The organism is Burkholderia pseudomultivorans (genome assembly GCF_001718415.1).
GTDB lineage: Bacteria > Pseudomonadota > Gammaproteobacteria > Burkholderiales > Burkholderiaceae > Burkholderia > Burkholderia pseudomultivorans_A.
In genome coordinates this window covers 574,336-805,021 of the sequence record NZ_CP013378.1, presented here as the reverse complement: position 1 = coordinate 805,021, position 230,686 = coordinate 574,336, and the positions used below count along the sequence as shown (strand labels likewise).

183 protein-coding genes and 3 pseudogenes (2 of these 186 running past the window's edge) are annotated in these 230,686 nt (G+C 68.5%); 49 read left to right on the top strand and 137 right to left on the bottom strand.

Annotated features, from left to right (window positions below; translation table 11 throughout):
* The 7 genes from WS57_RS16300 to WS57_RS16270 form a co-directional block, all read right to left on the bottom strand.
* Positions 1-502, bottom strand: partial view of a polysaccharide biosynthesis tyrosine autokinase gene (locus tag WS57_RS16300; RefSeq protein WP_059519318.1) — the beginning only. It extends 1,712 nt beyond the left edge of the window; the window shows 502 of its 2,214 coding nt (coding positions 1-502); its start codon is at positions 500-502; its stop codon lies off the left edge, out of view.
* Between the two features lie 4 nt (positions 503-506).
* Complete coding sequence (locus WS57_RS16295; protein ID WP_009689733.1) at positions 507-947, bottom strand: low molecular weight protein-tyrosine-phosphatase; 441 nt, start codon at positions 945-947, stop codon at positions 507-509.
* A complete protein-coding gene (locus tag WS57_RS16290) occupies positions 944-2,047 on the bottom strand; it encodes a polysaccharide biosynthesis/export family protein (RefSeq protein ID WP_009689734.1) in 1,104 nt (367 codons plus the stop codon). Before WS57_RS16290 ends, WS57_RS16295 begins: the two co-directional genes overlap by 4 nt.
* Positions 2,048-2,173: 126 nt before the next feature.
* Positions 2,174-3,553 carry an undecaprenyl-phosphate glucose phosphotransferase gene (locus tag WS57_RS16285; RefSeq protein ID WP_009689735.1) on the bottom strand — a complete coding sequence of 460 codons (1,380 nt, stop codon included), beginning with the start codon at positions 3,551-3,553 and terminating at the stop codon, positions 2,174-2,176.
* Positions 3,554-3,598: 45 nt separating this feature from the next.
* Entirely contained in the window at positions 3,599-5,119 is a 1,521-nt protein-coding gene (locus WS57_RS16280; protein ID WP_009689736.1) for a mannose-1-phosphate guanylyltransferase/mannose-6-phosphate isomerase, read from the bottom strand.
* 58 nt (positions 5,120-5,177) lie between these two features.
* Positions 5,178-6,188 carry a GlxA family transcriptional regulator gene (locus WS57_RS16275; protein ID WP_230945454.1) on the bottom strand — a complete coding sequence of 337 codons (1,011 nt, stop codon included), beginning with the start codon at positions 6,186-6,188 and terminating at the stop codon, positions 5,178-5,180.
* A 495-nt stretch (positions 6,189-6,683) separates the two neighbouring features.
* Positions 6,684-6,941, bottom strand: coding sequence for a hypothetical protein (locus WS57_RS16270; protein ID WP_009689738.1), 258 nt, complete (start codon positions 6,939-6,941; stop codon positions 6,684-6,686).
* 832 nt (positions 6,942-7,773) lie between these two features.
* Here WS57_RS16270 and WS57_RS16265 point away from each other — a divergent pair.
* Positions 7,774-8,241, top strand: coding sequence for a GDP-mannose mannosyl hydrolase (locus WS57_RS16265; RefSeq protein ID WP_059519322.1), 468 nt, complete (start codon positions 7,774-7,776; stop codon positions 8,239-8,241).
* A gap of 129 nt (positions 8,242-8,370) precedes the next feature.
* On the opposite strand, the gene WS57_RS16260 is transcribed toward WS57_RS16265, so the two are convergent.
* From WS57_RS16260 to WS57_RS16180, 17 genes are all read right to left on the bottom strand, one after another.
* On the bottom strand, positions 8,371-9,318 hold the full coding sequence (locus WS57_RS16260; RefSeq protein WP_069244542.1) for a helix-turn-helix domain-containing protein: 948 nt from the start codon (positions 9,316-9,318) through the stop codon (positions 8,371-8,373).
* A gap of 1,074 nt (positions 9,319-10,392) precedes the next feature.
* The gene (locus tag WS57_RS16255; RefSeq protein WP_009689742.1) at positions 10,393-10,665 is read right to left on the bottom strand and encodes a hypothetical protein; all 273 of its coding nucleotides are present in this window, start codon (positions 10,663-10,665) and stop codon (positions 10,393-10,395) included.
* 34 nt (positions 10,666-10,699) lie between these two features.
* Entirely contained in the window at positions 10,700-11,170 is a 471-nt protein-coding gene (locus tag WS57_RS16250) for a hypothetical protein (protein ID WP_009689743.1), read from the bottom strand.
* Between the two features lie 97 nt (positions 11,171-11,267).
* Positions 11,268-12,608, bottom strand: coding sequence for a Do family serine endopeptidase (locus WS57_RS16245; RefSeq protein ID WP_155741287.1), 1,341 nt, complete (start codon positions 12,606-12,608; stop codon positions 11,268-11,270).
* A 145-nt stretch (positions 12,609-12,753) separates the two neighbouring features.
* Positions 12,754-13,101: a hypothetical protein gene (locus WS57_RS16240; RefSeq protein WP_009689745.1), complete on the bottom strand. Its 348-nt coding sequence runs from the start codon at positions 13,099-13,101 to the stop codon at positions 12,754-12,756.
* A 61-nt stretch (positions 13,102-13,162) separates the two neighbouring features.
* Entirely contained in the window at positions 13,163-13,978 is an 816-nt protein-coding gene (locus WS57_RS16235; protein WP_009689746.1) for a hypothetical protein, read from the bottom strand.
* An 8-nt stretch (positions 13,979-13,986) separates the two neighbouring features.
* Complete coding sequence (locus tag WS57_RS16230) at positions 13,987-14,850, bottom strand: peptidylprolyl isomerase (protein WP_009689747.1); 864 nt, start codon at positions 14,848-14,850, stop codon at positions 13,987-13,989.
* Positions 14,851-14,937: 87 nt separating this feature from the next.
* On the bottom strand, positions 14,938-15,369 hold the full coding sequence (locus WS57_RS16225; RefSeq protein WP_069244541.1) for a hypothetical protein: 432 nt from the start codon (positions 15,367-15,369) through the stop codon (positions 14,938-14,940).
* Positions 15,366-15,950: a YbjN domain-containing protein gene (locus WS57_RS16220; protein ID WP_009687056.1), complete on the bottom strand. Its 585-nt coding sequence runs from the start codon at positions 15,948-15,950 to the stop codon at positions 15,366-15,368. Before WS57_RS16220 ends, WS57_RS16225 begins: the two co-directional genes overlap by 4 nt.
* 55 nt (positions 15,951-16,005) lie before the next feature.
* Positions 16,006-16,698, bottom strand: a complete 693-nt coding sequence (locus tag WS57_RS16215) for a hypothetical protein (protein ID WP_059519327.1) — start codon at positions 16,696-16,698, stop codon at positions 16,006-16,008.
* An 11-nt stretch (positions 16,699-16,709) separates the two neighbouring features.
* On the bottom strand, positions 16,710-18,518 hold the full coding sequence (locus tag WS57_RS16210; protein ID WP_081056905.1) for a putative porin: 1,809 nt from the start codon (positions 18,516-18,518) through the stop codon (positions 16,710-16,712).
* Positions 18,519-18,603: 85 nt separating this feature from the next.
* Complete coding sequence (locus tag WS57_RS16205; protein WP_009687059.1) at positions 18,604-19,302, bottom strand: energy transducer TonB family protein; 699 nt, start codon at positions 19,300-19,302, stop codon at positions 18,604-18,606.
* Positions 19,303-19,310: 8 nt separating this feature from the next.
* The gene (locus WS57_RS16200; RefSeq protein ID WP_009687060.1) at positions 19,311-19,721 is read right to left on the bottom strand and encodes an ExbD/TolR family protein; all 411 of its coding nucleotides are present in this window, start codon (positions 19,719-19,721) and stop codon (positions 19,311-19,313) included.
* A gap of 19 nt (positions 19,722-19,740) precedes the next feature.
* On the bottom strand, positions 19,741-21,513 hold the full coding sequence (locus tag WS57_RS16195; RefSeq protein ID WP_230945456.1) for a DUF2341 domain-containing protein: 1,773 nt from the start codon (positions 21,511-21,513) through the stop codon (positions 19,741-19,743).
* 91 nt (positions 21,514-21,604) lie between these two features.
* Entirely contained in the window at positions 21,605-23,248 is a 1,644-nt protein-coding gene (locus WS57_RS16190; RefSeq protein ID WP_069244540.1) for a ShlB/FhaC/HecB family hemolysin secretion/activation protein, read from the bottom strand.
* A 150-nt stretch (positions 23,249-23,398) separates the two neighbouring features.
* Positions 23,399-24,085: an adenylyl-sulfate kinase gene (cysC, locus tag WS57_RS16185; protein WP_059519331.1), complete on the bottom strand. Its 687-nt coding sequence runs from the start codon at positions 24,083-24,085 to the stop codon at positions 23,399-23,401.
* Between the two features lie 5 nt (positions 24,086-24,090).
* Positions 24,091-25,263: a TIGR03032 family protein gene (locus WS57_RS16180; protein WP_081056906.1), complete on the bottom strand. Its 1,173-nt coding sequence runs from the start codon at positions 25,261-25,263 to the stop codon at positions 24,091-24,093.
* 755 nt (positions 25,264-26,018) lie between these two features.
* Between WS57_RS16180 and WS57_RS16175 the strand changes: the two genes are divergently transcribed.
* Entirely contained in the window at positions 26,019-26,600 is a 582-nt protein-coding gene (locus WS57_RS16175; RefSeq protein WP_059519333.1) for a hypothetical protein, read from the top strand.
* A 139-nt stretch (positions 26,601-26,739) separates the two neighbouring features.
* Here WS57_RS16175 and WS57_RS16170 read toward each other — a convergent pair whose 3' ends face one another.
* From WS57_RS16170 to WS57_RS16100, 14 genes are all read right to left on the bottom strand, one after another.
* A complete protein-coding gene (locus WS57_RS16170; RefSeq protein WP_009693418.1) occupies positions 26,740-27,009 on the bottom strand; it encodes a FecR/PupR family sigma factor regulator in 270 nt (89 codons plus the stop codon).
* A gap of 565 nt (positions 27,010-27,574) precedes the next feature.
* The gene (locus WS57_RS16160; RefSeq protein ID WP_059600723.1) at positions 27,575-28,330 is read right to left on the bottom strand and encodes a S1 family peptidase; all 756 of its coding nucleotides are present in this window, start codon (positions 28,328-28,330) and stop codon (positions 27,575-27,577) included.
* Positions 28,331-28,525: 195 nt separating this feature from the next.
* On the bottom strand, positions 28,526-41,320 hold the full coding sequence (locus WS57_RS16155; RefSeq protein WP_069245431.1) for a filamentous haemagglutinin family protein: 12,795 nt from the start codon (positions 41,318-41,320) through the stop codon (positions 28,526-28,528).
* A gap of 517 nt (positions 41,321-41,837) precedes the next feature.
* Complete coding sequence (locus WS57_RS16150) at positions 41,838-42,827, bottom strand: FecR family protein (RefSeq protein ID WP_069244538.1); 990 nt, start codon at positions 42,825-42,827, stop codon at positions 41,838-41,840.
* 8 nt (positions 42,828-42,835) lie between these two features.
* Positions 42,836-43,384 (bottom strand): RNA polymerase sigma factor, encoded by a 549-nt coding sequence (locus WS57_RS16145; RefSeq protein WP_009689499.1) that lies wholly within the window; start codon positions 43,382-43,384, stop codon positions 42,836-42,838.
* Between the two features lie 6 nt (positions 43,385-43,390).
* Positions 43,391-44,104, bottom strand: coding sequence for an STN domain-containing protein (locus tag WS57_RS16140; RefSeq protein ID WP_009689500.1), 714 nt, complete (start codon positions 44,102-44,104; stop codon positions 43,391-43,393).
* Positions 44,105-44,401: 297 nt separating this feature from the next.
* A complete protein-coding gene (locus WS57_RS16135; protein ID WP_069245430.1) occupies positions 44,402-56,848 on the bottom strand; it encodes a filamentous haemagglutinin family protein in 12,447 nt (4,148 codons plus the stop codon).
* A 410-nt stretch (positions 56,849-57,258) separates the two neighbouring features.
* Positions 57,259-58,263 carry a FecR family protein gene (locus tag WS57_RS16130; protein WP_059514720.1) on the bottom strand — a complete coding sequence of 335 codons (1,005 nt, stop codon included), beginning with the start codon at positions 58,261-58,263 and terminating at the stop codon, positions 57,259-57,261.
* Between the two features lie 11 nt (positions 58,264-58,274).
* Positions 58,275-58,823, bottom strand: a complete 549-nt coding sequence (locus WS57_RS16125; protein WP_059514712.1) for an RNA polymerase sigma factor — start codon at positions 58,821-58,823, stop codon at positions 58,275-58,277.
* A 3-nt stretch (positions 58,824-58,826) separates the two neighbouring features.
* Positions 58,827-59,543 carry an STN domain-containing protein gene (locus tag WS57_RS16120; RefSeq protein ID WP_059514709.1) on the bottom strand — a complete coding sequence of 239 codons (717 nt, stop codon included), beginning with the start codon at positions 59,541-59,543 and terminating at the stop codon, positions 58,827-58,829.
* A gap of 214 nt (positions 59,544-59,757) precedes the next feature.
* Positions 59,758-60,060 carry a hypothetical protein gene (locus WS57_RS16115; protein WP_155741131.1) on the bottom strand — a complete coding sequence of 101 codons (303 nt, stop codon included), beginning with the start codon at positions 60,058-60,060 and terminating at the stop codon, positions 59,758-59,760.
* 195 nt (positions 60,061-60,255) lie between these two features.
* Positions 60,256-60,699 (bottom strand): hypothetical protein, encoded by a 444-nt coding sequence (locus tag WS57_RS16110; RefSeq protein ID WP_009690179.1) that lies wholly within the window; start codon positions 60,697-60,699, stop codon positions 60,256-60,258.
* Positions 60,700-60,899: 200 nt separating this feature from the next.
* Positions 60,900-61,361 (bottom strand): type II secretion system minor pseudopilin GspI, encoded by a 462-nt coding sequence (gspI, locus tag WS57_RS16105; RefSeq protein ID WP_230945512.1) that lies wholly within the window; start codon positions 61,359-61,361, stop codon positions 60,900-60,902.
* Positions 61,362-61,668: 307 nt separating this feature from the next.
* Entirely contained in the window at positions 61,669-62,535 is an 867-nt protein-coding gene (locus WS57_RS16100) for a LysR family transcriptional regulator (RefSeq protein WP_009690177.1), read from the bottom strand.
* 238 nt (positions 62,536-62,773) lie between these two features.
* On the opposite strand from WS57_RS16100, the gene WS57_RS16095 reads away from it, so the two are divergent.
* The gene (locus tag WS57_RS16095; protein WP_009690176.1) at positions 62,774-64,411 is read left to right on the top strand and encodes a gamma-glutamyltransferase family protein; all 1,638 of its coding nucleotides are present in this window, start codon (positions 62,774-62,776) and stop codon (positions 64,409-64,411) included.
* 250 nt (positions 64,412-64,661) lie between these two features.
* On the top strand, positions 64,662-65,441 hold the full coding sequence (locus WS57_RS16090; protein ID WP_009690175.1) for an ABC transporter substrate-binding protein: 780 nt from the start codon (positions 64,662-64,664) through the stop codon (positions 65,439-65,441).
* Between the two features lie 98 nt (positions 65,442-65,539).
* Here the strand turns inward: WS57_RS16090 and WS57_RS16085 are convergent, their stop codons facing one another.
* The 4 genes from WS57_RS16085 to WS57_RS37110 form a co-directional block, all read right to left on the bottom strand.
* Complete coding sequence (locus WS57_RS16085) at positions 65,540-66,676, bottom strand: hypothetical protein (protein ID WP_155774314.1); 1,137 nt, start codon at positions 66,674-66,676, stop codon at positions 65,540-65,542.
* A 118-nt stretch (positions 66,677-66,794) separates the two neighbouring features.
* On the bottom strand, positions 66,795-72,686 hold the full coding sequence (uvrA, locus tag WS57_RS16080; RefSeq protein ID WP_069244537.1) for an excinuclease ABC subunit UvrA: 5,892 nt from the start codon (positions 72,684-72,686) through the stop codon (positions 66,795-66,797).
* A gap of 393 nt (positions 72,687-73,079) precedes the next feature.
* Complete coding sequence (locus tag WS57_RS16075; RefSeq protein ID WP_009689456.1) at positions 73,080-73,862, bottom strand: ABC transporter substrate-binding protein; 783 nt, start codon at positions 73,860-73,862, stop codon at positions 73,080-73,082.
* A gap of 76 nt (positions 73,863-73,938) precedes the next feature.
* Positions 73,939-74,928, bottom strand: coding sequence for a carboxypeptidase-like regulatory domain-containing protein (locus tag WS57_RS37110; protein ID WP_155741129.1), 990 nt, complete (start codon positions 74,926-74,928; stop codon positions 73,939-73,941).
* Between the two features lie 170 nt (positions 74,929-75,098).
* Here WS57_RS37110 and WS57_RS16070 point away from each other — a divergent pair, with 170 nt between their 5' ends.
* A complete protein-coding gene (locus tag WS57_RS16070) occupies positions 75,099-76,226 on the top strand; it encodes a helix-turn-helix transcriptional regulator (RefSeq protein ID WP_069244536.1) in 1,128 nt (375 codons plus the stop codon).
* A 111-nt stretch (positions 76,227-76,337) separates the two neighbouring features.
* On the opposite strand, the gene WS57_RS16065 is transcribed toward WS57_RS16070, so the two are convergent.
* Positions 76,338-78,113: a putative bifunctional diguanylate cyclase/phosphodiesterase gene (locus WS57_RS16065; RefSeq protein ID WP_009689458.1), complete on the bottom strand. Its 1,776-nt coding sequence runs from the start codon at positions 78,111-78,113 to the stop codon at positions 76,338-76,340.
* Between the two features lie 117 nt (positions 78,114-78,230).
* Complete coding sequence (locus WS57_RS16060) at positions 78,231-79,706, bottom strand: coniferyl aldehyde dehydrogenase (protein WP_009689459.1); 1,476 nt, start codon at positions 79,704-79,706, stop codon at positions 78,231-78,233.
* 75 nt (positions 79,707-79,781) lie between these two features.
* Between WS57_RS16060 and WS57_RS16055 the strand changes: the two genes are divergently transcribed.
* A complete protein-coding gene (locus WS57_RS16055) occupies positions 79,782-80,462 on the top strand; it encodes a TetR/AcrR family transcriptional regulator (RefSeq protein WP_230945511.1) in 681 nt (226 codons plus the stop codon).
* A 131-nt stretch (positions 80,463-80,593) separates the two neighbouring features.
* Positions 80,594-81,277, top strand: coding sequence for a type 1 glutamine amidotransferase domain-containing protein (locus WS57_RS16050; protein ID WP_009689461.1), 684 nt, complete (start codon positions 80,594-80,596; stop codon positions 81,275-81,277).
* A gap of 151 nt (positions 81,278-81,428) precedes the next feature.
* Here WS57_RS16050 and WS57_RS16045 read toward each other — a convergent pair whose 3' ends face one another.
* The 5 genes and pseudogenes from WS57_RS16045 to WS57_RS35880 form a co-directional block, all read right to left on the bottom strand.
* Positions 81,429-82,679: a saccharopine dehydrogenase family protein gene (locus WS57_RS16045; protein WP_059514699.1), complete on the bottom strand. Its 1,251-nt coding sequence runs from the start codon at positions 82,677-82,679 to the stop codon at positions 81,429-81,431.
* Between the two features lie 24 nt (positions 82,680-82,703).
* Positions 82,704-83,618 (bottom strand): hypothetical protein, encoded by a 915-nt coding sequence (locus WS57_RS16040; RefSeq protein WP_059514697.1) that lies wholly within the window; start codon positions 83,616-83,618, stop codon positions 82,704-82,706.
* A 159-nt stretch (positions 83,619-83,777) separates the two neighbouring features.
* Positions 83,778-84,086: a MerR family DNA-binding protein gene (locus tag WS57_RS16035; RefSeq protein WP_081337629.1), complete on the bottom strand. Its 309-nt coding sequence runs from the start codon at positions 84,084-84,086 to the stop codon at positions 83,778-83,780.
* A gap of 37 nt (positions 84,087-84,123) precedes the next feature.
* Positions 84,124-85,334, bottom strand: a protein-coding gene (locus WS57_RS16030; protein ID WP_155774291.1) for an IS3 family transposase whose coding sequence is annotated in 2 segments (ribosomal slippage) — positions 84,124-85,019 and positions 85,019-85,334 — 1,212 coding nt in all. Because the reading frame shifts where the segments join, the coding sequence is not laid out codon by codon here.
* A gap of 96 nt (positions 85,335-85,430) precedes the next feature.
* Positions 85,431-85,562, bottom strand: a pseudogene (locus tag WS57_RS35880) (MerR family DNA-binding transcriptional regulator); the annotation flags it as partial.
* Between the two features lie 180 nt (positions 85,563-85,742).
* Between WS57_RS35880 and WS57_RS16020 the strand changes: the two are divergent.
* Positions 85,743-86,573, top strand: coding sequence for an alpha/beta fold hydrolase (locus WS57_RS16020; RefSeq protein ID WP_059514694.1), 831 nt, complete (start codon positions 85,743-85,745; stop codon positions 86,571-86,573).
* A gap of 300 nt (positions 86,574-86,873) precedes the next feature.
* Here WS57_RS16020 and WS57_RS37640 read toward each other — a convergent pair whose 3' ends face one another.
* From WS57_RS37640 to WS57_RS16000, 4 genes and pseudogenes are all read right to left on the bottom strand, one after another.
* Positions 86,874-87,914, bottom strand: a complete 1,041-nt coding sequence (locus tag WS57_RS37640; protein WP_230945510.1) for a T6SS immunity protein Tli4 family protein — start codon at positions 87,912-87,914, stop codon at positions 86,874-86,876.
* A 334-nt stretch (positions 87,915-88,248) separates the two neighbouring features.
* Complete coding sequence (locus tag WS57_RS16010) at positions 88,249-88,536, bottom strand: PAAR domain-containing protein (RefSeq protein WP_009688388.1); 288 nt, start codon at positions 88,534-88,536, stop codon at positions 88,249-88,251.
* 11 nt (positions 88,537-88,547) lie between these two features.
* A complete protein-coding gene (locus WS57_RS37635) occupies positions 88,548-89,507 on the bottom strand; it encodes a T6SS immunity protein Tli4 family protein (RefSeq protein ID WP_167361731.1) in 960 nt (319 codons plus the stop codon).
* 74 nt (positions 89,508-89,581) lie between these two features.
* Positions 89,582-90,496 (bottom strand): annotated as a pseudogene (locus WS57_RS16000) (alpha/beta hydrolase); the annotation flags it as partial.
* A 49-nt stretch (positions 90,497-90,545) separates the two neighbouring features.
* Between WS57_RS16000 and WS57_RS15990 the strand changes: the two are divergent.
* Positions 90,546-91,672, top strand: a protein-coding gene (locus tag WS57_RS15990; protein WP_419468979.1) for an IS3 family transposase whose coding sequence is annotated in 2 segments (ribosomal slippage) — positions 90,546-90,804 and positions 90,804-91,672 — 1,128 coding nt in all. Because the reading frame shifts where the segments join, the coding sequence is not laid out codon by codon here.
* Between the two features lie 39 nt (positions 91,673-91,711).
* A complete protein-coding gene (locus WS57_RS37105; RefSeq protein ID WP_155774313.1) occupies positions 91,712-92,698 on the top strand; it encodes a hypothetical protein in 987 nt (328 codons plus the stop codon).
* A 362-nt stretch (positions 92,699-93,060) separates the two neighbouring features.
* On the opposite strand, the gene WS57_RS15985 is transcribed toward WS57_RS37105, so the two are convergent.
* Together WS57_RS15985 and WS57_RS15980 are read right to left on the bottom strand one after the other, a co-directional pair.
* Positions 93,061-93,273 carry a twin transmembrane helix small protein gene (locus WS57_RS15985; RefSeq protein WP_009687166.1) on the bottom strand — a complete coding sequence of 71 codons (213 nt, stop codon included), beginning with the start codon at positions 93,271-93,273 and terminating at the stop codon, positions 93,061-93,063.
* Positions 93,270-93,620: a hypothetical protein gene (locus WS57_RS15980; RefSeq protein WP_009687167.1), complete on the bottom strand. Its 351-nt coding sequence runs from the start codon at positions 93,618-93,620 to the stop codon at positions 93,270-93,272. The genes WS57_RS15985 and WS57_RS15980 overlap by 4 nt, the downstream gene beginning before the upstream one ends.
* Positions 93,621-94,086: 466 nt before the next feature.
* Between WS57_RS15980 and WS57_RS15975 the strand changes: the two genes are divergently transcribed.
* The gene (locus tag WS57_RS15975) at positions 94,087-94,845 is read left to right on the top strand and encodes a YoaK family protein (protein ID WP_009687168.1); all 759 of its coding nucleotides are present in this window, start codon (positions 94,087-94,089) and stop codon (positions 94,843-94,845) included.
* 147 nt (positions 94,846-94,992) lie between these two features.
* Entirely contained in the window at positions 94,993-95,178 is a 186-nt protein-coding gene (locus tag WS57_RS15970) for a ribbon-helix-helix protein, CopG family (RefSeq protein ID WP_009687169.1), read from the top strand.
* Positions 95,179-95,193: 15 nt separating this feature from the next.
* Here the strand turns inward: WS57_RS15970 and WS57_RS15965 are convergent, their stop codons facing one another.
* Together WS57_RS15965 and WS57_RS15960 are read right to left on the bottom strand one after the other, a co-directional pair.
* Complete coding sequence (locus WS57_RS15965; protein ID WP_060249068.1) at positions 95,194-96,030, bottom strand: hypothetical protein; 837 nt, start codon at positions 96,028-96,030, stop codon at positions 95,194-95,196.
* Between the two features lie 58 nt (positions 96,031-96,088).
* Positions 96,089-96,433, bottom strand: a complete 345-nt coding sequence (locus WS57_RS15960; protein WP_009687171.1) for a zinc ribbon domain-containing protein YjdM — start codon at positions 96,431-96,433, stop codon at positions 96,089-96,091.
* Positions 96,434-96,875: 442 nt separating this feature from the next.
* Here WS57_RS15960 and WS57_RS15955 point away from each other — a divergent pair, with 442 nt between their 5' ends.
* Complete coding sequence (locus WS57_RS15955; protein ID WP_059517909.1) at positions 96,876-97,439, top strand: GNAT family N-acetyltransferase; 564 nt, start codon at positions 96,876-96,878, stop codon at positions 97,437-97,439.
* Positions 97,440-97,482: 43 nt separating this feature from the next.
* On the opposite strand, the gene WS57_RS15950 is transcribed toward WS57_RS15955, so the two are convergent.
* The 10 genes from WS57_RS15950 to WS57_RS15905 form a co-directional block, all read right to left on the bottom strand.
* Positions 97,483-99,168, bottom strand: coding sequence for an efflux transporter outer membrane subunit (locus WS57_RS15950; RefSeq protein ID WP_069244535.1), 1,686 nt, complete (start codon positions 99,166-99,168; stop codon positions 97,483-97,485).
* 1 nt (position 99,169) lies between these two features.
* A complete protein-coding gene (locus WS57_RS15945; RefSeq protein ID WP_059517905.1) occupies positions 99,170-100,762 on the bottom strand; it encodes a DHA2 family efflux MFS transporter permease subunit in 1,593 nt (530 codons plus the stop codon).
* Positions 100,763-100,856: 94 nt separating this feature from the next.
* Positions 100,857-102,215, bottom strand: a complete 1,359-nt coding sequence (locus WS57_RS15940) for an HlyD family secretion protein (RefSeq protein WP_069244534.1) — start codon at positions 102,213-102,215, stop codon at positions 100,857-100,859.
* Positions 102,216-102,316: 101 nt separating this feature from the next.
* Complete coding sequence (locus tag WS57_RS15935) at positions 102,317-102,802, bottom strand: hypothetical protein (RefSeq protein ID WP_009687070.1); 486 nt, start codon at positions 102,800-102,802, stop codon at positions 102,317-102,319.
* 274 nt (positions 102,803-103,076) lie between these two features.
* Complete coding sequence (locus tag WS57_RS15930) at positions 103,077-103,592, bottom strand: low affinity iron permease family protein (RefSeq protein WP_009687071.1); 516 nt, start codon at positions 103,590-103,592, stop codon at positions 103,077-103,079.
* 122 nt (positions 103,593-103,714) lie between these two features.
* A complete protein-coding gene (locus WS57_RS15925; protein ID WP_009687072.1) occupies positions 103,715-104,098 on the bottom strand; it encodes a DUF305 domain-containing protein in 384 nt (127 codons plus the stop codon).
* A gap of 103 nt (positions 104,099-104,201) precedes the next feature.
* Positions 104,202-105,872, bottom strand: coding sequence for a GMC family oxidoreductase (locus WS57_RS15920; RefSeq protein ID WP_069244533.1), 1,671 nt, complete (start codon positions 105,870-105,872; stop codon positions 104,202-104,204).
* The gene (locus WS57_RS15915; protein ID WP_038455817.1) at positions 105,862-106,509 is read right to left on the bottom strand and encodes a gluconate 2-dehydrogenase subunit 3 family protein; all 648 of its coding nucleotides are present in this window, start codon (positions 106,507-106,509) and stop codon (positions 105,862-105,864) included. Before WS57_RS15915 ends, WS57_RS15920 begins: the two co-directional genes overlap by 11 nt.
* Entirely contained in the window at positions 106,506-107,360 is an 855-nt protein-coding gene (locus tag WS57_RS15910) for a hypothetical protein (protein WP_060249072.1), read from the bottom strand. The genes WS57_RS15915 and WS57_RS15910 overlap by 4 nt, the downstream gene beginning before the upstream one ends.
* Positions 107,361-107,377: 17 nt before the next feature.
* Positions 107,378-108,478: an enolase C-terminal domain-like protein gene (locus tag WS57_RS15905; protein ID WP_069244532.1), complete on the bottom strand. Its 1,101-nt coding sequence runs from the start codon at positions 108,476-108,478 to the stop codon at positions 107,378-107,380.
* Between the two features lie 162 nt (positions 108,479-108,640).
* On the opposite strand from WS57_RS15905, the gene WS57_RS15900 reads away from it, so the two are divergent.
* Positions 108,641-110,458: a thiamine pyrophosphate-requiring protein gene (locus WS57_RS15900; RefSeq protein ID WP_069244531.1), complete on the top strand. Its 1,818-nt coding sequence runs from the start codon at positions 108,641-108,643 to the stop codon at positions 110,456-110,458.
* A gap of 21 nt (positions 110,459-110,479) precedes the next feature.
* Here WS57_RS15900 and WS57_RS15895 read toward each other — a convergent pair whose 3' ends face one another.
* Together WS57_RS15895 and WS57_RS15890 are read right to left on the bottom strand one after the other, a co-directional pair.
* A complete protein-coding gene (locus WS57_RS15895; RefSeq protein ID WP_069245429.1) occupies positions 110,480-112,258 on the bottom strand; it encodes a glycoside hydrolase family 15 protein in 1,779 nt (592 codons plus the stop codon).
* A gap of 5 nt (positions 112,259-112,263) precedes the next feature.
* On the bottom strand, positions 112,264-113,247 hold the full coding sequence (locus WS57_RS15890; protein ID WP_069244530.1) for an SDR family oxidoreductase: 984 nt from the start codon (positions 113,245-113,247) through the stop codon (positions 112,264-112,266).
* 285 nt (positions 113,248-113,532) lie between these two features.
* On the opposite strand from WS57_RS15890, the gene coxB reads away from it, so the two are divergent.
* The 5 genes from coxB (at position 113,533) to WS57_RS15865 (ending at position 119,716) form a co-directional block, all read left to right on the top strand.
* On the top strand, positions 113,533-114,537 hold the full coding sequence (coxB, locus tag WS57_RS15885) for a cytochrome c oxidase subunit II (RefSeq protein ID WP_059517881.1): 1,005 nt from the start codon (positions 113,533-113,535) through the stop codon (positions 114,535-114,537).
* Between the two features lie 13 nt (positions 114,538-114,550).
* A complete protein-coding gene (ctaD, locus tag WS57_RS15880) occupies positions 114,551-117,181 on the top strand; it encodes a cytochrome c oxidase subunit I (RefSeq protein WP_059517879.1) in 2,631 nt (876 codons plus the stop codon).
* Complete coding sequence (locus WS57_RS15875) at positions 117,178-117,579, top strand: hypothetical protein (protein WP_059517877.1); 402 nt, start codon at positions 117,178-117,180, stop codon at positions 117,577-117,579. Before ctaD ends, WS57_RS15875 begins: the two co-directional genes overlap by 4 nt.
* Positions 117,570-119,189 carry a cytochrome c gene (locus WS57_RS15870; RefSeq protein WP_059517875.1) on the top strand — a complete coding sequence of 540 codons (1,620 nt, stop codon included), beginning with the start codon at positions 117,570-117,572 and terminating at the stop codon, positions 119,187-119,189. Before WS57_RS15875 ends, WS57_RS15870 begins: the two co-directional genes overlap by 10 nt.
* A gap of 206 nt (positions 119,190-119,395) precedes the next feature.
* A complete protein-coding gene (locus WS57_RS15865; RefSeq protein WP_059517873.1) occupies positions 119,396-119,716 on the top strand; it encodes a hypothetical protein in 321 nt (106 codons plus the stop codon).
* Positions 119,717-119,788: 72 nt separating this feature from the next.
* Here WS57_RS15865 and WS57_RS15860 read toward each other — a convergent pair whose 3' ends face one another.
* Positions 119,789-121,057, bottom strand: coding sequence for a hypothetical protein (locus WS57_RS15860; protein WP_009695222.1), 1,269 nt, complete (start codon positions 121,055-121,057; stop codon positions 119,789-119,791).
* 283 nt (positions 121,058-121,340) lie between these two features.
* Between WS57_RS15860 and WS57_RS15855 the strand changes: the two genes are divergently transcribed.
* A complete protein-coding gene (locus WS57_RS15855) occupies positions 121,341-122,183 on the top strand; it encodes a hypothetical protein (RefSeq protein WP_009695221.1) in 843 nt (280 codons plus the stop codon).
* Positions 122,184-122,471: 288 nt separating this feature from the next.
* Here the strand turns inward: WS57_RS15855 and WS57_RS15850 are convergent, their stop codons facing one another.
* From WS57_RS15850 to WS57_RS37100, 12 genes are all read right to left on the bottom strand, one after another.
* Positions 122,472-123,440, bottom strand: a complete 969-nt coding sequence (locus WS57_RS15850) for a type II secretion system F family protein (RefSeq protein ID WP_038455808.1) — start codon at positions 123,438-123,440, stop codon at positions 122,472-122,474.
* 37 nt (positions 123,441-123,477) lie between these two features.
* Positions 123,478-124,455, bottom strand: coding sequence for a type II secretion system F family protein (locus tag WS57_RS15845; RefSeq protein WP_009695218.1), 978 nt, complete (start codon positions 124,453-124,455; stop codon positions 123,478-123,480).
* A 33-nt stretch (positions 124,456-124,488) separates the two neighbouring features.
* On the bottom strand, positions 124,489-125,847 hold the full coding sequence (locus WS57_RS15840; RefSeq protein WP_038455807.1) for a CpaF family protein: 1,359 nt from the start codon (positions 125,845-125,847) through the stop codon (positions 124,489-124,491).
* Between the two features lie 19 nt (positions 125,848-125,866).
* Complete coding sequence (locus tag WS57_RS15835; protein WP_009695215.1) at positions 125,867-127,075, bottom strand: AAA family ATPase; 1,209 nt, start codon at positions 127,073-127,075, stop codon at positions 125,867-125,869.
* 144 nt (positions 127,076-127,219) lie between these two features.
* Complete coding sequence (locus WS57_RS15830; protein WP_059517871.1) at positions 127,220-127,516, bottom strand: hypothetical protein; 297 nt, start codon at positions 127,514-127,516, stop codon at positions 127,220-127,222.
* A gap of 20 nt (positions 127,517-127,536) precedes the next feature.
* The gene (locus WS57_RS15825) at positions 127,537-129,489 is read right to left on the bottom strand and encodes a type II and III secretion system protein family protein (RefSeq protein ID WP_069244529.1); all 1,953 of its coding nucleotides are present in this window, start codon (positions 129,487-129,489) and stop codon (positions 127,537-127,539) included.
* Positions 129,490-129,593: 104 nt separating this feature from the next.
* Positions 129,594-130,427: a Flp pilus assembly protein CpaB gene (gene cpaB / locus WS57_RS15820; protein ID WP_009690339.1), complete on the bottom strand. Its 834-nt coding sequence runs from the start codon at positions 130,425-130,427 to the stop codon at positions 129,594-129,596.
* A gap of 35 nt (positions 130,428-130,462) precedes the next feature.
* The gene (locus tag WS57_RS15815; RefSeq protein ID WP_059517868.1) at positions 130,463-131,863 is read right to left on the bottom strand and encodes a hypothetical protein; all 1,401 of its coding nucleotides are present in this window, start codon (positions 131,861-131,863) and stop codon (positions 130,463-130,465) included.
* 32 nt (positions 131,864-131,895) lie between these two features.
* Complete coding sequence (locus WS57_RS15810) at positions 131,896-132,435, bottom strand: A24 family peptidase (protein WP_059517866.1); 540 nt, start codon at positions 132,433-132,435, stop codon at positions 131,896-131,898.
* Between the two features lie 31 nt (positions 132,436-132,466).
* The gene (locus WS57_RS15805; protein WP_038455801.1) at positions 132,467-132,661 is read right to left on the bottom strand and encodes a Flp family type IVb pilin; all 195 of its coding nucleotides are present in this window, start codon (positions 132,659-132,661) and stop codon (positions 132,467-132,469) included.
* 248 nt (positions 132,662-132,909) lie between these two features.
* Entirely contained in the window at positions 132,910-133,092 is a 183-nt protein-coding gene (locus WS57_RS15800; protein ID WP_009690335.1) for a Flp family type IVb pilin, read from the bottom strand.
* 96 nt (positions 133,093-133,188) lie between these two features.
* A complete protein-coding gene (locus WS57_RS37100) occupies positions 133,189-133,416 on the bottom strand; it encodes a hypothetical protein (protein WP_144397696.1) in 228 nt (75 codons plus the stop codon).
* Positions 133,417-134,125: 709 nt separating this feature from the next.
* Here WS57_RS37100 and WS57_RS15795 point away from each other — a divergent pair.
* The 4 genes from WS57_RS15795 to WS57_RS15780 are packed head-to-tail and all read left to right on the top strand — an operon-like array spanning position 134,126 to position 138,232.
* Positions 134,126-135,364, top strand: coding sequence for a glycosyltransferase family 87 protein (locus WS57_RS15795; protein ID WP_009690333.1), 1,239 nt, complete (start codon positions 134,126-134,128; stop codon positions 135,362-135,364).
* Positions 135,361-136,743 carry a glycosyltransferase family 87 protein gene (locus WS57_RS15790; RefSeq protein ID WP_052102149.1) on the top strand — a complete coding sequence of 461 codons (1,383 nt, stop codon included), beginning with the start codon at positions 135,361-135,363 and terminating at the stop codon, positions 136,741-136,743. Before WS57_RS15795 ends, WS57_RS15790 begins: the two co-directional genes overlap by 4 nt.
* A 24-nt stretch (positions 136,744-136,767) precedes the next feature.
* Entirely contained in the window at positions 136,768-137,832 is a 1,065-nt protein-coding gene (locus WS57_RS15785; protein ID WP_059517864.1) for a glycosyltransferase family 2 protein, read from the top strand.
* 16 nt (positions 137,833-137,848) lie between these two features.
* Complete coding sequence (locus tag WS57_RS15780; protein WP_059517920.1) at positions 137,849-138,232, top strand: GtrA family protein; 384 nt, start codon at positions 137,849-137,851, stop codon at positions 138,230-138,232.
* Positions 138,233-138,536: 304 nt separating this feature from the next.
* On the opposite strand, the gene WS57_RS15775 is transcribed toward WS57_RS15780, so the two are convergent.
* The 5 genes from WS57_RS15775 to WS57_RS15760 form a co-directional block, all read right to left on the bottom strand.
* The gene (locus WS57_RS15775; RefSeq protein ID WP_009690329.1) at positions 138,537-139,652 is read right to left on the bottom strand and encodes a TadG family pilus assembly protein; all 1,116 of its coding nucleotides are present in this window, start codon (positions 139,650-139,652) and stop codon (positions 138,537-138,539) included.
* Between the two features lie 10 nt (positions 139,653-139,662).
* On the bottom strand, positions 139,663-140,073 hold the full coding sequence (locus WS57_RS15770) for a TadE/TadG family type IV pilus assembly protein (RefSeq protein ID WP_009690328.1): 411 nt from the start codon (positions 140,071-140,073) through the stop codon (positions 139,663-139,665).
* 51 nt (positions 140,074-140,124) lie between these two features.
* Entirely contained in the window at positions 140,125-140,247 is a 123-nt protein-coding gene (locus WS57_RS38195; protein ID WP_009690327.1) for a hypothetical protein, read from the bottom strand.
* Between the two features lie 247 nt (positions 140,248-140,494).
* On the bottom strand, positions 140,495-141,202 hold the full coding sequence (locus WS57_RS15765; protein WP_059517860.1) for a succinate dehydrogenase/fumarate reductase iron-sulfur subunit: 708 nt from the start codon (positions 141,200-141,202) through the stop codon (positions 140,495-140,497).
* Positions 141,203-141,274: 72 nt separating this feature from the next.
* Positions 141,275-141,517 (bottom strand): DUF6566 family protein, encoded by a 243-nt coding sequence (locus WS57_RS15760; protein ID WP_038455798.1) that lies wholly within the window; start codon positions 141,515-141,517, stop codon positions 141,275-141,277.
* Positions 141,518-141,807: 290 nt separating this feature from the next.
* On the opposite strand from WS57_RS15760, the gene WS57_RS15755 reads away from it, so the two are divergent.
* The 11 genes from WS57_RS15755 to treY all read left to right on the top strand — a co-directional run bounded on the left by WS57_RS15755 (position 141,808) and on the right by treY (position 163,826).
* The gene (locus WS57_RS15755; protein WP_059517855.1) at positions 141,808-142,146 is read left to right on the top strand and encodes a hypothetical protein; all 339 of its coding nucleotides are present in this window, start codon (positions 141,808-141,810) and stop codon (positions 142,144-142,146) included.
* Complete coding sequence (locus WS57_RS15750) at positions 142,143-144,383, top strand: VTT domain-containing protein (protein ID WP_059602266.1); 2,241 nt, start codon at positions 142,143-142,145, stop codon at positions 144,381-144,383. Before WS57_RS15755 ends, WS57_RS15750 begins: the two co-directional genes overlap by 4 nt.
* On the top strand, positions 144,374-145,156 hold the full coding sequence (locus tag WS57_RS15745; RefSeq protein ID WP_059517853.1) for an endonuclease/exonuclease/phosphatase family protein: 783 nt from the start codon (positions 144,374-144,376) through the stop codon (positions 145,154-145,156). Before WS57_RS15750 ends, WS57_RS15745 begins: the two co-directional genes overlap by 10 nt.
* Before the next feature lie 26 nt (positions 145,157-145,182).
* Positions 145,183-145,674, top strand: a complete 492-nt coding sequence (locus WS57_RS15740; protein WP_009693813.1) for a phage protein NinX family protein — start codon at positions 145,183-145,185, stop codon at positions 145,672-145,674.
* A gap of 175 nt (positions 145,675-145,849) precedes the next feature.
* The gene (locus tag WS57_RS15735) at positions 145,850-149,227 is read left to right on the top strand and encodes a maltotransferase domain-containing protein (RefSeq protein ID WP_069245428.1); all 3,378 of its coding nucleotides are present in this window, start codon (positions 145,850-145,852) and stop codon (positions 149,225-149,227) included.
* Complete coding sequence (gene treS, locus WS57_RS15730) at positions 149,227-152,637, top strand: maltose alpha-D-glucosyltransferase (RefSeq protein ID WP_059517851.1); 3,411 nt, start codon at positions 149,227-149,229, stop codon at positions 152,635-152,637. Before WS57_RS15735 ends, treS begins: the two co-directional genes overlap by 1 nt.
* Positions 152,634-154,832, top strand: coding sequence for a 1,4-alpha-glucan branching protein GlgB (gene glgB / locus WS57_RS15725; protein WP_069244528.1), 2,199 nt, complete (start codon positions 152,634-152,636; stop codon positions 154,830-154,832). Before treS ends, glgB begins: the two co-directional genes overlap by 4 nt.
* Before the next feature lie 32 nt (positions 154,833-154,864).
* Positions 154,865-156,997 carry a glycogen debranching protein GlgX gene (gene glgX, locus WS57_RS15720; RefSeq protein ID WP_069244527.1) on the top strand — a complete coding sequence of 711 codons (2,133 nt, stop codon included), beginning with the start codon at positions 154,865-154,867 and terminating at the stop codon, positions 156,995-156,997.
* A 9-nt stretch (positions 156,998-157,006) separates the two neighbouring features.
* Entirely contained in the window at positions 157,007-158,884 is a 1,878-nt protein-coding gene (treZ, locus tag WS57_RS15715; protein ID WP_059602257.1) for a malto-oligosyltrehalose trehalohydrolase, read from the top strand.
* Positions 158,881-161,067, top strand: coding sequence for a 4-alpha-glucanotransferase (malQ, locus tag WS57_RS15710; RefSeq protein ID WP_069244526.1), 2,187 nt, complete (start codon positions 158,881-158,883; stop codon positions 161,065-161,067). The genes treZ and malQ overlap by 4 nt, the downstream gene beginning before the upstream one ends.
* Positions 161,064-163,826, top strand: a complete 2,763-nt coding sequence (gene treY, locus WS57_RS15705; RefSeq protein WP_069244525.1) for a malto-oligosyltrehalose synthase — start codon at positions 161,064-161,066, stop codon at positions 163,824-163,826. The genes malQ and treY overlap by 4 nt, the downstream gene beginning before the upstream one ends.
* A 28-nt stretch (positions 163,827-163,854) precedes the next feature.
* On the opposite strand, the gene WS57_RS15700 is transcribed toward treY, so the two are convergent.
* On the bottom strand, positions 163,855-164,109 hold the full coding sequence (locus WS57_RS15700) for a hypothetical protein (protein ID WP_069244524.1): 255 nt from the start codon (positions 164,107-164,109) through the stop codon (positions 163,855-163,857).
* 109 nt (positions 164,110-164,218) lie between these two features.
* On the opposite strand from WS57_RS15700, the gene WS57_RS15695 reads away from it, so the two are divergent.
* Positions 164,219-165,469 (top strand): phosphatidylserine decarboxylase family protein, encoded by a 1,251-nt coding sequence (locus tag WS57_RS15695; protein ID WP_069244523.1) that lies wholly within the window; start codon positions 164,219-164,221, stop codon positions 165,467-165,469.
* A gap of 31 nt (positions 165,470-165,500) precedes the next feature.
* On the opposite strand, the gene WS57_RS15690 is transcribed toward WS57_RS15695, so the two are convergent.
* The 5 genes from WS57_RS15690 to WS57_RS15670 form a co-directional block, all read right to left on the bottom strand.
* Positions 165,501-165,728: a hypothetical protein gene (locus tag WS57_RS15690; RefSeq protein WP_059517835.1), complete on the bottom strand. Its 228-nt coding sequence runs from the start codon at positions 165,726-165,728 to the stop codon at positions 165,501-165,503.
* A gap of 213 nt (positions 165,729-165,941) precedes the next feature.
* Positions 165,942-166,256 (bottom strand): DUF1488 domain-containing protein, encoded by a 315-nt coding sequence (locus WS57_RS15685; protein WP_059517833.1) that lies wholly within the window; start codon positions 166,254-166,256, stop codon positions 165,942-165,944.
* A 19-nt stretch (positions 166,257-166,275) separates the two neighbouring features.
* Positions 166,276-166,830: a type 1 glutamine amidotransferase domain-containing protein gene (locus WS57_RS15680; protein WP_009689382.1), complete on the bottom strand. Its 555-nt coding sequence runs from the start codon at positions 166,828-166,830 to the stop codon at positions 166,276-166,278.
* A 198-nt stretch (positions 166,831-167,028) separates the two neighbouring features.
* Positions 167,029-167,394, bottom strand: a complete 366-nt coding sequence (locus WS57_RS15675; RefSeq protein ID WP_038456023.1) for a DUF3022 domain-containing protein — start codon at positions 167,392-167,394, stop codon at positions 167,029-167,031.
* Between the two features lie 59 nt (positions 167,395-167,453).
* Positions 167,454-167,813, bottom strand: coding sequence for a hypothetical protein (locus tag WS57_RS15670; protein WP_038455785.1), 360 nt, complete (start codon positions 167,811-167,813; stop codon positions 167,454-167,456).
* A gap of 145 nt (positions 167,814-167,958) precedes the next feature.
* Between WS57_RS15670 and WS57_RS15665 the strand changes: the two genes are divergently transcribed.
* A complete protein-coding gene (locus WS57_RS15665) occupies positions 167,959-168,315 on the top strand; it encodes a DUF3175 domain-containing protein (protein ID WP_009690115.1) in 357 nt (118 codons plus the stop codon).
* 27 nt (positions 168,316-168,342) lie between these two features.
* Positions 168,343-169,662 (top strand): cation:proton antiporter, encoded by a 1,320-nt coding sequence (locus WS57_RS15660; protein ID WP_069244522.1) that lies wholly within the window; start codon positions 168,343-168,345, stop codon positions 169,660-169,662.
* Between the two features lie 4 nt (positions 169,663-169,666).
* On the opposite strand, the gene ligD is transcribed toward WS57_RS15660, so the two are convergent.
* From ligD to WS57_RS15605, 11 genes are all read right to left on the bottom strand, one after another.
* Positions 169,667-172,333, bottom strand: a complete 2,667-nt coding sequence (gene ligD / locus WS57_RS15655) for a DNA ligase D (protein WP_069244521.1) — start codon at positions 172,331-172,333, stop codon at positions 169,667-169,669.
* A 24-nt stretch (positions 172,334-172,357) separates the two neighbouring features.
* The gene (locus WS57_RS15650) at positions 172,358-173,377 is read right to left on the bottom strand and encodes a Ku protein (RefSeq protein ID WP_059602306.1); all 1,020 of its coding nucleotides are present in this window, start codon (positions 173,375-173,377) and stop codon (positions 172,358-172,360) included.
* A 178-nt stretch (positions 173,378-173,555) separates the two neighbouring features.
* The gene (locus WS57_RS15645; protein ID WP_069244520.1) at positions 173,556-173,942 is read right to left on the bottom strand and encodes a DUF3022 domain-containing protein; all 387 of its coding nucleotides are present in this window, start codon (positions 173,940-173,942) and stop codon (positions 173,556-173,558) included.
* Positions 173,939-174,100: a DUF1328 family protein gene (locus WS57_RS15640; protein ID WP_006498332.1), complete on the bottom strand. Its 162-nt coding sequence runs from the start codon at positions 174,098-174,100 to the stop codon at positions 173,939-173,941. The genes WS57_RS15645 and WS57_RS15640 overlap by 4 nt, the downstream gene beginning before the upstream one ends.
* A gap of 48 nt (positions 174,101-174,148) precedes the next feature.
* Entirely contained in the window at positions 174,149-174,337 is a 189-nt protein-coding gene (locus WS57_RS15635) for a DUF3008 family protein (protein ID WP_009690425.1), read from the bottom strand.
* A gap of 71 nt (positions 174,338-174,408) precedes the next feature.
* Complete coding sequence (locus tag WS57_RS15630; RefSeq protein WP_069244519.1) at positions 174,409-175,845, bottom strand: RNA polymerase factor sigma-54; 1,437 nt, start codon at positions 175,843-175,845, stop codon at positions 174,409-174,411.
* A 214-nt stretch (positions 175,846-176,059) separates the two neighbouring features.
* Positions 176,060-176,557 (bottom strand): DUF892 family protein, encoded by a 498-nt coding sequence (locus WS57_RS15625; protein ID WP_069244518.1) that lies wholly within the window; start codon positions 176,555-176,557, stop codon positions 176,060-176,062.
* An 84-nt stretch (positions 176,558-176,641) separates the two neighbouring features.
* A complete protein-coding gene (locus WS57_RS15620; RefSeq protein WP_038455779.1) occupies positions 176,642-176,956 on the bottom strand; it encodes a hypothetical protein in 315 nt (104 codons plus the stop codon).
* Between the two features lie 47 nt (positions 176,957-177,003).
* On the bottom strand, positions 177,004-177,315 hold the full coding sequence (locus tag WS57_RS15615; protein WP_038455778.1) for a hypothetical protein: 312 nt from the start codon (positions 177,313-177,315) through the stop codon (positions 177,004-177,006).
* Entirely contained in the window at positions 177,312-177,560 is a 249-nt protein-coding gene (locus WS57_RS15610) for a hypothetical protein (protein WP_059602228.1), read from the bottom strand. The genes WS57_RS15615 and WS57_RS15610 overlap by 4 nt, the downstream gene beginning before the upstream one ends.
* Positions 177,561-177,747: 187 nt before the next feature.
* Positions 177,748-178,053 carry a hypothetical protein gene (locus WS57_RS15605; RefSeq protein ID WP_038455776.1) on the bottom strand — a complete coding sequence of 102 codons (306 nt, stop codon included), beginning with the start codon at positions 178,051-178,053 and terminating at the stop codon, positions 177,748-177,750.
* A gap of 190 nt (positions 178,054-178,243) precedes the next feature.
* On the opposite strand from WS57_RS15605, the gene WS57_RS15600 reads away from it, so the two are divergent.
* The 3 genes from WS57_RS15600 (at position 178,244) to WS57_RS15590 (ending at position 179,565) form a co-directional block, all read left to right on the top strand.
* Positions 178,244-178,498: a hypothetical protein gene (locus WS57_RS15600; RefSeq protein WP_009693065.1), complete on the top strand. Its 255-nt coding sequence runs from the start codon at positions 178,244-178,246 to the stop codon at positions 178,496-178,498.
* Between the two features lie 64 nt (positions 178,499-178,562).
* A complete protein-coding gene (locus tag WS57_RS15595; RefSeq protein ID WP_009693066.1) occupies positions 178,563-178,994 on the top strand; it encodes a CBS domain-containing protein in 432 nt (143 codons plus the stop codon).
* An 88-nt stretch (positions 178,995-179,082) separates the two neighbouring features.
* Entirely contained in the window at positions 179,083-179,565 is a 483-nt protein-coding gene (locus tag WS57_RS15590) for a PRC-barrel domain-containing protein (protein ID WP_009693067.1), read from the top strand.
* A gap of 101 nt (positions 179,566-179,666) precedes the next feature.
* Here the strand turns inward: WS57_RS15590 and WS57_RS15585 are convergent, their stop codons facing one another.
* Entirely contained in the window at positions 179,667-180,128 is a 462-nt protein-coding gene (locus WS57_RS15585) for a response regulator (RefSeq protein WP_069244517.1), read from the bottom strand.
* A 208-nt stretch (positions 180,129-180,336) separates the two neighbouring features.
* On the opposite strand from WS57_RS15585, the gene WS57_RS15580 reads away from it, so the two are divergent.
* Both WS57_RS15580 and WS57_RS15575 read left to right on the top strand, forming a co-directional pair.
* Positions 180,337-180,987, top strand: a complete 651-nt coding sequence (locus WS57_RS15580; RefSeq protein WP_069244516.1) for a UdgX family uracil-DNA binding protein — start codon at positions 180,337-180,339, stop codon at positions 180,985-180,987.
* Positions 180,984-182,291: an Nramp family divalent metal transporter gene (locus tag WS57_RS15575; protein WP_059517818.1), complete on the top strand. Its 1,308-nt coding sequence runs from the start codon at positions 180,984-180,986 to the stop codon at positions 182,289-182,291. The genes WS57_RS15580 and WS57_RS15575 overlap by 4 nt, the downstream gene beginning before the upstream one ends.
* A 22-nt stretch (positions 182,292-182,313) precedes the next feature.
* On the opposite strand, the gene WS57_RS15570 is transcribed toward WS57_RS15575, so the two are convergent.
* From WS57_RS15570 to WS57_RS15535, 8 genes are all read right to left on the bottom strand, one after another.
* Entirely contained in the window at positions 182,314-183,489 is a 1,176-nt protein-coding gene (locus WS57_RS15570; RefSeq protein WP_038455772.1) for a zinc-dependent alcohol dehydrogenase, read from the bottom strand.
* Between the two features lie 25 nt (positions 183,490-183,514).
* Positions 183,515-184,123: a DUF892 family protein gene (locus WS57_RS15565; protein WP_009695590.1), complete on the bottom strand. Its 609-nt coding sequence runs from the start codon at positions 184,121-184,123 to the stop codon at positions 183,515-183,517.
* A gap of 57 nt (positions 184,124-184,180) precedes the next feature.
* Positions 184,181-184,780, bottom strand: coding sequence for a DUF4142 domain-containing protein (locus WS57_RS15560; RefSeq protein WP_038455771.1), 600 nt, complete (start codon positions 184,778-184,780; stop codon positions 184,181-184,183).
* Positions 184,781-184,816: 36 nt separating this feature from the next.
* The gene (locus tag WS57_RS15555) at positions 184,817-185,674 is read right to left on the bottom strand and encodes an SDR family oxidoreductase (protein ID WP_009695592.1); all 858 of its coding nucleotides are present in this window, start codon (positions 185,672-185,674) and stop codon (positions 184,817-184,819) included.
* 129 nt (positions 185,675-185,803) lie between these two features.
* A complete protein-coding gene (locus WS57_RS15550; protein WP_060299106.1) occupies positions 185,804-186,370 on the bottom strand; it encodes a hypothetical protein in 567 nt (188 codons plus the stop codon).
* Positions 186,371-186,428: 58 nt separating this feature from the next.
* Positions 186,429-186,728: a DUF2795 domain-containing protein gene (locus tag WS57_RS15545; protein WP_038455769.1), complete on the bottom strand. Its 300-nt coding sequence runs from the start codon at positions 186,726-186,728 to the stop codon at positions 186,429-186,431.
* A 30-nt stretch (positions 186,729-186,758) separates the two neighbouring features.
* Entirely contained in the window at positions 186,759-187,787 is a 1,029-nt protein-coding gene (locus tag WS57_RS15540) for an SDR family oxidoreductase (protein ID WP_059517815.1), read from the bottom strand.
* A 30-nt stretch (positions 187,788-187,817) separates the two neighbouring features.
* Positions 187,818-188,225, bottom strand: coding sequence for a BON domain-containing protein (locus WS57_RS15535; protein WP_038455767.1), 408 nt, complete (start codon positions 188,223-188,225; stop codon positions 187,818-187,820).
* Positions 188,226-188,467: 242 nt separating this feature from the next.
* On the opposite strand from WS57_RS15535, the gene WS57_RS15530 reads away from it, so the two are divergent.
* Together WS57_RS15530 and WS57_RS15525 are read left to right on the top strand one after the other, a co-directional pair.
* Complete coding sequence (locus WS57_RS15530; protein ID WP_069244515.1) at positions 188,468-189,787, top strand: glycosyltransferase family 4 protein; 1,320 nt, start codon at positions 188,468-188,470, stop codon at positions 189,785-189,787.
* The gene (locus WS57_RS15525) at positions 189,787-190,833 is read left to right on the top strand and encodes a UDP-glucuronic acid decarboxylase family protein (RefSeq protein WP_038455765.1); all 1,047 of its coding nucleotides are present in this window, start codon (positions 189,787-189,789) and stop codon (positions 190,831-190,833) included. The genes WS57_RS15530 and WS57_RS15525 overlap by 1 nt, the downstream gene beginning before the upstream one ends.
* 83 nt (positions 190,834-190,916) lie before the next feature.
* Here WS57_RS15525 and WS57_RS15520 read toward each other — a convergent pair whose 3' ends face one another.
* The gene (locus WS57_RS15520; protein WP_059517807.1) at positions 190,917-193,241 is read right to left on the bottom strand and encodes a PAS domain-containing protein; all 2,325 of its coding nucleotides are present in this window, start codon (positions 193,239-193,241) and stop codon (positions 190,917-190,919) included.
* A gap of 116 nt (positions 193,242-193,357) precedes the next feature.
* Here WS57_RS15520 and WS57_RS15515 point away from each other — a divergent pair, with 116 nt between their 5' ends.
* Together WS57_RS15515 and WS57_RS15510 are read left to right on the top strand one after the other, a co-directional pair.
* Complete coding sequence (locus WS57_RS15515; protein WP_038455763.1) at positions 193,358-194,053, top strand: PIG-L deacetylase family protein; 696 nt, start codon at positions 193,358-193,360, stop codon at positions 194,051-194,053.
* Entirely contained in the window at positions 194,032-194,958 is a 927-nt protein-coding gene (locus tag WS57_RS15510) for a glycosyltransferase family 2 protein (protein WP_069244514.1), read from the top strand. The genes WS57_RS15515 and WS57_RS15510 overlap by 22 nt, the downstream gene beginning before the upstream one ends.
* Positions 194,959-194,978: 20 nt before the next feature.
* Here WS57_RS15510 and WS57_RS15505 read toward each other — a convergent pair whose 3' ends face one another.
* Positions 194,979-196,346 carry a sigma-54-dependent transcriptional regulator gene (locus tag WS57_RS15505; protein WP_038455761.1) on the bottom strand — a complete coding sequence of 456 codons (1,368 nt, stop codon included), beginning with the start codon at positions 196,344-196,346 and terminating at the stop codon, positions 194,979-194,981.
* Between the two features lie 345 nt (positions 196,347-196,691).
* Between WS57_RS15505 and WS57_RS15500 the strand changes: the two genes are divergently transcribed.
* Positions 196,692-197,696, top strand: coding sequence for a sigma-54 interaction domain-containing protein (locus WS57_RS15500; RefSeq protein ID WP_059602215.1), 1,005 nt, complete (start codon positions 196,692-196,694; stop codon positions 197,694-197,696).
* Between the two features lie 37 nt (positions 197,697-197,733).
* Here the strand turns inward: WS57_RS15500 and WS57_RS15495 are convergent, their stop codons facing one another.
* The 11 genes from WS57_RS15495 to WS57_RS15445 form a co-directional block, all read right to left on the bottom strand.
* Complete coding sequence (locus WS57_RS15495) at positions 197,734-198,684, bottom strand: glycosyltransferase (RefSeq protein WP_009693488.1); 951 nt, start codon at positions 198,682-198,684, stop codon at positions 197,734-197,736.
* On the bottom strand, positions 198,674-199,750 hold the full coding sequence (locus WS57_RS15490; RefSeq protein ID WP_069244513.1) for a glycosyltransferase family 9 protein: 1,077 nt from the start codon (positions 199,748-199,750) through the stop codon (positions 198,674-198,676). Before WS57_RS15490 ends, WS57_RS15495 begins: the two co-directional genes overlap by 11 nt.
* Positions 199,747-200,748 carry a glycosyltransferase family 2 protein gene (locus WS57_RS15485; RefSeq protein ID WP_069244512.1) on the bottom strand — a complete coding sequence of 334 codons (1,002 nt, stop codon included), beginning with the start codon at positions 200,746-200,748 and terminating at the stop codon, positions 199,747-199,749. Before WS57_RS15485 ends, WS57_RS15490 begins: the two co-directional genes overlap by 4 nt.
* Positions 200,745-202,490 carry a carbamoyltransferase gene (locus WS57_RS15480; protein ID WP_069244511.1) on the bottom strand — a complete coding sequence of 582 codons (1,746 nt, stop codon included), beginning with the start codon at positions 202,488-202,490 and terminating at the stop codon, positions 200,745-200,747. Before WS57_RS15480 ends, WS57_RS15485 begins: the two co-directional genes overlap by 4 nt.
* 3 nt (positions 202,491-202,493) lie before the next feature.
* Positions 202,494-203,696, bottom strand: a complete 1,203-nt coding sequence (locus WS57_RS15475; RefSeq protein ID WP_069244510.1) for a glycosyltransferase family 9 protein — start codon at positions 203,694-203,696, stop codon at positions 202,494-202,496.
* Positions 203,693-204,304, bottom strand: a complete 612-nt coding sequence (locus WS57_RS15470; RefSeq protein ID WP_059517794.1) for a D-glycero-alpha-D-manno-heptose-1,7-bisphosphate 7-phosphatase — start codon at positions 204,302-204,304, stop codon at positions 203,693-203,695. The genes WS57_RS15475 and WS57_RS15470 overlap by 4 nt, the downstream gene beginning before the upstream one ends.
* On the bottom strand, positions 204,295-205,014 hold the full coding sequence (locus WS57_RS15465; RefSeq protein ID WP_009692399.1) for an SDR family oxidoreductase: 720 nt from the start codon (positions 205,012-205,014) through the stop codon (positions 204,295-204,297). Before WS57_RS15465 ends, WS57_RS15470 begins: the two co-directional genes overlap by 10 nt.
* 214 nt (positions 205,015-205,228) lie before the next feature.
* Positions 205,229-205,753: a hypothetical protein gene (locus WS57_RS15460; protein ID WP_069245427.1), complete on the bottom strand. Its 525-nt coding sequence runs from the start codon at positions 205,751-205,753 to the stop codon at positions 205,229-205,231.
* Positions 205,698-208,433, bottom strand: coding sequence for an ABC transporter transmembrane domain-containing protein (locus tag WS57_RS15455; RefSeq protein WP_069244509.1), 2,736 nt, complete (start codon positions 208,431-208,433; stop codon positions 205,698-205,700). The genes WS57_RS15460 and WS57_RS15455 overlap by 56 nt, the downstream gene beginning before the upstream one ends.
* 48 nt (positions 208,434-208,481) lie before the next feature.
* Positions 208,482-209,336, bottom strand: coding sequence for a BON domain-containing protein (locus tag WS57_RS15450; RefSeq protein WP_059517788.1), 855 nt, complete (start codon positions 209,334-209,336; stop codon positions 208,482-208,484).
* A 181-nt stretch (positions 209,337-209,517) separates the two neighbouring features.
* Positions 209,518-209,874 carry a hypothetical protein gene (locus WS57_RS15445; protein ID WP_038456012.1) on the bottom strand — a complete coding sequence of 119 codons (357 nt, stop codon included), beginning with the start codon at positions 209,872-209,874 and terminating at the stop codon, positions 209,518-209,520.
* Positions 209,875-210,133: 259 nt separating this feature from the next.
* On the opposite strand from WS57_RS15445, the gene WS57_RS15440 reads away from it, so the two are divergent.
* The gene (locus WS57_RS15440) at positions 210,134-211,726 is read left to right on the top strand and encodes an ATP-binding protein (RefSeq protein ID WP_069244508.1); all 1,593 of its coding nucleotides are present in this window, start codon (positions 210,134-210,136) and stop codon (positions 211,724-211,726) included.
* A 3-nt stretch (positions 211,727-211,729) separates the two neighbouring features.
* Here WS57_RS15440 and WS57_RS15435 read toward each other — a convergent pair whose 3' ends face one another.
* The 11 genes and pseudogenes from WS57_RS15435 to WS57_RS15400 form a co-directional block, all read right to left on the bottom strand.
* Positions 211,730-212,053 (bottom strand): hypothetical protein, encoded by a 324-nt coding sequence (locus tag WS57_RS15435; protein ID WP_059602201.1) that lies wholly within the window; start codon positions 212,051-212,053, stop codon positions 211,730-211,732.
* Between the two features lie 29 nt (positions 212,054-212,082).
* The gene (locus WS57_RS15430) at positions 212,083-213,288 is read right to left on the bottom strand and encodes a zinc-dependent alcohol dehydrogenase (RefSeq protein WP_038455743.1); all 1,206 of its coding nucleotides are present in this window, start codon (positions 213,286-213,288) and stop codon (positions 212,083-212,085) included.
* Between the two features lie 362 nt (positions 213,289-213,650).
* A complete protein-coding gene (locus tag WS57_RS15425) occupies positions 213,651-215,390 on the bottom strand; it encodes a ShlB/FhaC/HecB family hemolysin secretion/activation protein (protein ID WP_069244507.1) in 1,740 nt (579 codons plus the stop codon).
* Between the two features lie 166 nt (positions 215,391-215,556).
* The gene (locus WS57_RS37095; protein WP_155774311.1) at positions 215,557-215,802 is read right to left on the bottom strand and encodes a hypothetical protein; all 246 of its coding nucleotides are present in this window, start codon (positions 215,800-215,802) and stop codon (positions 215,557-215,559) included.
* Positions 215,777-217,843, bottom strand: a pseudogene (locus tag WS57_RS15420) (hemagglutinin repeat-containing protein); the annotation flags it as partial. The pseudogene WS57_RS15420 and the gene WS57_RS37095, both read right to left, overlap by 26 nt.
* 27 nt (positions 217,844-217,870) lie before the next feature.
* On the bottom strand, positions 217,871-218,134 hold the full coding sequence (locus WS57_RS37090; RefSeq protein WP_155774310.1) for a hypothetical protein: 264 nt from the start codon (positions 218,132-218,134) through the stop codon (positions 217,871-217,873).
* Positions 218,131-219,549, bottom strand: a complete 1,419-nt coding sequence (locus WS57_RS38380; protein ID WP_420481040.1) for a hemolysin — start codon at positions 219,547-219,549, stop codon at positions 218,131-218,133. The genes WS57_RS37090 and WS57_RS38380 overlap by 4 nt, the downstream gene beginning before the upstream one ends.
* Positions 219,546-227,249 carry a hemagglutinin repeat-containing protein gene (locus tag WS57_RS15415; protein WP_420481039.1) on the bottom strand — a complete coding sequence of 2,568 codons (7,704 nt, stop codon included), beginning with the start codon at positions 227,247-227,249 and terminating at the stop codon, positions 219,546-219,548. The genes WS57_RS38380 and WS57_RS15415 overlap by 4 nt, the downstream gene beginning before the upstream one ends.
* Positions 227,250-227,560: 311 nt before the next feature.
* Positions 227,561-228,397 (bottom strand): ABC transporter permease, encoded by an 837-nt coding sequence (locus WS57_RS15410; protein WP_069244505.1) that lies wholly within the window; start codon positions 228,395-228,397, stop codon positions 227,561-227,563.
* A 25-nt stretch (positions 228,398-228,422) separates the two neighbouring features.
* Positions 228,423-229,679, bottom strand: a complete 1,257-nt coding sequence (locus WS57_RS15405) for an ABC transporter permease (protein WP_069245426.1) — start codon at positions 229,677-229,679, stop codon at positions 228,423-228,425.
* 73 nt (positions 229,680-229,752) lie between these two features.
* Positions 229,753-230,686 carry the 3' portion of an ABC transporter substrate-binding protein gene (locus tag WS57_RS15400; RefSeq protein ID WP_059605019.1) on the bottom strand. 113 nt of this gene lie beyond the right edge of the window, so only the last 934 of its 1,047 coding nucleotides appear in the window; its start codon lies off the right edge, out of view — the gene reads right to left on this strand; the stop codon is at positions 229,753-229,755.

Here is a 230,686-nt window from a genome sequence, read left to right as displayed (position 1 = left end):
ACGTCTTGCGGTTCCAGGCGTCCGGCACGTCGAATTTCGACACGACGATGCGCTCGCCGCCCCATGCGAATCGCTTGAGGCCGAACATCGGCGCGGCCACGCCGTCGTTGCCGGCCCTCCGTGCGAACCACGCGCCGACGATCGGGAAGTACCGCGGCTGAACGACGATGTCGAGATGCAGCTGACTGACCGCTTCGCCCACGACCATCCGCGAGCGGATCAGCTCGATTTCCGCGGCGGCGGTCGCCTTGGTATCGAAGATGGACGCCAGTTCCCCGAGGGCGTCCTTGGCCGAGCCCGAATTGTCCTCGACCTGGATCATCGCGTCGGCGCGATAGACCGGATGCGAAAGGAACGCGTACAACACGCCGACGAACACCCCGATTGCCGTGATGACGGCAATCAGACGCCAGCTCTCCGTGAGGACGACGAGATAGTCGGCAAGCCGTACCGCGTCACCTGCGGCCGGATCGTTGATTGGGTTTTCTTGTATCGAGGCCATGCGATCAATGAAATATTCGAATGATTGCGTCTAGCCAATTCGGCATGTACTGCTCGATCTGGGCGATGGACGCTTCAAATACGGCGCGATCCTGTCGATACGGATCGATGACGTCTTCGCCCTCGCTTTCGCCCAGGCGAAACACCTTGCCCTTGGCAAAGGCGTAACACTCTTCGATTCTCCTTTTCTGTTCCATCGTCATCGCGAGCACCAGGCTGGCATCGCGTACGTACTGCAGGTTCACCGGCGACGCGATATGCCCGCTGATGTCGATGCCGCGCTCGGCCATGAGCGCGACCGCGGTCGAATCCGCCGGCCTGCCCGACAATGCACTCAGGCCTGCGGAGACGACGCGCACGGTCGACAGTCTTGAAGCCAGCAAACCTTGCGCCATCGGGCTGCGACAGATGTTTCCTTCGCAGACGATCAGAATCGTGTTTTTCATTTCGTCGCAATCGCGCCATACAGGCCGGCATTGATCGCCGGCAGCAGCAGGTTCAGTACCCGGCTGATTCGTACCAACCCGTTGCCGTCGACGTAGACCACGTCCTTCGGCTGCAGCTCGAACTGATTCGCCAGAATCATCGCGACCGGGGAGCGCGCGTCGAGGTGGAAGACCTGGGGCGCGGTATCGCTCGATCCGCGGATCACATACAGTTGGGCGGCGTCGGCCGTCGCACTGTTGAGACTGCCGACCTGCGAGATCGCGTCGCTCAGCGACAGCCTGCCGTTGCGCATCGGAATGGCCGTCGCCGGCTTCGACACTTCGCCCATCACATAGACGCCGTTGTCGTCGCGGGACACGATGCGCAGCAGGTCGCCGTTCTGCAGCACGATGCCGGCCGGGTTCTCGCCTCGCGCCAGCAACTGCGGAAAATTGATCGGATAGGACGTGCCGTTTCTGACCAGCACCATCCGGCTCTGGTCCGCGGTCTGGGAAAAGCCGCCCGCGCGGCTCACGGCGTCGTACAAAGTCATCGGAATGTCGCTGATCGCCTGCGGACCGGGCGTATGCACCTCGCCGTCGACATAGATCTGCTGCGACCGGAACGACGCGATGCGAACCGTCAGCTGCGGCCGGTTGAACACCGTCGCGAGCCGTTCGTACAGCTTCGCCCGCACCTCGTCGACGCGAAGTCCCGCCACGTGCAGCGTGCCGGCATACGGATAGCTGAGATTGCCGTCCTCGCCGATCACGAACCCGGATGCCGGATCGGCCGGGCGCAGCGCGCTCTGGGTCTGCGTAGTCGGTGCGCCGGACAGCTCCGGATGGTCCCAGACCGTGATCTGCAGCACGTCGCCGACACCGAGCGTGTACGGTTGCGGCTTGCCGATCAGCCCGCGGATACGCTCGTCGCCTGCCCCTGCCTCGGCCGCCCGAAGCTGTTGAATCAGGTTCAGGTTGATGTCGGTAATGGGGACGTCGACATCCTTTTTCGGTTCCTGCGCACTGCCGCTCTCAACCGGCAGCGTCGCCGGCGACGACATCCGCATCCCGGGCGCGATACCGCACGCCGCCAGCATCGTGCTCGCCGCGGTCGCCATCAGGATTCGCACCGTGTTTTGACGAATCCGTCCCGCCGGCTCGTCAGGCCCTCGCCAGAAGCATCCCATCTGATCTTCCCCGGTTTTTGTTGAATTCAATACTCATGCGTCGACTTCGACTGCCGCTCAATACGCATTCCGATTCACCAACCCCTTCGCTACCGTCGCCAGCACGATCCGCATATCCAGCGCGAACGACCAGTTCCGCAGGTAATACAGGTCGTACTCCACGCGCTTCTGCATCTTCTCGAGCCGATCGGTTTCACCGCGATAGCCGTTCACCTGCGCCCACCCGGTGATCCCGGGCTTGATGCGGTAGCGATGGATATAGCCATCGACGACCTTCTGATACAGCCGGTCATGCTCGATCGCATGCGGCCGCGGCCCGACTACCGACATCTCGCCGCGCAGCACGTTCAGGAACTGCGGCAGCTCGTCGAGACTCGTGCGCCGCAAAAAGCGTCCGACGCGGGTGATGCGCGCATCGGTCCTGGTCGCCTGCGTCACCACACCGGCCGCTTCGGCATGCACGCGCATCGTCCGGAACTTGAGGATGCGGAATTCGCGCCCGTCCGCGCCCTTGCGGAACTGCTTGAAGAACACGGGGCCCGGCGACGACAGCTTCACCGCGATCGCGATCAGCACCATCAGCGGCATCAGCGACAGCAGCGCCACCGCGGCAAACAGGCGATCGAAGATCTCCTTCTGGATCATTGCGTGGCGCGACAGCGGCGAAGCCACGAGGTTGATCGCCGGCGCACCGACCAGGTCGATCATCGCGCCGTCGAACAGCGCGACGCTGCGCACATCCGGAATGAAGCGGATGTTCACGAGCTCGTCGCCGAATTCGTTGACGAAGCGCAGGATCGTCGCCTCTTCCGACAACGGCAGCGCGAGCCAGATCTCCTGCACGCCGCTATCGCGCACGTACGTCGCGAACCGGTCGAAATCGTGGAACGTCGACACGCCCGGATGCGCGGTCTCCACGACCGGCCGCAGATCGAGGATCGCGGTGGCGCGAAAACCGCTGGCCGGCGAGTCGTCGAGTTTGCGCACCACGTGATGGCAGTGCTGGCCGTAGCCGACCACCGCGACGCTGCGCAGGTTGAGACCGGCCTGACGCACGCTGCGCAGCGCGAGGTGCGTGGTGATGCGCGACCCGATCAGCGTGGCGCCCGTGATCGCGGTCCAGTAGACGAACCACAGTCGCGAGATCACGTCGGCGCGATGCAGCGAGAACATCAGGATGATTCCGCAGGCCTGCACGACCAGCCACGCGAGCGAGATCTTTCCGACCAGCCGCAGCATCGAACGGCCGCGCCACGACTCGTACACGCCGAACGCCGGAAACAGCACGAGTGAAAACGCGATGGCGAACGTGACGACCGCACTGTCGAAATGATTGTCGGCGACCTGCAGAAAACGGAACTGCGACGCCACGAGCGAACCAGCGACGATCAGCACGATATCGAGAAGACGTGCCAGCAACCCTTGTAGCCCGAGCATTTTTCGATCCTCCGTATCCATCCGAGTCTGCCGATCGGCGACGCTTCACCGACGTCCGTAGGTGTCGTCGAAGCGCACGATGTCGTCTTCGCCGAGATACGATCCCGATTGCACTTCGATGATTTCGAGCGGCAGCTTGCCGGGGTTCTCGAGCCGGTGCGTGGCGCCCAGCGGGATGAACGTCGACTGGTTCTCGCTCAGCATGAATTGCTCGTCGCCGCGCGTAACGAGCGCGGTGCCGCTGACCACGATCCAGTGTTCGGCGCGATGGTGGTGCAGCTGCAGCGACAGGCGCCCGCCCGGCTGCACGACGATGCGCTTCACCTGGAAACGATCGCCGTGGTCGATCGAGTCGTAGTAGCCCCACGGCCGCCGCACCTTGCGATGCGTATCCGCTTCGGGCGCCCGCTGCGCACGGATGCGACTGACGAGTCCCTTCACGTCCTGCACGCGCGACCGATCGGCCACCAGCACCGCATCGTCGGTTTCGACGACGACCACATCGGTCACGCCGACGCAGGCAACCAGGCGCCCTTCCGAATGCGCGAAGCTCGATGTCGCGCCTTCGAACACGACCTTGCCGCGACCGACGTTGCCGTCCGCATCCTTGTCGAGCGCAGCCCACACGGCGTCCCACGAGCCGAGGTCGGACCAGCCGGCGTCGAGCGGCACGACCACGCCGTCAGCGAGACCGGCCTGGGACGTCAGTCGCTCCATCACCGCGTAGTCGATCGAATCGGACGGCGACTCGCGAAACGCTTCCTCGTGAGGCCGGAAGAACGGACCGTCGGCGACGCCGTTCTGATAGGCCGCGAGGCACGCGGCGTGCATGTCGGGGCGCAACGTACGCAGCGTGTCGAGCCAGACGCTGGCGCGCACGACGAAGATGCCGCTGTTCCACCAATACAGGCCCGACTCGACGTATTGCTCGGCGAGCTCGGCAGCCGGCTTCTCGACGAAGCGTTCGATGCGGTGCGCACCGGAACCGAGCGCATCGCCGATCCGGATATAGCCGAAACCGGTGTCGGGCCGCGTCGGCGGCACGCCGAGCGTCGCGATCGCGCCGCGTTCCGCATGCTCGATCGCAAGCGTCAGCGCGCGATGGAACGCCGCGGTATCGGCAATCGCATGGTCGGCCGGCATCGCGACCACCACCGCGTCTTCGCCGTCGGCGAACGCGGCGGCCGCCGCAAGCGTCAGCGCCGGCGCGGTGTCGCGACGCAGCGGTTCGACGACGATGCGCGCGTCGGCGATCTGGCTTGCGCGCAGTTGCTCGGCGGTCACGAAGCGATGTTCGTCGCCGCAGACGACGATCGGCGCCGCCAGCACATTCGATCCGGACGCGAATCCCTTCATGCGCTGAACCGTCTCCTGGAGCAGCGACTCCGCACCGAGCACGCCGATCAGCTGCTTCGGATACTGCTCGCGCGACATCGGCCACAAACGCGATCCCGATCCTCCCGCCAGCACGACGGGAGCGATACGAACCCGTGCATCGATCGCGGCTTCGCGGTCCGTCTGGACGGAGTCACGATCGACCTTCCTCGTTTCGATCTGTGCGGCCATGATTTGTACTCCTATTAATCGAATCAACGATTCAAACGTCCCTGCTTCGACACCCGCGCTATGATTCCGCTTCGATCTCCGATGCTGCGCGCGCGCGTGCCCGGTATTCGGACGGCGTCACATCCAGGCGTCTGCGGAAGATCTTCGCCAGCCGATCGCCGTTGCCCCATCCGCATCGCCGTGCGATCGTGCCGATCGGCAGATCGGTTCCGGCCAGCAGCTGCATCGTCCGCATCAGCCGCACTTCCCGCAGAAATTCCGACGGCGTCTTGCCGATTTCCTGCTTGAAGCAACGCAAGAAATTTCGTTCGCTCATCGCCGCGACACGGACCGCGTCGCTCACCGATATCGCCCTTTCACAGTTCTGCTGCATCCAGCGTGCCGATGCCCTGGCACGTTCTGCCGACGTCGTCCTGCGCAGGTCCGGCAACGGCTCGTTCGACGCGGACTCGTCGGTCAACGCGAGGCGCATCGCGATTCCGCGCGCCGCGTCGCTGCCGAGGTCGCGTTCGACGAGCGACAACGCCGCTCTTGCCGATGCACTCCGATCGTCCACGCCGGGGACCGCGTCGTTCGCATCACCCGCATGCCGTTTCGTGCGCGCGGCATCGAGCAGCATCCTGCCTTCGCCGATCGTCCTGACGATGCCGGTTTGCGGCACGACGGTGCGCAGCCAGTCGATCATCCGCGCGTCGCGTGCCGCACGCCGCGCGCCCTCTCCGCCGGCCACGAACAGCGCATCGAATGCGCGTGCGGAACCTGCATCGCACGCATACGTCCTGACGCTGATCGCCGAAGACCATGCCACACTGCCGCCGTCCGACGAGTAGAAGCGCACGTCGTACAACGGCCGACCATTCGAGCGTGGCGCATAGATCTCGTTGGCCATCTCGAACACTTCGGTCACTACACCTGCTGCGAGCAGCGAGAATCCGTCGAACACGACTACACCGATGTCCCGAGTCTCGCGCCGCCCTTTCTTTCCCTCTCCGGCTTCTGCTCCGGCATCCGGATAGTCGAGACTCGTATGCCCCATAGCGTGCTCTCGGACGTTGAACCGTATCGCCATCTCTCGTTCGTGACGGACATTGCTGTCCCGTTGCGTCGCATCATACCTAGCTCGCCGAATGGCGAAATAACGCTGACCGATTCGAACAGGTTGTCGTCTGATTAGCCTGCGGGATTTCCCGGGCCCGTCATGCGCGGGCGTCGCGGCGACCGATTCATTCAGCCTCGAACCGCGCCGCGGCGACTGCAAATACGGGCGCTCGCACGACATGCGCCGCACGCGCGGCGGGCGGCGGGCGGCGCGTTCATCGGCGTGTCATCGCGTGTCTGTCCGAGTAGCGCGGCGTGGTGCGAATCGGCTTGTCGAATGCGTCGAAGACGATGCGGCCGACGCATGTGCGCGAGGCACGAAGGTGGCCGGTGCGGCCAGACGGGCTGCCCATGTTCGGCTAGCATCGATCCGCCAGGCATTGCGCCCGCGAAGCGCCTGGCACGATGCGATGCAACACGGCAACGAGGGGATGACAGCAGAATGGTGACGGCGCGCGGCGATCGACTACGACAGTACCGCGCTCGCGATGAACGACGCGATACCCACCGGCAGCGCCAGCAGTGCGAGCAGCGCCATGCGCTTCAGCGTCCGCGCCCGTACGATTTCCCGGGAGCCGCGCGCCCGATGCGAGTGAAGCTCGAGCAGCAGCAGCCCCTGGTTGTGCCGGGCGCCCGCCCACAGGCCGGAGACGATGCTGAAGATCACATAAACGACGATCCACGCGAGACAAATCCTCGACAACGTCAGAAGAACCGTGTTCATGTCGATCGCGCTCCATGGTCAGCGACATCGACCGTCGGGAGACGGCCTGCTCAATCTGCTAGCGTATTGCAACGCAACATGACCGACAGGACAACATTTCCGCCTGATCCGCCAAAGTCGTCACCGATCATTTCTCGATGGTGTTTCAGCGAATCGTCGATTTCGCCGGCCGTTGAGAGAGCATCGCGGCGACAGTAATGATTGGTCCGCGCGAACGACGCGCTGCCGTGCAAGCGAACGCAGACGTATGAAGGTAACGATGCAGGATCACCGCCGTGGCGACAGTGAAGCGCCGCTGCGGATTTGATCTGATACGCAGTCCTTGACGACTGCGCCGATGCGGGCAACCGCCGGCATGCGATGCGGCGAGCCGCGCGCAGAACGGACGGACAGGGTCTCGTTCGCGTGCGACCCGGAAGGAATAAAAAGGCCTGCGCGCAATGCTGCGCGCAGGCAAGGTTCCGAGGAGGTTCCGGGGGTAACGCTACTCCTCGAAAGGCCAGTCGGGAGCTTAGCGCCGCCGTAATTCTCGTGCGCGGACATGGCGGACGCAACCACGATCATGGCCGATTGGAAAGGCTTCCTTGCAACGTGAATGCGAAACGCATGCGACACGCAAGCAGGCGAGCGCATCGTTCGCCGGCGCTTGGCGGAATGATTCGATGTTTTGGCCGACGAGCGCGGTGTCGGCACGCGATGATGCAACGCATGCGCGCTGCGGCACCGCACGTCACGTTACGTCGCGCATCGGCGTGTGCATTAACCAGGCACGCGATGCGCGGAGCGCCGCTGGCCAGCACGCATTCGCTGAACCGTCCGGAGCCGATCGACCATGCTGCCACTCGATACCTTCCTGCGCGTCGTCGACGCCACCCCGCTGATCGCGATCGACCTGATCGTCCCGAATGAAGACGGCGGCTATCTGCTCGGTCATCGCGTCAACCGTCCGGCACAGGGTTTCTGGTTCGTGCCCGGCGGGCGCATTCACAAGAACGAGCGTCTCGACGACGCGTTTCGCCGCATTGCGCGCGACGAACTCGGGCTCGGCGGCCTCGAGCGGGCCGACGCGGAGCTCGTCGGCGTGTATGAACATCTTTACGAAGACAATTTCGGCGGCGAGCCCGGCGTATCGACTCACTACGTGGTGCTGGGCTACAAGCTGAGCGGCAACGTCGATCTCGATACGCTGCCGAATGCCCAGCACACTGCGTACCGCTGGGCCGCCGCCGACGAGATCGTCGTCGACCACACCGTTCACCCGAACACGCAGGCATATTTCAGCGCGGTCACAGCACGATAGTTGCGCACGCAACTTCAACGACAGAACAGGAGGAGACAGATGCCGGATTCCGGCACGAAGCCCGTCAGGCTGCGGTCCGGCCCGGCCGGGCACGACATCGCGCCGCGCGCGGCCGGCGCGGCGCTTTCATCACGACGTCGAGCCGTTCATCCAGGTCGACAGGTCCGTGGCGGATGCGTCGTCCGCCAGTGCGTACATCCGGTTGCGGGCGGCCGTCCGGTATTCGGTCGGCGACATCGACAGATGCTGGCGGAACAGCTTCGCGAGCCGGTCGCCGCTGCCCAGGCCCGTGCGCCGCGCAACCTTGTCGGCCGGCAGATCGGTTTCGACGAGCATGCAGCACGCCTTCTCGAGCCGCACGCGCAGCACGAACTCGGTCGGCGTGACGCCGATTTCGTTCTTGAAGCGCCGCAGGAAATTCCGCTCGCTCATTGCTGCCGCCTGTGCCGCGTCGGCGATCGAGATGCGGTTTGCGCTGTTCACGCGCAGATGATGCGCGGCCGCGCGTATCAGCTCGCTCGCCCGCGCCTCGCGCGGTCCGAACGCGGCGCCCGTCATCTTCCGGCTGGCGCCCGGCATCATGCTGTTCACGATTTCCTGCGCGATCTCGTAGCCCATGTCGTGCGCGACGATCGACAGTGCGGTCGAGAATATGCCTTCGTCGTCGCCGGACGCGTCGGCGCGCTGGTTCGCACCCGGCGCGCTGCCCAGCATGCCCGAGGTCAGCGGCGCGGTGCCCAGCCCCTTCTGGTGCAGCCGGATGCGCGCGAGCAGTTTGCCGCCGCCGCTCGTGCCCTTGACCACGCGCGCGCGCTGGTGCGCGTTGTGCAGCCAGGCCACCAGGCTGTCGTCGTGATCGCTGGCGGGATCCTCTCCGCCGAGCACGAACATCGCATGAATCATGCTCGCGTCGGGCATGCGCGGCGCGTCCGTCCAGATCTGCACGCCCGACGACGATCGGACCGGCCCGCCATGCGCGGAATACAGTCGCAACTCGTAGCGGTCCGCGAATGCGGATCGCGCGCGGCTCAGTTGATTCGCGTGTTCGAACATTGCCGCGAGCCGGCCCATTTGCATGACGGAAAATCCGTCAAGCAACAGCACGATGATGCATTCTCGCGGATGGCCGATACTCAGCCCTCGACCACGACTCACGTTCGACCCCGTTCTCGATATGTTCGACATTGATTGCATCATCGCTGCCTTTTGACGATTTTTTACATTTTCTGCGGCGCATCATATTCGTCTAAATAGCCATTTGACTTGTCGGCGTCTGATTTCGCCTTGCTGTTGACGGATTCAGTCAAGGGGGTGATCCGGCACCGATTTAACGGAATTCGGTACGATGCCACGTGATCGGACAACTTTTGTGCGCTTGTTCATTGATCTGGATCATTGATTTTTTACTGCCGGTTACGTCTGCCGGCGTATTGGAGCCGCGCGACGCGACGTGCACGATGTATGCCAATGCCGATTAATCAAGGCGCACAGCCGGTTTGCGCGCCGATTATCGCGAAGTGGATTACGGCGCGTTACCCCTGCGAGGTTCCGCCATACGAATGATTTCTCGAGCGCATCGATGAAGGGCTGGTAGTCACGCAGGCTGATGGAGGCACGCCATCTAATCCCCGAGACGAGAAACCACAGCTCGCGCGCGAGTGCTGTAAAACGTTTGCGCGCATGCAGTGGCAGATATTCCCCTGTCCATTTCCGCCAATGCTTTCAACGGGTCTGGCATACGAAATGGTATGAGCAATATCGGTTCGTTGCGTGGTTCCGCGGTTTTGGGATAACGCGCAATGACAATCGCGCCCACCCCCATCCGCGGAATCATTCGGCGAGGTTATCGCGTCCTTAATGCCGTGCACCGCGCATGAAAATAAATCATGGAAATGCCCGCAAAGCATGCTGCAGCGCACATAAACAGACGTCGCGCCGCATCGGCGCGTGATACCGGTACCGCGTATTGCGCTCGAGGCGAGATTTATTTACAGATGAATTTTCCGGCTGCCACACGCTGCGCACCGGAAACAATAACCGGGATCGGTAAAAACGACATGCGCGAATGGACGTCGACTAATTGCCGGAATGGTCCGTATGGGCGCTCACCGGAGGTGAACGCATGACTTGACGAATGTCCGGCAAGCCCGCCTAAAGGCCGATACGCTCGCGCGCGTATGCCCGCGCATCCCGATCGCCGGTCGCCAGCAACCGAACCGGGCGCGAACCAGCGTCCCGCCCCGCCAGCGTGTCGCGCACGACCTGCCGCCACGCGAGCCAGCCGACACGCCAGCGGGCCCGCAGCCAGGCGAACGATGCCCGCCGTGCGGCGTGGCCGATACGTCCGGTCAGCGGGTCGACATGCAGCGCGAACGCGACCAGCGCGCCGTTGGCGCAGACGAGGCCGATCAATAGCAGCACCATGGTCGCGTTCCGTGCATCACGGGATGGCTCGGCGTCACGAGCCGGGGTTCGGAGCCCCGTGGTCCACATTCGGGTTCGGCATCAACCTCAGGCGCACGCGCAGCGGCTGGCGCATGTCGGGCGGCGGTGGCTCGGTCAGCGGACCGGCCCCGGTCAGCAGCTGGCGCAGTGCGGCGTCCGCGTTCGAATTGCCGAGCGAGTCGAACTCGACACGCGCGACTGTACCAGTCGCGCCGATCCACGCGCGGACGACAATCGCCGGCGGTGGCGCATCGGACGTCGCGTGTAGCACGCGATCCTCGAGATACGCGTGCAGCGTGTCGGCTGCCGGTCCGTCGCCTTCGAGCCATCCCTGGAACTGGTGGCCGGCCAGTTGCGCATAGCTGATCCAGCTCTGCGGCACGTCGGCCGTTTGCGCTTGCGCCGGCGTGCCGGTGACGAGCGCCCATGCGACGACGAACCCGGCGATGGGTCCAGGTGTGCGATACCGCTGATTTCGCTGCATGACGATCCTCGCTAACCGATAGTCCGCGCGTCGCGCGATGCGCCGTCGCGTCCGTGATGCCATGTCGGCACGCGATTGCGCGCCGTCCGCTGCCCACTCAACCCGGTTCGACCGGTACATACAGCCGTGCGCCGCCGCGCTGCACGAGCAGCGCGATCGTGCCGCGTGCGCGATCGATCTCCTCGGCCAGCGCCGCCGCGCTCGCGACCGGCGTGCCGTTGGCCGACAGTACGATGTCGCCGGCCATCAACCCCGCGCGCGCGGCCTCGCCGCCCGCCTGCTCGATCACGAGCGCCTGCTTCACGCCGAGCTGGCGTCGTTCCTGTTCACTGGCCGCACGCAGCGCGAGCCCGATGCGCGCGAGCCCCGGCGGGTTGCCGTTCGACGCGGTGCCGCTGTCGAATGCGCCGACCGTGGCCTGCACGTGCATTGCCCGGCCCGCTCGCCATACGAGCAGTTCGACCGTACGTCCCGGCCGCGTGCCAGCGATGGTGCCGAGCAGATCGGCCGAATCGGCGACCGCCTTGCCGTCGATCGCGCGCACGACGTCGCCGACCTGCAGGCCGGCTGCCGCGCCGGGGCCGCCCGGTTCGACTTGCGTGACCACCGCGCCGTCGGGATCGGGCAGCCGCAACGAGCGCGCCAGCGCCTGCCCGACTTCCTGCAGCGCGACACCGAGCCGGCCGCGCGTGACTTTGCCGGTCCGCAGCAACTGGTCCTTCACGTCGAGCGCGAGGTCGATCGGAATCGCGAACGCGAGCCCCTGATAACCGCCGGTCTTCGAATAGATCATCGAATTGATCGCGATCACGCGGCCGTTCAGGTCGAACAGCGGGCCGCCCGAATTGCCGGGATTGATCGGCACGTCGGTCTGGATGAACGGGATATAGCGCTCGCCCGGCAACGAGCGCGCCTTCGCGCTGACGATGCCCTGCGTGACCGTATTCGCGAAGCCGTACGGCGAGCCGATCGCCATCACCCAGTCGCCGACCTCGGTACGCGCCGGGTCGCCGGTGACGACCGTCGGCAGGTTGCGCGCGTCGATCCGGATCACCGCGACATCGGATACCGGATCGCTGCCGATCACGCTGCCCTTGAACTGCCGCTTGTCGGTCAGCGTCACGTCGACCGTTGCGGCATCGCCGACCACGTGCCGATTCGTCAGGATGATCCCGTCGGCATCGACAATGAAGCCGGAACCAAGGCTCACCTCCTCGCGGTTGCCGATCACGCGGCGCGCGAAGAACGGCGCGAGCGGATTGTCCGGCGCGATGCCCGGCGGAAGCCGGATGCCCATCTGCGTGACCTCGCGGGTGACGCTGATGTTGACGACCGCCGCGCCGTACCGCTTCACGAGCGCCGCGAAGTTAGGCAGCGTCGCCGCGCCGGCGGCCGCGCCCTGCGCCGGCTTGTCGGCGGCCGATGCCGGCGCCGCCATCGTGAGCGCGGCGAGTATCGCGAGTGCCGCGGCGCCTCGCTTGCAGATTCCCGGATTCACCGTCGTGTTCCCCGTTCGTTCGCGCGGTCGCGACCGCCACATCGCGCGTCGCCTGCATCGCCCGGCCGCTGGTCGCCGCACGCGTTCATTTCGGCGGCACGGCCACGGGCGGCGCAGGACGCTGTGGCGTGACCGACTTGCCCCAGTTCGAGCCGAAGCGATTGCGCTCGGTCGACAGGTTGAAGGTGCCGACCCGGCTTGACGGTGCCGTTGCGAGGCCTTCCGCCGCTGTCCGGGACGCAGCGCCTTCCGGCGTCGGCAAGGGCTTCAGTTGCGCGCTCAGGCAGTCGTACGACAGCGCGCGCTTGCCATCCACCTCGGCATCGACGCAGATCGGCCGCGTCGGTGCCGCCGCCGGGGTGCCGGCTGCCGGCGGCCGGTCCTGCGCATGCACGCTGCCCGCCAGCCACAGGCACGCAAGTGCCACGCCCATGTTTCGCCGTCCGGTCATGCCACCCTCCGTATGCTTGTGCCGCCGCGATTCGGCGGCTTCGTCACGTGCTGTCCTGCTGCGGCACACGCGCGACGAAACGCGCGAACGCCGCATGGTCGGATCGCGTGATCTCCGCGCTCGACACCGCGTCGGGTTGCGCCCAGGCCTCGCGCATGCCGCCGATCGGCTGCCAGGCCTGCACCTGCGCGCCGGTCGGAAACAGCGTCGCGCGCGTGTCGCGATAGTCGACGCGAAAGAACCGCGGCGCGTCGGCACCCGCCGTCCACAGATCGCCGACGTCGCGCACGCTCGCTTCGAACCAGAACCGCACCCAGCGCACCGCGTCGTCGGCGGGCTCCGGATCGCCCGGCGCGCGCTCGTCGGGCACCAGCATGAAGCCGGCCAGCGCGAGCAGGACGGCTGCCAGGTCGTCGTCGCGCAGCGACCGATACGACCACAGGTCCTGCACGTCCGCGCATGCGAGCACGGTCGTGAACCGGCTCATCGTGAACGCCGGCCATACGCGTCGCGCGAGCGCGTAATGCCGTTCCCACTGTTCGACGAAGCGCGCGCGATGGCGCGCCGAGACGCGCGCGTCGCGCAGGCCGCGCACCACGAGTTCGTCGGGCTGGCACTGTCGGGTCGTCAGCACGCAGCGTGCGGCGACGCGCGCGCTGCGGTGGCGCACTTGGCCCGGCATGCCGGGCATCGGCTCGAGCGCGCCGGCGCAGAGCGGGCAATATGCCGGCATCCCGGCAGGTCCGGCCGGAAACGCGTCGGGATCGGCAGCGCGGGCGTGCGCCGGCCCGGCTGCCGCGCGACCGGGCAGATGCGCATCGGTCGGGCCGGCGTCGGGCGCGGGACTCGTCAGGATCATGGCGAAGCCTATTGCGCGGTCGCGAGCGCCTTCTTCAGCGCATCTTCGTTGATCGGCGCGTTGCCGCCCAGCTTTGCCAGATACGCCTGGGCACCCTGCTGCGTGCGCTGCGCGCGCAGCATCGCGCGCACGCGCTCCTTCACGTCCGCGAGCGGACGTGGCGCGGCGGCGCGCACGTCGATCAGTTTCACCACGTGAAAGCCGGTCGGCGTCTGGATCGGCCCGGACACCTGGCCGGGCTTCAGCGCGTCGGCCGCCTGCCGCACGGCCGGCACCAGCATCGGCTCGGGCACGAAGCCCATGTCGCCGCCATTGGCCGCGCTGGCCTTGTCCTGCGAATTCGCTTTCGCGAGCGCGGCGAAATCGCCGTTGCGCGCGCGGCTCGCAAGATCGGCGGCCTGCTTGCGCGCCTTGTCGACGGTCGCGGCGTCCGCGTTCGGCGGGACGGCGATATAGATCTGCGCGACGTGCAGCGCGCGCGGCGCGGTAAACGCAGCGCGGTTCTGGTCGTATACGGTCTGGATTTCCGCGTCGGACGGGTAGTCCGCCGGCGGCGCATTGACCGACGCGAGATAGCTGCGCACGATAATGTCGCGCCGTGCCTGCTCGATGGCCGCCTGCACGTCCGCCTGCTTGTCCCAGCCCTTCGCCTTCGCCTCGGCGAGCACGGCCTTCTGCGCAAGGGTCGCGCGCACGACCTGGTCCATCGCGGCCGGGTCGGCCGCGAGGCGCGTGCGCCCTTCCTCGCCGAGCGACTTCAGCAGCGTCGCGATATCGGATTGCGTGACCGACGCCTGCGCCGCGTTCGCGATCACGTCGTCCTGCGCGGCTACTGCCAGCGGCATGCTCAGCATCAGGCTGCCTACGATCATTGCAAGATTCTTCACCGTCTTTCCCGTTCCTGTCTGACTGCTGCCCTCGATTCCGGATGTCGCGCGACGCGCGACGCCCGCCTTTCTCTACGGCGCGCTCGCGACGAGCACGCGCACCACCACCGGCTGCGTCATCCCGGACGGCGGCGCGACGCCGACCGCCCGGCCGACCAGCGCCGCGCGCAGGTCGGCGGCGAATGCCGGGCCGATTCCCGGCGTACTCTCGACCCGCGCGATCGCGCCGTTGCCATCGAGCCAGGCCTTCAACCGCAGCGCACGCGGCGGCGCGCCCTCCCCGTTATCCTGCGCCGCCTGGTGTTCGAGATGCCCGCGGACGCGGCAGGCGGCCGCGTCCGCGCCATCGTCGAGCGCGACCGCCAGATGCTGCGCGACGCGTCGCGCATAGTCGACCCACGCGGCCGGCGCATCGTCCGCATCGACGGCCTGCGCGGACCGCGGACGAGCCACGCCGATCCACAGCGCGCGCAACGTCGCGCCGAGCCGCGCGAGTCCGTTCATCGCCCGGCCGCTTCCGCGCGGGCGTCGGTGGCCGTGTCGGCGGCGACTTCGGCGCCGTCCGCCGCCGGACCGGTAGCTGCCGCACGCGCGGCGGCTTCCTGCTCGGCGAGCGCCGGCCGGTTACGCAGATGCAGCAGGAATTCCTGCACCATCCGGTCCCACAGCTCGATCGTCGAGCGCAGGTAGCGGGTCGACACGCCGCCCGCAACGATCACGTCCATTTCGAGCGCGAGGAACGGCCCGTGGCTCGCGAGCCGCGCGAAGCGTTTCGTGCGATTCCAGTCGGCGACCAGTTGCGCGGGCAGCTCGCCCTGCACCTGCAGCACGCAGCTGAGCGTGTAGTCGAGATAGCGTGCATCGGCCGCGTCCCGCGGCTGCGCGGCCGGCACCACATTGCCGAAGCGCACCGCGAAGCCGACGCCCTGGCTCGCGCTCATCAGCTGCACCGCACCGTTCTGCTCGGTGGCCGTCACCCGGTAGCCGGCGGCGCGAAACACGTCGGCAAGCTGCTCGATGCCGACCGCCTCGATCAACTGCTCCGTCGGGTGCTCGCCCGACGCTTCCATCTTGTTGCCCTGCATGGCTCGGTTCCTTTTTTTCAACGAGTCGATCGGGTCGGCCGGCACGCGCCGTCGATCACGGTGTGCCCGACGGCGCGGCCGTCGCGGCGGGGGCGGATGCATTCGCGGCCGCCGCCGGACGCGCCGCCGGGTCGTACTTGCCCGCATACAGCGCGTCGCCGTAGCGCTGCGCGATATCGTCGTACCTCACGCGCGCCGCATTCGCGAACGGCTGTCGCGACGCGAAGATCGTGCCGATGCCGACATGCTCGTACGCGTCGAGAATGTCGTGGCCGACGCGATACAGTTCGGCATTGTGGGCCTGGCAGGTTTTCAGCTGCGTGTCACGCGCGCCGATTTCGGCCTGCAACTGCTTGTGCTGCGCGTCGCGCGAGCGCGACACGGTCAGCAGGTCCTCGTACGACGCCTTGTACTTCGCGAGCGCCTGCGCGTCCTGTTCGCGCGCCGCACGTTCCTGCGCCAGCGCGCGCTTCGCGGCCGCCTCGGCGCCCGAGTCGCCCTTTGCCGCCGCGAGTTGCGCCTGCGCGGTCTTCAACTGCGCGAGCGCGGCGTCGCGCTGCTGTTCGGCGGCCGCCTTTTCCGCCTGAAGCTGCGACTGCGTGTCCTGCAACTGGCGCAGTTGCTGCACGGTCGAGCGCAGCTGGCCGCGCAGCTTGTCCTCGATGCTTTGCGCGCCGGCGGGACCGGCGGCGGCCAGCAGCGCGCCGGCGAGGGCCGCCGCGAGCAGTGCGTGTTGAGCGGTATTCATCCGGCTCTCCATCAGAAGCGGGCGTTGAGCTCGAGTTGCAGCACGTCGATCGACACCGGCGGCCCGTACACTTCCTTCGCGCTCAGGTAGCGCGCCGACAGCCAGGTGTCGCGTGCGACCGCATAGGCCGCGCCGATCACGTAGCCGCGCGCGTTGGTGCCGCCGAGGTGGAAGTCGGAATCGTTGAACGCATCGAGTACGGCGTCCGGTTGCAAGTACTTGTACGCAATCGAGAAGTTCCACTGCCCCTTCGCGCGCGGTTCGGGCTCGCCGATCGTCGCCTTCGCGAGGAAGCCGTTCGGGCCGCTGCGATAGTCGGCACGCGTCGCGTTCACCGACGTCGACTCGTAGTTGTTCACCGGCAGCGACGCCGCGCTGAACGCCTTGTTGTCGTTGTACGCGAGGTTGCGCACGTACTCGCCGTCGAGCCGCAGCTTGAAGCGGTCGGCGACCACCGTATCCCACTGCGCCTTCAGGTCGAGCAGCCGGTAGTTGTACGCGAGGCCGAACAGCTGCGGCTGCGGCGTCAGGCCCGGCGCGAGGTTCGGGTTCTGCACGATGTTGCGCAGCGCGATCAGCGTGTTGCCGCCCTGCATGAACGACGGCGCCTCGTTGTCGGTGCTGCAGCTCGTCGCGCCGAGATACAGCGCGCACGGCGACGACAGCGTGCCGCGCATGTTCTGGAAGTCGTAGTACGCGACTGCGCCCTTCAGGCGGTTCTTCGCGTCGATCTTCCAGTCCGCGCCGAACTGCGCGCCGAACATCCACTTCGTGTCGCTGCCGGCCTTGTCGGTGCTGTTCGACGGGAAGTTCTCGCTCGTGTACTGGATCGGGAACACGCCGAGCGTGCCGAACAGCGTGACGTCCGGCACGGCGGGCAGCGCATGGCGCAGGTTTACCGCGAGGCCGTCCATCTCGAGATCGTCGGAGAAGATCAGGTCGGACTTGAAGAACGGGTTGTCGAACCGGCCGGCGCTCACGTTCAGCCAGGTCGTCGGCTTGTACGAGAAGTACGCCTTGTTCAGCCAGATGTTCTTCTTCGCGAAGCCGCCGCCGGCGGTTGCCGTCGTCGACACCGGCCCGTTGTCGTTGCCGCTCGCGAGCTGCACGCCGGCCGTCAGCGTGTCGGACAGCTGCGCGGTCACGCCGAGCCGCGCGCGGTAGCGCAGCAGGTTGTTGCGGTTCTGCGTAGTGTTCTGCGTCGGCAACTGCGTCGTATTGGTGTTCGGGTTGATGTCGAACCCGCCGCCCTGGTTGATCGCCGCGAAGTTCGTCACGTTGTTCGCGTTGCGGCTGCCGTAGAAATGGTATTCGTCGCGCACGCGCAGGTCGCCGTCGAGCGTGATGCGCGACACCCAGTCCGGGAACGTGTTCGGCTGCGCCCAGTTCTCGGACTTGGCGTGCGCGATCACTTCCTGCTTCACCTGGTCGCGGATCTGGTCGCGTACCACCTGCGGCACGTACGGCACCGACACGTCGCCGGGCTGCGTCGGCGCGTTGACGACCGCGGCACCGCCCACCGCGCCAGGCGCACGCGCCGTCCGCGCCTGCGCGGCTTCCGTGCGCGCTTCGCTGATCAGCTCGCTCGCGCTCTGCTGCGTGAGCACGCCGCGCTTGACCAGCAGGTTGATCAGGTTGATCACCACGCTTTCGGTCGGCGCGGCCCTGCCGGTGGCCGCCTGCGTTTCGAGCGACTGCGCATGGCTGGCCGGCGCGCACGTCAGCCCGAGCGTCAGCGCCGCCGCGCCGACGCGCGACAGTCGATGGGGCATCGCCCCGCTGCGGGGAACCCCACCCCGTCCGTTCATCTTCTGCATCATCAAAGCACTCCGAACAATGACCGTTCTTCTTCCGGCAGCATCCGTGCGTCGGACCTGCCCCATGACGTGTTCGCCGCGCGCGCCGTCAGGCCGGCTTGCGGCCCTGCAACCTGACGAGCACCGGATACGCGGTCGCGGGCGGCGGCGCCTCGTCGACCCTGCCGAGCGACTCGACCGCCGCCACCACGGCCGCGTCGATCTTCGCGTCGCCGGTCGACTGCGCGATCGTCACCTTCGTGATGCGCCCCGACGGATCCATCCACAGGTTCAGGCTGCCCGCGAACCGCGCGCCGCCCGCGTCCTGCACCCCCTTGTCCTGCTCGATCGCGCGCTGCAGCACATAGACCATGTACTGCGCATAGCTCGCGTTGCCGAACCGGCCGCCGCCGCCGCTGCCGACCATCCCCGAGCCATCGCCCGCGCCGATGTTGAAGCTGTCCGTGCCGGCCTGCGCAGGCGCGTTCATCGTCATCTGCTTCGGCTGGTTGTCCGACGGCTTGGGCGCCTCGGAGGGCTTCGGCGCGACGGTCGGCTTGTCGACCGGCGTCTTCACCTCCTCCTTCACTTTCTCGGGCGGCGGCTTCTGCTTCGGCGGCGGCGGGGGCGGCGGCAGCGGAATCACCGTCGTCACCTGCGGCGCGCTCGCGCGCTTCACGCCCGCGGTGTCGCTCGCGAAATGCCAGATCAGCGCCGCGATCGCCGCGACCACGAGCGCGATCACGACCGGCTTCACGTAGCGGCCCGGGCCCTTGTCCGGCGAGCCGCCGTTGTAGGTCATTTCCATCGCCGTCCCTAGCCGCCCTGTTTCGACTTGCCGGTCACGAGCCCGACCTGCGACAGGTCGAGGCGCCGCAGCAGGTCAAGCACGTCCATCACGCGCTGGTACTGCACCGCCGCATCGCCTTTCAGCACGATCGGAAACTCGGGACTGGTTGCCTTCTCGGTACGCAGCCGGCTTTCGAGCTCGTCCATCGTCACCGGGTACGCATCGAGAAAGATCTGCCCCGAATCCGCGACCGTGATTGCCTTGGTCTTCGGCTTCGCGAGGCTGGCGGACGAGCTCGCCTTCGGCAGGTCGACCTTGATGCCCTGCACCGACGCGGTCGTCATGATGATGAAGATGATCAGCAGCACGTATGCCAGGTCGAGCATCGGCGTGATGTTGATGTCGTCGTACGGCTTGTCGTCGTCCTGAACCTGCATGGTGGTCTCCTGCGTGCGTTCAGTCGGCCAGCACGGCGTGATCCGGCGCGCGGTGCGCTTCGGCCAGCCGCGTGACGAACTCGTCGACGAACACCTGCATGTTCGCGGTCACGTTCTTGTTGCGGATCAGCAGATAGTTGTAGCCAAACAGCGCCGGAATCGCGACGAACAGGCCCGTGACGGTCGCGAGCAGCGCGGCCGCGATACCCGGTGCGATCGCGTTCACGTTCACGTCGCCGGCCGCCGCGATCGCCGCGAACGTGATCATCACGCCGACCACCGTACCGAGCAGGCCGAGGAACGGGCCGCCCGAGATCGCGATCGTCAGCAGCACCATCGACTTCGACAGCCGCTGGTTCTCGCGCACGAGCGTCGCGTCCATCGACGCGCGGATCGCCTCGATCGATTCCGTCGTGATCACGGTGCGGCCGTTGCCGTCCACGCGGCTGTGGATTTCATGGACGCCCGCGCGATAGAGCCGGTACAACGACGACTGGTACAGGCGGCGCCCTTCGGCGCTGTTCTCGTCGACATGCGCGAGGCCGACCAGATGGCGGCCTGCCACTTCGCGAAAGCGCTGCACGAAGAACTGGTTGGCCTTGTCGACCGTGCCGACATAGCGCGCCTTGCTCCACATCACGACCCACGACACGGCGGCCATCGCGAGCAGGATCGTGATGACGACCCACGCGTCGACCGTCACCGACTGCACGATCACGCCGAAGTAGCCGAAGCCGAATCCGGACTGCTTCTCGTCGTTGCCATACGCGACAAGCTTCGATTCGGAGCCCTGCGCGAGCGCGTCGACTGCGATCGCGACTGGCGAGCGCGCGATCTTCGACAGCCGCAGCTCGTCGATCGCGCCCGTGTAGCCGCCGAAGCCCGCCGGCGCGCCGGGGACGTCCGCGCCGACTGCCGCCGCGCCCGCCAATGCGGGCAGCGTCGCGGCCGCTTGCGCGACCTGCTTGCCGTTCGCGTAGACGGTCAGGTTCTTGCCGTCGGCCGTCACCGCGAGATAGGTCCACTGGTTCGCCGCGACCGGCGCCGCGCCGGGCGTGCGCACCGGTGCCGCGCCGCCGTCGACCTGCGCGAACGGCACGCCGTTGTCGAGGCCGATCAGCAGCGCATTCGCGCCGTCGCGGCGGCTGTACAGCAACGCGTTCGGCGCGAGCGCGGACGGCTTCACCCATGCGCTGAACGTGAAGCTTCCGCCTGCGGCGACGTTCAGCGACGGGCTGGCCGGCAGCGTCAGCGCGCTGCTGCCGTCGAACTGCGCGCCCTTGCCGACGATGCCGTCCTCGATGGTCTTGAACGGCGCGTTCTGCGCGTTGTTCCCGTACGCGGTCGCGTCCTTCGGCGGCACGCCCGACGCGCCGTTGAAGTGATAGACGAGCGTGTAGTCCGCATCGAACGTCTCGGCCGGCTTGCCGCCGTCCGGCGCCTTCTTGTTGCCGTAGTACATCCAGATCGATTGCGACGCGTCGGCCGGCAGTTGCGGAATGTCGACCCAGATCAGCGCGACGCCGAGCATCGCGTCGTACTGCTCGATGTGGTAATTGAGCGGGGTCTTGTCGTCGGCCGCGACGAAGCGGATGTCCGCACCGTTGTCGGCGACGCCGTCGAACTGGAAGTTGCCCGAATGCAGGCGAATGAGCAGCGGCACGCGACCGGCCGACTCCGTCAGGTTCGCCCCCTTCGGGCCGGCATCGATCGTGATGGCCTTCCGGTACGACCAGTCGTTCTGCCACCACGCGTTCGCAATGCCGGGCAGCACGCCCAGCATCACGGCCATCAGTAAAAACAAGACTCGCTTCACGATCCACTCCCGGTATGAACGATCCCGGCGCTCGGCGCGGGACCCGTCCGATCAAAAATCCGTCAGGTCAGAACCCCAGCCGCACGTAGAAATCGAACCTGGGGCTGTATTGCTTCGTATAGACACCGGCCTTCAGCGGCCAGCCGGCCTCGAAGTCCGCACTCGCGTACTTGAACAGCTGCAGCCGCGTGCCGACGCCGACGCTCAGCAGGTTGAAGCTCGAGGTCTGCTCCGGCAGCGGGCTCAGCAGCCACAGATGTGCGGCATCGACGAAGGCGTGGAAGCGCCATTCGTTCACGCGGCCGCCGAGGTATTTAGCGAGCGACGGGCTTCTGACTTCGAGCGAGCCGATCACGCCGCTGTCGGCAGTGTCTTCGGCCTGCATGTAGCCGCGCACGCTATTCATCCCGCCCGCGGCGAACTGCTCGCTCGACACGAGCGGCGAGTTCGAGATCTGCGCGCTCACGTGCGCGTTCGCCTGCATGTCGTTCTTGAAGCGCTGCGTATGGTTGACGTCGAATTTGCCGTACACGAAATCCGGCGTCGCGTTGTAGCGCTTGTTGTCCCATGCGCCCCAGTCGCTGCCGAGCCCGCGGATGTTGGTCGTCAGCGACGCGGAGAACGACGTCTGCGACTGCTGCAGGCTCAGCTGGCCGTTGTATGCGAAGGTGACCGGCACATAGGTGAGCGGCGCGGTGGACGTCTGTCCCGCGAGGCTCACGTTTTCGTCGTAGTGCTTGCGATCGATCTCGACGCTGACCGAATGCGCGTAGGTGTCCGACGACGGCAGCGCGTAGATCGCGGTGAAGCCGTAGGTCGTGCCCTTGCCGAGCACGTTGGTGCCGCCGACCGACGCGACGTTGCTGTCCGAATGCACGATCGTCGCGAGCAGGCTCCAGTGCGTGTCCTTCAGCGGCGCGAGATACGAGAACGAATAGACGCGCGCGTCGTTCGGATGCTGCGGCGCAAGCACGTAGGTGCCGGAAATCACGTGGCCGAGCTGCCACAGGTTCGAATAGCTTAAGCTCACGGTCGTGCGCAGCGTCGACGTGCCGGGGCTGTTGTCGTTGTTCAGTTCGAGCGAGCCGTGCAGCGGGCTGTGATCGTCGACCTTCAGGTCGACGTCGACGGTCTGCGGCAGCGTGCCCGGCTTCAGCACCGGAATCACCTGGCGGTCGGCCGAGCGGTTCAGGTCGGTGAGCTGCTGCTGCGCCTGGTTGAAGTCCGGCACCGAGCCTTCCGCGAGCGCGGGCACCGCGTCGCGGATCTTCTGCGGCGAGTTGTACTGCGCGCCGTCGACGCGCAGCCGGCCGACCTTGGCCTCGACCACCTGCAGCAGGATCACGCCGTTCTTCACCTGCTGCTGCGGCAGCTCGACCACGACCGACTGATAGCCGCGGTCCTGATACGCTTTTTGCAGCGCATCACGCGCCGCGTTGACGTCGGCCAGCGTGCGGCCCGGCCCTTCGAACGGATAGACGGCCTTCTCGATCTCGATGGACGGCAGCGTCGTGTTGCCGCGCACGATGAACTCGTTGACGTCGAACGTGCGCGGCGCGCCCGGTGCCCCCTGCGCGGCCTTCGCATCGGGTGCGGCGTCCTGTGCGCGCGCACCCGATGCGAGGCTCAGTCCGCCGACCAGCGCGACGCCGGCCAGGCATCGGCGTCGTCGCCGCTGGTCGTGTGATTTACGGTCTACTCTCGGCGGCATGCGCCTTTCCCCTTTTTGTTCCGAATCCCGCTATGCAGGCGGGGCTGCCGATCCGGCGCACCCGCTATCAAAGCCCTGTTTCAGTTTGATGACTTCAAGTCAGTCATCCTTAATATATCGGTTACCACTTCTTCTGCGACGCCTGCTGCGTCAGCGCCGTCCGTGCAGCGTCGTTCCCGCTTCGACGCCGTACCCGAACGCATCGGTCGCGAGCCGCAGCAATGCGTCGACGCACGCGTCGATCGACCGGCTCGTGGTATCCAGCACGAGCGCCGCGTCCGTCGGCGCGTCGTATGGCGACGACACGCCGGTGAATTCCGGCAGCTCGCCGCGATACGCCTTCGCATACAGGCCTTTCGGATCGCGTGCCGCGCATACGTCGACCGGCGCGCTGACGTAGATCTCGCGGAACGCGTCGCCGATCGCCGCGCGGGCCAGCTCGCGCATCGCCGCACGCGGCGAGATCATCGCGACGATCGCGACGACGCCCGCCTCGGCGAACAGCGCGGCGACCTCGGCGGTCCGCCGTACGTTCTCGAACCGGTCGCGCTCCGAAAACCCGAGGTCACGATTCAGTCCGGTGCGCAGCCGATCGCCGTCGAGCACCACCGCCGCCGTGCCGAGACGGCGCAGGCGCCCGGCAAGCGCCTGCGCGAGCGTCGTCTTGCCGGCGCCCGGCAGGCCGGTCAGCCACAGCACGCCGCCGCCCGTTGCCACGACCGCGCGCGCATTCCCGCGCGCCGCCGACCGCGCCGCGACGTCGGCGGAGGCCGGATCGGCCGCCTCTACCGACAAGGACGAAACCGGCAGGGATAACCCGCAAGACTGGATCTTCATCGCGCTCACCGGCCGGCCGCTGCCGGCTCGTCCGCTTCGCGCGGACGCGTTTGCCAGAACCCGCCGTGCATCGTCGCGATCGACGGCGTGTCGCTCCATTCGCGCGGACCGAGAATCTCGCCGCGCCGCACGTTCGGCAGCACCTGCACGTCGAACACCTCGTCGACGCCGTTGAAGAACTGCAGGATGCCGAACACCTCGCCGCTGCCGGCATCGAGCGCGGCGACACCCGCGACGAGCGGTTCCTGCCCGCTTTCGATCGGCAAACCTTGCGGCCCGCGCTTGTCGCGCAGCTTCGATAGCCCGACGAACAGCACGCCGCCGTATTCGGCGAGCCCGTGCGTGAAGCCTGGCAGCGTCGCGAGCACGCGCGTCGCGCCGCTCTGCGGGTCGATCTGCAGCACATGGCCGCGCCCGCCTTCGAGCACGTGCAGACGGCCGCCGATCATGCGCGGCGAATGCGGCATCGACAGCCCCGACGCGACGATCCGGCCCGACGGCACTTCCATCACGATGCCGCCGCCGGCCATGTTCCTGCGCCACCCGAACGGCGTGTCGCTGTGCCCGAGCGCGGTCGCATAACGCACCTTGCCGTCGCTGAACGCCATCCCGTTCAGGTGGCAGCGATCGTCGGGCGCCATTGCAGTGACGAACGGCGGTTGCCAGATCGGCGTGAAATTGAAGTAACCGTCGATCACGCAGATGCACGAGTAGCGCGTGTTGACCGCGAGCACGACCTGCTTGTCGAACGCCATGTCGTGCAGGTCGAGATCGCCGGTGTAATAGGACAGACGCGGGACAAACATTGCGTCGTAATGGTCGGGACGAGCCGGATAGAGCGGCGCGAGCGTCGATACGTTCGCGAACACCATCAGTTCGTGCGTGGTCGCGATCGCGAGCCGGTTGCCGGCGACCGCCATGCCCATCGAGCGCGGCAGCAGGCACGCGGACAGCGTCGGCACGCCGTTGTCGACGCCGACCAGCGCGACGCCCGACGGCCGGCGGCTAATCGCGAGCGAGCAGCGCAGCGACGCGAGCACGTCGAGGAAGCGGCCGGTATCGCGCAGGTTGATGAACGGCGCGGCGACGTCGTCGTGCCCGTCCGTCTGCGTCGACGCCGTGACCGCCTGCTGCGTTGCGGATTTGCTCGCCGAGCGACTGTTGTCGAACTGTTCCAAGTCGATGGTCCCGTTGGTTGCGCGCCGCTCGCGGCGCCGGCCGATCGGCCCTGCGCATGCCGCATCGCGGTTCGTTGCGCCCGCATCCGGTGGTGCCGCGCATCGAGGCGCACCACCCGAATCCAGCTCACACCTACCTAGACGGAACGACTTGCGCATTGCCGCACATTTTTTTTGCCATTCAGCGCCGACCGGCCGGCAGCGCGCATGCGGCACACATGCGGCACGCATTCGGCAACCCCGTCGCAGACGGAGCGGTCGCGATGCTTCGAAAGAGGAAATGCCAATCAGGAAGGCAGCTTCACGGCGGCCGTGTCGCTGGCACACGACGGGACGCCCGAACCCGGACGAGATGGCGCGGTGCGCGCTGCGCATCGCGCGAACCGGACGCGCCGGCCTGGCCACCGGCAGGCGCGTGTCGATCATCGCGTCGTCACTCGACGTCTGTGATGCTTGCGTCGCCCGCCGTTCGACGGGCGACACGGGCCGGACGCGTCACGCCCTCTCACGCGTGCGCGCCGTCCCGCCGTCCACCTGCGCTGCCGTCGCGTGGCCGCGATCGCCGGCGGCGGCAAAACTGACGTGACCCGTACGGCAACCGGCTTATCGTCGGCTTCGAACAGGTAACTTTTTATGACATTCATCGGAACTTTCTTCCGGATCGGCCGGCATCCGCGATCCTGCCTCGCGATGCCTGCGGGATAGCGGCCGGCCGAACGTCTTGGTGAATGTAACGGGCACACTACGGTGACACGATGTCGATCGCGACGATCCTCCGGCGCTGGCTCGCCGGGATGCGCACCGCCGCGCAGGCCGGCGCGGCGGGCGGCCGCCTGCGCGGCGCCGGCCGCGGCCGCGCGGTGCCGTACGCGCGCGCACTGCGCTGGCGCGCGCCGTGGCTGCGCTGGCAGTTGCTGTCGTGGATCGCAATGACGCTGCTCGCACCGCCGTTCTGGTCGATCGGCACGCTGCTGCTGATCAATCCGTCGAGCGACCAGCCGTTCTTCTGGGCCGCCGCGATGGCGATCGTGCCGCTCGCGAACGGCGTCGCGATCGTCGCCGCGAACCAGCATCACCACCGCACGCCGTTTACCAGCCGCCGCGCGGTCGCCGCACACTGCTTCGGCGTCGCCATGGCGCTCGCGTGCGCGCTGTTCGCGCTGCTGCTGTGGCACGCGGACGCGATTGCCGGGCTGATCGGCCCGCTCGCGCTGCCGGCCGGCGGCGCGCGCGACACGTCGCTCGCCGCGTGGGTCGCGGCGCTCGTCGCGGGATTCGGATTCGCGTCATCCGCGCATGCGAGCATGCTGCACGCGTGGCTGGCGTTCGAAGCCTGACGGCCGCGCGCCTCGCGTTCCGGAACCCGACCATGCCTCGACACGCTCCGCTCCCCATCCGCCGTTCGCCGCGCCAGCGCGGCATCGCGCTCATCACGGTGCTGCTCGTCGTCGCGCTCGCGGCGGATGCCGCAGAACGTCAATGAATGGACGGCGTGTCGTCCGGCGCCGCGTCGCGGTCCTGTTCCGGCGTGCCGAGCATACCGAGCATCGCCCACAGCCACATCACGTCGTAGACCGCGTCCGCATGGGCGACGCTTTGCGCGCACCAGCGCTCGAACGCGTCGAATTCGCACGCGGCCACGTCGCCGTTGCGCAGCCACAGCAGCCAGCGAATCGCGCCTTCGCGGATCGCTTCGTCCGCGTCCTGCGCATGCCGCTCTCGATCGCCCGGTTCCGATATCGTCATGATTACGTCGCCGCCCGAAGCCTAATGCACCCGACCGCCCCGCGCGAACCTGCGCGGCGTGCTTTGCCACACCCGTCCCGGGACCGGCGACGCGCTGCGCGCTCGCGCCGACGCGGCCGACCGTTTGCCGGCCCTCATGGATCAAGTCGAATCGCGCACGCATCACCCGCACGGCGGAGGTCGCGGCATCGGCGCCCCGCCGGCCACGAGTGGCGGCACATCGATTTCGGACTCGCGCGACGCGCCGCGTCGTCGAACCGGCCGGCCGCGTGCCAGTCCCGCGCGCGGGACAGGTTCGCCGCGCGGTTCGGGATGTCGGACGCGCCGGCGGCCGGCGCACCGGCCGTCGCGTGATGCGGGTACTCAACCTCCATCTTCGCCCCCTCGTCGTGTCGCATGGCGCCAGCGGTCGCCCGCAGCGATCGCTGCGGGTGGCGGCACGTTCCTGCATCAGACTAACGGGCAGGCGGCAACACGCGTATGACGAATGTTACGAACCATTTTGGCTGGCGCGACGGGGACGGTGTCCGCCTGCGGGGCCGGGGTTCGCGCGCTGGCGCCCTCTTCAACCACCGCACAGTATTCCGGCCTCCAGCGTCGCCGCACGCGGCCCGCGCGCCTGCATCGGCTCGAGCTGCGGCGCGTCCGATTCGCCGAACGGCACGCCCGATGCGCGCAGGAACGTCTTGATCGGATCGCTGCGGAGCGCGATCACATAGCTCGCCGCGTCCGTGCGTGTCGCGACCGAACGCGCATCGTCGCCGGACACCGTCGCGCGCTCCGTGATCAGCCCGATCACGCGACCGGCCTGATCCAGCACCGGCGCCCCGCTCGCCCCGTGGGTCGCGGCCGACATCAGCGTGAACTCGTCCGATGCGTCGCCGCGCGCATCGGCGCGCGTGAACGCGTTGTACAGCGTCGTCGCGCGGTCCGGCATGTGGCGCAGCACATCATAGCCCGCCGCGAACACCGGCTGTGCCGCGTGCATGTCCGCGCGCTGCGCAAAGGTCGCGGCCAGCAGCGGCCGGATCGCGCTCGTGATCACCGCCAGATCGCGGTCGCGGCTCACCGCCTTGACCGTCGCCCGCGCAACACGCGCATCCTTGACCACGAACAGCGTCCGGCACGCGTCGACGACATGGCGCGCGGTCAGCAGGTCGCCGTCGTCGTTGACGAAGAAGCCCGTCGCGTTGGCCTCCAGCGCGAACGCGTCGATCCGCTTCGACGGCGCGTTCATCGCCGGCTCGCGCGTCGTCTGGGCCGTGGCGGCGACGGCGAACAGCAGCGCCGCCGCCAATGCCGTCCGGAGCACGGGCTTCATTCAGGCGGTCCGGCGCCGGGCGGGCCGCGCCGATGCGCTCGCCCGGGCCGGTTTCGTGACGCCGCCGGCGGTCGCGCGCCCCGCCCGCGGGATCGCGGCGATCGTTTGCAGGCTGTCGCGCATCGCTCACCTCCGTCCGCTCACGTGGAAAATGCCTATACAAGAACAAGACGGATCGGGCGACGCCATCCCGCATCAGAGCCTGTTTACCTTGATCGTCCTGCCGAGCTTCGCCCGCTCGTCCGGATTCAGCAACGCGCGCTGCGCGTCGCCGACCGCGCCGGCGCCGAGCACGGCCACCGAGCTGGACGCGTCGTAGCCGAGCTGCTGCGTGCCACGGTGCCGGCGCTTGTCGTCGCCGCCTGGATCGCCGAAGCCTTCCACCTGCACCGAGATCGTCCAGCGGCGCTGGCTGCCGCCCGATGCGTTGTTCTTCGCGATATCCTGCGCCATCTGGCTCGCCGCCGAGGCGGCCGAACTGGCTGCGGTCAGCGCGCCGGTGTTGACCGCCTGCACCATCGGGATGCCGGTCGCCTTGCCCGTCACCTGGATGTTGTCCGCGTTCGCCACCCGCAGCGCCGCCACGTTCAGGTTGCCCGCGCGTATCCCCGCATCGCCCGCATCCACGGTCCCGCGCGGCGCAATCAGGTTCACCGTGCCAGCCGGCACGCCCGGCAGCGACTGCAGCGTCGCGATGCCCGCCCCCGTCACCTCGCCGCGCGCATCGACCGTGCAGTAATGGTTCGCATCGCACACATACTGCGGCGCGGGCGTGTCGGCCGACGACTTCGAACCCTTGCCGGCGTTGATGTCGCCGTTCGAGCTCCAGATCGTCATGTCGCCGCCCTGCTCGGTGAAGATCCGGCTCTGCGCGAGCAGCACGCTCTGGTCCGTGAAGATGTTCACGTCACCTTTCTCCAGCGTCAGGATGCCCATCGTGCCGGGGCCGGCGACGACATTCCCGTTGCTGTCGACGATTTGCGGCGGCGCCGACGTGCTGCCCACCAGCGCCTGCCCGCCCGGCCCGAGGATCGAGATGCTGCCGCCCTGCTGCGTCTGGATCGTCGTGCTGCGCATATCCAGATCGCCGGTGCCGACCGGCCGGTTCGCCCCGTTGCCCCCGCCGCCCAGGTTGTTCGCCGTATAGCCGAGCGACGCGGGGAACATCGTATTGAGCGCCCCGTATCCGCGCGCATATTTCCGGTAATACGTGCTGGCCGGGTTGTTGTAATCCGCGCCGACCTGCGTCAGCACGCCGAACAACACCTTCTCGGCGAAGAACTGCTGCACGTACGACGGCAGCGCCTGGAACTGCTTCCACGCCTCATCGGCCGTCATCTGGCTCACTTTCGCCAGCGCGTCCTGCCTGTCTTTGGCGAGGCCGGTGTCGACGCTCTGCCCGGCGTCGTACTCCTGCATGAACGCGATCAGCGCCGGCGTCGCGCTCGGTACACCTGCCACCGCACTGCCCGGCGCGATGTAGGTCGAGATGAAGCCCGACAGGTCGACGCCGGGCCCGACGCCGAACAGCACGTTCACGTTTGCGCTCTCGTGCGGCAGGTTCGGGTTGTTCGCATTGCCGATCGCATCGATGCCTGCAAAGAAGGTATTGAGCGAGCCGGTGTTCCCCTGTGCGTTGTAGAGCTGCACCGGGTTCGTCAGCGGGCCGATATTGCGACCGGCCTGCACGTCGAACCAGCCCGGCCCGCCGAGCGCGAGCACCGGTATCGCGCCGGCGTTGTACGGCAGCGGCGTGTCGTAGATGTCGCGGCCGGCCACCACGCGCGTCACGTCCGAGCTGCGCAGGTTCTGGCCGAACAATGCGAGGTTGACGATGTCCTGACCGGCCTGCAGCAGCGCCGGCTTGTCGATCGACAGCGTGAGGAGATTGCTGTAGAAGCCGTTGCCGGAGGCGTCGGCCGTGCCGTTCACGATGCTGCCGTCCAGGCTGTAGATCCGCGCAGGCGTCGCATCGTCGCCGTGCAATGCCTCGGATGCATGCGCGGAGAGCGTCGTGCCCGTCAGCGACGGGACGGTCGCAGTCGGGTTCGTCGGCGACGGCATCATCGCCGGATCGGCATCGGACATGCCGAACTGGTTCGACAGCGCAGCATCGTTGACGTACTGCGACGCGATGTTGGACAGGTGCACCGACTGGTCGGCAATCAGGTTCAGCTGTCCGACTGCAGACGGATAGAGGGTGCCGCCCGTGTCGATGTCGATGTTGCCGCCGAATGCCGTCAGGTTCACGCTGGCGGGCAGCACCCCGTTGGCGCCGGTCAACATGCTGCCGATCATGCCGAGCCGGATATCGCCGGTCGTGGACAGCACGTTCACCGTGGATCCCGGCGAATAGCCCTGGCCGTCGGCATACTGCGAATAGTTCTGGAGCGTGATCTGGCCGGTCGGCGAACCGCCGGCCTGCGGGAAAGCGCTCGCATACGACGGATCGAGCACCGCGCCGAGTTCGACGCCCTGTCGTGCGGTGACGTCGAATACGCCGTCCTGCGCCGCCAGGATCGTCGACACGGCCACCGGGCCCTGGCCCGTATTGCGCGACGGCACAGCGATATCAGGCCCGATACGTCCGCCGGCTGCGATGGTTCCGGCGCCCTTCGCGACGAAGTAGGTGCCGCTGAGGATATTGCCGCCGGCGCGCACCGTCATGTTACCGCCGCCGACGGTGACCGGCTTGCCGTCGGTACCGAGATACCACGTGGTCGGCAAGGACACGGCCAGGTCCGAGATCGTGCCGCCCGCGCTGACCGACACGTTGCCGCCGACGCTCATCACGCCCTGGCCGAACGCGCCGAAGTCGATCGACGTGCGCGTCAACGGCGTGATCCCGCCGGGACCGTTGGTGACACCCGGCGAGATCTGCATCCACTGCCACCAGTACTGGCCGATGCTGCTGCCGGGCGCGCCCGTCACCGCGCCCGTCGTATCGGTCACGTATTCGACGCCGTTGATGTCGCCTTGTGCGCGAATCGTGATGTCGCCGGCCGAATCCGGGTTGACGACCGGCGTGACCAGGATGTCGGGCCGCCCCGACCCGCCGCTCATCACGGCCGGGACCAGGCCCTGCGGCGGCTCGGCCTGCGCCGGCGCACCGGCCGTATAGACGACGCCGGGCGCGATCGTGTCCGCCAGCGTGAAGGCGTTGCCCGCGGCCACGTCGATCGAGCCCGTGCCGGTGCGGATCGTCGTCGGCTGCAGCAGTGTGAGCCCGTTCGAATCGACGTAGGCCGTATGCTGGCTCAGCGTCACGTTGCCGCCGGACGCGCTGCCGGCGCCGATCGCCGCGGCCGGCTGCACCGCGAGCGGATTGGCACTCGCGATGTCGGCGCCGGCGACGATCCGGTACGACGAACTCTGGCCGCCCAGCAGCGACGCGAAGCTGATCGGCAGCGGATTGTCGGCCGTCGCGACATTGGCCGGTACATTGCCGGGCAAGGTGCCGATATTGAGCCCCGTGTACGGGATCGACAGCGGCGCGGTCGGCGCGTAGAAGAAGTTGTATGCGTTCTTCGGATTCACGAACGGCGACGGCAGCGATTTTGTGCCGGAGACTTTGTCCAGATAGCGGTCGTAGACGGCCACGTATTGCCCGTAATCGCCGGGATTCGATGAAAAATCCGGCGGCGTCGGCGTGCCAAACTTCTCGGCAAGGACCACGCCGTTCTTGATTGCGCCGGTAACGGTCAATACGTTGTACCCCCACAGCCAGCTACTCGGGCCGTCGAAGTACGCCGTCAGATAATCCTGATACGACGCGTAATCCGCGCGGACGGGCGCCGCGACATGCAGCGGGGACCACGGCATCATATGGAGCGCATAGCGTCCGCTGGCCCAGTTTCCGTAATAGGTTCCCCATGAATTCGCGTACTGGAGATAGTCGGAATAATATTCGGCGGACTGATTCGTCAGCGGCGCGCTCAGCGCGATGTTCGGGTCGTGCAGCGGGTTCGTCGCATCGCTGCCGATCGCGGTCAGCGACTGGCTCGTCCCGTCGGTGAATTGCACGGTGATCGACGCCGGATCGTCGATCGACATCAGGCTGTTATACAGCGCCAGCGCATCCGTATAGGTGCCGGTCGCCCCCGCATTGCCCGCCGCGCCGAGGATCGTCGCCACCGTGTTCTGGAAGAAGCCGTCCGTGATGCTCGCCTGCGCATCGAAATCGTTCGCGGCCCGGAACGTCAGCATCGGCGCGATCGTCTGCCGATAGCGATAGACGGGGACGATCGTACCGCTGTCGTTCGGCAAGCCGGTACCGAGGTTCCAGTTCGACAGGATCGAGATGTTGCCGCCGTTGATCGCCCGGCTCGGGTTGTCCAGTTCGATGCCCGGCGCGACGCGGAAATTCGGCACGTTCGACGTCTGCCCGGCCAGCCTCGGCCCGTTCTCGCCGAGACCGTTCTGGACGAAATCCATCAACGTGCCGGGCACCATCTTCAGCGTGCCGTCGCCCGCCTTGACGATCTGCCCGCCGTAGTAGGCCTGGTGATCGGCGTTCGCGCTGGTCGGCACGAAGTACGTGCCGTCCATGCCGGGGAAGTCGATCGACGCGACGCCGTTGTACAGCGAGGCAAGATCGGCCTGGCTGCCGGTCAGCGTCGCCTGCGCGCCGGTCGAGTTGTTCGTCAGCGTGCCGCCGCCGGTGCCGTCCGGCGCGAACGCGAACGTCGCGCCGCCCGTGCCCTGCGCGGTGAAGGTGCCGGCCAGCAGGTGGCCGTTGCCGTCGTACCAGCCGGCCGGATCGACGATCCCGTCGAAATGGTGTGCACCGGCCGTCGCATCCGTCGTGCTCCATACCGCATACGCCTCGAGCGTCGTCGCACGCGAACCCTTGATGCCGTACTTGCTTGAATCCGACGGCGCGTTCAGCGTCACGTCGACCGTGCCGTCCATCAGCAGCGGTGCGCGGAAATTCACCGTGCCGCCCGACAGGCCGCCGGCCGTGCCGCCCGATACGTCGATCAGCGCGTTCGCGCCCAGCACGATGCGCCCCGAATTGGCCGGATCGATGTTCTCGTAGCCGTAGGTCGCGTTGTTCGCGATCGAGTGGCCGTTCGCGTCGACGATCGCCGGATCGAACGTCGCGCTCGTGCCGATGTTCACCTTGCCGCCGCGCTGGGCCGGATCCGAGCCGCGTGCGAGCAGCGTGCCCTCGATGTCCACGCCGCTCTTGCCGTACAGGTCGATCTCCCCGCCCGCGTTGCCCGATGCGTCGATCGTGCCGAACAGGTTGACGTTGCCGTTCGCGGTGTCCGAGGCGCGGCCGGCGCCGCCGTCGGCGGTCAGCGATACCATGTGCGCGGTCAGCGTGTTGCCGGCCGACAACGTCAGGTTGCCCGTCTTCGTGTGAACCGAGATCGCGCTGTTTACGCCGCTCGATGCAAGCGTCGTTGCCAGGCTATCCAGGTTGGCCGCCCCACCCGTGTCGAGCGAGAATGAGCCGCCCGCGTAGCCGTTCGCCGCGCCGCCCTTGAGCGTGCCGTTCAGGTTCACCACCTGCTGCGGGGCCGACAGCGTCAGGCTGCCCGCCGCACCGCCACCCGTCGCGCCCGAGAAGTCCAGCGTCGAACCGGATTGCACATCGACCGTACCTTTGTCCGCGATCAGGCTGATCGCACCGGCCGGCGCATATTGCGTCACATCGAAGAACTGCTTCGATACGCCCGCGGAACTCACGGTCGAACCGCTGCCGATCGTCAGGTTCCCGCTCGTTGCCTTCAGGCTCACGTTGCCGGCCGGCGCCATGATCGTCGCGCCGTTGTCGGCAAGCGTGCCGCCGATAAAGCTCAACGCGCCACCTACGGGCGTCTTCGTCAACGCAGTGCCGGTTGCGCCCTTCAGCGTCAGCGTGCCGGTCGTCTTCACCGTCGATGCCGAACTCGTATCGGCCAGATACACCGGTGCATTCAGCGTCACCGGCAATGCCCCGAAGTCGAACGTACCCGTATCCTGCGCGACGATACCGCCGGTCGCCGTCATGGTCGCTGAACTGAACCCGCTCAGCGTCTTCGTGCCCGCGCCGAAGTCGATCTCCTTCGCATTCACGGTCAGTGTGCCGTTGCCGGTTGTCGATGTCGCGTTCGGCGCGCCCGCCTCGTTCGTGAAGGCGATCTGTGGTGCGGTCAGCGTCACATGACCGCCATCGCTCGTGAACGTGCCTGCGCTCAAGTCGACGCTATTGCCGAAGGTCGCGTTCACATCGCCCATGAAGCCGATCGCACCGTAACTGCGCAGCGTCACTTGCTGGGCGTTCGCGAATTGCGCAAGGCCCTCCGGATCGATCACGAAGCCCGGCAGGTTTGCCGCCGCCGCGCCACCTGCGTTCGTAAAGGTGATCGCCGAACCATCCGCCGTGATCGCCTTCGCCGACAGCACCGCGCTCGGATCGACCTTCAGATTCCCCGACGAATCGAGTGTCAGTGCCTGGCCGCCCGCGAGCGTCGCGCCCGCGCCAACCGTCAGCAGGCCAGCGCCTGTGCCGCCCGTGCGCGTGAGCGGCGCCATCGCACCGTTCGACACGCGCAGCAACGCGCCGTCGCCCGTGATCGCAATCGGCTGGTCCTTCGCCGCCGGGTAATCGCCCTCGGCCGCGATCGACGCGCCTGCATCGACACGCAGTCCGTTCGCCGCGTTCGGATCGGTGCCGCGCGCGTCGGTCTTCGTGACCAGCAGGATCTCCGGCCCTTTCAACGACGTGTTCCCGTCGTTCGACACCACCACACTGTTTGCGATCGGCGTGATCGTCACGCCCTTCGTCGTGGACGTGCGTGTGCCGCCGATCAACAAGCTGCCCGCATTCAGCGAATCCAGTGCGTCACCGCTGATCTGCAGATAGCCCGCCAGCGCCGGCGTGCCATTGCCCGTGACCTGAATATCCTGTGACGCGATATCGACCTCGGCCGGCGCACCGCCTGTCGCCGCCGCCGTATTCAGCGTCGCCCCAAGCGCAAGCGCCTTCGTCGCGGCCAGCACCAGTTGCCCCCCGTCCATCGGCAGTGGTGGCGTCACGTTGCCCTTGCTCGCTGCCTGTGCCGTAAAGAAGCTGTTGGCGTCTTTCAACGTGTACTGCGAATACTGTTGCCATACCGGTCCCGACTGCACATTGAATAGCGTCGGCGTTGCGCTGCGGCTGCCCGTCAGCGCGTCGGCGAAGTAACCGGAGGTCACGACCGTGCCATCCGGCAGCACCGCGCTCGCCCCCGGCGCGACATTGCCCGCCATGCTCGACACCGTCACGCGATACGCGCCCGGCAGCGTCGCATACTTGCCCGGCAGCAGCGTGTAGTAGCCGGCCGCCAGCCCCGGCACGCCAGACAGATACACAGCCTTGCCGATCGCGTCGTTCAGGCCGGCCTGCCCGACACCGAGCGTCGCGGTCGTGGTCGTCGCCGTCCCGTTCGCGGCGATCGCCGGCTGCACGGATTGCGCGAACACCGGATCGTACGCGGCGACCGGCGCCTGCGCGCCCGGCACGATCGCGTAGACGTTCCCCGCGCCGGCATTGGTCGGCACGGCCGTCGTGCCCTTGCCGCTCGCATAGCTGACGTTGTACTGCGACAGCACATCGCGCGTACCGCCGGTGCCCGGTACCCATTCGACCGCCTGCAGGTCGCCGCCGCCCGACAAGTCGATCGTCGCGCCCTTGGCAAGCATCACGCTGCTGCCGTTCACGCCGATGAACTTCGACGGCGGCGCGCTCAGGTCGGGCGCCGTCACGCCCGTGAACGGATTGAACTGCCATTGGACGCCGTCGACCGTCGTGCCGTATGGAAGAATCGCGCCGTTGTTCGATACCGACGTGACACTGCCGCTGGCGAACGTCACCGAATCGGTCGCGACCAGCGGCAGGTTGCCGAACTGTGCCTGCGTCGTCGCATTCGCCGGATCACCGACGCCGAACACGATCGTGCCCGACGGGGCGCGCACGGTGCCGCCCTGCACGATGCGTGTCGCATCGACCAGCAACGTGCCGCCCGCCGACAACGGCGTGCCCGACGCACCGTTCGACGCGAACGTGACTGTGGTCGGCATGGGCAGGCCCGTGACCGGGTCGGCCGGCCCGGCCGCGTCGACGATGAACGAACTGCCGGTCGACGGATACAGGTCCGCCGCCTTGAACGCCAGGTTGCCCGGCGTATAGAGCATGCCGGGCGCCAGCGCGGTCGGGCCGGTCATTGTCACGCTGGTCGAACTCAAGCGGATGTCCCCGCGGCTGTCGAAGTTCGCGTGACCGAAGTTGTTCAACTGAACTTGGTTGCGCAGATCGATGAACGACGCATTGACGTTCAGCGTCGCATCCGACACCGTCGCGACCGGCGCGAACGGCACGGACGACGACGTATTCACCGGCCCGGCCACCGACACATACGGAGCGTCGATCGTCACGTGCGTGCCGAGCGGATGAGCGGGCGCTTGCGCCAGAAGTGCCGTCAACGCGGTGTTGCCGCCCCACTGCTGAGCCGGCGTCGACAGCAGCGTATCGAGCTGGTCGAGGCCCAGCGCGGCGATCCGGCCGGTATTCAGCGTCACCGACGTCGGCAACGCGAGATTCACGTCCCCCGCAAACACGATCGGCGGCACCGGCATCGGCAACGGTGACGGCGTGCTGTCGCCGAGCACGAGGTTCGCGATGCCCGAGCCGTCCAGACGGTCGGCGACGAACTGGATCACGCCGGTCGGTTGCCCGATCGGCTGCGCGGTCGCCGGATAGGTGGCGGCCGTGAAGTCGTCGCCGGGCGCCAACCCGGCCGGCACGAGCGCGCCGCTCTGCCGGACGACCAGCGCGGTCGCCCCGGGCACGCCGACGTTCTGACGCGGCAGGATCGTCAGCGTGCCGCCGCCCGCCTGCGCCGCGCCGCCGTGGGCGGACAGTGTCGCATCCGCGAACAGGCCGTACCCGGCGGCCAGCGTGATCGAGCCCGCATCGCTCCACATCGGCTGCGACGCATACGTGCCGTTCGCCTGCAACTGGTCGAAATGCGCCGCCGCGCCCGACACGTCGATTTTCGAGCCAGCCTGCGCGACGACATAGCCGTTGTCGCTCGACAGCGTCACCGACCCGCCCGGCAACACCTTGCCGGTATCCGGCACGCCGATTGCCGAGCCGATGCGGACCGGCGCCGCGAGCGGATTGGCGAGCGCGATACCCGACACGTCGAGCGTCGCGTCCGGGCCGAGCCACACCGAGCGGCTGTCGCTCGGAACGAACAGGCCGAGCTGACCGGGCTGCGTGAACAGGCCGCCGCTATCGGTGCTCAGCGTGATCGAGCCGCCCGGCGCGACCACCGAACCGAGCACCGTCACCTGCATCGGCGAGCCGAGACCAATGCTCGCGCCGGCATCCGCGTGAATCGACGCGCCGGCCGACAGCGTGACTGCGCCGGTCACGCCCGGATACGACGGCATCGTCGTCGGCGAGGCGCGCCATGATGCATAGCTGCCGGCCGTCAGCACGAGGCTCGTCGGCTGCCGGTGATATGCGTCGAGCTGGCCGCTCGTCGTCAGGGCTGCCGCCGCCAGGTTCGCGCCCGTGCCCGCCTGCTGCAGCGCCAGCACGTCCGGGATGCGATTCTGCTGCGTGAGCGCGATCGATGTGCCGGGCGCCACCGTCGTGTCGTACTGCGCGTTCAGCACGTACTTGCCGAAGCCCTGCTGCGAGAAGAAGCTCGCCGGCAGATACACGTCCCACGGCGACGACGCAGCCGGATCGCCGCCGATCCGGAAGCCGAGCGCCTGAAGCGTCAGCGTGCCGCCGCCCGAAAACCCTTCGCTCAGGATCGTGCCGCCCAGCGCGAGCGTGCCGGCCGTCGGCTGCACGGTGGGCAGGTTGCCGAATTGCGCGTACGTCGGCGTCGCGTAGGTGCTCAGCGTCACATTGCCGGCCCGCCCTGTCGGCACACCGTTCTGCATCTGCAACTGGCCGTTCGCGAGCATCTCGCCGCCGCTCGACACGTCGAGCACGCTGCCCGGCTGCAACAGGATCGAGCCGGTCGTGTCGGCAAACGTGCCGTCGCTCAGGCCGATCGAACTGCCGTTCGCCGACAGCGCGATGCTGCCGCCGTTGATGAACTGGCTGTTGCCGGGCGTCGTGCCCGGCTGCGCGCGCACGTTGTTGTTCACCCACTGGCCGGCGGCGCTGATCACGCCCTGCGGCCCGACGACGACGTTGCCGCCGCTCGCAATCGAAATCGAACCCGACGGTGCGGACAGGCGTCCCGCCACGTTGACGTCCGCGCCGACCGCCGGGCTGCTGAACGCAATGGCGCCCCCCGGCTGCAGGTTCAGCTGCGTGCCCGGCGCGACCACGATGCCCTTGCCCGCGGTCTGGTCCTCGGTCACGCTCAGGTTCGCGAAGCCACCGTTGGTCAAGGTCGCGGCCGGCACCACCATCGTCGTCAGCAAGTTGCGCGGATCGTCGGCAGCCCACGCGGGCGGCGTGCTTGCGCCGAGCGGCGTCTCGATCGAAAAGTCCGGCATCAGGCCGGTCAGCTGCGGCGCCTGGTCCTGCAGGATCACGAGGCCCGCGACGCCGGATGGCGCACCGCTGGACTGGTTCCACGCGAGGCCGATCACGGCGCCACTGGGGAGCTTCTTGTCGACACCGAGGTTGAACGTGCCGCCGGTCGGCACACTGTTGCCCTGCACCTGCTTCGATCCGGCAAACGACTGCGCGCTGATGTCGCCGTCGAGCACCAGCGCCTGCGCCGCGTACAGATCCAGCGTGCCCGCATTGCCGCCGACGATGTAGTCGCCTGTGTAAACGCCCGTATTCAGCAGCGGGTTGTACCAGGTCTTCGTCACGCCCCAGCGCGGATGCGTTTCGGTGAACTGCCCCGCAATGCCGACATAGGTGTCATACGGGTTCGCCTGCCCGATCGGCACGATCGCCCCGTTCGCATCGACGAGCCGCGTCGTGTTCACCATCCCGCCGTCGTAATGCACGTAGCCGCCGTTCAGGTTCAGCGACGAACCGGTTGCGGTCATCACTTCATTGCCTGACAGGATGATCGTGCCGCCGTTGGTCAGCAGCTGGTCGATCGTGCGCGGGACCAGGTTCACGTAGCCCGACAGGTTCAGGATCGGGCTGCCGACCCACTGCACGCCGTCGCTGCGCGTACCCGTCAGCGTGCTGTCGACGACGACACCCTTCAGGCCGAACAGGAAGCTGTTGCGCAGCAGCGGTGAATCGGCCAGCTCGTTCTGGCCGATCCGCTCGATCGGCAGCAGCGTCTGCGCGATCGGCAGCTCGACGTTCGCGAGCCCCGACACGTCGATCGTCGCGCCGGCGTCCAGATAGATACGCCCGGGTATCGCCGTCTGCCGGGGCGGCACGACGCCGGCCATCGACGGCGTCAATGCCGTCACGGACACGCTCGAACCGGGTGCCTCGATCAGCGAGCCGCCCTCGAGCCACACCGCGCCCGCCTTCATCGCGATGCTGCCCGGCGTAAAGACCGTACCCGGCGTCGACGTCGCGGTCTGGCCGTTGTCGTCCGGCAGCACCATCGTCACCGATCCCGGGCCGAAGCTCAGCAGGCCTGCGCGATGCACATCGTCGCCACCGCCGGTGCCGCCGCCTACGGTAGCTGTTCCCGGATACGCAGCGCCCGACGGACTGTTCGAGTTGTACTCGTCGGCGGTCGAGATCGTGATCGCGCCCGGCGTGTTCACGCTCGTCGTCACGCCCACCACGCCGTTCTGCGCGATGCGGCTGCCCAGCAGGTTCACGTTGCCGCGCGCGGCCTGGACGATGCCCGTGTTCGTCAGCGTGCCGGCCGGCGTGATGTCGATCGATGTACCGCTTTGCAGGTCGGTCGTGTGGATCTGGCCGCTCAGTTCCGGCAGCAGCACCTGAGGGTTCGGCGCGGGAGACGTGTTGGGCCTCACGCTGACACCGACGCCGGCGGCCAGCACGACCTGCCCGGCCGTCGCCGTGATGCTGCCGCCGTTCGTCACGTTCGGCGCCGCCACCAGCACGAAGCCGCCGTCGCTGACCGTGCCGTTCGTGTGCGTCGTGATCGACGCGCCCGGTTCGATCGTGATGTCGCCCGGCGCCTGATACGGTCCGACGAGGTTCGCCGTATTGCCGAGCCCCAGCACTTCGTTCGGCACGCCGCCCGCCCCCTGCACGCCGCCTACGTTCGAGCTGCCCGACTCCGGATACGCAAGGCCGCCGGTCGTGCCGGCCGGCAGGCTCAGGAACTGCTGGTTGCTCGCAGCGATGCCGTCCGGCGTCGGCATCGGCTGGTTCTTCATGTCCAGCAGGTTCAGCGACGACGCCACCAGCGAATGCACGTTCACCTGCGAACCCGCGCCGAACAGCACGCCGTTTCGGTTGATCACGTACACCGCCCCCTGCGCGGTGACGTTCCCCAGAATCTGGCTGGGCCTGCCGCTCGGATCGTTGACCCGGTTCAGCACCGCCCAGTTGTTCGCGCCGTTCGTCTGCGTGCCCGCCGACTGATCGAAATTCAGCGTCGTCTGCCGCCCGACGTTCATCGTCTCCCAAGTCAGCACCGCATTCGCGCCAGTCTGCTTCACGTCCACGTTCACGCGGCCGCTGCTGTCCGTCGTCTGCGTCGGTGCATTCGCATTGACCCACAGCAGCGGATTGCTTGCGTCGGTGTTCTGGCTGACCAGATTGCCGTTGCCGTCCTTCGCGAACGTGATGCCCGGCGCAACCTGCAAGCCGCCCGGCGTCAGACCGTTCGGCACCGTCGACGGCAAGCCTGCCGCAGCCGCAGCCGCACGCTGCTGCGCGGCGATCTGCGCAGCCACCGCCTGCGCCGCATGCCCGAGGTTGCGGATCGATGGCTGGCTCGCCTGCAGCGCCTGCTGCGCCGACACGCCCAGATTCGGCACGCCCGGCATGCCGCCGGCCGCGCCCGCGCCGCCCGCTGCGCTGCGCGTCGCCTGCCCGAGGTTCATGATGCCCGCCGCGTGCGCGTGCCCGGCCACACCTGCCGCGAGCATCAGCGCGACCGCATGATGAAGCGGCCGAAGCCGCAGCAAAACCGTTTCCTGAGCGGCCCTGGCCGCGCCCGACTGCTGGCTGGTACGACCGCTGCTTCCCGACACCCGCGATGGCATAGCGAACCCGATTTGGTTAGGCAAACGACAACGAATGGATGACCGGTTCGAGGACTTGCCGCCCTCCGCCGCACGATCGGCGAACGGCCGATACCGGCGTGCGCGAACGCACGCGCCGATACCCGGCCCCCTCGGGAGCGCAAGAGCGCAAGACCTGAACTGGACGACTCATTACGATGACGCGCGAGAATCCGGATACCGCAAGTGCCAAGCGGCGTGGCTCGGACGACGGTCGACGGAACGCGCGCGGGCCCGACCGGCTAGCCTCTCATCCGCGTGTTGCACGCGCGGGACGCGAAGCGCCGGAATTCACGGCCTCATGGGAGATGACGGGTGGCGCGCCGGATACCGCAAGCGCGCGACGTACGCATGCCGCCGGTGCACGGCGGCATGTGGAGGGTCAGGTGAGCACGACGATGCCGCCGGGCAGCCGCGTGATGCGCGCGCCGTACGCGTGGCCGAGCGTATCGATCAATGCGTCGAGCCGCGAAACGGGCGCCTGCGCGGCCACACGGGTCTGGCCCAGCGACGTGTTGCGGAGAATCACGCGTCCGCGCCGATAGCGGTTGATTTCGTCGATGACCTGCGCGAGCGGCACGCCGTCGAACACGAGCATGCCGCGACGCCACGCGACGACCGCGGCGGGATCGACCGTCGCGACCGGATGGACGATCCGGTCGTCGTAGACGAGCTGCTGCGCGGGCGACAGTGTCAATCGGGTGTGCGGATGCTCGAGCGCGACCGAGCCGGACACGCAGGTGACACAGACGCGCCCGTCGTCACCGCGCCGGACGTCGAAGCGGGCCTGCGTCGCGCGCATCCGGCCGCGGCCCGCGACCACGACGAAGCCGCGCGCGGCCGGTTCCGCGACGATCTCCGCCTCGCCGGCCAGCAGGTCGATGCCGCGCTTCGCCGCGCTACCGGCTGACGCGCGCAGCGCATCGATGCGCGTCTGTGCGCCCATCGCGACGGTCACGCCTTCGGCAACGGTGATCTGGCGCTGTTCGCCGGTGCCGGTCCGGTAGTCGGCGGCGAGGTCGGTCAGCGCGGGCCACAACTGGAACGGCGGCCCCAACGCGAACCACGACGCGCCGGCCGCCACCGCGAATCCGACGAACGCGCGCCGCCCCGGTCGCAGCGCCGTACGGCGGCGCGTGTCGTCCGCAGCCGCGCGCGCGGCCGCCGCTTCCTGCGCGGCGACGCGCACGCCGGCCGGGCGCAGCCCGGACCACATCTGCCGAAGCGTCGCCGCCGTCTGCGGATGCGCGGTGCACCATTGCCGGAACGCGTCGAGCTCGGCCGGCGTGACCTGCCCCGAGCGCAGATGCACGAGCCACATAGCCGCCTGGGCCTGTACGTCGTCGCGAGGGTCGTCCGAGTGGGTCATCATCGAGGTATTCAAAATTTCCGCCGCCCGCTGGTGTGGCTCTCGCCGCTTTCGCCATGCACCTTCATCCGTTCGAGACAATGGCTGATCGCATGGCGCAGCTCGAGTTCGACGAGCCGCAGCGAGATGCCCATCTGCTCGGCGATCTCGCGGTTGAGCCGGCCTTCGACGCGGGCCGCGAGCAGGATCGCCCTGCGGCGCGGCGGCAGTTCCTGCAACACGTCGGCCAGCAGGTCGACGGTGAGCCGCGCGCCCACGATCCGCTCGGGATCCGCGCGATCGTCGGGCATCTCCAGCACCGCGTCGATATCCGCCTGATCGACGTAATGCTGGTCGCGGCGATGCTGGTCGATCGCGAGATTGTTCGCCATGCGCATCAGATACGCTTCGGAATTCGAAACGGTGCCCGGCACGCTCGCATTCTCCAACTTCAGCCAGGTCTCGTGCAACAGGTCGGCGGCGCGGTCGCGCGTGCCGACCAGCCGCTCGAAACGGCGCAGCCAGTGCGTGTAGCGCGATTCGAGCAGTTTCTTCAGGTGACTGCGCGTGCTGTCGGTCATGATGCGTTACCGCGCCTCCTGGTCGGCAGCCGGACAGTCCGCGTGAATCCCGTTGCCGGCGGGACGCAACAGGATCGTCACCGGCTCGGGAAAGCCGGCGGGCGGCGGCGCGTCGAGCGTCAGCGCGCGCAGCGAACGGCCGATCGCCGCATCCCGCGCAGGCATGCCGGTCGAGGCGAGCAGGTCGACCATCGCGACCTTGCCGCCGCGATCGATCAGCAATTGCGCGGCCAGCCGGTAATCGCCCGGCCGGGTCAGCGGCGACGCGCACAGCGCCGTGGTCAGGTTCGCTTGGATCATCGCGATATAAGCACGGTAGTCGCCGCCATCCGGCGCGCCGTCGGTGGTGTTCGTCGTCGATTGCGGGCCGGCCGGCGGCGCCGCGTCGTCAGCCTCGACGACCGCCTGGTCGGCACCGACGACGTTCGCCCGCAGGCCGGTTCCGGCCAGTGCCAGGCGCAAGGCGTCCGCCGGCGCATAGGTGCCGTGGACCGGCGCGCTGACACGGCCGTCGATCAACGGCTTCGGCGCGACGACGACGAGACGCGTCGCGTAGAACGCACGCAGCAGGTCCGCCAGCGGCTGCGCCGGCAGATCGAAGCGCTGCGCATCGGCTACCCCGGCGTCCTGCCCCCAGGCATGCGACGTCGTCGTGAAACCCCACCACGCGACGCACGCGGCCAGCACCAGTGCACCGGCCGCCGCCCGGTAGCCTGTCATAGCTCGAAACCGCAAAATAGGTTCGACGCGACGTGGTCTCCGAAGCGCCATCCGCATGAAACCGGACGGCATATCCTAGAAACCGGATGTGACAATCCGAAGTCAGCGGCGTGGCTTGTCGGTCGGCATCGGCCGGCATCGGCCGGCATCGACAGGCGGCGCAGCCGCACCGCTGCGGCCGTCGCGCGATCGCGGCGTCATGCTCCTTGCGAATACATCGAGTATTCGCTTCGTCGCGTTCCTTGCGCTCGGCCCTTCCGGTGGCCAGCGCAAGCCCGTCGTTAGCGTGAACCCGCCCTAGCTTCCGCTCAGACGGTTCTGCTCCTCCCGCGTGAGAAAGCGCCGCTGCGTGTCGCCGGGGTCGCCGAGGCCGAGCACCGCGACCGACGCGTTCGGCCGGTAGCCGACCGTTTCGGCGCCGCGCCGCTTCTTCTGATCGGCGGCACCGGGGTCGCCGAAGCCTTCGACCTGCACCGAGATGGTCCAGCGGCGCTGGCTCCCCGTCGCGTTGTTCTTCGCGAGGTCCTGCGCCATCTGGCTTGCTGCTGAGGCGGCCGAACTGGCTGCTGTGAGCGCACCGGTGTTGACCGCCTGTACCATCGGGATGCCGGTCGCCTTGCCCTGCACCTGGATGTTGTCCGCGTTCGCGACATGCAGCGCCGCGACGTTCAGGTTGCCCGACACGCGGATCCCCGCGTCGCCCGCATCCACCGTGCCGCGCGGCGCGACCAGGTTCGCGTCGCTGACCGGCGCGCCCGGGATGGTCTGCAGCGTCGCGATGCCCGCGCCCGTCACTTCGCCGCGCGCGTCGACCGTGCAGTAATGGTTGGGATCGCAGACGTAATTCGGCGCGGGCGTGTCGGCCACCGACTTCGAACCCTTGCCGGCGTTGATGTCGCCGTTCGAACTCCAGATCGTCATGTTGCCGCCCTGTTCGGTGAAGATCCGGCTCTGCGCGAGCAGCACGCTCTGGTCCGTGAAGATATTGATGTCGCCCTGCTCGAGCGTCAGAATCCCCATCGTGCCGGGGCCGGCCACGATCGTGCCGTACGAGCCGACGATCGCGGGTGGCGCCGACGTGCTGCCAATCAGCGCGCGGCCGCCGGGCCCGAGGATCGAGACGTTGCCGCCCTGCTGCGTCTGGATCGTCGTGCTGCGGATGTCGAGGTTGCCGGTGGCGATCGGGTGGTTCGCGCCGTTCGTGCCGCCGCCGAGGTTGTTCGCCGTGTAGCCGAGCGCGCTCGGGAACAGCGTGTTGATCGCCTGGTAACCGCGCGCGTACTGCTGGTAGTACGGGCTCGCCGAGTCGTTGTAGTCGAGCCCGACACGGCTCAGCACGCTGAACAGCACCTGCTCGGCGAACAGCTGCTGCACATAGGACGGCAGCGCCTGGAATTGCTTCCATGCATCGCCGGCCGTCAGGTGGCCCACGTGCGTCTGCGCGGCCTGCTTGTCCTTGGCCAGCCCGGTATCGAGGCCCTGCCCGGCATCGTACTGCTCCATGAACGCGATCAGCGCGGGCGTCCCGCTCGTCACGCCGGGGATCGCGCTCGCCGGATCGATATACGCGGAAATGAATGCCGCGTTATCGACGCCCGGGCCGACGCCGAACAGCACGTTGATGGTCGCGCTTTCATGCGGCAGCGCCGGGTTGTCGGCGTTGCCGATCGCGTCGATGCCGGTCGGCGTCGCGCGGTAGCCCGACTGCAGCAAGGCATAGAGCTGCGCCTGATTCGTCAGCGGCCCGAGGTCGCGGCCGGCCTCGATGTCGAACGTGCCGGGGCCGGCCAGCACCAGGTGCGGCCCCGCGCCGATGCCGTTGGGCGTGATTTGCCCGTCGTAGATGTCGCGGCCGGCGACGATCCGCGTGATGTCGGCCGCGCGCAAATTCTGCCCGTCGAACACGAGATTCACGATGTCCTGGCCGGCCTGGATCAGTGCCGGCTTGGGCAACACGACGTCGACGAGGTTCCCGTAGGTGCCGCTGCCGCCTCCGGACGTATCGAGCACGCCGTCGATCACACTGCCGTTCACGCTGTAGATCCGCACCGGGCTCGTATCGTCCGCATGCAGCGGGCTTGCGCCGTGCGCATTCGCGACCGCGAACGGCTGCGTGGGCGAGCGCATCGCCGACGGATCGGAATCCGACATGCCGAAGGTGGCGGTGGGGCTCGACAGGCTCACCGATTGATCCGCGATCAGGTTCAGCTGGCCGATCGTCGATGGGAACAGCGTACCGCCCGACGCGACCGTGATGCCGCCCGTGAACGCGGTCAGGTTCAGGCTCGCGGGCAGGTCCGTGCCACCGCCCACGAGGGTGCTGCCGAGCGTGCCGAACCGCACGTCGCCGGTCGTCGACTGCACGTTGACCGCCGACGTCGCCGAATACGGTTGAGCATCGGAATACACGAAGTAGCGCGACGCGCTGCTGCTCGTATAGGACGGATCCACTGCCGCGCCGATGTCGACGCCCTGGCGCGCGCTCACGTCGAAGCGCCCGTCCTGCACGGCCAGCACCGTGGCCACCGGCAGCGGCGGCTGCCCGACGTACGGCGGCGGCACGCTGAAATCGGCGGCGATCTGCCCGCCCGCGGTCAGCGTGCCGGTGCCCTTCGCGACGAAGTAATCGCCGCTCAGGATGTCGCCGCCCGAATGCACGCTCAGGTTGCCGCCGCCTACCGTCACCACCTTGCCGGTGTTGTCGAGATACCAGGTGGTCGGCAGCGACACGCCGAGATCGGCGATATTGCCGCCCGCGTCGATCGACACATTGCCGCCGACGCTCATCACGCCCTGGTTGAACTCGCCGAAATCGATCGACGTGCGCGTGAGCGGCACATAGGACGACGTGTTGCCGGCGCTTATCGTGCGGGTCGGCGTGATCTGCATCCACTGCCACCAGTACTGGCTCGTATTGCTGCCCGTGAGGCCGGTAACGGCGCCTGTCGTATCGGTCGTGTACTCGATGCCGGTGATGTCGCCCTGCGCGCGCAGCCGGATGTCGCCGGCCGCGTCGGGGTTGACGACGGGCGACACCAGGATGTCGGGCAGATGCGAGTCGCCGCCCGCATTGACGATCAGCGTCGTCGTGCCGGTCGCGGGCGCGTTCGGGTCGGGTGCGCCGGCCGTATAGATCACGCCCGGCACGCGCGGGTTCGCCGGTTCGTCCTTGGCGGTCGAGTCGAACAGCGCGATGTTGTTGCCCGCGGCGACATCGATCGAGCCGGTGCCGGTGCGGATCATCGTCGGCGCGAGCAGCAGCATGCCGTTGCCGTCAAGATACGCCGTATGCCCGTCCATCGTGACGCTCCCGTCGTTCGGGCTGCCTCCGCCGAATACCGCGCGGGCCTGCAGCGCGAGCGGATTCCCGCTGGTCAGGTCTGCGCCCGACACTACGCGGAACGAGCTGCTGTCGCCGCCCGCCAGTGACGCGGACTGAAGCGGCAGCGGGTTGCCGGCGGTCGCAACCGGCGCCGGCGTGTTGTCGGTCGCGACCGGCAGCGCGATCGACGTCGACGTGATCACCGCGACCGGCTGGACGGCCGGCGGCGTCAGTGCCGGCACATAGGGCTCCTTGAGTGTCTTCGCGTAGAACTGGCTCGTCGCGACAAGGTACTTGTTGTAGTCGTTCAGGTAGATCAGGTACGACGCCGGATTGACGGTCTGCTCGGCCGCGGTCGGCGCCACCGGCGCCACCGGCGCGCCGACCTGCGGCCGCCCGCCGGAATGGAACTGGTAGATGATCTGGATATTGCTGTTGTCCGGCTTCCAGCCGAGCGGCGCGGTGATGTCGGAGGTCGCGGTGCGGCCGAGGTATTCCGCATACGCGGTATAGAGCGTGTAGTACTCGGCGATTTCTTCGGGCGTGCCGCCAACCGGCTGCCCCGGGCCGAACGAGATGTGATGCGCGGGGCCGCCGAGCGACGTCTGGCCGTAGCTCGCGACGCTGTAGTAGTAGTACTTCGCGTAACTGCCGCTCGGCGTCGTGTAGGCCGTTTGCGCGGCGCTCAGCGACGACAGCGGCGGCACCACGATCGACCCGCCGCCGAGCGGATTGCCGATCTGGAAAAAGCCGTCCGTCAGGCTGGCGTTGACCTTCACGCCGTTCTCGGCGCGCAGGGTCACGATCGGTGCCTGACCGTGGAAGCGGAACGCGGGATCGGCCGCCGACGCGCCCGCGCCGAGGTTCCAGCTGGTCAGCACCTGGATGTTGCCGCCGTTGATTGCAGCGCTCGGGTTGTCGAGCTCGATGCCCGGCACCACGCGCGCGTTCGCGATGCCGGTACTGGCGAACGGATCCCGCGTCGCGTCGAGCCCGTCGCGGACGAAACCCATCAGCGTGCCGGGCACCGCGGCCGTCGCGTCGCCGTTCTGATAACCGTAGAAGGTCTGATGATCGGCGTTCGCGGCCGCCGGCACGAAATAGTCAGCGCTCAGGTATGACTTCAGCTGGTCCGCGTTCAGGCTGCCGGCCGTGTAGTTCAGCACCGTGTTGCCGTTGCCGTCGGTGAACGTGCCTGACACGAGGTTGCCCGCCGCGTCGTACCAGCCGGCCGGATCGACGATCCCGTCGAAGTGCTGCGCGCCCGTCGTTGCGTCCGTCGTGCTCCATACTGCGTACGCTTCAAGCGTCGTCGCACGCGAACCCTTGATGCCGTACTTGCTTGAATCCGACGGCGCGTTCAGCGTCACGTCGACCGTGCCGTCCATCAGCAGCGGTGCGCGGAAATTCACCGTGCCGCCCGACAGGCCGCCGGCCGTGCCGCCCGATACGTCGATCAGCGCGTTCGCGCCCAGCACGATGCGCCCCGAGTGGGCCGGATCGATGTTCTCGTAGCCGTAGGTCGCGTTGTTCGCGATCGAGTGGCCGTTCGCGTCGACGATCGTCGGGTCGAACGTCGCGCTCGTGCCGATGTTCACCTTGCCGCCGCGCTGGGCCGGATCCGAGCCGCGCGCGAGCAGCGTGCCCTCGATGTCCACCCCGCTCCTGCCGTACAGGTCGATCTCCCCGCCGGCGTTGCCCGATGCGTCGATCGTACCGAGCAGGTTGACGTTGCCGTTCGCGGCGTCCGAGGCGCGGCCGGCGCCGCCGTCGGCGGTCAGCGATACCATGTGCGCGGTCAGCGTGTTGCCGGCCGACAACGTCAGGTTGCCGGTCTTCGTGTGAACCGAGATCGCGCTGTTTACGCCGCTCGATGCAAGCGTCGTTGCCAGGCTATCCAGGTTGGCCGCCCCACCCGTGTCGAGCGAGAATGAGCCGCCCGCGTAGCCGTTCGCCGCGCCGCCCTTGAGCGTGCCGTTCAGGTTCACCACCTGCTGCGGGGCTGACAGCGTCAGGCTGCCCGCCGCACCGCCACCCGTCGCGCCCGAGAAGTCCAGCGTCGAACCGGATTGCACATCGACCGTACCTTTGTCCGCGATCAGGCTGATCGCACCGGCCGGCGCATATTGCGTCACATCGAAGAACTGCTTCGATACGCCCGCGGAACTCACGGTCGAACCGCTGCCGATCGTCAGGTTCCCGCTCGTTGCCTTCAGGCTCACGTTGCCGGCCGGCGCCATGATCGTCGCGCCGTTGTCGGCAAGCGTGCCGCCGATAAAGCTCAACGCGCCACCTACGGGCGTCTTCGTCAACGCAGTGCCGGTTGCGCCATTCAGCGTCAGCGTGCCGGTCGTCTTCACCGTCGATGCCGAACTCGTATCGGCCAGATACACCGGTGCATTCAGCGTCACCGGCAATGCCCCGAAGTCGAACGTGCCCGTGTTTTGTCCAACGATGCCTTCGGTTGCGGTCATGCTGGCTGTGCCGAACCCGCTCAGCGTCTTCGTGCCCGCGCCGAAGTCGATTTCCTTCGCGTTGATCGTCAGCGTGCCGTTGCCAGCCGTTGCCGTACCCGGCGTGGCGCCCATCTCGTTCGTGAACGCGATCAGTGGTGCGTTCAGCGTCACATGACCGCCATCGCTCGTGAATGTGCCCGCACTCAGGTCCACGCTGTTGCCGAGCGTCGCGTTCACATCGCCCACGAAGCCAATCGCGCCATAACTGCGCAGCGTCACTTGCTGCGCGTTCGCGAACTGCGCAAGCCCTGCCGGATCGATTACGAAGCCCGGCAGGTTTGCCGCCGCCGTGCCGCCCGCGTTCGTGAACGTGATCGCCGAACCATCCGCCGTGATCGCCTTTGCCGACAGTACCGCGCTCGGATCGACCTTCAGATTCCCCGACGAATCGAGCGTCAGTGCCTGCCCGCCCGCGAGCGTCGCGCCCACGCCAACCGTCAGCAAGCCAGCGCCTGTGCCGCCCGTGCGCGTGAGCGGCGCCATCGCGCCGTTCGACACGCGCAGCAACGCGCCGTCGCCCGTGATCGCAATCGGCTGGTCCTTCGCCGCCGGGTAATCGCCCTCGGCCGTGATCGATGCGCCTGCATCGACACGCAGTCCGTTCGCCGCGTTCGGATCGGTGCCGCTTGCGTCGGCTTTCGTGACCAGCAGGATCTCGGGCCCCTTCAGCGACGTATTGCCGTCGTTCGACACCACCACACTGTTTGCGATCGGCGTGATCGTCACACCCTTCGTCGTAGACGTGCGCGTGCCGCCGATCAACAAGCTGCCCGCATTCAGCGAATCCAGTGCGTCACCGCTGATCTGCAGATAGCCCGCCAGCGCCGGCGTGCCGTTGCCCGTGACCTGAATATCCTGTGACGCGATATCGACCTCGGCCGGTGCACCGCCTGTCGCCGCCGCCGTGTTCAGCGTCGCGCCGAGTGCAAGCGCCTTCGTCGCGGCCAGCACCAGTTGCCCGCCGTCCATCGGCAGCGGTGGCGTCACGTTGCCCTTGCTGGTCGCGAGCGCCGGGAAAAAGCGGTTCGCGCTGGTCAGCGTGTACTGCGAATACTGCTGCCATACCGGCCCCGACTGCACGTTGAACAGCGTCGGCGTCGCGCTGCGGCTACCCGTCAGCGCGTCGGCGAAGTACCCTGACGTCACGACCGTCCCATCCGGCAGCACCTGGCTCGCACCTGGCGCGACATTGCCCGCCGTGCTCGATACCGTCACGCGATACGCGCCCGGCAACGTCGCATACTTGCCCGGCAGCAATGTGTAGTAACCGGCCGCCAGCCCTGGCACACCCGACAGATAAACAGCCTGCCCGACCGCACTCGTCAGCGACGCTTGCCCCACGCCCGCGCTGACCGTCTGCGTGCCCGCCGTGCCGTTCGCATTCGTCGACGGCTGCACGGTTTGCGCAAACACCGGGTCGTACGCGGCGACCGGCGTCTGCGCGCCCGGCACGATCGCATAGGCGTTCCCTGCGCCGACGTTCACCGGCACCGCGACGCCCGTCGCATTGGTCGCGTAGCTGAGGTTGTATTGCGACAGCACATCGCGCGTGCCGCCGGTGCCCGGCACCCATTCGGCCGCCTGCAAATCGCCACCGCCCGACAGGTCGATCGTTGCGCCCCTGGCGAGCGTCACGCTGCTGCCGTTCACGCCGATGGTCTTCGTCGGCGGCGCGCTCAGGTCCGGGCGTGAATTGGCCGCCGACGGGTTGAACTGCCATTCGACGCCATCGACGGTGGTGCCGTAAGGCAGCGTCCGATTGCCGTTCGACACCGATGTCACGCTGCCGTCGGTCAGCGTCACCGACTCGGTCGCGACCAGCGGCAGGTTGTCGAACTGCGCCTGCGTCGCCGCATTCGACGGATCGCCGGCGCCGAACGCGAGCGTGCCCGACGGGGCGCGCACCGTGCCGCCCTGCACGATGTGCGTCGCATCGACCAGCAGCGTGCCGCCCGCCGACAGCGGCGTGCCCGACGTGCCGTTCGATTCGAACGTGATCGTCGTCGGTGCGCGCAGGCCCGTGACCGGATCGGCCGGCCCGACCGCATCGAGAATGAACGTGCCGCCGGTCGACGGGTACAGGTCCGCCGCCTTGAACGTCAGGTTGCCCGGCGTATACAGTTCGCCCGGCGCGAGCGCCGCATTCGTCGAACTGAGCCGGATGTCGCCGCGGCTCGTGAAATTCGCGTTGCTGAAGTTGTTGAGCTGGAACTGGTTCTCGAGATCGATGAACGCGGCGTTCACGTTCAGCGTCGCATCGGAAGCCGCGGCGACCGGCGTGAACAGGCCCGACGATCCCGTGATCGTCGGCCCGACGAACGCGACATACGGCGCATCAATCGTCACCGTGCTGCCGACCGCCGGCTGCGGCTGCGCAAGCAGCGTCTGCAACACAGGCGTCGGGGCCGAGTTCGGGTCGAATTGCAGCGGCGGTGTCGACAGCAGCGTATTCAGTTGCGCATCGCTGATCGCGGCGATGCGCCCGCTATTCACGATCACCGATCCGGCCAGCTTCAGATCGACGTCGCCGGCGAACGCGACCGGTACCTGCGTGCCGAGCACGCTCGCATCGCCGAGCACGAGGCTGGCAATGCCCGAGCCGTTCAGCCGATCGGCCGCGAACTGGATCACGCCGCCTTGCGTGACGACGGGCAGCCCGGTCGTCGGGTCGATCGCGGTCGAGAAATCCTGGCCGGGCATCAACCCGGCCGGCACGAGCGTGCCGCCCTGCCGCACGACCAGCGCGGTCGCGCCGATCCCGTTGCGGTTCTGATGCGGCAGGATCGTCAGCGTGCCGCCGCTCGCCTGCGCCGCACCGGCATGCGCGTCGAGCGTGCCGTCGAGGAACAGCCCGTTCGACGCGGCCAGCGTGATCGAACCGGCGTCGCTCCACACCGGCTGCGACGCATACGTGCCGTTCGCCTGCATCTGGTCGAAGTTCGCCGACGTACCGGACACGTCGATCCGCGAACCGGCCTGCGCAACCACGTAGCCCGAGTCGTCGGACAGCACGACCGAGCCGCCCGGCAGCACCTTGCCCGTCACCGGCATGGCGGTCGTCGTCCCGGTCTTCACCGGCGCTGCCAGCGGGTTCGTCAGCGCTACCCCGGACACGTCGAGCACCGCGTCGGATCCGATCCATACCGACTTGCCGGCGTTCGTATAGCCGCTGTCAAACTGTCCGCTCTGCGCGTACGGGCTATTGGGTTGCGAATCCGCGCTCAGCGTGATCGCGCCGCCCGGCGCCACCAGCGAGCCGAGTACGGTGACCTGCGCCGGCGAGCCGAGTCCGATGCTGCCGCCCGGATCGGTGACGATCGACGCGCCCTGCCCGACCAGCACGCGGCCGGTCGCATCGGGGTAGGTCGGCACGGGCCCGGCCGACAGCCCGGTCAGGTTCAGATAGTTCGGCCCGGCCCACAGATAGTTTCCGCCGATCAGTGCGATCTGCGTCGGCTGCCGGTGATACGCATCGATCGCGCCGATCGACGTGAGGCCGCCTGCGGTGAGATTCGCGCCGCTCGGCGCCTGCTGCAAAGCCGGCACGTTCGGGATGAGGTTCTGCTGCGTGACGAGCACGGTCGCGTCCGGCGCGACGCTCGCATCGAACATCGCCTTCAGTTGATAGCTGCCGAAACCCTGCCGCGCGAAGAAATCGGCCGGCAACACCAGCGCCCACGCGGGCGCCGACGACGCGTCGCCACCGATCTGGAATCCGGAGGTCTGCAGCGTCAGCGTGCCGCCGCCGGCAAAGCCATCGCTTTGGATCGTGCCGTCCAGCTTCAGGTTGACGTCCGACGGCGGCACCGGATACGACAGCGGGTTCGCATCGGCGATCAGCGACACGTTGCCGCCCTTGCCGACCGGGATCCCGTTGCTGGACAGCAGCCCGCCGTTCGACAACATCTGTCCGCCGCTCGACACGTCGAGCACGCTGCCCGCCTGCAGGTCGATGCCGCCGCTGGCCGACAGCGTGATGCTGCCACCGTTCACGTAGTGGTTGCCGCCCGGCGTCGTGCCGGCCGCGGCCAGCGTGTCGTTGTTCACCCACTGGCCGGCTGCGCTGAGCAGCGCGTTCGGACCCACCACGATATCGCCGTCGGTCGACAGCGTGATCGTGCCCGACGGCACGACCAGACTGCCGAGCACCGTGATCGGGCGAGGACTGAGAATGCCGGTGGCCAGCGTGATGCTGCCGCCCGGTTGCAGCGTCAGCCGCGTGCCGTCCGCGACCACGTAGCCCTTGCCTCCCATCTTGTCCTCGATGACGCTGAGCTTCGAGAAGCCGCCGCGGTTCAGCGTGTCGACCGGCACGACATGCGCCGCGAGCAGGTTGTCCGGATCGGTGTCGGGCAGCGCATTCAGCGCGTCGCTGTCGAGCGGCGTCGCGATGCCGAAGCCCGGCGCCAGCGCGTCCAGTTGCGGCGCCTGCGGCTGCAGGATCACGAGGCTCTCATCGCCCGACGTCGACGTGGTCTTGCCCTGCGTGAGCGCCGCGTTGCTGCCGAGGCTGAACGTCCCGCCCGACGGCTCGCCGTTGCCCTGCACCTGCTTCGATCCGGCAAACGACTGCGCGCTGATGTCGCCGTCGAGTACCAGCGCCTGCGTCGCGAACAGGTTCAACGTCCCCGCATTGCCGCCGACGATGTAGTCGCCCTCGTAGACGCCGGCGTTCTGCAGCGGGTTGTACCAGGTCTTCGTCACGCCCCAGCGCGGATGCGTTTCGGTGAACTGTCCGGCAACGCCCACATACGTGTCGTACGGACTCGCCTGCCCGATCGGCACGATCGCGCCGTTCGCATCAACCAGCCGCGTCGTGTTGACGATCCCGCCGTCGTAATGCACGTAGCCGCCGTTCAGGTTCAGCGACGAGCCGGCGGCCGTCATCACGTCGTTGCCCGCCAGCGTGATCGTGCCGCCGTTGGTCAGCAACTGATCGACCGTGCGCGGGATCAGGTTCACGTACCCCGACAGGTTCAGGATCGGGCTGCCGACCCACTGCACGCCGTCGCTGCGCGTGCCCGTCAGCGTGCTGTCGACGACGACACCCTTCAGGCCGAACAGGAAGCCGTCGCGCAGCAGCGGCGAGTCCGCGAGTTCGTTCAGGCCGACGCGGCCGACCGTCACCAGCGTATCCGCGATCGGCAGCTCGACGTTCGCGAGCCCCGACACATCGATCGTCGCGCCGGTGTCCACGTAGATCCGGCCGCCGACCGCCTGGATGTCCGGCGACGGCGCATACGTCGCCCCGGACAGCGCCACGACGGAAACGTTCGAGCCGGGCGCCTCGATCAGCGAGCCGCCCTGGAGCCAGACCGAACCCGCCGTCATCGCGATGCTGCCCGGCGTAAAGCTCGTGCCCGGCGCCGACGTGACCGTCTGGCCATCCTTGTCGGCCAGCACGGCGGTCACCGAGTTCGGGCCGAAGCTCAGCAGGCCTGCGCGATTGGTATCGTTGACGCCCGACCCGTCGCTGTTCGTCAGCAGGCCGCGCCCGAAATACGCGTTGCCGGCCGGGTTGTTCGCGTTGTATTCGTCGACCGTCGAGATCGTGATCGTGCCCGGCGCGTTGACGCTCGTCGTCACGCCCACCACGCCATTCTGCGCCACGCGGCTGCCCAGCAGGTTCACGTTGCCGCGCGCGGCCTCGATGATGCCGGTGTTGGTCAGTGTGCCGGCCGGCGTCAGGTCGATCGACGAAAACGTATCGATCGGAATCATGATCTTGCCGCTCAGCTCCGGCAGCAGCACTTGCGGATTGTTCGTGTTCGGCCGCAGGCTCACACCGACGCCCGCGGCCAGCACCACCTGCCCGGCCGTCGCGGTAATATGCCCGCCGTTCGTCACGTCGGGCGCGGCGATCATCACGAAGCCGCCGTCGCTGATCGTGCCGTTGATGTGCGTCGTGACCGACGCGCCCGGCTCGATCGTGATGTCGCCCGGCGGCTGATACTGGCCCGGCGAACTCACGCCGACCTGGTTGCCGAGACCGAGCACTTCGTACGGCACGCCGCCGTGGCCCTGCACAGTGCCCGACGATCCCGACGTCGGATACGCGAGGCCGCCGGACGTGCCGGCCGGCAGGCTCAGGAACTGCTGGTTGCTCGCGACGATGCCCGCCGCATCCTGGACCAGGTTGCCGATCGCGACCGGCAGGTGGTTCACGAACGTCTGGTTGTAGTCGTTCATGTTCAGCAGATCGAGCGACGACGCCACCAGCGAATGCACATTGACCTGCGAACCCGCGCCGAACAATACGCCGTTGCGGTTGATCACATACACCGCCCCCTGCGCGGTGACGTTCCCGAGGATCTGGCTCGGCCGCCCGCTCGGATCGTTGATCCGGTTCAGCACTGCCCAGTTGTTCGCGCCGTTCGTCTGCGTCCCGCCCGACTGATCGAAATTCAGCGTCGTCTGCCGCCCGACGTTCATCGTCTCCCACGTCAGCACCGCATTCGCGCCGGTCTGCTTCACGTCCACGTTCACGTGGCCGCTGTTGTCCGTCGTCTGCGTCGGCGCGTTCGCATTGACCCACAGCAGCGGATTGCTTGCGTCGGTGTTCTGGCTGACCGGATTGCCGTTGTTGTCCTTCACGAACGTGATGCCCGGCGCGACCTGCAAGCCGCCCGGCGTCAAGCCATTCGGCACCGTCGACGGCAATCCCGCCGCGGCCGCCGCCGCGCTCTGCTGCGCGGCGATCTGCGCGGCCACCGCCTGCGCCGCATGCCCGAGGTTGCGGATCGACGGCTGGCTCGCCTGCAGCGCCTGCTGCGCCGACACGCCCAGATTCGGCACGCCCGGCACGCCGCCGCTCCCCGCGCCACCGCCCGATGCACGCGCCGCGGCCTGCCCGAGGTTCACGATGCCCGCCGCGTGCGCGTGCACGCCGCCCCCTGCCGCGAGCATCAGCGCGATCGCGTGACATAGCGGACGGACCCGAAGCAGGCGCGCCTGCCCGGCGGATTGGATCGATTTCGACTGCCTCTGCGTACGACCGCTCATAGCGAATTCCCCGTTAGCAACATCCGTCATCTAACGCCCTGACGAAGCGACCTGCCGGATATCGCATTTCGGTGTGACGACCGCTCGGCACCGGGTCGGCGCCGGACAGTCGATGCCGGACATTTTTGCCGGGCTGTATGTCGCGCGCGTGCACGCGCCACAACGCGATGCGCCCAAAAGAAAACCGGGTTCCGTGCGGCACGGAACCCGGTTTGTCGGTCAGTGGAATTCGATCGGACGACCGGCGCGGCTGCGGGCCGCGATCGAGCCCCTTCGGACCCCATGGCTCGTTGCCCGTCGCCGCGTGCGCCGGATCAGCTCAGCAGCACGATCCCGCCCGGCAGCGTCGTCACATGCGCGCCGAACACGTCGCGCACCATCACGATCGCATCGTCGAGCCGGCGCAGCGAGAACTGCGCCTGCACGCGCGCGTCGCCGAGCCGCGGATTGCGCAGCACGAGTTTGCCGGGCCGGTAGCGGTTGATCTCGTCGATCACGCTGGCCAGCGGCACGTCGTCGAACACCAGCATGCCGCGGCGCCACGCGGTGACGCTGGCGGTATCGACGGCCGACGGCGCATGCACGATGCGCTCGTCATAGACGACCTGCTGCCCGGCCGACAGCGTCGCGCGGCCATGCGGATGCCGCAATTCGACGGTGCCCGTCACGCAGGTCACGCAGCCGGCGTCGCCGGACAGCCGCACGTTGAAACCGGCGCGCCATGCACGCACGCGCGCGCTGGCGGCCACGACGTCGAATGGCCGCGCCGCGCCCGGCGCACCGGCGATGTCCGCCTGGATGTCCGCCTCGCCGGCCAGCAGTCGAATCCCGGCCGCCGGTGTGGCGGACGACAGCAGGTCGATCCGCGTGCGCGTGTTCAGGTCGACCACGACGTCGCGCGCGAGCGTCACCTGACGCTGCTCGCCGGTGCCGGTGCGATAGTCGGCCGCGAGATCGGCCACCGACGGCCACAGCGCCAGCGGCGGCCGCCACGCGAGCCAACCGGCCGCGGCCGCCACCGCGCCGCCGACGAACAGGCGCCGGCCCATCTGCGGGCGCGCCACCGCGCCGGGCCGGCGACCCGGCTGCGCAGCGGCGGCGGCACGGCGCGGACCGGGCGCCTCGCGCAACGCCGGTGCGAGGCTCCCCCACAGCCGGCCGAGCATCTGCGCGGCCTCGCGATGGCGCGGATCAAGGTCGCACCAGTGCCGGAACGCCGCGGCGTCTTCGGGCGACGCCGTACCCGAGCGCAGCCGGATCAGCCACGACTCCGCCTGTTCGTCGATCGCGTCCTGCCGCGAGCGTTCGGTGTTCGTCATCGATTGGTTCATCAGAATTTGCGCCGCCCGCGCGTGCTGCCGTCTTCCAGCGCCATCTGCTGCCGCAGGCCGTCGCGGCACGCGCGCAACGCATAGCGTAGCTCCTTTTCGACGAGGCTCTCCGAAATCCCGAAGCGCTCGGCGATTTCGCGATTGAGCAGCCCGTCGATCCGCGCGGCGACCAATATCCCGCGCTGGCGCGCCGGCAGCGTGTCGAGCACCTGCTGGAGCGCGTCGATGTCGCGGCGCGCGGACACGATCCGGTCCGGATCGGCCAGCTCGTCGCGGACCTCGAACAGTTCGTCGACCTCGCCCACGCTCAGGTGCCGCTGCTCGCGCCGGTGCTGGTCGATCGCGACGTTCGACGCCATCCGCAGCAGATACGCGTCCGCATTGGCGACCTGCGCCGGATCGTTCATCGTGTCGAGCCGCAGCCAAGTTTCCTGCATCGCGTCGGCCGCGCCGTCCCGCGAGCCGACGATGAATTCGAGCCGGCGGCGCAGGTGCGCGTATTTTTCGACGAACAGCGAGCGCAGCCGGGTTCGCGCGTCTTCGCTCATGCGCTAGCCCCCGTCCTGTGGCACGCAGCCCGGCACGACGCCGCTGCGTGCCGGACGCAGCAGAATCGTCACCGGCTGCGGCATGCCCGTCGGCGGCGCGTCGAGCGCGAGCGACCGGATCGCCCGCGCAATCGCCGCATCGCGCGACGCGTCGCCGGTCGTCCCGCCCGTGCGGAATGCGCTCACGTCGCCCGCCGGACCGACGCGCAACTGCACCGCCAGCCGGTACGCGCCGGGACGCGTCAGCGGCGAACGGCATAGCGCGCCGATCAGCGCCGCCTGCATCGACGCGACGTACGGGCCGTAATCCGCGCCGCCGCGATGGATCCCGTCGATTGCCGACTCCGCGATCTCGAGCGACAGCGGCATATCGGCCGGATTCGGCCCGGACCGCGCAGCCGGTGCCGGCACGATCGCCGCCGCGCCCGCCGACGGAAAGCGGGCTTCCAGCCCGGTGCCGTCGAGAAGACGAGGCAACGCGTCGCGCGGCGCAAACACGCCATGCACCGCGGTGCTCGTGCGCTGATCCAGCAGGCTGCTTTGCGCCATCACGGACAAGTTGCTTCTCTGGCTGAACAATTTGAGCGCCGCGGCAAGCGGCTGCGCAGGAATGTCGAATTCGACCGGACCGCCGTCGGCCGCGGGATCCGCGACCGGCATCGACGGCGCCTGGGCCCACGCCGCACCGGACACCGCGACGGACGCAAGGGCCGCCGCCAAGACCGTAATCGAAGCCCAGGTCCGGCTCATCGGATCGACAGGGAAATGAGATCAACCGGTCGCGCGCGACACCCGTGTCGCGCGCGCAGCGGATCATTCGATCGTAAAAGCGCCGGATGACATCGATATGACCTGACGCAGACATGACATGCAGCCCGTTCACCGGTGCGGTCGCGGCGGTGCCCGTCGCCGCGGCGCAGTGCCGCCGGCCGGGCTACTGCCCGGCAGCGGCGCCGCAGGTATAGATCGCCGAATACTGATACATCGGCACCGGATGCTGGTCGACGCCTTCCGTCATCGGAATGGCCGCGACGAGCGTGATCTTGCGCAACGCGGCCGGGCCGCCGCACGCGCGCGCGGCGCTTTCCGCGCACGGCGTTTCGCCGCGTCGTGCCGCGCTCACGCAGGCGACCGTCACCTGGCGGGCACCGGTGTCCGCGTCGGCGGGCTCACCGCCCCCTTGCACCGCGCACGCCGACAGCGCGCCGGCCAGCAGCAGGCCGGCGCATCGCGGCACGATACCTGCGCGCCGCGACGCGACGGCGCGCGTTCCCGTGCGCCGCCATTCGACAACCGATTTCACGAATCCCCCTCGACACTTCAACGTTTCCGCCGGTCGCAGGCCCGAAACCGAAGCCCGGACCGGCTCTCATCAAACAAGACGTATCGGGCGGCCGAAACCCGCATTTCGACCGGGCCGGGCCGCCGCCCCTCACTGGCCGATCGGCATCGTGCGCACGTATTCGACGGGCGGCGTACCCAGCGCGACCGCGAAGCGGATGCCGCGCGGCAGCGGCATGCCGAGCGAGGCGATGTTGCTGAGGCCGTGCTGCGCGAGAAACTTGGCGTAGGTCTGCTCGACGTCGACCTGGCTGGCTGTCCAGCCGGTCGGCGCGATCCAGACCGACAGTTGCATCGTGCGCGCGTCGCGGCTCACGACCACGCTCGGGAACGCATCCATGTGGTGCAGCGCGTGCTCGAGGTCGGCCAGCGACGCGAGCGGCCCCGACGCGCTGCGCGTCAGCTCGCGCCCGCTCAGCGCGTAGCGCACCACCTGCACGTGCGTCGGCCCGCCGCCGACACCGACGTGCCGGACCAGCACCAGTTCGTTCGGACGCAGCCGCAGCGGCGGCCCGACTACCTCGTCGGCCGTCACGAGGTTCAGCAGGTCGAACTGCAGTTGGGAGAAGTAGCGGCCGAGCAGCCGCGTGCGACAGCGTCGCCGCCACCGTGTCGCGTCCGCGGATCGTCGCGTCGAGGCCGCGCCACGACAGCAGCGCGATCACCGCCAGCAGCGCGATCGCGACCAGCATCTCGATCAGCGTGAAGCCGCGCGCGCGTGACCGCGCACGCGCATCAATGCCGCGCTTCATCCTGCACCACGGTGGTCATCTGTGCGAGCAGCGTCCGGCTCGACGCGGACGCATAGACGCTGACCGTCACCTCTCGCACCAGCGGGCTCGACAGCGCTTTCACCGACTGCCGGCAGACGAACCGATACACGCCCTGCGGACACGCGAACGTGTCGCTGCCGACCGGCGGCGACGTCGATGCGATGCGGATCGCCCCGAGCGCGTTGTCGGCGCTCCACAGCGCGAGCAGCCGCATGCGCGCGGCGTCGGTATCGCTGGCGAGCGAGCCGATCGCGCGCATCACCGCGCCGAGTGCGATGGCGACGATCGCGAGCGCGACCAGTACCTCGATCAGCGTGAAGCCCGGCTGCGGCGGCCTCGCCGCATGCGGCCCGCCGCGCGCGCAGCAATCGGTACGGCCCGTGCGGCCGTCGTACCTGGGCCGCGCTTGTCGCCCGGTGTTCACGCAAAGCTCCATGAGTTCCCCGTTCGCGGCGTCAATCGGTCGCTTCGGCGTGGTCAGCGCTGCGCGCCGACGGCGTCACCGCGATCGGTGCGTCGGGCGACGCGCACGGCCAGTCACGCAACGTCGATCCGCGCTCGCCTCGCGCCCGACTGCCGCATCGCGCGCACGTCCCGTCACGGATATCGACGCGTTGTTCCGGACGCAACATGCCGACGGCCAGTGTGCTGCCAAGTTAAGGCGCGTGTATGGCACGCGCGTGTCGGAAGGTACGCACCATTCAGCGCACCGGCGCCGGCTGCCGGCACCGTCACCCCGCATGCAGCGCGTCGATGATGGCCTCGGTAATGCCGCTGCGGCCGTACGACGCCCGCTGGATCATCCCGACCGTGCGCAGGACCGGCGGATTCGCGATCGGCAGCACGCGCAGCGCGGGGTCCGCCTGCCAGTTCGCACGATGCAGCAGCGGCAGCACCGCGACGCCGACGTTCTCGCGCACCAGCGCGGCGATCGTTTCGATCGAGTTCAGCTCCAGATATTCGTTCACCGCGAGGCCGAGGCTCTGCAGCGCCTGCTCGATCACGCGACCGGTGCGCACGCGCCGGTCGAAACGCAGGAAACCGTGACCGCGCAGGATGCGCCGCGGGTCCGTGTCGGTGATTTCGCGGCTCACGACCAGCACCAGCGGCTCGCTGTAGAGCGGCGTCCATTTCAGCGTATCGGGCAGCGCGTCGTCCGCCCGCGCGACCACGGCGGCGATATCGACCTCGCCCGCCTCCACCATCGCGGCCAGTTCGTCCGAGCGCGCCGACAGCAGACGCACGTCGAGTTGCGGATGCGCGGTCTTCAGGCTCGCAACCACCAGCGACAGTGCGCCGATCACCGACACGACCGCGCCGATCGTCACCGGCCCCTGCATCAGCCCGGCGGGCGTCGGCTCAAGTTCGGCCAGCAGGTCGAGAATCTGCTCGATCTTCGGCTGGATCTCGCGGCCATGCCGCGTGAGCGCGATCTGCCGCGCGCTGCGGTCGAACAGCCGGCGATCGAGCGCCGCCTCGAGCCCGCGCATCTGCAGGCTGACCGCCGCCTGCGTCAGCGCGACCCGCTCGGCCGCCGCCGCGAACGAACCGGTTTGGGCGACGGCCCGAAAGGTTTTCAGCATCCGGAGTGTCAGCATCGCCACCTTCGAAATTCAAGAAAAACTCAAGTATCGAATATAAATATTAATGTTTTCTCATGCCCAGGCCCGACATAATCGAACCCTGTAAGCCGCCGAAAGGATGACCGGCGCGAGGCGGCGCTGCGCGGCGTCGGCATCGAAGCGCTGCGGCGGCATGGCCGCCGAGCGTTCCGCGCGCCGCCGCCTGATTCACGCGCCTACGCGTGCGCTTCACTTCTTCATCACCGAACACACCATGACCCGCTTCAACTGGCAAAACCCCTACCCGACGCCGCGCCTGCCGGTGTTCGCGCGCAATATCGTGTCGACCTCGCACCCGCTCGCCGCGCAGGCGGGGCTGCGCATGCTGTGGAAAGGCGGCAACGCGGTCGATGCGGCGATCGCCGCCGCCGCGGCCATCACCGTGGTCGAGCCGGTATCGTGCGGCCTCGGCGGCGATGCGTTCGCGCTGGTGTGGGACGGCGCGAAGCTGCACGGGCTGAACGCGTCGGGCGTGTCGCCGGCCGCGTGGAACGTCGACTACTTCAAGCGCCGGTACGGCGAGCGCAACGGCCTCGCGGTGCAGCCGAAGCGCGGCTGGGACGCGGTGACCGTGCCCGGCGTGATCGCCGGCTGGGAGGCGCTGCACCGGAAATTCGGCTCGCTGCCGTTCGCCGACCTGATGGAGCCGGCCATCGAGATCGCCGAGCGCGGTCATGCGGTGGCCAGCATCGTCGCGTACAAATGGGCGGCGGCCGTGCCGGAGCTGAAGGACCAGCCCGGCTTCGCCGACACCTTCATGCCGCGCGGTCGCGCGCCCGAAGTCAGCGAACTGGTGCGCTTTCCCGGTCACGCGAAGACACTGCGCACGCTCGCCGAACTGGGCCCGCGCGCGTACTACGACGGCGAGATCGCCGAACGGATCGCCGCATTCGCACGCGAAGGCGGCGCCGCATTGACGCTCGACGATCTGCGCAACTACCGCGCCGACTGGGTCGAGCCGATCGGCAAGCATTATCGCGGCTACACCGTGCACGAGATCCCGCCGAACGGCCAGGGCATCGCCGCGCTGATCGCGCTGGGCATCCTCGAACACTTCGATATCGGCTCGCTGCCGGTCGACAGCATCGAATCGCAGCATCTGCAGATCGAGGCGATGAAGCTCGCGTTCGCCGACGTCTATCGCTACGTCGCCGATCCGCGCGCGATGGACGTCACGCCGGAACAGATGCTCGACGACGCCTATCTCGCGTCGCGCGCGAAGCTGATCGACCGGACGCGGGCCACGCAGTTCGACTTCGGCATGCCGAAGGCCGGCGGCACGATCTACCTGTCGGCGGCCGACGAGCGCGGGATGATGGTCAGCTTCATCCAGTCCAACTACATGGGGTTCGGCTCCGGCATCGTGGTACCCGACAGCGGCATCGCGCTGCAGAACCGCGGCTGCGGGTTCTCGATGGATCCGAAGTCGCCGAACGTCGTCGAAGGCGGCAAGCGGCCGTTCCACACGATCATCCCGGCATTCGTCACGCAGCAGGTCGACGGCCGGCAGGAAGCGGTGATGAGCTTCGGCGTGATGGGCGGCGACATGCAGCCGCAAGGTCATCTGCAATCGATCGTGCGCATGCTCGACTACGGCCAGCAGCCGCAGGCCGCATGCGACGCACCGCGCTGGAAGGTCAATCGCGACTTCACGATCGACATCGAGGCGACGCTCGACAGGGATACCGCGCGCGCGCTCGAGGAACGGGGCCATACGATCAAGTCGGTCGACGATCCGTATATGGACTTCGGCTCCGGCCAGTACATCTGGAAGCTCGATCGCAACGAACCGGATCGCGGCTATGTCGCGGCCAGCGACAGCCGTCGCGACGGACTGGCGGCGGGGTTCTAGCGCTGCGTCGATGCTGGCGGGACATGCCGCCAGATCCGGTCCCGAGACCTCGACGGGTCCGAGTGGCGCACCGGAAACCCGAATGCGTTGTTCGCGGGGACGGGGCAGCGGCGCAGCAACGCGCCGTCGCCCCCGATCAAGCCTGTCGCTCCCGAACCCTTTTCACTCACCGAAGCCGCGGATTGCGGGCGGGGAAGCCGTGGTCGCGAGCGAACCACCGAAGGCGATTGCCAATTGGAGGAGAACCATCATGAAAAGAACGCCGATGCTGCTGATCGGGGCCCTGCTGCTCGTCGCGGGCAGCGCGTACGCGAGGGACTGGTCGACGATCCGCTTCGGTGTCGACGCGAGCTATCCGCCATTCGAATCGAAGACCGCCGACGGCAAGCTCGTCGGCTTCGACATCGACGTCGGCAATGAACTGTGCCGGCGCCTGAACGCGCAATGCGTATGGGTCGAGAATGCCTTCGACGGCATGATTCCCGGGCTCAAGGCGCGCAAGTTCGACGGCATCCTGTCGACGATGTCGATGACGCCTGCCCGCGTCAAGCAGATCGCGTTCACGAGCAAGCTCTTCCACGTGCCGACGCGCCTCGTCACGCGCAAGGGCGCGAACCTGCAGCCGACTGCCGAATCGCTCGCAGGCAAGTCGATCGGCGTGGAGCAAGGGTCGATGCAGGAGACCTATGCGAAGGTGCATTGGGGCTCGAAGGGCGTGAATATCGTGTCGTATGCAGACCAGGACCAGGTCTACGCCGACCTGCTGGCGGGACGGCTCGACGGGTCGCTGCAGAATGCGGTGCAGGCCGAGCGCGGCTTTCTGAATACGCCGCGCGGCCGGCCCTATGACTTCGCCGGCCCGGCGCTGGACGACAAGGCGATCTTCGGCCCGGGCACGGCCATCGGCCTGAGCAAGGACAACACGGACCTGAAGGAGAAACTCGATGCCGCGATCGCCGCGATGATCAAGGACGGCACCTATGCGCGCATCGCAAAGAAGTACTTCGACTTCGATGTGTATGGCAGTTGATGGCGGGTGGGCGGGGAGCGCCGAGGGGGCGCTCTTCGCCGGGCTGTCACGCCACGGTGCTGCAGCATGGCGTTATAAAGACCACGCACCCACGGTGATCAGGGCGCGGCCCGGAAGTCGAGCGTCTTATTGCCGCCGATCCACTGACCTTCAAGCGTGTCGCCCTTGATCGTGGCCCGAATCAGCGGGTTGGGCGTATCGCTTCCCTCGTATTCGGTAAGCTCGATGACGTTGCCATTCACTTTGCCGCGCAGCGCAATCGGCTTGCGGTACTTGCCATAGAAGTAGGTGCCGGACAGCGAGCCATCGCCATAGCGTTCGGACAATAGCAGTGTAATGGCCGCCTGCCCCACGCGACCTTGCAGAACCTGCCGGTACGGCTCGGCTTGCGGCGCAGCCTGCGGACCACGCATTAAAAGATATTTGCCGTAAGCCGTGAGATACGGCGCGAGATTCTCGATCCTGTAAGTCACCGCCTGATCGCCCACGTCGTCCAGCGCGCGCGAGGCGTGGTTACTGCAACGCTCATACAGAAACGTGATGGACCCGTCCCCGATTTTCAAAGGGGTATCCGCCCATCTGTAGTACTTTCCATAGTCGGGCGAACGCATCGACTCCAGGCAGTATTCGTACATGCCAATGGCCGACTTGATATACCCTTCCTCGGCATCCTGCTTGCCGTCGGGCCAAGGCTGCGGCCAGGGTGTCGCGATGCCCTTCTTCTGGCAGTTAGCAACGGCCTCTTTACCCAGATCGGCGATGGCTCTGGTGTACTCGGCCATACGTTCCGCGAGGTTCTTCTTCTGCAAGGTCACACCACCCGCCGGCGTAAATATGTCCGCAGCGGAGATCAGTCGCCCGGTCGCTGCATCGAAGTTGTAGAGCCTCGAGTAATGCTCGCAATAGGCGCCGCAGCCCTCGGCGTCGACTTCGATTGCCAGCACGCTATCGTCGTTACGCAACACTTCGAAGTTGAAATCGGAACTGCCTTGAAGTCCATCCTGTTCCTTGGGCTTCCGGATGCCGTCGGAATATCTGGCCGGCGCCGGCTGCTCGGCCATATCGAGAAAAATACGATGGTTGATGCGGGCGTCGCGCCTCGCATCGCCTGATTCGACGTAGGGCAGCGATCCTTTGTATGCGATCGTTTTCACTTCCGTTGGTACTGATGAGGCGGCGACAACGAGCGCTGGCGATGCAACGGCAATACACGTGAAAAATGCGCGATGGAGCATGATGATCGTTTGAGAACAAGACGGATTATTGCCCAGGAACCTTCTCATATTTTCGTAGACGAGGCGGTTGAGCGACGCCTCACGCGCCGCCCCGAGCCACCGGCAAAAACGCCCCGACTCAACCGACCCCCACCTCGCCTTCCCGCTCCACCCCGCCGCGCGCCAGCACCGGCTTCAACGCCTGCCCGGTATGGCTCGCGCGCACCTTCGCCAGCGCTTCCGGCGGCGCGGCCGCGACGATCGTGCCACCGCCGACGCCACCTTCCGGGCCGAGATCGATGATCCAGTCCGCTTCCGCGATCACGTCGAGATCGTGCTCGATCACGATCACGCTGTGCCCGCCGTCCACGAGCCGGTGCAGCACGCGGATCAGCTTCGCGACATCGGCCATGTGCAGGCCGACGGTCGGCTCGTCGAGCACGTACAGCGTATGCGGCGCCTTCTGGCCGCGTCGCGTGACGTCGTCGCGCACCTTGCTGAGCTCGGTGACCAGCTTGATCCGCTGCGCCTCGCCGCCGGACAGCGTCGGCGACGGCTGGCCGAGCGTCAGGTAACCGAGGCCGACGTCCTTCATCAGCTGCAGCGGATGCGCGATGTTCGTGATCGGCGCGAAAAACTCGACCGCTTCGTCGATCTCCATCGTCAGCACGTCGCCGATGTTCTTGCCGCGCCACGTGACCGCGAGCGTCTCCGGATTGAAGCGCTGCCCGTGACATACGTCGCACGGCACCTTCACGTCGGGCAGGAAGCTCATGCCGATCGTGCGCACGCCCTGCCCTTCGCACGCGGGGCAGCGCCCGTCGCCGGTGTTGAACGAGAAGCGCGACGCCGTATAGCCGCGCGCGCGCGCCTCCAGCGTATCCGCAAACAGCCGGCGGATCGCGTCCCACACGCCGATATAGGTCGCCGGGCACGAGCGCGGCGTCTTGCCGATCGGCGTCTGGTCGACTTCGAGCACGCGGTCGATGCGCTCCCAGCCGCTGATCGATTCGCAGCCCTGCCACATATGCGTGACGTCGAGCGAGGGCCGCGGCGCGCTGCGCGCGAGCACGCTCGAGCGACGATTCGCCGCTTGCGGGGCCGCCTGCTGCGCGGACTTGCGCGCCCGGCGCGTGGCCGGCGACGACAGTACCGAACGGCCGACCGCGTCGAGCAGGTTCGTCATCAGCACGTCGCGCGCGAGCGTCGACTTGCCCGAGCCGCTGACGCCCGTCACCGCGACGAGCCGCGCCAACGGAATGCCGACCGTGACGTCGCGCAGGTTGTGCAGCCTGCCGCCATGCACGGTCAGCCAGTGCTCCGGGACGGCCGGCGTGCCGTTCGCGCCGGGCGCGATCACGTCGCGGCGCGGCTGCAGCGGATGCGTGATCGGCTGCGCGAGGAAGCGGCCCGTCAGCGATTCCGGCTGCGCGGCCAGGTCCGCGACCGCGCCCTGCGCGACCAGCGTGCCGCCGCGCTTGCCGGCGCCCGGGCCGACGTCGATGATGTGATCGGCGCGGCGGATCGTGTCCTCGTCGTGCTCGACGACCACGAGCGTATTGCCCTTGTCGCCGAGCTTGCGCAGCGCGTTCAGCAGGATCTGGTTGTCGCGCGGATGCAGGCCGATCGTCGGCTCGTCGAGCACGTAGCAGACGCCCTGCAGGTTGCTGCCCAGCTGCGCGGCGAGCCGGATCCGCTGCGCTTCGCCGCCCGACAGGCTCGGCGCCGCGCGGTCGAGGCTTAGATAGCCGAGCCCGACTTCCTCCAGAAACGCCAGACGGCTGCCGATCTCGCTGACGATGTCGCGCGCGATCTGCGCATCGCGCCCGGCGAGTCGCAGCCCGTCGATCCAGCGACGCGTGTCGGACACCGTCCACTGCGCGACGTCGACGATCGAATGGTCGCAGAACGTGACCGCACGCGCGGACGGATTCAGCCGCGTGCCGCCGCAATCCGGGCACGGCTCGTTGCCGACGCCTTCCGGTTCCTGCTCGTCGGAAGGCAGCGTCTGTTCGCGGCCGCGACCGTCCTCGGCGAGCACCGTGTCGTCGTACGCGGCGCGCTGCTCGCGCGTGAGCGCGAGGCCGGTACCCACGCAGGTCGTGCACCAGCCATGCTTGCTGTTGTACGAGAACAGCCGCGGGTCCAGCTCCGGATAGCTCGTGCCGCATACCGGGCATGCGCGCTTGACCGACAGCACCTTGACCTCGCCGACGCGCGCGGTCGAATGATTGTGGTTCATCGCATGATCGAGCCCGTCGAGCGGCGCGAGCAGGTGCATCACGCCCTTGCCGATCTCGAGCGTCTCGTCGAGACGCTGCCGCAACTCGGCCTCGCGATCCGGCGAGACGACGATATCGGCGACCGGCAGCTCGATCGTATGCTCGCGGAAGCGGTCGAGCTTCGGCCACGGATCGACCGTCACGAACTCGCCGTCGACGCGCAGATGCGTATGGCCGCGCGCCTTCGCCCACTTCGCGAGATCCGTATACACGCCCTTGCGGTTGACGACGAGCGGCGCGAGCAGACCGACGTGCTCATCGCGATGATCGCGCAGCAGTTGGGCGGCGATCGACTCGACGCTTTGCGACGTGACCGGCGTGCCGTCGTGGATGCAGTGCTGCAGGCCGAGCTTCACGTACAGCAGCCGCAGGAAATGCCACACTTCGGACGTCGTCGCGACCGTGCTCTTGCGCCCGCCGCGCGACAGCCGCTGCTCGATCGCGACGGTCGGCGGAATGCCGTACACCGCGTCGACCTCGGGGCGCCCGGCCGGCTGCACGATCGAGCGCGCGTACGCGTTCAGCGATTCGAGGTAGCGGCGCTGGCCTTCGTGAAACAGGATGTCGAACGCGAGCGTCGACTTGCCGGAACCGGACACGCCGGTCACCACGCTGAACTTGCCGTGCGGGATGTCGACGTCGAGCGACTTCAGGTTGTGCTCGCGCGCGTTGACGATTCGCACGACATCCTCGCCTTCGATCGCCCGCCGCGCGCGCGCGGCGTTCAGCGCGGCCTGCAACGGCAAGCCCTCGTCGTCGGACGGGATTCCGGCGCTCATCGCGCGATCGTACTGGACCAGCGCCGCGCCCGTGTGCGACTGCGCGCACGCCTTCACGTCGTCGGGCGTGCCCGCGCACAGCACGAAGCCGCCGCCGTCGCCGCCTTCCGGGCCGAGATCGATCAGCCAGTCGGCCGCGCGGATCACGTCGAGGTTGTGCTCGATCACGATCAGCGAATGACCGCTCGCGAGCAGCTTGCCGAAGGCCTGCATCAGCTTCGCGATATCGTCGAAGTGCAGCCCGGTGGTCGGTTCGTCGAACATGAACAGGCGCGTGCGCGCGATGCGCGCCTCCTCGGTGACGACCCGGCGCCCGTTGCCGGCCGCCGCGGATTCGGCGAGAAAGCCGGCCAGCTTCAACCGCTGCGCTTCGCCGCCCGACAGCGTCGGCACCGGCTGGCCGAGCTTCACGTATTCGAGCCCGACGTCGACGATCGGCTGCAGCACCCGCAGCACTTCGGCGTCCGCCGCGAAGAACGCCGCCGCCTCGCTGACGGTCAGCTCCAGCACGTCGGCGATGCTCAGCGCGCGGCCGTCGCGCACGATCCGCACCTCGAGTACCTCGTCGCGGTAGCGCCGGCCGTCGCAATCCGGACAGCGCAGATAGACGTCGCTCAGGAACTGCATCTCGACGTGTTCGAAACCGGAGCCGCCGCAGGTCGGGCAGCGCCCGTCGCCGGAGTTGAAGCTGAACGTGCCCGCGCCATAGCCGCGCTGCAGCGCGAGCGGCGCCTTCGCGAACAGCTTGCGGATCTCGTCGAACGCGCCGACATAGCTCGCCGGGTTCGACCGCGTGGTCTTGCCGATCGGCGACTGGTCGACGAACACGACATCGCCGACCTGCTCGGCGCCGGACAGTCTGCGGTACGCGCCCGGCGATTCGGTCGCGCGGCCCAGTTGCCGCGCCATCGCCGGATAGAGCACGTCCTGCAGCAGCGTCGACTTGCCCGAGCCCGACACGCCCGTCACGCAGACGAGGCGCTGCAACGGGATCTCGACCGTCACGTCGCGCAGGTTGTGCTCGCTTGCGCCTTCGAGCACGATGCGCGGCGTGCTGGCGTCCACCGGCCGGCGCGACCAGTTCGACGCATGCGCGACCTGCCGGCGGCCGCCGAGATACGCGCCCGTCAGCGTGTCGGCCGCGCGGATCTCGCCCGGCGTACCGTCGTAGACGATCGTGCCGCCGCGCTCGCCGGGGCCGGGGCCCATGTCGATCAGCCGGTCGGCCGCGAGCATCACCGACGGATCGTGCTCGACGACCACCAGCGTGTTGCCCGCGTCGCGCAGGCGCTGCATCGCCTCGACGATCCGGTTCAGGTCGCGCGGATGCAGCCCGATGCTCGGCTCGTCGAGCACGAACAGCGTCTTGGTCAGCGAGGTGCCGAGCGCGGTCGTCAGGTTGATCCGCTGCACCTCGCCGCCCGACAGCGTCCGGCTTTGCCGGTCGAGCGTCAGATAGCCGAGCCCGACGTCGCACAGATATTTCAGCCGTGTGCGCACCTCGGCGAGCAGCAGCTTCAGCGCATCGTCGAGCAGCGCGCTCGGCAGCGCGATGTCGTCGAAGAAGCGGCGGATCCGCTCGATCGGCAACAGCATCAGGTCGTGCACCGTCAGGCCCGGCAGCGCCTCGAGCTGCGCGCGGGTCCAGTCGACGCCGCGCGGCATGAAGCGCTCGGCCGGCGCGAGCACCGCGTCGGCGTTTTCGCGCGTGCCGAGCCGCCACAGCAGCGACTCGGTCTTCAGGCGCGCGCCGCCGCACACGTCGCACGGCGTGTAGCTGCGGTATTTCGACAGCAGCACGCGGATATGCATCTTGTACGCCTTCGATTCGAGATAGCCGAAGAAGCGCTTCACGCCGTACCACTGGCTCTGCCACTTGCCGTTCCAGTCCGGCCCGCCGTTGATGACCCAGTCCTGCTCGACCGGCGTCAGCTCGCCCCACGGCGTGTCGCGCCGGATGCCCGCCTTCGCCGCGTAGCGCATCAGGTCATCCTGGCACTCCTTCCACGCGGGCGTCTGCATCGGCTTGATCGCGCCGCCGCGCAGCGTCTTGCGCGCGTCCGGGATCACGAGGCCGAGATCGACGCCGATCACGCGGCCGAAGCCGCGGCAGGTTTCGCATGCGCCGTACGCCGAATTGAACGAGAACAGCGCGGCCTGCGGCTCCGCATAGCGCAGGTCGCTGTCCGGATCATGCAGGCCGGTGGAAAAGCGCCAGATTTCGGGTTCCGCGACCACGCCGTCCGCGCCGTCCGGCGCCTGCGCGAGCACGTAGACGTTCACGCGCCCGCCGCCGCGCTTCAGCGACGCCTCGATCCCCTCGACGACGCGCACCTTGTCGACCTGATGCAGCCGGAAGCGGTCGGCCACCACGTCGAGCACCTTGCGCGGCCCGGTCGGCGACGCGACCTCGCGCTGTGCCTGCACGCGCGTATAGCCGCTCGCGGACAGCCACTGCTCGACCTCCTCGTCGGTCACAGTGTCCGGCAATTCGACCGGGAACGTGATCACGAGCCGCGGGTCCCGCGCCTCGGTGCGCGCGAACAGGTCCGCGTGGATCGTTTCCGGCGTGTCGTGCCGCACCGGCCGCGCGGTCTTGCGGTCGAACAGCTCCGCCGCGCGCGCGTACAGCAGCTTCAGGTGATCGTTGAGCTCGGTCATCGTGCCGACGGTCGAGCGCGAGCTGCGGACCGGATTGGTCTGGTCGATCGCGATCGCGGGCGGCACGCCGTCGACGCGGTCGACCTGCGGCCGGTCCATCCGGTCGAGGAACTGCCGTGCATAGGCGCTGAACGTCTCGACATAGCGCCGCTGGCCTTCCGCGTACAGCGTGTCGAACACGAGACTCGACTTGCCCGAGCCGGACGGGCCCGTGACGACCGTCATTTCGCCGGTACGCAGATCGACGTCGAGATCCTTGAGATTGTGCTGTCGCGCTCCGCGAATGCGGATCAGATTGCTGGATGACAATTGTCTAGCCCGTCGGAAAGAGTTGGCCGGCGCCCGCCTGCCGAAAGGCGCGAGACGCTCGCGGAGCGCGCGCGTCGCGAGATGGACCCGGACGCGGCTCGATTTTGACGGATACTATACTGTATATTCATACAGTTTTCCACGGCCGTGTCGGGCGACATGGAACCGTTGCCCGTCGGACGCCAGAGTATGGGCGGCTGGGCGGCAAAATTCGTGCGATTGGCCTACCTACGGATCATCACACCGGCCTCTCCGGGCCGAGCGCAGCGGAGTGCTTCGCAATCAATTTTTGAGAAGGCCGCTGATCCGAAAGGTCGGCGGCTCCTTTTGGCCTGGCGTTATCGCGGGTGTCGCGCTTCGGCGCCCCCAGGAGATGCGGGAAAGTCGCCGACATCAGTTTCCTGACACATCGAAGCTGATGTATTTCCTCGAAATCGTGCGATATAGTCCGTTCGCACGAATGTCGGCGATGGCCTTGTTGATCCTGTCCTTCAACTGGGCGTCGTCCTTGCGGATGCCAATGGCAACGTCATCGTTCTTGAGGCGGGCGTCGTCGAAGTCGTCTGGGCCAGTGAACGCGAAGTTCTGGCCCGCGGGCTTCGTCAGAAAAAAGTATTCCGCCTGCGCCTTGTCCTGGATGGCCGCGTCGATTTTCCCGCTGGCCAAGGCGTCGTAAAGTTGGGCGTCAGTCGGATACGCAATGACCTCCGCCTTAGAGCCCCATTTGCCCTTCACATACGCCTCGAGTGCGGTTCCTTTTGTCACCCCAAGGCGTTTACCCCGAAGCGAATCACCTGTTGGCATCAGACCGGATGTCGTCGCGGCAATCATCGCGACCGGAATGTGATAGAGCGTGTCCGAGAAGTCCATCACCTTACGTCTATCCTCAGTCGCTATCATGGCCGACAGGATGATGTCGAACTTCTTTGCGTTAAGTCCAGGAATGATGTGGTCGAAATCGTGTTCGACCCACTCGCATTTGACGCCGATGTCCTGACAGATGGCGTTCCCGAGATCAATATCGAGACCCGTCAGTCTTCCATCTGCCGACTTGAACTCGAACGGCGGGAAGTTGGGATCAACGCCGATACGGACGATATCGGATGTGGCTTGAGCCGACGCCGCAGTCGAAAGAGCGCAAAGCGTCAGCAGCATTCCAAGGCGCTTGATGTTCATGATAGGGATCTCCGTTCGCGCTACTAGTCGTTATATTGGAAAACGTCAAAAATGCGGATGCGGCCTTGCAGCCAATTCAACTGAACGTCAGCATGGATCCCTTCGTTCCGTCCGGTAATACGTAATTGAACTTCACGTCGGCATGCCACACGCCGTCGACTTGATAGAACCTCAGCGTTCTGGGCGGATTTACAGTGGTCCCCGCTGAACTCGCAGCACTCAACACTGGAAATTCGCTATTGAGCGAGGAAAAGCCGTTATCCAGGAAGGCTGGGGCAACGCCTGCCGTACAAGCGGGTGTCGAGCCAAAGCAGGCCTGTAACACACTTTGTAGACAGTCGATAAAGGCAGCTTCGGCAGGCGGCGCTGGCAGCGTCGGCGACGTTGCGGAAGTCTGGTTGTTCAAGGCCAAGCTCTGGGAGGGATTGGCAGTGGGTACCAGCAGTGTGGAGCCGTTGACCGGCATCAGGAGGAACGAGTCCAGTGCCGCATCCGCACCGGTCCGATCTGCCGGCAAGGCCGTCGTCAACGGGTTGTAACCTTGAGCCGTAATTCCACTTGCAGCGAGCGCGCTGGCGAGTGCGGTGTCGACCGTTGCCATCGCCTTGTTGACCGCGTCCGGGTTCACGAGTGCCGCGGCCTGTCCTGTATTGGTCAAGTCCAGTGGATTGCCGTCCGATGTCAACAATGCAGCCACTGCGGTCGTCAGCGTCGTGACGTTAGCAGTCGTCGAGGCAGCGCCGGTCGGCACCGTCGAAAGCATCGAAACGAGCGGAGCGCCTCCGGCAGGGTCGGTCGCAACCAGCACCAGCGGGGCGCTCATGCCGGAAATCGACAGGCCGCTGTATGCACCGTTGTTGTCAGCCGTCGTGCCGGCCGTGCGTCCTGCCGAGTCGAGGACAGTAATGATGGCGTTGGCGACAGGCGTTCCGCTTGCGACCGTACCCGACAGTGTCGGGACCGTAGCGAGAGGCGAACTATCGTCGGCGCCCCCGCAACCTGGAAGCACAATGGTAAAAGCTATGCACGAAGCATAGGCCAATATCCGCTGACGATTTGAATTCATTTTGGTCGCCTCACGCAGGGGACTTTCTTGTTCTGCATGCTAGAGGCCGAGAATTCCGATTTCATCCCTTAAACGGGTGATAAACTTCACGTAATCGATCAACAAAAAAACGACGAATACTTTTGATCGGACGAAGCATCGCGACACTCATCGACAAAAGGCGGAATGCCATGTCGGAACTGAACGAATTTAGTCGGTTGATTGGCGCGTTGTACGACGCGCCGCTGGACGACGCTCGGTGGCGCGATGTCACGATGATGATCGCGGACTTCTTTGATACGCACAGTTGTGCCCTACAGGTCCGAAGCGAGCAAGGCGCACTGCTACTTGGATCGACTGATAATGTCTCTCCCGATCTCGCTCGGCAGTATGCGGAGTATTACTATCAGTATGACGAATGGGCGCGAGAAGCGACCCTCTATCCGCTCGATACCGTCTACTTCGGAAACGAGATCGTCGCCGATTCCGCGTTGGAACGCAGCGAGTGCTACGACTTCATGCGCGCGGCCGATATGGCTCAGGTGGTTGGCGGTGCGTTGGCGCTCGGCGGTAACGAGGTCGGAATCATCGGTGTGCATCGCGGCTGGCACGCGGCTGCCTTTGACGGTACAGACCGGCGCAAAATGCAATTGCTCTTCCCGCATTTGCAGCGCGCGCTCGCGATGCGCTCCGCGTTTCGGCGCCATGAGATACGGCGCTCCATGACGGAGGCCGCGCTCGACAAACTTGCAATCGCAGTGTTGCTGGTCGATCGTGCCGGAAGAATCATTCATTCGAATCGCGCAGCGGTCGAAATGTTGCGACGCGAGAACGGCCTGTTTGCGTCGTCGAATCTCGTCCGCGCGGCAAGCCCGGCAACGACGCAGGCGCTATTGCGGCTCATCGATCGAGCATGCAATGCCGGTACGCAGCCATCGATCAACGAGCCCGTAGGTGCGCTCGCCATCGAGCGCGCGGGTATGCGTCCGCTGTCGGTATTGGTCGCTCCCATCCGCCGCGACGATGCCGCCGTGGCTTCAAGCGAGCGGATCGCGATGCTGATCGTAAGAGCGCCGGAGGAGAACGATGCGCGGCGCAACGACACGCTCCGCGCGTTGTTCGGATTCACGGCAACCGAGGCCGCGCTTGCGGGAGCGCTGGCGGACGGTCTTACATTGAGCGATATTGCCGCGCGGCATCGCGTGACCTTGAATACGGTACGCAGTCAACTGAAGGCTGTGCTGCGCAAGTCCGATACGGCCAAACAGTCGGAACTCGTCGCGCTTGTGCTACGGCAGACGACCGGTTATATGCCGTAACGGCGCGCCGCACGTTCGTCAAGATTACTCGCAGGTGCCACGGCCGTCCGCCACGGAACGCTTGCGTGAGTCGCGACCGGAAATCGGGCAAGCCGGTTCACGGCCAGCCCGCTACACCCCCGCCAGCAACGTCCCGAGCGACGCGATCGTATGGGGCCGCGCGTACCAGAAGCCCTGCGCTTCGTCGCATCCGAGTTCGCGCAGGCGGTCGGCCTGCTCGACCGTTTCGACGCCTTCGGCCGTCACGCGCATCCCCAACGCATGCGCCATCGCGATGATCGCGCTGACGAGCGCCGCACTGCCCGCGTCGCCCGGCAACGGCGCGACGAACGAGCGATCGATCTTCACGCGGTTGATCGGGAAGCGCGTCAGATAGGACAGGCTCGAATACCCGGTCCCGAAATCGTCGACCGCGACTTCGACGCCCAGTTCGCGAATCGCATGAATCGTGCGCAGCGCGGCTTCCGTATCGGCGAACAGCACGCCTTCGGTGATCTCGATCTCGAGGCACTGCGGCACCAGCCCGCTGCGCGTCAGCGCGCGCTCGATGATCTCGAGCAGATTGCCGCGTTCGAACTGCTGCGGCGACACGTTCACGCAGACGCGCGGCAGGTGCCGGACCACATGACGCAGCTTGCCGATTTCGCGACATGCGGTGTCGATCACCCACTCGCCGATCCGGTCGATCAGCCCGCGCTGCTCCGCGATCGGAATGAATTCCGCGGGACTGATCTCGCCGTGCGCCGGATGCCGCCAGCGCATCAACGCCTCGACCTGCGCGATCTCGCCAGTCGCCAGCGTCACCTGCGGCTGATAGACGAGCCGGCATTGCTGCCGGTCGAGCGCACGGTCGAGCAGCGTTTCGAGTTCGAAACGGCGCGACGCGCGCAGCTCGAGCGCGCTCGAGAAATGCACGACGCCGCTCGCGCCCGCGTCGCGCGCCGACGACAGCGCGACTTCGGCGCGACGCATCAGCGTTTCGGTATCGTCCCCGTTGTCCGGATAGGTCGCGATGCCCGCGCAGGTGACCGCACGCAGGTGCGCGCCGACGAACTCGACCGGCTCGCACGCCTGCGCGACCACCTCGTCGATCAGCGTCGCCGACGCGTCGTCGCTGAACAGCGCGAACTTGCCCTCACCGACGCACGCGAACGCCTGCGCGCACGGAATACGCTGCCGCAAGCGTTCGCCGACCACTTGCGCCACGATCTCGACGCCGGGCTGGCCGAGCACGTTGCGGATCGATTCGAGCCCGGACAGCGCGACCATCACGACACTGAACCGGTCGCCGGTGCGGCGTGCGCGCGCGATGCGCAGGTCCAGCCGCTCGGCGAACAGCCGGCGGTTCGGCAGCTGCGTCGCATCGTCGTAATTCGACGCGTACCAGCGTTCGCCATCCCGCTGGCCGTCGTCCGCGGATTCGATCAGAAAGCCGACATATTCGTCGGCCGCACGGGCGCGATGTGCGCCGGCGGCGTCCGGCACGGCATCGGCATCGACATCGGCATCGCCGGCCGGCGAAAACCGACCGTCGAGCCGCGCGACGTCGACGCGCACCGGGCGCCGCTCCACGTCGTACCGATTCACGCGCCAGCGTTCGCCGTTCAGGTCGATCACGCCGGCGGCGCAGGCCGAGCCGTCCGGCGCCGCCAGGCACGCCTGGATCGTCGACTGGCCGACCAGCGCCGCGGCCGGGCGGCCGGTCATGACTTCGAAAGCGTGATTGACCCAGCCGAGCGTGCCGTCGGCCGCGCACAGAAACATCGGGTGCGCGGCCTGCCATGCGGCATCCGCGACGCGCGTGCTCGACGCATGCGCCTCGTCATCCGGATCGCCGGTCCGCGACCGCGCTTCCGGCAGTCCCCGTGGTAGTGAATGTTCGGTCATGGAATTCCGCTTTCGTCACCGCTGCGTGGCGAACAGGCGCGACCGCCCCGGCAGCGCCCGGCGCAGGTCGGCCGGTAGCGCAGATGGTATCCGAATCGACCGCCGCCACGGTGCATCTCATGGCCGCGCAGCCGGGCGGACGAGCGCGTCGGCCGATTTGCGGCGCGTGCCCAGCGTCAGCGCCAGCGCAAGATCCGCGAGTTTGCCGAACGGTGCGCGCAGCAGGCCGGGAAGGTTCCAGCGTCCCTGCACGAACACACCCTTGGCGTGGCTCATCGTGCGAAAGCCCTCGATGCCGTGGTACGCGCCCATGCCGCTCGGGCCGACGCCGCCGAACGGCAGGTCGTCCTGCGCCACGTGCATCAGCGTGTGGTTGATGCCCGTGTTGCCGGAGGTCGTCCGCGCCAGCAGCCGGTCGCATGCGTCGTCCCGCTCGCCGAAATAGTAGAGCGCGAGCGGACGCGGCCGCGCGTTCACATAGTCGATGACGTCGTCGAGCGTGCGATAGGTGCGCACCGGCAGGATCGGGCCGAAGATTTCTTCCTGCATGACCGCGCTGTCGTCGCCGGCGCCGACGATCAGCGTCGGCGCGAGCGTGCGCGGCCGACGGCTGGCGGACGCCGGCGTCACGCCCGCTTCGATCACGCGTGCGCCGCGGCGCCGGGCGTCGTCGACGAGACCGACCAGCCGGTCGTAATGCCGGTCGCTGACGATCGACGTGTAATCGCGGCCGGTCGGCCCGTCGGGATAGGCGCGGGCCACCGTCGCGTCGAACTGCGCGACGAATGCGTCGAGGTCGTCCTCGTGGACGAGCGCGTAGTCGGGCGCGACGCAGGTCTGGCCGCCGTTCGACAGCTTGCCGAACACGATGCTGCGCAGGGTCCGCTCGTCGACGTGGCCGCGCGCGACCACGACCGGGCTCTTGCCGCCCAGTTCGAGCGTCACCGGCACCAGGTTGTCGCTTGCCGCCTTCATGACCTTGCTGCCCACCTGCGTGCTGCCGGTGAACAGCAAATGGTCGAACGGCAGGCTGCTGAAGGCCGCGCCGACCTCCGGGCCGCCGAGCACGACCGCCACTTCGTCGGCCGGGAACGTCTCCGCGAGCATCTGCCGGATCACCTCGCTGGTGCGCGGCGTCAGCTCGGATGGCTTGAGCATCACGCGGTTGCCGGCAGCGAGCGCGGTCGCAAGCGGAATGAACGTCAGCGAGAACGGATAGTTCCACGGCGCCATCACCCCGACGACACCCTTCGGCTGATATTCGACCCATGCGCGCCCGGCGCGGTAAAAGACCCCGACATGCCGACGCTCGGGCTTCATGAACCGGCGCAGATTGCGCGTCAGGTAGTCGATCGACTGGATCACGCCGAGCAGTTCCATGATGTCCGTCTCGTGGTGCGAGCGGTGCCCGAAGTCGGCGCTGATCGCCTCTTTCACGCGCTCCCGCCAGTCGAGCACGACGGCGCGCAGCCGGGCCAGCCGCGCCTTGCGCTGCGCCAGGCTCGGCGGCCCCTCCCTGACGAACGCGCTGCGTTGACGGCTCAGCAGCGCAGCCGCGTCGATGCGCTGAACGGGTTCTGCGGGGATGTTCATCCTGCACCTCCTGTCGAGGCAAGCTCGGTTGATGTAGACAGTGTCAACTTGATGATTCGGGATCGTAGAGGCAGAATGTATCCCCTGTCAACATTAGACTCCTTCTACATGACGTCAGATACGCTGGACGAGCCCAGGCCTTATCACCACGGCGACTTGCGCCGCGCGATCATCGACACGGCGCTCGACCTGCTGCAGGAGCAGCAAGGCTGGCAGTTCACGCTGCGCGAAGTCGCGCGGCGAGCCGAGGTGAGCCACTCCGCGCCCTATCGGCATTTCCCGGACAAGACGGCGCTGCTCCACGAGCTGGCGCTGATCGGCTTCGATCGCCTGCGCGACGCGCTGGTCTCCGCGCTCGATCCGGCCGCAGATGCGCCCGCGCAGTTGACCGCACTGGCCTATGCGCACCTGGGCTTCGGTGCCGCGCATCCGGATCTGTATCGCCTGATGTTCAACGCGGACGCGGGCGAACCGTCCGATACCCATCTCGATCCGCGCACGCAGGCGCCGTTCCGGCTGGTCGTCGAGGTCCTCGAGCGCGGCCAGCGCGAAGGCACGATCCGGCCGCGCTCGGCGCTCGGCCAGGCGACGGCCTGCTGGGCGCATCTTCACGGCCTGACGATGCTGGCGATCGACGGGCGGCTGGTGCCGGGGAAAGTCGGCGATCATGCGATCGAAGACGCGCTGACGACGCTGCTGGACGGGCTGCAGTCGGCGGACGCCGCAGCGACGGCGCGGCGCGTCGAAAGGCCTTGACCTTCACCCTGACTTCAACGTTATCGTCACGACTGTCGCCCGCGACCGCGAAGAGGAACACGAACACGCGGCATGCCAAGGTTCGTACGCATCGGCGACGGTTCCGGTGGAGATCGACAGGGAGTGACAACATGACCAAACGCATCCTGCACGTCGTCAGCAACGTCGCCAACTATGCGGACCAGGCCGAGCCGACCGGCCTGTGGCTGTCCGAGCTGACCCATGCATGGCACATCTTCGCCGAGAAGGGATACGACCAGCGGCTCGTCAGCCCGAAAGGCGGCGTCTCGCCGCTGGAGCCGCGCTCGCTCAAATGGCCGCTGGCCGATGCTTCGGTGAAAGCGTGGCTGACCGACAAGGATCGCCAGACGCTGCTGGCGACCACCGCGCGGCCCGACCAGATCGATCCGGCGGACTTCGATGCGATCTACTTCACGGGCGGACACGCCGTGATGTGGGACTTTCCCGACGACGCGGGCCTGCAGCGGATCACGCGCGCCATCTACGAGCGCGGCGGGATCGTCTCGTCGGTCTGCCACGGCTACTGCGGTCTGCTCAATACGACGCTGTCGGACGGCTCGCTGCTGGTCGCCGGACGCCGCATCACCGGCTACTCGTGGACCGAGGAAGTGCTCGCCGGCGTCGCCAGGAAAGTGCCGTACAACGCCGAAGAGCAGATGGAACGGCGCGGCGCGCTATATGAAAAGGCCCTGCTGCCGTTCGTATCGAAAGTCGTCACCGACGGCCGGCTGGTGACCGGGCAAAACCCGCAGTCCGCCAAGGCAACGGCTGCGCAGGTCGCATCGCTGCTGTGACGGTCGCGGCGGCGCTCTGCGTCGCGAAGCGTCATGACATCGCGTGCCGCCGGCTGCGGCGTCTTTATGTTCGAGACCGGCCGCACTTGAAACACCCCCGCTTCGCGCTGGCGCGGACGCTGCCGATCTCGACGCCGGCAACGTCCGCCCGTCAGATCAGCGCGAAGCGCACGCCCGCATGACGAGCCAGGCGCTCGACGAAACGTTCATCGAATATCGTCGCCGGCGTCCAGAAGCCACCCGGCCGCCCGACCTTCACGCCGTTCTCGACGAGATCCTGCGCGAGACTGATCGCCGCCTGGCCGAGCATCCTGCCGGTCGAGCCATACCCCGGATCGCGATCGCCGGTCACTTTCGCGCGGATCGTCCTTCCGTCGTCGGTCTGGCCGAAGAACCGCAGATCGTAGCGGCCGGCGAGTTGCGCCGCGGGGCTCGGGCCCTCGCCCGGTTTCGGCAGCAGGAAGCGCTGCATGACGGCGCGCACCGGGCCGACGACGACGCCCGCCATGAACGCGCCCAGCCCCGCCACGGTCGCCAGCGCGGCGAGACGCCCCTTGAGGCCGGGCCCCGTCAAAATGGCCTCGTCATAAGCGAACGCGCCGCCATACGCATTGCCGGACAGCGCGTTGGTGCGGTGCACGACGCGCTCGTTGATCGCCGCCATCACGAACGGGGCAATCCACGCGTCGAACGCGGGATCGAACTGCGCGGCGCCGACATAGTGCTGGCGCAGCTTGAAGCCGTGCCCGTCGGGACATAGCGCATAGGGGTCGAGCAAGGTCCTGCGCACGGCCGGATCGGCAGCCGCCTCCTGGATCACGTTGATCAGGCTCGCGACCGTGCCGCCCGAGGCGCCGCCCTTGAGCACCTTGACGCGCATCTTGACGCGGGTGGCAGGCGCCCCGTATTGGCGCACCGCGTGCTGCTGCAAGAACCACACGCCCATGTCCGACGGGACCGAGTCGAAACCGCAGCAATGCACGATGCGCGCCCCGCTGTTGCGGGCCGCGGACTCGTATCGCCCGATCATCCTTTTGATCCACAGCGTCTCGCCGGTGAGATCGCAGTAGTCGGTGCCGCTTTCCACACATGCTTTGATCAGCGGTTCGCCGTAGAGCGCGTACGGACCGACCGTGGAGACAACCACCCGGGTCTGCGCGCACAAGGCCCGCAATGCGGTGTCGCTGGCCGCGTCCGCGACGATGACGGGCAAGGATTGCCCCGCCGCGCCGAGCGAATGCCTGAGTGCGTCGAGCTTCGCCGCGGACCGGCCCGCAATGGCCCAGCGCAGCGTTGCGCCCTGCGCCGCGACGTGCTCGGCAAGATATCGCGTCAGGATCTGGCCGACGAAGCTGGTCGCGCCGAACACGACGAGGTCATAGTCTGGAGCGGCAGCGGTCATCGATATCTCCTCACGTGGCTGCGCTCACTGTCCGGCATCACGCCCGAAACCGTCGAGCGGCGTGGGCAGGTTCAGCACGATCTGGGCGTCCTTGACGACGTCCAGGCGCATCATGGTCGATACGCCGAGCCCGTCGAGCAGCTGGCTCAGCGGACCGCCGTTGCGCGTCAGCGTCACGTCGCGCGGGAACAGCCGCTGCGCGAACGACAGCGTGTTGGTCTGCACGACCGACTGATGCCATTCCCCGTCGACGCGGTTGATCATCGTCGTCGTGCCCATCCGCGATTGCGGCACGGCCTCGCGCAAGGCCGGCAGCGGCGCGCGCAGGATCAGGTCCGACGTGCCGTCCGGGGCGTCGATACGGGCCCGCACGTCGGCGTTGATGCTCACGTCGATCGCGGTGCGCCACTTGGGCAGCTGATAGCCGTATACGCCGCGCACCCGCGCGATTTCGGTGGTGACGGGCAGCGCCAGCACATGCGCGAAGAAACTGCGGCGGCGCATCGCGTCGAGCAGTTCCAGCGCATGGGAACCGCGTGCACCGGGTCGGCGGATCACGACCGCAACCGAGGCTTCGTCATACGGATCGTTGTCGCATACGGCGTACGAAAAGAACGTCAGCGCCACCAGCCCATAGCCGGGGAACGCGCGCAGCGGCTCGAGCGGCTGCGGCAGCATCGCCCGCAGTCGCGACAACGGCGCGAGAAACAGCACCTGGACATTGCTGGTGCGGTAGTAGAAGTTGGGCGCCCAGGTCGGCCCGACGCGCGATTCGACCAGGCGCTTCGGAATCCTGCGGAAATAGTCGATATTTCCCGCGGCGGGATCCCGGGCCACCTCGTCGAGGTTCGGGTTCATCCGGTAGCGGTCGTAGTAGCCGCCCTTCGGCACTTCGACCTTGTGCGGCCCAAAATCGACCAGTGTGTACGGCCTGTCCATGTTCGCTGACCTTTCTCCATGTTTAACCCGGCGCGCAGTGCGCTCGACACGCCGGTATCGCGCGTATCGGTCAGCACTCTAAGATTAAAGTCAACTTGAAGGTCAAGCGGTCGAACCGGGAAAGTCTCCGCTGTCCGCGACGCTCTCGATCCGGGCCGTTCAATCCTTGCGACGCGCCCTTTCCGGGGTCGTCATCACACCCTCCTCCCGCAGGCGGTCGAGCACCCACTTCGTCCTGTCCGAACATGTTTGGTCCATCGGCCGCTCTTCGATGCTCTTGATCGCGGCGAGCAGATGCACACGGTTTTCCTCGAGCCGTTTTTGCATGTTCTCGATTTCGGCGACCTTCCGCCTCAGCGCGGCGACCAGTTCGTCGTGCTGCCAGTTTCCCGCCCCGAGCGGCAGCAGGGTGCGGATCTGGTCGAGCGAGAAGCCGGCATTCTGCGCGCTGGCGATGATTTCCAGCATCCACACTGGAGTTGACCCTGTAATCCCGGACACGGCATCACACTAAGGTTGCTGAATCCATCGAGCGCCGGAACTCGCGAGGCGAGCGGTATTTCAGCGCGCTATGGGGATGCTTCTCGTTGTAATGCTCGAACGCGATGGCCAAGTTGCGTGCGGCAGTCGCTGCGTCCGGCTTCGGCATGAAGGCGACGTAGTCGCGTTTCATCGTCTTCACGAAGCTCTCTGCCATCCCATTACTTTGTGGGCTGCACACCGGTGTGGTCAATGGCTTCAGGCCGATGGCCACTGCGAACCGGCGCGTGTCGTCGGCCGTGTAGCCCGAACCGTTGTCGCTCAGCCACTCGATTTCGGACGGGGTATGCAGTTCGTTGCCAAACCGATTTTCCACTGCAGCCAGCATCACGTCGCGCACGATGTCGCCGCTGTGACCTGCTGTCGTGGCTGCCCAGCTCATCGCCTCTCGGTCGCAGCAATCCAGCGCAAACGTCACCCGCAGCGGCTCGCCGTTGTCGCAGCGGAACTCGAAGCCGTCCGAGCACCATCGCTGATTGCTGCGCGCGACGGCCACCTTGCCATCGTGCCGACGTTGCGGCCGAGGCGGGGCTGGACGCCGTTGCATCAGCAGACCGTGAGTGCGCATGATGCGATAGATGCGCTTCGCATTGAACGGCACCTGTCCGGCAGCAATGCGTTCATTGCGCAGCGAGCCCCACACCCGGCGATAGCCATAGCTGGGCAAATCGCCGACGACTCGGCGGATTTCCTCGACCACGCTCGCATCGTCCGTCTGCCGCGATTGACGGCCATCGCGCCACGTCGCCGGACGCGACAGTCGTGCCGATACGTTCGAGCGCGACACGCCGAGAACTTCACAAACCAGTTTCACTGGTCGTCCTCCGGCAGCGAGGGCGAGTGCGCTATCCATTTTTTTGCCCGGCCGTACTCGACTGCTTCGCGGAGAATCTCGTTCTCCATGGTCTTCTTGCCGAGCATCCGTTGCAGCTCGCGAATCTGCTTGAGCGCGTCGGCCAGCTCTGAGGCCGGAACCACTTCCTCGCCAGCCTTGACCGCTGACAGGCTCCCATCCTGGTACAGCTTGCGCCAGTGGAACAGCTGGTTCGGGTTCACGCCGTGCTGCCGCGCGACCATCGAAACCGACTTCCCTGGTTCGAAACTCTCGCGAACCATCGCCAGCTTTTGCTCCGCCGTCCAGCGCCGCCGGCGCTCCGGGCCCGTCAACACTTCCATCACTTCCTGCCTGGTGTTAGTCAAAAACACAGTCTTATGCCTACCCGTTATTGTAAGTGGGTGACTGTGTCCGGCGTTTCAGGGGGCTGCTCCACACACTGCCTCGGGCGCATAGTCGCGATAGCCGTTCGCGTTGCGTTCGACTGCGGTGATCAGGCCCTCCGCCTCGTAAAAGCGGATACGCGAGGCCGTCAGCCCGCTGAGTTTCGCCAGTTCCCCGATCTTCATACGGCACCTGAAAAAATTATTGACCTTAAGGTTAACTTTAATCCTAGAGTAGTTGTCGGCAACGTAGCCAGCGAGCCGCTTCGACCGCAGCGGGGCGAAACTCGACGTCGGGCGGTCGCGGACACTGCCGGGACACGCATCACCGATTGAACGCTTGTGCATTTCACCGGAGAAACGAACATGGGTTATGTGACGACGAAGGACGGCGTGGACATTTTCTACAAGGACTGGGGGCCGCGGGACGCCCAGGTCATCTTCTTTCACCACGGCTGGCCGCTCAGCGCCGACGACTGGGATGCCCAGATGCTCTTTTTCCTGGCGCAAGGCTATCGCGTCGTCGCGCACGACCGGCGCGGCCACGGACGCTCCAGTCAGGTATGGGACGGCCACGACATGGACCACTATGCCGACGACGTGGCGGCAGTCGTCCAGCATCTCGGCGTGCAGAATGCCGTCCATGTCGGCCATTCCACCGGGGGCGGCGAGGTCATTCACTATGTTGCCCGTCACGGGGAGGACCGCGTCTCCAAGGCGGTGCTGATCAGCGCGGTGCCGCCGCTGATGGTGAAGACCGAAAGCAATCCGGGCGGTCTTCCGAAGCAGGTCTTCGACGACCTGCAGGCGCAGTTGGCGGCCAACCGCGCGCAGTTCTATTACGACATCCCGGCGGGCCCCTTCTACGGCTACAACCGCGACGGTGCGAAGCCGTCGCAGGGCGTGATCTGGAACTGGTGGCGGCAAGGCATGATGGGAAGCGCGAAGGCGCACTACGACGGCATCGTCGCGTTCTCGCAGACCGACTTTACCGAGGACCTCAAGCGCGCCACGATCCCCGTGCTGGTGATGCATGGCGACGACGACCAGATCGTCCCGTACGAGGATTCGGGCCTGTTGTCGGCGAAGCTGGTCAAGAACGGCACGCTGAAGACCTATTCGGGATTCCCGCACGGGATGCCGACTACGCAGGCCGAGACGATCAACGCCGATTTGCTGGCGTTTATTCGGAGTTAGGGGGACGGGCGTCGGGCAGGTGACTGTCGGGCGCCCGGTTCTCGTTTGTCTCGTGTGACGCAACAATCCGGCCGAGGCGAGTGTGCTGATTGCACCGCCCCGGTCATTTGCCGCAGCCGAGCCGGCGCGCCCCCAAATATATCCAGTTCGCGCCCTTCCGAGCACATCGGTCCGTCAAGAAAGTGAGCCCGCAGATTTCACTACTGGACGATTTTCCGTAGCGGTGCTGGGCTCACTTCTCGGCTTAGATCTCGATGTAAGATACATATTGCGACGCCACTAGTCGCATGGCCGCCTCGCTTACACCGCACCGGGCCGCAGCCGCAGGCTGTTCAACAGCGCGTCCCACGTTTGCAACGCACCTGCCTCGTCGACTGGCGACGTCGCCTCTTCGAGCTTCGCGTCGGGACTGCTGGCACCGAGCAACAGCTGGATGGCCGTATGCGGCTTTGCCAGCGTGCTGGGGTCGCCCGGCGCAAGCAGGTAGAAGCGGTACGACGTGATCTCACCTTCCTTCAGCGCGAACAGCACTTCCTCGGCGTCCATCCCGGCCACCGTGCGCTTGCCTTGCCGCAAAATGCGGTAGCTGCCGCTCGAGATCTGGTCCATCTTCGCGCGCAAGTCGGGAAGCGTCTTGGTTAGTGGTCGACCCTGATCCTGGCTGACAGAGTCCCGCATCTGGATCACGAGCAGCGCCGGCCGACCTGGCATCAATGCGAACGACTGGCTGACCTCTTCGGTGGAAGTCGACGACCCCGTAGCAATTCCTCCGTCGAAGCAGAATCCCGGTTCTGTCGGCACGGACCAGTTGTCGCGAGCCTTGATACGCCGGTAGAGATCCGTGTAAACAGGTTCAAACTTGTCCAAACCACTTGCACCAAACGACCCTGTCGTATGGAATAAGGTGTTACGCTCGAAAATATAGCCTTCCGTATCAAAAGGCAATTTCGCAGCCTTTGCGATGCCTTCTTGATAAGCAAAAACGCGGGAATATTTGGTCGGGGAAGTTTCTCTCTCTAGCCAGACAGGATTATATTGATTTTTTGGATTTTCTGGATCAAACCGCCTTTCGGTACGAAGTTTCTTTTCCAACCTGTCAATTTTGGATTGATATTCGGCAGACGACACGTTATGCTGGGCCTCCAACTTATTTCCCCAATATGCATATCTCTGATCTGTAATTTCGCTAGCGACTGGCCGATCAAACACAAAGCGACCGATGCACCACGGGCGCTGCTTGGAAAACAAAGGATTCGACAAGGTCGGTTCTGCAGAAAAGGTTATCGAACAGGCACATACGCCCATCACCAAAAATAGAAATCTGCCAATTCGAGTCTGCATTCCTGTGCGTCCTGTGCGATTTTTATCGCCGTCACGGCGATCATTGCCGCGTCGTTCGCTGGTACCGCCGAGACGACCTATTTCGCGACGATGGCCATGTCGATCCTGGTACCCGACGGTTGGCCGATTCGCCTAATGATCCGACCACCTTGCCGGCGGCCGCGCCGATATGCGAATCTACGGGCCGAAGCCGAATTGGATCGAAGGCAAAGATCTCGACGCGCTGCCGGTCGATTGTGAACACCCGCAGCCCTGGGGGCCGGAATGCGAATCACAATCCTGACCGATTGTCCGAGCTGGCCAGCCTACCGCGTCGAGATTCCGCTCTCCTGTTCTAGACGTCGGTGTACGACGTCGATTGCGACGCCACCAGTTTCGGCGGCGTCGGGCACGCGCACATGCAAAGATCGTCGCTCAGCGCAGCCTGTCGCCCATCGGGCCCCGTGGTGGAAATGCGCGGGCCGGCGCACGCAATCTTGCCCACGGTTTTGCAGACGGGGCACCACACCGGATCGTGCTCGTAGGCTTGCTCCCGGCCGCCGATGAGATCTGCGCCACCGCCCCCTTGCACGATGCCGGCGACCGTGGTCGTATCACCTTTCACGATGTCGTAGCGTCGCATGGCCGCCTCGCTTACACCGCACCGGGCCGCAGCCGCAGGCTGTTCAACAGCGCGTCCCACGTTTGCAATGCACCTGTCTCGTCGACTGGCGACGTCGCCTCTTCGGGCTTCGCGTCGGGACTGCTGGCACCGAGCAACAGCTGGATGGCCGTATGCGGCTTCGCCAGCGTGCTGGGGTCGCCCGGCGCAAGCAGGTAGAAGCGGTACGACGTGATCTCACCTTCCTTCAGCGCGAACAGCACTTCCTCGGCGTCCATCCCGGCCACCGTGCGCTTGCCTTGCCGCAAAATGCGGTAGCTGCCGCTCGAGATCTGGTCCATCTTCGCGCGCAAGTCGGGAAGCGTCTTGGTTAGTGGTCGACCCTGATCCTGGCTGACAGAGTCCCGCATCTGGATCACGAGCAGCGCCGGCCGACCTGGCATCAATGCGAACGATTGGCTGACCTCTTCGGTGGAAGTCGACGACCCTGTAGCAATTCCGCCGTCGAAGCAGAATCCCGGTTCTGTCGGCACCGACCAGTTGTCGCGAGCCTTGATACGATGGTAGAGATCGGTGTAAATCGGCTCAAACTTGTTCAAACCGCTAGAGCCAATCTTGCCAGTTGTATGGAATAGCGTATTGTTCTCAAAAATATAGCCCTCTGTATGAAAAGGTAACGTTACGCCCTCTGTATAAGCTTGTTGATACGCAAATACCCTTGAATTGGTTGTCGGCGATATTTCTCTTTCGAGCCATACATGATTAGTTGGTTTGTTTCTGTTGCCCGGATCTATTCGCTTTTTTGTTTTTAAATCAGACTCAAGCCCACCAACCTTGGCGTGATACGCCGCAGACGACACATTATGTTGTGTCTCCAGTCTGTCTCCCCAATACTCATATCGCTGATCTGAAATTTCGCTAGCGACCGGCCGATCAAATACAAAGCGACCGATACACCACGGGCGCTGCTTGGACAACAAGGGATTCGACAAGGTCGGTTCTCCGGAAAAGGTTATCGAACAGGCGCATATGCCCATTACCAGAAATAGAAATCTGCCAATTCGAGTCAGCATTCCGGTGCGTCCTGTGCGATTTGTACAATGCTATAGAGTAACGCCCAGCGCGCCCACGGATGGTTATAACTTTCCTGATGCACATAGCCTCCTTGATCAAACGCCATTTGAACGCCAGGAGCCGCTCCGCCGCTCACGCCGCGCGCGGGAGCTTCTGCAGACCAGACCGGAACGGTTCCGTCGCCCGGAATAATGCCATTCTTGTCGGGATCGGGCTTATCATTACCCGGGGGCAGCTTTGCCACCTTCTGCACCTCGAACTCAATGGTCACGTTGCGTGGGTCCAGATGCACCCGCAGCGTCCCGCTGTGCGAATCGTGCATGAACCGCGCGGACCGCAGTTCTTCTTCTGTCACGCCCTCCGGAATGTTCCCTTTCCAGATCACCGTACCCCACGCCAACAGAGACTCGAGCTTCTCGCTCTTCTCGATCGTCGGTTTGCCGTCGCCTTCGCTCGACGTTGGCGATCCTCGGGACTTCAAAGCGCCGTCCCCGTAGCACACGTAAGTGTTATCGTGATAGACATTTATTATTTTGTTCTGGTTCACAACGACTTGGCTCATGGTATCGCGAAAATTTTCGGAGACGGTTGGCTTTTCCGTAGTTTTATCCAGTCTTTCCTTGACAATTCCAGCTGGATCCAACAACGACTCAGATTCCGCAGGTACCAATCCGTACCATTTTGAATTGGCGAAAATTTCCTTGTACGCATTTCCTTCCTTAGGAAGCTTCATCACCGGATCACCATTGAGCCGCGAAAAAATCCACCACGGCTCGCCGTTGTGGTAATCGGGCATCGGCAGCAATTCCAGCGGCCCCGGCGCGTTCGCCGCTACTGCAGTGAACTCGCCGGCATCGCTCCCGAGCAGCGCGCCATTGATGAAACCGTCGATCCCTGACCTGCTCCCCGCGTTTAGTACGGTGACGGTGTAGAGTCCGTTCCAGAGAGGAACGGCAATGAAAAAGCGATTCACCGAAGAACAGATCATCGGCATCTTGAAGGAAGCCGAGGCTGGCCTGAAGCCGGCGGAGCTGTGTCGCAAGTACGGCATCTCGGAAGCGACCTACTACAACTGGAAAGCGAAGTTCGGCGGGATGACGGTCTCCGAAGCTCAGCGCCTGAAGGAACTGGAGCAGGAGAACAGCAAGCTCAAGCGACTGTTAGCCGAATCGATGCTCGACAACGCCGCGCTGAAGGACCTGCTGGCTCGAAAGTAGCAAGCCCGCAGGCCAAGCGCGAAGCGGTCCGGATATTGATGACCGAACGTGCCATGGGTGTTACCCGGGCCTGCGGGCTGGTAGGGATTTCGCGCTCGCTGTTCCACTACGAATCACGCCGCCGAGTTGATGACGAAGCGCTGACTGGCCGGATGATGGCCATCGCCGCGCAGAAGCGCCGCTACGGCTATCGCCGGATTCACGTGCTGTTGCAGCGGGATGGCTGCTTCGCCAACCACAAGCGCATCTGGCGCCTGTACAGCAAGGCGGGGCTGAGCGTGCGCAAGCGGCGACGCAAGCGTATTGCGGCTGTCGAGCGCACGCCGCTGCCGTTAGCAACAGGCCCGAATCAGAGCTGGTCGATGGACTTCGTTTCTGACGGGCTGGCCTATGGTCGGCGGTTTCGATGCCTGAACGTGGTCGACGACTACACGCGCGAGTGCTTGGCCATCGAGGTCGATACTTCGCTGCCGGGCCTACGAGTGCAGCAAGTGCTCGAGCGGCTCAAGGAGATGCGAGGCTTACCCGCATCCATCACGGTCGACAACGGGCCGGAGTTCGCTGGTAAGGTGCTGGATGCATGGGCCTACGAAGCCGGTGTCACGCTGTCGTTCATTCGGCCTGGCAAGCCGGTGGAGAATGCCTATATCGAGAGCTTCAACGGGCGGTTCCGCGATGAATGCCTGAACGAGCACTGGTTCGTCTCAATGCGCCACGCCAAGCGGCTGATTGAGGAATGGCGTATCGAGTACAACACCGAGCGGCCTCATAGTTCACTCGGCTATCTGACGCCGGTGCAGTTCGCGCGGGCGCACGATGCAAAGCAGCAGTTTTTAACCTCGGACTCTAACTGCGGTTCGGACTAAAACCGGGGGCAGGTCAAGAACTACAATGAGAGGTCAGTTATGAAGTCACGCGAGCGCGATGAAGAGGCGCAAAAGGCATTTGACGAAATCCGTGATGTAGTCGGTGAACTCGAGGCGTCCTACTGGGTACCACTTCTATCCGATCCATTCGATGCGCTTAATAAAATGCTTGAGGGTTTGGCTGGTGATGCAACTCCGCTGGAGCAGCCGTTTCGTGCATTCGTTTCCAACTTGAGAGCAGCAAAGGACTTGTTGGATTTCCCCTATTTGCTTATGGCTCCATTTTTAATTGGTGACTCGGACGCGAATCGACGACTTCAAGAATTGAAGGCCGCTGGAGCCAATCCTGCAGACGAAGATTTTTTGGGCGAGAATTTAGAATTTACCCATCTATTGGTTTCAACAGTTCTTCGGAAAAGTAATGATCATCTGAAGAAACAGCGACCAGAGCTGCTAAATCGTCTAATGCATCAGGCTTGTTTGCTGACCTGGGGAGCATTCGAAGTTTATTGCAAGGATGTATTTATTGCTGCCTTGAATAAGCGACCTGATTTATACGGTGTCATCGCAAAAAATCAGAGGCTAAAGGAGCGATTCTCCATTGCACAAGGGGCTTGGCCAAATATACTGGAAAAAAATGCTTATGATCTGACGGGTAAGCTCGGTACCATCATTGGGGTTGACCGCGACTTCAGTTCCCCCCAACTGCTAAAGGATTTATTCCCCGTATTATTTGCTGAACTTGGAGCGCCCGACGAATTTCTTCGCGTCTTCGAGTCGCCGGAATTGTGGCTCGTGGGTCAGCGCAGGCATTTGATAGCCCACCGGTGTGGCATTGTTGATGCTGAGTATGTGAGAAAGTGCAATGACTCATCTCAGGAAATCGGTCGTCTTCTTTTCTTAAGAGGACGAGATCTCGCGGAAAGCTTGTCCGTCGTCGCTCGGGCGGCGTCATTCCTTTACGGGGCTGCTCGGCGTTGCTGGATCTGCCCTCCTGTATCTGACGATCTGCAGCCGGTGGCGTAAGCGCTTGTCACATGGACGTACTTTCGGTGGCTACCTTTCCGCAATCGCTTGTACGAGCTGTACCGAGTGACCACTACCGGCATACGTGAAAGCAGTCACTGCGTCCGCTCGAGTCCGAACGGCCACTTCGGGTCGCCAAGAGTCCTTCGCGTGGTTCCACAACGGCCACTCAGTGTCGCGCGTGGCTGGTTGCAGACATCGCCAAACGGACGATAGCAAGATAAGTATTCTTATCACAACGCCTGCATTTCGAATCCAAACTCGGATTCTCCAGGATCAGCCGCACCCTCTCCCCGAGAGTCGATGCAGCCGAACCTCCCTCGCCCTACCCGGCCACCCCACGACCGGTCAACACCGCGCGTTCATCGCCCGATCGGCAACCCGGTCGGCTCGATCCATCCGAGCCAGTACGCAAGCAACAGCGACAGAAACAGCGTGATCGACAGACCCACGCGCGCCGCGAGCGACCAGACCATCCGCTTGCTCTTGCCCCGATCGTGATTCATGAAGTACAGCGCGGAAACCAGGCTGCCGATAATCAGAACGAATGCCACCGCGACCAGCAGAGTTTTCATGGTTGATGCCCGGGAAGTTCGGTGTCGGACTGAACCTGTTCGGCCAGCCTGCGTCGCTCCGTGTCGACGTCGCCGACGCCGGTCGTCGGCCAGTCGAGCGCGACGCCGTTGCCCAGCGAATCGCGCACGAGCGTCTGGTAGTTCCGGTCGTTGATCTGGCCGTCGTCCATCGCATCGGCGATCTCGCGCCTGAACGGCAGAGGGAAACTCGCGTACGTGCGCGACAACGCCGCGTACTGTCTCGCGTCGATCTCCTTCGACGTCGGAATGACGGTCCAGATCACGACGGCGACGATCGCGAGGAACGGGATCGCCGTGTAACGAAGAATGAACTTGATGGGTGTCATGAAGCAGTAGTCGAAATCATCGTGCCCGCGGGATGCACCGGGATCGGCGGGCGCGCCCGATGGCACTGCATGCCGACCGGAGCGCGCGGTCGCCCGCCCGGAAACGCACCGCACATGGCGCAATCGTGACACGAACGGCCGATGTCGGCGCGCGCCCCGATCGAGCAATCCCCGTGCGCACCGAAGCTGCCGTCACAACCGGTCAGCCGGGCCGGCGCGTAGCCGTGGATGGGCTCGGCTCCAGACCGCGCGCAGCCGCAGATCGCGCCATCCCTAAATCGGGACGCAACACCGCTGCATTATTGCACTTAAAGCACAATCAAGCTAACAGAACATGATAATGACGTTATCATGTCAGCAACATGATTCCCGAAGTTCCGGCGCGTCGCGCCACCGGCCCGGCCGGCGCGCCACGCCGGCCGTCACACGTCGATGCCCGCGTTTCACGGCGATTGAGCGAACCCCTATGCCAGCGCAGTACTTCCGAAGCCTGACGGGAAAACACCGCAGCGCGACCGCGAACCGTCAGCTCGGTTTTTCGCTCGCCTTCGTCGCCGGCGCGACCAACGCCGGCGGCTTCCTCGCGGTCAGGCAATACACGTCGCACATGAGCGGCATCGTGTCGGCGATCGCGGACCAGACCGCGCTCGGCGACGTCCGTCTCGCGCTGGCCGGCATCAGCTCGCTCGCGTCGTTCCTGGTCGGCGCCGGCTGCTCGGCGATGCTCGTGAACTGGGGGCGTCGCCGCGGGCTGCACAGTCAGTACGTGCTGCCGCTGCTGGTCGAGGCGATGCTGTTGCTGCTGTTCGGCATGCTCGGCAGTCACCTCGCGCTGTGGGAGGCGTTCTTCGTGCCGGTGACGGTGATCCTGCTCTGCTTCATCATGGGCCTGCAGAACGCGACGATCACGAAACTGTCGGGCGCGGAAATCCGCACGACGCACATGACCGGCATCGTGACCGATCTGGGCATCGAGCTCGGCAAGCTTTTCTACTGGAATCGTTCGGCCGTCGTCGTGGACGCGCATGCGGTCGTCGCGAACCGCTCGAAGCTGAGGATTCATGCGACCATGCTGACGTCGTTCTTCGTCGGCGGCCTGGCCGGCGCGATCGGCTTCAAGCACGTCGGCTACGTATCGACGGTGCCGCTCGCCGGCGTGCTCGTCATGCTCGCGATCGTACCGGTCGTCGACGACCTGCTTGCGCATTTCGACAGCAGGCCCTGAACCGGCGCGATATACGGCGGGGTGTCAAGCGGGAAGTCCGAGGCCTGGAGAGGTCGGCCCACACCGACAGGCGGCGGCGCTCCAGCGTGGCGCCGCCAGCAAATGCATTATAATTTGATTAACATATCTGCCGCGCCACTCACCGCAATGGAAACGAAAACCGCCCGCCTGACCGTCCTGATCGATCCCGCCAAGAAAGAAGCCTTCGACATGCTCTGCGCGGAGCAGGATCTCACGCCGTCGCAAGTCGTGCGGCAACTGATCCGTGAATATCTCGAACGTCACGGCGTGACCTACAAGACCAAGAGCGCGCTCGGCAAGCGGGTCAAGTAACGCCCGCGGCGCCCGTCACGGGCCGATTTCCCAGCGTCCGTGGCCCGGGCCGCGCCACGTCAATTTCGCGGGATCGATGCTCTCCCCCGCCTTCAGCCGTCGCGCAATCGACACCAGCCCGAGGTTTCCGGCAAAGCCGAACGACATCGCGCGCTCGAGCAGGATCCGCATCGACGGCAGGCGGCGCTCGCCGTTCCACGCGAACGCGACGAAGTTGCTGCCCTCGCCGCAGCGCACCAGCGCGTACGACGCGCCGAATAGCGATCGTAGCCGCTCGATATGCGCCGGCAGCGCCGGATCGTCGTCCGTGAAGTTGATCGCGAGCACCCCCGCGTCGCTCAGGCGCGCGCGGCACGCCGCAAAGAACGCGCGATCGGTGCAGCGGTCCGGCATCCCGTCCGCCGCAAACGCGTCGTGCAGGATCGCGTCGGTCCGCACGTCCGCTCTCGCCACGTAATCCGCGCCGTCGGCACACACCACGCGAAAGCGCGCATCGTCCGCCGGAATCCGGAATACGTCGCGCAGCGCGATCACGTCCGGGTTGATTTCGACCGCGTCGATCGCCGCGCCCGGCAGATGCCGGTAGCAGAACTTCGCGAGCGAGCCGCCGCCGAGCCCCAGCATGCAGATGTGCGCGGGCGCCGGCTGCAGCAGCAGAAAGCCCATCATCACGCGCGTATAGCCGAGCGCGAGCGCGGACGGATCCTTCAGCGACATGAAGCTCTGCGTCGCCAGATGATCGAAGTGCAGCGAAATCGCGTGCCGCGTTTTCAGCACGAACGGCTTTCCGTCGCGCAACGGCGTCGACAGGAACCGGACGAACGCGTCGTACGATGCGCGATCCGCGTTCATGTGCGCCCTGCGCCCGTTGCCCCGCGGCCGACGCGATCCTGCCCGGCGAGCGCGTTCATCAGACCTTCTTCAGGAAACAGGCCTTGAGCATGAAGCTGCCGGCGTCCGTCCGGCAGTCGATCTCGTGATCGCCGCCGACGACGCGGATGCTCCTGACCTTCGTGCCCATCTTCAGCGTGATCGACGAACCCTTGACGCGCAAATCCTTGATCAGCACGACCGAATCGCCGTCCGACAGCACGTTGCCGTTCGCGTCCTTCACGATATCGCGGGCCGACTCATCGTCCGCTTCGGCGGCGGTGCCCGGCGACCATTCATGACCGCAGTCCGCGCATACGTACAGCATGCCGTCCGGGTAGGTGTTTTCCATCGCGCATTGCGGACATGAAGGGGCGACGTTCATTGCAGCTTCCATTGGGAGGGTTTCGAGCCAGCCGGCAAAAGAGCCACGCCGGACGGAAAATGTCGAACATTATAATACAATACACATATTGTTACCCACGCATTACCATCTTCGCATCGACGATTTTCACCGCACTTGGCAGCGGCTTCCGCGGGGATGGCGACATGTTTCGATGAGCGGATGCATTGCACCTGTCCGATCTCATGCGGCGCAGCCTGCGCTTCTAAAGTGGCGTCGCCCCGAATCAACGGATGCCGACTTTCGGCTTCTTCCAGCCATCCCCGCTACCGGGGCCGCGATCGAACGCAGCGATCGCAACACACTTCGCATCGGCCCCCATGGGTTCTGCAAGGCTCGCGGCGGTGACGGCCGCGACGCCGTTTCTGCGGTATCGTTTCGGCACCCGGCGCGCGACGGCTTCGCGCGCCGCCCTTTCCTGCCGATGGAACGCCCGATGACGAACGCCCTGCCGCCCGTTTCCGCCCCGCCCGTTCTCGATACGCCGCGCCTCGTCCTCGCCGGCCATCCGCTCGGCGACTTCGATGCGCTCGCGGCGATGTGGACGGAACCGCGCGTCGTCGCGCACATCTTCAACGGCCAGCCGTCGACGCCGCGCGACTCGTGGATGCGCCTGCTCGCGTATCGCGGGCTATGGCCGCTGCTCGGGTACGGCTACTGGGCGATCCGCGAAAAGGCGTCGGGACGCTACGTCGGCGATCTCGGTTTCGCCGATTTTCATCGCGCGGTCGAGCCGTCGATTCGCGGCGTGCCGGAAGCGGGCTGGGCGCTCGCGAGCTGGGCGCACGGCAAAGGCTATGCGACCGAAGCGCTGACGCATGCGCTCGCGTGGCTCGACGCGCAGCACCGGTTCGAACGCAGCGTCTGCCTGATCGCGCCGACCAACGTCGCGTCGATCCGCGTCGCGGAGAAAGCCGGCTACGCCGATCCGGTGCGCATCCGCTTCAACGACGCCGATTCGCTGCTGTTTTCGCGCGCGTGCCGCTGAGCGCACGCGCCGCGGCGCCCGTCGCATCGCGCCCGCTGCCGCGCTATCGCACCTGTCGCGACGCGCTCGCGCCGACGGCTGCCGCATCCGCGCGCGCGCCGGCGTCGGCCGACTCGCCGCCCGCCTGCCAGCCGCCGCCGAGCGCCTTGTACAGCGCGACGAGGTCGGTGGTCGTCTGCAGCGCGCCCTGCACCGCCTGTTGTCGCCCCTCCGACCACTGCCGCTCGGCGTCGAGCACGTCGAGGAACGGCGACAGCCCTTTCCGGTAACGGTCGCGCGCGAGATCGAGCGCGCCCTGCTCGGCGCGCACCGCATCGTCGAGCGCCGCCGCGCGCGTCTGGTCGGTGCGATAGACGGCCAGCGCATTGTCGACGTCGCGCAGCGCGACGAGCACGGCCTGCCGGTAGGCGAGCGCCGCTTCGGCCTCGCGCGCGCGGGACAGCCGCAGGTTCGACACCAGCGCGCCGCCGGAGAAGATCGGCAGCGACACGGCCGGCCCGAACGCATAGAACAGGTGCGACCAGTGCGCCAGCTCGCGCACGTGCGTCGAGCGCAGGCCGACCTGCCCCGTCAGCGACACGTCCGGATAGAACTGCGCGACCGCGACGCCGACGTCGGCGGTCGCCGCATGCAGCTCGGCCTCCGCGCGCCGGATGTCGGGGCGGCGGCGCGCGAGCGTCGACGGCAGCCCGACCGGCACCGCGGGCGGCACGCGCGGCAGTGCGCCGGGCGTGTCGAGCCAGTCGTCGAGCGCGCCGGGCGCGCCGCCGACCAGATACGCGAGCCCGTTTCTCAACAGCGCGATCTGCTGGTCGAATTGCGGCACCTGCGCACGGATCTGCGCGAGGCGCGCGTCGGCGCTGCGCACGTCGAGATCGCTCGCGAGGCCGTGCGCGGCCTGCTCGCGCGTCAGGTCGAGCAGTTCGCGCTGCGAGCGCGCGAGCTCGTCGGTCAGCGCGCGTTCGGCCTGCGCGCCGCGCAGTTGCAGATAGGTTTGCGCAACCTCGGCCTCGAGCGACAGCAGCGCGTCGTCGCGGCTCGCGACGGCCGCGCTCGCCTGCGCACCGGCCGCCTCGACCGAACGCCGCACGCGCCCGAACAGATCGAGCTCCCACGACGCGTCGAACCCGGCCTGCCACAGATTGACCGGCGCTTCGAGCGCATCGAGTGCGCCGCGCGCGCCCTGCTGCGCGCTCGCGCCGGTGCCGGGCCCGAAGCGGTCGAGCGGCGAGCCCGGCGCGCCGAGCCGATCGACCCGCTGGTCGAGCCCGCTGTCCTCGACGATGCCTTTTACGCCGAGCTGCTCGCGCTGATAGCTCGCGCTCGCACGCACGTCCGGCAGGCCCTGCGCGGCGGCCGCGCGCACCTGCGCGCGCGCCTGCGCGATGCGCGTCACCGCCGCCTGCACGTCGAGGTTGTCGCGCGCTGCGCGTTCGACGAGCCGGTCGAGCAGCGGATCGCCGAACGCGCGCCACCAGCGCGGGTCGGGATCGGCGTCGGTCACCGGCGACGACGTGCGCGGCGCCTGCGATGCGGAGGCGGCCGAAGCGGGCGCCGCAGCGGCGGCGTCCGCCGCGCGCAGGTCGTGCCAGCCTGCCGGCACGTCGGCCTGCGGCGGCCTGAAATCGGGCCCGACGGTACAGGCGGCCAGCGCCGCGCCGGCCGCGAGCGCGCCGGCGAGCCTGCGCACCGCGCGCGGCGGACAACGACGAGCGGCGTGCACGTTCATCTCAATGCCCTCCCGCGCCGCGCGCGGCCTTCGCCGGCGTAAACAGGAACGTCAGCGGAATGCAGGCGGCGCAGAACACCGCGAGCAGCGCGAACACGTCGATATACGCGAGGATCGTCGCCTGCGAGATGAAGGTTTCGTACAGCCGCCCGGTGGCCGTCTGCAGCGCGGCGGCCGGCGGGCTGCCGGAGAGCTCGCCGATCGCGCGCGCATTGTCGTGCAGCGCATCCTGGAAGTTCTGCGACAGCGGCGACGCATGCACGGACAGATGCGCCATGCGCGCCTGCGTACGCTCGCGGATCAGCGCGGTGGACACCGAGATGCCGATCGAGCCCGCGACGTTGCGGAACATCGTGAACAACGCGGACGCGTCGTCGTTGAGCCGCTGCGGCACGGTCAGGTACGCGAGCGTCGTGATCGGCACGAACATGAAGCCGATCGCGAGCGACTGCGCGCAGCGGATCATCACGAGATGCCGGTAGTCGATGTCGGGCACGAGCAGGCGCGAATACGCGAGCGCGGCCGCGAGCAGCACGAAGCCGAAGCCGACCAGATAGCGCGTCTGCACGTGGGGCATCAGGCGGCTCACCAGCGGGATCTCGAGCGTGATCAGCAGCGCGCCCGGCGACAGCACGAGGCCGGCGAGCGTGGCCGTATAGCCGAGATGCTGCTGCGCAAGCTGCGGCACGATCACCGCGCTGCCGTACAGCACGGCCGCGAACGTCGCGATCGTCACGCAGCCGAGCGCGAAGTTGCGGTCGCGCAGGCACGACAGATCGACGACCGGCCGCCTGGTGCGCAGCAGCCACAGCGTCGCGCCGACGAGGCCGAGCGCCGACAGCGCCGCGAAGATCCGGATGAAGGTCGAGCCGAACCAGTCATCGTCCTCGCCGCGATCGAGCATCACCTGCAGGCAGCCGAGCCCGATCGCGATCAGCCCGATCCCGACGTAGTCGATGCTCAGGCCGCGCGTCGCGCCGCGTCGCCACGGCGGATCCTCGACCAGCTGCATCACGGCGAGCACCGTCAGCACGCCGATCGGCACGTTCAGCAGGAACACCCAGCGCCACGAGAAATGATCGGTGATCCAGCCGCCGAGCGTCGGCCCGAGCACCGGCGCGACGACGATCGCGACCGCCGAGATCGAGAACGCGCGGTTGCGCTGCTCGGGCGGAAACGTGTCGAGGATGATCGACTGCTGGTTCGGCTGCAGGCCGCCGCCGAACAACCCCTGCAGCACGCGGAACACGATCAGTTCACCGAGGTTGGTCGCGACGCCGCACAGGAACGAGCAGACCGTGAACGCGGCGATGCAGATCACGAAATAGCGCTTGCGGCCGAACAGGCGCCCGAGAAAGCCGGAAATCGGCAGCACGATGCCGTTCGCGACCAGGTACGAGGTCAGCGTCCAGGTCGCCTCGTCGTAGCTCGCCGACATCGTGCCGGCGATATGCGGCAGCGCGACGTTGACGATGGTCGTGTCGAGCACTTCCATGAACGCGGCAAGCGTGACGACGATCGCGACCAGCCACGGGTTCGCGGCCGGCCGCCAGCCGCCGTCGGGCGACGCCGGTCGGTCGGGCGGCCGGTTCATCGGCGGGCCCTGCCGGAAACGAACGGCGCAGGGATGTCGGGCATCGATGGGCTCCGGTTGGCTGCCGGCCGCCGCGCGGCGCGTCGACGGCCGGTCATTTCAGGTGGACGGTCGGCTCGACCGACAGGCCGAGGCCGAGCGGCGGATTGCGCGGCGGCGGACCGTCGAGCACGATCTTCACCGGCACGCGCTGCACGATCTTCACGAAATTGCCGGTCGCGTTCTCGGCCGGAAACGCCGAGAAGCGCGCGCCGCTGCCGAGCTGGATGCTGTCGACGCGGCCGTGCAGATCGAGATCGGGATACGCGTCGACCGATACGTCGACGCGATCGCCGATGCGCATCCGTTCTAGCTGCGATTCCTTGAAGTTCGCGGTGATCCACACGCGCGGCGTGACGATCGAGAAGATCACCGTGCCGGGCTGCAGGAACGAGCCGAGCTGCACGTTGCGTCGCGTGACCCAGCCGTCGGACGGCGCGCGCATCTCGCAGTACGACAGGTTCAGCTCGGCCTGCTCGAGCTGCGCGCGCGCCTGCAGCACCTGCTGGCGGCGCTCCTCGACCGCCGTCTCGGCCTGCCGGATCTGCTGCGGCACGAGGCTCGCGGTGCGCGCCTGCGCTTGCGCCATCGCGACGTTCGCATCGGCGGTCGCGCGCTGCGCATCGGCCGCATCGATCGCCTGCTGCGACGTTGCGCGCGCATCGACCGCGCGCTGCCGCTCCTGCGCGGCGTACGCCTGGCGATACGCGGCTTCGGCCGATTCGATCTGCGCGCGCGCCTGCCGGTACTGCGCGGGGTACTGCACGCGCGCGATGTCGAGCTGCACGCGCGCCGCGTCGAGCTGCGCCTGCGCAAGGCCGAGCTGCGCCTGCGCCGCGTCGACCTGCGCGCGATAGTCGCGCGGATCGATCGCGACCAGCAGGTCGCCGCGATGCACGAAGCTGTTGTCGTCGACGGCGAGGCGCGTCACGTAGCCCGACACGTGCGGCGCAACGCTTACCGCGTTGCCGTCGGTGTACGCGTCGTCGGTGCTTTCCTGGTTGCGCGTCATGAGCCACCAGACCAGCGCGCCTATGACCAGCACGACCAGCACCGCGCCGAGGATGATCAGCGGCTTGCGGCCCGGCCGCTTGCGCTCGCCGCCGTCGCCGGAGCCGTCTCCGTCGCCGCCGGTGCGGCCGCCGCGATCGTCGTGCGGATGATCGTCTCCGCCACCGCCGCCGGGCGCGTCGGTGCGACGCTCGTCGCCGCGATGCGATCCGTCGGGCGCGCCGTTGCCGTGGTCCGTGCCGCCGTCGCCCGCTCGCGCGCGCATCGACGGCACGGGATCGGCGCTGCGCCGGCCGGCCGGCGCGTCGGCCGTGCGCCACGTGTCGCCGCACGACGGCGCACGCGGCGACGCGGCGCGATTGCGCGCGCGAACAGGCAACAGGGACACGGTGACATCGGACATCGAACGGCGCTCCAGTCGGCGGCCGCGCGCGTCTCGCGATGCGCCGGCCTCATCGCCGGCGATCGGAGCAAGCGACGCGCCCGGCGGCGTGCCCGATGCCGCTACTCGCCCTTCGCCTTGCCGCTGACCGCGGCGATCGGCGCCTCCGGTTCGCGCGCGAGGCCTTGCGCGAACATCTTCAGCCCTTCCAGCAGCGGCGTGAGCGCTTCCCACAGCGCATCGTCGTGCAGCAGCCGGTACGCGCCGCGCACGCCGGGCGCGACGTGCTCGTGCTGCGACGGCTGCCATGCGCCGACATGATGCAGCGCATCGGCGGCCGCGAACGCGACCTTGCCGAACTGCTCGGGCGGCACGCGCGACAGCGCCATCACCAGCATCGCGAGATTCTGCACGCCGGTCTGCATGCCGGGCTTGTCGAGCGTATCGACGAGCACTTCGGCGATCCGCGCGTTCGCGCTGACGACGTCGTTCGCGATGCGCAGGAAGCCGTGCCGGTGCAGGCTGCCGAGCAGATGCTCGAGCGCGTCGTGCGCGCCGGGCTCCGTCGGCGAGGGCGGGACATCATGAAGCGGGCGTTCGTCGGCCATGGCTTGCCTCCCTTGCTGGGTGCGGGTTGCACGTCGTGCGCAAGCGTGCTGCCCGCACGGCGTAGTGGATCGACCGCGGGCCGTCCGCCGGCGGAGCGGCCCGGCGAAGCGACGGACCGCATTTCCGCGCCGGCGGCGGCGCGCGCCGGAAGCGGATTCCGGCGCGGCATCGAACCGGCGCGGCGCCGTGAACGAAATGACAATGGCTTGAAAAATGCGGACAGTGACCGTCGTGCAATAAACCGGGATCGATGGCCGCATCGCCATGCGCACGTCACGCCGCGTCGGCCGGCAGATCGTCGGCCGTGTCGCGCGCGCGGTGCTCGACGTCGACCTCATTCTCGCGCGCACCGGCGCGCTTCGCCAGCTTCTGGTAAGCCTGCGCGAGCCGCGTCAGCTCGTCTTCGGACGCGTCCTCGATGCCGATCAGCCGGTCGCTGGCCGAACGCGTCGCAGCGACCAGTTCGTCGAGCTTCAGGTGCAGCGCGACGCTGTCGCGGTTCTGGTTCCGCTGCAGCAGAAACACCATCAGGAACGTGATGATCGTCGTACCGGTATTGATGACGAGCTGCCACGCATCCGAGTAGTGGAACAGCGGCCCGCTGACGAGCCACGCCACGGTCACCGCGACGGCCGAGCCGAACGCGATCGGCGAACCGGCCCAGACCGTCACGCCCGACGCGAAGCGCTCGAACGCCCGGGTGACGGGCTGCGCCGGCGCGCATGGCCGGGTGTCGTCCTGCTCGTTGAGGTCCGGCCGGACGCCGGATGGATCGTTCGATTCACGCATGACGCCTCCCGGATGCGATGGATCGCGGCACACGGCGCCGGACCGGGCGCCGCGCACGGCACCGGACACCAAGCCAGCCCGCTGCCGGCGAGCGAACAAGCATCGATCGTGCCCGCAGGCGCCTACCGCGCCGCGCCGTGCTGCTTCTGCCAGCGCTCCATCTGCGCGATCTCGTCGCGCTGCGCGGCCACGATCCGGCTCGCGAGCTGACGCATCGCCGGATCCTTCCCGTATTTCAGCTCGACCTGCGCCATGTCGATCGCGCCCTGGTGATGCGGCGCCATATGCGCGACGAAATCGCGATCGGCGTCGCCGGTGTAACGCGCGTCGTCCATCGCTTCCATCATCTTGCGGTCGGCGCGCCGGTACGCCTGCGTGGAGGTATCGGGAACGGCGACGGGATCGGGCGGGCGCAGCTGCGCCGAGGCCGGCAGCGCGGATGCGCAGGCCACGAAGGTCGTCAGCGCGGCGCTGCGGCGCAGGGTTCGGCGATTGAACGGTTGCATGAAACGACTCCTCGAAGATCGCGCGGTGGCGGTCACGCCGGCATTTCGCCGATCGTGCTGCAGCGGGTTGCGGCCGACGCGCATCGGCCCGCACCCGGCACGCTCAGCGCCACCGCGCGCGGGCATGCCCTTCCCCGCGCGCGACGAGCGCGCGGATGCGATCGGCGGTACGGCACGCGATCGCCTGGATCGTCAGCGACGGATTCACGCCGCCGGTGGTCGGAAACACCGAGCCGTCGCAGATCCACAGGTTCGGCATGTCCCAGCTGCGGCAATCGGCGTCGACGACGCTCGTCGCCGGATCGTCGCCCATTCGCGCGGTGCCCGCGAGATGACAGGTGTCGTCCTGCTCGTGCCAGATGTCGCGCGCGCCGGCGGCTTCGAGCGACTGCGCCATCTGCGCGAAGGCATGACGGATCATCCGCCGGTCGTTGTCGTCGTATGCATAGGTGACGCGCGCGACCGGCAGCCCGAACGCGTCGCGCTCGTCGGCGAGCGTCACGCGGTTGTCCGCACGCGGCAGCGTCTCGCCGACGATCTTCAGCCCCGCCTGGAAGTTGTAGCGCGCCATCTCGCGCTTCAGCGCGTCGCCCCACAGCCCGCGCGCGGCGAGCTTGCGCGCCCATTCGACCGGCAGCGGCCCCTGGCTCATCCAGCAATAGCCGCCGAAGAAATCCTTGCCGTCATCCGCGTAGTTCCAGTGCTCGGTCAGCGACAGCGACGGCGGCCCCTTGTACCAGCGCACCTGGTCGTCCATCGTGCCCCACGACGCCTGGTTCAGCTGCGCCATCAGATAGCGGCCGACCAGCCCCGAGCTGTTCGCGAGCCCTTGCGGATGCTGCCCGTTCGCCGACAGCAGCAGCAGGCGCGGCGTCTCGATCGCGTAGCCGGCGACGACGACGTTGCGCGCACGCTGGAAATGCGCGCGGCCGTCGCGCCGGTAGTGCACGCCGGTCACGCGCTCGCCTTCGGCCTCGATGCGCAGCGCCATCGCGAGATCGCGCACTTCCGCGCCGGCCGCGACCGCGCGCGGGATCCAGGTGACGAGCGCGCTCTGCTTCGCATTGGTCGCGCAGCCGGCGATGCAGAAGCCGCGATACACGCACGGATGCGCGCGGCCGCGCGGCGCGGACAGCGTCGCGAGCGGCGTCGGCGTCCAGTCGATGCCGAGCGCCTCGGCGCCGCGCGCGAGCACCAGCGCGGCCGCGTTCAGCTCGTGTGCGCGATACGGATAGCGCGGGCGCGGCGGCCCCCACGGATAGCGCACCGGCCCACTGATCTTCAGCGCCTGCTCGACCTCGCGGTAGTAGCGCCACATCTCGCGCCAGTCGAGCGGCCAGTCGACGCCGTAGCCGAGCGCGCTGCGCGAGCGGAACCATTCGGGCCGAAAGCGCAGCGACACCATCGCGAAATGCACGGTGCTGCCGCCGATCGCGCGGCCGCTGTTGTTGGTGCCGAGCGTCAGCGGATCGGCGCCGTCGCAGATCCGTTCGTCGGTCCAGAACAGCTTGCGCTGGTGCGCCTCGTCCGACGCGAATTCCTCGAGCGGCCGCCACCATGCGCCCGCATCGAGCGCGACGACCGAATAGCCGTACTCGGCGAGCTTGCACGCGAGCGTGCCGCCGCCGGCGCCGGTGCCGACGATCACGAAGTCGACGGGATCGTCGTCGCGGAACATCCGCATCGGCGACCAGCCGCCGACGCGCAGCGGGTCCGGCGCGCGGCCGTCGCGCCCGCGCGGCGTCGACGCGGACAGCGGATCGTCAGCGGCCATCGTCGTCGCCCTCCACGCGCGCTTCCCACGGGTCGCGCCGGTTGAAGTCCATCCGCACGTAGCCGCGCGGACTCGCCGGGCCGCCGAAACCGATCTCGTTCCACGCGTACGGATGGCTGTAGTACGCGCCGCACAGATCCATCAGCACGCGCTTCGCGAAAAAGACCCGCGGGTCCATGCCGGCCCAGTCGCGGCGGTCCGCCTCGGCGATCTCGCCGTGCTGGACGGTGTGCAGCAGCGTATCGGCGGCGCCGGCCTCGAGCGACGCGAACGGGCGGCCGTGCGCGCGCTGCGCCATCGCGTCGAGTGCGGCGAGGCCGATGCGCCACGCGTCGCGCAGCGGCGGCAGGCGCGCGTCGCGAAAGCCGTCGCCTTCGTTCGCGGCGAGCCGCGCGTCGAGCAGCGCGGCGGTCGGCACCGCGCCGGCGCCGCCCGACGGCACGATGCGCGCACACAGCGCGCCGAGCGTCGCAAAGCGTTCGACGTCGAGATGGCGCGGCGCGGTCGCCGCGACCTTCAGCCGCGCGTCGATCGCGCGACGCGTGGCGTCGTTCCACGACGGCGTGTCGCGTTTCGCGAGCACGTCGTAGCCCGCATAGCGCGGCAGCGCGACCGGCTTGTCGTTCGCACCGTTCATCGCGCCTCCCGCTCGGCCAGCGCGGTCGCGGCCAGCCCGGCGATCGCGAGCGCGGTAAACGCCGGCGGCGCGGGCAGCGGCGGCCCCGACAGCAGGTTCTGCGACCAGTTGCGCCAGCCGCCCATCTGGCGCGCGACGCCGCGCGCGTGGAACGCGACGCCGACCAGCCCGAGCAGCGTCGTCGCGCGCATCCAGATCCGGCAGAAACGGCGCTCGCCGCGCGGTCGCGACAGCGCAATCTGCGCGGCCGCCAGCGCGGCAACCGGCGGCACGACGAGCGGCGCGAACATCGCGCGATGCTGGAACGCGCCGCGAAAATGCAGCAGCCCCACTTCGCCGAGCGTGCCCACCAGCCCTGCCGCGACCAGCGCGGCCAGCGCGCGGCCGGCCGGCAGCCCGGCCAGCGTCGGCGCGTCGCCGGGGCAGGCACGCACGCGCTCGCCCGCTGCGCCGAGCGCGCCCGACAGCAGCAGCGCGAACGGTGCCCCGAGCGGTGCGCCGTAGAACAGGTTGTGCCAGCTGAAGCCGCCCGGGCGCTTCGTCACGTTGTACAGATGGAACGCGGACCCGGCGACGCCGGCCGCCGCCGACGCGACGTGCACCGCGTCGCGCAGCCGATGGCGTGCGGGCGTATCGTCCGCATGACCGTGCACGCTCGCGATCACCGACAGCGTCGACATCACCAGCGGCGCGATCATCGCGCGATTGTGAAAGGTGCCGCGGTAGTGCTCGACGCCGCTGTCGGCCAGCACCGAGCCGGCCAGCAGCAGCGCGCTGCGGTTCAGCAGCCGCGCGGCGTCGAGCAGCAGGCGCTCGTCGCGGTCGCTCGCGCGGTGTCGGGCAAGTCGCATCGTTCCTCCTGGTTCGCTCAGATCGCGTAATCGGCCGCATCGGCGGCCCTGAATTCGAGGCCGAGCCCCGCGCGCGCGGCATCGATCTCGAGTGCGCCGTCGTGCAGGAACGGCGCGCCGTCGAACAGCATCCGCTCGATGCGCACATGGTCGTGAAACCATTCGACATGGCGCAGGCGCGGCGCGGCGCAGCCGACCTGCCGGTGCAGCGCGGGCGCGCAATGCGCGGACAGGTCGACGTGATGCGCATCGGCCAGCGCGGCCGCCGCGAGAAAGCCGCTGACGCCGCCGCAGCGCGTCGCGTCGGCCTGCAGCACGTCGATCGCGCCGGCCTCCAGCAGACGCCGGAAATCGTCGGGCGCATACGCGTACTCGCCGGCCGCGACGTCGATGCGCGGATCGACGCGTTCGCGCACGAAGCGCAGGCCGGCAACGTCGTCGCTGCTGACCGGCTCCTCGAACCAGCGGATCCCGAACGCGGCGGCCATGTCGGCGAACGCGAGCGCGGTGCGCGGCGCATAGGCGCCGTTCGCATCGACGAACAGGTCGACCTCGGCGCCGAGCGCGTCGCGCGCGACGCGCAGCCGCGCGGGGTCGCGCGCGTCCTGCGCGCCGATCTTGATCTTGCAGGCGCCGACGCCCTCGCTGCGCCAGCCGTCGAGCTGCGCGGCGAGCGTGCCCGCGTCGTAGGTCGTGAAGCCGCCGCTGCCGTATACCGGCACGCGTTCGCGCCGGCGGCCGAGCAGGCTCGCGAGCGGCACGCCGGCGAGCTTCGCCTTCGCGTCCCACAGCGCGACGTCGAGCGCCGAGATCGCGGTCGCCGCGATGCCGCCGCGCCCGAGATTGCGCACCGCGCGCCACATCGCGTCGACGGCGGCGGGAATATCGACGAGCGGGCGGCCGCGCACCGCGTCGGCCAGCAGTGTGCGCGCGAGCGGCGCGGCGCAGGCGTCGGTGTACGTATAGCCGAGCCCCGTCACGGGCCCCGCGTCGATCTCGACGACGACGATCGTCGTCGCGGTCCACGCGAGCGTGCCGTCGGCTTCGGGACGATCGGTCGGCACGCGGTACGCGCGGGCGCGCACGTCGCCGATCGCCGGGGCGGCGGAAAGCGCCATCGCGGTACTCCGGGAAGATGGGCCGTCATCCGGCATGCAGCGCGGGCATGCAACGCGCGTGCCCGGCGATGGCGCGCGGCACGCGCGTTGCGTCCTTCGGCTCGCATCGCCGCGCGCAACCGCAGGCCGGGCGCGGCTCATCCCGAACCAAGGAGAAACGGCATGGCGACAGTGGCGGATTTCATCGTCGAACGGCTGTACGACTGGGGCGTGCGCCGCCTGTACGGCTACCCGGGCGACGGCATCAACGGCTTCTTCGGCGCGCTGGCGCGCGCCGAGGGCAGGATCGAATTCATCCAGGCGCGCCACGAGGAGATGGCGGCCTTCATGGCATCCGCGCATGCAAAATTTACAGGCGAGCTCGGCGTGTGCGTCGCGACCTCCGGCCCCGGCGCCTCGCATCTGGTGACGGGCCTGTACGACGCGCGGCTCGACCACATGCCGGTGCTCGCGATCGTCGGCCAGCAGGCGCGTGCGGCGCTCGGCGGCCACTACCAGCAGGAAGTCGATCTCGCCGCGCTGTACAAGGACGTCGCGGGCGCGTTCGTGCAGATGGCGACGGTGCCGGGCCAGGTGCGGCACCTCGTCGATCGCGCGGTGCGCACCGCGCTCGGCGCGCGCACGGTGACGGCGCTGGTGCTGCCGAACGACCTGCAGGAACTCGACTACGCGCCGCCGAAACGCGCGCACGGCACCCTGCATTCGGGCATCGGCTACACGGCGCCGAAGGTGGTGCCCTATGCCGACGACCTGCGGCGCGCGGCCGACGTGCTCAATGCGGGCTCGAAAGTCGCGCTGCTGGTCGGCGCGGGCGCGCTCGGCGCCACCGACGAGGTGATCGCGGTGGCCGACCGGCTCGGCGCGGGCGCCGCGAAGGCGCTGCTCGGCAAGGCCGCGCTGCCCGACGACCTGCCGTGGGTCACGGGCCCGATCGGCCTGCTCGGCACGAAGCCGAGCTACGAGCTGATGACCGAATGCGACACGCTGCTGGTCGTCGGCTCGGGGTTCCCGTATTCGGAATTCCTGCCGAAGGAGGGCCAGGCGCGCGGCGTGCAGATCGACCTGAAGGCCGACATGCTGAGCCTGCGCTATCCGATGGAAGTCAATCTGGTCGGCGACAGCGCGGAGACCTTGCGCGCGCTGCTGCCGCTGCTGAACGAACGCCCCGACCCCGCATGGCGCGAGCGGATCGCGCGCTGGAACACGGCGTGGCGCGACACGCTCGCCGAACGCGCGGCCGCGAAGGCGAGCCCGGGGCGCGGCGTGAATCCGCAGCGCGTGTTTACCGAGCTGTCGCCGCGCCTGCCCGACGACGTGATCCTGACCAGCGACTCCGGCTCGTGCGCGAACTGGTTCGCGCGCGACCTGATGATGCGGCGCGGGATGATGGCGTCGCTGTCGGGCGGGCTCGCGTCGATGGGCGCCGCGGTGCCGTATGCGATCGCGGCGAAGTTCGCGCATCCGGTGCGGCCGGTGATCGCGATGGTCGGCGACGGCGCGATGCAGATGAACAACATGGCCGAGCTGATCACGGTCGCCAAGTACTGGCGGCAGTGGACCAATCCGCGCTGGATCTGCATGGTGCTGAACAACGAGGACCTGAACCAGGTCACGTGGGAGCAGCGCGTGATGGAAGGCGACCCGAAGTTCGACGCGTCGCAGCAGATCCCGAACGTGCCGTACCACCGCTTCGCGACGCTGCTCGGCCTGCAGGGCATCTACGTCGACGATGCGTCGCAGCTCGGCACCGCGTGGGACCAGGCGCTCGCCGCCGACCGGCCGGTCGTGCTGGAGGTGAAGACCGATCCCGAGGTGCCGCCGCTGCCGCCGCACGTGACGCTGCAGCAGGCCAGGCATTTCGCGCAGATGCTGATGAAGGGCGATGCGCGCGAGCACAACGTGATCGTCGAGACCGCGCGACAGGTGCTGTCGGCCGTATTGCCGGGCAACGGCGAGCATCGCGGCAAGTCCGATTCGTGACACGCGCGCGGGCGCGCAACGTCAGTCGATGTCGACGTCGTCGCGCCCGTTTCCGTGCAGCGCGAGCGCCGCATTGATGAGTCCGACCTGCCCGAGCGTGAACGGGAAATTGCCGCACATGCGCCGCGCATGCACGTCGTACTCCTCGGCCAGCAGCCCGACATCGTTGCGCAGCCCGAGCAGCCGGTCGAACAGCGCGTGCGCGTCGCGCTCGCGATGCTGCATCCGGTAGACCTGCACGAGCCAGAAGCCGGCCGCGACGAACGCGCCCTCCTCGCCCTCGCAGCCGTCGGCAAAGCGCGGCGGCCGATAGCGGAACAGCAGGTCGCCTTCGACCAGTTCGCGCTCGATCGCGGCGACGGTTGCCGCGACGCGCGGATCGCGCGCATCGAGCAGCCCGGTCAGCGGGATCAGCAGCAGGCTCGCGTCGAGCCCGTCGCCGCCGAAGCGGTCGACGAAGCGGCCGAGCCGCGCGTCGTAGCCGTGCGCGAGCACGTCCGCGCGAATCGCGTCGGCCCAGCGCCGCCACACGTCGAGCGGCGCGCGATGGCCGAACGCGCGCGCGGAACGGTACGCGCTCTCGACGGCGGCCCACACCATCACCTTCGACGACGTAAACGACTGCCGGCCGCTGCGCACTTCCCAGATACCCTCGTCCGGCTCGCGCCAGATCGTCGCGAGGTGTTCGAGCAGGCGCCGCTCGAGCGTCCACGCATTGTCGTCGGGCGCAAGGCCGTGACGGCGCGCCTGGTACAGCGCGCCGAGCACTTCGCCATACACGTCGAGCTGCTGCTGCTCGGCCGCCGCGTTGCCGAACCGGACCGGCCGCGCGCCTTCGTAGCCGGCCAGGTGATCGGCCGTCCATTCGTCCGCGCGGCGGCCGCCGTCGGCCGCGTACAGCACCTGCAGCTGCGACGGATGATCGGCGATCGCGCGCACCAGCCAGTCGCGCCAGCGCGCGGCCTCGTCGCGATAGCCGCAGCGCACCAGCGCACGCAGCGTGAAGCTCGCGTCGCGCAGCCAGCAGAACCGGTAGTCCCAGTTGCGGGCGCCGCCGAAGCGCTCCGGCAACGAGCTCGTCGGCGCCGCGACGATCCCGCCGGTACGCACGCTCGACAACAGCTTCACCGTGATCAGCGCGCGCTCGATCGCGTCGCGGTGCGGCCCGTCGGCCGTGTTGCGCGCGACCCAGGCGCGCCAGAACGCATGCGTGTCGCGCAGCGACGCATACGCGTCGGGCAGCGGCGGCGCACGGTCGTAGGAGCGCGCATAACCGATGCAGAAGTCGAGCCGCTCGCCAGCCGCGATGCGCGGCGTGCCGACCAGCCGGTCGCTTTCGACCTCCAGCGGCGCATCGGTGTCGAGCCACATCGCGTCGCCGCCCGTCATCATCCGCCAGCGTCGTCCGAAGCGGCGGCACCACGGCAGCGCGCGGCCGTAGTCGAAGCGCACGCCGAGATCGACGTCGAGATCGACCGTCCCGCGCTCGCCGCGCACGCTGCGGATCAGGCACGGCTCGGGCGCGGCCCAGCTCATCCAGTCGCTGAGCACGATGCGTCCCGATGGCGTATCGAAGGTCGTTTCGAGGATCGCGGTGCCGGGCAGGTAGCGCCGCGTCGCACGCACGCCCGGCCCGCGCGGCGCGATCCGGAAGCGGCCGTTGTCGGGCGTGCCGACCAGCGCCGCGAAGCAGGGCGGCGAGTCGAAGTCCGGCCAGCACAGCCAGTCGATGCTGCCGTCGCGCGCGACGAGCGCGGCGCTGCGGCCGTCGCCGATCAGTGCGTAGTCCTCGATCCGCATCGCGCTCACCGGCCCAGCCGCCGCGCGACGGCGACGCCGGCCGCACATACCGCGACGATCGCGCCGAGCGCCAGCGCGCGCGTGGCGCCGAGGCTCGCCGTCGCGCCGGTGCGGTGCGCTTCGTCGCCGAACGCACCGCGCGTCGCATGCCGGCCCGGTACGCTTTCCCACAGGTTCGACGCGCGCGGGCCGGCCGGCTCGGCGCGCTGCTGGGCGCGCACGGCCGTCTGCGCGAGATAGCGATCGAAGCAGCCCGGCGCGATTCCGTTCGCGACGATCGCGGCCAGCGACGACCAGCCGACCCAGCGCTCGCGGGTCGGATGACGTGCGGCCCGCACGATCGCGTCGGCCGCGACTTCCGGCGCGTAGACCGGTGCGACCGGCCGCGGCTCGCGCGGCAGCATCGATTCGGCCCAGTCGAACTGCGGCGTGTCGATCGCAGGCAGCTGCACCATCGTCACGTGCACGCGGCTGTGCGCATGCAGCAGCTCGCAGCGCAGCGCGTCGGTGAAGCCGCGGATCGCATGCTTCGCGCCGCAGTAAGGCGCCTGCAACGGAATCGATCGATACGCGAGCGCCGAGCCGACCTGCACGATCGTGCCGCGATTGCGCGCGGACATCCGCGCGAGCGCCGCGCGCGTGCCGTAGACGCAGCCGAGATAGGTCACTTCGGTCACCCGCGCGAAGTCTTCCGGCGAGATCTCGTCGAACGGCGCGAACACGGTCGCCATCGCATTGTTGACCCACACGTCGAGCGGGCCGAGTTCGGTTTCGATCCGCGAGGCCGCCGCGTCGAGTGCGGCCGCATCGGCGACATCGACGGCGATCGGCAGCGCGCGCACGCCGTACGCGCGCACTTCGCTCGCGGTGTCGTCCAGCGCGCCCGGATCGCGCGCGAGCAGCGCGACGTCCGCACCGCGCCGCGCGAACGCGTGGGCGGTCGCACGGCCGACGCCGGCGCTCGCGCCGGTGATCGCGACGGTCTTCATGGGGTGTCCTCCCGATGTGCACGGCAGCCGCGCCTGTCGCCGCCTTCGTCGTGCGCGGACGGCGCGCCGCCACGCGATCGCCGTAGCAAGCGCCATGCCGCAGCCGGCCGGGGCGCGCGTTCCGTTCACGCGCGAGCGATGCGCGCCCGAAATTACAACGGGGCTGTAACGCGCGAGGCGGCGCGTGCGCTCCGTGCGGAGCACGCAGGTTCGCGCCCTGCGCGCACGGAAATTGCTGCGGCGCGTGTCGTTGTCGTCCTTTCGCCGAATCGGCAAGGAGTCGTGTTGCGGGTCCCGCTTATCCTCAGCGTGCGCCGTGTCGCGCCGGCGTGCGTGCTCGTGCCGGCCGCCGCGCAGGCGGCGGGCGCGCCGCTGCCGCTCGCGTACGTCGCGCATGCGGCCGGGCCCGCCGCGCAGCCGGTGTTCGTGCTCGGCTGGGCGCTGCTCGCGCTCTGCACGGGCGTGTGCGTCGTGATCGCGGCCCTGCTCGCGTTCGCGCTATTCCACCGGCGCGCGCGGCCGCTCGGTCATGGCGACGGCCTGCGCTTCGTCGCGGTGGGCAGCGCGATATCGACCGTGCTGCTGTTCGGCGCGCTCGTCTACATGCTGCGCGTGCTCGGCGCGGTCGCGTACCCGCCGCGCCCGCCCGCGCTGACGGTCGCCGTGACCGCGCAAGACTGGTGGTGGGCGGTCCGCTATCCGGGCGACGACGGCTTCGTCACCGCGAACGAAATCCATATCCCGACCGGCGAGCCCGTCGCGGTCGAACTGAAGAGCGCCGACGTGATTCACGCGTTCTGGGTGCCGCAACTCGCCGGCAAGACGCAGACGATTCCCGGCCAGACCAACCGCCAGTGGCTGCAGGCCGACCGGCCGGGCGTCTATCGCGGCCAATGCTCGCAGTACTGCGGCGCGCAGCATGCGCACATGGCGTTCGAAGTCGTCGCCGAGCCGCCCGCCGCCTTTCGTGCATGGCTCGACGCGCAGCGCCAGCCCGCGCCGCCGCCCGGCACGGCGGCCGAGCGGCACGGCCAGCATGTGTTCGGCGCGCGCTGCGCGGCGTGCCATACGGTGCGCGGCACCGATGCGGCCGGCGCTGCGGGCCCCGACCTCACGCATCTCGCGTCGCGCCGGCTGCTCGCGGCCGGCACGCTCGACAACACGCCGGACAACCTGCGCCGCTGGATCGCGCACGCGCAGCAGCTCAAGCCGCAGACGCTGATGCCGTCGATCGCGCTCGCGCCGCGCGATGCCGACGATCTCGCCGCGTATCTCGCGACGCTGCACTGAACGGAGGAAGCCGATGGCCACCGTCCACGACACGCGCCCCCCGCCGCTCGATCGCGTGCCGGACCTCGGCGAGGCGCCGCCCGGCTCGCCGCACGAGCGCGCACTCGCCGAACTGTGGGAATCCGCGCCGGGCTGGCGCGGCTGGCTCGGCACCGTCGACCACAAGCGGATCGGGCTGCGCTACATCGTCACCGCGTTCGCGTTCCTGCTGCTCGGCGGCGTCGAGGCGCTGGTGATGCGCATCCAGCTCGCGCGGCCGAACGCGACGCTGCTCACGCCCGCGCAGTACGACGCGCTGTTCACGATGCACGGCGTCACGATGATCTTCCTGTACGCGCTGCCGGTGCTGTCGGGCTTCGCGAACTACCTGTGGCCGCTGATGCTCGGCTCGCGCGACATGGCGTTTCCGCGGCTGAACGCGTTCTCGTACTGGGCGTTCCTGTTCGCGGGCGTGTTCCTGTACGCGAGCTTCCCGCTCGGCGCGGTGCCCGACGGCGGCTGGTTCAACTATGTGCCGCTCACGTCGCTCGACTACAGCGCCGGCGCGAACATCGACATCTATGCGCTCGGGATGATCCTGCTCGGCATCTCGACGACGGGCGGCGCCGCGAACTTCGTCGTGACGCTGCTGCGCATGCGCGCGCACGGCATGTCGATCGACCGGCTGCCGATCATCGTGTGGGGCACGCTGACGGCGTCGGTCGCGAACCTCGTCGCGGTGCCGTCGGTGAGCCTCGCGTTCTTCCTGCTGTGGCTCGACCGCAATGCCGGCACGCATTTCTTCGACGTCGCGCACGACGGCCGGCCGCTGCTGTGGCAGCACCTGTTCTGGATGTTCGCGCATCCGTGGGTGTACGTGGTCGTCCTGCCGGCGATGGGCATCGTGTCGGATGCGCTGCCGACCTTCTGCCGGCGGCCGCTGGTCGCGTACGAGGCCGTCGCGGTGTCGACCGTCGCGACGATGCTGATCGGCTTCGAGGTCTGGGTGCACCACATGTTCGCGACCGGCATCGCGCCGCTCGCGCTCGCGTTCTTCGGCGCGGCGAGCATGCTGATCTCGATTCCGAGCGCGGTCGCCGTGTTCGCGTGGCTCGCGACGATCTGGACCGGCCGCCCGGTGTTCCGCACGCCGTTCCTGTACTTCGCGGGCTTCGTGCTGATGTTCGTGATCGGCGGCGTGTCGGGCGTGATGACGGCGGCCGTGCCGCTCGACTGGCAACTGACCGACACCTACTTCGTGGTCGCGCACCTGCACTACGTGCTGCTCGGCATCAACGTGTTCCCGGTGCTCGGCGGCATCGCCTACTGGTTTCCGAAATTCACCGGGCGGATGATGAACGAGCGTTTCGGCCGCGCAACCTTCTGGGTCGTGCTGATCGGCTTCAACCTCGGCTTCTTTCCGATGCACGTGTCGGGCCTGCTCGGGATGCCGCGCCGCATCTATACCTATCCGTCGGGCATGGGCTGGGACACGTCGAACCTGCTGACGACGATCGGCTCGTTCGTGTTCGGCGCGGGCATCCTGATGTTCGTCGCGAACGCGCTGGTCAGCGCGCGGCGCGGCGTGCGCGCCGGCGAAAACCCGTGGGGCGCGGCCGGCCTCGAATGGTCGGTCGCGTCGCCGGCGCCGGTCTACAACTTCGCGGCGCTGCCGCTCGTCGCGTCGCGTCATCCGCTGTGGGAAACGCGCGACGATGCGCAGCGCAGCAGCGTGCGGATCGGCTACCGGCTCGCGGACGGCCGCGAGGCGCTGGCGGTCACGCCGCTCGCGGCGACCCCGAGCGCGATCCTCAAGATGCCCGACGACACCTGCGTGCCGTTCGTGCTCGCGCTGCTGGCAACCGGCGTGTTCGCGGCGATGCTGGTGCGCTCGCCCGCCCTGGTCGCGCTGTTCACGGCCGGCTGCGCGGTCGCGCTCGTCGCCTGGCTGTGGCCGCGCCTTGCGCTCGGGCAGCGCGCGCCGGCGCCGACGCTCGCGCCCGCGGACGAGCCTGCGCCGCACGCGTCGGAGCCGGCCGCGCCGCAGTGGTCGCCCGCCGTGCCGGCCCCCTGCGTCGCGCCGCTGCCCGTCGGCAGTTACGGCGAACGCGCGGGCGGCTGGTGGGGCGTAATGACGCTGATCGCGACCGAGGCCGGGCTGTTCGGCTATCTGCTGTTCTGCTATTTCTACCTGCAGTCGCAATCGGCCGCGCCATGGCCGCCCGAAGGCATGCCGAAGATCGGGCTCGCGGCCGCCAACACGGCCGTGCTGCTGTCGAGCAGCGTGTTCGTATGGCTCGCCGAACGCGCGGTGCGGGCCGGCCGGCGCCCGCGCGCGGTCGCCGCGCTGGCGGTTGCGCTCGCGCTCGGCATTGCGTTCGCGCTGGTCCAGCTGCACGAATGGCGCGACCATCCGTACGGGCCGACCGCGCACCTGTACGGCAGCCTCTATTTCACGATCACGGGCTTTCACCTCGCGCACGTCGTCGCGGGGCTCGTGATCCTCGCGCTGCTCGCCGGCTGGACGGCCGCCGGCTTCTTCGACCGCCGGCGGCGCGTCGCGCTGACGGTCGGCGCGCTCTACTGGCACTTCGTCGACTTCGTCTGGCTGTTCATCTTCACCGCGCTGTACGTGTCGCCGTACTGGCTCAGGAGGCCCGGATGAACCGCACCGGCCGCGCGCCTGTCCCGCTGCTCGCGATCGCCGCCGGGCTCGTCGGCGCGCCCGCGCTGTGGTTCGCGCAGATGCTCGCGTCCGAAACGCTCGCCTCGACGGCCTGCTATCCGCTCGGCGTCGCGCAGGTCTTGCCGCGCTGGGCACACGTCGGTGCGTGGCTCGCGCTGATCGCCGCCGGCGCATTCGCGATCGCGGCCGCCTGCGCCGCGTGGCTCGCGCGCACCTGGCGGCGCTCGCACGACGACGAAGCGCATGCGAGCACACGCGAGAGCAGTACGCGGTTTCTCGCCCGTTGCGGGATGCTCGCCGGGCTCGGCTTCGTCGTTGGCCTCGTGTTTACGGGCATCGTCACCGGTTTCGTGGGGCCGTGCAGTCCATGGCGCTGATCTGGTTCGCATCGTGTCGTGTTCCTCGGCGTCGCATCGCGCTGGCGGCGGCGCTGATGCTGGGCGTCGCGCTCGCGGGCTGCGACCGCCCCGCCGACCGCAGCGACAGCGACGCGATGCCGGACGCGGCATCGTCCGCATCCGCGCCGGCCGCGGACGAATCCGCGTCCGGATGGCATTTCACGCGAATACGCGAGGCGCTGTCCGCTTCATCGGCGGCGGCGAGCGCGTCGATGTCGGCCCGCGCGGCGCGCGACCCGCGGCTTTCGCAACCGCACGATCGCGCGTCGTCCGCCGCGTCGGACGCTGCCGCTTCGGCCGTTTCGCCGCCTTCGGCCGTATCGCCCGCACTGCCCGACGCCGCGTCGCAGGCCCGCCGCCCGGTCGTCGCCGCGGCCGCCGCGGACGCCGACGCCGCCACGATCGAGCGCGGTCGCTACCTGGCGCGCGCCGGCGACTGCTCGGCCTGCCACGACGCCGCCGACCACACGCCGTATGCGGGCGGCCAGCCGGTGAACTCGCCGTTCGGGCCGATCTATGCGCCGAACATCACGCCGGATCCGACCCACGGCATCGGCCACTACACGCTGCAACAGTTCGACGCCGCGCTGCGCCGCGGCGTGCGCGCGGACGGCAGCCGGTTGTATCCGGCGATGCCGTACCCGTCGTTCGCACGACTGAGCGACGACGACGTGCGTGCGCTCTATGCGTATTTCATGCGCGGCGTCGCGCCGTCGCCCAACGCGGCGCGCCTGACGCAACTGCCGTTTCCGTTCGACCAGCGCTGGGCGCTCGCCCTGTGGAGTCTCGTCTTCGCGAATCGCGACCGCTTCGCGCCGTCGCTGTCGCAGTCCGCGCAATGGAATCGCGGCGCGTACCTCGTGCAGGGGCTCGGTCATTGCGGCGCATGTCATACGCCGCGCGGGCCGGCCTACAACGAGCGCGGCTACGACGAACGCGCGCCGGCGTTCCTGACCGGCGGCATCAACGACCACTGGTTCGCGCCGAACCTGACCGGCGCGGACACCGACGGCCTCGGCCGCTGGTCGGCCGACGACATCGCCGCGTTCCTGCGCGACGGCCATGCGCCGCGCAGCGCGGTGTTCGGCGCGATGGCGCCGGTGGTCGGCGAAAGCACCGCGCTGCTCACCGATGCCGACCGCCTTGCGATCGCCGCCTACCTGAAATCGCTGCCGGCCCGGCCGACCGCCGCGACGAACCCGCTCGGCGTCGGCGTCGCACGGCTGACGGCCGCCGGCCCGCGTCCGGAGGGCGGCCAGCAGGCGCCGGGCGCCGGCGTCTACGCGGGATTCTGCGCACGCTGCCACGGCGCGGACGGCGCCGGCACGCCCGATCGCGGGCCGCCGCTCGCGGGCAATCCGGTCGTGCTCGCCGCCGATCCGACCAGTGCAATCCGCATCGTCGTCGAAGGCGCGCGGCCCGCGCCGGGCAGCACCGGCCCGGTGCGACGCATGCCCGCGATGCGCGGCACGCTGACGAGCGACGAGATCGCGGCGGTCGTCAGCTATGTGCGCGGCGCGTGGAGCAATCGTGCGGCGCCCGTATCGACGCAGGATGTCAGGCGATTGCGCGCGGCCATCCATCGGTAACGCCCGACGGTGCTCGCGGCCCGCTTCCGCCGCCGGCGCGATTTGTTAAATAGCTTGAGGAGCCGACCGCCAGCCCGCGCTTTGCCTTACCATCGCGCAGCATCCCGATGCCGGATACGGCCGGCCGCGACTGTCGAAGGTGCGCGACCGTTGTTTTTCAGGCGCTCGAACCGAGCGCGGACTTCATTCGAACGATACGGACGATCATGTTCCAGTCACCCGGAGATTCTTTCGTCGGCGGCTCGCTGCTCGGCCTGTGCGTCGAAGTGCCGCTCGCCGTGCTCATTTCGCTGGCGATGCACGGCGTGGACTGGAACGGGCAGCGGATCGCGCTGCTCGTCGCGGCGCCCGTGCTGACCGCATGCCTGTTCCTGCTGACACGCCCGGTCGCCCTCAGCACCGTCTGGAAGCACAAGCGTTCGCCGTACGTGCTCGACGACAACGTCCGCGCGTCGATTTACGGCCGGCTGTCGGGCATCGTGCTCGGCTGGGGCTTCGGCATCATGGTCGCGACGACCTTTTCCTGACCCTGACGACGCGGGCGACGGGCGGGGCCTGCCTCCGTCCGGCGCGTCGCCCCGCCGCCGCGCACCGCGACCTCACGCGTCGCGCAGCACGATATCCCAGACCGTATGGCACATCTGCCCGGGCAGCGCGAGCGCACGCAGCGTCAGCCGGTCGCCCTGCACGATCGTGAACCGCACGGCGTTCGGCACCGGCAGCGCATGCACGAAGCCGTTGTGTTCGAGTTGGACATACGGCGCCGACGGCTGCCCGCTCAGATGCGACAGGCACAGGTCGATCACCGCGCGCTCGCGCGTCACCGTCAGCTCGATTTCGTGCGACGCCCATCCGGTCAGCGAGCAATTCTGCGGATGACGGAACGACGGACCTGCGGCGAGGCGCGGCACATTCGCGAGCACGTCCTCGCGCGCGGCGACGACGGGCAGCCCGATCGCGGCAAAGCGTTCGGCATGCAGCGCATCGAGCGTCGCCGGCTGGTTGCGCGCGCCGGCTTCGGGCGCCAGCGCGAGCGCGTGTCCCGACGCGATCGCGTGCGTCGCATGGCGTGCGAGATAGCGCCAGCGGTTCAGGTAGCGCACGTCGTTGGTCATGTGCAGCCCGCGCACCGGCGTACCGCGATATTCGAACACGACGCGCCCGCTGCCCGCTTCCTGCTGCTCGTGAAGCCCCCACTTCGACACGAAGTTCTGTTCGCAGCCGATCAGCCGCACGTGTCCGAGCGCGCCCCACATGTGCAGGAAGGTCGTGTCGAGCCCGTAGATCGCGTTGAAGTCCCGGCCGATCCGGCCGATCTGCTCGTGAACGTGCTGCGCGAACCGCGCCCACGCGGTGCGGCCGCCCACCACGAGGCCGGCCTGCAGCGCATGACCGAAGCGGTCGATCACGTCGTCGACACACTGGCGCGTCAGCTCGGCCTTGCGTTCGCCGACGATCGGATCCGTCACGAACGCGCAGAAGTGCGCATCCGGTGCGACATGCAGGCAGTCGTCGTCGGGCACGACGTCGAACAGGTCGAAGCGCGGCCCCGGGAACCAGATGTCCGCATCGTAGAGCGCGAGCGTATGCAGTTCCGGGCTCGTGTCGAAGATCGCCGCCGCGGACACGTATCGATCCCATGGCAGCTCGCCCACGCCCACCGCCGTATAGACTTCGACGCCGCTCGCCAGCAGCCGCTGCTGCTTGTCCGGCGACAGGCCGTAGCCGATCACGCCGATGCGGCCGCGGTAGTCGGTCGCGCGCAGCGACACGATGAACGGAATCACCATCTCGTACCAGGCCTGCGTATTGTTGTCGATGGCCAGTGCGATCAGGTGGCGGCGGTCGGTCTCGTTGTTGTCGGACATGCGTGGTCTGTGTGGTCAGCCGATCGGCGCCGCGCATCGCGCGTCACTCAATCGTATTACGAATCAATTGGACATTGCCCCCGTGCGACATGCGTGGTCCGACCGCACGCGCAATCCGATTGTAATGGAGCCGGGTGGAAATTCGTCGGCGATCGGTGTTTCCCCCCGCACGCAGACGGCGATTCGCCGATATGCTCGTTACCGCGAGCGCCGCATGCGCACGCTTGCGTCACCGAAAGAATGTGACGCGGCCACGCCCAACCCCCGACGGAGAACCCTGACGATGGACCACGCGCAGTACTTCAACCAGAGCGCGCTGCAGGCCGCGAACCTGCGCCTGCACTACCTGTCGCAGCTGTTGCGCGAGCAGACGGGCTCGGTCGTGCAATACGGGATCCTGCGCGGCTTCACGGTCGGCGCCAGCCAGTGGGCGGAAGTCGCAACCGGCGCATACCTGCTCGGCACGTACGAGATCGGCGTGTGCGCGATTCTCGATGCGATCGCGTCGCCGCAGAAGGTGCTCGTCGATCTCGGCGCGGCGGACGGGATCTTCGGCATCGGACTGGTCGCCACCGGCCGGTTCGCGCGCAGCCTCTGTTTCGAAATGGACGAATCGCGCCGCCACGCGATCGCGCGCCGTGCGGCCGAGCTCGGTCTGGCGGAAAAGGTCGCCGTGTACGGCAAGGCCGACCGCGAACTGCCGGCGATCCTCGATGCGGACGGTGGCGATCCGGCCGCACGGGTCGTGCTGTGCGACATCGAGGGCGCGGAATTCGAGCTGTTCGACGATGCGCTGCTCGAGAAGCTGTCGGCCGGCCACGTCATCATCGAGATTCACGACTTCCTGCTCGCCGATCCCGAGCGCGCCGCGCGCGCGTTCGACGAACTGCGCGAACGGGCGGCCCGGCATTTTCACGTGTACGAGATTCGCGACGGGTTGCGCGACATGCGCGACATCCCGCTGCTGCGCCACTGGTCGGACTGGGATACGTGGCTGCTGTGCGTCGAGGCGCGCTACCGGATGATGCGCTGGCTGTGGCTCGAACCGAAGTCGCAGCCGCGCCGCACCGACGACGACATCGACCGCCTGATGCTCGGTTACCAGCGGCGGATCTTCAGCGTGTGATGCCCGGCAGGTCCGCGGGTGCCCCCGCGTCCGGGTAAAAACCGTAGGGGGCCGCCCGCGCGGGCGGTGGACTACGGTCGTATCCATGACCGACCATGGGTCCGGGTTGCGTTGATGCCGCTATGGTCGACCTGTCTCGCGGCACCGCCCGGTCTGAGTTTCCCAGGAAGATGACGGAAGGCGCGGCGTCGCCGCCGCACCGCTTCGCACGCCTGTCGATGCCGTCCGGTGTCCGTCCCGCCGGAACGCGCGCACGATTCCCGTTCGCCGTGCGGCCCCCTTGCGCAGTCAGTGCACGATGCCGACCAGCGTCGGCAGCAGCACGCGATACACGTGGATCAGCGCCGGCCCCAGCAGCACGCCCATTAGCGCCGGAAACACGCAGAAGATCAGCGGAAACAGCAGCTTCAGCGCGATCTTTGCCGCGCGTTCCTCCGCGCGCATCCGGCGCCGCGTGCGCAGCATGTCCGACAGCACGCGCAGCGATTCGGCGACGCTGGTGCCGAAGCGGTCCGCCTGGATCAGCATCGTGCAGAACGATTCGACATCCTCGACGCCGGTGCGTAGCGCGAGGTTGCGCAGCGCCGTCTCCTTCGTGAACCCCGAGCGCATCTCGAGCAGCAGCAACGCGAGTTCGCTCGCGACCACCGCGCTGCGGAAATGCAGTTCGTCGCTGACCTTCATCAGGGCTGCATCGAGCCCCAGCCCCGCTTCAACGCAGACCGTCAGAAGGTCGAGCGCGTCGGGGAAATCCTCGAAGATCGCGCGCTGGCGCGCCGCGATCCGCCGCGCCAGCATCACGTTCGGCACATAGTTGCCGATCGCGGCCAGCACCACGAGGATCACCGACAGCAGCACGCGCTGATCCGCGAGCCGCGTCGTGATCAGCGACAGCAGCGCGACGCATGGCAGCGCGAGCGCGCACACCGTCTTCGCGGTGTAATAGAGGGCTGGCGCGCCGGGATCGCGCCAGCCGGCATTCATCAGCCGAATCAGCAGCGGCGAGTTCTCCCAGCCCTCCTTCGGCACCGACAGCTTCGAGATCGGCTTCGACATCTGCACGAGCTTCGCGACCCATTCGGATGCGGGCTCGCCGCCGTCGCCCGCGCCAATGCCGACGCTGGCGCCGCCGGCCTGCTGGATGCGCCGCTGCATGCCGCGGGGCGCGAGCAGCAGCATCGCGGCCAGCACGCCGCCCGCCACGCCTACGAACAGGCCGCCCAGCATCACGAGCTGCAATACGTTCAGGTTTTGCATGACCGCTCCTCGATCGGTTCGTCAAAGGTCCGGCGCGTCACACGCGAATCCGGATGATCCGGCGCATCCAGAACAGGCCGAAGACCATCGATACCAGCATCGTGCCGGTCATCCGGACCCCGGCCGGGTCCTCCCACAGCACGGACAGGAAATCGCGGTTCAGCAGCGCCATCAGCGCCGCGGTGCCGAACGGCAGCAGCCCGAGTATCCATGCCGACAGCCGTCCTTCCGCCGACAGCACGCGCACCTTGTCGAACAGCTTGAAGCGCTCGCGTATCAACCCGGCGATGCTGTCGAGCAGTTCGGCCAGGTTGCCGCCCGTCTCGCGCTGGATCAGCACCGCGATCACGAAGTAGCGCAGGTCCTGCACCGGCACGCGTGTCGCGAGATTCATCAACGCATCGTGCAGCGACACGCCGTAGTTGATCTCGTCGAACGTGATCCGGAACTCGCCGCCCATCGGTTCCGGAAACTCCTCGCCGACCATCCCGAGCGCCCCCGTGAACGCATGGCCCGAACGCAGCGCGCGGGCGATCATGTCGCACACGTCGGGCAGTTGTCGCTGCAGCTTGCGCATTCGCGCGGCGCGGCGGCGCATCACGCGCAGCACCGGCAGGCACGCGGACGGCAGCGCAAGCAGCAGCACGGCGGGCAGCGGCAGCGCGGTGAAGCTCAGCACCAGCCACGCGAGCGGCGGCAGCATCACGCTGAGCGCGATCAGCTTCGCGACCGACCAGTCGAGCCCCGACTGCTGCAGCAGCAGGTCGATCGACTTCACGCGCGGCATGCGCAGCAGCAGGCGGTCGAACGGCTTCGACTCGTCGAGCATCCGTTGCTTCAGGATCGACAGCCGCTCCTGCTGCACCTGCCCGCCGGCCGACATCGCGCGGATGCGCGACTCGATCCGGCGCGCGGCGGTGCCGTGCCGCGCGCTCCACCATTGATACGCGCCTTCGATCGCAAGCACGACCGCGACGAAGGTCAGGATCACAAAACCGTAGAAGATCGAGTTCATGAGCGCTCCTCGGGATCGAACGGTGGCGCGTCGTCAAGGCGCGTCGTAGCGATGCGACGGGTCGTACAGCGCATCGGGCAGGTGGATGCCGAACGCCTGCAGCCGCTCGACGAACTTCGGCCGCACGCCGGTCGCGCAGAAATGGCCACGCACCGTGCCGTCCCGGTCCACGCCGGTGCGCTTGAACGTGAAGATCTCCTGCATGTTGATGATGTCGCCTTCCATCCCGGTCAGTTCCTGGATGCTGACGATCTTGCGCTTGCCGTCGGTCAACCGCGCCGCCTGCACCACCACCGAGATCGCCGATGCGATCTGCTGGCGCATCGTCTTCGGCGGCAGCGACAGGCCTGCGATGCTGATCATGTTCTCGAGCCGCGTCAGCGCATCGCGCGGCGTGTTCGCGTGGATCGTCGCGAGCGAGCCTTCGTGGCCGGTGTTCATCGCGTTGAGCATGTCGAGCGCTTCCGCGCCGCGCACTTCGCCGAGAATGATGCGGTCCGGCCGCATCCGCAGCGCGTTGCGCACCAGGGTGCGCTGCGTGATCTCGCCGCGTCCCTCGATGTTCGGCGGCCGCGTCTCGAGCCGCAGCACGTGCGGCTGCTGAAGCTGCAGCTCGGCTGCGTCCTCGATCGTCACGATCCGTTCGCTCTTCGGAATGAAGCCGGACAGGATGTTCAGCAGCGTCGTCTTGCCGCTGCCGGTGCCACCCGACACCAGCACGTTGATCTTTGCGCGCGACAACGCGTCGAGCAGTTCCGCCATCGGCGGCGTGAGGCTCTGGTAGCGAACCAGGTCGGCCATCGTCAGCGGATTGACCGCGAAGCGGCGAATCGACATCAGCGGGCCGTCGATCGCCGACGGCGGGATGATCACGTTCACGCGCGAGCCGTCCGGCAGCCGCGCATCGACCATCGGGCTCGATTCGTCGATGCGGCGCCCGACGCGCGACACGATCTTCTCGATCACCTTCATCAGATGCGCGTCGTCGTAGAAGGTCAGGTCAGTCAGTTCGAGCTGGCCGCCGCGCTCGACATACACCTGCCGGTAGGTGTTCACCAGAATGTCCGAGATGCCGGGGTCGCGCAGCAGCGCCTCGATCGGGCCGAAGCCGAACATCTCGTCGTAGACGTCGATCGCGAGCTGGCGCCGTTCGATATCGTTCGCGGGCAGCCGTTCCTCGTCGAGGATGCGCGAGATCAGCGCCGCGATTTCCTGTCGCACCTGCTCCTTCGGCAAGCGCGACAGGCGCTCCAGCTCGACGCGTTCGAGCACGGCCGCGTGGATGTCGCGGCGCAGCTTCTGGTACGCGTCGCGCATCGACGCATGTGTGGCGCCGGCCGGTTCGCCGGACGGCTGCACCCGTTGCAAGGACATCTGTTCGCGCAATGACATGATGGACTCCCCGTCACACTCACATGGACTTCAGCTTCGGCGCGGCGCCGCGGCCGAACAGCCGGGCGATCAGCGGCTCGGTGCGGGCCGCGCCGCGGGCGTGGCGCGCATCGCCTTCGACGATCTGCTTCGCGCAGGCCTGCAATGCGCGCGTGACCGCCGCACCGCGCGCGATCCGCGACACCGGATGCCCCTGGTTGATCGCTTCGAGCACCGTGTCGGCGTCGTCCGGGATCGTGTGCGCCGCCTGCATGCCAAGCACGTCCTCGAGCGCGGCGCGCGTGCGCTCGCTCGCGCGCGTCGCGCGGTTCACGACGAGGCTGATCCGGTCGGTCGAATAGCCGAGCGACACGAGGATCTCGAGCAGCCGGCGCCCCGCGCGCACGTGCGGCATCGCCGGCTGCAGCACGAGCTGGAGCTGGTCGCTGCGGTCGAGCGCGACCATCGACAGCGCATCGATCGCCACGCCGACGTCGAAGATCACGAAGTCGTAGCGTGGCGACGCGACGCCGAGCACCCATTCGAGCGCATCCTCGTGCATCTCGGCCGCCTTGACCGGATCGCCGGCGCCCGCCAGCACATGGAAGTTCTCCGTCACGCGCGCGACGCTCGCGTCGAGAAACGCACCGTCGAGGCGTTCGAGCTGCGCGCACAGCGCCGGCAGGGTCGACGGCGGCGTTTCGTCGCTGACGAGAAACGCCGCATCGGCGAACTGCTGGCTCAGGTCGATCAGCAGCACGCGGCGCCCGAATCCTTCGGCGATCTCGTAGCCGACGTTGCTGGCGGCGAAGCTCGTGCCCGCGCCGCCCTTGCAGGACAGGAACGACACGATTCGCGTGTCGCCGCTGTCGCGCCGCGTGCTTTGCGCGGCCGCGCGTTCGAGCGCCCTGCCGAGCGCCGCCGGATCGATCGGCCACTGCAGCACATCGCGCGCGCCGGCGCGCATCGCGTCCAGCAGCAGATGCGGCGACGCGTCCGCGGTCACGAGGATGCAGGTCAGGCCGAGATGCAGCCGGCAGATCCGCTCGATTGCCGCCAGCTCGACCGCGTCGAGCGACGCGCCGTCGATCAGCACGATGTCGAACGCGTCGAGCCCGTCGGTGCGATGCTCGATCTGCGACGGACGCCCGGCCGCGCGCGTCGCGCGATAGCGCCCACTGTCGGCGACGAGGCGCGCAATCTGCGTGAGCCGCACGGTATCGTCGGAAGCCACGAGGATGTTGATCATGACGGGTGCCCTGTCGGTTCGATTGTTGGCAAGCCGCGCCGGCCTGCACGCCGTCCGTCGGCCGCGCGGCGGCACACGCCGCGCTGCGCGGCTCCCGGACGGCGTGCGGCGCCGGACATGGCGGTCTCCCTGAGCGCGCGGTCGCTACTGGCCGGACTTGCCGACGCCGATCACGAACGCATCGGACTTCGTCTCGACCTGCCGGAACGACTTGTCGTAGTTGTCGAGCGCGGCAGCGGCCGCGTTGCCGTCGACACCGGGCACGGACGGCGCGTGTTCCGCCGCATGCGGATCGATGATCTGCGCGCGCGTCACGGTGCGGACCGATTCGCCGAAGCGGCTGTCCCATACCGGCGACGACGACATGCAGCCGGCAAGCGCGAAGGACAGCGGCACGGCCAGCGTCGCGCGGCGCGCGAAAGCGAGGTAGGTGGATTTCATGAGCTTCCCCTTGAATGGCTTCAACGATCGGTGGCGCCAGCGCCAGCGCGGGCGACTTGCTGCGCGTGCGCGGCCGTCGGCGTGCGGTGCCGGATCCGGGCGGCCGGCGCGTCCCGCGGGTCTGGGCCGGCCGCCGCAAGGCGTGCGGCATCGGCTTCGATCCGTGTGATGCGCGCCGCGCTGGTGTCGCCGGCCGATCGCGGCGCGATGGCCATCGGCGACGGTGCGGGCGTGTCGACCGGCGCGACACTCGCCACCGGCGTCGGCGCCTTCGGCGGCTCCGCGGGCGTCGACGGCCGCGCATCGTCCGGCTGCGGCATGCGCGCAGCGGGCAGCGCCGCGGCCGGCCCGGCCGGCGCATCCGACTGCGGGGCCGGTGCAGGCACCGGCGACTGCGGCGCGGGCATCGCACCGTCCACGGCTTCGGCGCCCTGCCTGCGCACGCCGCGACGGCCTTCCATGTTGCCCGTCGCATAGACGTCGGCCTCGTTCGGCTTCGAGAAGCTGTCGGTCGGCAGCGGCACGTCGGCGATCTGCATCGGCTTCACCAGGTGCGGCGTGATCAGGAAGATCAGCTCGGTGCGATCCTGCTGGAACGACGTGCTGCGAAACAGCGCGCCGAGCACCGGCACCTCGCCGACGCCGGGAATCGCCTTCAGCGCGCCGGTCACGTTGTCCTTGATCAGCCCGCCGATCGCGAACGACTCGCCGTCGTTCATCTGCACGGTCGTCGATGCGCGCCGCGTCGTGATCAGCGGCAGGATCGACGCGCCGCTGACATTGGTCGCACTGAGCGTGACGCCCGTCGACGACAGCTCCGACACCTCCGGCGCGACCTTCAGGCTGATCCGGCCGTTTGCCAGCACGGTCGGCGTGAACTTCAGCGCGACGCCGAACTCCTCTTCCTGCAGCGTGATCGTCGTCGCGTTGCCGCCGCTGCTCTGCGGCACCGGGATGAAGATCTTGCCGCCGGCGAGGAAGGTCGCCTCCTGGCCGCTGATCGTCACGAGATTCGGTTCGGCGAGGATCTTCACGAGGTTGTCGGTATTCTGCGCATCGGCCGCGATCTGGAACGGGCGCCTGTTCGACTTGCTCACCGCGATCCCGCTCGCGACGCCCGCGAGCAGGTTGCTGACGAGCGCGCCGCTCCACGAGCCGAAGCCGCCCTGGATATTGAACGCCGAGCCGAGCTGGTTGATCAGCGTCTTCGATACCTCGGCGACCTTCACCTCGAGCATCACCTGCTGCGGCGAGGTCACGCTCAGCATGTTGAGCACGCCGCTGCCGGGCTTGCCGCCGGCGTCGCCCGAGCCGGCGCTGTCGCCATAGGCGCGCGCGATCGCGACTGCCTGCTGCGCGGCCTGCGAATTCGACACCGAGCCGGCCAGCACGATCGTGCCGGCGGCCGTCGACACATGGATGTCGCGCTCATTCGGCATCAACTGCTGCAGCGATGTCTGCAGGCCGCCGGCATCCGCGCCGACCGCCACGTCGATCACGCGGCATGCGCCGCTGCGGCCCTGCACGATCATGTTGGTCGTGCCGACCGACAGCCCGAGGATGTACAGCGTCTGCGGCGATACCATGGTCGCCTGCGCGACGGCCGGATTGCCGATCGTCCGGTTGCGCACCGGTTCCGGCATCGGCACCAGCAGCGACTTGCCGAGCGGCACGCTGACGCTCGACGACTCGCGCACCGCGCCGACGCAGTTCGGCCCGCGCATCGGCCCGCTCGATGCGGCGGGTGCCGCCGGCTGCGGCGCCATGCTGATCGTCATCTGCAGCGGCCCCTTGGCGAGCGCGGCCGGCGCGCTTGCGCCGCCCTTCGTCAGCGCAGCCGCCTCGACGCCTTCCTGCGCGAGCGCACCATACACGCTCAGCCATCCGAAGCCGACGATCGCGGCCATCATCGTGCCGTGCGCGACGCGGTTGCGCATCGGGCCGGTCTCCCAACGTTGCGATTTGATCTTCATTTCGTCTGATCCCCCGAGTGTCCGGCGCTGTGCCGGTGATCGCCGTCCACGACCGCCCTGCGTCGCAGACGGTCGATCCGTTTATTCGGTCATGCCGTTGCGCGTCAGAAGCATTCGACGCTGCCCTTCACGCCCGCGAGCACGCCGATGCAGTCGCGGCGCGCTTCCGGCACGGCCCGCGACACCACGTGCATCGTGCGCACGTGCGCCGGCGCGGGCGGCGCATCGGGCACGGGCGCCTTGCCGAGCAGCGTCAGCTTGGTCGCGCCGTCGGTGTTCAGCGTCTGCTTGTCGATCTGGTTGCGCAGCACGAGCGACAAGGTGCCGACGCTGCGCGCGAGGTCGAGCCGCTCGGCCTGGTCGGGCGTGACTTCGAGCGTCACCGCATTGACAACCTTAGGCGCGGTATCGTCACGGCTGACCTGCTGCGCGACGGCGAGCACGAGGATGTGCTCCAGCACGATCTTGGAGATGCTCTGCCCGTCGCTCTTGCCCTGCTGCGCCTGCGTGTTGACGATCACGTCGACGTAGTTGCCCGGCAGCGCGAAGCCCGCGACGCCGACCACGTCGTTCACGCGCACCGTGATCGCGCGGCTGCCTTCGGCGATGACCGCGGACAGCCCGCCCTTGGTGCCGACCGGCGCGAGCTTCGACTCGATCACGGGCTCGCCGCGCGCGAGACTCGTGCGCACGACGCGCCCGTCGAGTTCCTTCGGATCGGTGAACGCGCCCGGCGGCACGCTGCCCGTCGGCCAGCTGACCGTATGCACCTGGTTCGGCCCGAGCGGCTCGCCCAGGTTCAGGTCGGTGGCCGCCACCGCGATCGGCGTGACCGAACTGGTGGACGTCTGGACCAGCCAGCGGGAGGCGAACACGACCGCGGCGAACCCCGCGATCATCGCGATGACCAGCATCATGACTGCGCGACTGATTTTCATGGCAATGCTCCTCGACGAATCGGTAACGGGGCGGTTCAACCGGATGCCAGCGTGCGGCCGATGCGCTCGATCGGTGGCGGGTGGCTGCCGTCCCGTTCGGGCGCCACGCCGAAATAGTTCGCCCACGCGTCGTGCAGCGCGTCGTGCGTCACTTCGGACGGACCGCCGTGATAGCGCGCGCGGGCCGCGACCAGCCGCAGCAGGTCCTCCGGCAGGCACGCGAGAAACGCCTTGCCGGTCGGCAAATGCAACCGGTGCAGCAGATAGTCGAATGCTTCGCACGTCGACACGAGGCCGAGCGACGCGCAGGCTGCGTCGAACACCGCGCGGTAGTCGTCGATCGACAGCGGGCCGACGTACAGCTTCGAGCCGAGCCGGCGCAGGAACGCTTCGTCGCCGAACTGCTCCGGCGCCGCGTTGCTCGAAAACACCGGCCACACGTCGAACGGCAGCATGAAGCGGCTGCCCGAATCGAGCGTCAGCAAATCGACGCCGCGATCGAGCGGGCGCAGCCAGCGGTTGAGCAGGTCGCGTGCGTCGATTCGCTGGCGACCGAGATCGTCGACGACGTACATCCCCATGTTCGCCTTCATGTGCGGCGGCGCCTGGTAGAAGCCCTCGACGTCATCGCGACGCAGGTCGAGCTCGTCGAGCGTCAGCTCGCCGCCGGACGTCACGACGGGCCGCGCGCACAGGCGCCAGCGGCGATCGAACGACCGGCCGCCCGACTGCGGCGCCGCGTCGACATGCACGAGCGGGTCATGGACCTGGATCACCGCGCCGCCCGCGCAAATCGCATGCGGCACCGGCACGACGCCGTGCATCAGCGCGCCGAGCCGCTCGGCAAAGAAGCTCTTGCCGCTGCCGGCCGGACCGTGGATCAGCAGCGGGCGGCCCGCGTTCAGCGCCGCGGCCGCCGCATCGACGAGCGCCGCATCGATCACGACGCCGTCGAACGCGCGGCGTGCATCGTCGTGCGTGATGCGCAGCTTGCGCACCGAATGCGCGGCGACGACTTCGACATATGCGTCGAGCGTCACCGGCGCGGGCCCGCAGTAGCCGCCGCGCGCCCGTTCCTCGAGCGCGCGCACGCGCCCCGTTTCGGTCAGGCGCAGCGACACGTCGAGATCCGTCGCGCCACGACGCGCGATCTCGACCAGATGCTCGCGGACCAGGAAAGCCAGCACGTCGTCGAGCACCGCCAGCGGCAGGCAATGACGTTCGACCAGCTCACCGTAGGTCGCGCGACCGTGCATCAGCATCGACTTGAGCACGAGCCCCGCGACGAACGTCGGGCTCAGTCCGGTTTCGTCGAGCGTGCGCGGCGCTGCCGGCCATTGCGAGCCGGGCTTCGCATGTGCTTCGCGCGATGGCGCCGGATCGGGCAGATGCGCAATCCGTGCGTCGTGGGGCAGCTCGGTGTAGTTGATGTCCATGATCGCTCCGTCGTCGTGGCCGGGACGCCGTTCTATGCGCCCGACACGAGCAGCATGCCCAGCGTGCCCGCCGCGATCGCCACGCCATATGGCAGCGTGCCGACCGACTCGAACGGACCGTGCCCGTCGGCTGTCGCCGCGCGCGGCCGGCCCGGGCGGCGCATGATCAGCGCGCGCACGTTCGCCGCCATCTGGCGCAGCCGGCCGTGCGCAATCGCGAAGCCGACGGCGCCGATACCGCCGAGCACGAACGCGGCCAGCACGATGCGGAACGCCATCGCCGGTCCGACCCATGCGCCGACCGCAAGCATCAGCTTCACGTCGCCGGCCGCCATCCCGCGCAGCAGGTAAAACGGCAGCAGCAGCCCGAAGCCGGTCGCCGCGCCGGCCAGCCATCCGGCCGTGCCCGCCGCGACGCCATGCAGCGCGCACTGCGCGATCAGTGCGCCCGCGAGCCCGACCGCGACGACACGGTTCGGAATGCGCCGGCTCGCGAGGTCCGTGCTCGCCGCGACGATTGCCAGCAACGTCACGCACAACGGGACCGGATAAGGTAGCGCAGCGGTCAGCATGGAGAACCTCGCATGTTCATTCAGCGTTAAATCAAAGAACCAGCGTCAACGCGGCCGTCACCGCATCCGCGATCGCCTGGTACGTATCGACCAGCGCACCCTTCAGGGCAACCACGCTGGCGATCGCGACGACGGCGAGCATCGCCGCAAGCAATGCATATTCGATCGACGTCACGCCCTGCTCGTCGCAGCGCCACCGTCTGGCGGTTTGCCTCTCGCGTTGCATGCCGACCTCCGATTCCAGGTGCGCAACCAGACCAGGGACGGGCTCGCAGACTGCCGCCGTGCGAGTCGTCCACCGTTCCGTCCGTCGAATTTCCGTAACCGCCGCGTCCGGTTCCGCTTCGACTGCGGTTCCGGATACCGGCCGATCGCCAGCAGCGCGGACGACATCCGCATCCAACCGCTGCGATGGATCGCGTGGCGACGACGAACGGTCCGGACGAACCCTTCGTCGCCAGCCGATCCATCGCGCTATACCGCTCCATTCAGATCGTCGGCGATCGTGCTGAACACGGTCTTCAGATCCGTGCCGATGGTCGACAGCGCGGCGATGATTCCCACTGCGATCAGCGCGGCAATCAGGCCGTATTCGATGGCCGTCACCCCGTCTTCGTCGCGAACGAAACGGCGCACATCAAGCATGAACTTGGACATGACAATTCTCCTTTGCACTACTATCAAATGACCCTGGCCTGGATCGACGCAGGGAGTGGGTACCGCGGGCACTACGAAAGGACGAGAGCGCGACGCTCAGCGCCACCGGCAACGGTGTGCGCAGTTGCCCATGCGGGCGGATTCGATGGAGACGGGACGCAGGCGATGCACGTACGCTTCGACCGGCCGCAGCGGGCGGCCTGCACGAACGGTGCCGATGCCGTTCGCCATACGTGTTGCCCATGCACGGGAGACGGTCTCCCGGCAATTCTTCAGCACGCTGCTGCAGCGGCGCGCAAGCCGCGATGTGCGCTGGTCTTTCATTTTTATTCCCCGTAACTCGGTCTTGCTGATCTTATTGACCGGACGATGCCGGTTCCTGGCCGATCGACGGTAACGCCGACGTTTTCCCGACCCGGAGTCACGCTTTCCCCGACGTGCCCCAGTCTTCGTTTCCGCGGTCATGCCGCCATCCGGTTGTTTGTATCGGTACCGCAAACCGGCCGGTCATCACCCCGTCGACTGCCATGCCGTCGCTTAGGCAAGGAGCGGGCCAGCTCGACGAACCGCCCGTTTATTTCGGGGTTCGGCGATTGCCAGGGGCCCGCTGCAACGGACGCCTCTCGCGAAATGTTTCAATTTTGATATCGCCCGTGCGCGTCATGTCACCGCGTCGCCGTGCCCGGCACCGCCCCACGCAAGACTGAAAACTATTTTCTCGGGATTTTCCCGGACGCCGCCCTTTGCCCGGATTTCGCAGCATTGACATATTTCCCGGCCGCGTCCCTCGCGAAATGTTTCAGGTCGGAAACACGACATCGCGCGGCAGCGGCCTTTTCCCGCGAAACCGGCCGTTTTCAACCCGTTGCTCACGCATCGACATCGCGCGTTTCGCGAGCGCGGTTTGCGTCGTCTGACTTTTTCTCCAACAATGCATTCACCGGACCGCGCAGTGCATCGCGACGAGATCCGGACATACGACAACAAAAGATGGCTGCACCGACCACGCAGCCTCCACCGAATACGGGGCATCATGTACACACAAAATCGCGAAACGCGCCGTCATACGATACGGTGTGCTGAATGGCTGACCGCGGACCGGATCGTCCCGTACAGCTGCATCATGCTGGCGCTTTGCCTGTCCTTGCTGCTGGCCTGGGGGTACGTGACGGAAGGTTTTACGTCGAACGTCACGTCGCGCCCGGGCACCGACTTCTCGGTCTTCTGGACCGTCTCGAATCTCGTGTTGCACGGCCAAGCCGCATCGGCCTACGACGCGTCTGCCCTGTTCCAGGCGGAGTATGCGGAGTTCGGCGCGTATCTGCGCCATCACTCGCTGCCGTGGCTCTACCCACCGACGATGTTGCTGTTCGTCGCGCCTGTCGCCCTCGTGCCCTTTCTGCCCGCTTATCTGCTCTTTTTCGCGGGCAGCCTTTTATGCTACGCGCATGCAGTCCCACGCCTGTCCGGGCTGCATGCGCATCTGCGCGTACCGCGCGCCGCCGCGCTCGTCGTGCTCGCGTACTCTGGCGTGTTCCTGTCCGCATCGTTCGGCCAGAACAGCATCCTGACCGCCGGCATCGCGGCGCTCGCGCTTCATCATCTCGAGCGGCGCCCGACGATCGCGGGCGTGCTGATCGGCCTGCTCGCGATCAAGCCGCAGATGGCGATCCTGTTTCCGTTCGTGCTGATCGCGACACGCGAATGGCGCGCGTTCATCGCCGCGGCGCTGACGACGGCGCTGTTTGCCGCGGCCGGCGTTGCGCTGACCGGTACGGTCGCGCTGCATGGTTTGCTCGATGCGATGTCGACGGTACGCAACCAGCACTTCGTGCTCCCCGGATACTGGTTCGCGTCGCCGACGCCGTTCGCCGCGCTCCGGCTCGCCGGTGCATCGCTGCCGGTCGCGTTGGCCGTGCAGGCGATGATCGCGCTGCTTGCCGTCGTCGCCGCCGTCGACGTCTGGCGCCGTACGCAGGACCGGCGCCTGCGCGGCGCGGTGCTGGCAATCTCGACGCTGCTGTCGACGCCGTATCTGTGGGGCTACGAGTTGCCCTGGCTCGGCATCGCGGTGTTCTGCCTGATCGCGTACGGCCTCGACCAAGGCTGGTTGCCCGGCGACCAGGGGGCGATCGTGCTCGCGTGGCTGCTGCCGTTCTACGAGATGTTCAATCCGCTGTTCAAGCTGCCGCAGATCGGGCCGGCCGTGCTGCTGACCCTGCTGTTCGTCGTCGTGCGCCGCGCGTCGCGCGTGGCCCGCCACGCGCGATGAAGGCGCATCATCCCGCCCGGCCAGGACATCCGGTCGTCGCTCCGCATCCGGCATTGCCGGTCGCGGGCCCGCGTCGCCGGCCGCACTGGCTGACCGGCGCGCGCGTGCGCCTCTATGCCGGTGGCGTGCTGCTCACCGAACTGCTGTTCGTCGGCATCTACGTCGCGCGCGTGATCCTGCACCACGCCGGCGCGCCGGAGCCGCTCGCGCAGGACTTCTCGCCGGTCTGGAGCGCCGCGCGGCTCGCGGCACACGGACACGCGCTCGACGCATGGCGTTTCCCGGCGCTGTTCGCGGTCCAGAAACTCGCGATACCGACGATGAACCCCGCCGACGGCATCCTGCCGTGGCTTTATCCGCCGAGCATGCTGCTGTTCGTGTTGCCGCTCGGCTGGCTGCCGTATGCGCTGGCCGCCGTGCTGTGGCTCGGCGCCACGTATGCGCTGTTCGCCGCCACGGTCCGCGGCATCGCGCGGCACGCGCTCGCGCTGCCCTGCGCGCTCGCCTTTCCCGGCGCGTTCCTGACCGTCGTCGGCGGGCAAACCAGCCTGCTCACTGCGTCGCTGGCCGGGCTCGGCCTGCTGCTGCTGCGACGCCGGCCGATCGCCGCCGGCGTCTGCCTCGGCCTGCTGACGATGAAACCCCAGCTGTCGATCCTGTTCCCGCTCGCGCTGCTGTGCGCCGGACAATCGCGCGCGCTGGCCGCATGGGCCGCGACGATCGCCTGCGTCGTCGCGCTGTCGGCGCTGGCATTCGGCACCGGCACCTGGATCGCATTCGCACACGGCGTCCACGACGCCTATCAGATCGTGCTCACCGGCCAGGCGAAGCTCTCCCGCATGCCGACCGTCTTCGCGATGGCGACGCTGGCAGGCTGGCCGGCCGCCGTCGCCCGCGCGCTGCAGCTGCTGTCGGCTGCCGGCGCGGCGCTCGCCGTGCTCTATACGTGGCGCGCCAACGGCTCATACGCGCTGCGCGCCGCGACCGTCACCTGCGCGTGCTTGCTGGTCAGCCCTTACCTGTACGACTACGACCTGACGTGGTACGGCATCGTGATCGCGTGGTATGCGCGCCACGCCGGCGAGCACGGCTGGCGACGCTTCGATCGCGAATGGCTGGCGCTGATGTGGGCGATGCCGCTCGGCGGCTTCCTGCTCGTTCCGTATCTGTCGTTCCAGCTGATGCCGATCGTCACGCTCGCGTCGCTCGTCCTGCTGGTTGCGCGCGTCGCCCGCGAGCGACGCGATGCGCCGGTGCTGCCCGACGCAGGCGACGATCCCGACGAGATCGACTTTACGCGCCCGTTCAGGACGCGCCGCCGCGCCGTGCCCGCACCACGCCGCGACGAACACCCGCTGCCGCGCGGGCATCATCATTAAAGCGGCGCTCTCAGGGGAACTGTCATGCGGATTCCATTTCACACGCCGCTCGTCTCGCTGGTCGTGCCGTTCTACAACGAAGGAGAAGCCGTCGAGCGCTTCTTCGACGTCGTGATGCCGCTGATGGCGGCGATCGACGCGATCCGCTTCGAAGTCGTCTGCGTGAACGACGGCAGCCGCGACGACACGCTCGAACGCCTGGTTGCGATCGCCACGCACGACCGTCGCGTGCGCGTGATCGACCTGACGCGCAACTTCGGCAAGGAGGCGGCGTTGACGGCCGGCCTCGACGAAGCGCTCGGCGACGCGGTCATCCCGCTCGATGCGGACCTGCAGGATCCGCCAGGCCTGATCCCGACGATGATCGATCACTGGCGCGACGGCGCCGAGGTCGTCGCCGCGAAGCGCAGCAACCGCGCGTGCGATTCGTTTGCGAAACGCACCGCGGCCGCGCTCTACTACCGCGTGCACAACCTGCTGTCCGACGTGAAGCTGCCGGAGAACGTCGGCGATTTCCGGCTGATGGACCGCAAGGTCGTCAACGCGCTGCGCAGCCTGCCCGAACGGCATCGCTTCATGAAGGGGCTGTTCGCGTGGGTCGGCTACCGGACGGTGATCGTCGAATATCAGCGCGATCCGCGCAGCGCCGGGCACTCGAAGTTCTCGGGCTGGAAGCTGTGGAATTTCGCGCTCGAAGGCATCACGAGCTTCAGCACGCTGCCGCTGCGCTGCTGGACCTACATCGGCACCGGTATCGCCGCGGTCGCATTCCTGTACGGCGCGTTCGTCGTCGGCCGCACGCTGTTGTTCGGCAATCCGGTGCCCGGCTATGCATCGTTGATCTCGGCGATGCTGTTTATCGGCGGCATCGAGCTGGTCGGCATCGGCGTCGTCGGCGAATACGTCGGCCGGATCTACGACGAATCGAAGCAGCGGCCGGTCTACCTCGTGCGTCGCCGCTACCAGACGCACAGCAAGGTCAGCGAACTGCCGGTCGCGCGCGATGCGCGACGCCATCCCGCGCAAGGCCGCGCCGATGTCGCGCGCCGGCGTGCACCGCAGACACGCGCCCGGATCGCGGCGCGCTGAGCGGCAGGCGACGACGATGATCGCCCTCCTTCAGTCCGAGCGCGCGCGGCTGCTCCGTTTCGGGTTGTCCGGGCTCTGCTCGACCGCGATCCACGCGCTGATCGCGTCCGCGATGTTCGCGCTCGTCGACGCGACGCAGGTCGTCGCGAATGCCGTCGCGTTCGTCTGCGCGACGGTGTTTTCGTATCTCGCGAATACGCTGTGGAGTTTTTCGTCGACCGTGCGCCGGCGTAACATGATGCGCTTCGTCGTCGTGGCGTTCGGCGGCCTCGCGGAAACGATGCTGGTCGCGCACGGCACCGAAGCGCTCGGCCTCGCGCGCGGCTGGAGCATCGTCGTGATCACGCTGTTCGTGCCGCCGGTCACATTCGTGCTGCACCGGATGTGGACGTATCGGTAGGGAACGGTGCGGATCCGGACGATCGGCGTGCGCGTCGCATGGCACGAAGCGGGTACGGTCGCCGTCACGCTGCGTGCCGTCGGATCGGCCGGATTCGGCGACAACGCGGCACGCGCCGTCTCGGCGAACGGCTCCGGCGACGCACGCGCGGTTCCGTTCGGATGGATGTCAACGCAACGATATCCCCGAATGAACACCGCGCACGCACGCTTCGGCAAATCGGGACGTCGTGCGACGCAAGCCGCCGTCGCCGCATATCGAGCGAGAACGGCCCGAAGGATTGTGGTCCGATCCCCGGCCGCGCCTACTGAACCAGGCGAGGCGGCGTGATCGCGCCGTAGTTCGGCCCGACGCCGCCGGAATTGCCGGTCTGGCACCGGTCGGGATTGTTGGCCATCTGCAGATAGATCGTCGCGTTCTTGCCGCTGCCCGATTCGCTCAGGATATGAACGCACGCGAACGCGACGATCGGCTGAGGCGTGCCCTGGGTCGTCGTCACCGTGTTGACGACCGCTACCGTCTCCCACGCGCAGCTGCCGTCCCCGGCCTGGCTGCACGACGCGACCGCGTGATACCCGTTGCTTTCGGTGCCGCTCTGCAGGAACGTGTTCTGGCCGACCGACATGCTGTTCGGATTGCCGGCCGTGATCAGGCCGACCATATAGCTCGAGCTCTGGTTGTTGGTGTCGAAAGTCGTCCACTGCCCGGCTTCGCAGTTGTTGATGTGATAGGACGAGCCGACCTGGAACACGTACGGCTGGCCGACCGTTTGCGCAGCCGTCTGACCGGGCAGCGGCGCGGTGCTCGTTGCCAGTGCCGGCGAATGGGTCACCGAGTTCCAGTAGGCCGCGTACAGGCACTGCGACAGCGCAAACGGGAACAATCCGCCCGGGCCGACACTCCCCGGCCACGACACGACGGCGGTGGCGACGGCGCTGGTCCTCAGGAAACCGAAGCCCATGACGCCGGACAGGTAGGCCGGCACCGATCCGTTCGCATTGCTGCCGTCCTTGGCTACCACGACCTGGACCGCGGGCAGCTCGGTGCTGGTCGGCGTGATCGACTGCGCCTGCAGGCCGGCCGACGGGTTGGTCACGTCCCAATAGCCGGGATTGGCCGTCACGGCCTGCACCGCCCCGCCCTGGATCGTGTTCGACGGCGCGAACGTGCTCGCCTCGGCCTGCGCGCCGGACCAGTCGGGCTGGGTCGCCGTGGTGTTGCTGCAGGCCGTGTGGCGATACAGGCACTGGGCCGCGGCGAGCGCGGTGGCGTCGGCGGCGTTCTGCGTCTCGTTGCGGGCGATCGCCAGGTTGCCGATGTCGATCGCGAGCGCCGCGACGATCAACAACGCGAGCATCGCCATGCCGACGATGATGGCCACGGCGCCCTGCTGGCGCTTCATCGATTTTGTCGTGCGCATGATGGCCGTCTCACTCGTTGTTCATCGTCGTCGTCGCACTCAACGTGATCGGACCGTTGAGTGCCGTGAACAACTGGCCCAGCACCAGTCCGCTGAACTGGTACTGGACCGTCACGGTCGCCGGTGTGCCGAAGCTGCCGCCGACGCCGCTGGACGCCACCGTCGGCGTATTTTGCATGCCGAAGGTCAACAGATGGTTCGACGTGTAGTTCTGCACGACGGTCTGCACGCTGCTCGACGTCGGCGGCGGGTTGCTCAGCACGATCCCGGCCCGCGCGCCTTCGCGGCTCGCGTTCGTGATAACCGCCTTGTCGTAGAGAAACAGGCCGAATTCGACGATGCCGAACATGATCAGCAGCAGCACCGGCAGCACGAACGCAAACTCGACCACCGCGACGCCTTTTTGATTTTTCCGTGTCATTTTTCGATCCCCGTATCGCGTCGATTCCGGATTCGCCGGAATGGACCGGATTTAAAACCCGCCTTTCTTTTCAATCGCGATTCCGCGCGCACGCGCCGCCGGGATCGGCGGCACCGCATCGCTGCCGCTCGCGTATGTCGGGATTTTTCGGGGAAGATGCAGAATCCATGCCATGCGCGCGGCGCCGCGGCCGGACGCGAACGGCCGCCCGGCGCGCCGCTTTGCGAGCGCGCCGACAGGACAAAATGTTTCAACGCTGAATCGATCGGCTCGCGCACACGCGGAGAAAACGGCACAGAGCGCGGCGATCGGCACGCCGACGCCTGTCGCACTTCGGCACGATCGGTCGGCGAATCGCGCAACGCCGTGCGATGTGTTTCAACCCTGAAACGCAGCGCCGCGACCGGCGCGCACCGTTCCGCTAAACCGCCCTTCTCACCAGCATCGCGCGGATCTCCGAGATGGCCCGCGCCGGGCTCAGGCCTTTCGGGCACACCTCCGCGCAGTTCATGATCGTCCTGCACCGGAACAGCCGATACGGATCCTCGAGATCGTCGAGGCGCTCGGCCGTCGCCAGGTCACGCGAATCCGCGATGAAGCGATACGCCTGCAGCAGGCCGGCCGGCCCGACGAACTTGTCCGGGTTCCACCAGTAGCTCGGGCACTGCGTCGAACAGCACGCGCACAGAATGCATTCGTACAGCCCGTCGAGTTGATCGCGTTCGGCCGGCGACTGCAGCCGCTCGCGCGCCGGCGGCTGCGTGTCGTTGATCAGATACGGTTTGATCGAGTGGTACTGGTTGAAGAAATCGGTCATGTCGACGATCAGGTCGCGCACCACCGGCAGGCCCGGCAGCGGCCGCAGCACGATCTCGCGCGGCAGCGACTGCATGTTCGTCAAGCATGCGAGCCCGTTGGTCCCGTTGATGTTCATCGCGTCCGAACCGCAGATGCCTTCGCGACACGAACGCCGGTACGACAGCGTCTCGTCGCTGCGCTTCACGCGGCCGAGCACGTCCAGCAGCATGCGGTCGGCCGGGTCGAGCTCGATGTCGAAGCGCTGCATGTACGGCTGCGCGTCGCGGTCGGGGTCGTACCGGTAGATATGGAGGGTGCGCGGATCGCTCATCGTTTCTCCTGGCAGGCGGCGGCTCGCGGCCGCGGAACGGCCGCTTGCGCGCAAGCGCCATACCGGCGGAGCTCAGTCGTCGTCGATGCGCTTGTCGATCAGGTAGCGGCCGCGCTCGACGCCCGCGCGCAGCGCTTCGTCCTCGGTCATCCAGTCGGGACCGTCGGCGGCGGGCACGGTCAGCTCGATGCGCGCGCCGTCGACGTAGACCTGCACCTCGTCGCGCCACGCGCCGCCCGCGTTGCGCCGCGCCCATACGCGAATCTCGTGGCCGCGATAGGGATCGCGCACCTGTGCGTCCTGTTGATGCTGCATGGTGTGGCCTCCTGTGCTTATCTGCGATGCCGGTGCAAAAAATACGCGCCGCATGATCGCCGCGCGCGCCGCCGGCCCGGCGCGCACGCTTCGTGCCCGGTGCCGGCGGGCCGGCACGCGGCTTGCGGCCCTGCCGCCCGTCCAGCCGCCGAACGAAGCGCCCGACACCGACGACGTCCAGGTCGCGTCCTCGCAAAGGAGCCGACCGACATGCGCGGCGCACCGCCGGATGCTGCCCGCCCTCGCCGGCGTACGGACCTGTTCTCACCCACATCCTCAAGGAGTTCCGCGTGACACGGACCGACCTGCTCTCCTATCTCGTGACGAGCCAGCTGGCCGCGCGCATGCGGTCCGGCGCATGGCTCACCACCAGCCAGCTCGTCGGCGCGCAGCGCGCCTGGCTCGCCTGCCATCGCGCCGAGTGCGACTGGCTCGACCGGATCCGCATCGCGGCCGCTTCGGTGACGATCGCACAAGGCATCTACGACATCGCAACCGCGCACGGCGATCCGGCCGACGGCACCTACGTGCGGCTCGACGCGCGTTCCCCGGAACTGCGTGCGCTGCGGGCGCGCTGCGACGCGCTGCTGCAGCGCATCGACGGCGGCCGGGGCGTCGATACACAATGATCGTGCCGGCCCGGGCCACCCGCACCGGCCGGCCGCCGGCGGCCCCCGCGCACGCGGCGAGTTCCGGCGACGCCCGCGCCGGCACGCCGGGCGCGAACGACATCGTCCGGCACGGCCTGCTCGAATGCGGACGCAACTGCGACACGATCCGTCATGCGGACCGCTTCGCGACGCTCGTCGACGGCGACGCCTATTTCTCGACGCTGCGCGCCGCGTTGCTGCGGGCGCGCCACACGGTGTTCATCGTCGGCTGGGACGTCGACAGCCGCATGCAGCTCGTGCCGGGCGGCGCGCGCGACGGCTGGCCCGAGCCGCTCGCCGCGTTCCTGCACGCGCTCGCGGCGGCGCGCCGGCGCCTGCGCATCTACGTGCTCGCGTGGGACTTCGCGATGATCTACGCGCTCGAACGCGACTGGCCGCCGGTCTATCGCGCCGGCTGGCAGGCGCATCGCGGCATCGCGTTCCGGCTCGACGACGCCCATCCGCGCGGCGCATCGCATCATCAGAAGCTCGTCGTGATCGACGACCGGCTCGCGTTCGTCGGCGGCCTCGACCTCACGCGCGCGCGCTGGGACACCTCCGCTCATGCGGCGGACGAACCACGCCGCCGCGACCAGAACGGCGCGCCGTACGGCCCGTTCCACGACGTGCAGGCGATGTTCGACGGCGAGGCGGCGGCCGAGATCGGCAGGCAGGCCCGTGCGCGCTGGCTGCGCGCCTGCGGACGCCCGATCGCGATCCGCGCGCACCGGCACCGCGGGCGGCCGGACGACGACGAAGACCGGTGGCCGCCCGATGCACGCGTGGACGTGCGCGACGTGCAGCTCGGCATCGCGTACACCGCGCCGCGCCATCGCGACCGCGAGCCGGTCCTGCAGGTGCGCGCGCTGATCGAGGATGCGATCCGCGCCGCGCGCCGCCATCTGTACATCGAGAATCAGTACTTCACCGCGGCCGTGGTGCGCGAGACGCTGTCCGCGCGGCTGGCCGACGCCGACGGCCCCGACGTGACGGTGGTCGCGCCGCGCGTGCAGAGCGGCTGGCTGCAGGAAGCGACGATGGGCGTGCTGCGCGCGCGGCTGCATGCGACGCTCGAATCGGCCGACCGCTTCGGCCGCTACCGGCTGCTGTATCCGCACGTCGACGGCCTCGGCGAAGCCTGCGTCAACGTGCACAGCAAGCTCGCGATCGTCGACGACGAATGCCTGCTGATCGGCAGCGCGAACCTCAACAACCGCTCGATGCTGCTCGACACCGAATGCTGCATCGCGCTGGCGGCGGCCGGCGACGCACGCGTGCGCGCCGCGATCGCCGCGACGCGCGACCGCTTGCTGGCCGAGCATCTCGGCACGACGCCGGATGCGCTCGCCGCGGCCTTCGCGCAGCCCGAGCGCCCGAACGCGGTGCTCGACCGGCTGCGCGCGCACGCAGGGCGCACGCTGCGCACGCTCGATCCGGCCGTCGCGCCGCAGCTCGACGCGCTCGTGCCGGTCAGCGCGCGGCTCGACCCGGAGCAACCGATCGAACCGGACCGCTTCGTGCGCGAATTCGTGCCGCGCGAACAGCACCGCTCGCTGACCGCGCGCTTCTTCGTCCTCGGCGCGTTCGTGCTGCTCGTCGCCGCGCTGGCGCTCGCGTGGCGCTTCACGCCGCTCGGCGCGCGCGTGAACGTCGCGTCGCTGTCGCACGCGGCGGCCGGCCTCGCGCAGTCGCCCGCCGCGCCGGTGCTGCTGCTGGCCGGCTACGTGATCGCGGCGACGCTGGCCGTGCCGGTCACGCTGCTGATCACCGTGACCGGGCTCGTGTTCGGCGCGTGGCCGGGTTTCGCGTATGCGGGCGCCGGCACGCTGGTGGCGGCGGTCGCGACCTACGGCCTCGGCCGCTGGCTCGGTCGCGACGCGGTGCGCCGGCTCGCCGGCGCGCGCGCGAACCGGCTCAGCGAGCATATCGGGCGGCGCGGCATCGTCGCGATGGCCGTGCTGCGGCTGCTGCCGGTCGCGCCGTTCGCCGTCGTGAACCTGGTCGCCGGCGCCTCGCATATCGGGCTGCGCGACTTCGTCGTCGGCACGGCGATCGGCATGCTGCCCGGCATCGCGCTGACCGTCACGTTCGCGCATCAGCTGACCGCCGCGTTCAGCCATCCGCGCCCGGCCGCGTTCGGCTGGCTCGCGGCGATCGGCGTCACGCTGGTCGGCGTGTCGGTGCTGCTCGTCAGGGTGCTGCGGCAATGGCGATGAACCGGCATGCGGCGGCGCCGCCCGAAGTCGTCACGGCCGACGCGCCGCCGGTCGCCGCGCCCGGCGGCCGCGACCTGCGCATCGCGACCTACAACATCCGCGGCGGCTACGGCGCGTGGCCGGCGCGCGCGGCCGACCGGATCGCGGCCGTGATCGAGGAACTCGATGCGGACGTGATCGCGCTGCAGGAGGTGCCGCTCGGCGGCACGCGCGCGCCCGACGTGCTCGCGCACCTGCGCGACGCGACCGGTATGCACGCGGTGGCCGGCCCGACGATCGACACGGCCGAACGCCGCTACGGCAACGCGGTGCTGTCGCGCTGCCCGATCCGGGCGGCGCGCACGCTGGACCTGTCGTTCCATCGGCGCGAGCCGCGCGGCGCGCTCGACGCCGACATCGACTGCGGCATCGGCACGATCCGCGTGGTCGCGACCCATCTCGGGCTGTCGGCCGTCGAGCGCAGCGCACAGGTGCAGCGGCTGCTCGCCGCGTTCGACACCGGCACGATGCCGGTGATCCTGCTCGGCGACATCAACGAATGGTTCGTGCGCGGCCGCGCGTTGCAGGCGCTCGTCACGCGGTTCCGGCGCGCGCCGGCGCCGCGCACGTTTCCGACGCTGTATCCGGTGTTCTCGCTGGACCGGATCTGGATCCATCCGGGCGAACTGCTGGTCGACGTCGCCGTGCATCGCAGCGTGCGCGCGCGGCACGCGTCCGATCACTATCCGCTCGTCGCGCGCATGCGCGCGTCGGGCATGACGATTGCGCGCTGAGCGCGCCGACCTGACGGAGCCTGCGCATGCGAATCGACGAACTCGACGGAACCGCCCTCGACTACTGGTGCGCACGCGCATTGTGCGCGGACGCCGAAGACACGCTGCGCTTCACCGCAGTCGCGCCGACGGTCATCGTGACCGCCGCGTGCGACGCGTTGCGGCGCCTCGACGCGCAGTTCGCGCCGTCCGCGTCGTGGGCCGATGCGGGCGCGGTGCTCGACCGCGTCGTCGACCTGCGCGTCGCGCAGCGCGGCGGCGACGTCGTCGAATGCGACGCATGTTTCGTCGACGGCCCGTCGACCTGCGGCGCGCGCGGCCCGAATGCGCGCATCGCGCTGCTGCGCGCGTTCGTGCGCGCGCGTTTCGGCGACACCGTCGACACGCCGCCGACGTTCGCGCACCGGATCGAACGCGGCGCCGTCGTGCGCTACGACCCCGGCACGCCGATCCCCGAAACGGACCGCGACCTGGCGACCGGCGACAGCACGGACATCCGCTCCGTGCCGCGCATGTGAGCGCGCCCGCGCAATGGGCATCGCCTTCATCGGCCGTGCGCCGTTCATGTAAAAACGACAGCGCCGGGCGCCCGGCGCCGGGCCGCGGTCTTGCTGCACGGGCCTCGACGCCGCAGGCACGCGGGTTGCGAGGACACTCGCTCCGATCGCCGCCATGGCCGCTCCCGACGAACCGATGAAACCGACGCCGACCTTCGCCCCGCGCCTGTATTTCTGCGACGCCCGCCTCGTCGGGCCGCTCGACGCATGGCCGGCGCTCTTCGCGCATATCGCGGGAATGGGTTTCGACCACGTGCTCGTCGGCGCGTACTGGGCCGCCAGCGTCGCCGGCTTTCCGCGCCACGTGGCCGATTTCGAGCGGCCCGCCGACGTATTCGCGACGCGCACGAGCGCGCTCGACACCTTCGCGCAGCTGACGCGGCTCGCGCAGGGCCACGGGCTGCGCATGCTGCTCGAAGTCGTGCCCGACCGCATCGCGCGCGACAACCCGCTGCGCGCGCAGCATCCGGACTGGTACGTCGAGCGCGCGCACGACGACGCGCTGATCGACCCGCGCAGCGCGGTGCATGCGCAGGATGTCGCGCACGCGAATCTCGCCGACGACGCGACGCACGACGCGCTGTCCGCCTGGTGGTGCACGCACCTGGCCGCGTATGCGGATGCCGGCGCGGCCGGCTTCCTGATCGATGCGCCGCAGCGCCTGCCCGCCGCATGGTGGCCCGGCTGGCGCGCCGCGCTGCGCCGCGCGCGGCCGGATCTCGCGGTGCTGGCCGGCGTGCCGGGCCATGCGCGCGACGCGCTCGTGCCGCTCGAGGCGGCCGGCTTCGACGCGGTGTTTTCGTCGGCGCGCTGGTGGGACCTGCGCGCGCCGTGGTTCGTCGACGAGCACCGGCTGCTGCGGCGCATCGGCGCGCCGATCGCGTTTCCCGACGCGTACGACGGCCCGCGGCTCGCGGACGACTGGCCCGACGCACAGGACGACACCGTCGCCTGCGCGTACCGCCGCGCGTTGTGGACCGCGGCCTCGGTCGGCACCGGCTGGCTGGTGCCGATGGGTTTCGAGCGCGGCGTCGCGCTGCCGCTGATGGCGCGCGACGCGGACGCCGATCGCTACCGCGCGGCGTTCGACGCCGCGCGCTTCGACCTGTCGGGGACGATCGCCGACGCGAACGCATGGCGTCGCGCGACGCCGCTGGCGGCCGCGCGCGGCGAAATCGCGCAGCTGAGCGCGCCCGCCGCGCGCGCGACCGTGTTGTTGCGCGGCGCGGGTCCGTCGCTGGAATACGACGACGACGCGCTGCTGATCGCGCTGAATCCCGATCTCGACGCGGACGCCCGCGTCGATCCCGCGACGTTCCTGCCCGGCGTGCCGGGCGCGTTGACACGCAGGAAGGTGCCCGACGGCCCGGCCGCGCCGCTTGCGCCGTTCACGCTCGCGCCGGGCGGCTGCACGCTGCTGCACGCGCGCCGCGCGCCGCCCGCGACGATGCCGCGCGACGCCGCACGCGAGCGCGAGACGCTGTCCGCCGCGCTCGCGGGCGACCGGATCGCGATCGAGCGCGTCGAGCCGTCGGTCGATGGCGGCCGCTTCGCGGTCAAGCGCGTGGTCGGCGACATGCTGGTCGTGCGCGCGTCGATCTTCTCGGACGGCCATGCGCACCTGGCCGCCGCGCTCGCCTGGCGCGCAGCCGGCGAACGCGACTGGCACGAAGCGCCGTTTACGGCCGAACCGAACGACCGCTGGTGCGCGCGCATTGCGCTCGACCGGCTCGGCCGCCACGAATTCCGCGTGATCGCATGGCGCGACGACTGGGCCTCGCTCGTCAGCGACATCGAGAAAAAGCACGCGGCCGGCCAGGACGTGTCGCTCGAACTGCGCGAGGCGCAGCTGCTGCTCGCGACCGCGATGAAGCTGGCCGCGCCGGCCGACGCCCGCGCGCTGTCGCGGATGGAGCGCGCGGCCGCCGAGTTCCACGACGCGCCGCCCGATGCACGCCTTGCGCTGCTCGGCTCGGCCGAGCTGGCCGCCGCGTTCGCGGCGCTGCGCTACCGCCCGTTCGTCACGCACGACGACACCGTCTATCCGGTCGACGTCGAGCGTCGCGCCGCGCGCTTCTCGAGCTGGTACGAGATGTTCCCGCGCTCCGCGAGCAACGATCCGCACCGGCACGGCACCTTCGACGACGTGATCGCGCATCTGCCGCGCATCCGCGACATGGGTTTCGACGTGCTGTATTTCCCGCCGATCCATCCGATCGGCACGGCCGCGCGCAAGGGCCGCAACAACAGCCTGCAGGCGGGCCCCGACGACGTCGGCAGCCCGTACGCGATCGGCTCGCCCGAAGGCGGCCATACGGCCGTGCATCCGCAGCTCGGCACGCTCGCGTCGTTCCGCGCGCTGGTCGACGCGGCGCGCGCGCACGGGCTCGACATCGCGCTCGACTTCGCGATCCAGTGCTCGCCCGACCACCCGTGGCTCGCCGGGCATCCGGGCTGGTTCGCGTGGCGTCCCGACGGCTCGCTGCGCTATGCGGAAAATCCGCCGAAGCGCTATCAGGACATCGTGAACCCCGATTTCTACGCGCCCGACGCGCTGCCCGGCCTGTGGCTCGCGCTGCGCGACGTGGTGCTGTTCTGGATCGAGGCGGGCGTGCGGATCTTTCGCGTCGACAACCCGCATACCAAGCCGCTGCCGTTCTGGGCGTGGCTGATCGCCGACGTGCGCGGCCGCCATCCGGACGTCGTGTTCCTGTCCGAGGCGTTCACGCGGCCCGCGATGATGTACCGGCTCGCAAAGCTCGGCTTCTCGCAGTCGTACACCTACTTCACGTGGCGCGAATCGAAGCGCGAGTTCATCGACTATCTGACCGAACTGACCGCGGGCCCCGCACGCGAGTTTTTCCGGCCGAACTTCTTCGTCAACACGCCCGACATCAATCCGCGCCATCTGCAGAACGCGCCGCGCACGCAGTTCGTGATCCGCGCGGCGCTCGCGGCGACGCTGTCCGGCGCATGGGGCATGTACTCCGGGTTCGAGCTCGGCGAATCGGCGCCGCTGCCCGACAGCGAGGAATACGCCGACGCGGAGAAGTACGAGCTGCGCGCGCGCGACTGGAGCAAGGCCGCGCATATCGGCACCGAGATCGCGCGCCTGAACCGCGCGCGGCGCGACAACCCGGCGCTGCAGACCCACCTCGGGCTCACGTTCGTCGACGCGGACAACGACGCGGTGCTGGTGTTCGTCAAGGCGACGCCCGCGTTCGACAGCGTCGTCGTCGTCGCGATCAGCCTGGACCCGTGGCATCCGCAGGCCGCCAACTTCACGCTCGACGCGGCGCTGTGGCGCGGCTTCGGCATCGTCGACGGCGAGCCGCTCGATGCGCTCGAACACGATGCCGCGCACGCCGAAACCTGGCGCGGGCACCGGCAGTACGTATCGCTCGACCCGCACGTGCGGCCCTATGCGATCTGGCGGCTCGCGCCCGCCGCCGGCGCCGCGCTGGCGCCGCCCGAGCCGGACCATGGCCGCCATTCGTCGGGAGGACACGGATGATGAAACGCGAAGATTCCCTCGACGACGTGCGCCGCGCGCAGTTCGCGTCGCTCGCACCGGCCGGCACGCCGCGCCAGCGCCGCGTGCGCCGCCGCGCGCCGGCCCTGTGCGCCGACGACCCGCTCTGGTACAAGGACGCGATCATCTACCAGGTGCACGTGAAGTCGTTCTTCGATTCGAACCACGACGGCATCGGCGATTTCCCGGGCCTGATCGCGAAGCTCGACTACATCGCGGAACTCGGCGTCGACGCGATCTGGCTGCTGCCGTTCTACCCGTCGCCGCGCCGCGACGACGGCTACGACATCTCCGACTATCGCGACGTGCATCCCGACTACGGCACGCTCGCCGACGTGCGCCGCTTCATCCGCGAAGCGCATGCGCGCGGCATCCGCGTCATCACCGAGCTGGTGATCAACCACACGTCGGACCAGCATCCGTGGTTCCAGCGCGCGCGCCGCGCGAAGCCCGGCTCGATGTACCGCAACTACTACGTGTGGTCCGACACCGACACGAAGTACGCGGGCACGCGGATCATCTTCCTCGATACCGAAACGTCGAACTGGACCCACGACCCGGTCGCGGGCCAGTACTACTGGCATCGCTTCTATTCGCACCAGCCGGACCTGAACTTCGACAACCCGGCCGTCGTGCGCGAGGTGCTGCAGGTGATGCGCTTCTGGCTCGACCTCGGCATCGACGGGCTGCGGCTCGACGCGGTGCCGTACCTCGTCGAGCGCGAAGGCACCAACAACGAGAACCTGCCCGAGACGCACGCGATCCTGAAGCGGATCCGCGCGACGATCGACGCCGAGTATCCGAACCGCATGCTGCTCGCCGAAGCGAACCAGTGGCCGGAGGACGTGCAGGAGTATTTCGGCAACGAGGACGAATGCCACATGGCGTTCCACTTTCCGCTGATGCCGCGCATCTACATGTCGATCGCCAGCGAGGACCGCTTTCCGATCATCGACATCATGCGGCAGACGCCGGCGCTCGCGCCGAGCAACCAGTGGGCGGTGTTCCTGCGCAATCACGACGAGCTGACGCTCGAGATGGTCACCGATTCCGAACGCGACCTGCTGTGGCAGACCTATGCGAGCGACCGCCGCGCGCGGCTGAACCTCGGCATCCGGCGCCGGCTCGCGCCGCTGATGGAGCGCGACCGCCGCCGCATCGAGCTGATCAACTCGCTGCTGCTGTCGATGCCGGGCACGCCGGTGATCTACTACGGCGACGAGATCGGGATGGGCGACAACATCCACCTCGGCGACCGCGACGGCGTGCGCACGCCGATGCAGTGGTCGTCCGACCGCAACGGCGGGTTCTCGCGCGCCGATCCGGAACTGCTGGTGCTGCCGCCCGTGATGGGCTCGCTGTACGGCTATGACGCGATCAACGTCGAGGCGCAGACGCGCGATCCGCATTCGCTGCTGAACTGGACGCGCCGCATCCTCGCGACGCGCCGCGCGACGCAGGCGTTCGGCCGCGGCACGATCCGCTTCCTGCGGCCCGAGAACCGCAAGGTGCTCGCGTATCTGCGCGAGCTGGACGGCCACGAGCCGGTGCTGTGCGTCGCGAACCTGTCGCGCGCATCGCAGGCGGTCGAGCTGGACCTGTCCGAATTCGCGGGCCGCGTGCCGATCGAGATGACGTCCGACTCGCCGTTTCCGCCGGTCGGCCAGCTCCCGTATCTGCTCACCTTTCCGCCGTACGGGTTCCTGTGGTTCGTGCTGTCCTCGCACGGGCGCGAACCGGCGTGGCGGCAGCCGCATGCGGAGCCGCTGCCCGAATACGTGACGCTCGTGATGCGGCGCGGCGACACGCGGCCCGACGTCGCGCAGCTGCACACGCTCGCGCACGATGCGCTCGCGTCGTGGCTGGTGCGCCGGCGCTGGTTCGCGTCGAAGGACCGCACCATCGGCGAGGCGCGGCTCAACGTGGTCACGCCGATGCCGGGCGAGCCGTTCCAGTACGCGGAAGCGTGGGTCACGGTGCGCGGCGACAGCGGTGTCGAGCGCTACGTGGTGCCGCTCGCGGCCGCATGGGGCGGCGAAACCTCCGGCCCGCTGTTCGCGCAGCTCGCGCTCGCGCGCGTGCGGCGCGGCCATACGGTCGGCTACCTGACCGACGCATTCGCGCTGCCGGCGTTCGCGCACGGGATGCTGCGCAAGCTGCGCGCGGCCGAGACGGTGCCGACCTCCGACGGCGGCCAGCTCGCCTTCCTGCCCGACGCGGGGCTGGCCGAGCTCGACCCGGGCGACGACGCGGAAGTGCGCTGGCTCGCGGCCGAGCAGAGCAACAGCTCGCTCGTGATCGGCGATGCGATCGTGCTGAAGCTGGTGCGCAAGGTCGCGCACGGCGTGCATCCGGAAGCGGAGATGAGCCGGTACCTGACGCGGATCGGCTACCGGAACACCGCCACGCTCGCCGGCGAGGTCGTGCACGTCGACCCCGACGGCGCGCCGCACACCGTCGCGATCCTGCAGCGCTACGTCGACAACCAGGGCGACGCGTGGACGCGTTCGTTCGACTTCCTGAAGCGCGCGGTCGACGAACTGGCGCTGCCGGCCGCCGACGACGAGGAAGCCGCCGAGCCGGACCTCGAACCGGAAGCCATGCACGGCTATGCGGCGTTCGCCGGCATCGTCGGCACGCGGCTCGGCGAGCTGCACGTCGCGCTCGCGCAGCCGTCCGACGATCCCGCGTTCGCGCCGGAGCGCGCGACGCCCGCGCATGTCGAAGGCTGGTGCGCCGACGCGATCGCATCGTTCGAGCACGCGCTCGACGTGCTCGGCACACGGCTCGATGCGCTCGACGCGAGCTCGCGCGCGGCAGCCGACGCGCTGCTGGCCTCACGCCGCGACGCGGTGCGCGCGCTCGGCAAGCTCGTGCCGCGCACGCTCGACGCGCAGTGCATCCGCATCCACGGCGACTTCCATCTCGGCCAGGTGCTCGACGTGCAGGGCGATGCGCTGCTGATCGATTTCGAAGGCGAGCCGGCACGCCCGCTCGAGCGGCGGCGCGCGAAATCGCATCCGCTGCGCGACGTCGCCGGGTTCCTGCGCTCGCTGTCGTATGTCAGCGCGACCGGGCAGTTCACGATCGAGAAGGCGCCGGCGCAGGCCGCCGACCGCAAGCGCGCGCTGTTCGACCGCTTCGGGCAGGCGGCGGCCGACCGGTTCGTCGAATGCTATCGCGCGGCCGCCGAGCAGGCGCCGGTGCGCTTCGTCGATCCGCGCTACACCGATCGCCTGCTCGCGCTGTTCCTGATCGACAAGGCGTCGTACGAGCTGTGCTACGAGGCCGCGAACCGCCCCGACTGGCTGAGCGTGCCGGTGGGCGGCCTCGCGGCGCTCGTCGAGCGCCTGCTCGATCACGGCGCCGCCGACGACGGAGAATCGCGATGACCGATACGCTGTTCGATCGCGCCGATATCGATGCGCTGCTCGCCGCCCGCCATCCCGACCCGTTCGCGTGCCTCGGCCCGCACGTGGTGGCCGATCGCGTCGTCGTGCGCGCACTGCTGCCGGGCGCCGAACGCGTGCGCGCGGTGTCTGACGACGGCGCCGAACTCGGCACGCTCGCGTGCGTCGACCCCGCCGGCTGCTTCGCCGGCACGATCGCGCACGACGGCCACTACCAGCTCGCGATCGACTGGCCCGGCGCGCGGCAGCTGACCGACGACGCGTACGCGTTCGGCCCGCTGCTCGACGACGCGGCGCTCGCGCGCTTCGCGGCCGGCGATCCGGCCGCGGTGCTCGACTGCCTCGGCGCGACGCCCGCGCGCGTCGACGGCATCGACGGCGTGCGCTTCGCGGTCTGGGCCCCGAATGCGCAGCGCGTATCGGTGGTCGGCGATTTCAACGCGTGGGACGGCCGTCGCCACCCGATGCGGCTGCGGCTGCCGTGGGGCGTGTGGGAGCTGTTCGTGCCGGGCATCGGCGCGGGCACGCACTACAAGTACGAACTGCGCGCGGCCGACGGACGCGTGCTGCCGCAGAAGGCCGACCCGTGCGCGCGCGCGACCGAAGCGCCGCCGCGCACCGCGTCGGTGGTCGCCGACGTCGGCGCGCTGGACGCGTTCGCGTGGCACGACCACGCGTGGCTGCAGGCGCGGCCGCACACGGACCGCTATCGCGTGCCGTGCTCGATCTACGAAGTGCATCCCGAGTCGTGGCAGCGGTTTCCCGAGCAGATGGACCGCAGCGCGACGTGGGACGAACTCGCCGAGCGCCTGATCCCGTACGTGCGCGGAATGGGCTTTACGCACGTCGAGTTCATGCCGATCGCCGAATACCCGTTCGGCGGCTCGTGGGGCTACCAGCCGCTCGCACCGTTCGCGCCGTCCGCGCGCTTCGGCCCGACCGACGGCTTCGCGCGCTTCGTCGACCGTGCGCACGCGGCCGGCATCGGCGTGATCGTCGACTGGGTGCCCGCGCATTTCCCCGACGATCCGCACGGCCTCGCGCAGTTCGACGGCAGCGCGCTGTACGAGCATGCCGACCCGCGCGAAGGGCTGCATCCGGACTGGCATACCTGCGTGTTCAACGTCGGCCGCAACGAGGTCGGCGCGTTCCTGATCGCGTCGGCGCTCGCGTGGGCGCGGCGCTATCACGTCGACGGGATCCGCGTCGACGCGGTCGCATCGATGCTCTATCGCGACTATTCGCGCGCGGAAGGCGAATGGATCCCGAACGTCTACGGCGGGCGCGAGAACCTCGAATCGGTCGCGTTCCTGCGCGCGCTGAACGACACGCTGCACGGTGCGGCCGCGCCGCCGGGCGTCGTCACCTTCGCGGAGGAATCGACCGCGTGGCCGGGCGTCACCGCGCCGACCGAAAACGGCGGCCTCGGCTTCGACTTCAAGTGGAACATGGGCTGGATGCACGACACGCTCGCGTACCTGCGCGAGGATCCGGTGCATCGCCGCTATCACCACGACCGGATGACGTTCGGGCTCGTCTATGCGTTCTCCGAGCGCTTCGTGCTGCCGCTGTCGCACGACGAGGTCGTGCACGGCAAGGGCTCGCTCGTCGCGAAGATGCCGGGCGACGCGTGGCAGCGGCTCGCGACGCTGCGCGCGTATTTCGGCTTCATGTGGGCGCATCCGGGCAAGAAGCTGCTGTTCATGGGCAGCGAGTTCGCGCAGTGGGCCGAGTTCGCGCACGACGCGACGCCGCACTGGGACCTGCTCGACGCGCCCGCGCATCGCGGCGTGCAGCGGCTGGTGCGCGACCTGAACCGCACCTATGCGGCCGAACCCGCGCTCCATGCGCTCGACTGTCATGCGGCCGGCTTCGCCTGGCTGATCGGCGACGATCGCGACAACAGCGTGTTCGCGTTCGCGCGGCGCGACGACGCCGGGCATACCGTCGTCGCGGTGTGCAATTTCACGCCGGTGCCGCGCAGCGGCTATCGCGTCGGACTGCCCGCGCCCGGCCATTGGCGCGAACTGATGAATACCGATGCCGCCGTATACGGCGGCACCAACGCCGGCAACGACGGCGCCGTGTGGGCCGAGGACGTGCCTTCGCACGGCGAGGCGTGGTCGGCGACGCTGCGCCTGCCCCCACTCGCGACGCTATGGTTGCGCCCGGCGTGACCGGCGGCGCCCTCGACACGGAGTCCCGACCCATGCCGACCGCCCTGCCCGCCCGCCTCGAACCCGGCCGCTGCTATCCGCTCGGCGCGACCTGGGACGGCCTCGGGACCAACTTCGCGGTGTTTTCCGCCCATGCGCACCGGATCCAGCTGTGCATCTTCGACCCGACCGGGCGCAAGGAACTCGCGCGCCTCGACCTGCCCGAGTGTACGGACGAGGTATGGCACGGCTACCTGCCGGGCGCGCATCCCGGCACCGTGTACGGCTTTCGCGCCGACGGCCCGTACCAGCCGCAGGCCGGCCATCGCTTCAATCCGACCAAGCTGCTGCTCGATCCGTACGCGCGCAAGCTGCTCGGTCATTTCCGCTGGTCCGACGCGCTGTTCGGCTATCGCGTCCACTCGAACCGCGCGGACCTGTCGCTCGACCGGCGCGATTCGGCGCCCGCGATGCCGAAATGCGTGGTAGTCGACGAGGCGTTCGACTGGAGCAACGACCGGCGGCCCAATGTGCCGTGGCGCAGCACCGTGATCTACGAAACGCACGTGCGCGGCGCGTCGATGCGGCGCGCCGGCCTGCGCACGCCCGAGCGCGGGACCTTCGCGTCGCTCGCGCATCCGGCCTTCGTCGACCACCTGCTCGCGCTCGGCGTGACGACGGTCGAGCTGCTGCCGGTCCACGCGTTCCTGCAGCAGCGCGCGCTCGTCAACCGCGGGCTGCGCAACTACTGGGGCTACGACACGGCCGCGTTCTTCGCGCCGGAGCCGTCGTATCTCGCGACGCGGCGGCTCGACGAAATGCGGATCGCGATCCGCCAGCTGCATGCGGCCGGCATCGAGGTCGTGCTCGACGTCGTCTACAACCACACCTGCGAAGGCAACCAGCTCGGCCCGACGCTGTCGTGGCGCGGCCTCGACAACGCGAGCTACTACCGGCTGCTGCCCGACGACCCGCGCTTTCACGTCGACGAGACCGGCTGCGGCAACACGCTGAACCTGTCGCATCCGCGCGTGCTGCAGATGGTGATGGACTCGCTGCGCTACTGGGCGACCGCGTTCAACATCGACGGCTTTCGCTTCGATCTCGGCGTGACGCTCGGCCGCGAGGCGCACGGCTTCGATCCGGGCGCGGGGTTCTTCGACGCGCTGCGCCAGGATCCGGTGCTCGCGCAGCGCAAGCTGATCACCGAGCCGTGGGACGTCGGCCCCGGCGGCTACCAGCTCGGCCGCCATCCGCCCGGTTTCGCCGAATGGAACGACCGCTTTCGCGACACCGTGCGGCGCTTCTGGCGCGGCGACGCGGGCCAGCGCCCGGAGCTCGCCGCGCGTCTTGCCGGCTCGGCGGACCTGTTCAACCACCAGCGCCGCCGGACCTGGGCGTCCGTCAACTTCGTCTGCGCGCACGACGGCTTCACGCTCGCCGACCTGGTGTCGTACGCGACCAAGCACAACGAGGCGAACGGCGAGGACAACCACGACGGCCAGGGCGACAACTGCAGCGCGAACTGGGGCGTCGAGGGGCCGACCGACGATCCGGAGATCCAGGACCTGCGCGAGCGCGTCGCGCGCTCGATGCTGGCGACGCTGTTTACCGCGCTCGGCACGCCGATGCTGGTAGCCGGCGACGAATTCGGCCGCACCCAGCACGGCAACAACAACGCGTATTGCCAGGACAACGAGCTGTCGTGGCTCGACTGGGACGCCGCGCAGCGCGACGCCGGCGTCCGGATGACGCGCTTCGTGTCGCGGCTGACCGCGCTGCGGCGCATGTATCCGCTGATGTCGATGCCGCGCTTCCCGTCCGGCGACCGCGACGGCGCGCCCGGCATGCGCGAGATCGACTGGTTCGACGAGCGCGGCGACGCGCTGACCGTGCCCGCGTGGGAAGACCCCGAACGCCGCGCGCTGACGATGCGGCGCGTCGGCACGGGACGCACCGGCCGCACCGAAGCGTTGCTGGTGATGCTGAACGCGTCGGCGGAAACCATCGTGTTCAACGCGCCGGCGCCCGCGCTGGGCTATCGCGTGCTGGTCGACACGGCGACGCCGGACGGCGGCCCGCGCGACTGGCCGGCCGACGGCCTCGGCGTCGCCGCGCATGCGGTCGCGATCGCGGTCGCGCCCGTTCCGCCCGCCCCGCCCGTCGCTCCCGAGACGGGATCGTAAGGAGCCGCCATGACGTCACACGCCCATTCGTCCTCGACGCACGCGTTCCCGCTGTCGTTCGGCGCGACCTGCCTCGATGCGGAGCACACGCGCTTTCGCCTGTGGGCGCCGGCGAGCCGCAACGCGCGCGTCGAGCTGCACGGCGCGCACGACGTCGCGATGACGCCCGTCGGCGACGGCTGGTTCGAAGCAACTGCGCGCTGCGGCGCCGGCACGCTGTACCGCTACCTGCTCGACGACACGCTCGCGGTGCCCGATCCCGCGTCGCGCTTCCAGCCGTCCGACGTGCACGGCCCGAGCCAGGTCGTCGACCCGGCCGCGTATCGCTGGCGGCACGGCGACTGGCGCGGCCGCCCGTGGCATGAAACCGTGCTGTACGAGCTGCATGTCGGCGCCTGCGGCGGCTATGCGAACGTCGCGCGCCGCCTGCCGGAGATCGCCGCGCTCGGCGTGACCGCGGTCGAGCTGATGCCCGTCAACGCGTTTCCGGGCGCGCGCAACTGGGGCTACGACGGCGTGCTGCCGTTCGCGCCCGCCGCGCCGTACGGACGGCCCGAGGAACTGAAGGCGCTGGTCGACGCCGCGCACGGACTCGGGCTGCAGATGTTCATCGACGTCGTCTACAACCATTTCGGCCCGGACGGCAATCTGCTGCCGCAGTACGCGCCCGCGTTCTTCCGCAGCGACCGGCAGACGGCATGGGGGCCCGCGATCGACTTTTCGCGCGCGCAGACCAGCGCGTTCTTCATCGAGAACGCGCTGTACTGGCTCGACGAATACCGCTTCGACGGGCTGCGCATCGACGCCGCCCATGCGATCGACGACGAGGCGTGGCTGCGCGAGCTCGCGCGGCGGGTGCGCGCCGCCGCGGGCGACGGCCGGCACGTGCATCTGGTGCTCGAAAACGAGCACAACGCCGCGAGCCTGCTCGGGCCCGGCGGCTTCGACGCGCAGTGGAACGACGATTTCCACAACAGCGTGCATGTGCTGCTGACCGGCGAGCGCGACGGCTACTACCGCGCGTATGCCGACGCGCCGCTGCGCCATTTCGCGCGCACGCTCGGCGAAGGCTTCGCGTACCAGGGCGAGCCGTCGCCGCTGCACGACGGCGCGCCGCGCGGCGAACCGAGCGCGCACCTGCCGCCGACCGCGTTCGTCGCGTTCCTGCAGAACCACGACCAGGTCGGCAACCGCGCGTTCGGCGAACGGCTGCGCGCGCTCGCGAACGACGATGCGCTGCGCGCGGCGACCGCGCTGCTGCTGCTCGCGCCGTCGATTCCGCTGCTGTTCATGGGCGAGGAGGACGGCAGCACGCGGCCGTTCCAGTTCTTCACCGACTATCACGGTACGCTCGCGGACGCGGTGCGCGAAGGACGCCGCCGCGAATTCGCCGCGTTTCCCGCGTTCGCCGATCCGGCGCATCGCGACGCGATTCCCGATCCGAACGATCCCGCCACCTTCGCACGCTCGTCGCTCGAAGCCGCCGGCGCGGACTGGCCCGACGCCGATGCGTGGCGGCGCTTCTACCGCAGCGCGCTGACCGTGCGCGCGGCGCTCGTCACGCCGCACCTGCCGGGCGCGCGCGCGCTCGGCGCAGACCGGCTCGCGGACGACGAAACCGCGCGCGCGCTCGTCGCGCGCTGGCGGCTCGGCGACGGCAGCACGCTGACGCTCGCGCTGAACCTCGGCCCGCAGGCGGCGACGCTGCCGTCGCTGCCGGTCGGCAAGATCGTGTTCGAGACGCCGCCGCGCGCGCGCGACGCGCTGGCCGAACTGCGGCTGCCCGCGCAGGCGTGCATCGCGTGGCGCGACGGCGCCGTCAACCACGACGCGCTGCGGCATCGCGCAAACGGCCAGGGCGCGCAGCGCGGCCCCGCACGCTCATGACGACCGACCTGCCGATCGCGACGCTGGCCCGCGCAGCCGGACTGCAGCCCGACTGGATCGACGCGCACGGCGTCGCGCAGCGCGTGAGCGACGACGCGCTCGTCGCACTTGTCGATGCGCTCGGCTGGCCGTGCGGCACGCCGATCGAGCGCATCGACAGCATGGCGGCGCTGCTCGATGCCGATGCGGCGCCGCCCGCGTTCATGACCGGCAACGCCGGCGTGCCGCTCGCGCTGCCCGACGGGGTCGCGCGGCCCGGCGCGCGCTATCGGGTCGTGCTCGAAAGCGGCGTGCACGTCGACGGACGCATCGCCGGCGACGGCGCCCGCGCGTGGCTTCCCGCGCTCGCGACGCCCGGCTACCACGCCCTCGATCTCGACGAACGGCGGATCGCGCTCGCGATCGCGCCGCCGCCGGCGCGCCCGTTCGAGGCGTTCGCGAATGCGCCGGATGCGGCACGCCGCTGGGGTATCGCGGCGCAGCTCTACGGCCTGCGCCGCGCGGGCGACGACGGCGCCGGCGACTACACCGCGCTGGCGCAGCTCGCCGTGCAGGCGGCGCGGCATGGCGCGCACGCGGTCGCGATCAGCCCGACGCATGCCGGCTATCCGGCGCTGCCCGCGCACGACAGTCCGTATTCGCCGTCGTCGCGACGCTGGCACAACGTCGCCTATCTCGACTGCGACGCGGTGCCGGGCGCCGAACGCGGCAATCCGCGACGGCGCACGCGCGACAGCGCGCCGCTGATCGACTGGCCGCGCATCCTGCCCGCCCGGCTGCGCCGCCTGCACCGGCGCTTCACGGCGTTGCGCGCCGGCGGCGGCGCGGCGCTCGACGCGTTCGAACGCTTTCGCGCGGCCGGCGGTGCGGCGCTCGACGCGCATGCGCGCTTCGATGCGCTGCAGGCGTTCTGCATCGCGCACGGCTTCGGCGCGGACTGGCGGCAATGGCCCGCGCCGTGGCGCCTGCCGGCCTCGGCCGAAGTCGATGCATTCGCGCATGCGCAGGCCGATACGGTCGCATTCCACGCGTTCCTGCAATGGTGTGCGGCGCGCGGCCTCGCCGATGCGCAGCAGGCCGCGCGCGACGCGGGCATGGAGATCGGGCTGATCGCCGATCTCGCGGTCGGCTCGGATCGTGCCGGCAGCGATGCATGGGCGCACGGCACGACGCTGCTGCGCGGCGTCTCGCTCGGCGCGCCGCCCGACGTGTTCAACGCGAGCGGCCAGGCGTGGGGCGTGACGACATGGACGCCGGCCGCGCTGCGCGCGAACGGCTATGCGCCGTTCGTCGAACTGCTGCGCGCGGCGTTCGCGCATGCGGGCGGCATCCGCATCGATCACGTGCTCGGCTTCGCGCGAATGTGGATCGTGCCGGACGGCGGCTCCGCGCGCGACGGCGCGTATCTGCGCTATCCATGCGACGACCTGCTGCGGCTCGTCGCGCTGGAGGCGGCCCGTCATCGCGCGCTCGCGATCGGCGAGGATCTCGGCACGGTGCCCGGCGGGTTTCGCGAGCGGCTTGGCGCACAGGGCGTCGCCGGCATGCGCGTGCTGTGGTTCGAGCGTACGCCGGACGGCGCATTCCGCCCGCCGCACGAATGGGATCGCGACGCGCTCGCGATGACGTCGACGCACGACCTGCCGACCGTCGCCGGCTGGTGGCGCGGCATCGATCTCGGCTGGCGGCAGGCGGCGGCGGCCGCGGCCGCACGCGCGACGGCACGCGACGATGCCGATGACGAAGCTGTCGCAGCCGGGCCTGCGCAATCCGAAGCCGGCCAGCGCGACACAGGCGCCGACACAGCCGATCAGGCAGGCGACCCCGCGCTCCCCCCTTCCCGCGCCGATCTCGCGGAACGCGACGCCGAACGCAGCGCACTGTGGCGCGCATTGCAGCACGCCGGCTGCGCGCCGGCCGCCGACCCCGTTCCGCCCGCCGACGCGCCGCCGGTCGGCGCGGTGCTCGCGTATGTCGCGCAAGGCCCGTCGCCGCTCGCGATCGTGCCGCTCGAGGACCTGCTCGCGCTCGACGCGCAGCCGAACCTGCCCGGGCCGCCGTGCGGCCATCCGAACTGGCGGCGCCGGCTGCCGCGCGCGGTGGACGCGCTGTTCGACGCCGCCACGCGCGAACGCGTCGCGGCCGTCGCCGACGCGCGCCGCGGCCCGGAGCGTCCCGCATGACGCCGCGCGCGACGCTGCGCCTGCAGCTGCACGCGGGCTTCACGTTCGACGATGCGGCCGCGCATGTCGACTACTTCGCGCGGCTCGGCGTCAGCCATCTGTACCTGTCGCCGATCACCACGGCCGAGCCCGGCTCGCTGCACGGCTACGACACCGTCGACTACGGGGCGATCAGCGCCGAGCTCGGCGGCGAAGCGGGCTTCGTGCGGCTCGTCGACGCGCTGCGGGCGCGCGGCCTCGGCGTGATCGTCGACATCGTGCCGAACCACATGGGCGTCGGCGGCTCGTCGAACGGCTGGTGGAACGACGTGCTCGAATGGGGCGCCGCGAGCCCGTACGCGCGCCATTTCGACATCGACTGGCATCCGCCCGATCGCGCGCTCGACGGCAAGGTGCTGCTGCCGTGCCTCGGCGCGCCGTACGGCGACGCGCTCGCGGCCGGCGACATCACGCTCGGCGCCGACGCGGCGGCCGGGCGCTTCTTCGTCGCGTGTGCGGGGCGACGGCTGCCGGTTGCCGTCGCGACCTATCCGGAGATCCTGCGCCTTGCCAACCGCGCGGACCTGAACGCGCTCGCCGAGCGCTTCGACGCTACGCCGGCACGCGCCGGCGCGCGCATCGCGGCCGCGCACGCGGCGTTGCGCGACCATGCGGCCGCACGCGGCCCGCATGCGTTCGACTCGGTGCTGCGCGGCGTCGATCCGCGCCGCGCGCGCTCGCGCGCGTGCCTGCATCGCATCCTCGAACGCCAGCATTACCGGCTCGCATGGTGGCGCACCGCGTCGGACGAGCTGAACTGGCGGCGCTTCTTCGACATCGCGACGCTCGCCGGCCTGCGCGTCGAGGACGACACGGTGTTCGAGGCCGTCCACGCGCTGCCGTTTCGCCTGCATGCGCGCGGCCTGATCGACGGCGTGCGCGTCGATCACGTCGACGGCCTCGCCGATCCGCGCGCGTATTGCCAGCGCCTGCATGCGCGGCTCGCGGCGCGGCGCGACGCGCGCCCGTACATCGTCGTCGAGAAGATCCTCGCGCCCGGCGAGACGCTGTGCGACGACTGGCCGATCGACGGCACGACCGGCTACGACTTCATGAACGACGTCGCCGCGCTGCTGCACGATCCGGCCGGCGCCGCGCCGCTCGACGCGCACTGGGCCGCCGTGTCGGGCGCGTCGCGCACGTTCGCGCAGGAGGCGCTCGACGGCAAGCGTCGCGTGCTCGCGCGCCAGCTGGCCGTCGAGCACGCGCGCGTCGCCCGCAAGCTGCACGCCATCGCGCGCGCCTCGCCCGGCACGCGCGACATCAGCCTGATCGCGATCCATCGCGTGCTGGCCGAGCTGGCCGTGCGCGTGCCCGTGTACCGGATGTACCCGGCCAACGGCAACGGCCTTTCGGACGCCGATCGTCATGTGCTCGCGCGCGCCTACGAAGCGGCGTGCCCGGCCGTCGATGCAACCGATCGCGCCGCGCTCGACCATGTCGCGCGATGGCTCGGCCTGCCGGCCACGCGCACGCCGCGCGCCGACGCGGCGCGGCACGCCGCCCGCGTCGCGTTCGCGCAGCTCACCGCGCCGCTGGCCGCCAAGGGCGTCGAGGATACGGCCAACTATCGCTACGGACGGCTGCTGTCGCGCAACGAAGTCGGCGCGGATGCGGGCGACTTCAGCCTGTCGCGCGGCGCGTTCCATGCGCGCAACCGGCGTCGCGCACGCACGACGCCGCATGCGCTCGTCGCGACCGCGACCCACGACCACAAGCGCGGTGAAGATGCGCGTGCACGGCTCGCGGTGCTCAGCGAGGTTCCCGACGCATGGCGCGCGGTGTCGCTCGACTGGTCCGCGCTGAACCTGCCGCATCGCGGCGGCGCGCATCGCGATCTCGCGTGGTCGCCGGGGCCGGCCGCCGAGGCGATGCTGTACCAGACGCTGGTCGGCGCGTGGCCGCCCGATCTCGCGCCGGACGACGCGGGCGGGCTCGCGGCGCTCGCCGAGCGCGTCGTGCGCTGGCAGACCAAGGCATTGCGCGAGGCGAAGCGCCAGACCGACTGGCTGGCGCCCGAACCGGCCTACGAAGACGCGTGCGAAGCGTTCGTGCGCGCGATCCTGACGCCGCACGGCGCCGGCGATTTCGCGCACCGGCTGCACGCGTTCGTCGCGCGGATCGCGCCGGCCGGCGTGATCAACAGCCTCACGCAGACGACGCTGCGCAGCCTGTCGCCCGGCGTGCCCGACCTCTATCAAGGGACCGAGCGATGGGACCATACGCTCGTCGATCCGGACAATCGCCGCGACGTGCCGTTCGCGGCGCTCGCGGCCGAGCGGGTCGACGGGCCGGTGGCGTCGTATCTGCCCGACTGGCCCGATGCGCGCGTGAAGCGCGCGCTCGTCGAACGGCTGCTGGCGCTGCGCGCGCGCTGGCCGTCGACGTTCTCGGACGGCGTGTACCTGCCGCTGCGCGTGCGCGGCCCGCTCGGGCGTCACGCGATCGCGTTTGCGCGGCGCGACGCAGCGGCGACGGTCGTGGTCGTCGCGACCCGGCTCGCATGCGGGCTGCTCGGCGACGCGCCGCAGCTGCCGCGCATCGAGCCCGGCCGGTGGCACGACACGGCGCTCGTGCTGCCGCGCGGCGAAACCGGCCCGTGGCTCGACTGGCTGAACGGCGATCCGGTCGGCGCTACGCCGGACGGCGTCTTGCCGCTCGGGCGCTGTCTGCGGGCGCTGCCGGTCGCGGTGCTGGCGATGGAGCGCCGGGCCCGGTGACATCGGCCCGCGCCCGTGTGCCACGCCGCTACGACCACTCCTCCGGCGGCGTCTCGCCGCTGTCGTCCTCCCAGTGCGGCTCGCCGGTCTCGTCGCCGCGCGGCGTCGTCACCGGTCCGGCCGAGCCGGGTTCGGGCGGCCGCCGCGCGGCGCGCGACGCGCTCGCGCGAACCCGCGTACGCGTCGGCGCGACCGTCCGCTGGCCGCCGCCGCGGCCCTTCGCCGGCTCCTGCTCGTTGGCGTTGCGCTCCTTCGTACCCTGCCCATTCGACACTGCGTTCATGTTGCGCTCCTGCTCGCTCGATCTCGACGAAGCAGCGCAGCAATTTCGATACCGCGCGCAGGCAAGCGCCTTGCTACGGTTCGTATCCCATCCCGCTCCGGAGGTGACGATGTCGAACGGAAACAAATCGCCCGCGGCCACGCGCCGACGTCTCGGCGCATGGCTGGCGGGCGAGGAAGCCCACATGGCCGCCTATCGCCGGCGCATCGCGGCCGACGCGCAGGCCCACGCCGGCGACCGGCTGCGCACGCCGGCCGTGCAGGAACTCGCGCGGCTGTTCGACGACAACGCGGTGCTGCAGATGGGCCTGTCGCGCGCGATCGACGAGGCGCGCGACGCCGGCCACGACCTCGGCTACGGATCGATCGGCGAGCTGATGACCGTGATCGACCACCTGATGACCTATACGCCGCCGTTCAGCGAAGCGAGCCTGATCGTCTGTCCGCTGAACGCGTTCCTCGACCGGCCGATGTGCATGCCGTCCGGCTATCCGGTATTCCGCGACGCGGCCGTCAACGCGCACCTGAAGCGCGTGCTGACCGTCTGGTGCGACTTTCTCGGCGGCCCGCACTCGCGCGTGCACCTCGACACGACGCCGCCGGACGGGTGGTTCTGCGAAGAAGCGCGACGGCGCGTCGGCCTGTCGCAGTTCCAGTATCGCGAGGACCAGCCGCACTGGGGCTTCGACTCGTGGAACGATTTCTTCACGCGGCGTTTTCGCGCCGGCGCGCGGCCCGTCGCCGCGCCCGACGATTCGCACGTCATCGTCAGCGCGTGCGAGGCTTCGCCGTACCACACCGAATCGAACCTGCAGCTGCGCGACCGCTTCTGGATCAAGGCGCAGCCGTACTCGCTGCGCGACATCTTCACGCCGGCGCGGCTGCCGCTCGCCGAGCGCTTCGTCGGCGGCGACCTCTACCAGGCCTACCTGAGCGCCTACAACTACCATCGCTGGCATGCGCCGGTGCGCGGCACCGTCACGCATGCGTACCGGATCGACGGCACCTACTACTCGGCGCTCGACGCCGAAGGGGAGGACCCGGCCGGACTCAACGACTCGCAGGGCTACATGACGGCCGTCGCCGCGCGCGCGGTCGTCGCGATCGCCTGCGACGATCCGGCGATCGGCACCGTGGCGGCCGTGTTCGTTGGAATGGGCGACGTGTCGTCGTGCGTGATCGACGTGGTGCCGGGCCAGCACGTGGACAAGGGCGACGAGATCGGCTATTTCCAGTACGGCGGCTCGACGTACTGCCTGCTGTTCGAGGCCGGCGTGATCGATCGCTTTCTCTACGCGCCGCCGTTCGACGGCGACGCGCCGGTCGTGCAGGTCAATTCGTCGGTCGCGATCGCGCGCTGACGGCCGTGCGGCCCCGCGGCGGGGCGGCGCATCATGCGTCGCCGTCGCCGCGGCGGCGGTCCTCGCCGTCGCGCTGCACGCAGCGCAGCACCGAGCGGCCGTCGGCGGTCAGCGCGGCCCGGCGTGCGCCGGACGCGTCGTCGCGCATCACGATCAGGTGGCGTTCTACCAGGGCGACAACGTCGTCGCGGTCGAGCTGGAGCTGTTCCGGTGCACGTTGCACCAGGAACAGCGTGGCGAATTCATGGGCGGTCAGCATGCTCGTCTCCCCGTTGACGGCGTGGCGCGCCGCGACGGCGTCGCGGGCGCGTCCGGCGCGCGCCGGCGGGGACAGGCACGCAGGAGTCGTGCCAGGCGGCCGCTCCTGCGAGGCTGCCGACGCATCGCGTGCACCGCGGGGTCGGGTCGCGCAGCCGCCTGCCGCCGCTGAAAAGTTTTCAACGGCGTGTAACCGCCGCACGCCGGCCGTGCGTCAGGATCGGGCGCGATCGCGCTGCGCGGCCGCGAGCCGTTGCGCGCGGAAATAGCCGCTGTGCAGGACCGCGCCGCCGTGGCCTTCGGCCAGCATTTCGGCGCAGGCTTGCGCGATGCGCGGGCGCCCGCGATCGAACGCGTCGCGCAGGTCGGCTTCGAGCGCGGAGCGCGCGCCGAAATGGTCCTCCAGCGCCTCGACCGTGATCGCGCCGCTCGCGCGCGTGCCGCCGACGTCGACGACGAAGCGCATCTGCAGCGTCGCGCCGTCGTAGACCGGCGCGGGATCGTCGGGAATGGTCGCGTGGATCGTCATCGTCCTCCCTCCGTGGGCGTCATGTGCCGGCGGCCGTGGCCGCCAGGCAGTCGACCAGCGCGCCGTTGAAGGCGACCAGGTCGTCGGGCTTGCGGCTCGAGATCAGGTTGCCGTCGCGCACCACCTGCTGGTCGACCCACTTGCCGCCCGCGTTGCGGATATCGTCCTGCAGGCTCGGCCAGCTCGTCATCGTGCGCCCGTCCACGAGGCCGGACGACACCAGCAGCCAGCCGCCGTGGCAGATCACCGCGATCGGCTTGTTCGCGCCGGCCGCGGCGGTCACGAATTCCCGCGCGGCGGGGATCATCCGCATCGCGTCGCCGTTCACGACGCCGCCGGGCAGCACGATCGCGTCGTAGTCGCCTTCGCGCACGTCGTCGAACGTGCGGTCGACCTTCACGCGACGGCCCTTGTCGACATGGCGAAATCCCTGGATCTCGCCCGGCTGCCGGGAAATCACCTCGACCTGCGCGCCTTCGGCCGTCAGCGCGCGCTGCGGTTCGACGAGCTCCGCTTCCTCGAAACCGTCGACCGCGAGTATCGCGACCTTGCAATGCGCCAGTTTGCCAGTCATGAATCTCTCCGTTCGGGCTGCGGCACGGGTCGTGCCGTGCCGGTCGTCGAGCAAGCGCCATGCCGGAGCCGGCCGGGCGTGCCGACGATGGACGACGATCTGCGGCCAGGGGGCGACTGCAAAGATTTCAATCGCGTGTAACCGGCCGGCGCGGGATCGCGACGCCAGTCGGCCCGCCCTCGCCGCCCCTCCCGACGATCACTGCAGGCGGCATGCGACGTCGAGCATCGCGTCGGTCAGCTCGACCGTCAGCGTCCGTTCGTCGTCCAGTCCGGGCAGTTCGTCGAGCATCTGCTGCACGCGGTCGTGCAGCATCGCGTGCACGCGCATCCGTGCGCCTTCGTCGAGGTCCGCGTAGCGCTCCATCGTGTCGCTGTCCAGCGCGAGCACGACCGCGTGCCGCGCGGCGTCGGGCGGGGCATCGGGCGCCACGGCCCAGGCTGCGTGGAACGTGATCCTGCCCGTCGCCACGTCGAATTGCACCGTCGTGTTCAGGTCGTCGGCATCGGCGGCGTCGCCGTCGATGTCGTCGGTATTGAAGCCGATCCGGGAGTTCGATTGCATGATGTCCTCCTGCGTGGGGTTGCGCGTGCGCCGCGCCGGCCCGGCCGGCGCGGGCGGCGTCAATAGCCGCTGGAGCCGGCGCTGCCGGTGCCGCCCGCGCCGCCGCCGCCGGAGCCGGTCGCGCCCGGCGAACGGCCGTTGCCCGCGCCGGCGCCGGCTGCGCCCGGCTTCACGTGGCCGCTCGAGCCGCTGTGCGAGCGCATGCCCGGCTGCGCGCCGCGCTGCGACATGTCCGGCGGCGCCGTCATGTCCTGGCTGCCGCCCTGGTTCGACATGCCTGCGGCCGGCGGCGCACCGGTGCCCTCGTCCGGGCGTTGCGAGTTCTGGGCCCATGCGGCCGGGGCGGCCGCGAGCAGCGCGACGGCCGCGCAGGCCAGCACGCGGCGCAGGGCCGGTTTCGATTCGGGTGCAGCGTTCATGGCGTCATCTCCGTAAAAAAAGAGGAATTCCCGCCTCCCTGCTTCAGCAAGGCCCATGCCGCCGACGCGGGAAAAACCCGCCGCACGGCCGGCATGCGAATTGCGGCTTGCGTCAGCCGAAACGTTTTCGACGGAGCTTGACGCGATGCCTTCCTCCTCCCCCTCGCACGCGCACGGCAAACGCCTGACACGACGCGCCGGCCGGGCCCGCAGCGCCGATTCGCGACACCCTCGCCGCTGGTCCGGCGAAGTCACGCAGAAAAGCGACGCGCTCGACATCGAGCCCGACATCTTCAAGTCCGACGATCCGGGCGCGATCGCCGCGTCGCTGAAACGCTCGGCCGAGCGCAGCCGGCGCCGCAAGGCGTCGCCGTTCCAGTCGGCGATGTCGATGCTGAACTTCTACGTGAACCGCGCGGGCCGCAACCTGCCGAAAACGCGGCGCGCCACGCTCGAGCGCGCCAAGCGCAAGCTGCGCGAAGCGTTCGGCCGCAAGCCCTGACGCGCGGCCGCGCGACCGGTTTCACGCATGCACGACACGCTGTGGTATCTGATCGTCGGCGCGGTGCTGATGGGCATGGGCGTCGCGACGTCGGCGCTGCGCCATCTGCCATGCAGCACCGCGATGATCTATCTCGCGCTCGGCGTCGCGCTCGGGCCGGCCGGCGCCGGCCTGCTGCGGCTCGATCTCGAACGCGACGCGCCGCTGCTGCGCGCGATCGTCGAGGTCGCGCTGCTCGTCTCGCTGTTCGCGATCGGGCTGCGGCTGCGCGTGCCGCTGTCGGACCGGCTGTGGCTCGTGCCGTGCCGGCTCGGGCTGCTCGCGATGATCGTCACCGTGCCGCTGCTCGCGGCCTGCGCGGTGCTCGCGCTCGGCCTCGACTGGGGCCCCGCGCTGCTGCTCGCGGCGATCCTCGCGCCCACCGATCCGGTGCTCGCGCACGACGTGCAGGTGCACGACCCGGGCGATCGCGACCTGGTGCGCTTCGCGCTGTCCGGGGAAGGCGGGCTGAACGACGGCGTCGCGCTGCCGTTCGCGCTCGCGGGTCTCGCGCTGTGCGGCGCGCGCGACGCGACGCACGGCCTGCCGCCGCTGTCGGCCGCGTTCGCGCTCGCGACGGTGTGGGGCATCGCGGGCGCGCTCGCGATCGGCGGCGGCCTCGGCTGGGTCACGACCTGGACGATCGGCTGGCTGCGCACGCGCCATGCGCAGGCGCTCGGCCTCGAAGGCTTCTTCGCGCTCGCGCTGATCGTGCTGTCGTTCGGCGCCGCGCAGCTCGCGCACACGTTCGGTTTTATCGCGACGTTTGCGGCAGGCGTCGCGATGCGACGCGTCGAGCATCGCGCGAGCGGCGATCGCGCGCCGCGCGAGGTGATCGGCCAGATCGACTCGGCCGACGTCGTCGCGACCGAAAAGCACCCCGACAAGGCGCATGCGTTCATGGCCGAATCGGTGCTCGGCTTCACGATCGAGCTCGAACGGATCGCGGAGGCGGTCGTGATGACGATGGTCGGCAGCGTGCTGGCCACGCTGCCCGGCCCGCTGGTCACGTGGTCGGCCGTGGCGCTCGCCGCGCTGCTGTTCGTCGCGATACGGCCGCTCGCGGTGCTGCTCACGCTGTCGGGCTCGCGCGCGACGCCGGCGCAGCGCCGGCTGATGGCCTGGTTCGGCATCCGCGGGATAGGCTCGTTCTACTACCTGCTGTTCGCGCTCGAGCACGGGCCGTCCGCAGCGGTGCGGCCGCTCTCCGCGCCGGTGCTGGCCGTCGTGTCGGCCTCGGTGATCGCGCACGGCATCTCCGCGACGCCGCTGATGAACTGGTATCGCCGCCTGCAGCCGCGGCGCTGAGCGTTCACGACGTCGCGAGCCGCGCACGCATGCGCGCGGTGATCCGCTGCCGCGTGCCCGCGTAGTCTTCCCACGGATCGCGCGCGAGGTGTTCGAGTCGTTCGTGCAGTGTGTCGATCGTCCACTGCGCGCCGCCGGTGGTGTCGGGCACCTCGTCCCAGCCGATCGGCACCGACACGCCCATGCCGGGCCGTGCGCGCACCGAGTAGGCCGCGATCGTGCTCGCGCCGCGCCCGTTGCGCAGGTAGTCGATGAAGATCTTGCCGCGCCGGTTGCGCGGCCCCATCGTCGCGGTGAAGCGGTCGGGCAGCGCCGCCGCGACATGCTGCGCGACTGCGCGCGAGAAGTCTTTCACCTCGTCCCAGCCCGCGTGCCGCGTGATCGGCACGACCACGTGCAGCCCCTTGCCGCCGCTCGTCTTGCAGAACGACACGAGCCCGAGTTCGTCGAGCAGGCCGCGCACGAGCTGCGCGGCGTCGATCATCGCGCGCCACGGCAGCGCGGGATCGGGATCGAGGTCGAACACGATCCGGTCCGGGCGCTCGATATTGGACACGTGCGCGTTCCACGTATGCAGCTCGACCGTACCCATCTGCGCGGCGCCGACCAGCGCGTCGACGCTGTCGATCGTCAGCAGCGGCCCGTGACCCGGATCGAGGCCGGCATGCCGCGCGACGTACGGAATCTCGCGCCGATCCGCATGCTTCTGGAAGAACAGCTCGCCGGTGATGTCCTCCGGCGCGCGCACCAGCGACACCGGCCGCCCCGCGAGATCGGGCAGCAGCCACGGCGCGACCCATTCCCAGTAGTGCGCGAGATCGATCTTGCGGGTGCCGTGCTGCGGATCGACCACACGCTCGGGATGGGTGATGCGCACGCGGCCGACCCGATCGGGCGCGGCCTCGCCGCGGGGCGTGCCGGCGCGCGACTGCGCCCCCGTGCTGCGTCGGGTTCGCGCGCGCGTCGCGTCACGGTCGTGCTGCGCGCCGTCGCGCGCGCCATCCGTCGTGTTGCGCTCGTCCATCGTTGCCTCCGTTGCGGTGTGTCGTGCAACCTCCCTGACGATCTGCGCCGCCGGCTTGTCGTCGCGCAGCGCGATGAAGGCTGCCTGGCGCACGATGCCGTCGCCGGTCCATTCGGCGAACTCGCATTCGGCGACGAGCGTCGGCTCGACCCAGTGCACGCGCGTGCGCGACCACTCGCGCGGCGGCGGATCGAACGGCGCCGCGTCGCGTTCGTGCGCGCGCAGGATCGCGGCCAGCCGGTCGAGCGTGCGCGTGTCGAAGCCGGTCCCGACGCGGCCGACATAGCGCAGCGGCCCGGCGTCGCGTCGCTTCCTGCCGGGCGGCGCCGGCTCGTGCACGCCGAGCAGCAGCGCGCCGAAACCATTGCGGGCGCCCGACGGCTCGGTATAGCCGCCGATCACGAATTCCTGCCGGCGCCGGCATTTCAGCTTGATCCACGCCGGCGAGCGCCCCGCGCGATAGCGCGCGTCGGCGCGCTTGCCGATCAGGCCTTCGAGGCCCGTGTCGCACGCGTTCGCGATCAGCGTCGCGACGTCGTCGCCGAGATCGGGCGAAAAGCGCAGCCGCACCGGGTCGCAGTCGGCGAGCAGCGGTTCGAGCAGCGCGCGGCGCGCGGTCAGCGGCGCATCGCGCAGGTCGTAGCCGTCGAGATAGGGCAGGTCGAACACGAACAGCGTGACGGCATCCGCTCGCCCCGCGCCGAGCGCGTTCTGCAGCGCCTGGAAATCGGGCAGCCCGTGCTCGCCGAGCACCACGGCCTCGGCGTCGAGCCACGCGTCGTCGACGCCGAGCGCCGCGAGCGCGTCGCGCTGCGGCCGCAGCTTCGCGGTCCAGTCGCGCCCTTCGCGCGTCATCAGCGTCACGTGCCGTCGCGCGCCCTTGCCCGCGATGCGCGCGAGGATCCGGTAGCCGTCGAACTTCAGTTCGTAGCGCCAGTCGCCATGCGCGGGCGGCGCGTCGACCAGCGTCGCGAGCTGCGGCGCGACGCGCTCGGGCAGCGGCGCGCGCACCGCGCCTTCGATGCCGGACGGCGCGAGCGGGCGCGAAGCAGCGCGCCGATGCACGCTGCCCGGCTGCTGCGCGACGACGTCGTAGCCCTCCGCGTCGCGCGCCTCGTCGTCGCGTTCCTTGATCAGCAGCCATTGCTCCTGCCGCCCTTCCTGCCGGCCGCTGCGCACCAGCGCCCAGCCGCCGTGCAGCTTCCGGCCGTCGAGCCGGAACTTCAGCTTGCCCGCACGATAGCCGTCGCGTGCGCCGGCCAGCCCGCCGTCCGGCACCCACGTGCCTTCGTCCCAGACGACGACCGAACCGGCGCCGTAATGGCCGGCCGGGATCTCGCCCTCGAACGACGCGTATTCGAGCGGATGATCCTCGACATGCACCGCGAGGCGCTTCACCGACGGATCGACGCTGGGCCCTTTCGGCACCGCCCAGGACTTCAGCGTGCCGTCGAGTTCGAGACGGAAGTCGTAATGCAGGCGGCGCGCGTGATGTTCCTGGATCACATAGCGCAACGGCTGCCGGCCGCGCGCGGGCGGCTTCGACCGCGCGCCGGCTGCCGCGCGGCGCCGGCCGTGCGCGCCTTCGGGCTCCGGCGTCGCGTCGAAGCGGCGCATCCGGCGATAGGGTTCGAGCTTGTCGGCCATCGCGTCACCTCGCGTCGCGCGGCGTCACGCCGCATGCTTGCGGCGCGCGGGGGCCTTCTTCGCCGCCGGACGTTTCGCGGCCGTCTTGGCCGTGCCTTTCGCGGCCGGCTTCGCGGCGGTCTTGGCGGCCGACTTGCGCGGCGCGCTCGCGCCCGAGCGGCGACGCGCGCCGGTGCGCGGCGCATCGGCGTCGGCGTCATCGGCCGTGTCGGCGTCGTCGGCGCCGCGCCGGGCCGCCCCGCGCGCCCCGCCGCCGCCGCGCAGGCTGCGCTTCAGCAGCTCGGTCAGGTCGAGCACATTGGTCGCCTCGCGCGCCGTGGCGGCCGGCTGCTCGTCGATTTCCTCGATCCGGCCTTCGCGCACCTTGCGCTCGACGAGTTCGAGAATGTCGTCGCGAAACGTGTCGTGATACTCGTCGGGCGTCCATTCGCCGGACATGTCGTCGATCAGCTTCTTCGCCATCTCCAGCTCGCGTGCGCTGACGCCCGCGCGCTTCGCGTCGGCGACCGGCGACGACAGCTCGTCGAGCGGCCGCAGCTCGTCCTGCCAGCGCAGCGTGTCGAGCGCGAGCAGCGGCCCGACCGGAATCAGCGCGCCGAGATGCTGCCGGTCGCGCATCACGACCAGCGCGATGCCGATCCGGCCGCTGTCCTTCAGCGCGTCGCGCAGCAGCGCGTAGACCTTCTCGCCCTTGCGGTCCGGCACGAGGTAGTACGGGGTATCGAGATACAGGAACGACACGGCCGTCTCGTCGACGAAGGTCAGGATGTCGACCGTCTGCGTCGATTCGGGATTCGCCGCGCGAATCTCCTCGTCGGTCAGCACCACGTAGCGCTCCTTCTCGTATTCGTAGCCGCGCACGATGTCCTCGCGCGACACGTCCTTGCCGGTGCGCTTGTTGACCTGCCGATAGCCGACCGGGTCCATCGAACGCTTGTCGAGCAGCCGGAACGACGGCTTCACGGTGCGCGTGGCCGGAAACAGCTGCACGGGAACATGCACGAGCCCGAAGCTGATCGCGCCTTTCCAGATCATGCGTGCCATGCGTTGCCTCCTTGCGGCGCCGGCATGCCACCGTGCAGCGGCGCGCGGGCCCGGTGCCCGCGCCGCGCCCGCGGGAACGAAACCGCGCAGGCCGGCGAGCGCGACGCGATTCGCGGTGTCGCGCACCCGCACCGGCGGTGCGAAAGCGGTTGCGGGCGGCGCCGCGCGCCGCCCGGCATCACGGCGCGCGCAGCGCCGCGTTCAGTTCGTCGGCCGTCACGTCGAGCGCCACGCTGCATTCGATCGCCGCATCCTCGACACGCGGCTTGTGCTCGTCGACCGCGCGACGCGCGACATCGCACAGATACGTGCGCACGCGCAGGCGGTCGGCGGTATCGAGCGCCACGTAGCGCGCGATGACGTCCGGCGCGAAGCGCAGGTCGACCGCGCAGCGCCACTCGCGCGCGCTGGCGTCGACCGGCACGCGCACCCACGACACCTGGATCGTCAACCGCCCGGACGCATCGTCCGCGTGCACGACCATGGTCGACTGCGACGGAAAGCCGTTCGCCAGCGCATGCTCGAGTTCGGCGATGCGCTGCGAACGGTCGGATGTGGCGGTCATCGGCGCACGACACCCAGCAGCAGCGTGACCAGGAAGATCACGACGAAGATGTAGAACAGGATCTTCGCAATCTCGGCCGCCCCGGCGGCGATGCCGCCGAAACCGAACACGGCCGCGATGATCGCGATGACGAAGAAGATGATGGCGTATCGAAGCATGGATTCCTCCTGGTGGGAACTGCGGTCGCCGGCGCCCGTCGCCGTCGATCAAGAATCGTGCTTGTGCTTGGCTTTGCCGTGCGTCGGCGTCGAGGCCATTTTCTCGAGCTCTTTCTCGCTCATCGACTTGGCCATCGACTTCGACGGCGGCTTGAGGTCCGACATGCTGGTGCGGCCGCGCTTGGCCGACAGCGCAGCGCCTGCGGCCCGCTGCTGGGCCTGGGATTTGGCTGGCATGGTTCGCTCCGTTCAGTGCAGGGGCGCGCGTTCGTCCCGCGACGCGCGCCCGGTTCGGCCGCCTGCTTTCGTCACGCGGCGTCGCGGCGCCGCAGCTCGGCCGGCGGAATCTTCATCGCCTGGCGATACTTCGTCACCGTACGACGCGCAAGAAGAATGCCGCGACCCGCGAGGTTCTCGGCGAGCGCGACGTCCGACAGCGGATCGGTGTGGCGCTCGGCCGCGATCATGTCGCGGATCAGCACCTTCGCGGCCGATGCCGAGCACACGCCGCGCCCGGCCGCCTCGAGCTTGCGCGGGAAGAAGTGCTTGAACTCGAAGGTGCCGTGCGGCGTGGCCATGTACTTGTTGCCCGTCGCGCGCGACACGGTCGATTCGTGCAGGTCGAGTTCCTCGGCGATGTCGCGCAGCACGAGCGGCTTCATCGCGATCTCGCCGTAGCGGAAGAAATCGCGCTGCCGCGCGACGATGCATTCGCCGACGCGCTGGATCGTGTCGAAGCGCTTCTGCACGTTGCGGATCAGCCAGCGCGCTTCCTGCAGCTGCTGGCCGAGCGGGGAATCGCGCTCGCCGCTCGACTGCGCGAACAGCGTCGCGTAGCGCTCGTGCAGCCGCGCGCGCGGCAGCACGGCCGGGTTGATCGTGACGATCCATTCGTCGCGCACCTGGCGCACGATCACGTCCGGCACCACGTAGTCGCCGCGCGTGCTGCCGTAATGGTTGCCGGGCCGCGGGTCGAGCCCGCGCACCAGCGCGCAGGCCGCGTGCAGCGTCTGCGCGTTGCAGCCGATGCGGCGCTGGATCTCGGCCGTCTCGCGGCGCGCGAGCCGCTCCAGATAGTCGCGCGCGATCGCCTTCGCTTCGGCGAGCGCGGGCGTGTCGGCCGACATCGCATCGAGCTGCAGCGTCAGGCATTCGGACAGCGAGCGGGCCGCGATACCGGGCCGGTCGAGCATCTGCACGAGCCGCAGCGCGACCGCGAGATCGCGTTCGGACAGCAGCAGCGCGGGGTCGGCCGCACCGAGCAGGTCGGGCAGTTCCTGGCGCAGATAGCCGTCGTCGTCGAGCGCGTCGATCACGATGCGCGCGGCTTCGCGGTCGCGCCGGTTCAGTGGGTAGAGCCGCAGCGCGTCGTGCAGATGCTGGTGCAGCGACGGCTCGGCCGCCATCCATTCGCCGGGCGACAGGTCGCTCGCGTCGTCGCCCTGGCGGCCCGCGCCGCGCGGTGCGGGCGCGGCCGTATACGACACCTCGCCGTCCGGCGGGCGCACGTCGTCGCGTTCGGGGGACGGCTCGGGCGCGGCTGCTTCGGCCGGGTGGTCGGGCGCGTCGGCGGCTGCGGGCTCGTCGTCGGCCTGGCCGTCTTCGAGAAACGGGTTGGTGTCGAGCGCCTGCCGCAATTCCTGCTGGAATTCGAGCGACGACAGCTGCAGCAGGCGCAGCGACTGCTGAAGCCTCGGCGTGAGTGCCAGATGCTGACGCATCTGAAGCGCAAGCGTGACGGACATCGGGGTCCTCCTGACGGTTCGCGGTATTCGTATACCGGAATCATGCAGCTTTCGTGCCAGTCCTGCGAATCGCCGTGCCGCCGCGGCGCTCGGGGGTTCGTACCCCTTCCGCCGGCCGTCGCGGGACCGCTTTTTTACAAGCCCGCGGCAAGTTTGGACGCGCGCCGCGTGCCCGCGCCGGCGCGGTCGCGCGCGGACTGCCGCACGGCCTTCGTCAGCGCTTCGCGTCGATGCGGTCGACCGCCGAGCGATCGAGAAACGCGACCGTCAGTTCCGGCAGATACTGCAGCAGCCACAGCGCCATGTGACGCTCCTGTTGCAGGATGCGCTCGCAGCATGCGCGGATCTCGACTTCGGCGGCCGCCACCAGCGCGGTATACGCGGCGATCTCGACCTGCCCGAACGCGTAACCGCCCATCGCGACCTTCACCACCTCGTCGGCGGCCACCATGCCGGCCGCGACCTGTCCGTACGCGGCGACGCGCGCGGCGAGATCCTTGATCGCGGACGGCGACGTGCCGAGCCGATGCAGGCAGGCTTCGACGAGCGCCTGCTGGCCGAGCGTGTCGTCGAGATGCAGGCGCAGCCGGTCCTGCAGCACCGGATAGTGGCCGACGCGCTTCAGTTGCGCGTCGAGCAGCGTCTCGGCCTGGCGCTCCATCGCGTACGCGTCGCGCAACCAGTCTTCGAGATGTTCGTGCGGATTGGCCATCGCGCTTCTCCCGCCGCCGTGCGGCATGCGCGGCGCGGGCGTGCGGTCGCCGGGCCGGCGGCCGCACGCCCGCGTCGCATCAGGTCAGTACTGCATCGGCGGCGGCGTGCCCGGCAGCGGACGGTCGCTGCCCGCCGCGCCGTTCGGGCCCGGGTCGGGCACGTCGGTCGGCGTGCCGCTGGTCGTCCCCGGCGGCAGCGTGTTGCCCGGCGACGGACGCGTGTCGTAGCGCGTGTTCGCGTCGGGCATCGTCGCGGTCGGCGGCGACGCATGGCCGTCCGGCGGCGCCGGCGGCGGCTGGTGCGTGCCGTAGACGGGGCTCGGCTGCGTGCACGCGCCCAGCGCGCACGCCACGGCGAGCGCCGACGCGGCGGCGTAGATCGTGCGGATCGGTTTCATCGAATCCCTCCCGGAAGTCGAAGGCCCGGCGCGCCGGCACGGCACGCTCAGAGCCGGTTGAAGTGAAAATCCGCCGCGTAGGCGGTGGGCGCGCGCTGCGCCATCATCGCGTCGAACTCGGCCGCGATCCGCGTCAGCGCGCCGCGCTGCTGCGCGATATCGGCCTGCCCGAGCGCGGCGAACGCGTCGGCATCGAAGGTCACGGTCAGCGACGCCGGGTGGCCGTCGACGCGAAAGCCGACATGCAGCGCGCCGGCCGGCTGTTCTTCGATATGGAACGGCATCGCGCGCGCTTCGAAGTGGCGGCCGAAGGTTTCGGCGATATCGCGCAGCATGCCCGGCTGGACGCGGATGCTCATCGCGGCACCTCCGGTCGCGCCGTTCCCGCCGGCGGCACATACACCGGCGGCTCGCGCCCGGGCGGTTCGTCGGGCGGCTCGCGCTCCGGCGGCGGGCGCTCGGGCGGGTCGCCCTCCGGATCGCGATACGGTTCCGGTACGTCGGGCGGCACGTCGTCGTCGTGATCGGGCGGCGCGCGCCCGGGGTCGGTATCGGGCATCGGCGGGTCGGGCCGATGCAGCGACTGCGCAAGGTCCTGTTTCATGGTGGCTCCGTGGCGGTCGTGTTGCCGTCCTCGGCCGCAATCCCCGTGCCGTGCGGGGCGGCGCGCGATACTCGCGCGTCACGCGTGCGCCGGGCCCGGATCGGCGCGGGGCGGCGTCGCGCCGTGCCTTCGCTACACCGTGCGCTGCAAAACTTGCAAGCGCGCGGCCGCTCCGGGCCGCCACCTCCTAACCGTCGTACGCGGCCATCACGAGCCACAGCTCGCGGCCGTCGTCGTGCACGAGCGCCGCGAGCGCATACGGATCCTGCGGCTCGCATGCGCGCTGCAGCGCGAAGCGCGCCGGCTCGGTCGCGCCGAAGGTCTCGTCGCCCAGCGGCCGCACGTCGGCCTTGCCTTCGAACATCCGGCGCTCGGGCCGGTAAATCAGCGGTTCCTGCTTCCACGCGGTGAAGTGGTTCTTCACCGAGTCGAATCCGCCGCCGCACACGTTGACCTCGTAACGCACGCGGGGCTGCCGTTTGATCGGAATCATCGTCGCGCCTCCCGCTCGATGGGGCGCGCCGCTCACGGGGCCGGCGCGTCGTGGTTCGTCGGCGGCGGCGCAGGTCGCACCGCCGCAGTCGTCCATGAAGCGGCAAGCCGCGTGCCGCCACCGGGCACGGCGTCGCACTACGGGAACGGCCGTTGCATATCGATCGGCGTCATTGCCACGGAGCCTCGCCATGAACGACACGACCCGGTCCGGCCCTTCGACGCCGGCGCGCAAACCCGCCCAGGACCCGTCGCCGCCGCTGAAGGAGCACGACCAGACGCGCACGCGTCACTCGGAGCGCCATATCGACAAGTCGCTGGAAGACACCTTCCCCGCGAGCGACGCGCCGTCGACCGGCGGCATCACGCGCATCGAGCCCGATACGCCGCCCGGCACGCACGACGAAGGGCCGTGGCAGGACGAACGCGAACGCCGCGGGCAGTGACCGGCATGCGGCTTGCTGAATCGCCGCTGCGCTACCCGCGAGCCCAACCTGCAAGGAGGACTTCATGCATCGCGTCAACGAAATCATGTCGCAGGACGTCGTGCGCATTGCGCCGACCGATTCGATCCGTCATGCGGCCCAGCTGATGGAGCGCTACGACATCGGGGCGCTGCCCGTGTGCGACAACAACCGGCTGGTCGGGATGGTCACGGACCGCGACCTCACGGTGCGTGCGCTCTCGGCCGGCAAGCCGCCGGAGACGCGCATCCAGGAAGTCGCGTCGGGGCCGATCGAATGGTGCTTCGACGACGATTCGCTGGACGAGATCCAGCATTACATGGCCGATGCGCAGCTGCGCCGCCTGCCCGTCGTCGATCACGACAAGCGGCTGGTCGGCATGCTGTCGCTCGCCGACATCGCGACGCGCACGGCCGGCGCGTCGCGCGACGACCTCGCGAACACGCTCGAGGGCGTGTCGCAACCGAAGCAGACGTGACGCGCGCGGCTCGCCCGTGCGTCCCGCCCACCCCGCGCGACTCGCGCCGATCCAGGCCGAACGCGCCTACGCAGCCAGGAGGACAATCATGCAGACCCCCGATCAAGGACAGACCCGCATCGTCGGCAAGGGCGCCACGACGGCGGCCGGCCCCGGCCCCGACGTGATGGCGGCCAGCACGCTGGAAGGCGACAAGGTGTACACGACCGACGGCGACGACGTCGGCAAGATCAAGGAAATCATGCTCGACGTACGCTCGGGCCGGGTCGCCTACGCGGTGCTGTCGAGCGGCGGCCTGCTCGGCATCGGCGACAAGCTGCTCGCGATCCCGTGGAGCGCGCTGACGCTCGACACCGAGCGCAAGTGCTTCCTGCTGTCGGTGTCGTCCGAGCTGATCCGCAACGCGCCCGGCTTCGACAAGGACCACTGGCCGGCGATGGCCGACCCGCAATGGGCAGGGCCGCTGCACGAGTACTACGGCAGCGCGCCGTATTGGGGCGCGGGCGACGAGCTCGGGCTCACCGATCCGACCGAGGAACTGAACGACCCGCGTACGCGCGGACAACACTAGGCGCAAGCGCCGAACGGTCGCCGTGCGCGGCGCACCGATGCCCCGACGCCCCGCCCCGCGCGGGGCGTTTTTTTGTCGCCGGCGCCGGGCCTCACGCGTTTTTACAAGCGCCGTGTAACGGCGCCGCCCCACGCCGCATCGAGATAGCGCAGCAGCCGGTGCGGCGTCAGCGGCTTCGCGCAGTGCGCGTCGAAGCCTGCTTCGCGCGCACGCTCGCGATCACGCCGCGACGCGAACGCGCTGCACGCGACGAGCAGCATGCCGGCCGTGCATGGATCGCCGCGCAGCCGCTGCGCGAGCTGCAGCCCGTCGAGCCCCGGCATCGCGATGTCCAGTACGGCCGCGAACGGCTGCCAGTCGCGCGCGACCTCGCATACGCAGAACGGATCGTCGATAACGCGACATTCGAAGCCGCGTGCGTCGAGCAGCAGCTGCAGCGCGTCGGCCGCGTCGCGGTAGTCGTCGACTATCAGTACGCGGCGCGGCCGCGGCGGCACGCTGTCCGGCGCGCGCCACAGCAGCACGTCGTCGGCGCCCGGATCGTCGCCGGAGGCGATGGACATGGTGGTTCTCCTGTTGCCCGAATGAGCGAAAGCGCCCCGTACGCAAGGCGCGCGCCCATATCGAACGGGTGGCATGCCGGTTGCTGTGTTGAGGGTATCCATCGATACCGGAGCCGTTGATGCGCGCGATGCAGGGTTCGTCGTCCGTCGGCATGGGAGGCGCGGCAGCAAGCGCGCATCGCACGTCGGCGGGCGCGGGAGAAGCGGCATGACCCGCCGCCAGCCTGCCGAGCCGCCCGAGGAGACACCCGAGCCAGCGAGCCTCGACGCGTGCCGCCGCTGCGCGCTGTGGGAACACGCGACGCAGGCCGTGCCGGGCGTCGGCCCGCGCAATGCGCGCATCATGCTGGTCGGCGAGCAGCCGGGCGACCAGGAAGACCGCGCCGGGCTGCCGTTCGTCGGCGCCGCCGGCCGCGTGCTCGATCGCGCGCTGGCCGCGGCCGGCATCGAACGCGACACGGTCTATCTGACGAATGCGGTCAAGCACTTCAAGTGGGAGCCGCGCGGCAAGCGACGGCTGCACAAGACGCCCGCGCAGCGCGAGGTCGCCGCCTGCCATTACTGGCTCGAACGCGAGCTCGACGCGCAGCGCCCCCGCGTGATCGTCGCGCTCGGCAGCACCGCACTGCGCGCGGTGCTGCAGGACAACGACGCAACCCTGCAACGCACGCCGACGCCGGTGCGCACCGCGCAAGGCCATCTCGTCGTCGCGACCTGGCATCCGTCCTACGTGCTGCGCACGCGCGGCGCCGATTCGCGCGAGCAGGCGTATCAGACGCTCGTCGACGCGCTGCGCACCGCGTCGCGCCTCGCGCGCGGCGACGAGGCACCGCCGCGCCCGCACGGAGACTCGCGATGAGCAGCGCGCGCCCCGACGACGCGCCGCCGCCCACCGACACCACGACGCCCGACCGGCAACCCTGGTATCGACGGCTCGGCCCCGGCCTGCTCGCCGGCGCGTCGGACGCCGATCCGAGCAACGTCGCGGTCTACGCGCAGGCCGGCAGCCAGTTCGGCTACAACATGCTGTGGATGATCGTCGTCACGCTGCCGATGATGGTCGCCGTGCAGGTCGCGTCGGCCTGCATCGGACGCGCGAACCGGCAAGGCCTGATCGCCGGCATCCGCGAGCATTTCTCCGATCGCGTCGCCAAGACGCTGATCGTGATGGTCGCGATCGTCAACGTGGTCAACGTCGGCGCGGACCTCGCCGCGATGGGCGACGCGACCGCGCTGGTGGTCGGCGGCCACAGCTACTGGTACGCGCCCGTCTACGGGCTCGCCTCGCTCGCGCTGCAGGTGACGCTGTCGTACGAACGCTATGCGCGCTGGCTGAAATGGATGACGTTCGGCCTGCTCGCATACGTGCTCGAACTCGGTTTCGTGCAGGTCGACTGGCACGGCGCGCTGCATGCGATCGTGCTGCCGCAGATCGCCTTCACGCATGCGTATGCGACGACCGCGGTCGCGGTGCTCGGCACCACGCTGAGCCCCTATCTGTTCGTCTGGCAGGCCGCGCTCGAGGTCGAGGAGGCGCAGGCCGAACGGCGCAACGGCGACACCGCGCGCGCGTACGCGCCGCGCGACGCACAGGCGCGGCGGATTCGGTTCGACACGTGGAGCGGCATGATCGTCACCAACGCGGTGTCGTTCTGCATCATGGTGGTCGGCGCGGCCGTGTTCTTCGCGCGCGGCCGGCACGATATCGGCAGCACCGCGCAGGCCGCCGAAGCGCTGCGCCCGATCGCCGGCGAGGCGGCGTTCGTCGTGTTCGCGCTCGGCATCGTCGGCTGCGGCCTGCTCGCGATTCCCGCGTTCGCCGGCAGTGCCGCCTACGGCTGCGCGGAAGCGTGGCGTTTTCGCGAAGGGCTGAACGAACCGGTGCGGCGCGCACCGGCGTTCTACGCGGTGCTCGCGCTGTGCGTCGCGGTCGGCATCGCGATCTGCTTCAGCCCGGTGGATCCGATCCGCGCGCTGTACTGGAGCGCGGTGCTCAACGGCATCGCGGCGGTGCCGATGCTGGTGATGGTGATGCTGCTGTCGGCACGGCGCGGCGCCGACGGGCAGGCCGGCCAGGGCATCGTGTCGACCTGCTTCGGCTGGCTTGCCGTCGCGCTGATGGCCGCCGCGGTCGTCACGATGATCGTCGACATGCTGACCTGAGCGGGCGCGCGGCCCGCGTCGCTCAATCGCCCGGCCGCATCACCGCCTTGATGCAGCCGTCGCCGCGCGTGCGGCTCAGCTCGTAGAGATCGGGGCCGTCGGAAAGACGCGCGCGATGCGTGACGACGAACGACGGATCGAGCTGCCCGTCGACGATGCGCTTGAGCAGGTCGTCGCTCCAGCGCTGCACGTAGGTCTGCGCGGCGCGCAGCGTCAGCCCCTTGTTGACGATCGCGCCGATCGGCAGGTTGTCGACGAGGCCGCCGTACAATCCCGCGATCGACACGACGCCGCCGGGGCGGCACGCGTAGATCGCCTCGCGCAGCACGTGCGGCTGGTCGACGCCCGGCACGGTGGTTTCCTTGAAGCGGTCGAGCGTCGCGTCGACCGCGTCCACCGCATGCGCTTCGAGCCCGACCGCGTCGATGCATTTGTCCGGGCCCTTGCCGCGCGTCTGCTCGGCGAGCGTGTCGGCCACGCTCAGCTTGGTGAAGTCGAGCGGCGTCGCGCCGAGCGCGCGGGCGCAGTCGAGCCGCTCGGGCACGCAGTCGATCGCGATCACGTCGCCCGCGCCGAGCAGCCGCGCGGCGAGCACCGCGTACAGCCCGACCGGGCCCGCGCCCCATACCGCAACGACGTCGTTCGGCTGGATCGCGCACTGCACGGCGGCCTGCCAGCCGGTCGGCAGCGTGTCGCCGAGCGGCAGCGCGCGTTCGTCGTCGATCTCGTCCGGAATCCTGATCGGCCCGACATCGGCGAACGGCACGCGCACGTACTCGGCCTGCCCGCCCGGATAGCCGCCGGCCAGATGCCCGCAGCCAAACAGGCCGCCGGTGCCCTGCCCGTACACGCGCTGCACGAACGCGCGATTCGGATTCGAGGTTTCGCACACCGAGTAGTTGCCGCGCCGGCACGCGTCGCAGGTGCCGCACGCGATCGCGAACGGCACCACGACGCGATCGCCGACGCGCAGGTGCCGGTTCTCGCTGCCGACTTCGACCACCTCGCCCATGAATTCGCGGCCGAGGACCGCACCGTCCTTCAGGCCCGGCAGCACCGCGTCGTACAGATGCAGGTCGGCGCCGCCGATCGCGCACAGCGCGACCTTCACGATCGCGTCGCGCGGATGCGCGATCGCCGGATCGTCCACCCGTTCGTAATGCACGGCGCGCTTGCCGTGCCAGCACAATGCCATCATCGGCGTTCTCCGCGGCCGCGAATCGTCACATCATCTTGCCGCGCGAACGCTCGGCGCGCGCCGCGTCGGCGGCCGACTCGACCTTCTTCACCTCTTCCGGCGGCGGCAGCACGGCCTTGAACCCCATCGACTCGATCCACATCTCGCGCGCCCAGCCGCGCGTGTGATAGAGGTGGTGGTCCTCGTCGGGCTCGACCTCGTCGTGCGCGTCCTTCAGCACCTTCGCGGCATCGCCCGACAACTGGTTGGCCGCATAGCCGATCAGTTCCCAGTTCAGGTGGTCCTTGGTCTCGGCGAGCACCACGCACTCGGCCGCGACGATCTGCGCGACCGCCGGATCGGCCTGCTTCTTCGCGTGCTCGATCACCTGCACCAGCGACTTGCCGGTCGCGGCCACCGCGCTGCGTCCCGGCGACTTCGCATCGGGATCGAGGCCGAGCGCCTCGAACACCTTGCGCAGCACCTCCTGGTGGTGCTTGGTTTCGCGGTGGTACTTCTCCCATTCCTTGTGCAGGTCCTCGTCGGTCGCACACTGCAGCGCGGCCGCGTACACCTGTTCGCCGCCAAGCTCGGTCTCGTATGCCTGGCAGAGCAGTTCGAGAATGCCTTCGTGCTTCGATTGCCGTTGGGCCATGACTGCCTCCGAAAAATCGGGCCGCACGCGCGGCCCGTGGGTTGAAGCGGGCGCGCGTTACTGCGCGCCCACCTTGCGTTCGAGCGCCTGCGCCATGCTCAGGTGATGCTTCAGCGTCGGCAGCGTCGAGCGTGCGAACGCGCGCAGCTCGGCGTCCTTGCCGTTGCGCGCTTCGCCGTCGAACAGCGCGACCGCCTTGCGATGCGCTTCCGGGCCGACCGCCGCGACGTACGCGACGTCGAAGTCGTGACCGTTCTTGCCGCGCAGCGCCTCGACGTCCGGATCCGATACCTGCACGGTCTGCGGCGTGATGCCCTTGCTCGACGCGATCTGGCGCAGCTGCGCGTTCGCCTTGCCGTGATCGGCGATCATGCGCTGCGCGAATGCGCGCACGTCCGGCGACTTGGCCTGCTTCAGCGCCAGCTGGCTCGCCTGCACCTCGCTCTTGCCGGCGAGCGTGGCCTGATCGACGAACTCGGCGTCGGGGCCCTGCGGCGCCTTCGCCATGCCCGCATCGCCCGCGCCGCTCGACGGATTGATGACGCCGCCCGGCACATGCGAATTCGACGCGGGCGGCTCGCTCGGCATCTGCGCGTGCGCCGACGCGCCGAGCATGCCCGCGGCCAGCGCCGCGATCGTCCAGTAGTGGGATTTCATCCGGATCCTCCTTGTGTTCGTGGACATCCGACGGCCTCAGCCGCCGACGATCGAACCGCCGTTCGGGTGCAGTGTCTGCCCCGTCATGTAGCTGGCGCCTTCCGATGCGAGCAGCACGTAGCAGCCGATCAGCTCGTCCGGCTGCCCGGGCCGCTTCAACGGCACGTTCGAGCCGAACTGCGCGACCTGTTCGGCCGTAAACGTCGACGGAATCAGCGGCGTCCAGATCGGCCCCGGCGCGACCGCGTTCACGCGGATGTCGCGCTCGGCCAGCTCGATCGACAGCGAACGCGTGAACGACACGATCGCGCCCTTGGTCGCCGAGTAGTCGGGCAGCTTCGGGTTGCCGTGATACGCGGTCACCGACGCCGTGTTGACGATGCGCGCGCCGGCCTTCAGATGCGGCAGCGCGGCCTGCGTGCAGAAGAACATCCCGTACAGGTTGGTGCGGAAGGTGCGCGTGAGCTGCTCCTCGGTCACGTCCTCGATGCCCTGCTGCGGATGCTGTTCGCCCGCGTTGTTGACGAGCACGTCGAGCCGCCCGAGCCGTTCGACCGTGCGCGCGACGGCTTCCTGCGCCTGCCGGCGGTCGCCGACGTCGCATGCGATCGCCTCGCAGCGCCGGCCGGCCTGCTCGATCAGGCGCCGGGTATGCGCGGCGTCGTCGGATTCGTTCAGGTAGACGATTGCGACATCCGCGCCCTCCTTCGCGAAACCGACCGCGACCGCGCGACCGATGCCGCTGTCGCCGCCCGTCACGAGCGCGACCTTGCCGGCCAGCTTGCCGCTGCCGACGTAGTCGGCCGCCTCGTCGCGCGGCTTCGGATGCATCTCGCGCTCGACGCCGGGCTGGCGCCCCTGCTTCTGCGGCGGCGGAGTCTGTGCGGTGCTCATGGGGTTCCTCCTTGAACGGGTATGGCGGATCCGGCGCAAGCATCGTGCCGTGCCGGCGACGCCGCCGCCGCGGGCCGCGGCGCGGTTTCGCCCGCGCGGCGTTGCAAACGCATGCAGAAAACGCGCGGTTCAGCGCACGCCGCCCGGGCCGACCTGGTCGGGACGCCGAACCGGATCGAAGTCGCGCCACTCGCCGTCGTGCCAGTCGCCTTCGACGCGCTCGATCGACGTCGCGCCGGTCGCGCGCAGCACGTCTTCCGCCGTGTTCGCCGTGGTCGGCGTCACGCGCGCAGCGAGGATCACGCCCGACTCGCTCTGCGCGAGCGTGCCCTTGCCTTCCGCCTGCTGCCCGCGCATCCGGCCGAGCGCGCCGCCGAACGCGCCGAGGTAGGCGCCCACCAGCGCACCCGCCGCCGGCACGAACCAGTAGCGCCAGCCGATCGCATAGACGATCAGGCCCGCGACCGCGCCGATCAGCAGCCCGCGCATCGCGCCGACGGCTGCGCCGCGGCCGCCCGGCTTCGCGGCCGAATCGGCGTATACGTCGCCGCCGATCGGGAAGCGCGCATGCTGGCCGCCGGGGTTCAGAAAGAAGATCGACACGTCGTCCGGCCCGAATGCGCGTTCGTACAGGCGGCGCGCCCCGCCTTCCGCTTCATCAAAGGTCGTGAAGCGGCCTGCGACGATCATCGTCATGCTGTACTCCTCCGTGACGGGTGCGCCGCGCGCCGACCGGCGCGCGGCGGGCCGGCGCTCACATCAGCCGGCCAAGCTCCTTCGACACGGACGCGGGCGTGCCGTACTCGCGCTCGGGAATCCGCTTGAGCATGTCGATCACGGCCGGGTCCGCATGCGAGCGCTCCGCGCACTCGACCACGTCCGCCTTGCTGGCCGGATAGTCCATGCCCTTCAGCGCCTTCTGCACGTCGACCGGGCTCGGCGCCTTGCCGTGGCCGCTCTGGTGGCCGCCCTTGTCGTGGTCCTGCTGTGCGCGCTCGCCCTCGTGCGCACGCGCGTGGCTGAGTTCGTGGCCCGTATGTTGTCGGGATGTCATCGCAGTCTCTCCTTCGAAGATTGAACGGAATCACGTGGCGGCGCGCCGCGATCGCGCGAGCGCGGCCACCACGAGCGCGGCCGCGGTCAGCGCGACCGCGCTCGCGACCTTCGGCCGCTGCACCACCGCGTTGTACGCGCAGCCGCGCAGCACCGGCCCTTCCATGCCTTCGCGCTCGTGCAGTGCATGGCGCGACTCGTAGAGCGCGTTGTCGTCGCGCGGGCGCGCCGGCCGCACGGTGCGCTGGCCGCGCGAGAACAGCGTGGCCGCGACGCGATCGAACAGCCGCGGCATGTGGTACGCGCTGGCCGACGTGAACTTCGCGGCGCCGCCGACGAACAGCGTGCGGCGCGGATGCGCGGCGGCGAACAGGATCGCGTCGGCGACCAGTTCCGGGTCGTAGATCGGCGGCGGCAGCTTCGCCTCGACGTTCATGTAGTTCTTCGCGTGCATCACGAACATCGTGTCGATCGCGGCCGGCTTGATCAGCGTGACCGACACCGGCAGGTGATCGGCTTCCATCTCGAGCCGCAGCGAATCGGTAAAGCCCTTCACCGCGTGCTTCGACGCGACGTACGCGGTCTGCAGCGGCACCGGCGCGTCGGACGCCTCGCTGCCCATGTTGATGATCGCGCCGCCGTGGAAATCGCTCTTGCGCCGGAAATGGTCGGCCGCGACCAGCGAGCCGTGCACGACGCCCCAGTAGTTGGTGTCGAACAGCCGGCGCTGATCCTCGAGCGGCACGGTGGACGCCGCGCCGAAGATCGACACGCCGGCGTTGTTGACCCACGTGTCGAAGCCGCCGTAGGTGTCGGCCGCCGTCGCGGCCGCGCGCTGCAGGTCCTCGAGGTTCGCGACGTCGCCCGCGACCGGCACCGCCAGCCCGCCGTGCTGGCGGATTTCCTCGCACAGCGTGTTCAGCGCCTCCTCGTTGCGTGCGAACAGCACCAGCTTCGCGCCGCGCCGCGCGGCCTTGCGCGCCGTGACGAGGCCGATGCCGCTGGTCGCGCCGGTGATCACGATCGTCTGCTCGCCGACCGGTTTGAGCATGCAGTTCATCACTGGACTCCTTCGTTTACGGCTTCGCCATCACTTCGGCCGGATCGTCAACTGGTCGCGCACGTCCTGCACGCCGTCGACCTGCTTCACCGCGTTCACGGCCATCGTGCGCTGCTGCTCGTCGGGCACGCTGCCCGTCAGCGTCACGTTGCCGCGGCGCGTCTTCACGTGCACGTCGCCGGCCGACAGGCCGCTGGTGCCGATCAGCGCGGCCTTCACCTTGGTGGTGACGGTCGCGTCGCGGATCTTCGTGCCGGTCGACGAAGAAGACGAAGAAGACGACGACGAAGATGCCGAACCGTCGTCGCCGGCGGCGAACACGTTCGGCGCCGTGACCGCGCAGGCGGCCGCGGCGGCGAACGCGAGCGCCATGCCGGCGCGGCTCGCGCGGCGGCGGTGAAGTCGCAGGGAACGGGCGTGCAACGAGTTGAGCTTCATCGTGACCTCCTTTTGTCAGGCCGGCCATGCCGGCAGGTACGGCGGGATGTCGCAAGCCGCGTGCCGCGGCCGGCGCGCCGCCGGCCCGCGCGGGCGAGCGATCGGACGCCCTTTCATCCAATGCGTTGTAATTTTTTCGGCATGCCGGAGGACCGTTTCCCCCGCGCGACAGCGGGCATGACGATTGCCGAACCGCCTGCAACGGGACGCATCGCCGCGGCCCCGAAATCGGGAGCAATACCATGCAAAGAATCGCGTTGATCAGTGAACATGCGTCGCCGCTGGGGGTGATCGGCGGCGTCGATGCAGGCGGCCAGAACATCTACGTCGCGAACGTCGCGAAGCAGCTGGCCGAACGCGGCCTCGACGTCGACGTCTATACGCGCTGCGACAATGCGCACCTGCCGGAAGTCGTCGAGATCGGCACGCACATGCGCGTGATCCACGTGCCAGCCGGCCCGCCCGTCGACGTGCCGAAGGAGCGGCTGCTGCCCTACATGGACGCGTTCGCGCAGTACATGGTCGCGCGCATGCGGCGCGAAGCCGATCCGGTCGACGTGATGCATGCGAACTTCTTCATGTCCGGTCACGCGGCATTGCGTGTGAAGAAACAGCTCGGCATTCCGCTCGTCACGACCTTTCATGCGCTCGGCCGCGTGCGGCGTCTGCACCAGGGCGCGGCCGACGGTTTTCCCGATGCGCGCTTCGCGATCGAGGACACGCTCGCGCGGCGCTCGGACCGGTTGATCGCCGAGTGTCCGCAGGATGCGGCCGACCTGATCACGCACTATCGCGCCGATGCGTCGCACATCGAGATCGTGCCGTGCGGATTCGACGCGCGCGAGTTCCGCCCGGTGCCGCGCGACGAGGCGCGCGCGCGGCTCGGCTGGCCGGGCGACGCATTCGTCGTGCTGCAGCTCGGCCGGCTGGTGCCGCGCAAGGGCATCGACACCGTGATCGACGCGCTCGCGCGGATGCCGCGCGATCCGCAGCGGCCGACGCGGCTCTATGTCGTCGGCGGCAGCCACGCGACGCCCGACCCCGCGCGCGACCCCGAACTGGCGCGGCTCGCCGCGCTCGCGCACGACACCGGTATCGCCGATCGCGTGACCTTCGTCGGCCGGCGCGACCGCGACGCGCTGCACCTGTACTACAGCGCCGCCGACGTGTTCGTGACGACGCCGTGGTACGAGCCGTTCGGCATCACGCCGGTCGAGGCGATGGCCTGCGCGACGCCGGTGATCGGCAGCGACGTCGGCGGGATCCGCACGACCGTCGAGGACGGCCGGACCGGCTATCTGGTGCCGCCGCGCGATCCGGCCGCGCTGGCCGCCCGGCTCGTGCAGCTGCGCGAGCAGCCCGACCACTGCGCGGCGCTCGGCCGCGCCGGCTATCTGCGCGCACACCGATGCTATACGTGGCGCGGCGTCGCCGACCGGCTCGTCGACATCTACCGCGACGTCGCGCTCGGGCGCCGCGCCGGCACGTCGGCCGGCGCCTCGCGCCGCACGCCGGTCGCGGCCACGCCGCGCGCGCTCGCGAACCGCAAGGAGAATGCGTGATGAAGGGCTACGATCGCAAACGGGTACTCGTCACCGGCGGCGCCGGCTTTCTCGGTTCGCATCTGTGCGAACGACTGCTCACCGCCGGCCACGACGTGCTGTGCGTCGACAATTTCTATACGGGCGCGAAGGACAACATCGCGCACCTGCTCGACTCGCCGAACTTCGAGCTGATGCGGCACGACGTCACGTTTCCGCTTTATGTGGAGGTCGACGAGATCTACAACCTCGCGTGCCCCGCGTCGCCGATCCACTACCAGCGCGACCCGGTGCAGACGACCAAGACCAGCGTGCATGGCGCGATCAACCTGCTCGGCCTCGCCAAGCGCGTGAAGGCGCGGATCCTGCAGGCGTCGACCAGCGAGGTCTACGGCGACCCCGACGTGCATCCGCAGGACGAGCACTACTGGGGCCGAGTGAATCCGGTCGGCATCCGCGCGTGCTACGACGAAGGCAAGCGCTGCGCGGAAACGCTGTTCATGGACTATCACCGCCAGTACGGCGTCGACGTGCGGATCGCGCGGATCTTCAACACCTACGGGCCGCGCATGCATCCGGCCGACGGGCGCGTCGTGTCGAACTTCATCACGCAGGCGCTGGCGGGCGAGCCGCTGACCGTCTACGGCGACGGCCGGCAGACGCGCTCGTTCTGCTATGTCGACGATCTGGTCGACGCACTGATCCGGCTGATGGACGAACCGGGCGACGCGAGCGAGCCGATCAATCTCGGCAGCGACGACGAGATCGCGATGATCGACGTGGCGCGCGAAGTCGTGCGCGTGGTCGGCGCGTCGGTGCCGATCGAATTCTGCGCGCTGCCGGCCGACGACCCGCGCCAGCGGCGGCCGAATCTCGACGCCGCGCGCACGCGGCTCGGCTGGCGGGCGACGACGCCGTTCGCGAGCGGCCTCGCGCACACCGCACGGCACTTCATCCATCGGCAGGCGATACACCATACGCCGGGCGACCTGGTGCGCAGCACGCAGATCGCGTCGCACATGCTCGCGCAGATCGGCACGCGCAACCGGCCCGCGCCGACGTCGTGACGGCGCTGCGGCGTAACGTATGACGAGACGGTCAGGGTCGGTTCGCACAGGCAACGCCTGTGCGTTCCATATGCAGACAGACCCTAACCGTCGCCTTGCGTCAGGCGGGCGATCTCGCGCGCAAGCTCGCGCACGTCGACCGGCTTGCGCAGATAGCCGTCGAAGCCGGCCTCGCGCACGCGGCGTTCATCGGCGAGCCCCGCATGCGCGGTGATCGCGAGCATGCGCGGGACGCGCGAGCCGTCCGGCCGGCCGTCGCCGTTGCCGTTCGCCGCGCGCCGGCGAAACGCGTCGAGCAGCCAGAAGCCGTCGCCGTCCGGCATCGCGAGGTCGGACAGCACGACGGTCGGCTGCATGTCGTCGGCCATCGCGATCGCCTCGCGGCCCGACGACGCGATCGCGACTGCCGCGCCGAAGGTGGTCAGCGCGGCCGTGAGGCTCGCGCGCGTGGTGGCGTCGTCGTCGACGACGAGGATGCGCTGCGTGTCGAGCGTCATCCGCTCGTTCGCGCCGGCCGCCTGCGCCAGCCCCCAAGCCATCGCGCCCATCGGCTGCCAGCCGGCCGGCAGCGTCACGACGAAGGTCGTGCCGCGATTGCGCCCCGCGCTTTCGACCACCACCGTGCCGCCGTGCAGCTGCACGATATGGCGCACGATCGAGAGCCCGAGGCCGAGCCCGCGCCGCGGCGACGCCGGGGAATCGTCCGCGCGCCTGAACATGTCGAACACGTAGGGCGCGAATTCCGGCGCAATGCCCTGCCCCGTGTCGGATACGGTCAGCGTCGCATGCGCGCCGTCGCGCGCGATCTTCACCGTCACCTCGCCGCCGCCCGGCGTAAACTTCAGCGCATTCGACACGAGGTTCGACAGCATCTGCCGCAGCCGCTCGGCATCGCCCGCCACGATGCAGGCGGACGTCGCGCCGTCGAACTCGAGCGCGACGCCGGCCGCCGAGGCGGCCGACTGGAACGACGCGACGACATCCGAGCCGAGCCGCACGACGTCGACCGGCATCGACTCGAGCTGCAGCTTGCCGGTCGCGAGCGACGACGCGTCGAGGATGTCGCCGACCATCCGCGTCAGCGATCGCGCGCTGCGGTCGATCGCATCGATCGCCTGCGTCTGCAGCGACGCGTCGCGGGAGTTGCGCAGCACCTCGATCCAGCCGTAGATCACGTTCAGCGGCGTGCGCAGCTCGTGCGACACCGTCGCCAGCAGTTCGTCCTTCAGCCGGTTCGACGTGTCGGCCCGGTCGCGCGCATTGCGCGCGCCGCGCAGCGAACGCTGCGTGATCATGTCGCGCCGCCGCTGCGCGCCGGTTTCGCGCACGGTCAGCGACAGCGCGACCAGCGCACGCGCGGCGTCGCGCACCGGGCGCGCCGACACGGTCGCGCGAAAACGCTGGCCGTCGCGCCGCACGCACAGCAGGTCGACCGGGCCGACGGCCTCGCGCATGTCGTCGAACGTGTCCGCGACCGGATTGCGCTTCAGCCAGCGCATCGCGACCAGCGTCTCGAAGCGGCGGCCGCGCGCGTCGTTCTCGTCGTACCCGAACATCCGCTGCGCGGCCGGGTTCCAGCTGACGATGCGACCATCGGCGTCGATGCCGACGATCGCGTCCGGCGACGCCTCGACCACCGCGCGCTCGGCCTGCAGTGCTTCCGCGCGCACGCGCTGCGCGCCGATATCGCGCAGCAGCAGCACCGCGCCGTCGATATTGCCGTCCGCATCGCCGATCGGCACCGCGATCTCCGCGACCGGCACCGGTTCGCCGCCGCCCGCGGGCCGCACCCAGTGACGCTCGGACATCATGCGCACGCCGCCGAGCGCGCGCTCGAGCGCCGAGGTCTGCACGCGCCGGCCGTCCCGGTCGCACAGCTGCACGACGTCGCGCGCAGCGCGCCCGGTCGCATCGTCGGGCCGGCAGCCGAGCAGCTCGGCCGCCGCCGCGTTCAGATAGGTGACGCGCCCGGTCGTGTCGGCCGCGATCACGCCGTCCGGCAACGCATGCAGCACGGCTTCGAGCTGCGCGCGCGCGGCAGCCTCGCGACGGCGCGCGCGCTCGTTGGTCACTCTCGCGTGACGCAGCATCGACGCGATCGCACACACCACCGCGCCGATCAGGATGAAGGCGCCGAGCCGGACCAGCCGTTCGGGCAGCGGCTCCGTATAGGTAGCCGGATCGGACAGGAACAGCGCCCAGACGAGCAGGCCGCTCACCGCGGTCGCGATGCAGCCGAACAGGAACGATGTCGCCCACGCGGCGCCGGCCAGCATCGGGTAGTACAGGATCAGCGACAGGTTCACGCCGCCGAAGCGGATCGCGAGCGCCTGCAGCACGGTCGCGATCGCGACGAGCATCACGGCGGTCGCGTAGTTTCCGGTCTGCGGATGAAATTTTTCAATCATCGCGGGCACCCCTGCCGCAGCGTTCGCGACGGCCGGCCGGCGCGACGCGCGGGCATGCCGCCTGCTTGTGGATGCCCGACGCGGGCCTCGCCGCGCACGATGGAGACGCTTTTGCCATGACCGCCCCCACCCGCTGGCTTGTCGTATCGCCGCATCTCGACGACGCGGTGTTCAGTTGCGGACGCCTGCTCGCACAGGCGCCCGGTTCGATCGTCGTCACCGTGTTCGCCGGCATCCCGCCCGCCGGCACCGCGCCGCCGCCATGGGACCGGCGCGCGGGTTTTCGCAGCGCCGACGAAGCGATGCATCTGCGCCGCGACGAGGATCGCCGCGCCCTCGCGCTGCTCGACGCGCGCCCCGTGTGGCTCGATTTCCTCGACGACCAGTACGGCGTGCCGGCCAGCGCGACGGACATCGCCGCGCGCGTGGCCGACGCGCTCGACGCGCATCCGGACGCCGGCGTGCTTGCACCGGCCGGCCTGTTCCATCGCGACCACCTGCAGGTGCAGCAGGCGATGTTGTCGCTGCTGCGCGGCCGGCATGGGTCGCGCGCGTGGCGTTTCTTCGAGGACGTGCCGTATCGCCGGATCGACGGCCTGATGGCCAGGCGCGTGATCGACTGGCGCGAGCGCGGCTGGATCGCGCGGCCCGTGGCCGCGCCGGCCGGCAATCGCATGGACGGCGGCGCGGCGAAGGCCGCGGCCGTGAAGGCCTATGCGAGTCAGATCGCGCTGTTCGAACCGCATGCGCTCGTCGACCTCCGTGAACCCGAAGCGTACTGGCAGCTCGAATGCGAAACCCCGTCCGCGTAACGCCCGCGCGCCTCGCCCTGCCGCCGCACGAAGCGCGCGTGACCGCCGTCGTGCTGACCTACCGGCGCCCGTTCGAACTCGCGCGCACGCTCGCGCGGCTCAGCGCATTGCCGGACCGGCCCGCGATCGTCGTCGTCGACAACGCGTCGGACCGCGACACCGCGATGCTCGTGCGCGGCCGCTTCCCGCACGCGACGCTGGTGCACGCGTCGCACAACCCGGGCGCGGCGGGCCGCAATCTCGGCGTGGCGGTCGCGCGCACGCGCTACGTCGCGTTCTGCGACGACGACACGTGGTGGGCGCCCGACTCGCTGCGCCACGCCGCGAACCTGCTCGACGCGTATCCGCACGTCGCCGCGCTGACCGCGCGCGTGCTGGTCGGCCCGGAGCGGCGCGAGGACCCGACCTGCCGCCTGATGGCCGACAGCCCGCTCGACGCACCGGTCGCGCTGCCGGGCCGCCCGATCCTCGGGCTGCTCGCCGGCGCGACGATCTTCCGGCGCGATGCGTTCGTGCGCGCGGGCGGCTACCATCCGCGCTATTTCATCGGCGGCGAGGAAGCGCTGCTCGCGCTCGATCTGTACGGCGCCGGCGCATGGCTCGCCTATGCGCCGCAGCTGACCGTTCATCACTACCCGTCGAGCCTGCGCGACGCGCGCACGCGCGCGCGCGTGGCCGCACGCAACGCCGCGTGGACCGCGTGGCTGCGCTGGCCGACGGCCGCCGCGCTCGCCCATACGCTGCGCACGCTGCCGAACCTGCGCCGCGAACGCGCGATCCTGCGCACCTTCGCGGGCCTGCCGTGGATCCTGCGCGAACGGCGCGCGATCCCGCCGCACGTCGAGCGCATGCGCCGCCGCCTCATCGACGACGACGCGCGGCGCCGCAGCGAGGCCGGACCATGAACGCGTTCGCCGCGGCGGCATCAGGAATCCGGCTTGTCGGACTCGCTTTCGAGCTGCGCGAGCCGGTTGTAGATCGTCTTCAGGCTGACGTCGAGCACTTCGGCGGCCTGCGCCTTGACGCCGCCGCATTGCGCGATCGTGCCGAGGATCAGCTTGCGGTCGACCTCCTCGAGCGGCGTGCCGAACGGCACCGTCACGCGATCCTCGTGCGAATCGACCATGCTCGACAGCTCGTCCATGATCGGCGGCGGCAGCGTGTCGATCACGTCGACGTCGCTGAAGATGCTCGCGCGCTGCACGAAGTTGCGCAGTTCGCGCACATTGCCGGGCCATGCGTAGGTCTTCAGCGCTTCGCGCGCGGCCGGCGAGAAGCGCAGGTTGCGGCCGCTCTCTTCGTTGTAGCGCTGCAGGAACGCGTCGGCGAGCATCGGGATATCGTCGCCGCGCTCGCTGAGCGACGGCAGCGGAATCGGAAACACGTTGATGCGGTGATAGAGATCGGGCCGCAGCTTGCCGTCCGCCATCGCGGCTTCGGGGTCGCGGTTGGTTGCCGCGACGATGCGCACGTCGACGTCGATCTCGCGCGTCGAGCCGAGCCGCGTGAGCCGCCCGGTCTCCAGCACGCGCAGCAGCTTGACCTGCGATTCGAGCGGCATCTCGGTAATTTCGTCGAGGAACAGCGTGCCGCCGTCGGCGCGTTCGAAGAAGCCCTTGTGCTGACGCTCGGCGCCCGTGAAACTGCCGCGGTCGTGGCCGAACATTTCGCTCTCGACGAGGTTCGCTGCGATCGCGCCGCAGTTGATCGCGAGGAACGGCCCGCGCCGCCGCAGGCTCAGGTCGTGAATCGTCTGTGCAGCGAGTTCCTTGCCGGTGCCCGATTCGCCGGTCAGCAGCACCGATGCTTCGGTGCGCGCGACGCGACCGATCGCGTCGTACACGGCCTGCATCGCGGGCGAGCTGCCGAGCATGCGGCCGAAGCGGCCGAGACGCTGCAGCTCCGAGCGCAGCTCCGCGATCTCCTCGTGCAGCGCGGTGGTGCGCGGCACGCGCGCGAAGATGCTGTTGAGCCGCTGCATGTTCAGCGGCTTCACCAGATAATCGGTCGCACCGCGCCGCAGTGCGTCGATCGCGGTTTCGAGGCTCGCGTGACCGGTGGTCAGCACGATCTCGCAGTGCGCGCGTTTCGGTAATGCATCGAACAAATCCATCCCGTTGCCGTCGGGCAGCACGAGATCGCACAGCACCAGGTCGGGCGTATGCGTCGACACGAGCGTACGCGCTTCCTCCAGCGTGGCGGCCGTGTCGCATGCGAGCTGCTGCGTGCGCGCGAGCGTCGCGAGCATCGTGCGCGTATCGGCATCGTCTTCTACGATCAGGACATAGGGCATCGGGGCTCCTTGTAATGCGGCCCGGCGCGCGAAGCGGCCGGAACCGCGACGGGTGGGCAGCGCGATCGGGCACCGGTAATACGGCGGCGCATCGGCGATGCGCGCGATTCGATCGGGCAAGCGTCCTGCGATGACAAACGACGCTTAGCAGTATAGAAGAGCGGTGTCGTGCATGCGTTCCCCATCGAATAAATCTATCCGTATCGACTGCGCGGATTGCGAGATTCAATGCCTCGCGATCGGTATAAAAGATATGCTCTGTGCATGAATAAGACGACGCCTGTGCGTCGTTTTTTCTTCCCGCCGCATGCATTCGGTCAAAACTTCCTTGTTCGATATCACACCATGTCGAAATCCGATGATGACGGCACGCGGCTGTTCGGCCGCTCGCGGTCGATCCAGACCCTGTTGCTGCAGGTGTCGCGCGTCGCCGCCACACGTGCGAGCGTATTGATCGTAGGAGAAAGCGGCGCCGGCAAGGACATCGTCGCGCGGCTCATCCACGACATGAGTCCGCGCCGGCGCGGTCCGTTCGTCCCGATCAACTGCGGCGCGATTCCGCACGACATCGCGGAATCGCAACTGTTCGGACACGAGAAAGGCAGCTTCACCGGCGCCGTCGCGCAGCACGTCGGCATGTTCGAAGCCGCACGCGGCGGCACGCTGTTTCTCGACGAAATCGCCGAAATGCCGGCCGAACTGCAGGTCAAGCTGCTGCGCACGCTCGAGTCGAACACGATCATGCGCGTCGGCGGCCACGAAGCGATTCCGCTCGACATCCGCATCGTCGCCGCCACCCATCACGATCCGGTCGAGGCCGTGCGCAGCGGACGCCTGCGCGAGGACCTGTTCTACCGGATCGCGACGGTCGCGCTGCACGTACCCGCGCTGCGCCAGCGCGAGGACGACGTCGGCGACATCGCGCTGCAGATCGTCGAGCGCCTGAACGCGCGGCACCGCACGCGCAAGCGGCTGTCGATGCAGGCGATGAAGGCGCTGCGCGCCTATACGTGGCCCGGCAACGTGCGCGAGCTGCGCAATGCGCTCGAGCGCGCCTTCATCCTCGCCGACGAGCAGATCGAGCTGCAGTTGCCGCGTCGTCAGACGCCGCGCGAGGAAGTGCGCCACAACGCGATGACGCTGCAGATCGGCGCGACGCTCGCGCATACGCAGCAGCGCTTCATCGTCGCGTCGCTGCGCCATTACAACGGCGACAAGCCGCGCACCGCGAAGGCGCTCGGCATCAGCCTGAAGACGCTCTACAACCGCCTCGCGCTGCTGCCCGAGCACGAACGCGGCGGCGCAGTCGGCGCGGCCGACACGCACGCGACGAATCCATCGACGCAATGAGCGCGGTGCGCGACGGCGCGCATGTCGGCTCGCGCCGTCACGTCGCGACGTCGCGCAGCGCGGCGTCCCAGTCGCGTGCGAAGCGCTCGATGCCGAAGCGCTCGCGCGCATCGCGGCGCGCGGCCGCGCCCCACTCGCGCGCGAGCTCCGGATCGCGGATCAGCGTGCGCATCGCCTCGATCAGCACGGCCGGCCGCGTATCGGCGACGCCGTTCGATCCCGTCTTCACCAGTTGCGCCATTTCGGTCGTCGCGAGCGCGACGATCGGCAGGCCGATCATCATCGCCTCGATCACCGCGAGCCCGAGGCTCGTGTAGCGGATCGGGTTGAAGAAGAACCGATAGTGCGACAGGAACTGCGGCAGCGCCGGATTCGGCACCTCGCCGATTCCGCCGAGCTCGCTCGAGCCCATCCCGACCAGGTCGATCGGCACGCTGTGACGCACGACCTCGAACAGGTCCGCGCCGAGCCGGCGGCCGCGCCGCGCGAGGTTGTTCACGACCGTCACGCCCTTGGGCAGCGTGCCGTGATACGTGACGTCGTCGGGCACCAGTACGCCGTGCTCGATCACGCGGGTCGGCGTGATCCCGTTGTCCCACATCAGCGCGTTGAACGGCGTCACATGCACGAGCAGCACGTTCGGATCCTGCACCGGATGCAGCGTATCGGTCGGATGCTCGCGCGGCGGGTCGTGCTCGACGAACAGCGCCGGCAGCATCCGCTGCGCGTCGCTCAGCAGATGCAGGCGATCGTGCCGATAGTGATTGTGATGCTGGTACAGCACGCAGTCGAACTCGGTGTCGCGCACGCATTCGGCCGGCACCTCGTGCACGTTGTCGCCCCACGGCAGGTGCCCGACGCGGCCCGCATAGCCGGGCGGATGCTGCGGCCGCGTCACGATGAAGAAATCGTGCGGCGCCTGCGACAGGTAATACAGGTAGTTGCCATGCACGTGCCAGGTCAGCACGCGCAATCGTTTACGTGACATGACGTCGCTCCTCCGCGAGCAGTGCGCTCGCCTGGTCGATCACGTCGTCGATGCCGATCGCCGTCGCGCATTCGTGCTGGTACGGACAGGTGTCGAACGTGCACGGGCGGCATGACGGGTAGTTGGCGAGCACGCGATGGCGCTCGCCGTCGAGCGGCGCCCAGCGCGCGGTATCGCTGCCGCACGCGACGACCACGCTCGGCGTGCCGAGCGCGGCCGCGACGTGCGATACGCCGGTGTCGTTGCACAGCAGCAGCCGGGCGCGCCCGATCAGCGCCGCGAGCGCGCCGAGCGGCGTGCGGCCGCACAGGTTCACGCACGGCCGCGCGAGCTGTTCCGCGAACGCGCCGGCGAGCGCAAGCTCCGCGCGGGTGCCGGTCAGCACGATCTGCCAGCCGTCGTCCGCGAGTTGCCGCGCGGCGCTCGCGAAGCGCTCGATCGGCCAGCGCCGCGACGGCATGCGCGCGCCGGGATGCACGACCACGTAGCGGCCCGGATCGAGCGCATGCTCTTCGCTGAGCACGTGCCACAGCGCATAGTCGAGGCCGCCCAGCGGGAATTCGAGGTAGTCGCCCCAGTCGTCGTAGCCGAGCACTTTCATCAGCCGCAGATAGCGCGTGACCTCGGGCTCGGGGTCGTGCCACGCGATCGTGCAATCGAGCGCGGCCGCCTTGCCGTCGGCGGGCATGAAGCCGGCGGTGCGCGCCGCGCCGAGCGACGCGACGATCGCGTTGGTCTGCACGCCGCTGCCGTGCAGCTGGATCGCCAGGTCGAACTCGCGCGCGCGGCATTTCGCGACGAATGCGTCGTAGGCGGCCGCGTCGGGCTCGGGTTGTTCGCCGAGACCGGGCGCGCCGGGGAACGCGATGAAGTCGTTCACGTAGTCGGCAAAGCGCGACGCGAACTCGCGCGCCCACGGCAGCCCGACCAGCGTGATGCGCGCGTCGGGCTGGCCGCGCCGCAGCGCGCGCAGCGCCGGCACCGCGCACAGCATGTCGCCGAGCTGCAGCGCGCGGAACACGACGATCCGCGGCGGCCTCGACGCATCGAACGGCGCGGCTTTCACAGGAACAGCACGCGGAAATGCAGCGCGCCTCGTATGCGCCAGTACAGCGAGACCGGCGGAATCGCGATCGACGTGACGATCATCTCGGCGACGTGCGACGGCGTGAGCTGCGTGCCGCGCAGCCGCCGCCAGCAGAACACGGCGGTGATCGCGGCCCATACGCCCGCGCATGCCGCGCCCGCCACCGGCCAGCGCGCCGCGAAGCAGACGATCGCGCCGAGCGCCGCGAGCACCGCCGCGTAGTAATGCCACGGCGGCACCGGACGGATATGCCGGCGATAGGTCGCGCGATGCTTCTTGTACAGCAGCGCGTCGAAATACACCTTCGATTGCTGGCCGATGCTCACGCCCCAGCGTGCGGGACGCACCGGATGCACGATGCGCGCGGCGTCGACGCCGACGATCGGCCCCGCCTGCTCGCGCAGCGCGAACATCAGGTCCGCGTCCTCGCGCCACGCACGCGTGAAGCGCTCGTCGAACCCGCCGATGCGTTCGAGCGCCGCGCGCCGCACGAAGCAGTTCGCGGTCGCGAATTCGGCATGCGCGAGGCCGGCCGCGTCGCGTTCGTAGTCGGTCGGCCGCGGCCGCAACGGCACGTCGATGCGGCCGGCCGCGGCGGCCGCCGACGGCTCGGCCAGCAGCGCGGCCGCGCCGTGCCGCAGCCAGGTCGGATCGGGAATCGTGTCGTCGTCGGTGAACGCGATCAGCGCGCCGCGCGCTTGCCGCCAGCCGACGTTGCGCGCGGCGGCCGGCCCCTGCGTGTCGGGCGCGCTCAGGTAGCGGATCGTCGGCACGTCGGCCACGCTGGCGCGGCGCGCATCGACCACGGCGCGCGCGCTGCCGGCCGGATCGTCGTCGACGACGAGGATTTCATAGGTGGTCGGGTCGAACACCTGCGCGCACAGCGCGTCGAGGCAGCGTTCGAGCAGGTCGGGCCGCCGGAACGTCGGCACGACGACCGATACGATCGGCGGCAACTGCGTGTCGCGCATGTTCATCTCGGCTTCTCCATCAGGAACGAACCGATCACGAGCGCGTCGAGCGGCGAGGTCCAGAAGCACTCGATCGCATCGCGCGGCGTGCAGACGATCGGCTCGCCGCGCGTGTTGAACGAGGTGTTGACGAGCACCGGCACGCCGGTCAGCGCGTCGAACTCGGTCAACAGCGCGTGCAGCAGCGGATGCTGTTGCGCATCGACGGTCTGCACGCGCGCGGTGCCGTCGATATGGCGCACCGCCGGAATCCGCTCGCCGCGCTCGGGCAGCACGTCGTACACGAACAGCATGAACGGCGCGCGCAGCGGCTCGCGCCGGCCGCCGGAGAACCACTCGTGCGCCTTCGCCTCGAGCACGACCGGCGCGACCGGCCGGAAGTCCTCGCGGTCCTTGATCCGGTTCAGCCGCTGCTGCATGCCCGGATCGATCGGCGACGCGAGGATCGAGCGGGCGCCGAGCGCGCGCGGGCCGAACTCCATGCGGCCCTGGAACCAGCCGATCACGCGGTTCGCGGCGAGCAGCGCGGCCGTCTGCGCGGCGACGTCGGACAGCTTGCGGTACGGCAGCTGCGCTTCCTGCAGGAACGCCTCGATCGCCGCGTCGCTGTACGAAGGCCCCAGGTATGCGTGCTCCATGCGCCAGTCGCCGCGTGCGCCGCGCATCCGGAAGTCGGTCCACAGCGCCGCGCCGAGCGCGGTGCCGGCGTCGCCGGCGGCCGGCTGCACCCACACGTCGTCGAACGGGCCGCGATCGCGGATCTTCGCGTTCATCACGCAGTTCAGCGCGACGCCGCCCGCCATCGCGAGCTGCCGCTCGCCGCTCTGCGCGGCGAGCCATTCGACCGCCTGCAAGGTGGTTTCCTCGAGCACGAGCTGCAACGCATGCGCGACGTCGCAATGCTGCGGCGTGATCGGCCCGCCGCGCTCGCGCGCGGGCCCGAACAGCGCGACCAGGTCGCGGTCGACCGTCTCGTAGCGCCCTTCGCCGCAGTAGCGGACCAGTCCGCGCATCGGCTCCGCATACACCGGCTTGCCGTACGACGCGAGCGCCATCACCTTGTACTCGTCCGACGAGTGCAGGAAGCCGAGATAGCGCGTCACGCGCTCGTACAGCAGGCCGAGCGAGTGCGGCAGGTCGACCTGGCCGAGCCGCCGGTAGGTGCGCCCGTCGAATGCGCCGTAGCTGGTGGTCGCGCGCTCGCCGCGGCCGTCCATCGTCATCACCGCGCAATGGTCGAACGGCGCCGCGAGAAATGCGCTCGCCTCGTGCGCGAGATGATGCTCGACGAAATGCCAGCGGAACGGCCCGTCGTGCGTGACGCCGCGAAAGCGCCGCTGCAGGTGGTGCGGCGCGCCGCCGGCGAGCTGCCGCGGCGCGTTCACGATCGACGACAGGAACAGCGGGTGCCACGGCGATACGCCGCCGGCCGGCGCCGCCTGCGCGGACGGTTCGAGCGGCAGCGTCAGCGACGGCTGCGCGCCGTGACGATCGAGCTCGAGCCACGGATCGTACGAATACGCGACGTGCTGCACGTCGGCGAGCGCGATGCCGGCTTCCGCGAGACAGTAGTCGATCGCGTGATACGGCAGCTCCCACGTCGAGAACGGCACGGGCCGCTTCGCATGCTTCACGTGCGTGAACCGTTCCTCTTCGGCCGCCGCGACGACCACGCCGTCGCGCACCAGGCACGCGGCGCTGTCGTGGAAGGCGGCATTGATGCCGAGCGTATGAATCGGATCGGACATGCGTCAGCTCCTCGTGACGACGTGCGCGAACGGAATCACGTTCGACACGCCGGTTGCCGGCGACGCGTCGTGCGCCGCCGCGTGCGCGACGGCCTGCCGCGCGGTGCGCGTGCGACCGCGCAGCAGCGCCTGCGCGGCGGCGACCGCGTCGTCGACGCTCACGCCGCGCAGGCACGGATGGCCGGGCTGGTCGCACACGCTGCGATAACAGTTGCGGCACGGCACGTCGGCGTTCAGCACGCGATGCGGCACGCGCCACGGCGTATGTTGCGGATTGGTCAGCGCGTAGAGATCGACGACCGGCGTGCCGAGCGCGGCCGCGAGATGCGCGGGGCCGCTGTTGTTCGCGACCAGCAGGTCCGCCGTCTCGATCAGGGCGCCAAGCTCGCCGACCGGCAGCGCGCCGGCCAGCGGCAGCGCGCGCGGCCCGGCCCGTTCGCATACCGCCTCGACCAGCGCGCGCTCGTCGGCGCCGCCGGTCACCGCGATGCCGTCGAACTGCGGCGCGAGGCGCGCGGCGACCTCGCCGAAGCGCTCGGCCGGCCAGCGCCGCGACGCGGCGCTCGCGCCCGGATGCACGACGAGCCAGCGCCCGCAGCCGCCCGCGGCGGGCCGCCGCGCGCCGCCGAAACGCAGCAGCGCGGCGCGCAGCCGCGCCTGGATCGCGCGGCGCGCCGCGTCGCCGGGTTCGAACGCCATCCGCCAGTCGGCCGTCTTCGCGCCGATGGTGCGCACCAGCGCGAGCTGCCGCGCCACCTCGTGCCGCACCTGCGTTTCAGGCTCGCGCTCCGGCACGCGATCGGTCAGCAGCTGGTAGGGATTCTCGCGACAATGCGCGAGCCGCAGCGGAATGCCCGCGAGCCAGCACATCATCGCCGCCGGCAGCGGGTTCTGGCTGTAGACGGTGAAGATCACCGCCGCATCGAAGCGCGCGGCCAGCAGCCGGTCAATCATGTCGAGATCGACGACCGGATCGCCGCGCCGGTCCGGATGCCGGACCCACGGCGCATCGTAGGCCCACACGTCGTCGACCATCGGCAGGTGTCCGGCGAGTGCCGCACCGGTGCCCGAGGTCAGCAGCGTGAGCCGTCGTTCGCTGCTGCCGTCCTTCAGCGCGCGCAGCGCGGGCGTGGTCATCAGCACGTCGCCGAGGTTGTCGAGCCGCACGCAGAGGATGCGGCGCGCGCGATCCCAGGCGGCGCTCATTGCCGCACCCGCGAGCCGTGCCGGCGCGCGGTTTCGCGCGCGACGACGTCGATGGCGAGATCGAGCCGGTCGACGACATAGTGCGGCGTGCGCGCCGCATCGATCCGCCACTCGGTCTCGTGCCCGCGGTCGACGAGTATCGTCCGGCACTGCGCGGCGCGGCCGGCCTCGATGTCGTCGAGGATGTCGCCGATCATCCAGCTCGCCTCGGCCGCGACGCCGAGCGCGGCGCATGCGCGCCGCAGCATGCCGGGCCGCGGCTTGCGGCACAGGCAGTCGCAGGTGTAGTGCGGCACCGTGCCGTTCGGGTGATGGGGACAATAAAAAAAATCCGCCAGCGCTGCGCCGTTCGCTTCGAACAGTTCGGCGAGACGCTGACGGACCGCGCCAAGCTGGTTTTCGGTAAAGCGGCCGAACGCGACGCCCGGCTGGTTCGACACGACCGCGATCGGCATGCCCGTCGCGCCCAGCGTGCGCAGCGCGCGCGCCGCGCCCGGCGCGAGCCGGATCCGCGCCGGATCGACGTTGTACGGGACGTCCTCGATCAGCGTGCCGTCCTTGTCGAGCAGCACCGCGCCGCGCGGCAGCGGATCGCGCTTCAGGGCCATGACGTCTCCTTCATCGGCAGCACCATCAGTTCCGGCACGACGGTGCCCGGCGGCTGCGTGAGCACGAAGCGCACGGCGGCGGCCACATGCTCGGGCGGCTGCAGCGTGTCCTCGTCGATGTCGGGAAAGCGGTCGAGCAGGAACGGCGTGCGCATCCCGCCCGCGACGATCGCCGACACGCGCACGCCGGCCGGGCGCAGTTCCGCATGCAGCGCATGCGACAGCCCGAGCAGCCCCCACTTGGTCGCGTGATACGCGGACGCATTGGGCCATGCGCGCTTCGACGCGGTCGACGCGATATTGACGATATGGCCGCCGCCGCGCGCCTTCATCATCGGCACGACCGCATGGCACATCAGGTACGGGCCGAACAGGTTCGTCATCAGCACCTGCTGCCACGCGTCGACGCTGACGTCGTCGATCGGCGCGGTCACGTCGATCGCCGCGTTGTTGACGATCACGTCGAGATCGCCGAGCGCCTCGCGCGCATCGTGCACCGCCTGCAGCACCGAGGTCTCGTCGCGCACGTCGAGCGGCCGGCCGATCGCCTTGCCGCCATGACGCGCGAGCTGCTGCGCGACGTTCGCCGCGCGGTCGCCGTCGAGATCGGTGACGACGACGTTCGCGCCATGGCGCGCGAGCTCGTCGCAGATCGCTTCGCCGAGCCCGCGGCCGCCGCCCGTGACGAGCGCGGTACGGCCGGCGAGCATTGCCTGGGCTGGATCGTGGGTCCCGTTCACCTGCACCTCCCTGTCAGTTTCCGAAAGCTTGCGTATCGATCGACGACGCTTGTCACGACAAGCGTCAATGCAGGGAGAACAGCGAGAATCGTGCCGGCCTGTCGCAGGCCGCACCGCGTCGCGCCCGGCGGCGGCCGGCTGGCATTTTTATAAGCTGCTGTAAAAACCGGTTCGTATGCGACGTTCAGATCGCGAGCCCGTCGGGCGTCGATTGCGCGCGGTGTTTCGCGAGCGCGCGCAGGCAATGCGCGATGCAGCCGGCGAAGGCTTCGTCGAACCAGGGCTGCGCGCCCGACACGCCGACCACGATGCCGTGCAGTGCGACGGCGCCCCACAGGTTCGTGTCGCCGGCGCGCAGCCGGTACGGCTCCAGCGCCTGCACGACATGGCCGTCAAGACCCGTTTCCCACGACAGGCGCGCCTTCGCGCGCGCGTAGGCGCGATAGTCCGCGTCCCAGTCCTTCGGGTCGGGCAGCGAGAATTCGTACAGGATCGCGTCCTCGAACGCCGCGTCGCGCGGGCCGAGCGCGGGATCCATGATCACGATGTGCAGGCAGCCGCTGTCGCCGACGAAGTCGCTCTGCAACGCCGCGGACAGGCTCGGCAGCAGCAGTTCGACGGCCGCGACGGCAGCCTGGCGGTCCGCGAACGCACTACCGCTGCGGCGTTCGGTCAGCGTTTCGGGCGTCGGATTCAGAAGGTTTGCCATCGGATTCTCCGGAGGAATGGGCGAGCGCGCGCAGCGCCGCGATCAGGTCGGCCGCCACCGCGGGCTTGGTCAGATAGGCATGGAAACCCGCTTCGACCGCGCGGGCCCGGTCGTGCTCGCGCGCCCGACCGGACAGCGCGAGCGCTTCGAGCGGCGCGCGGCCTTCGCGCGGCCGCGCGGCTTCGAGCTGGCGCACGCGCGCCATCACCGTGTAGCCGTCGTCGTGGCCGTCGCCCAGTTCGATGTCGCAGACCAGCAGCGCCGGCCAGTCCGCGCGGCGCGTGCGCCACAGCATGTCGAGCAGCGCCTGGCCGGACGCGTACGCGCTGACGTCCGCGCCGGCCGCCGCCAGCAGCGCAGTCAGCGCCTCGCGCGCTTCGTCGTGGTCGTCGACGCAGGCGATGCGCAGGCCGGCAAGCGGCGCCGACGGATCCGTCGCGCCGCCGGGTTGCGCCGCCGACGGCGTCGGCGCAACCGCGCACAGCGGCAGCGCGACGTGCAATGTGACGCCCGCATCGTCGCGTTCGCGCACGACGTAGCCGCCCGCCTCCTCGATCGCGTTCTGCAGCGGTTCGAGATCGACCAGCGACAACTCGGGCGCGTCGGCGCCGGCGCTGGCGATCGTGATCCGCGCGTCCGGATCGTGCCGCGCGGTGATGACCTCGACGCGCGCACCGCCGCCCGCGTCGATGCCGGCGCTGCACAGCTCCCACACGAGGCGCCGCAGCGCCGCCGGGTCGGCCTTCACGACGAGATCCTCGTCGGCGAAATGACGGAACAGCGCCACGCCGCGCTGCGCCGCCGCGTCCGCGAGGCCGTCGAGCACCTGCGCCACCAGCGGGTTGATCCGTACCGGCTGCCGCGCGATCTTCGCTTCGGTCCGTTCGAGTTCGCGCTGCTGCGCCTGCAGCGACCACATCTGCGCGTAGACGCCGCCGCTCGCGAGCAGCTCGTCGTGCGTGCCCTGCTCGACGAGCCGGCCGTGCTCCATCACGAGGATCCGGTCCGCATCGACGATCGTCGACAACCGGTGCGCGATGATCAGGCTGGTGCGATGCTGCGCGACGCGCAGCAGCTCGCGCTGAATCGCGCGCTCCGAGCGCGTGTCGAGCGCCGAGGTCGCCTCGTCGAACACGACGATCGGCGGCGCCTTCAGCAGCGCGCGCGCGATCGCGACACGCTGGCGCTCGCCGCCCGACAGGCGCACGCCGCGCTCGCCGACGCGCGTGTCGTACGCATCGGGCAGCCGCTCGATGAACGCGTCGAGCTGCGCGCCGCGCGCGGCCGCGACGACCTCCGCGCGGGTCGCGTCGCGCTTGCCGTACGCGATGTTGTACGCGAGCGTGTCGTTGAACAGGATGGTGTCCTGCGGCACGATGCCGAGCGCGTCGCGCAGGCTGCGTTCGGTGACGAGGCGCAGGTCCTGGCCGTCGATGCGGATCATGCCCGCGTCGGGCTGGTACAGCCGGAACAACAGCCGGGCAAGCGTCGACTTGCCCGAACCGCTGCCGCCGACCACCGCGACCGACTGGCCCGGCTCGATGCGAAACGACACGTCCCAGAGGATCGGCCGGCTCGGCTCGTAGCTGAAGTCGACATGGTCGAACTCGATCGCGCCGCCGCGCACGACGAGCGGCTGCGCGCCCGGCGCGTCGCCGTCCTCGCCCGGCTTGCCGCGCGCGTCGAGCAGCCCGAACAGCCGCTCGATGTTGGTCATCGCGTCGTTCGCCTCGCGGAACACGAAACCGAGCGCGTTCAGCGGCAGGCTGATCTGGATGATGTACGCGTTGATCAGCACGAGGTCGCCGACCGTCATCGCGCCGGTCGCGACGCGCTGGCCGGCGAGCAGCATCACGGCCGCGATGCCCGCGCCGATGCAGGCGCTCTGGCCGATGTGCAGCGTCGAGAGCGCGTACTGGTTGTCGACGCCGGCCTCGCGCCACGCGTCGAGCACGCGGCCGAGCCGGTCGCGCTCGACGTCCTCGCGCGCGAAGTACTTGACGGTGTCGACGTTCAGCAGGCTGTCGACGACCCGCGCGTTCGACTCGGCCTCCAGCGCGTTCATGCGGCGCTGCACACGCATCCGCCGGCGCGTGAACACGACCGTATACGCCGCGTAGACGCCGAACGTGATGAAGATGATCGCGGCGAAGCCGCCGCCGTACTTGCTGATCACGATGACCAGCACCGAGCCGATCTCGATCGCGGTCGGCACCACCGTGAACACCGCGACGCCGAGCAGGTAGCCGATGCCGGCCGTGCCCTTCTCGAGGTCGCGCACCACCGCGCCGGTCTCGCGCTGCGAATGGAAGCGCGCGCCGAGCCGGTGCAGGTGGCCGAAAGTGCGCACGGTGAAGGCCGCCACCGTATGTTGCGTGACCTGCACGAAGGTCATGTCGCGCACTTCGTTCAATGCATTCGACGCGAAGCGCACGACCGCGTATGCGAACAGCAGCAGCACCGGCAGCGCGACCGGCTGGCCGGCCGCGCGCCCGAGATCGTCGACGATGTCCCTGAGCAGCAGCGGCACCGACACCGCCGCCGCCTTCGCGAGCACCAGCAGCACGAGCGCCGCCAGCACGCGCGCGCGATAACGCCAGATCGCGCGCCACAGTTCCAGCGCGATCCTCGGCCGCAGGCCGCGCACCTTGCGCCGTGCGGCGCCGGTTGCCGGTGTCATGCGCGCAATGCGTTCCGTGACGGTGGATTCATCCGGCGCCTCGCGCGGTCAATGACGCGATTCGCTGCCGCTCGGCGTGCCCGGCTCCGGGTCGCTCGCGGCCGGCTGGGTCGGCGTGACGGTTCGCTGCGCGGGATGCAGCACCATGCCGGTGTCGCGCTCGTCTTCGCGGCGCACGCGCACGCGATTGTCGACGTCGCGCACGCCGAGGCAGTCGTCGGCGAGGTCCTCGATGCCGTGCTTCATCCAGCGCGCCGGCACGGTGCCGTCGAGTGTGACGCAGCCTTCCTGCACCTGCACGCTCACGTCGCTGACGTCGATCTCGAGTGCATGCGCGAGGCGCTCGCACACGTCCTCGCGAATCCGTTCGTCGGAGCGCGTATAGCCCTTCGGCCCGCGGCGACGGCGCAGCGCTTCGCGTTCGGCGTCGCTGCCGAAGCGCGACAGGTCGGGCGCGCGGCCGCCGCGTGGATCGTCGTAGACTGGTTCGCCGCCATACCGGCCGAGCCGGAAGTGGCCGCGGAAGCCGGGGTGGTCCTCGCCCTGCCGGCCTTCGTCGTCGCGGCGGCCGGGCTGGCCGTAGCCGCGCTCGGCCTCGTACGCCGTCTGCCGGGGGCCGCCGGGCCCGCCCGGCCCGCCGCGCCACTCGGCGCGCGCGCTGCGACGCCCGCGCTCGGCTTCCGGGCGCGCCGAGCGTTCGCTCCATTCGCTGCCCCAGTCTTCCGGGCCGACATCCTCGCGCGCGAAGCGGTACGCGGTGTCGTCGCCGCGCTCTTCCGGCAGCAGCGAATCGTCGTCCGGCATCCCGCGCTCGCCGGCGCCCCGGTACGCGCGTTCGTTGCGTTCCTGCCAGTCGGGCGGGCCGCGCCGTTCTGCCGGCCGTCCGGGATATCGTCGTTGCATCGTGTCTCTCCTTGGTCACGTGTGCGCCGCGCACAGCCCCATGCCGCTGCGCGGACTGCGCCCCGCGACGCCCGCGCAATCCGCATGCCGGTCGGCCGGCACGCGTCGACGCGCGCGTCGCGCGGGGGCCGTGCCGATCTGCAACGTCATTGCAGTTTTTGCGTGCGGCGCCTGCGGGTGTTCATGCACCGCCGCCCGGGTCGGTTTCATCGCTTTCGCCAGTGTCGGGCGCCTCGCGCAGCCGTTCGGTGCGGTCGGGCTCGATGTCGGCGGCGTCCTCGAGCGTCGCGTCGCCGTCGGCGGATGCGCGCTCGCCGGTGCCGGCGCGATCGGTATCGGTGTCGAGCGCGGCGTCGCCGCGTTCGAGCGCGTGCTCGTCGAGCGGCGTATCGACGTCGAATACATGGCGCCGCGCGCCGGCCGTGTCGCTGCCGCTGTCCGACGAGTCGCTCGGGCCGAGCGCGCGGCCGTCGCGGCCGCGGCTCGCGTTCTCGTCGTCCGGGCCGGCCGGCTCGTTGTCGGGGTTCAATGTGCTCATGTCGGGCTCCTCGCATCGGGTTGCATCGCCCGTCGCGCGCGGCCGGGCGGCCGGGCCGGCGGACGGCGTCACGCTGTTGCACCGCAATCGGCGTGCCAGCGGCAGCCCGTGGCGGCGGCACGGACAATGCGCACCCATTGCTCAGCGGAATCGACATCCTTTATGCTTCCGGGGTGCCGATCCGGTTTTTCTATCGCCGCGCCCGCTCCGCCGGGGCCCGGCCGAGCGCGACTCTGCGTTCACCTGTGTGTCGCATCCCATGACGAAAGACGCCACCGACCCTCAGAAGCCCCCGCTGTTGCCGCTGCAGGCCGACGCGCGCGACCTGCAGCACCGTTTCGCCGAGTTCCGTTTCCAGACTGTGGTCGGTTCGATCACCGACTACGCGGTATTCATGCTCGATCCGCAAGGCTACGTCGCGACGTGGAACGCGGGCGCGGAGCGCATCAAGGGCTATCGGGCCGACGAGATCGTCGGCCGCAATTTCTCGCGCTTCTACCCGCCCGACGCGGTCGCGGCAGGCCGCCCGGCGTACGGGCTCGCCCAGGCCGCCGCGCACGGCCATTTCGACGACGAAGGCTTTCGCGTGCGCAAGGACGGCTCGCTGTTCTGGGCGAGCGTCACGATCACCGCCGTGCGCGATGCCGCGAACCAGCTGTGCGGGTTCATCAAGATCACGCGCGACATGACCGACCGCCGGCGGCTCGAGGAGCTCGAAGCGTCGACGCACCGACTCAGCGTGTTCATCGCGATGCTCGCGCACGAGCTGCGCAATCATCTCGCGCCGCTGCGCAACTCCGTCGGCGTGCTGCAAAGCCTGCCCGATCCCGCGCCGACGCTCGTGCAATGCCGCGACGCGGTGGACCGGCAGGTCGCACAGCTCACGCGTCTCGTCGACGACCTGCTCGACGTCGGGCGCATCACGGCCGGCAAGGTCGAACTCGAGGATCGGCCGCTTACCGTGCGCGACCTCGTCTGTCGCGGCGTCGAGAGCGTCCAGCCGAAACTGGCCGCCCGCGAGCAGCAGATCAGCATCGACCTGCCGCCGGAACCGGTGACGCTGCGCGGCGACGATGCGCGACTCGTCCAGGTGCTGCACAACCTGCTCGACAACGCGTCGAAGTTCTCGCCGCGCGGCGGACGGATCGACATCGGTGCACGCGTCGAGGGCACATTCGTCGCGATCCGCGTCGCCGACCGCGGCGTGGGCATTGCGCCCGGCGCGCTCGAATCGATCTTCGACCTGTTCGAACAGGAAAGCGTGCCCGGCCGCCACCCGTCCGACGGCTTCGGGCTCGGCCTCGCGATCTGCCGGTCGTTCGTCGAACTGCACGGCGGCATGATCTCGGCCGAAAGCGGCGGGCCGGGACAGGGCGCGACGTTCACGGTGCGACTGCCGGTCGAGCGCGCCGCGCCGGCCGCTGCCCCCGCGCCGCGCGCGAAGGCCGGCACGCCGCCGGCCGCCGCGCCGCTGCGGATCGTCGTCGTGGACGACAACCACGATTCGGCCGACACGCTCGCCGTGCTGCTGCAGTTGAAGGGCCATGCGCCGCGCGTTGCGTACAGCGCGAACGACGCACTGGCGCTGGCGCGCGACTACGTGCCTCATCTGATGCTGGTCGACCTGACGATGCCCGACATCGACGGCTTCGCGCTGCTGCGCGCGCTGCGTGCGATCGACGTGCTGGCCGACACGATGTGCGTCGCGCTGTCCGGCCACGCGCGGGAATCGGACCGCGCGCACAGCGAACGCGCCGGCTTCGACGACCATGTCGCCAAGCCGATCGAGATGCCGGTGCTCGACGCACTGCTGCAACGCGCCGAGCGCCGCCACGCGCAGGACGACGCCTGAGCGCTACGCCATCGCGCGGCACATGGCCGCGCACGCGTCGCAGGCGAGCGCGCTGCGGCGGCAACGGTCGTGCGCATGGCGCCGGCATTCCGCGCCGCACAGCTCGCACGCATGCGCGCACAGCCCGCACACGTGCGGCGCCAGTGCGCTGCGGCGCGCCATCGCGGCCGACGCGAAGCGGCACAGCTGCGCGCAGTCGATGCAGAGCGCGATGCAGGTCGCAAGCGCACGCGCGTCGGAATCGGCCAGGCAAGCGGCCGCGCAGGTATCGCACGCGTGCGCGCATGCATCGCACGCCGCCATGCAGTTGTCGTAGGGTTCGTTCATTGTGTTGAGCCTCGTTTCGGTTCGTTTCGTCAGGGTTCCAGTTTCACTTTCATCCAGCCCGGCTCGCGCACGTCGAACGCGCGATACGCATCGATCGCGTTCGTCAGCGGCTCGCGCCGCGTCAGCACCGACAGCGGATCGAACGCGCCGCTGCGCACCAGTTCGATGAGCGGCGGAATGATCGTGCGGTGATTGCAGTTGCCCATTTTGATCGTCAGGTTGCGGTTCATCGCTTCGCCGATCGGGAACACGCGCGCCTGGGGCGGATAGACGCCGATCACCGCCACCGTGCCGGCCTTGGCGACCGCGCGCACGGCCCACTGCAGCACCTGCGACGGGCCGTCGCCCGGCACCCAGTAGCGGCCGTCCGGCTTGCGGCGCGGCGCGATCGCGTCGACTTCCGCATCGAACGCGCGCGCGGCATCGCGATCGGCCGCAGCCGGACCGTGCGTCGCGCGCATTGCATCGACGCCCACCGCGTCGATCACGCGATCGACGCCGATGCCGCCGGTCAGGCGCAGCACGGTGTCGACCGGGTCGTCCTCGGAGAAATCGACGCTCTCCGCGCCCTGCGCGCAGGCCATCTCGAGACGCGACGCGATCCGGTCGACCGCAATCACGCGCCCTGCCCCCATCAGCTTCGCGCTCGCGATCGCGAACTGGCCGACCGGGCCCGCGCCGAACACGGCCACCGTGTCGCCGGGCTTGACTTCCGCGAGCTGCGCGCCGAAATAGCCGGTCGGGAAGATGTCGGACATCAGGATCGCGCGGTCGTCGTCGACCTCGTCGGGCAGCCGGATCAGGCTTGCATTCGCAAGCGGCGTGCGCGCGTATTCGGCCTGCAGGCCGTCGAACGGCCCCGTATCGGCCGGACCGCCGAAAAAGGCGGTGCCGGCGCGCGGGCCGCCGGGGTTGGCGACGTCGCACTGCGCGGTATAGCCGGCGCGGCAATAGACGCAATGACCGCACGCGATCGTCGACGGGATCAGCACGCGATCGCCGCGCCGCAGGTTGCGCACGTCGCGCCCGACGGCCTCGACGAGGCCGACGCCTTCGTGGCCGAGAATCGTGCCCGGCTTCATGCCGCCGAGCGTGCCGCGCACCATGTGCAGGTCGGTGCCGCAGATCGCGCTGGCCGTGAGGCGCACCACCGCGTCGGTCGCCTCGGCGACCTCCGGATCGGGAACGGTATCGATGCGGATGTCGCCGATGCCGTGAAATACGACTGCTTTCATGTCGGACCCTCCTTGTCGAAAGCGGGACGGTGGGTGTGACCGTCGTGGGAGGGGCGAGCAAGGGGCGAGCCTGGGGAGTGTGTGGTGAGCGGGGTTTGGGAATGGAGATGGGAGGGTTTCGGGCGGGCGGGCATCGAACGTGCGGCGCATGAAGGCGCGAGGCAAGAGCGAGACTCCTGTCGCGGGAAAGACGGTCGGTGCGCGGAAACGTGGATTCAGGTCGTCAACGACGCTTGTCCAAGCCGGTCGGGACCTGTCCGTGACTTCGTGGGCGAGGCATATCGTGGGGCGTAAAAGTCATCGATGTGCCAATGCAGCAGCGAGCCAGTTGTCATGCGCAACCGCCGTCGAATTGCTCGTCGTCAGAACTGCGCCGTGACCTGAAAACCAACCGTGACACGCGCCGTCGGGAACCCGGACGGCTTGTAGATCGGCGTGCCGGCAAAGAAATCGTAGGCGTAGGCACCGAAGCGCGTCGCGACGCTGCCCTTGACGCCAATCACTGCGCCTGCGAGTTGCGTGCCGACCAAAGTAACCGGTTGCGGGCCCCACACGCGGCCGTAGTCGATGCCGGCATAGACGGCCTGCCCGGTTTGGCCGATCGGCGCCTGCAGTTCGTTGCGCCAGTAGAAGCCGCGCGCCGCCGCGAGCATCGTCTCGCCGTCGAAGCCGCGTACCGTGTAGCGGCTGCCGATCGTCAGGTCGTCGATGTAGTACAGCGTGTTGCCGGTGTATTGGCCGTGAAACGTGGTGACGTATCGGAACGGCTGCTGCGCGATCGAGAACGGCACCGACAGGTTCGCGTCGAGCACGGCCATCTTGTAGCGATAGGTCTGGTCTCCATTCGCCGCGGGAATATCGTCCTGCGCGCCGAACGCACCGATGCCCTGCCGATACGCAAGCGCGCCGTCGAACTGTGCATTGCCGAAATAGTGTCGATCGGTCAGGCCGAGCTCGACGAACGTGTTGTTGCGGCGCTGCTGCGGGATTTCCGTGTCTTCGATGAAGCTTTGTCCGAAACGACGCGACAGCCTGAACTGCGCACCGAACACGTCGTTCTGGCTGCGCGACAGCACGCGGTTCAGCTTGAAATCCACCGTTTTCGAGTTGCCGCTGGCGACGAACGTCTGGTTCACGCCGGCGATCTGCTGGTAGTAGGTGTTCGTGTACGCTGAAAGCGTCGCGGTCCAGTAGCCCCACGGGATCGAATAGAAGCCGTTCCAGCCATGCGAGCCCAGGCGCTTGTCGCCGAACTCGAGATCCTGGCTCACGCCGATGTTGAAGAGGTCGTTCAGCCCGAGCGGGTTGTCGATGCCGAGCGACAGGTTGCCCTGCAGCCTGCCGGTCGCGCGCGTGCCGGAGTTGTCGATCGACGCGACCACCGTCCATGGCTTGCCGCGCTTCACGTCGAGCACGACGTCGCTCTCGCCGGGCACGTCGGCCGGCACGATCTGCATCGACACGTCCTGGCTCGACACGCGTTTCATCTGCTCGAGGCCCTGTTCGAGATCGCGCAGGTTCAGCAGTTCGCCGTCGCCGGTCGGGAAGGCTGTTTTCCAGGCGCCGCGGAGCTTTTCGTCGGCGAAGCGCACGTGACGGATTACGCCGGGGATCAGCGAAAACTTGAGGGTGCCGGTCGACAGATCCTGTTCGGGAAGCAGCACGCGCGTCGTGACGTACCCGCGCGCCAGGATCGCTTGCGACAGGCCCTTGACCAGCACGTCGAGCCCTTGTTTGCCGATACACTGGCCGGCATAGTGCGCGAGCCATTCGCGCGCGAAGGCGAATCGATCCATCGGCAACGCCGACGCGCCTTGCGATTTGACGGAGGCGGGCAGCACATCGGGCACGTCGAGTGCGAAACGCTCAATCTGAAAGCACGGCGTTTCGGACGGCAGCGCTGGATACCCTGCGCTCGCCATCACGCTCGAACGCACCCCGGGCGCGGTGACGGTCCGTTCGCGCTCGCGTGCCTCTTCTTGTTGTCGGGATTGCTGGTAGTTGCCCGGAACGGTCAGGCGCGGAGCTTCTTGCGCCGACACACTGGTCGCGATAAACAGCAGTGCTGCCGCAGCAGAATTCCCCCGGCGAATAGTTCTCATGTCTTTTTCTAGATATGCGATCGTGTACTACGGCTGAGACGTGCCTGCTATCAATGCATCACTACAATTGATTTGCGTGCAATCTTCTTCCGGTCCGTCCCGATTGATATACACAACAAAACCGTGCAAATGCCGATTGAATCGAATTTCACAATGGCATCATGAATCATTTTTTTCGCACAAAATCCACCGTTGCGAAAACGCAAAAAACAAGCCCCAACAGTATGCCATTCACTAAAACGAATCTCGTATCGTTGCCCGCCCACAAGAAACCACCACCGTAAAAATAGGCCACAAAAATCATTACAAATACCTTGATGGAGGCAAAGCACAGAAACGACAGCAAGAAAGAAGCTAAATATAAGGCAATCAATCTAAGCATTTCTTCATTTCCCAATCCGAGATTTGGCATCGTTTATCGCTTTCGTTCCTGCCTCAGCGCCGGCAGCCCCCCCTATACCGGCACCAATTGCAGGAACATTGTTCGGATTGAACAGATTTTGTCCTGATGATCCCGCCCAAACACCAGTCCCGGACCACCCAAAACTACTTATCCCGGACTTCGACAACGCGGAAATTAGATTTTGCATGGCGAGTCCCGTACCATAACCGATAGCCGCCGCTCCCGCGTTCACCGCTGCACCGGTTGCAATGCTATCGTGTTTGCCAGAGATTGCATTATTAGTGACGGTATCAAGAGCACCTGTCACTGCGTTTATTACGACATTCCCAAAGAATTTGGTGTAAGTGCCAGATCCACCGGCCAATGCCGCATACCCAACATCGACGGGATTCACTGTGCCATTCTGGATGTATTGCGATGTCGCGTTTACACTGCCAGTTAGGATGCCAATCCCAATAGGCGACGCCCACGCGCTGGACCCCAAAGCTCCGGTCGAACCAAAAATTGGCGCGCCAGGGATCGCGGCTAACCCGGCAGCAATCTCTGGTGCCAGTCCGGCAGTTACCAACCCGCCGGCAATGACGAGGCCGGCCTTTGGATTAGCCACCGCGCCAGGCAACGCTCTCTGCTCCGGCGTCAGCGAACCATCCTTGTTCCCAGACAAGAACGGACTGTTGTACTCTGCCGACGTCGCATGGAACAGCCCGCCACCATTCTGACTGATATAGGCCACCGCGGTTGCGTCCCCTCCCGGCCCCTTGCTTGCCGCTGCATCCACCAAACGATAGCCGTTTGCCAGCAACATATTCTGCGCCTGATCCGCGGTGAGTGATTTACCGGTTTTTTCTTCGTAGAACTTCGCGAAGTCCTTCGCCTTATCCTTTGCCCACTGCCGCTCATCCGGATGCAACTGCCGATTAAACCGATCAACGTTGTACCCCGAGAACGCCCCCGATTCCCCACCCACAGCCGCACCAGCCCCCGTCGCAAGCGCGTTCGCCACGATATTACCCAGTGCCTGATTCATATTGGCGTTGCCGGTCGGATCGCTGCCTGCGATCGCGCTGCTCAGTTCGTTCAGCTTGCCTGATGCGATAGACGCAATTGCCGCACCGGCTGCGCCACCTACCGCATTACCGCCCGCCAGTCCCGTCACCAGCGCCGCGCCGGCACCTTGCATCAGCGCGCGGTTCGCTCCGCCTTCCTTCCACGCGTCGACGCCTGCCTGGTCGCCATTCTTCTCGGCTTGCCGTTTCATCTCGTCGGCATAGTCCCCGATCCGGCGCGACACCGCTTCACCAGCCGCGCTGGCCGCCGCCATCATGTCCGACTGTTTGGCCAGCAAGTTCTGCATATCCGGAAGTTTGGCGACCGTTCCGTTCGTGTTCGTCGTATCGCGGTTCAAGCTAGCGACGTCCTGCTTCTGGTTCGCCGAATCCGTGATCGTGACCGTCCCCGCGCTGACACCGCTCTTCGTCGTCGCGCTGTCGCTGCCACTGTCGTTCTGGCCGAGCATCGGCGCGGCACCACCGGCATTCTTGCCCGACGTGCTGCCGTGCGTGCTGTAGTTCATCCCGCCGTCGCCGGTCGTCGCTCCCGCGCTGAAGCCGCTCGAGCTCGCATCGTAGTGCGACTGGTTCTGGATGTCGGAGAACGACAGCGAACCCGTCATCAGCGAATTCTTCGACGCATCCGCGTCGCTCGCGATCAGGCCGCCCTTCAGATCGGTATTGCCCGTGACGTTGATATTGAAGCCGCCATCGCCCGCGTGAATCCCGGCCTGCTCGTTGACGCCCGCATAACTGCCCGTGGCATTGCCCTTGCTCTGGCTGAAGCTCGCGCTGGCACCGCCCTGGCTGATGCTGAAGCCGCCGCCCGAACTCGACTGATGGGCCGCGCTCGACAGCGTGTCTTGCACGCTGACGATATTCAGATTTCCGCCCACATCGGCATTCACCTGATTACCCTTCACGTTCGAGCCGATGATGTTCGTATCGCCGCCCGAGATGATCGTCACACCATTTGCCGCATTCACGCGGCTATTGTTCTGTGTGTCCAGGAAAATTCACGAACTTTGTCATCGCGACTTATCGAGATCGTCGTCCTCTACTTCGTAGCTCTTACGAGCTTTTCTGTAGCTGTTATCGAAAGGCTTCAAATGCAGAATGTTTGCCCGCTCCGCGTATGTTCCAACAGCTATGACAACCATTCCAAAAACAACACCTAAAAACATGACTAATCCTGACATAAAAAAATAAGACCCGGCAGCAATTGCTACGCCTCCCCCCCATAAGACAATGCGAAACCAGGGGGAAAAATTTTCGTTATGTATGATCTTCATTTTCGATTTCGAATCGCCTCGTTAAGCTTGTTGCTTGCGTTTTTAAACGTATCGGTGTTTTTGATCCAATTCCCCAGCTCAGTAAAGAAAGTACCAGCCAGCAGGTACTTGTTGGCTATTCCTCCAAGTGTCACATCCACAAAGCTGCCCGCCACGTAGGCCCCCGGATCGGGACGGGCCATCTGCGCAACGAAATCTGCAGTCCACCCGGCAACTGTCGACCCAAACGCTATGGTTTCAAAGGCCGGCGCAAGAGGTGTCGGGAGGGCGGCTCCGGTTGCTGCAGTAGCGCCGAGTCGGCCTGCATTTGACGAAACCGCCGAAGCTGCGTCTGCCGTAGTATTCTTTAGGTAATTCGCATCCGACTGATCAAACTTCGTGAATGGTCCGGTCAGCGTGAAGCTAGAACCGCTCTTGCCAGTCTGGTCGTACATGATGTTCGGCACGTCACTCTGCGCCCAGGCAGAGTTCGCAACAATGTAGCGCTGCAACTCCGAATTCGGCTCCACAGCAATTTGCGTCAATATCTGCTTACCGTCAGCCGTCGTACCGGCGTATTGCCATCTTGCCCCTGAATCGGTCGGCATCGTTCCAACCAGTGTTGCGGGCGCCCCAAATTCACGATCTCCGCCAATTGACCCGCCCATAATCCGCATTTGATCCTCAATCTGCTCCTGTGTATATCGACCTTTGCTTTTTTCCGCCAGTTGCTTCGCTAGCGTCTGTTCCTTCGCCTTGCTGTCCTCGTGTAACTGCCGGTTGAACCGATCGGCGTTGTACCCCGAGAACGCCCCCGACTCCCCACCCACTGCTCCACCCGCCACGGTCGCGAGCGCGTTCGCCACGATGTTGCCCAGCGCCTGATTCATGTTCGCGTTACCGGTCGGATCGCTACCTGCGATCGCACCGCTCAGTTCGTTCAGCTTGCCCGACGCGATCGATGCAATCGCCGCGCCGGCGGCGCCACCCACCACGTTACCGCCGGCCAACCCCGTCACCAGCGCCGCGCCCGCACCTTGCATCAGCGCGCGATTCTTCCCGCCTTCCTTCCACGCGTCGACACCGGCCTGATCACCGTCTCGCTGCGCTTGCTCTTTCATCTTGTCGGCATAGTCTCCGATCCGGCGCGATACCGCTTCACCCGCCGCACTGGACGCCGCCATCATGTCCGCCTGATTGCTCAGCAGATTCTGCATGTCCGGCAGTTTGGCAACCGTACCGTTCGTGTTCGTCGTATCGCGGTTCAAGCGCGCCACATCCTGCTTCTGGTTCGCTGAATCGGTGATCGTAACCGTTCCCGCGCTCACGCCGCTCTTCGTCGTCGCGCTGTCGCTGCCACTGTCGTTCTGGCCGAGCATCGGCGCGGCGCCACCGGCATTCTTGCCCGACGTGCTGCCATGTGTGCTGTAGTTCATCCCGCCGTCGCCGGTCGTCGCGCCCGCGCTGAAGCCGCTCGAGCTCGCATCGTAGTGCGACTGATTCTGGACATCCGAGAAGGACAGCGACCTGTCGTCAGCGAATTCTTCGACGCATCCGCGTCGCTCGCGATCAGCCCGTCCTTCAGGTCGGTATTGCCGGTGACGTTGATATTGAAGCCGCCATCGCCCGCGTGAATCCCGGCCTGTCCATTGACGCCCGCATAGCTGCCCGACGCGTTGCCCTTGCTCTGACTGAAGCTCGCACTGGCGCCGCCCTGACTGATGCTGAAGCCGCCGCCTGAACTCGACTGATGCGCCGCGCTCGTCAGCGTATCCTGCACGCTGACGATGTTCAGATTCCCGCCCACATCGGCGTTCACCTGATTGCCCTTCACGTTCGAGCCGATGATGTTCGTATCGCCGCCCGAGATGATCGTCACGCCGTTTGCTGCGTTCACATGGCTGTTGTTCTGCGTGGCCAGATCGCTGTTGCCATCGCCGTTGGCCTTCGACATCGCCGCGGAAATACCGAACCCGCCCGTGCCGACCGACACACCCACGCTCGCGCTCTTCGACTCGTTCGTGCTGCGCGTCGAATCGGTGTCCGTCGTATTGACGATATTGACCTGATTTTTCGCGGCCAGTATCACATCGTTTGCGTTCACGTTCGAGCCGGCGATCGTCACATTGCCGCTTCCGGGCTGCCCGTTGCCGGTCGCCGCAAACGCCACCGTCCCGCCTGCATTCACGTTCGAGCCGCGATTCGTCACGCTGTTCTCGGTGAATGCGCTGTTGCTGTGACTGCTGCCGACGCTGACTTCGACCTTGAACTGAGGCGTTTCGCCCGCCCCCAGCGCTCGAACCACATCGCCCGCAGCAACGTTCGCATCCCATGCCGCACTCGCCGCGGCCATCCCGTGCAGCGCCGCTGCCCGACCATCCTGGCTATTGCTGGACGCACGCGATTGACCAACGGCATTCGACACCGCGTCGATCACCGGCGCCTTCAGTGCCAGCGTCAGGCCGCTCTTCGAGACTTCCTGCGTTTCACCGCGATGGTTCTTGTCTTGCGCCGCGTCAATCGTCACGTTCGCGCCCGTCCCGCTGAGATTCTTCGCTGCGATCAGGTCGCTGCCCGTCACGTGCAGGTCGTTTCCAGCCGTGATGTTGAGGTTACCCTTCAGCGAACCGATCGTGCTGCCGTTGTTCGACACTTCGGTCGCCTGACTGGTCGTCTTCAGCGAACTGCTTCCGATGGACACCGACAGTCCGCCGCCCGACATCAGCCCGGATTCCTTCTTGTTGTAGTAGCTCGACGACTGCAAGGTGTCTTGCGATGTCGCAACCGTTACGTTGCGTGCCGCGGTGAGCGTCACGTCGTTCGATCCAACGATGGTGCTGCCCTGAACATTGACATCCTTCCCGCTGACGATGTTCACCCCGTCCGCTGAAACCAGACTACCCTGATTCAACGTCATGGTCTGGTCGATCCCGCTCGCGATCTTCGCACCGCTCACCACGTTGCTATGGCTATGCGTTTCGTGCGAGTTCAGCTCGTGTGTCTCGGTTGCTGCGCCGATATTCACATCGCCGGCCGCCAGCAGGTTCGCATTGCCTTTGTCGAGGCCGATCGCACTGCCGGAGAGCGTAATGTCCTTGCCCGACACAATGTTGACCGTATCGCCGCCCTTGAGCGTCGTACCGGTCAGCGCCTGATCCGACGTATGCAGCGTTTCCGCGTAGCTGCCGTGACTGTCGCTGCCGGAGCTATTGCTGTTTACCGTCGACGTCGCGCTCGCCGCGCCGAGCGTGACGTTACCTTTGGCCGCAATCGTGCCGCCCTGGCCGAGGTCGATCTGCGCGCCCTTGGCCGTCAGGTCTCCGCCGACGGCAATCAACGATTGCCCACCAACCGCTACCGAGCTGCCGGTGACCTTGTTGATGTCGGTATTCGACACGCCGTTCGCCCGCTGCACGATCTTGTGCTCGCCCGTCTGCACCGCGCCGAGATCCCAGTTGCCGCCGACGTTCATCCCGAGATTGCCGCCAACCGACAGGTTGCCCGCGTTCTGCTGGAAGTTGCCGCCAGTGACGATCGACGCATCACCCGCGACATCCAGCTTCGCGGTCGGCCCGAGCGTCGTCACCACGCTCGTCGCACCGTCGCGGCTCACGCGCGTGTTCGTCTTCGTCGCCGTATCGAGAATCAGGTCCTTGCCGGCGTCGAGCTGCAAACTGCCGGCCTTCACGTTCGCAGACGTCAGGTCGATGTTGTTCTCGGTCTTCAGCGACATCAGCCCGCCGCTTTGCAGCGCGCCGAACGCGTTGTCGATCTGCTTGCCCTGGATCGCCAGCGTGTTGTCCGCCTTGATCGTGCCGCTGTTCGTGAATGACTGCGCGTTCTGGAAGTCGATGTTCGTCGCCGAAATCAACGGCCCGTCGATATTCTGCTGGCTGGCCTTCGCGAGATACACGACCGGCACGAGCACCGATTGCCCGTCGACCACCCGCGTTTCCATCAGGATCACGTTGCTGGTCAGCCTCGACACCTGCTCGGCCGACAGGCTCGCGCCGATCGGCAGATCGAGCGACTTCGACAGATCCGCACCGGCTGCCATCAGCGACTGATACATCGTCTGCAGGTCCGTGTACGGCCCCAGCACGGCCTTGCCAGTCAGCGACGTAATCTCGTTGCGCACGAGCTGCTGCTCGTAAAAACCGTCGCCGAGACGCTTCGGGATATGCGTGAGGTCGACGCCGAGCTGACCGAAGAAGTAGTCGCTCGAAATGAAATTCTTCTGGTTCGTGAACGCCAGATTCGTTTCGATCACGTAGCTCGCATTCGGCGCTGTCGTCGGCTTGAACAAGCCGCCCTGCGGAATGGTGAGGTTGTTCAGGACGTTCAGTGCCGTCGCGCTGGCGATGATCGGATCGACCGGCGCCAACGGACCGCCGTGCACAGCCGATGCCCCCGATTTCGCACCGCTCGCGTTACCGCTCAGGTTGGTCGGGGTAAGGCCCGGTACCGACTGCCCCGGCAGCAAGCCAAGCGACGGAATGGATGCATTGCCCGCCGTGTTGTTGACGCTGACACCCGTGCCCGAAATCGTGCCGTTCGAACTCAACGTCGAGTCGTATTTCGGCAGCTTGTAATCCTTGATCGACGCCGGCGCCGCCTGGGTGTAACCACCCGGGCGCCCCGTCACGAACGGCGCGTTGCCGAACGGCAATTGCCAGTCGTGTTCCGAGTTGTCGTAGTTGTTGTAGTGATACTGGCCCGAGTAGGAAACCGACACGCCCGGCAGCTTCTGGCCGGACGCCGCCCAGCCGTCGGCGTCGTAGTTCCCTGGCATCTTGATGTCGCCGACCGCCGCGATGTTGCTCCAGTAGTTTTGCAGGGTGCCAACCGACGACGCATCGATCTTGCCGCCCGACACGATCTGGGCAGCCGGGCTGATGTCCGTTACGGTCGTCGCCGTCGCGCTGTCCGCATAGTAGGTCGTGAACTGATACGTGCTGTTCCACTGACCACCGTGAGGCGGCTCCGTGTAGACGCCGCCGATGCTGTACGGATCCTTCACGCCAACCTGGCCCGTGCGACCGCTGATCGGAATGCCGAACTGCGCGAGCGATGCCGGATCGATCTGACTGGTAGACGTCTTCATCGCGCGGCGCGTGCTCGTCACCTTGTCGGCGTGCAGCTCCATATCGCCGCCCGACTGGATCAAGGCCGACACGTTGTTGACGAGCGCCGCGTTCGTGTAGTTGCCGCTTGCGTCCTTGCCCCCTGCCAGCACGACCTTGCCCATGCCGAAGATGGCCGTCGTCGCCATCGAATCGGTCGCGGTCGTGTCGTCGCGGTTTTCGATGTCATGCGCGAGGATTTCGAGCGTACCGTTGCTGTCCGATCCGCCGATCAACGCGGTCGGTCCAAGGTTCGAGATCGTATTCGTCGCGTTGAGCGATACGCTGGCGCCGACCAGCGCCCCCGTGTTGGTCAAATCGGTCGACTGCGTACGCAGCAAGCCGCCGGCCGTCAGGGCGCCCGCGTTGACGATGTTGCCCGCATTGACGCTCAGGTCGTTAACCGACTGCAGGTTCGCGTTGTTCGTGAAAGTGCCCGGCAGCGTGAAGGCGAGATCGTGACCGACGTTGAACTGCGTGTCGGATGCAGCTGTGTAGTCGCCCTGCAGATTCACGTTGGCGTCATGCGTCGCGCTGTATGTGCCGCCGCCTTGCAGCGTGGCCGCCGCGATCGACAGGTCGTGCGTCGAGCTGATCTGGCCGTTCGTATTCGTGATCGCGCCGGTCGTCGTGACGTTCACGTCACCGTTTGAATTCGTGACGTTGCCGATCGTGCCGCCGCTGTTGTCCAAGGTGTTGCCATGAACATTTAGCGATGCGCCGCTGAGTTGACCTCCCTGCGTGTTGCTGATCGATGCTGCGCTGACCGTCACATCGCCGTTGCCGGTAATCGCGCCCATACCCGCTATGCCGCCGGCGTGGCTATTGGCGATCAGGCTGCCGCCCTGCACCGTCATCTTGCCCGCACCGAGGTCGACGATGGCGCCGTCCGCGTTGTCGATCGATGACGATTGAATCTCGAGCGTACTGGTGTCGGCGGCGGTCGATTGACCGGCCTGGACGTGGCCACCTTGGTTCGCCAGCGCGCCGCCGCTCTTCAACGACAGCGACGCGTCCGATCTCAGCAGACCCTGCGCGTTGTTCACATCGCCTGCGATGGTCGCATTGATGCCGCGTTGCGCCGCGAGGATACCGCTCGCGTTGTTCCAGGTTGCCGCGTCGACGATCGCCTGGCCCTTCGTCACGACGGTGCCCGATGCGTTGTTCAGCGCGCCGCCGCCCGCAGTGGTCCCGGTACCCGGTGCGATCGTCAGCGTGCCCGTGCCGGCGTGTGTAATGGTGCCGCCGGCGTTGTTCAAATCGGCCGGCTCGAGCGTCAGGTCCGTGCTGTTGGTCTGGATCACGCCCGAGGCCGAATTATCGAGCGTGCCGCTGACGTTGATGCCCATCGCCGACGATCCGTATTGCGTAATCGTGCCGCCGTGATTGACAAGCTTAGACGCCGTCAGTGCGAGCTGGTTGGCCTCGAGCTTGCCGCCGCTGTTGTCGAGCGTCGAGTCGGCCGTGACCGACAAATTCGGTGCGACGATCGAGCCGTCCCGGTTCGTCATCGCGCCCGTGTGAATCGTCGCGTTCGTACTCGCGCCGATCTGGCCGCCGTCGTTGGTCAGCACGCCGCTGGTCACGCTTGTATCCGTGTTCGACAACAGCTTGCCGCTCGTATTGTTCAGCGTACCGCCGACGGTTGCCGTCAGTCCGTTCTGCGCGGTGATCGAGCCCGACGTGTTGTTCAGCGTTTCGGCCTGCGCGGCGAGGCGCCCGTTGCTGGCGATCGAACCGCCCACGTTCGACACCGAGCCCGAATCGCGTCCGAGCGTCAGCGTGCCCGTGCCGGCGTGCGTAATCGTGCCGCCGTCGTTCACGAGCGCGGCAGGCGCAAGCGTCAGGTCGGCACTGTTGGTCTGCAGCGTACCGCCGCCGGAATTGTCGAGCGTGCGCGACACGTTGACCGTCATCGGGCCGGTGCCCGTCTGTGTGATCGTACCGCCGTGATTGACGAGATCCGTCGCGTTCAACGACACGTGATCGGCCTGCACGGTGCCGGCGCTGTTATCGAGCGCCGTTGCGCCGACCGTTGCCGTGTTGCCGACAATCGAACCGCCGTTGTTCGTCAACTGCGTGCCGGCATCGACCACGACGTCCCGGGCCGCCTGCAACGCGCCGCTGCCGTTATCGACCGACTGGCCCGTGACATGCAGATTCGTCCTGGACGTGATCGTCCCGCGATTGACAACGTTTGCGCCCTGGACCGAAACATCGCCGTTGCCGCCGATTACGCCACCCGGCACGTTATTCGCGGTCGTCCCCGCTGCGTTGCTCAATTGACCGCGGATCGTCACCGACAGGCCATCGGCGTTGAGGGACGTGATCCGGCCCGCCGTGTTGTCCAGCGACTCGCCGGCCACCGTCATCGCGGCCGCGCTTTGAAGGGTGCCCTGGTTGTTCGCGATGGCGCCGCCGCGCAGATCCGCCGTGCTTTCGGATACCAGTTCACCGGACTGGTTGCCGATCTGGCCCGCCACATTGACCGACAGCGGGCCTTGCGAAGAGACCTTGCCGCCCTGGTTCGACAGGCCGCCGCCGCCCAGCGTCATGCTGCTGCCGCTCGACAGGCTGCCGTGGTCGTTGATCACGGTCCCCGACGCATTCGCCTGAATGGCGCCTTGCGCGCTCGTCGTCGCGTTCGATACGTTCACGTCGCCGTCCGTCGCGGTCAGCGACAGATTGCCGTTCGCCGCCGTCTGGCTGCCTGCGAGATTCACGTGAGCGCCGGCCAGCGACGCGTTGCCGCCGGCTACGTTCCGGCCGGTTGCACTCAATTGCCCTGATGCCGTCAGGTTCAGGTCACCGCCATGCGCGACGGAACCGTCGTTGTTCACGCCCGCACCGAGCGTGCCGGTCGAGTCGACGTTACCGGCATTCACCGTCGTATTCTGCTGCGCCGCGAGCGTTCCGTCGTTCGTGAGGTCGGCGCCGGTCCTGGCCGACAGCGACTGCTGCGCGTATGTCGTGCCGCTATTCTGGATGCCGCCTGCGGCCGACATCGCCAGGTTGCCGCTCGCGGTCGTCTTGCCCGTCAGCACGAGCCGGCCGTTCGACTGCAGCATCAAATCGCCCGCCTGCGCCGCAATCGTGCCGGCATTGGCGACCCCCACGCCGTTCTCGTTGGATGCAAGGAAGATCCGGTCGCTGTACATGCCACCCAACTGACTGACGTCGATCGCGACCGGCGACGCGGGGCCGTCACCGGCGATTGGCGTCGCGGCAAGCGTGTCGTGCTTGACCTGGCTCGCGCCGGCGATCACGTTCAGATTCTTTGCGTAGACTGCCGCGTTCACCTGCACTGCGCGCGCAATCAGGTCGACCTGGTCGATATTGGCCGCATTCAGGCCGGCGCCGGCGACGGTTACGAGGCCGCGGTTGACGTTGTAGCCGGCAAGCGATCCGTCTGCCCCGTAGAACGGCACACCGGTTGTCAGCGTTGCGCGACTGGTATTGAGAAAGCCGCCGCCGTCGACAAAAATCCCGGACGGGTTGGCCAGCACGAGTTCGGCACGCGCCCCTGCGATCTCGACGGTGCCGCGGATTTGAGAGGGATTCGGGCTGTTGACCTGATTGACGATGATCCGCGCGGCCTGTCCCGCTCCGAAATTCGGGTTGCCGTTGATCCAGCCCGCCTGTTGCGTCTGAACCATCGTGGCCGAGTTGTTGAGGATCGCGCCGGCCTTTTGTACGTCGAACTGGTTGTAGGTATTGACCGATACGCCTGCGTTCGACGGACGCGCCACGTTGACCTGCGGCAGGCCGTTCGGCGTCTGGATCACTTGCGTGCCGGCGCCCGGCGTCGGGACGATCTGCGCACCCGACGGAGCGGGCAGCATACCGAGCGCGGCGACGCCCGCCGCAATCGCACACGCGCCCGACGCGGACGAACGCCGCCGCGCGCGCGTCTGCCCCGTTGCCGATTTCCCGTCGGCTGTCGCCGTTTCCCCGACAGCGACCACCATACCCCGAAGCCTGGAATACACCAGGCGATGCGCATTCTTGTTCATCCCCGTCGACGCGGCCCGCGCCCATTCGTTGGTTATTGTGCGCGAGCTTACCGACATTCTTACGAATTACTGTCAACGAATGCTAAATTGTTGACGGAGCGCCACATATTCCAGATTTCGAACATGTCTGATTGACGGGCATGGCGTCCTCTCTCGACGGGCTCCCCGTGCATCTCTGTGCGCCGGCCGGGGCTGCCGATTCAAGCGCCAGATTCTTTGAAACATGCAGAATCTGGCGTGACAGAATTAATTTGCGTTACTACGGAACAGCAGCGTTCGCGTCTGCGCCCTCGCAAGCGGCCGTGCCCGACTCAACTGACCGCGCGCCGCGCATTGCGCCCGCGCAGCCACTCAAGCGCGAGCAGCAGTCCCGTCGAGAAGATGATCAGGATCGTCGCGAGCGCGGCGATCGTCGGGCTGATGTTCTCGCGAATCCCCGTAAACATCTGCCGCGGCAGCGTCGTCTGGTCCGCGCCCGCGAGGAACAGCGTGACGACCACCTCGTCGAACGACGTCGCGAACGCGAACAGCGCACCCGACATCACGCCCGGCGCGATTACCGGCAGCGTCACGCGAAAGAACGTCGTCACCGGGTTCGCGCCGAGCGACAGGCTCGCGCGCACCAGGTTGTGATTGAAGCCCTGCAGCGTGGCCGCCACCGTCGTCAGGACGAACGGCACGCCGAGCGCCGCATGCGCGGCGATCAGCCCCGTGTAGGTGTTCGCGAGCCCGAGCGGCGCGAAGAACAGGTACATGCCGACGCCGACCACCACCACCGGCACGATCATCGGCGACAGCAGCACCGCCATCAGCAGCCCCTTGCCGCGAAAGTCCGCCTTGGTCAGCCCGATCGCCGCGAGCGTGCCGAGCACCGTTGCGACGACCGTCGCCGACGGCGCGACGATGAAGCTGTTCTTCGCGGCCATGCGCCACTCGTCCGATGCGATCAGGTTCTCGTACCAGCGCGTCGAGAAGCCGGGGATCGGATACACGAGGAACGTGCTCGACGAGAACGACAGCGGCACGATCGCAAGCACCGGCAAAATCAGGTACAGCAGCGTCAGCACGACGAGCACGCGCAGCGCGACATACCACGCGCGCTCGACGAACGACATGTGCGGCGCGAACAGCGGCCTGGCGAGTTTCATGATCGGTCTTCCTGATTTTTACGCGTCAGCCGAGGCTCACGTTGGTGCGCGTGAAGCGCCCGTACACCGCATACAGCACCAGCGTCGCCGCGAGCAGCAGCCCGCCCAGCGCGCACGCCATGCCCCAGTTGATCGTCACGTTCGTGAAGTACGCGACGTAGTAGCTGACCATCTGGTCGTTCGGTCCGCCGAGCAGCGCCGGCGTGATGTAGTAGCCGATCGCGAGGATGAACACCAGCAGCGCACCCGCGCCCACGCCCGGATAGGTCTGCGGCACGTACACGCGCCAGAACGCCGCGAACGGATGGCTGCCGAGCGACACGGCCGCGCGCTGGTAGGTCGGCGGGATCGACTTCATCACGCTGTACAGCGGCAGGATCATGAACGGCAGCAGGATGTGCGTCATCGAGATATAGACGCCGACGCGGTTGAACAGCAGCGTCAGCGGATGCGAGATCAGGCCGCTACCGAGCAGCGCCTTGTTGATCAATCCCTCGCTTTGCAGCAGCACGATCCATGCGGCCACGCGCACCAGCACCGAGGTCCAGAACGGAATCAGCACGAGGATCATCACGAGGTTCGCACGCCGCTCCGACAGCGTCGAGATCCAGTACGCGAGCGGATAGCCGAGCAGCAGCGCGAACAGCGTGACCGCGACGCCGATCACGAGCGTGCGGCCGAAGATCGCCAGATAGATCGACTGGTCGGGGTCGGCCGGCACGATGTGGCCGAAGCCGTCCTGCTTGTGGTCGAGCGCGGCGAGCAGGTAGAACGGCGAGTACGCGCTGCCGTTCTTCGCGATCGCCTGCCAGTAAGCGACATCGCCCCAGCGCGAATCGAGTTCGACCAGCTTGTCGCGCGCCTGCGCGGGCGTCAGCGCTGCGCCGTCGTCATTTTTCAGCGGCATCGCGCGCGCCGTCTTCGCGACCAGCGACCGGTAGCCGGGAATCTCGGTGTTCAGGCGGCGCGCGAGCGCGCCCATCGCGTCGCTGTCGGCGACCTTGGTCATGTCGGCCGCGAGTGCGGCGTATGCGGCGTCGGACGGCGGCGCCTTGCGGTCCCAGTGCGCGAGCGCGGCGACCGTGTCCGGCAGCGCGGCGGCGATCTCGGGGTTCTGCACCGCGCGCGTGAGCAGCGTGCCGATCGGCACGACGAAGATCAGCAGCACGAACAAGGCGAGCGGCGCGACCAGCAGCAGCGCCATCGTGCGCTTGCGGGCCTCGGCGGCCTTCAGCTCGCGCTTGAGCGCGGCGCTCGACGGCGCGGAAGAAGCGATCGTCATCGTATTCAACTGTCTCTCTCCGGCCGGACCGCGATTGCGGTCCGGCGGCCGTTGCATCAAGACGCGGACAGACTCACTTCGACGCCCATGCGGCGAACCGCTGCTCGAGTTCGTCGCCGTGATCGGTCCAGAAACCGATGTCCTGCAGCACCGCGTTCTTGCCGTTGCTCGGCGAGTTCGGCAGGTTCGCCAGCGTCTTCGCGTCGAGCGACTTGACCGCGGCCAGGTTCACCGGGCCGTACGCGATGTGCTGCGCATAGGCCTGCTGCGCCTTCGGCGCGAGCGTATACGCGATGAACTGCTCGGCCACCGCCTTGTTCGGCGAGCCCTTCGGAATCGCCCAGTAGTCGAGGTCGTAGATGCTGCCGTTCCATACGATCTGCAGGTTCTTGCCTTCCCGTCGCGCGGCATCGATGCGACCGCTGAATGCCGTGGACATCACGACGTCGCCTGCGACGAGGAACTGCGGCGGCTGCGCGCCCGCTTCCCACCACTGGATGTTCGGCTTCAGCTGATCGAGCTTCTTGAATGCGCGGTCCTGACCGGCCTTCGTGTTCAGCACCTTGTAGACCTCCTTCGGTGCGACGCCGTCGGCCATCAGCGCGAACTCGAGGTTGTAGCGCGCGCCCTTGCGCATCGCGCGCTTGCCGGGGAATTTCTTCACGTCCCAGAAATCGGCCCAGCTCGTCGGCGCGGTCTTCAGCTTGTCCGCGTTGTACGACAGCACCGTCGACCACACGAAAATGCCGGCGCCGCAGGTCTGGTATGCCTCCGGAATCAGGTCGGTCTTCTTCGCCAGCTTCGACCAGTCGAGCTTCTCGTACAAGCCTTCGTCGCAGCCACGCCCGACGTCGCCCGACTCGACGTCGACCACGTCCCAGTTCACGTGCTTCGACTCGACCATCGCCTTCACCTTCGCCTGCTCGCCGTTGTATTCGACGGCGGTGACCTTGTTGCCGGTCGCCTGCTCGAACGGCTGGTTGAACGCGGCTTTCTGCGCATCGCCG

Coding starts and splice junctions, on each gene's coding strand:
- WS57_RS16280 (WP_009689736.1), bottom strand. CDS start 5,119: ATGGCCGCACAGATCGAAACGAGGAAGGTCGATCGTGACTCCGTCCAG.
- WS57_RS15590 (WP_009693067.1), top strand. CDS start 179,083: ATGCAGACCCCCGATCAAGGACAGACCCGCATCGTCGGCAAGGGCGCC.
- WS57_RS15945 (WP_059517905.1), bottom strand. CDS start 100,762: ATGAACCGGCCGCCCGACCGACCGGCGTCGCCCGACGGCGGCTGGCGG.
- WS57_RS15870 (WP_059517875.1), top strand. CDS start 117,570: ATGGCGCTGATCTGGTTCGCATCGTGTCGTGTTCCTCGGCGTCGCATC.
- WS57_RS15865 (WP_059517873.1), top strand. CDS start 119,396: ATGTTCCAGTCACCCGGAGATTCTTTCGTCGGCGGCTCGCTGCTCGGC.
- WS57_RS15645 (WP_069244520.1), bottom strand. CDS start 173,942: ATGACCGCCACATCCGACCGTTCGCAGCGCATCGCCGAACTCGAGCAT.
- WS57_RS15580 (WP_069244516.1), top strand. CDS start 180,337: ATGACCCGCCGCCAGCCTGCCGAGCCGCCCGAGGAGACACCCGAGCCA.
- WS57_RS37095 (WP_155774311.1), bottom strand. CDS start 215,802: ATGCCAAATCTCGGATTGGGAAATGAAGAAATGCTTAGATTGATTGCC.
- WS57_RS15665 (WP_009690115.1), top strand. CDS start 167,959: ATGCCTTCCTCCTCCCCCTCGCACGCGCACGGCAAACGCCTGACACGA.
- WS57_RS15620 (WP_038455779.1), bottom strand. CDS start 176,956: ATGAAACCGATCCGCACGATCTACGCCGCCGCGTCGGCGCTCGCCGTG.
- WS57_RS15950 (WP_069244535.1), bottom strand. CDS start 99,168: ATGAACGTGCACGCCGCTCGTCGTTGTCCGCCGCGCGCGGTGCGCAGG.
- WS57_RS37090 (WP_155774310.1), bottom strand. CDS start 218,134: ATGAAGATCATACATAACGAAAATTTTTCCCCCTGGTTTCGCATTGTC.
- WS57_RS16285 (WP_009689735.1), bottom strand. CDS start 3,553: ATGCTCGGGCTACAAGGGTTGCTGGCACGTCTTCTCGATATCGTGCTG.
- WS57_RS16050 (WP_009689461.1), top strand. CDS start 80,594: ATGACCAAACGCATCCTGCACGTCGTCAGCAACGTCGCCAACTATGCG.
- WS57_RS15850 (WP_038455808.1), bottom strand. CDS start 123,440: ATGCAAAACCTGAACGTATTGCAGCTCGTGATGCTGGGCGGCCTGTTC.
- WS57_RS15460 (WP_069245427.1), bottom strand. CDS start 205,753: ATGGCAAACCTTCTGAATCCGACGCCCGAAACGCTGACCGAACGCCGC.
- WS57_RS15565 (WP_009695590.1), bottom strand. CDS start 184,123: ATGGCCCAACGGCAATCGAAGCACGAAGGCATTCTCGAACTGCTCTGC.
- WS57_RS15475 (WP_069244510.1), bottom strand. CDS start 203,696: ATGAGCGCCGCCTGGGATCGCGCGCGCCGCATCCTCTGCGTGCGGCTC.
- WS57_RS16145 (WP_009689499.1), bottom strand. CDS start 43,384: ATGACCGACAGCACGCGCAGTCACCTGAAGAAACTGCTCGAATCGCGC.
- WS57_RS16270 (WP_009689738.1), bottom strand. CDS start 6,941: ATGAACACGGTTCTTCTGACGTTGTCGAGGATTTGTCTCGCGTGGATC.
- WS57_RS15585 (WP_069244517.1), bottom strand. CDS start 180,128: ATGTCCATCGCCTCCGGCGACGATCCGGGCGCCGACGACGTGCTGCTG.
- WS57_RS15935 (WP_009687070.1), bottom strand. CDS start 102,802: ATGGCCGACGAACGCCCGCTTCATGATGTCCCGCCCTCGCCGACGGAG.
- WS57_RS15860 (WP_009695222.1), bottom strand. CDS start 121,057: ATGTCCGACAACAACGAGACCGACCGCCGCCACCTGATCGCACTGGCC.
- WS57_RS15625 (WP_069244518.1), bottom strand. CDS start 176,557: ATGGCCAATCCGCACGAACATCTCGAAGACTGGTTGCGCGACGCGTAC.
- WS57_RS15455 (WP_069244509.1), bottom strand. CDS start 208,433: ATGACACCGGCAACCGGCGCCGCACGGCGCAAGGTGCGCGGCCTGCGG.
- WS57_RS37640 (WP_230945510.1), bottom strand. CDS start 87,914: ATGCAGACTCGAATTGGCAGATTTCTATTTTTGGTGATGGGCGTATGT.
- WS57_RS15920 (WP_069244533.1), bottom strand. CDS start 105,872: ATGGCCGCTGACGATCCGCTGTCCGCGTCGACGCCGCGCGGGCGCGAC.
- WS57_RS15495 (WP_009693488.1), bottom strand. CDS start 198,684: ATGTCACGTAAACGATTGCGCGTGCTGACCTGGCACGTGCATGGCAAC.
- WS57_RS16195 (WP_230945456.1), bottom strand. CDS start 21,513: ATGGCCGTGATGCTGGGCGTGCTGCCCGGCATTGCGAACGCGTGGTGG.
- WS57_RS16255 (WP_009689742.1), bottom strand. CDS start 10,665: ATGGTGCTGCTATTGATCGGCCTCGTCTGCGCCAACGGCGCGCTGGTC.
- WS57_RS15955 (WP_059517909.1), top strand. CDS start 96,876: ATGGAACGCCCGATGACGAACGCCCTGCCGCCCGTTTCCGCCCCGCCC.
- WS57_RS15660 (WP_069244522.1), top strand. CDS start 168,343: ATGCACGACACGCTGTGGTATCTGATCGTCGGCGCGGTGCTGATGGGC.
- WS57_RS15450 (WP_059517788.1), bottom strand. CDS start 209,336: ATGCAACGACGATATCCCGGACGGCCGGCAGAACGGCGCGGCCCGCCC.
- WS57_RS16235 (WP_009689746.1), bottom strand. CDS start 13,978: ATGATCCTGACGAGTCCCGCGCCCGACGCCGGCCCGACCGATGCGCAT.
- WS57_RS16085 (WP_155774314.1), bottom strand. CDS start 66,676: ATGCTCCATCGCGCATTTTTCACGTGTATTGCCGTTGCATCGCCAGCG.
- WS57_RS16245 (WP_155741287.1), bottom strand. CDS start 12,608: ATGGCGGCGCCGGCATCGGCCGCCGACAAGCCGGCGCAGGGCGCGGCC.
- WS57_RS15770 (WP_009690328.1), bottom strand. CDS start 140,073: ATGACACGGAAAAATCAAAAAGGCGTCGCGGTGGTCGAGTTTGCGTTC.
- WS57_RS16210 (WP_081056905.1), bottom strand. CDS start 18,518: ATGATGCAGAAGATGAACGGACGGGGTGGGGTTCCCCGCAGCGGGGCG.
- WS57_RS15975 (WP_009687168.1), top strand. CDS start 94,087: ATGCCAGCGCAGTACTTCCGAAGCCTGACGGGAAAACACCGCAGCGCG.
- WS57_RS15575 (WP_059517818.1), top strand. CDS start 180,984: ATGAGCAGCGCGCGCCCCGACGACGCGCCGCCGCCCACCGACACCACG.
- WS57_RS15520 (WP_059517807.1), bottom strand. CDS start 193,241: ATGATTGAAAAATTTCATCCGCAGACCGGAAACTACGCGACCGCCGTG.
- WS57_RS15480 (WP_069244511.1), bottom strand. CDS start 202,490: ATGTCCGATCCGATTCATACGCTCGGCATCAATGCCGCCTTCCACGAC.
- WS57_RS15825 (WP_069244529.1), bottom strand. CDS start 129,489: ATGAAGATCAAATCGCAACGTTGGGAGACCGGCCCGATGCGCAACCGC.
- WS57_RS16290 (WP_009689734.1), bottom strand. CDS start 2,047: ATGGCGACCGCGGCGAGCACGATGCTGGCGGCGTGCGGTATCGCGCCC.
- WS57_RS15415 (WP_420481039.1), bottom strand. CDS start 227,249: ATGAACAAGAATGCGCATCGCCTGGTGTATTCCAGGCTTCGGGGTATG.
- ligD (WP_069244521.1), bottom strand. CDS start 172,333: ATGGCCGACAAGCTCGAACCCTATCGCCGGATGCGCCGCTTCGACGCG.
- WS57_RS16160 (WP_059600723.1), bottom strand. CDS start 28,330: ATGAAGCCCGTGCTCCGGACGGCATTGGCGGCGGCGCTGCTGTTCGCC.
- WS57_RS15910 (WP_060249072.1), bottom strand. CDS start 107,360: ATGCGACTTGCCCGACACCGCGCGAGCGACCGCGACGAGCGCCTGCTG.
- WS57_RS15610 (WP_059602228.1), bottom strand. CDS start 177,560: ATGAAACAGGACCTTGCGCAGTCGCTGCATCGGCCCGACCCGCCGATG.
- WS57_RS15510 (WP_069244514.1), top strand. CDS start 194,032: ATGCGAAACCCCGTCCGCGTAACGCCCGCGCGCCTCGCCCTGCCGCCG.
- WS57_RS16010 (WP_009688388.1), bottom strand. CDS start 88,536: ATGCGACGCTACGACATCGTGAAAGGTGATACGACCACGGTCGCCGGC.
- WS57_RS15570 (WP_038455772.1), bottom strand. CDS start 183,489: ATGATGGCATTGTGCTGGCACGGCAAGCGCGCCGTGCATTACGAACGG.
- WS57_RS15615 (WP_038455778.1), bottom strand. CDS start 177,315: ATGAGCATCCGCGTCCAGCCGGGCATGCTGCGCGATATCGCCGAAACC.
- WS57_RS16260 (WP_069244542.1), bottom strand. CDS start 9,318: ATGCAAATGGGCCGGCTCGCGGCAATGTTCGAACACGCGAATCAACTG.
- WS57_RS16215 (WP_059519327.1), bottom strand. CDS start 16,698: ATGAATACCGCTCAACACGCACTGCTCGCGGCGGCCCTCGCCGGCGCG.
- WS57_RS15485 (WP_069244512.1), bottom strand. CDS start 200,748: ATGAACATGCGCGACACGCAGTTGCCGCCGATCGTATCGGTCGTCGTG.
- WS57_RS15465 (WP_009692399.1), bottom strand. CDS start 205,014: ATGCTCGCCGGCCGTACCGCGCTCGTCACGGGCGGCGGCCGCGGGCTC.
- WS57_RS15735 (WP_069245428.1), top strand. CDS start 145,850: ATGAAACCGACGCCGACCTTCGCCCCGCGCCTGTATTTCTGCGACGCC.
- WS57_RS15780 (WP_059517920.1), top strand. CDS start 137,849: ATGATCGCCCTCCTTCAGTCCGAGCGCGCGCGGCTGCTCCGTTTCGGG.
- WS57_RS16205 (WP_009687059.1), bottom strand. CDS start 19,302: ATGGAAATGACCTACAACGGCGGCTCGCCGGACAAGGGCCCGGGCCGC.
- WS57_RS15745 (WP_059517853.1), top strand. CDS start 144,374: ATGGCGATGAACCGGCATGCGGCGGCGCCGCCCGAAGTCGTCACGGCC.
- WS57_RS15790 (WP_052102149.1), top strand. CDS start 135,361: ATGAAGGCGCATCATCCCGCCCGGCCAGGACATCCGGTCGTCGCTCCG.
- WS57_RS37110 (WP_155741129.1), bottom strand. CDS start 74,928: ATGAATTCAAATCGTCAGCGGATATTGGCCTATGCTTCGTGCATAGCT.
- glgB (WP_069244528.1), top strand. CDS start 152,634: ATGACCGATACGCTGTTCGATCGCGCCGATATCGATGCGCTGCTCGCC.
- WS57_RS15650 (WP_059602306.1), bottom strand. CDS start 173,377: ATGGCACGCATGATCTGGAAAGGCGCGATCAGCTTCGGGCTCGTGCAT.
- WS57_RS16020 (WP_059514694.1), top strand. CDS start 85,743: ATGGGTTATGTGACGACGAAGGACGGCGTGGACATTTTCTACAAGGAC.
- WS57_RS15425 (WP_069244507.1), bottom strand. CDS start 215,390: ATGAGAACTATTCGCCGGGGGAATTCTGCTGCGGCAGCACTGCTGTTT.
- WS57_RS15965 (WP_060249068.1), bottom strand. CDS start 96,030: ATGAACGCGGATCGCGCATCGTACGACGCGTTCGTCCGGTTCCTGTCG.
- WS57_RS15795 (WP_009690333.1), top strand. CDS start 134,126: ATGTACACACAAAATCGCGAAACGCGCCGTCATACGATACGGTGTGCT.
- WS57_RS15405 (WP_069245426.1), bottom strand. CDS start 229,679: ATGACGATCGCTTCTTCCGCGCCGTCGAGCGCCGCGCTCAAGCGCGAG.
- WS57_RS15845 (WP_009695218.1), bottom strand. CDS start 124,455: ATGAACTCGATCTTCTACGGTTTTGTGATCCTGACCTTCGTCGCGGTC.
- WS57_RS16170 (WP_009693418.1), bottom strand. CDS start 27,009: ATGACGATATCGGAACCGGGCGATCGAGAGCGGCATGCGCAGGACGCG.
- WS57_RS15915 (WP_038455817.1), bottom strand. CDS start 106,509: ATGAACGGTGCGAACGACAAGCCGGTCGCGCTGCCGCGCTATGCGGGC.
- WS57_RS15855 (WP_009695221.1), top strand. CDS start 121,341: ATGGACCACGCGCAGTACTTCAACCAGAGCGCGCTGCAGGCCGCGAAC.
- WS57_RS16140 (WP_009689500.1), bottom strand. CDS start 44,104: ATGACAGGCTACCGGGCGGCGGCCGGTGCACTGGTGCTGGCCGCGTGC.
- WS57_RS16150 (WP_069244538.1), bottom strand. CDS start 42,827: ATGATGACCCACTCGGACGACCCTCGCGACGACGTACAGGCCCAGGCG.
- WS57_RS15835 (WP_009695215.1), bottom strand. CDS start 127,075: ATGATCAACATCCTCGTGGCTTCCGACGATACCGTGCGGCTCACGCAG.
- WS57_RS15875 (WP_059517877.1), top strand. CDS start 117,178: ATGAACCGCACCGGCCGCGCGCCTGTCCCGCTGCTCGCGATCGCCGCC.
- WS57_RS15830 (WP_059517871.1), bottom strand. CDS start 127,516: ATGAAATCCACCTACCTCGCTTTCGCGCGCCGCGCGACGCTGGCCGTG.
- WS57_RS15840 (WP_038455807.1), bottom strand. CDS start 125,847: ATGTCATTGCGCGAACAGATGTCCTTGCAACGGGTGCAGCCGTCCGGC.
- cpaB (WP_009690339.1), bottom strand. CDS start 130,427: ATGAAAATCAGTCGCGCAGTCATGATGCTGGTCATCGCGATGATCGCG.
- WS57_RS37100 (WP_144397696.1), bottom strand. CDS start 133,416: ATGAAAGACCAGCGCACATCGCGGCTTGCGCGCCGCTGCAGCAGCGTG.
- WS57_RS15505 (WP_038455761.1), bottom strand. CDS start 196,346: ATGCCCTATGTCCTGATCGTAGAAGACGATGCCGATACGCGCACGATG.
- WS57_RS15670 (WP_038455785.1), bottom strand. CDS start 167,813: ATGAACGCTGCACCCGAATCGAAACCGGCCCTGCGCCGCGTGCTGGCC.
- WS57_RS15760 (WP_038455798.1), bottom strand. CDS start 141,517: ATGCAGCATCAACAGGACGCACAGGTGCGCGATCCCTATCGCGGCCAC.
- WS57_RS15930 (WP_009687071.1), bottom strand. CDS start 103,592: ATGCGTGAATCGAACGATCCATCCGGCGTCCGGCCGGACCTCAACGAG.
- WS57_RS15595 (WP_009693066.1), top strand. CDS start 178,563: ATGCATCGCGTCAACGAAATCATGTCGCAGGACGTCGTGCGCATTGCG.
- WS57_RS15685 (WP_059517833.1), bottom strand. CDS start 166,256: ATGACGATCCACGCGACCATTCCCGACGATCCCGCGCCGGTCTACGAC.
- WS57_RS15555 (WP_009695592.1), bottom strand. CDS start 185,674: ATGAGCACCGCACAGACTCCGCCGCCGCAGAAGCAGGGGCGCCAGCCC.
- WS57_RS15515 (WP_038455763.1), top strand. CDS start 193,358: ATGACCGCCCCCACCCGCTGGCTTGTCGTATCGCCGCATCTCGACGAC.
- WS57_RS16265 (WP_059519322.1), top strand. CDS start 7,774: ATGCTGCCACTCGATACCTTCCTGCGCGTCGTCGACGCCACCCCGCTG.
- WS57_RS15890 (WP_069244530.1), bottom strand. CDS start 113,247: ATGAAGACCGTCGCGATCACCGGCGCGAGCGCCGGCGTCGGCCGTGCG.
- WS57_RS16225 (WP_069244541.1), bottom strand. CDS start 15,369: ATGAACGGACTCGCGCGGCTCGGCGCGACGTTGCGCGCGCTGTGGATC.
- WS57_RS16045 (WP_059514699.1), bottom strand. CDS start 82,679: ATGACCGCTGCCGCTCCAGACTATGACCTCGTCGTGTTCGGCGCGACC.
- WS57_RS16125 (WP_059514712.1), bottom strand. CDS start 58,823: ATGAGCGAAGACGCGCGAACCCGGCTGCGCTCGCTGTTCGTCGAAAAA.
- WS57_RS15740 (WP_009693813.1), top strand. CDS start 145,183: ATGCGAATCGACGAACTCGACGGAACCGCCCTCGACTACTGGTGCGCA.
- WS57_RS15925 (WP_009687072.1), bottom strand. CDS start 104,098: ATGCAACCGTTCAATCGCCGAACCCTGCGCCGCAGCGCCGCGCTGACG.
- treS (WP_059517851.1), top strand. CDS start 149,227: ATGAAACGCGAAGATTCCCTCGACGACGTGCGCCGCGCGCAGTTCGCG.
- WS57_RS15600 (WP_009693065.1), top strand. CDS start 178,244: ATGAACGACACGACCCGGTCCGGCCCTTCGACGCCGGCGCGCAAACCC.
- WS57_RS38195 (WP_009690327.1), bottom strand. CDS start 140,247: ATGGCATGGATTCTGCATCTTCCCCGAAAAATCCCGACATACGCGAGC.
- WS57_RS16230 (WP_009689747.1), bottom strand. CDS start 14,850: ATGATCGTAGGCAGCCTGATGCTGAGCATGCCGCTGGCAGTAGCCGCG.
- WS57_RS15750 (WP_059602266.1), top strand. CDS start 142,143: ATGATCGTGCCGGCCCGGGCCACCCGCACCGGCCGGCCGCCGGCGGCC.
- WS57_RS16065 (WP_009689458.1), bottom strand. CDS start 78,113: ATGACCGAACATTCACTACCACGGGGACTGCCGGAAGCGCGGTCGCGG.
- WS57_RS16100 (WP_009690177.1), bottom strand. CDS start 62,535: ATGCTGACACTCCGGATGCTGAAAACCTTTCGGGCCGTCGCCCAAACC.
- WS57_RS16070 (WP_069244536.1), top strand. CDS start 75,099: ATGTCGGAACTGAACGAATTTAGTCGGTTGATTGGCGCGTTGTACGAC.
- WS57_RS15545 (WP_038455769.1), bottom strand. CDS start 186,728: ATGACATCCCGACAACATACGGGCCACGAACTCAGCCACGCGCGTGCG.
- WS57_RS16135 (WP_069245430.1), bottom strand. CDS start 56,848: ATGCTCGCGGCAGGGGGCGGCGTGCACGCGCACGCGGCGGGCATCGTG.
- WS57_RS15905 (WP_069244532.1), bottom strand. CDS start 108,478: ATGGCGCTTTCCGCCGCCCCGGCGATCGGCGACGTGCGCGCCCGCGCG.
- WS57_RS16095 (WP_009690176.1), top strand. CDS start 62,774: ATGACCCGCTTCAACTGGCAAAACCCCTACCCGACGCCGCGCCTGCCG.
- WS57_RS15960 (WP_009687171.1), bottom strand. CDS start 96,433: ATGAACGTCGCCCCTTCATGTCCGCAATGCGCGATGGAAAACACCTAC.
- WS57_RS16275 (WP_230945454.1), bottom strand. CDS start 6,188: ATGGCGATACGGTTCAACGTCCGAGAGCACGCTATGGGGCATACGAGT.
- WS57_RS15500 (WP_059602215.1), top strand. CDS start 196,692: ATGTCGAAATCCGATGATGACGGCACGCGGCTGTTCGGCCGCTCGCGG.
- WS57_RS15530 (WP_069244515.1), top strand. CDS start 188,468: ATGCAAAGAATCGCGTTGATCAGTGAACATGCGTCGCCGCTGGGGGTG.
- WS57_RS15430 (WP_038455743.1), bottom strand. CDS start 213,288: ATGAAAGCAGTCGTATTTCACGGCATCGGCGACATCCGCATCGATACC.
- WS57_RS15815 (WP_059517868.1), bottom strand. CDS start 131,863: ATGGACATCAACTACACCGAGCTGCCCCACGACGCACGGATTGCGCAT.
- WS57_RS15800 (WP_009690335.1), bottom strand. CDS start 133,092: ATGTCCAAGTTCATGCTTGATGTGCGCCGTTTCGTTCGCGACGAAGAC.
- treY (WP_069244525.1), top strand. CDS start 161,064: ATGACGCCGCGCGCGACGCTGCGCCTGCAGCTGCACGCGGGCTTCACG.
- WS57_RS15695 (WP_069244523.1), top strand. CDS start 164,219: ATGTCGAACGGAAACAAATCGCCCGCGGCCACGCGCCGACGTCTCGGC.
- WS57_RS37105 (WP_155774313.1), top strand. CDS start 91,712: ATGAAGTCACGCGAGCGCGATGAAGAGGCGCAAAAGGCATTTGACGAA.
- WS57_RS15970 (WP_009687169.1), top strand. CDS start 94,993: ATGGAAACGAAAACCGCCCGCCTGACCGTCCTGATCGATCCCGCCAAG.
- WS57_RS15550 (WP_060299106.1), bottom strand. CDS start 186,370: ATGACGATGATCGTCGCAGGCCGCTTCACGACCTTTGATGAAGCGGAA.
- WS57_RS16240 (WP_009689745.1), bottom strand. CDS start 13,101: ATGGGCGTGGCACTTGCGTGCCTGTGGCTGGCGGGCAGCGTGCATGCG.
- WS57_RS38380 (WP_420481040.1), bottom strand. CDS start 219,549: ATGAACTACAGCACACATGGCAGCACGTCGGGCAAGAATGCCGGTGGC.
- WS57_RS16175 (WP_059519333.1), top strand. CDS start 26,019: ATGTCGATCGCGACGATCCTCCGGCGCTGGCTCGCCGGGATGCGCACC.
- WS57_RS15560 (WP_038455771.1), bottom strand. CDS start 184,780: ATGAAATCCCACTACTGGACGATCGCGGCGCTGGCCGCGGGCATGCTC.
- WS57_RS15535 (WP_038455767.1), bottom strand. CDS start 188,225: ATGAAGCTCAACTCGTTGCACGCCCGTTCCCTGCGACTTCACCGCCGC.
- ctaD (WP_059517879.1), top strand. CDS start 114,551: ATGGCCACCGTCCACGACACGCGCCCCCCGCCGCTCGATCGCGTGCCG.
- glgX (WP_069244527.1), top strand. CDS start 154,865: ATGCCGACCGCCCTGCCCGCCCGCCTCGAACCCGGCCGCTGCTATCCG.
- WS57_RS15765 (WP_059517860.1), bottom strand. CDS start 141,202: ATGAGCGATCCGCGCACCCTCCATATCTACCGGTACGACCCCGACCGC.
- malQ (WP_069244526.1), top strand. CDS start 158,881: ATGACGACCGACCTGCCGATCGCGACGCTGGCCCGCGCAGCCGGACTG.
- WS57_RS16250 (WP_009689743.1), bottom strand. CDS start 11,170: ATGCAGCGAAATCAGCGGTATCGCACACCTGGACCCATCGCCGGGTTC.
- WS57_RS16295 (WP_009689733.1), bottom strand. CDS start 947: ATGAAAAACACGATTCTGATCGTCTGCGAAGGAAACATCTGTCGCAGC.
- WS57_RS15680 (WP_009689382.1), bottom strand. CDS start 166,830: ATGACTGGCAAACTGGCGCATTGCAAGGTCGCGATACTCGCGGTCGAC.
- WS57_RS15410 (WP_069244505.1), bottom strand. CDS start 228,397: ATGAAACTCGCCAGGCCGCTGTTCGCGCCGCACATGTCGTTCGTCGAG.
- WS57_RS15980 (WP_009687167.1), bottom strand. CDS start 93,620: ATGACACCCATCAAGTTCATTCTTCGTTACACGGCGATCCCGTTCCTC.
- WS57_RS15525 (WP_038455765.1), top strand. CDS start 189,787: ATGAAGGGCTACGATCGCAAACGGGTACTCGTCACCGGCGGCGCCGGC.
- WS57_RS16130 (WP_059514720.1), bottom strand. CDS start 58,263: ATGACGAACACCGAACGCTCGCGGCAGGACGCGATCGACGAACAGGCG.
- WS57_RS16040 (WP_059514697.1), bottom strand. CDS start 83,618: ATGGACAGGCCGTACACACTGGTCGATTTTGGGCCGCACAAGGTCGAA.
- WS57_RS15810 (WP_059517866.1), bottom strand. CDS start 132,435: ATGCTGACCGCTGCGCTACCTTATCCGGTCCCGTTGTGCGTGACGTTG.
- WS57_RS15900 (WP_069244531.1), top strand. CDS start 108,641: ATGGCGACAGTGGCGGATTTCATCGTCGAACGGCTGTACGACTGGGGC.
- WS57_RS16220 (WP_009687056.1), bottom strand. CDS start 15,950: ATGCAGGGCAACAAGATGGAAGCGTCGGGCGAGCACCCGACGGAGCAG.
- WS57_RS16055 (WP_230945511.1), top strand. CDS start 79,782: ATGTATCCCCTGTCAACATTAGACTCCTTCTACATGACGTCAGATACG.
- WS57_RS15435 (WP_059602201.1), bottom strand. CDS start 212,053: ATGAACGAACCCTACGACAACTGCATGGCGGCGTGCGATGCATGCGCG.
- WS57_RS15940 (WP_069244534.1), bottom strand. CDS start 102,215: ATGTCCGATGTCACCGTGTCCCTGTTGCCTGTTCGCGCGCGCAATCGC.
- WS57_RS15895 (WP_069245429.1), bottom strand. CDS start 112,258: ATGCGGATCGAGGACTACGCACTGATCGGCGACGGCCGCAGCGCCGCG.
- WS57_RS15690 (WP_059517835.1), bottom strand. CDS start 165,728: ATGCTGACCGCCCATGAATTCGCCACGCTGTTCCTGGTGCAACGTGCA.
- WS57_RS15785 (WP_059517864.1), top strand. CDS start 136,768: ATGCGGATTCCATTTCACACGCCGCTCGTCTCGCTGGTCGTGCCGTTC.
- WS57_RS16075 (WP_009689456.1), bottom strand. CDS start 73,862: ATGAACATCAAGCGCCTTGGAATGCTGCTGACGCTTTGCGCTCTTTCG.
- WS57_RS16035 (WP_081337629.1), bottom strand. CDS start 84,086: ATGCTGGAAATCATCGCCAGCGCGCAGAATGCCGGCTTCTCGCTCGAC.
- WS57_RS15700 (WP_069244524.1), bottom strand. CDS start 164,109: ATGAACGCAGTGTCGAATGGGCAGGGTACGAAGGAGCGCAACGCCAAC.
- WS57_RS15675 (WP_038456023.1), bottom strand. CDS start 167,394: ATGCAATCGAACTCCCGGATCGGCTTCAATACCGACGACATCGACGGC.
- WS57_RS15630 (WP_069244519.1), bottom strand. CDS start 175,845: ATGTCCGTCACGCTTGCGCTTCAGATGCGTCAGCATCTGGCACTCACG.
- treZ (WP_059602257.1), top strand. CDS start 157,007: ATGACGTCACACGCCCATTCGTCCTCGACGCACGCGTTCCCGCTGTCG.
- WS57_RS16090 (WP_009690175.1), top strand. CDS start 64,662: ATGAAAAGAACGCCGATGCTGCTGATCGGGGCCCTGCTGCTCGTCGCG.
- WS57_RS15440 (WP_069244508.1), top strand. CDS start 210,134: ATGACGAAAGACGCCACCGACCCTCAGAAGCCCCCGCTGTTGCCGCTG.
- WS57_RS15640 (WP_006498332.1), bottom strand. CDS start 174,100: ATGCTTCGATACGCCATCATCTTCTTCGTCATCGCGATCATCGCGGCC.
- WS57_RS15635 (WP_009690425.1), bottom strand. CDS start 174,337: ATGCCAGCCAAATCCCAGGCCCAGCAGCGGGCCGCAGGCGCTGCGCTG.
- WS57_RS15805 (WP_038455801.1), bottom strand. CDS start 132,661: ATGCAACGCGAGAGGCAAACCGCCAGACGGTGGCGCTGCGACGAGCAG.
- WS57_RS15470 (WP_059517794.1), bottom strand. CDS start 204,304: ATGGCCCTGAAGCGCGATCCGCTGCCGCGCGGCGCGGTGCTGCTCGAC.
- WS57_RS16155 (WP_069245431.1), bottom strand. CDS start 41,320: ATGCTCGCGGCAGGTGTGGCCGGGCACGCGCACGCGGCGGGCATCATG.
- WS57_RS15985 (WP_009687166.1), bottom strand. CDS start 93,273: ATGAAAACTCTGCTGGTCGCGGTGGCATTCGTTCTGATTATCGGCAGC.
- WS57_RS15605 (WP_038455776.1), bottom strand. CDS start 178,053: ATGATTCCGATCAAACGGCAGCCCCGCGTGCGTTACGAGGTCAACGTG.
- WS57_RS16060 (WP_009689459.1), bottom strand. CDS start 79,706: ATGAACATCCCCGCAGAACCCGTTCAGCGCATCGACGCGGCTGCGCTG.
- WS57_RS15540 (WP_059517815.1), bottom strand. CDS start 187,787: ATGAACTGCATGCTCAAACCGGTCGGCGAGCAGACGATCGTGATCACC.
- WS57_RS15775 (WP_009690329.1), bottom strand. CDS start 139,652: ATGCGCACGACAAAATCGATGAAGCGCCAGCAGGGCGCCGTGGCCATC.
- WS57_RS16190 (WP_069244540.1), bottom strand. CDS start 23,248: ATGCCGCCGAGAGTAGACCGTAAATCACACGACCAGCGGCGACGACGC.
- cysC (WP_059519331.1), bottom strand. CDS start 24,085: ATGAAGATCCAGTCTTGCGGGTTATCCCTGCCGGTTTCGTCCTTGTCG.
- WS57_RS16200 (WP_009687060.1), bottom strand. CDS start 19,721: ATGCAGGTTCAGGACGACGACAAGCCGTACGACGACATCAACATCACG.
- WS57_RS15445 (WP_038456012.1), bottom strand. CDS start 209,874: ATGAGCACATTGAACCCCGACAACGAGCCGGCCGGCCCGGACGACGAG.